Annotated in this window: 193 protein-coding genes and 2 pseudogenes (1 of these 195 cut by a window edge); 104 read left to right on the forward strand and 91 right to left on the reverse strand. The window is 72.3% G+C overall.

Going from position 1 to position 230,686, the window contains the following annotated elements; genetic code table 11:
- Positions 1 to 101: 101 nt before the first annotated feature.
- From modA to ABT034_RS07015, 6 genes are all read right to left on the reverse strand, one after another.
- Positions 102 to 932 carry a molybdate ABC transporter substrate-binding protein gene (modA, locus tag ABT034_RS06990; RefSeq protein WP_351212096.1) on the reverse strand — a complete coding sequence of 277 codons (831 nt, stop codon included), beginning with the start codon at positions 930 to 932 and terminating at the stop codon, positions 102 to 104.
- 119 nt (positions 933 to 1,051) lie between these two features.
- Positions 1,052 to 1,447 carry a TOBE domain-containing protein gene (locus tag ABT034_RS06995; protein ID WP_351212098.1) on the reverse strand — a complete coding sequence of 132 codons (396 nt, stop codon included), beginning with the start codon at positions 1,445 to 1,447 and terminating at the stop codon, positions 1,052 to 1,054.
- A 104-nt stretch (positions 1,448 to 1,551) separates the two neighbouring features.
- On the reverse strand, positions 1,552 to 2,037 hold the full coding sequence (locus ABT034_RS07000) for an Lrp/AsnC family transcriptional regulator (RefSeq protein WP_351212100.1): 486 nt from the start codon (positions 2,035 to 2,037) through the stop codon (positions 1,552 to 1,554).
- A 2-nt stretch (positions 2,038 to 2,039) separates the two neighbouring features.
- The gene (locus ABT034_RS07005) at positions 2,040 to 3,059 is read right to left on the reverse strand and encodes an iron-containing redox enzyme family protein (RefSeq protein WP_351212102.1); all 1,020 of its coding nucleotides are present in this window, start codon (positions 3,057 to 3,059) and stop codon (positions 2,040 to 2,042) included.
- Complete coding sequence (locus tag ABT034_RS07010) at positions 3,056 to 3,373, reverse strand: CDGSH iron-sulfur domain-containing protein (RefSeq protein WP_351212103.1); 318 nt, start codon at positions 3,371 to 3,373, stop codon at positions 3,056 to 3,058. Before ABT034_RS07010 ends, ABT034_RS07005 begins: the two co-directional genes overlap by 4 nt.
- Positions 3,374 to 3,530: 157 nt before the next feature.
- Positions 3,531 to 4,253 carry a HemK2/MTQ2 family protein methyltransferase gene (locus ABT034_RS07015; RefSeq protein ID WP_351212105.1) on the reverse strand — a complete coding sequence of 241 codons (723 nt, stop codon included), beginning with the start codon at positions 4,251 to 4,253 and terminating at the stop codon, positions 3,531 to 3,533.
- A gap of 169 nt (positions 4,254 to 4,422) precedes the next feature.
- Here ABT034_RS07015 and ABT034_RS07020 point away from each other — a divergent pair, with 169 nt between their 5' ends.
- The 20 genes from ABT034_RS07020 to ABT034_RS07115 all read left to right on the forward strand — a co-directional run bounded on the left by ABT034_RS07020 (position 4,423) and on the right by ABT034_RS07115 (position 18,456).
- Complete coding sequence (locus ABT034_RS07020) at positions 4,423 to 4,992, forward strand: SRPBCC family protein (RefSeq protein ID WP_351212107.1); 570 nt, start codon at positions 4,423 to 4,425, stop codon at positions 4,990 to 4,992.
- Between the two features lie 223 nt (positions 4,993 to 5,215).
- The gene (locus tag ABT034_RS07025) at positions 5,216 to 5,896 is read left to right on the forward strand and encodes an HAD family hydrolase (protein ID WP_351212109.1); all 681 of its coding nucleotides are present in this window, start codon (positions 5,216 to 5,218) and stop codon (positions 5,894 to 5,896) included.
- A gap of 37 nt (positions 5,897 to 5,933) precedes the next feature.
- Positions 5,934 to 7,337, forward strand: a complete 1,404-nt coding sequence (locus tag ABT034_RS07030; protein ID WP_351212111.1) for an FAD-dependent oxidoreductase — start codon at positions 5,934 to 5,936, stop codon at positions 7,335 to 7,337.
- A gap of 134 nt (positions 7,338 to 7,471) precedes the next feature.
- Positions 7,472 to 7,723, forward strand: coding sequence for a BON domain-containing protein (locus tag ABT034_RS07035; protein WP_351212113.1), 252 nt, complete (start codon positions 7,472 to 7,474; stop codon positions 7,721 to 7,723).
- A gap of 101 nt (positions 7,724 to 7,824) precedes the next feature.
- Complete coding sequence (locus tag ABT034_RS07040) at positions 7,825 to 8,655, forward strand: metallophosphoesterase family protein (protein ID WP_351212115.1); 831 nt, start codon at positions 7,825 to 7,827, stop codon at positions 8,653 to 8,655.
- A 153-nt stretch (positions 8,656 to 8,808) separates the two neighbouring features.
- On the forward strand, positions 8,809 to 10,284 hold the full coding sequence (locus ABT034_RS07045; protein ID WP_351212117.1) for an aminotransferase class I/II-fold pyridoxal phosphate-dependent enzyme: 1,476 nt from the start codon (positions 8,809 to 8,811) through the stop codon (positions 10,282 to 10,284).
- A 56-nt stretch (positions 10,285 to 10,340) separates the two neighbouring features.
- Positions 10,341 to 11,897 (forward strand): PP2C family protein-serine/threonine phosphatase, encoded by a 1,557-nt coding sequence (locus ABT034_RS07050; protein WP_351212119.1) that lies wholly within the window; start codon positions 10,341 to 10,343, stop codon positions 11,895 to 11,897.
- Between the two features lie 56 nt (positions 11,898 to 11,953).
- Positions 11,954 to 13,291: a preATP grasp domain-containing protein gene (locus tag ABT034_RS07055; RefSeq protein WP_351212121.1), complete on the forward strand. Its 1,338-nt coding sequence runs from the start codon at positions 11,954 to 11,956 to the stop codon at positions 13,289 to 13,291.
- An 88-nt stretch (positions 13,292 to 13,379) separates the two neighbouring features.
- A complete protein-coding gene (locus ABT034_RS07060; protein WP_351212123.1) occupies positions 13,380 to 13,643 on the forward strand; it encodes a GlsB/YeaQ/YmgE family stress response membrane protein in 264 nt (87 codons plus the stop codon).
- A gap of 76 nt (positions 13,644 to 13,719) precedes the next feature.
- Positions 13,720 to 14,040, forward strand: a complete 321-nt coding sequence (gvpO, locus tag ABT034_RS07065; protein ID WP_351212125.1) for a gas vesicle protein GvpO — start codon at positions 13,720 to 13,722, stop codon at positions 14,038 to 14,040.
- Between the two features lie 62 nt (positions 14,041 to 14,102).
- The gene (locus ABT034_RS07070; protein ID WP_351212127.1) at positions 14,103 to 14,549 is read left to right on the forward strand and encodes a gas vesicle structural protein GvpA; all 447 of its coding nucleotides are present in this window, start codon (positions 14,103 to 14,105) and stop codon (positions 14,547 to 14,549) included.
- Positions 14,546 to 15,265 carry a GvpL/GvpF family gas vesicle protein gene (locus tag ABT034_RS07075; protein WP_351212129.1) on the forward strand — a complete coding sequence of 240 codons (720 nt, stop codon included), beginning with the start codon at positions 14,546 to 14,548 and terminating at the stop codon, positions 15,263 to 15,265. Before ABT034_RS07070 ends, ABT034_RS07075 begins: the two co-directional genes overlap by 4 nt.
- Before the next feature lie 3 nt (positions 15,266 to 15,268).
- Positions 15,269 to 15,508: a gas vesicle protein GvpG gene (locus ABT034_RS07080; RefSeq protein ID WP_351212131.1), complete on the forward strand. Its 240-nt coding sequence runs from the start codon at positions 15,269 to 15,271 to the stop codon at positions 15,506 to 15,508.
- Entirely contained in the window at positions 15,505 to 16,161 is a 657-nt protein-coding gene (locus tag ABT034_RS07085; RefSeq protein WP_351212133.1) for an SRPBCC family protein, read from the forward strand. The genes ABT034_RS07080 and ABT034_RS07085 overlap by 4 nt, the downstream gene beginning before the upstream one ends.
- Positions 16,158 to 16,469, forward strand: a complete 312-nt coding sequence (locus ABT034_RS07090; RefSeq protein ID WP_351212135.1) for a gas vesicle protein — start codon at positions 16,158 to 16,160, stop codon at positions 16,467 to 16,469. The genes ABT034_RS07085 and ABT034_RS07090 overlap by 4 nt, the downstream gene beginning before the upstream one ends.
- Positions 16,466 to 17,308, forward strand: coding sequence for a GvpL/GvpF family gas vesicle protein (locus ABT034_RS07095; RefSeq protein ID WP_351212137.1), 843 nt, complete (start codon positions 16,466 to 16,468; stop codon positions 17,306 to 17,308). Before ABT034_RS07090 ends, ABT034_RS07095 begins: the two co-directional genes overlap by 4 nt.
- Positions 17,305 to 17,517 (forward strand): gas vesicle protein, encoded by a 213-nt coding sequence (locus tag ABT034_RS07100; RefSeq protein WP_351212139.1) that lies wholly within the window; start codon positions 17,305 to 17,307, stop codon positions 17,515 to 17,517. The genes ABT034_RS07095 and ABT034_RS07100 overlap by 4 nt, the downstream gene beginning before the upstream one ends.
- Positions 17,514 to 17,789: a gas vesicle protein K gene (locus ABT034_RS07105; protein ID WP_351212141.1), complete on the forward strand. Its 276-nt coding sequence runs from the start codon at positions 17,514 to 17,516 to the stop codon at positions 17,787 to 17,789. Before ABT034_RS07100 ends, ABT034_RS07105 begins: the two co-directional genes overlap by 4 nt.
- A 169-nt stretch (positions 17,790 to 17,958) precedes the next feature.
- Positions 17,959 to 18,216, forward strand: a complete 258-nt coding sequence (locus tag ABT034_RS07110) for a hypothetical protein (RefSeq protein WP_351212143.1) — start codon at positions 17,959 to 17,961, stop codon at positions 18,214 to 18,216.
- 78 nt (positions 18,217 to 18,294) lie between these two features.
- Positions 18,295 to 18,456 (forward strand): DUF5670 family protein, encoded by a 162-nt coding sequence (locus tag ABT034_RS07115; RefSeq protein WP_158984609.1) that lies wholly within the window; start codon positions 18,295 to 18,297, stop codon positions 18,454 to 18,456.
- Between the two features lie 163 nt (positions 18,457 to 18,619).
- On the opposite strand, the gene ABT034_RS07120 is transcribed toward ABT034_RS07115, so the two are convergent.
- Positions 18,620 to 18,847, reverse strand: coding sequence for a DUF5133 domain-containing protein (locus ABT034_RS07120; protein ID WP_351212145.1), 228 nt, complete (start codon positions 18,845 to 18,847; stop codon positions 18,620 to 18,622).
- 332 nt (positions 18,848 to 19,179) lie between these two features.
- Here ABT034_RS07120 and ABT034_RS07125 point away from each other — a divergent pair, with 332 nt between their 5' ends.
- The 4 genes from ABT034_RS07125 (at position 19,180) to ABT034_RS07140 (ending at position 27,467) form a co-directional block, all read left to right on the forward strand.
- Positions 19,180 to 23,205, forward strand: a complete 4,026-nt coding sequence (locus ABT034_RS07125) for a HAMP domain-containing hybrid sensor histidine kinase/response regulator (protein WP_351212147.1) — start codon at positions 19,180 to 19,182, stop codon at positions 23,203 to 23,205.
- 120 nt (positions 23,206 to 23,325) lie between these two features.
- A complete protein-coding gene (locus tag ABT034_RS07130) occupies positions 23,326 to 25,818 on the forward strand; it encodes a SpoIIE family protein phosphatase (protein ID WP_351212149.1) in 2,493 nt (830 codons plus the stop codon).
- A gap of 58 nt (positions 25,819 to 25,876) precedes the next feature.
- The gene (locus tag ABT034_RS07135) at positions 25,877 to 26,245 is read left to right on the forward strand and encodes an STAS domain-containing protein (RefSeq protein ID WP_351212151.1); all 369 of its coding nucleotides are present in this window, start codon (positions 25,877 to 25,879) and stop codon (positions 26,243 to 26,245) included.
- A gap of 64 nt (positions 26,246 to 26,309) precedes the next feature.
- Positions 26,310 to 27,467 (forward strand): PP2C family protein-serine/threonine phosphatase, encoded by a 1,158-nt coding sequence (locus tag ABT034_RS07140; protein ID WP_351212153.1) that lies wholly within the window; start codon positions 26,310 to 26,312, stop codon positions 27,465 to 27,467.
- Between the two features lie 152 nt (positions 27,468 to 27,619).
- Here ABT034_RS07140 and ABT034_RS07145 read toward each other — a convergent pair whose 3' ends face one another.
- Complete coding sequence (locus tag ABT034_RS07145) at positions 27,620 to 28,132, reverse strand: MarR family winged helix-turn-helix transcriptional regulator (protein ID WP_351212155.1); 513 nt, start codon at positions 28,130 to 28,132, stop codon at positions 27,620 to 27,622.
- 107 nt (positions 28,133 to 28,239) lie between these two features.
- Here ABT034_RS07145 and ABT034_RS07150 point away from each other — a divergent pair, with 107 nt between their 5' ends.
- The 3 genes from ABT034_RS07150 (at position 28,240) to ABT034_RS07160 (ending at position 30,946) form a co-directional block, all read left to right on the forward strand.
- Positions 28,240 to 29,493: a PP2C family protein-serine/threonine phosphatase gene (locus ABT034_RS07150; protein ID WP_351212157.1), complete on the forward strand. Its 1,254-nt coding sequence runs from the start codon at positions 28,240 to 28,242 to the stop codon at positions 29,491 to 29,493.
- Positions 29,490 to 29,942, forward strand: coding sequence for an ATP-binding protein (locus ABT034_RS07155; RefSeq protein ID WP_351212159.1), 453 nt, complete (start codon positions 29,490 to 29,492; stop codon positions 29,940 to 29,942). The genes ABT034_RS07150 and ABT034_RS07155 overlap by 4 nt, the downstream gene beginning before the upstream one ends.
- 191 nt (positions 29,943 to 30,133) lie before the next feature.
- Positions 30,134 to 30,946, forward strand: a complete 813-nt coding sequence (locus ABT034_RS07160; RefSeq protein WP_351212624.1) for an RNA polymerase sigma factor SigF — start codon at positions 30,134 to 30,136, stop codon at positions 30,944 to 30,946.
- A gap of 43 nt (positions 30,947 to 30,989) precedes the next feature.
- On the opposite strand, the gene ABT034_RS07165 is transcribed toward ABT034_RS07160, so the two are convergent.
- The gene (locus ABT034_RS07165) at positions 30,990 to 31,259 is read right to left on the reverse strand and encodes a WhiB family transcriptional regulator (protein ID WP_351212161.1); all 270 of its coding nucleotides are present in this window, start codon (positions 31,257 to 31,259) and stop codon (positions 30,990 to 30,992) included.
- Positions 31,260 to 31,459: 200 nt separating this feature from the next.
- Between ABT034_RS07165 and ABT034_RS07170 the strand changes: the two genes are divergently transcribed.
- From ABT034_RS07170 to ABT034_RS07225, 12 genes are all read left to right on the forward strand, one after another.
- Entirely contained in the window at positions 31,460 to 32,290 is an 831-nt protein-coding gene (locus ABT034_RS07170; protein ID WP_351212163.1) for a DUF1206 domain-containing protein, read from the forward strand.
- Positions 32,291 to 32,461: 171 nt separating this feature from the next.
- Positions 32,462 to 33,874, forward strand: a complete 1,413-nt coding sequence (locus ABT034_RS07175) for an extracellular solute-binding protein (RefSeq protein WP_351212165.1) — start codon at positions 32,462 to 32,464, stop codon at positions 33,872 to 33,874.
- Positions 33,875 to 33,957: 83 nt separating this feature from the next.
- The gene (locus ABT034_RS07180; protein ID WP_351212167.1) at positions 33,958 to 34,917 is read left to right on the forward strand and encodes a carbohydrate ABC transporter permease; all 960 of its coding nucleotides are present in this window, start codon (positions 33,958 to 33,960) and stop codon (positions 34,915 to 34,917) included.
- A gap of 17 nt (positions 34,918 to 34,934) precedes the next feature.
- Positions 34,935 to 35,810 (forward strand): carbohydrate ABC transporter permease, encoded by an 876-nt coding sequence (locus ABT034_RS07185; RefSeq protein ID WP_351212169.1) that lies wholly within the window; start codon positions 34,935 to 34,937, stop codon positions 35,808 to 35,810.
- 115 nt (positions 35,811 to 35,925) lie between these two features.
- On the forward strand, positions 35,926 to 37,536 hold the full coding sequence (locus ABT034_RS07190; RefSeq protein ID WP_351212171.1) for a glycoside hydrolase family 13 protein: 1,611 nt from the start codon (positions 35,926 to 35,928) through the stop codon (positions 37,534 to 37,536).
- 102 nt (positions 37,537 to 37,638) lie between these two features.
- Entirely contained in the window at positions 37,639 to 38,649 is a 1,011-nt protein-coding gene (locus ABT034_RS07195; RefSeq protein ID WP_351212173.1) for a LacI family DNA-binding transcriptional regulator, read from the forward strand.
- Between the two features lie 396 nt (positions 38,650 to 39,045).
- Positions 39,046 to 42,420, forward strand: coding sequence for a CARDB domain-containing protein (locus ABT034_RS07200; RefSeq protein WP_351212175.1), 3,375 nt, complete (start codon positions 39,046 to 39,048; stop codon positions 42,418 to 42,420).
- Between the two features lie 123 nt (positions 42,421 to 42,543).
- Positions 42,544 to 46,830: a discoidin domain-containing protein gene (locus tag ABT034_RS07205; RefSeq protein ID WP_351212177.1), complete on the forward strand. Its 4,287-nt coding sequence runs from the start codon at positions 42,544 to 42,546 to the stop codon at positions 46,828 to 46,830.
- A 304-nt stretch (positions 46,831 to 47,134) separates the two neighbouring features.
- Positions 47,135 to 47,338, forward strand: coding sequence for a cold-shock protein (locus tag ABT034_RS07210; protein ID WP_030325187.1), 204 nt, complete (start codon positions 47,135 to 47,137; stop codon positions 47,336 to 47,338).
- A gap of 275 nt (positions 47,339 to 47,613) precedes the next feature.
- Positions 47,614 to 47,934 (forward strand): hypothetical protein, encoded by a 321-nt coding sequence (locus ABT034_RS07215; RefSeq protein WP_351212179.1) that lies wholly within the window; start codon positions 47,614 to 47,616, stop codon positions 47,932 to 47,934.
- 56 nt (positions 47,935 to 47,990) lie between these two features.
- Positions 47,991 to 48,362, forward strand: coding sequence for a hypothetical protein (locus ABT034_RS07220; RefSeq protein ID WP_351212181.1), 372 nt, complete (start codon positions 47,991 to 47,993; stop codon positions 48,360 to 48,362).
- Between the two features lie 22 nt (positions 48,363 to 48,384).
- Positions 48,385 to 49,274 (forward strand): IS5 family transposase gene (locus ABT034_RS07225; protein ID WP_351212183.1). Its coding sequence is split into 2 segments (ribosomal slippage): positions 48,385 to 48,721 and positions 48,721 to 49,274, totalling 891 coding nucleotides; the frame shifts between segments, so codons are not numbered across the junction.
- Positions 49,275 to 49,281: 7 nt separating this feature from the next.
- On the opposite strand, the gene ABT034_RS07230 is transcribed toward ABT034_RS07225, so the two are convergent.
- The 5 genes and pseudogenes from ABT034_RS07230 to ABT034_RS07245 form a co-directional block, all read right to left on the reverse strand.
- Positions 49,282 to 49,764: a hypothetical protein gene (locus ABT034_RS07230; protein ID WP_351212185.1), complete on the reverse strand. Its 483-nt coding sequence runs from the start codon at positions 49,762 to 49,764 to the stop codon at positions 49,282 to 49,284.
- Between the two features lie 97 nt (positions 49,765 to 49,861).
- Positions 49,862 to 50,728: pseudogene (locus tag ABT034_RS07235) on the reverse strand (IS5 family transposase).
- A 31-nt stretch (positions 50,729 to 50,759) separates the two neighbouring features.
- A complete protein-coding gene (locus tag ABT034_RS35310; protein WP_502972824.1) occupies positions 50,760 to 50,861 on the reverse strand; it encodes a hypothetical protein in 102 nt (33 codons plus the stop codon).
- The gene (locus ABT034_RS07240; RefSeq protein WP_351212186.1) at positions 50,837 to 51,268 is read right to left on the reverse strand and encodes a DUF6924 domain-containing protein; all 432 of its coding nucleotides are present in this window, start codon (positions 51,266 to 51,268) and stop codon (positions 50,837 to 50,839) included. Before ABT034_RS07240 ends, ABT034_RS35310 begins: the two co-directional genes overlap by 25 nt.
- Before the next feature lie 64 nt (positions 51,269 to 51,332).
- Complete coding sequence (locus ABT034_RS07245) at positions 51,333 to 52,685, reverse strand: hypothetical protein (protein WP_351212187.1); 1,353 nt, start codon at positions 52,683 to 52,685, stop codon at positions 51,333 to 51,335.
- A 423-nt stretch (positions 52,686 to 53,108) separates the two neighbouring features.
- Here ABT034_RS07245 and ABT034_RS07250 point away from each other — a divergent pair, with 423 nt between their 5' ends.
- The 4 genes from ABT034_RS07250 (at position 53,109) to ABT034_RS07265 (ending at position 58,596) form a co-directional block, all read left to right on the forward strand.
- A complete protein-coding gene (locus ABT034_RS07250; RefSeq protein WP_351212189.1) occupies positions 53,109 to 54,419 on the forward strand; it encodes an MFS transporter in 1,311 nt (436 codons plus the stop codon).
- Positions 54,420 to 54,495: 76 nt separating this feature from the next.
- Positions 54,496 to 55,551 carry a 5'/3'-nucleotidase SurE gene (gene surE / locus ABT034_RS07255; protein ID WP_351212191.1) on the forward strand — a complete coding sequence of 352 codons (1,056 nt, stop codon included), beginning with the start codon at positions 54,496 to 54,498 and terminating at the stop codon, positions 55,549 to 55,551.
- 398 nt (positions 55,552 to 55,949) lie between these two features.
- The gene (locus ABT034_RS07260; RefSeq protein ID WP_351212626.1) at positions 55,950 to 57,446 is read left to right on the forward strand and encodes an FUSC family protein; all 1,497 of its coding nucleotides are present in this window, start codon (positions 55,950 to 55,952) and stop codon (positions 57,444 to 57,446) included.
- 94 nt (positions 57,447 to 57,540) lie between these two features.
- On the forward strand, positions 57,541 to 58,596 hold the full coding sequence (locus tag ABT034_RS07265; protein ID WP_351212193.1) for a lactonase family protein: 1,056 nt from the start codon (positions 57,541 to 57,543) through the stop codon (positions 58,594 to 58,596).
- Positions 58,597 to 58,768: 172 nt separating this feature from the next.
- On the opposite strand, the gene ABT034_RS07270 is transcribed toward ABT034_RS07265, so the two are convergent.
- Positions 58,769 to 59,692, reverse strand: a complete 924-nt coding sequence (locus ABT034_RS07270) for a sirohydrochlorin chelatase (RefSeq protein ID WP_351212195.1) — start codon at positions 59,690 to 59,692, stop codon at positions 58,769 to 58,771.
- Positions 59,693 to 59,840: 148 nt separating this feature from the next.
- Positions 59,841 to 60,824 (reverse strand): N-acetylglucosamine kinase, encoded by a 984-nt coding sequence (locus ABT034_RS07275; RefSeq protein WP_351212197.1) that lies wholly within the window; start codon positions 60,822 to 60,824, stop codon positions 59,841 to 59,843.
- A 179-nt stretch (positions 60,825 to 61,003) separates the two neighbouring features.
- Between ABT034_RS07275 and ABT034_RS07280 the strand changes: the two genes are divergently transcribed.
- The gene (locus ABT034_RS07280; RefSeq protein ID WP_351212199.1) at positions 61,004 to 61,681 is read left to right on the forward strand and encodes a uracil-DNA glycosylase; all 678 of its coding nucleotides are present in this window, start codon (positions 61,004 to 61,006) and stop codon (positions 61,679 to 61,681) included.
- A gap of 46 nt (positions 61,682 to 61,727) precedes the next feature.
- Here the strand turns inward: ABT034_RS07280 and ABT034_RS07285 are convergent, their stop codons facing one another.
- Entirely contained in the window at positions 61,728 to 62,810 is a 1,083-nt protein-coding gene (locus tag ABT034_RS07285; RefSeq protein ID WP_351212201.1) for a WD40/YVTN/BNR-like repeat-containing protein, read from the reverse strand.
- A 146-nt stretch (positions 62,811 to 62,956) separates the two neighbouring features.
- Positions 62,957 to 64,042 carry an NADH:flavin oxidoreductase/NADH oxidase gene (locus ABT034_RS07290; protein WP_351212203.1) on the reverse strand — a complete coding sequence of 362 codons (1,086 nt, stop codon included), beginning with the start codon at positions 64,040 to 64,042 and terminating at the stop codon, positions 62,957 to 62,959.
- 134 nt (positions 64,043 to 64,176) lie between these two features.
- On the opposite strand from ABT034_RS07290, the gene ABT034_RS07295 reads away from it, so the two are divergent.
- The gene (locus tag ABT034_RS07295) at positions 64,177 to 64,530 is read left to right on the forward strand and encodes an ArsR/SmtB family transcription factor (RefSeq protein ID WP_351212205.1); all 354 of its coding nucleotides are present in this window, start codon (positions 64,177 to 64,179) and stop codon (positions 64,528 to 64,530) included.
- Between the two features lie 55 nt (positions 64,531 to 64,585).
- On the opposite strand, the gene ABT034_RS07300 is transcribed toward ABT034_RS07295, so the two are convergent.
- A complete protein-coding gene (locus ABT034_RS07300; protein ID WP_351212207.1) occupies positions 64,586 to 65,233 on the reverse strand; it encodes a DUF305 domain-containing protein in 648 nt (215 codons plus the stop codon).
- Positions 65,234 to 65,409: 176 nt separating this feature from the next.
- Here ABT034_RS07300 and ABT034_RS07305 point away from each other — a divergent pair, with 176 nt between their 5' ends.
- Entirely contained in the window at positions 65,410 to 66,945 is a 1,536-nt protein-coding gene (locus ABT034_RS07305; RefSeq protein WP_351212209.1) for an LVIVD repeat-containing protein, read from the forward strand.
- On the opposite strand, the gene ABT034_RS07310 is transcribed toward ABT034_RS07305, so the two are convergent.
- From ABT034_RS07310 to ABT034_RS07325, 4 genes are all read right to left on the reverse strand, one after another.
- Positions 66,924 to 67,595 carry a TetR/AcrR family transcriptional regulator gene (locus ABT034_RS07310; protein ID WP_351212211.1) on the reverse strand — a complete coding sequence of 224 codons (672 nt, stop codon included), beginning with the start codon at positions 67,593 to 67,595 and terminating at the stop codon, positions 66,924 to 66,926. The two genes, ABT034_RS07305 and ABT034_RS07310, sit on opposite strands and share 22 nt — an antisense overlap.
- Positions 67,596 to 67,724: 129 nt before the next feature.
- Complete coding sequence (locus ABT034_RS07315; RefSeq protein ID WP_351212213.1) at positions 67,725 to 68,408, reverse strand: phosphatase PAP2 family protein; 684 nt, start codon at positions 68,406 to 68,408, stop codon at positions 67,725 to 67,727.
- A gap of 136 nt (positions 68,409 to 68,544) precedes the next feature.
- Positions 68,545 to 69,483 carry a M56 family metallopeptidase gene (locus tag ABT034_RS07320; RefSeq protein ID WP_351212215.1) on the reverse strand — a complete coding sequence of 313 codons (939 nt, stop codon included), beginning with the start codon at positions 69,481 to 69,483 and terminating at the stop codon, positions 68,545 to 68,547.
- An 87-nt stretch (positions 69,484 to 69,570) separates the two neighbouring features.
- Positions 69,571 to 70,131 (reverse strand): DUF5134 domain-containing protein, encoded by a 561-nt coding sequence (locus tag ABT034_RS07325; RefSeq protein ID WP_351212217.1) that lies wholly within the window; start codon positions 70,129 to 70,131, stop codon positions 69,571 to 69,573.
- A gap of 171 nt (positions 70,132 to 70,302) precedes the next feature.
- Here ABT034_RS07325 and ABT034_RS07330 point away from each other — a divergent pair, with 171 nt between their 5' ends.
- The 6 genes from ABT034_RS07330 (at position 70,303) to ABT034_RS07355 (ending at position 75,728) form a co-directional block, all read left to right on the forward strand.
- Positions 70,303 to 70,854 carry a GNAT family N-acetyltransferase gene (locus ABT034_RS07330; RefSeq protein ID WP_351212219.1) on the forward strand — a complete coding sequence of 184 codons (552 nt, stop codon included), beginning with the start codon at positions 70,303 to 70,305 and terminating at the stop codon, positions 70,852 to 70,854.
- A gap of 155 nt (positions 70,855 to 71,009) precedes the next feature.
- A complete protein-coding gene (locus ABT034_RS07335) occupies positions 71,010 to 72,416 on the forward strand; it encodes a DUF6421 family protein (protein WP_351212221.1) in 1,407 nt (468 codons plus the stop codon).
- A 35-nt stretch (positions 72,417 to 72,451) separates the two neighbouring features.
- Positions 72,452 to 73,213: an SDR family NAD(P)-dependent oxidoreductase gene (locus ABT034_RS07340; RefSeq protein WP_351212223.1), complete on the forward strand. Its 762-nt coding sequence runs from the start codon at positions 72,452 to 72,454 to the stop codon at positions 73,211 to 73,213.
- Positions 73,210 to 74,295 carry a threonine aldolase family protein gene (locus tag ABT034_RS07345; RefSeq protein WP_351212628.1) on the forward strand — a complete coding sequence of 362 codons (1,086 nt, stop codon included), beginning with the start codon at positions 73,210 to 73,212 and terminating at the stop codon, positions 74,293 to 74,295. Before ABT034_RS07340 ends, ABT034_RS07345 begins: the two co-directional genes overlap by 4 nt.
- 72 nt (positions 74,296 to 74,367) lie before the next feature.
- Positions 74,368 to 74,967, forward strand: a complete 600-nt coding sequence (locus ABT034_RS07350) for a transglutaminase-like domain-containing protein (protein WP_351212225.1) — start codon at positions 74,368 to 74,370, stop codon at positions 74,965 to 74,967.
- Positions 74,968 to 75,035: 68 nt separating this feature from the next.
- Complete coding sequence (locus ABT034_RS07355) at positions 75,036 to 75,728, forward strand: B3/B4 domain-containing protein (RefSeq protein ID WP_351212227.1); 693 nt, start codon at positions 75,036 to 75,038, stop codon at positions 75,726 to 75,728.
- 27 nt (positions 75,729 to 75,755) lie between these two features.
- Here ABT034_RS07355 and ABT034_RS07360 read toward each other — a convergent pair whose 3' ends face one another.
- Positions 75,756 to 76,478, reverse strand: a complete 723-nt coding sequence (locus tag ABT034_RS07360; RefSeq protein WP_351212229.1) for a lysophospholipid acyltransferase family protein — start codon at positions 76,476 to 76,478, stop codon at positions 75,756 to 75,758.
- Between the two features lie 319 nt (positions 76,479 to 76,797).
- On the opposite strand from ABT034_RS07360, the gene ABT034_RS07365 reads away from it, so the two are divergent.
- The 5 genes from ABT034_RS07365 to ABT034_RS07385 all read left to right on the forward strand — a co-directional run bounded on the left by ABT034_RS07365 (position 76,798) and on the right by ABT034_RS07385 (position 81,280).
- A complete protein-coding gene (locus ABT034_RS07365) occupies positions 76,798 to 77,115 on the forward strand; it encodes a TlpA family protein disulfide reductase (RefSeq protein WP_351212231.1) in 318 nt (105 codons plus the stop codon).
- A 196-nt stretch (positions 77,116 to 77,311) separates the two neighbouring features.
- Entirely contained in the window at positions 77,312 to 77,836 is a 525-nt protein-coding gene (locus ABT034_RS07370) for a flavin reductase family protein (RefSeq protein WP_351212233.1), read from the forward strand.
- Between the two features lie 198 nt (positions 77,837 to 78,034).
- On the forward strand, positions 78,035 to 78,820 hold the full coding sequence (locus ABT034_RS07375; protein WP_351212235.1) for an electron transfer flavoprotein subunit beta/FixA family protein: 786 nt from the start codon (positions 78,035 to 78,037) through the stop codon (positions 78,818 to 78,820).
- A 54-nt stretch (positions 78,821 to 78,874) separates the two neighbouring features.
- Complete coding sequence (locus ABT034_RS07380) at positions 78,875 to 79,837, forward strand: electron transfer flavoprotein subunit alpha/FixB family protein (protein ID WP_351212237.1); 963 nt, start codon at positions 78,875 to 78,877, stop codon at positions 79,835 to 79,837.
- A 153-nt stretch (positions 79,838 to 79,990) separates the two neighbouring features.
- Complete coding sequence (locus tag ABT034_RS07385) at positions 79,991 to 81,280, forward strand: DUF6986 family protein (RefSeq protein ID WP_351212239.1); 1,290 nt, start codon at positions 79,991 to 79,993, stop codon at positions 81,278 to 81,280.
- Positions 81,281 to 81,486: 206 nt separating this feature from the next.
- On the opposite strand, the gene ABT034_RS07390 is transcribed toward ABT034_RS07385, so the two are convergent.
- Positions 81,487 to 82,470, reverse strand: a complete 984-nt coding sequence (locus ABT034_RS07390; RefSeq protein ID WP_351212630.1) for a LacI family DNA-binding transcriptional regulator — start codon at positions 82,468 to 82,470, stop codon at positions 81,487 to 81,489.
- 179 nt (positions 82,471 to 82,649) lie between these two features.
- On the opposite strand from ABT034_RS07390, the gene ABT034_RS07395 reads away from it, so the two are divergent.
- From ABT034_RS07395 to ABT034_RS07415, 5 genes are all read left to right on the forward strand, one after another.
- Positions 82,650 to 83,606, forward strand: coding sequence for an ROK family protein (locus ABT034_RS07395; protein WP_351212241.1), 957 nt, complete (start codon positions 82,650 to 82,652; stop codon positions 83,604 to 83,606).
- 154 nt (positions 83,607 to 83,760) lie between these two features.
- On the forward strand, positions 83,761 to 86,472 hold the full coding sequence (gene lanL / locus ABT034_RS07400) for a class IV lanthionine synthetase LanL (RefSeq protein WP_351212243.1): 2,712 nt from the start codon (positions 83,761 to 83,763) through the stop codon (positions 86,470 to 86,472).
- Positions 86,473 to 86,518: 46 nt separating this feature from the next.
- Positions 86,519 to 86,674 (forward strand): VenA family class IV lanthipeptide, encoded by a 156-nt coding sequence (locus tag ABT034_RS07405; protein WP_351212245.1) that lies wholly within the window; start codon positions 86,519 to 86,521, stop codon positions 86,672 to 86,674.
- Between the two features lie 121 nt (positions 86,675 to 86,795).
- Positions 86,796 to 87,905 (forward strand): ABC transporter ATP-binding protein, encoded by a 1,110-nt coding sequence (locus ABT034_RS07410; protein ID WP_351212247.1) that lies wholly within the window; start codon positions 86,796 to 86,798, stop codon positions 87,903 to 87,905.
- A complete protein-coding gene (locus tag ABT034_RS07415) occupies positions 87,902 to 88,783 on the forward strand; it encodes an ABC transporter permease (protein WP_351212249.1) in 882 nt (293 codons plus the stop codon). Before ABT034_RS07410 ends, ABT034_RS07415 begins: the two co-directional genes overlap by 4 nt.
- A 94-nt stretch (positions 88,784 to 88,877) precedes the next feature.
- On the opposite strand, the gene ABT034_RS07420 is transcribed toward ABT034_RS07415, so the two are convergent.
- Complete coding sequence (locus tag ABT034_RS07420) at positions 88,878 to 89,060, reverse strand: DUF8839 family protein (protein ID WP_351212251.1); 183 nt, start codon at positions 89,058 to 89,060, stop codon at positions 88,878 to 88,880.
- Positions 89,061 to 89,198: 138 nt separating this feature from the next.
- Here ABT034_RS07420 and ABT034_RS07425 point away from each other — a divergent pair, with 138 nt between their 5' ends.
- On the forward strand, positions 89,199 to 90,233 hold the full coding sequence (locus ABT034_RS07425; RefSeq protein WP_351212253.1) for an NUDIX hydrolase: 1,035 nt from the start codon (positions 89,199 to 89,201) through the stop codon (positions 90,231 to 90,233).
- Between the two features lie 12 nt (positions 90,234 to 90,245).
- Here ABT034_RS07425 and ABT034_RS07430 read toward each other — a convergent pair whose 3' ends face one another.
- Positions 90,246 to 90,926 carry an MBL fold metallo-hydrolase gene (locus ABT034_RS07430; protein WP_351212255.1) on the reverse strand — a complete coding sequence of 227 codons (681 nt, stop codon included), beginning with the start codon at positions 90,924 to 90,926 and terminating at the stop codon, positions 90,246 to 90,248.
- A gap of 119 nt (positions 90,927 to 91,045) precedes the next feature.
- A complete protein-coding gene (locus ABT034_RS07435) occupies positions 91,046 to 92,410 on the reverse strand; it encodes a dipeptidase (RefSeq protein WP_351212257.1) in 1,365 nt (454 codons plus the stop codon).
- Between the two features lie 299 nt (positions 92,411 to 92,709).
- Here ABT034_RS07435 and ABT034_RS07440 point away from each other — a divergent pair, with 299 nt between their 5' ends.
- Positions 92,710 to 94,098: a geranylgeranyl reductase family protein gene (locus ABT034_RS07440; protein ID WP_502972840.1), complete on the forward strand. Its 1,389-nt coding sequence runs from the start codon at positions 92,710 to 92,712 to the stop codon at positions 94,096 to 94,098.
- 66 nt (positions 94,099 to 94,164) lie between these two features.
- Here the strand turns inward: ABT034_RS07440 and ABT034_RS07445 are convergent, their stop codons facing one another.
- The gene (locus ABT034_RS07445) at positions 94,165 to 94,653 is read right to left on the reverse strand and encodes a nitroreductase family deazaflavin-dependent oxidoreductase (RefSeq protein ID WP_351212259.1); all 489 of its coding nucleotides are present in this window, start codon (positions 94,651 to 94,653) and stop codon (positions 94,165 to 94,167) included.
- Between the two features lie 149 nt (positions 94,654 to 94,802).
- On the opposite strand from ABT034_RS07445, the gene ABT034_RS07450 reads away from it, so the two are divergent.
- Positions 94,803 to 95,498 carry a TetR/AcrR family transcriptional regulator gene (locus tag ABT034_RS07450; protein WP_351212261.1) on the forward strand — a complete coding sequence of 232 codons (696 nt, stop codon included), beginning with the start codon at positions 94,803 to 94,805 and terminating at the stop codon, positions 95,496 to 95,498.
- A 28-nt stretch (positions 95,499 to 95,526) separates the two neighbouring features.
- On the opposite strand, the gene ABT034_RS07455 is transcribed toward ABT034_RS07450, so the two are convergent.
- Positions 95,527 to 96,756 (reverse strand): MFS transporter, encoded by a 1,230-nt coding sequence (locus tag ABT034_RS07455; protein ID WP_351212263.1) that lies wholly within the window; start codon positions 96,754 to 96,756, stop codon positions 95,527 to 95,529.
- Positions 96,757 to 97,139: 383 nt separating this feature from the next.
- Here ABT034_RS07455 and ABT034_RS07460 point away from each other — a divergent pair, with 383 nt between their 5' ends.
- The gene (locus ABT034_RS07460) at positions 97,140 to 98,366 is read left to right on the forward strand and encodes an ROK family protein (protein ID WP_351212265.1); all 1,227 of its coding nucleotides are present in this window, start codon (positions 97,140 to 97,142) and stop codon (positions 98,364 to 98,366) included.
- Between the two features lie 14 nt (positions 98,367 to 98,380).
- Here the strand turns inward: ABT034_RS07460 and ABT034_RS07465 are convergent, their stop codons facing one another.
- The gene (locus ABT034_RS07465) at positions 98,381 to 98,863 is read right to left on the reverse strand and encodes an SRPBCC domain-containing protein (protein WP_351212267.1); all 483 of its coding nucleotides are present in this window, start codon (positions 98,861 to 98,863) and stop codon (positions 98,381 to 98,383) included.
- A 215-nt stretch (positions 98,864 to 99,078) separates the two neighbouring features.
- Here ABT034_RS07465 and ABT034_RS07470 point away from each other — a divergent pair, with 215 nt between their 5' ends.
- A complete protein-coding gene (locus ABT034_RS07470; protein WP_351212269.1) occupies positions 99,079 to 99,849 on the forward strand; it encodes an SAM-dependent methyltransferase in 771 nt (256 codons plus the stop codon).
- A 33-nt stretch (positions 99,850 to 99,882) separates the two neighbouring features.
- Here ABT034_RS07470 and ABT034_RS07475 read toward each other — a convergent pair whose 3' ends face one another.
- The 4 genes from ABT034_RS07475 to ABT034_RS07490 form a co-directional block, all read right to left on the reverse strand.
- Entirely contained in the window at positions 99,883 to 100,470 is a 588-nt protein-coding gene (locus ABT034_RS07475; protein WP_351212271.1) for a DUF4865 family protein, read from the reverse strand.
- 79 nt (positions 100,471 to 100,549) lie between these two features.
- A complete protein-coding gene (locus ABT034_RS07480) occupies positions 100,550 to 101,143 on the reverse strand; it encodes a TetR/AcrR family transcriptional regulator (protein WP_502972826.1) in 594 nt (197 codons plus the stop codon).
- Between the two features lie 35 nt (positions 101,144 to 101,178).
- On the reverse strand, positions 101,179 to 101,784 hold the full coding sequence (locus ABT034_RS07485; RefSeq protein WP_351212273.1) for an ATP-binding protein: 606 nt from the start codon (positions 101,782 to 101,784) through the stop codon (positions 101,179 to 101,181).
- 239 nt (positions 101,785 to 102,023) lie between these two features.
- Positions 102,024 to 102,347 carry a hypothetical protein gene (locus ABT034_RS07490; RefSeq protein WP_351212275.1) on the reverse strand — a complete coding sequence of 108 codons (324 nt, stop codon included), beginning with the start codon at positions 102,345 to 102,347 and terminating at the stop codon, positions 102,024 to 102,026.
- A 174-nt stretch (positions 102,348 to 102,521) separates the two neighbouring features.
- Between ABT034_RS07490 and cds1 the strand changes: the two genes are divergently transcribed.
- A complete protein-coding gene (gene cds1, locus ABT034_RS07495) occupies positions 102,522 to 103,679 on the forward strand; it encodes an L-cysteine desulfhydrase Cds1 (protein ID WP_351212277.1) in 1,158 nt (385 codons plus the stop codon).
- Here cds1 and ABT034_RS07500 read toward each other — a convergent pair.
- The 3 genes from ABT034_RS07500 to ABT034_RS07510 form a co-directional block, all read right to left on the reverse strand.
- Positions 103,639 to 104,139 (reverse strand): SRPBCC family protein, encoded by a 501-nt coding sequence (locus ABT034_RS07500; RefSeq protein ID WP_351212279.1) that lies wholly within the window; start codon positions 104,137 to 104,139, stop codon positions 103,639 to 103,641. The genes cds1 and ABT034_RS07500 overlap by 41 nt on opposite strands.
- 119 nt (positions 104,140 to 104,258) lie before the next feature.
- Positions 104,259 to 104,699 carry an SRPBCC family protein gene (locus tag ABT034_RS07505; RefSeq protein WP_351212281.1) on the reverse strand — a complete coding sequence of 147 codons (441 nt, stop codon included), beginning with the start codon at positions 104,697 to 104,699 and terminating at the stop codon, positions 104,259 to 104,261.
- Positions 104,696 to 105,523, reverse strand: coding sequence for a DeoR/GlpR family DNA-binding transcription regulator (locus ABT034_RS07510; protein ID WP_351212283.1), 828 nt, complete (start codon positions 105,521 to 105,523; stop codon positions 104,696 to 104,698). Before ABT034_RS07510 ends, ABT034_RS07505 begins: the two co-directional genes overlap by 4 nt.
- Positions 105,524 to 105,657: 134 nt before the next feature.
- On the opposite strand from ABT034_RS07510, the gene ABT034_RS07515 reads away from it, so the two are divergent.
- A complete protein-coding gene (locus ABT034_RS07515; protein WP_351212285.1) occupies positions 105,658 to 108,138 on the forward strand; it encodes a hypothetical protein in 2,481 nt (826 codons plus the stop codon).
- Here ABT034_RS07515 and ABT034_RS07520 read toward each other — a convergent pair.
- From ABT034_RS07520 to ABT034_RS07545, 6 genes are all read right to left on the reverse strand, one after another.
- On the reverse strand, positions 108,108 to 110,528 hold the full coding sequence (locus tag ABT034_RS07520; protein ID WP_351212287.1) for a right-handed parallel beta-helix repeat-containing protein: 2,421 nt from the start codon (positions 110,526 to 110,528) through the stop codon (positions 108,108 to 108,110). The genes ABT034_RS07515 and ABT034_RS07520 overlap by 31 nt on opposite strands.
- A gap of 105 nt (positions 110,529 to 110,633) precedes the next feature.
- Positions 110,634 to 111,233 carry an Rv1733c family protein gene (locus ABT034_RS07525; protein WP_351212289.1) on the reverse strand — a complete coding sequence of 200 codons (600 nt, stop codon included), beginning with the start codon at positions 111,231 to 111,233 and terminating at the stop codon, positions 110,634 to 110,636.
- Positions 111,234 to 111,318: 85 nt separating this feature from the next.
- Positions 111,319 to 112,167 (reverse strand): MOSC domain-containing protein, encoded by an 849-nt coding sequence (locus tag ABT034_RS07530; RefSeq protein ID WP_351212291.1) that lies wholly within the window; start codon positions 112,165 to 112,167, stop codon positions 111,319 to 111,321.
- Positions 112,168 to 112,254: 87 nt separating this feature from the next.
- On the reverse strand, positions 112,255 to 112,749 hold the full coding sequence (locus tag ABT034_RS07535) for a DUF6643 family protein (protein WP_351212293.1): 495 nt from the start codon (positions 112,747 to 112,749) through the stop codon (positions 112,255 to 112,257).
- Between the two features lie 147 nt (positions 112,750 to 112,896).
- On the reverse strand, positions 112,897 to 113,454 hold the full coding sequence (locus tag ABT034_RS07540) for a GNAT family N-acetyltransferase (protein ID WP_351212295.1): 558 nt from the start codon (positions 113,452 to 113,454) through the stop codon (positions 112,897 to 112,899).
- 128 nt (positions 113,455 to 113,582) lie between these two features.
- On the reverse strand, positions 113,583 to 114,833 hold the full coding sequence (locus ABT034_RS07545; RefSeq protein WP_351212297.1) for a glycosyltransferase: 1,251 nt from the start codon (positions 114,831 to 114,833) through the stop codon (positions 113,583 to 113,585).
- Between the two features lie 58 nt (positions 114,834 to 114,891).
- Here ABT034_RS07545 and ABT034_RS07550 point away from each other — a divergent pair, with 58 nt between their 5' ends.
- The 6 genes from ABT034_RS07550 (at position 114,892) to ABT034_RS07575 (ending at position 121,377) form a co-directional block, all read left to right on the forward strand.
- Positions 114,892 to 115,686 carry a glutamate racemase gene (locus tag ABT034_RS07550; RefSeq protein ID WP_351212299.1) on the forward strand — a complete coding sequence of 265 codons (795 nt, stop codon included), beginning with the start codon at positions 114,892 to 114,894 and terminating at the stop codon, positions 115,684 to 115,686.
- 61 nt (positions 115,687 to 115,747) lie between these two features.
- Entirely contained in the window at positions 115,748 to 116,317 is a 570-nt protein-coding gene (locus tag ABT034_RS07555) for a hypothetical protein (protein WP_351212300.1), read from the forward strand.
- A 127-nt stretch (positions 116,318 to 116,444) separates the two neighbouring features.
- Complete coding sequence (lnt, locus tag ABT034_RS07560; protein ID WP_351212302.1) at positions 116,445 to 118,034, forward strand: apolipoprotein N-acyltransferase; 1,590 nt, start codon at positions 116,445 to 116,447, stop codon at positions 118,032 to 118,034.
- A 25-nt stretch (positions 118,035 to 118,059) separates the two neighbouring features.
- Positions 118,060 to 118,542 (forward strand): NUDIX hydrolase, encoded by a 483-nt coding sequence (locus ABT034_RS07565; protein ID WP_351212304.1) that lies wholly within the window; start codon positions 118,060 to 118,062, stop codon positions 118,540 to 118,542.
- Positions 118,543 to 118,597: 55 nt separating this feature from the next.
- Entirely contained in the window at positions 118,598 to 119,419 is an 822-nt protein-coding gene (locus ABT034_RS07570) for a 3-hydroxybutyrate dehydrogenase (protein ID WP_351212306.1), read from the forward strand.
- Between the two features lie 65 nt (positions 119,420 to 119,484).
- On the forward strand, positions 119,485 to 121,377 hold the full coding sequence (locus ABT034_RS07575) for a helix-turn-helix domain-containing protein (protein ID WP_351212308.1): 1,893 nt from the start codon (positions 119,485 to 119,487) through the stop codon (positions 121,375 to 121,377).
- A gap of 77 nt (positions 121,378 to 121,454) precedes the next feature.
- Here the strand turns inward: ABT034_RS07575 and ABT034_RS07580 are convergent, their stop codons facing one another.
- The 3 genes from ABT034_RS07580 to ABT034_RS07590 all read right to left on the reverse strand — a co-directional run bounded on the left by ABT034_RS07580 (position 121,455) and on the right by ABT034_RS07590 (position 127,693).
- Entirely contained in the window at positions 121,455 to 122,822 is a 1,368-nt protein-coding gene (locus tag ABT034_RS07580) for an MFS transporter (protein ID WP_351212310.1), read from the reverse strand.
- A gap of 235 nt (positions 122,823 to 123,057) precedes the next feature.
- Positions 123,058 to 124,830: a ThuA domain-containing protein gene (locus ABT034_RS07585; RefSeq protein ID WP_351212312.1), complete on the reverse strand. Its 1,773-nt coding sequence runs from the start codon at positions 124,828 to 124,830 to the stop codon at positions 123,058 to 123,060.
- A 16-nt stretch (positions 124,831 to 124,846) separates the two neighbouring features.
- Positions 124,847 to 127,693 carry a carbohydrate-binding protein gene (locus tag ABT034_RS07590; protein WP_351212314.1) on the reverse strand — a complete coding sequence of 949 codons (2,847 nt, stop codon included), beginning with the start codon at positions 127,691 to 127,693 and terminating at the stop codon, positions 124,847 to 124,849.
- Between the two features lie 446 nt (positions 127,694 to 128,139).
- On the opposite strand from ABT034_RS07590, the gene ABT034_RS07595 reads away from it, so the two are divergent.
- Positions 128,140 to 130,578, forward strand: a complete 2,439-nt coding sequence (locus tag ABT034_RS07595) for a ricin-type beta-trefoil lectin domain protein (protein WP_502972827.1) — start codon at positions 128,140 to 128,142, stop codon at positions 130,576 to 130,578.
- 182 nt (positions 130,579 to 130,760) lie between these two features.
- Here ABT034_RS07595 and ABT034_RS07600 read toward each other — a convergent pair whose 3' ends face one another.
- From ABT034_RS07600 to ABT034_RS07625, 6 genes are all read right to left on the reverse strand, one after another.
- A complete protein-coding gene (locus ABT034_RS07600; RefSeq protein ID WP_502972829.1) occupies positions 130,761 to 132,203 on the reverse strand; it encodes an MFS transporter in 1,443 nt (480 codons plus the stop codon).
- Positions 132,204 to 132,254: 51 nt separating this feature from the next.
- A complete protein-coding gene (locus ABT034_RS07605; protein ID WP_351212320.1) occupies positions 132,255 to 133,097 on the reverse strand; it encodes an SAM-dependent methyltransferase in 843 nt (280 codons plus the stop codon).
- Positions 133,098 to 133,177: 80 nt separating this feature from the next.
- Positions 133,178 to 134,785 (reverse strand): serine hydrolase domain-containing protein, encoded by a 1,608-nt coding sequence (locus ABT034_RS07610; protein WP_351212322.1) that lies wholly within the window; start codon positions 134,783 to 134,785, stop codon positions 133,178 to 133,180.
- 2 nt (positions 134,786 to 134,787) lie between these two features.
- A complete protein-coding gene (locus ABT034_RS07615; RefSeq protein WP_351212324.1) occupies positions 134,788 to 135,813 on the reverse strand; it encodes an LLM class flavin-dependent oxidoreductase in 1,026 nt (341 codons plus the stop codon).
- The gene (locus ABT034_RS07620; RefSeq protein ID WP_351212326.1) at positions 135,810 to 136,466 is read right to left on the reverse strand and encodes an HAD-IA family hydrolase; all 657 of its coding nucleotides are present in this window, start codon (positions 136,464 to 136,466) and stop codon (positions 135,810 to 135,812) included. Before ABT034_RS07620 ends, ABT034_RS07615 begins: the two co-directional genes overlap by 4 nt.
- Positions 136,467 to 136,519: 53 nt before the next feature.
- Entirely contained in the window at positions 136,520 to 137,686 is a 1,167-nt protein-coding gene (locus ABT034_RS07625; RefSeq protein WP_351212328.1) for an aminotransferase class I/II-fold pyridoxal phosphate-dependent enzyme, read from the reverse strand.
- Positions 137,687 to 138,478: 792 nt separating this feature from the next.
- Here ABT034_RS07625 and ABT034_RS07630 point away from each other — a divergent pair.
- Genes ABT034_RS07630 through ABT034_RS07640 form a run of 3 tightly spaced genes read left to right on the forward strand, consistent with a single transcriptional unit; the run spans position 138,479 to position 141,730 of the window.
- Positions 138,479 to 139,861: an alkaline phosphatase family protein gene (locus ABT034_RS07630; RefSeq protein ID WP_351212330.1), complete on the forward strand. Its 1,383-nt coding sequence runs from the start codon at positions 138,479 to 138,481 to the stop codon at positions 139,859 to 139,861.
- Positions 139,858 to 140,307 (forward strand): type II 3-dehydroquinate dehydratase, encoded by a 450-nt coding sequence (locus tag ABT034_RS07635; RefSeq protein ID WP_351212332.1) that lies wholly within the window; start codon positions 139,858 to 139,860, stop codon positions 140,305 to 140,307. The genes ABT034_RS07630 and ABT034_RS07635 overlap by 4 nt, the downstream gene beginning before the upstream one ends.
- A 49-nt stretch (positions 140,308 to 140,356) precedes the next feature.
- Positions 140,357 to 141,730, forward strand: coding sequence for an alkaline phosphatase family protein (locus tag ABT034_RS07640; RefSeq protein ID WP_351212334.1), 1,374 nt, complete (start codon positions 140,357 to 140,359; stop codon positions 141,728 to 141,730).
- Positions 141,731 to 141,750: 20 nt separating this feature from the next.
- Here ABT034_RS07640 and ABT034_RS07645 read toward each other — a convergent pair whose 3' ends face one another.
- The 11 genes from ABT034_RS07645 to ABT034_RS07695 all read right to left on the reverse strand — a co-directional run bounded on the left by ABT034_RS07645 (position 141,751) and on the right by ABT034_RS07695 (position 152,929).
- On the reverse strand, positions 141,751 to 142,692 hold the full coding sequence (locus tag ABT034_RS07645; RefSeq protein ID WP_351212336.1) for an ROK family protein: 942 nt from the start codon (positions 142,690 to 142,692) through the stop codon (positions 141,751 to 141,753).
- An 18-nt stretch (positions 142,693 to 142,710) separates the two neighbouring features.
- Positions 142,711 to 143,109, reverse strand: a complete 399-nt coding sequence (locus tag ABT034_RS07650) for a VOC family protein (RefSeq protein ID WP_351212338.1) — start codon at positions 143,107 to 143,109, stop codon at positions 142,711 to 142,713.
- A gap of 229 nt (positions 143,110 to 143,338) precedes the next feature.
- On the reverse strand, positions 143,339 to 144,271 hold the full coding sequence (locus ABT034_RS07655; RefSeq protein WP_351212340.1) for a transglutaminase-like domain-containing protein: 933 nt from the start codon (positions 144,269 to 144,271) through the stop codon (positions 143,339 to 143,341).
- Between the two features lie 14 nt (positions 144,272 to 144,285).
- Positions 144,286 to 144,657 (reverse strand): Rossmann-fold NAD(P)-binding domain-containing protein, encoded by a 372-nt coding sequence (locus ABT034_RS07660; RefSeq protein ID WP_351212342.1) that lies wholly within the window; start codon positions 144,655 to 144,657, stop codon positions 144,286 to 144,288.
- Between the two features lie 26 nt (positions 144,658 to 144,683).
- Entirely contained in the window at positions 144,684 to 145,787 is a 1,104-nt protein-coding gene (locus ABT034_RS07665) for an LLM class flavin-dependent oxidoreductase (RefSeq protein ID WP_351212344.1), read from the reverse strand.
- Positions 145,784 to 146,965: a Gfo/Idh/MocA family protein gene (locus tag ABT034_RS07670; RefSeq protein WP_351212346.1), complete on the reverse strand. Its 1,182-nt coding sequence runs from the start codon at positions 146,963 to 146,965 to the stop codon at positions 145,784 to 145,786. Before ABT034_RS07670 ends, ABT034_RS07665 begins: the two co-directional genes overlap by 4 nt.
- The gene (locus ABT034_RS07675) at positions 146,965 to 147,738 is read right to left on the reverse strand and encodes an SDR family NAD(P)-dependent oxidoreductase (RefSeq protein WP_351212348.1); all 774 of its coding nucleotides are present in this window, start codon (positions 147,736 to 147,738) and stop codon (positions 146,965 to 146,967) included. The genes ABT034_RS07670 and ABT034_RS07675 overlap by 1 nt, the downstream gene beginning before the upstream one ends.
- A complete protein-coding gene (locus ABT034_RS07680) occupies positions 147,738 to 150,053 on the reverse strand; it encodes an AMP-binding protein (protein ID WP_351212350.1) in 2,316 nt (771 codons plus the stop codon). Before ABT034_RS07680 ends, ABT034_RS07675 begins: the two co-directional genes overlap by 1 nt.
- Positions 150,046 to 151,158 (reverse strand): radical SAM protein, encoded by a 1,113-nt coding sequence (locus tag ABT034_RS07685; RefSeq protein ID WP_351212352.1) that lies wholly within the window; start codon positions 151,156 to 151,158, stop codon positions 150,046 to 150,048. Before ABT034_RS07685 ends, ABT034_RS07680 begins: the two co-directional genes overlap by 8 nt.
- Before the next feature lie 92 nt (positions 151,159 to 151,250).
- The gene (locus ABT034_RS07690; protein ID WP_351212354.1) at positions 151,251 to 151,994 is read right to left on the reverse strand and encodes a PIG-L deacetylase family protein; all 744 of its coding nucleotides are present in this window, start codon (positions 151,992 to 151,994) and stop codon (positions 151,251 to 151,253) included.
- A complete protein-coding gene (locus ABT034_RS07695; RefSeq protein WP_351212356.1) occupies positions 151,994 to 152,929 on the reverse strand; it encodes a glycosyltransferase family 2 protein in 936 nt (311 codons plus the stop codon). The genes ABT034_RS07690 and ABT034_RS07695 overlap by 1 nt, the downstream gene beginning before the upstream one ends.
- Positions 152,930 to 153,437: 508 nt before the next feature.
- On the opposite strand from ABT034_RS07695, the gene ABT034_RS07700 reads away from it, so the two are divergent.
- Genes ABT034_RS07700 through ABT034_RS07715 form a run of 4 tightly spaced genes read left to right on the forward strand, consistent with a single transcriptional unit; the run spans position 153,438 to position 158,247 of the window.
- On the forward strand, positions 153,438 to 154,982 hold the full coding sequence (locus tag ABT034_RS07700; RefSeq protein WP_351212358.1) for an alkaline phosphatase family protein: 1,545 nt from the start codon (positions 153,438 to 153,440) through the stop codon (positions 154,980 to 154,982).
- Positions 154,983 to 155,011: 29 nt separating this feature from the next.
- Positions 155,012 to 155,290, forward strand: a complete 279-nt coding sequence (locus ABT034_RS07705; RefSeq protein ID WP_351212360.1) for an acyl carrier protein — start codon at positions 155,012 to 155,014, stop codon at positions 155,288 to 155,290.
- Positions 155,291 to 155,320: 30 nt separating this feature from the next.
- Positions 155,321 to 157,162 carry a B12-binding domain-containing radical SAM protein gene (locus ABT034_RS07710; RefSeq protein ID WP_351212362.1) on the forward strand — a complete coding sequence of 614 codons (1,842 nt, stop codon included), beginning with the start codon at positions 155,321 to 155,323 and terminating at the stop codon, positions 157,160 to 157,162.
- Positions 157,156 to 158,247, forward strand: a complete 1,092-nt coding sequence (locus tag ABT034_RS07715; RefSeq protein WP_351212364.1) for a DUF4346 domain-containing protein — start codon at positions 157,156 to 157,158, stop codon at positions 158,245 to 158,247. Before ABT034_RS07710 ends, ABT034_RS07715 begins: the two co-directional genes overlap by 7 nt.
- Before the next feature lie 39 nt (positions 158,248 to 158,286).
- On the opposite strand, the gene ABT034_RS07720 is transcribed toward ABT034_RS07715, so the two are convergent.
- From ABT034_RS07720 to ABT034_RS07760, 9 genes are all read right to left on the reverse strand, one after another.
- A complete protein-coding gene (locus tag ABT034_RS07720) occupies positions 158,287 to 158,838 on the reverse strand; it encodes a hypothetical protein (RefSeq protein WP_351212366.1) in 552 nt (183 codons plus the stop codon).
- Positions 158,835 to 159,599 carry a phytanoyl-CoA dioxygenase family protein gene (locus ABT034_RS07725; RefSeq protein ID WP_351212368.1) on the reverse strand — a complete coding sequence of 255 codons (765 nt, stop codon included), beginning with the start codon at positions 159,597 to 159,599 and terminating at the stop codon, positions 158,835 to 158,837. The genes ABT034_RS07720 and ABT034_RS07725 overlap by 4 nt, the downstream gene beginning before the upstream one ends.
- A 52-nt stretch (positions 159,600 to 159,651) precedes the next feature.
- Positions 159,652 to 160,491 carry an LLM class flavin-dependent oxidoreductase gene (locus ABT034_RS07730; protein WP_351212370.1) on the reverse strand — a complete coding sequence of 280 codons (840 nt, stop codon included), beginning with the start codon at positions 160,489 to 160,491 and terminating at the stop codon, positions 159,652 to 159,654.
- Complete coding sequence (locus tag ABT034_RS07735) at positions 160,488 to 162,044, reverse strand: aldehyde dehydrogenase family protein (RefSeq protein WP_351212372.1); 1,557 nt, start codon at positions 162,042 to 162,044, stop codon at positions 160,488 to 160,490. The genes ABT034_RS07730 and ABT034_RS07735 overlap by 4 nt, the downstream gene beginning before the upstream one ends.
- Before the next feature lie 42 nt (positions 162,045 to 162,086).
- On the reverse strand, positions 162,087 to 162,818 hold the full coding sequence (locus ABT034_RS07740) for a 4'-phosphopantetheinyl transferase family protein (protein ID WP_351212374.1): 732 nt from the start codon (positions 162,816 to 162,818) through the stop codon (positions 162,087 to 162,089).
- Complete coding sequence (locus tag ABT034_RS07745; RefSeq protein ID WP_351212376.1) at positions 162,815 to 164,029, reverse strand: cytochrome P450; 1,215 nt, start codon at positions 164,027 to 164,029, stop codon at positions 162,815 to 162,817. The genes ABT034_RS07740 and ABT034_RS07745 overlap by 4 nt, the downstream gene beginning before the upstream one ends.
- Positions 164,026 to 165,468, reverse strand: coding sequence for a M78 family metallopeptidase domain-containing protein (locus ABT034_RS07750; RefSeq protein ID WP_351212378.1), 1,443 nt, complete (start codon positions 165,466 to 165,468; stop codon positions 164,026 to 164,028). Before ABT034_RS07750 ends, ABT034_RS07745 begins: the two co-directional genes overlap by 4 nt.
- Complete coding sequence (locus ABT034_RS07755) at positions 165,465 to 165,815, reverse strand: hypothetical protein (protein WP_351212380.1); 351 nt, start codon at positions 165,813 to 165,815, stop codon at positions 165,465 to 165,467. Before ABT034_RS07755 ends, ABT034_RS07750 begins: the two co-directional genes overlap by 4 nt.
- A 73-nt stretch (positions 165,816 to 165,888) precedes the next feature.
- Positions 165,889 to 167,229, reverse strand: coding sequence for an alkaline phosphatase family protein (locus tag ABT034_RS07760; RefSeq protein WP_351212382.1), 1,341 nt, complete (start codon positions 167,227 to 167,229; stop codon positions 165,889 to 165,891).
- Between the two features lie 634 nt (positions 167,230 to 167,863).
- On the opposite strand from ABT034_RS07760, the gene ABT034_RS07765 reads away from it, so the two are divergent.
- The 7 genes from ABT034_RS07765 (at position 167,864) to ABT034_RS07795 (ending at position 176,578) form a co-directional block, all read left to right on the forward strand.
- A complete protein-coding gene (locus ABT034_RS07765) occupies positions 167,864 to 169,504 on the forward strand; it encodes a carbamoyltransferase family protein (protein WP_351212384.1) in 1,641 nt (546 codons plus the stop codon).
- A gap of 17 nt (positions 169,505 to 169,521) precedes the next feature.
- Positions 169,522 to 171,186 (forward strand): FAD-dependent oxidoreductase, encoded by a 1,665-nt coding sequence (locus ABT034_RS07770; protein ID WP_351212386.1) that lies wholly within the window; start codon positions 169,522 to 169,524, stop codon positions 171,184 to 171,186.
- On the forward strand, positions 171,183 to 171,746 hold the full coding sequence (cysC, locus tag ABT034_RS07775) for an adenylyl-sulfate kinase (RefSeq protein WP_351212388.1): 564 nt from the start codon (positions 171,183 to 171,185) through the stop codon (positions 171,744 to 171,746). Before ABT034_RS07770 ends, cysC begins: the two co-directional genes overlap by 4 nt.
- Positions 171,743 to 172,630, forward strand: a complete 888-nt coding sequence (gene cysD, locus ABT034_RS07780; protein WP_351212390.1) for a sulfate adenylyltransferase subunit CysD — start codon at positions 171,743 to 171,745, stop codon at positions 172,628 to 172,630. Before cysC ends, cysD begins: the two co-directional genes overlap by 4 nt.
- A gap of 8 nt (positions 172,631 to 172,638) precedes the next feature.
- On the forward strand, positions 172,639 to 173,994 hold the full coding sequence (locus ABT034_RS07785) for a sulfate adenylyltransferase subunit 1 (RefSeq protein ID WP_351212636.1): 1,356 nt from the start codon (positions 172,639 to 172,641) through the stop codon (positions 173,992 to 173,994).
- A complete protein-coding gene (locus ABT034_RS07790; protein ID WP_351212392.1) occupies positions 173,991 to 175,403 on the forward strand; it encodes an FAD-binding oxidoreductase in 1,413 nt (470 codons plus the stop codon). Before ABT034_RS07785 ends, ABT034_RS07790 begins: the two co-directional genes overlap by 4 nt.
- A 146-nt stretch (positions 175,404 to 175,549) precedes the next feature.
- Entirely contained in the window at positions 175,550 to 176,578 is a 1,029-nt protein-coding gene (locus ABT034_RS07795) for a methyltransferase (protein ID WP_351212394.1), read from the forward strand.
- Between the two features lie 69 nt (positions 176,579 to 176,647).
- On the opposite strand, the gene ABT034_RS07800 is transcribed toward ABT034_RS07795, so the two are convergent.
- The 3 genes from ABT034_RS07800 to ABT034_RS07810 all read right to left on the reverse strand — a co-directional run bounded on the left by ABT034_RS07800 (position 176,648) and on the right by ABT034_RS07810 (position 179,467).
- Positions 176,648 to 177,685 carry an aldo/keto reductase gene (locus ABT034_RS07800; protein ID WP_351212396.1) on the reverse strand — a complete coding sequence of 346 codons (1,038 nt, stop codon included), beginning with the start codon at positions 177,683 to 177,685 and terminating at the stop codon, positions 176,648 to 176,650.
- A 47-nt stretch (positions 177,686 to 177,732) separates the two neighbouring features.
- Positions 177,733 to 178,779 carry a 3-dehydroquinate synthase family protein gene (locus ABT034_RS07805; protein ID WP_351212398.1) on the reverse strand — a complete coding sequence of 349 codons (1,047 nt, stop codon included), beginning with the start codon at positions 178,777 to 178,779 and terminating at the stop codon, positions 177,733 to 177,735.
- 82 nt (positions 178,780 to 178,861) lie between these two features.
- Positions 178,862 to 179,467: a siderophore-interacting protein gene (locus tag ABT034_RS07810; protein WP_351212400.1), complete on the reverse strand. Its 606-nt coding sequence runs from the start codon at positions 179,465 to 179,467 to the stop codon at positions 178,862 to 178,864.
- Positions 179,468 to 179,775: 308 nt separating this feature from the next.
- Here ABT034_RS07810 and ABT034_RS07815 point away from each other — a divergent pair, with 308 nt between their 5' ends.
- Entirely contained in the window at positions 179,776 to 180,585 is an 810-nt protein-coding gene (locus tag ABT034_RS07815; RefSeq protein ID WP_351212404.1) for a shikimate dehydrogenase family protein, read from the forward strand.
- 95 nt (positions 180,586 to 180,680) lie between these two features.
- Here ABT034_RS07815 and ABT034_RS07820 read toward each other — a convergent pair whose 3' ends face one another.
- Both ABT034_RS07820 and ABT034_RS07825 read right to left on the reverse strand, forming a co-directional pair.
- The gene (locus ABT034_RS07820) at positions 180,681 to 181,805 is read right to left on the reverse strand and encodes a lytic polysaccharide monooxygenase (RefSeq protein ID WP_351212406.1); all 1,125 of its coding nucleotides are present in this window, start codon (positions 181,803 to 181,805) and stop codon (positions 180,681 to 180,683) included.
- A 376-nt stretch (positions 181,806 to 182,181) separates the two neighbouring features.
- Positions 182,182 to 183,204, reverse strand: coding sequence for a LacI family DNA-binding transcriptional regulator (locus ABT034_RS07825; RefSeq protein WP_351212408.1), 1,023 nt, complete (start codon positions 183,202 to 183,204; stop codon positions 182,182 to 182,184).
- 377 nt (positions 183,205 to 183,581) lie between these two features.
- Between ABT034_RS07825 and ABT034_RS07830 the strand changes: the two genes are divergently transcribed.
- Together ABT034_RS07830 and ABT034_RS07835 are read left to right on the forward strand one after the other, a co-directional pair.
- The gene (locus ABT034_RS07830) at positions 183,582 to 186,167 is read left to right on the forward strand and encodes a glycoside hydrolase family 9 protein (protein WP_502972842.1); all 2,586 of its coding nucleotides are present in this window, start codon (positions 183,582 to 183,584) and stop codon (positions 186,165 to 186,167) included.
- A gap of 23 nt (positions 186,168 to 186,190) precedes the next feature.
- The gene (locus ABT034_RS07835) at positions 186,191 to 187,585 is read left to right on the forward strand and encodes a cellulase family glycosylhydrolase (protein ID WP_351212410.1); all 1,395 of its coding nucleotides are present in this window, start codon (positions 186,191 to 186,193) and stop codon (positions 187,583 to 187,585) included.
- 92 nt (positions 187,586 to 187,677) lie between these two features.
- Here ABT034_RS07835 and ABT034_RS07840 read toward each other — a convergent pair whose 3' ends face one another.
- Entirely contained in the window at positions 187,678 to 188,109 is a 432-nt protein-coding gene (locus ABT034_RS07840) for an MmpS family transport accessory protein (protein ID WP_351212412.1), read from the reverse strand.
- Positions 188,110 to 188,508: 399 nt separating this feature from the next.
- Between ABT034_RS07840 and ABT034_RS07845 the strand changes: the two genes are divergently transcribed.
- The 7 genes from ABT034_RS07845 (at position 188,509) to ABT034_RS07875 (ending at position 203,284) form a co-directional block, all read left to right on the forward strand.
- Positions 188,509 to 197,496, forward strand: a complete 8,988-nt coding sequence (locus ABT034_RS07845; RefSeq protein WP_351212414.1) for a golvesin C-terminal-like domain-containing protein — start codon at positions 188,509 to 188,511, stop codon at positions 197,494 to 197,496.
- 65 nt (positions 197,497 to 197,561) lie between these two features.
- Complete coding sequence (locus ABT034_RS07850) at positions 197,562 to 197,912, forward strand: hypothetical protein (protein WP_351212415.1); 351 nt, start codon at positions 197,562 to 197,564, stop codon at positions 197,910 to 197,912.
- Between the two features lie 426 nt (positions 197,913 to 198,338).
- On the forward strand, positions 198,339 to 198,821 hold the full coding sequence (locus tag ABT034_RS07855) for a DedA family protein (protein ID WP_351212417.1): 483 nt from the start codon (positions 198,339 to 198,341) through the stop codon (positions 198,819 to 198,821).
- Between the two features lie 227 nt (positions 198,822 to 199,048).
- Positions 199,049 to 199,804: a (5-formylfuran-3-yl)methyl phosphate synthase gene (locus ABT034_RS07860; protein WP_351212640.1), complete on the forward strand. Its 756-nt coding sequence runs from the start codon at positions 199,049 to 199,051 to the stop codon at positions 199,802 to 199,804.
- 8 nt (positions 199,805 to 199,812) lie between these two features.
- Entirely contained in the window at positions 199,813 to 201,216 is a 1,404-nt protein-coding gene (locus ABT034_RS07865; RefSeq protein ID WP_351212419.1) for an aldehyde dehydrogenase family protein, read from the forward strand.
- Positions 201,217 to 201,218: 2 nt separating this feature from the next.
- A complete protein-coding gene (locus ABT034_RS07870; RefSeq protein ID WP_351212642.1) occupies positions 201,219 to 202,325 on the forward strand; it encodes an NAD(P)-dependent alcohol dehydrogenase in 1,107 nt (368 codons plus the stop codon).
- Positions 202,326 to 202,378: 53 nt separating this feature from the next.
- A complete protein-coding gene (locus ABT034_RS07875; RefSeq protein WP_351212421.1) occupies positions 202,379 to 203,284 on the forward strand; it encodes a class I SAM-dependent methyltransferase in 906 nt (301 codons plus the stop codon).
- A gap of 64 nt (positions 203,285 to 203,348) precedes the next feature.
- Here the strand turns inward: ABT034_RS07875 and ABT034_RS07880 are convergent, their stop codons facing one another.
- The 3 genes from ABT034_RS07880 to ABT034_RS07890 form a co-directional block, all read right to left on the reverse strand.
- The gene (locus ABT034_RS07880) at positions 203,349 to 203,882 is read right to left on the reverse strand and encodes an EF-hand domain-containing protein (protein WP_351212423.1); all 534 of its coding nucleotides are present in this window, start codon (positions 203,880 to 203,882) and stop codon (positions 203,349 to 203,351) included.
- 159 nt (positions 203,883 to 204,041) lie between these two features.
- On the reverse strand, positions 204,042 to 204,545 hold the full coding sequence (locus tag ABT034_RS07885) for a DUF4265 domain-containing protein (RefSeq protein WP_351212425.1): 504 nt from the start codon (positions 204,543 to 204,545) through the stop codon (positions 204,042 to 204,044).
- A 100-nt stretch (positions 204,546 to 204,645) separates the two neighbouring features.
- Positions 204,646 to 206,547, reverse strand: a complete 1,902-nt coding sequence (locus ABT034_RS07890; RefSeq protein WP_351212427.1) for an SMI1/KNR4 family protein — start codon at positions 206,545 to 206,547, stop codon at positions 204,646 to 204,648.
- A 168-nt stretch (positions 206,548 to 206,715) separates the two neighbouring features.
- On the opposite strand from ABT034_RS07890, the gene ABT034_RS07895 reads away from it, so the two are divergent.
- Complete coding sequence (locus tag ABT034_RS07895; RefSeq protein WP_351212429.1) at positions 206,716 to 207,702, forward strand: TerC family protein; 987 nt, start codon at positions 206,716 to 206,718, stop codon at positions 207,700 to 207,702.
- A gap of 310 nt (positions 207,703 to 208,012) precedes the next feature.
- Here ABT034_RS07895 and ABT034_RS07900 read toward each other — a convergent pair whose 3' ends face one another.
- Together ABT034_RS07900 and ABT034_RS07905 are read right to left on the reverse strand one after the other, a co-directional pair.
- Positions 208,013 to 210,100 (reverse strand): SpoIIE family protein phosphatase, encoded by a 2,088-nt coding sequence (locus tag ABT034_RS07900; RefSeq protein WP_351212644.1) that lies wholly within the window; start codon positions 210,098 to 210,100, stop codon positions 208,013 to 208,015.
- Between the two features lie 90 nt (positions 210,101 to 210,190).
- A pseudogene (locus ABT034_RS07905) lies at positions 210,191 to 210,490 on the reverse strand (PAS domain-containing protein); the annotation flags it as partial.
- 66 nt (positions 210,491 to 210,556) lie between these two features.
- Here ABT034_RS07905 and ABT034_RS07910 point away from each other — a divergent pair.
- Positions 210,557 to 211,786 (forward strand): aminotransferase class V-fold PLP-dependent enzyme, encoded by a 1,230-nt coding sequence (locus ABT034_RS07910; RefSeq protein WP_351212431.1) that lies wholly within the window; start codon positions 210,557 to 210,559, stop codon positions 211,784 to 211,786.
- A 24-nt stretch (positions 211,787 to 211,810) separates the two neighbouring features.
- Here the strand turns inward: ABT034_RS07910 and ABT034_RS07915 are convergent, their stop codons facing one another.
- The 7 genes from ABT034_RS07915 to ABT034_RS07945 all read right to left on the reverse strand — a co-directional run bounded on the left by ABT034_RS07915 (position 211,811) and on the right by ABT034_RS07945 (position 225,668).
- Entirely contained in the window at positions 211,811 to 213,076 is a 1,266-nt protein-coding gene (locus tag ABT034_RS07915) for a cation:proton antiporter (RefSeq protein ID WP_351212433.1), read from the reverse strand.
- An 87-nt stretch (positions 213,077 to 213,163) separates the two neighbouring features.
- Entirely contained in the window at positions 213,164 to 216,082 is a 2,919-nt protein-coding gene (locus tag ABT034_RS07920; protein WP_351212435.1) for an NHLP bacteriocin export ABC transporter permease/ATPase subunit, read from the reverse strand.
- Between the two features lies 1 nt (position 216,083).
- Positions 216,084 to 218,327 carry an NHLP family bacteriocin export ABC transporter peptidase/permease/ATPase subunit gene (locus ABT034_RS07925; RefSeq protein WP_351212437.1) on the reverse strand — a complete coding sequence of 748 codons (2,244 nt, stop codon included), beginning with the start codon at positions 218,325 to 218,327 and terminating at the stop codon, positions 216,084 to 216,086.
- A complete protein-coding gene (locus ABT034_RS07930; RefSeq protein ID WP_351212439.1) occupies positions 218,324 to 219,103 on the reverse strand; it encodes a biotin/lipoyl-containing protein in 780 nt (259 codons plus the stop codon). Before ABT034_RS07930 ends, ABT034_RS07925 begins: the two co-directional genes overlap by 4 nt.
- A 134-nt stretch (positions 219,104 to 219,237) precedes the next feature.
- Positions 219,238 to 219,489, reverse strand: a complete 252-nt coding sequence (locus ABT034_RS07935) for a hypothetical protein (protein ID WP_351212441.1) — start codon at positions 219,487 to 219,489, stop codon at positions 219,238 to 219,240.
- A 443-nt stretch (positions 219,490 to 219,932) separates the two neighbouring features.
- Complete coding sequence (locus ABT034_RS07940) at positions 219,933 to 223,253, reverse strand: S8 family peptidase (protein WP_351212645.1); 3,321 nt, start codon at positions 223,251 to 223,253, stop codon at positions 219,933 to 219,935.
- A gap of 429 nt (positions 223,254 to 223,682) precedes the next feature.
- Positions 223,683 to 225,668: a beta-galactosidase gene (locus ABT034_RS07945; protein ID WP_351212443.1), complete on the reverse strand. Its 1,986-nt coding sequence runs from the start codon at positions 225,666 to 225,668 to the stop codon at positions 223,683 to 223,685.
- A gap of 223 nt (positions 225,669 to 225,891) precedes the next feature.
- Here ABT034_RS07945 and ABT034_RS07950 point away from each other — a divergent pair, with 223 nt between their 5' ends.
- Together ABT034_RS07950 and yicI are read left to right on the forward strand one after the other, a co-directional pair.
- Positions 225,892 to 228,810: a glycoside hydrolase family 3 C-terminal domain-containing protein gene (locus tag ABT034_RS07950; RefSeq protein WP_502972843.1), complete on the forward strand. Its 2,919-nt coding sequence runs from the start codon at positions 225,892 to 225,894 to the stop codon at positions 228,808 to 228,810.
- On the forward strand, positions 228,807 to 230,686 hold the 5' portion of the coding sequence (gene yicI, locus ABT034_RS07955; RefSeq protein ID WP_351212447.1) for an alpha-xylosidase. Its footprint extends 403 nt past the window's final position; 1,880 of the gene's 2,283 nt are visible here — the first part of the coding sequence; the start codon lies at positions 228,807 to 228,809; its stop codon lies beyond the right edge, outside the window. Before ABT034_RS07950 ends, yicI begins: the two co-directional genes overlap by 4 nt.

Raw genomic sequence — 230,686 nt, forward strand, 5'->3', positions numbered from 1 at the left:
CCCGCCCCCCGCCCCCCCCCGGGGGCGGCGGGCGGGCCCGGGCCCGGGCCGCCGCCTGTCCGTCCCCCCGGAGACGGACAGCCCCACCCGCGCTTCCGGGACTACGGCTTCTGGAAGCCGGCGTCCTGGAAGATCTTCTGCGCCTCGGGCGAGGACAGCCAGGCGACGAAGGCCGCCGCGGCCGCCGCGTTCTCGGAGTCCTTGATCGTGGCGGCGGGGTAGGCGGCGATGGCGTTCTGCGCGTCCGGGATCTCGACGGCGTCGACCTTGTCCTCGGCGCTCTCGGCGTCGGTCCGGTAGACGAGCCCGGCGTCGGCCTCGCCCAGCTCGACCTTGCTCAGGACGGCGCGGACGTTCGGCTCCTGGGAGACCGGCTTCACCGTGATCTTCTGGGCGTCGAGGATCTTCGCGCTGTACTTGCCGGCCGGGACCTCGGGGGCGGCGAGGACGACCTTGAGCTTGGTGTCCGCGAGGTCCTTCAGCTCGTCGACCTTGAACGGGTTGCCCTCGGCGGTGGCGATCACGAGCCGGTTCCTGGCGATGACGGTCGGGGCGCCGGTGTCGGCCTTCACCTTGTCCATGCTCTTGGTGTCGGCGGTGACCAGGGCGTCGGCGCGGGAGCCCTGGGCGACCTGGGCCACGAGTTCCTGCGAGCCGGCGAAGGAGAAGGTGATGCTCGTGCCGGGGTGGGCCTTCTCGTACGCGGCTCCGGCGGTCTCGAACACATCGGTGAGGGAGGCGGCGGCGAGCACCGTCAGCTGGGCTGCGGGCGCCCCGGAGCCGGAGGCCGGGGATCCGGTGCTGGGCTTCGACGTGCCGTCCTGCGGGCCGGTGCCGGTGTCGCTGCCGCAGGCGGCCAGCGGCAGCAGCAGTCCGGCCGTGGCGGCGACGGCGAGGGCCCGGCGGCCGGTGAGGGTGCGGATGTGGCGCATGAGGGTGGGACTCCTTGAGCGCGGGGCGGCGCTGCCGCCCGACAGGTGGGTGGCCCGGCCCCGTGGGTGACCCGTACAGGTGGGCGACCCGAGCAGGGGGGGACCCGGACCGTGCGGGATCAGGTCCGGTCGATGTGCACGCTGGTCGACTTCACGCGGGCGGTGGCCTGCATGCCGACCTCAAGGCCCAGCTCCTCCACGGCCTCGCGGGTGAGGAGCGACACGAGCCGGTGCGGGCCCGCCTGGATCTCCACCTGCGCGGCGATGTCGCCGAGCTTCACCGCCGTGACGATGCCGGGGAACGCGTTGCGCGCCGAGGTGTACGGCACGTCCTCGTCGCCCGGGCCGTGCTGCGCGACCTCGACGGAGAAGGCGGCCAGGTCGCGGCCGTCGATGAGACGCCGGCCGTTCTCGTCGCGATGGGTCGCGACCCGGCCGGCGTCGGCCCAGCGGCGTGCGGTGTCGGGGCTCACGCCCAGCAGGCGCGCCGCCTGTCCGATGGTGTAGGACTGCATGTGCGACACGTTAGGCGGCATCAGCTCTCATCTGCAATGAACCGGGGATCATCTCATCGCATCTGCCAACCAGCTTGGAGGAACCGCCAAAGGGTTGGGGGGCCTCAGCGAGGGCCGGAGCCCGTCCGCCGCCCCACCGCCTCGACCAGCGGCAGCAGCCGGTGCGCCACCCGCTCCCGCAGCGCGATCTCGGTTCGGGTGCGGACCACTCCCGGCAGCTGGATCAGACGCTGGATGACGTCCTCCAGGTGTCCGGCGTCCCGGGCCACCACCCGGGTGAGCAGATCCCCGCCGCCGGTGATGGAGAAGGCCTCCACGATCTCCGGCACGGTCGCGAGCGCGTCGCCGACCTCGTCCAGATGCCCCTGGGTCACCTCGATGTGCACGAACGCGAGCACCGGGTGGCCCAGGGCGGCGGGGGAGAGGACGGGACCCGTCGCGGTGATCACACCGTCCCGCTCCAGACGGTCGATCCTGGCCTGCACGGTGCCCCGCGCCACCCCCAGGATCCGCGCGTACTCCCGCACGCTGGTCCGCGGCTGCTCGATGAGCAGCCGCAGGATCCTGGTGTCGAGCTCGTCCACCGCCATGCTCAGCCGGCCTCCTCGGAAGGGGTCCGCAGCGCGCTCTCGCCCCGCGACCAGGCGTCCACCAGTCGGCTGGTGAACCGTTCGTCCAGGAGACAGGTCGCGGCGATGCCGAAGGTGACCTCGGGCGCGAGGTCGGGTTCGTCCTCGAGGAGACCGCTCACGACCTCCCTGCGTACCACCTGCTCGTGGACGGCGTCCGCCTCCACGTGTTCGTCGTAGTACCGCTCCGCCGCAGGCCCCGCCCCGGACCGGCGCAGAGCAGCGGCGAGCCGGGAGGCGGCGGGCGACGAGGTGATCTCCAGGACGGCGAAGTGCCCCACGAGCGCCCCGCGCAGCCTCCGGTGCAGGCCGAACAGCGACATCAGGTTGGAGACCGCGAGCGTCTCGGCCCCGGCCAGGTCCACGAACCGCCCGTACGACGGGTCGAGACCCAGCGCCGTCATGAGGTCCGCGTAGAGCCCGGCGTGCATGCGTTCCGCCCGTCCGCAGCCGTACTCGTCGTACGCGATCGCCACCATCGCCGCCTTGGCGCGTCCCCGCAGCCGGGGCACGACCCAGAGCTGCGGATCGGTCTCCCGGAGCTGCGTCACGGAGCGCAGCACCGCGTGCTCGCGCAGCTGCCACGGCTCCCCCTCGGACATGAGGAAATGCGAGACGTCGGTGCCCTCGGCCGGTTCGACGAGCAGGGCGGCCAGCGCCTCGTCCAGGTCCGGACGGTCGCGGCAGTCGTGCCGCAGCGCACTCTCGAAACGGTGCTCCAGGAGGGCCCGCGTCCCCAGCAGACCGGCGTCCCATTCGAGCGTGTCGGGGACACCTTCGAAGCCCTGGTAGTGCTGCTCGTAACAGAGGTGGAGGGCGAGCTGCAGATCCTCTCCGTACGGGGAGCAGCGCGCGATCTGCGCCTCGCTCGGCAGCTGCCCGCCGCCGCCCCCGAGCAGCCGTTTTCGTACGGCGTACGACACGTCGCCGCGCGCCTCGGGCACGGGGGGCGCCGCCCTCGCGAGCGGCGGGACGGCAGTCATGGGGTACCGGCCTCCTCGGTCGGTTCGCCGGGCGCGCGCGTCGTCGAGGTGCGGGAGCCGCGCCTGAGGCGGGGGCGGTGGCTGGTGTCGCAGAACGGCGCCCGCAGGCTCCGGCGGCAGGTGCACAGGGCCATCATGGGGCGGTCGCAGTGGACCACCGACCCGTCCGGCATGACGATGTCCGCCGGCCCCTCCATCAGGAGCGGGCCCTCGGTGAGGGGCTGGACCCGGGGGGCCGCGGGGCGGGGACCGGCGGGCTCGGACGCGTCCCGCTCGTCCCGCCGGGGGGCGTTCCCGTCAGGGGAAGCAGACATCACACACCACCGATCTCATGAACTTCACGGACGTCGCGCGACTGCCCTGGCCGCCGCGCCGCAACCACGGCCTCACCCTGCACCATGGCCCTTACACCCATCGCGGCTTCCACCCGCATCACGGCCTCCGTACCCTTCACAGCCTCCACGTGACCCATCACGGCCTCCTCGCGCGGATGACCACGAGCTCTTCCGTGCGCGCGCCGGCCGGGATCAGTCCCTGGTCCGCCAGCCAGTCCGAGCGGGACGACATCACGGGCCCGAAGGACTCCGTGCGGCGGTCCACCACACGGGCCTCCAGACCGCGCCGCCCGAGCCCCTCCAGAGTGGCGTCGACGCCCGACAGCGACGACTGGACGAGCAGCAGGACGCCGGAGGGTGTCAGGAGCCGCGGTGCCCGCGCGCAGATCCGGTCGAGGAGCAGCCGGCCGTCGGTTCCGGCGTCCCAGGCCCTTCGCGCGCCCCGGGCGGGTACGTCCGGGTCCTCGCTGGGCACGTACGGGGGGTTCACGGTGACCAGGTCGAAGCGTTCGCCGGGCACCGCCGCGTCCAGGTCGCCGCGCAGGACCCGGATCCGGCAGCGGTGCAGCAGGGCGTTGAACCGCGCGGTGGTGATCGCGGAGCGTGAGATGTCGACGGCGGTGGCGCGGGCGCCCTGCCGGGCGGCGACCAGGGCGAGGGCGCCGGTGCCCGTGCACAGGTCGAGCGAGCGTGCGCCCGGCCGCAGCTCCTCGCGCCGGACGTGCGACGCGAGCAGGCCGGTGTCCGTCTGGGGCGCGTACACCCCGGGGAGACGCCACACCCGCGGGATGTACGCCGACGGCGCGAGGCCGTCCACCGGCGCGAGCGCTTCCCCCGCACCCGTCGTCAGTATCTTCATCTCCGGTCTCCTTCGATCGTGTCGTCCGCGAATACCCCTGACCTGCTCCGCCATGCCAGGTCCCCCCGCCGAGGCCGACGCGTCGGCCTCGTACGCATGAGGTGCGCTTCGTCGGGTACGCGCGGGTTGATCGCGAAACAGACCGTGACGACTCGGAGGAGGAACCACCATGAGCAAGGTCGAGCAGACGATCGACGTCGATGTACCGCTGCGGACCGCGTACAACCAGTGGACGCAGTTCGAGGAGTTCCCGAAGTTCATGGAGGGCGTCGAGGACGTCCGCCAGATCGACGACCGGCACAGCCACTGGCGGACCAAGGTTGCGGGCGTGCGGCGTGAGTTCGACACGGAGATCGTGGACCAGCTGCCCGACGAGCGGATCTCGTGGCGGACGGTCGCGGGGGACACCCGGCAGAAGGGCGTGGTGAGCTTCCAGCCGCTCGACGCCGAGCACACCCGCGTGCGCCTCGCGATGGACGTCGAGGCCGACGGCATGATGGAGAAGGTCGGGGAGGCGGTCGGTGTGCTCGACCGGCGCGTCAAGGGCGACCTGAAGCGGTTCAAGGGCTACATCGAGGAGCACGGCCACGAGACCGGTGGCTGGCGCGGCCGGGTCCGCCCGGCGGACGCCGACACCGCCCAGGGCACCACGGGCGGCCTGATGGACGAAGGCCCCGGACCGGTACGACGGGACGCCGGCCCCGAGGACCCGGGCATGGGCGGCATGGGCCGACTCTGACCGGACGGCCGCCCTGGCCGGACGGCCGCGCTGACCGGACGGCCGCGCTGACCGGACGGCCGCGCTGACCGGACGGCCGCGCTGACCGGACGGCCGCGCTGACCGGACGGCCGCCCTGGCCGGACGGCCGCTCTGACCGAACGGCCGCCCTGGCCGGACGGCCGAGCTGAACGCCCACCCCCGACCCCACGACGGCCCCGGCCGCTCGAAGGGAGCCCCGGACATGGACCGTGTCGCGCTCTTCGACGTCGACGGAACCCTCGTCGACTCGAACGCCCTGCATGTCGTCGCCTGGTGGGAGGCCCTGCGTCAGGGCGGACACCACGTCCCCACGCACGCCGTCCACCGGGCGATCGGCCTGCCGGGAGAGGATCTCCTGGCGCACCTGCTCGGCCCCGGGAGGGATCGGTCGCAGGACGGGCGCCTCAGCGGCGCCCACGACGCCCTGTACGGGACGTACTTCGAGCGGCTCGTCGCCTTCGACGGGGCCGCGGACCTGCTGCGGACCCTCGCGGGCAGCGGCTGGAAGGTCGTGCTCGTGACCTCGGCCAAGGACCGGGAACTCGACGCTTTGCGCCGGGCCCTGGACGCGGACGACGCGATCACGGCCACGGCCACATCCGACGACGTCGAAGAGGGCAAGCCGGCCCCGGACCCCGTCGAGCACGCGCTCTCCCTGGTGGGAGGGAGCGCGGACGGGGCCGTCTTCGTCGGTGACAGCGTGTGGGACATGAAGGCCGCCCGCCGCGCCGGCGTGGTCTGCGTCGGGCTGCTGTGCGGCGGCCTTCCACGGGAGGACCTGGCGGAGGCGGGCGCCGCCGCCGTGTACGACGACGCGGCCGACCTCCTCTCCCACCTCGGCACCGGCCCGCTCGCGACCGGCCCCGCCGCCGGCTCCGCGTAGCCGCCGGGCCGGCCGACCGCCCCCGAGAGGAGCGCTCATGCGCGCAGACCGGAACTCGTACTGGATGGAGTCGGCGCCGCCCGGCGGCCTCCACCCACCGCTGGACCGCGACCTCAGCGCCGACGTGGTCGTGGTGGGCGCCGGGATCGCCGGACTGTCGACCGCGCGCGCACTGGCCCGCGCCGGGCGCGACGTGGTGGTCCTCGAAGCCGGCCGGATCGCGGCCGGGGTGACCGGCCACACCACGGGCAAGCTGACCTCCCTGCACGGGATGTGTTACGAACGCCTGCGCCGCCGCCAGGGCGCCGAGGCGGCGGCCCTGTACGCCGACGCCCAGGAGAACGCCCTGCGCGAGGTGGTGCGCCTCTGCGAGGAGCTGGGCGTCGACGCGGAGATCGAGCACCGTCCCGCGTACACCTACACCCTCGACGAGGAACGTGCGGGGGACGTCAGGGCCGAGGCGGCGGCAGCCTCGGCGGCGGGCCTGCGGGCCAGCGCGGTGACCGACACGGGGCTCCCTTATCCCGTCGCGGCGGCCGTCCGGGTGGAGGACCAACTCCAGTTCCACCCGCGCCGGTTCCTGCTCGGCCTCGCGGCCGACCTCGTCGCGCACGGCGGCCGTGTCCACGAGAACACCCGCGTCACCGACCTGCACGAGGGCGCCGAGTGCCGCCTCACCGTCGAGGGCGGCCACACCGTCCACGCCCGTGACGTCGTCCTCGCCACCCACTTCCCCCTCCGCTGCCACACCACCCTCCTGATGCGGCTCTCGCTGCACCGCGAACTCGTCGTCGCCGCCGCCGTCGAGGAACGCCACGACCCGCACGGGATGTACCTGACGCCCGAACACGGCACCCGCTCCGTCCGCACCGCCCCCCTGGGCGACGGCAGACGGCTGCTGATCGTCGCGGGCGAGAGCTTCGAACCGGGCAGCGGAGGCGTACGCGCGCGGTACGAGCGCCTCGAAACCTGGGCGCGCGAGCAGTTGCCGGGCTTCGCCGAGGCGCCGACGGTCCATCGGTGGGCGGCCCAGGACATCCACACCGCCGACGGGTTGCCCTGCATCGGCCACGAACACCCCGACACCGAACACGTCTTCATCGCCACCGGCTTCGGCGGCTGGGGGCTCAGCAACGGCGTCGCCGCGGGCGCGTTGCTCACCGCGCATCTGACCGGCGCGCCCCGTCCGGCCTGGACCGAACTCGTCGACCCCCGCCGTCGGCTGCCCGGCCGCGAGGTTCCCGGGGTCGTACGCCATCAGGCCACCGTGGCACGCCACTTCGTGGGGGGTCTGCGAACCGGCCGGCGCTGCACGCACATGGGTTGCGAGCTGGGATTCAACGAGGCCGAGCAGACCTGGGAATGCCCCTGCCACGGCTCCCGCTTCGCGGCGGACGGGCGGGTGCTCCAGGGCCCGGCGACCCGCCCCCTCGAGATGTGATCGGCAAGTCAAGAACTGATCGGCAAGTCAAGAACTGATCGGCGAGACGTGACGACGAGAAGACGACGAGACGTGACGACCAGAAGACGACGAGACGTGATCGATGCCCGGCGGGACCAGGACGGAGGGACGCCATGAGCACCGGAGAGAGCGAGTACCGGATCGCCCGGTTGAGGGACCGGCTCGCGCGCGAGGAGGTGGCCGAGCTCGGGGTGCGGATCGAGGTGCGCGGGGCGGTCGTCCTCCTGACGGGAACCGTCCCGACGGCCGACCGCCGTGACGAGATCCTCCGGATCGCCGAGGCGGAGCTGGCCGACCTCCCCGTCCGCGCGGACCTCCAGGTCGCCTGCGCGGACCCGCCCGACCGACCCGAGGAGCTGCTGTGACATCCCCTGGCGCGACTTCCGCCGGCGCGACTTCCCCCAGTACCACGACCCCTGGAGCGGCCACCCCCGGCGCGACCTCCCCCGATGTGACGCCCCTGGGCATGACGGCCCCCGTCGTGGCCTCACCCGCGGCGGTCCCCCCCGCCGCGCAGGACGGAGCCGTCGTCCGGGTGGCCGCGGTGGGCGACATCCACCTGGGCCCGGACTGCCGGGGCCTGCTGCGTCCCTCCTTCGAGACCCTCCACCACAGCGCGGACGTCCTCCTCCTCGCCGGCGACCTCACCCGCCACGGCACCGTCGCCGAGGCGGAGGTCGTCGCGGAGGAGGTACGCGACCTGGGCGTCCCCGTCGTCGCCGTGCTCGGCAACCACGACTACCACTCCGAGCAGGAGACGGAGGTCGCGCGGGTCCTTACCGAGGCCGGCGTCACCGTCCTGGAGGGCGAGAGCGTCGTCCTGCCGGTGGCTGGGGGCAAGGTCGGCATCGCCGGCACGAAGGGGTTCTGCGGCGGCTTCGCGGGCCGCAGCGCCGGAGAGTTCGGCGAACGCGAGATGAAGGACTTCGTCCGCACCAGCCGCCGGGGCGCCGACGGCCTGCGGCGGGCCCTCACCGAGCTGAACGCCGACGGCTGCGGCGCACGGATCGCCCTCACCCACTTCGCGCCCGTCCCCGACACCCTCGCCGGCGAACCGGTGGAGATCTACCCCTTCCTGGGCAGTTACCTCCTCGCGGAGGCCATCGACGAGTCCGGCGCCGACCTCGCGGTGCACGGCCACGCCCACCTGGGCACCGAGCACGGCATGACGGCCGCCGGGGTACGCGTCAGGAACGTCGCCCAGCCCGTCATCCGCAGGGCCTTCGCCCTCTACCACCTGCCGCTCGCCCGGACGACGCCCGTGCCCGTGGCCGGGGTGGCGCGTACGCCCGGCTGAGGCGGCGGTCCCGTACGCCTGTTCGGAGTGACCCCTGTCGGAGTGGGCTTCACGTTTCCGGTGGCGGCCGCGGGCAAGACGCGTGGAGAACCCGAGTGGCCGTCCTCCCCGAGGGCGGCCCCGAACCCGCGCCGTCCGGCCATGGGAGGAACGATGGACCAGTCACGCGCTCCGGTACTGGAGGCCCTGCAGGAGTTCCGGCGAAGGAACGACGTCGTGTACGGGCCGCCCGGTCACAAGCAGGGGCGCGGGGCGGATCCCCGGGTCGCGGACGTCGTCGGGCTCGACGTGTTCCGCTCGGACGTCCTCCTGCTCAACGGGCTCGACGACCGCAGGGAGTCCCAGGGGGTCCTCAGCCACGCCCAGGAGCTGATGGCCGACGCGGTCGGCGCCGAGCGGACCTTCTTCTCGACCTGCGGCAGCTCCCTCTCCATCAAGACGGCCATGCTCTCCGTGGCGGGCCCGGGAGAGAAGCTGCTGCTCTCGCGCAACGCGCACAAGTCCGTCATCTCGGCCGTCGTCATCAACGGCGTGGAGCCCGTCTGGGTCCACCCGAAGTTCGACGCGGAGCGCCACCTCGCGCACCCGCCGGAGCCGGACGACGTACGCCGCCGCCTCAAGGAGCATCCCGACGCCAAGGGAATGCTCCTCATCACCCCCACCGACTGGGGGACCTGCGCCGACATCCAGGGAGTGGCACGCGTCTGCCACGACTTCGACGTGCCGCTCATCGTCGACGAGGCATGGGGCGCCCACCTGCCCTTCCACCCGGGCCTGCCGCCCTGGGGCATGTTCCACGAGGCGGACCTGGTCGTCACGAGCGTGCACAAGATGGGCGGGGCGATCGAGCAGAGCTCGGTCTTCCACCTCCAGCACGACCGGGTGTCGCCCGAGGTGCTCATGCAGCGCGAGGACCTCCTGGGCACCACCAGCGCCTCCTCCCTCGTCTACGCCACGCTCGACGGCTGGCGCCGGCAGATGGCCGAACACGGCGACGAACTGCTCGACACGGCACTGCGCCGCGCGGGGAGGGTCCGCGCCGCGATCCAGGAGCTGCCCGGCCTGCGGCTGATGGACCGCGAGGTCGTCCAGGCGGGGCTCGCCGCCGACCTCGACCCGCTGAAGCTCGTGATCGACGTACGGGAACTGGGCGTGACCGGCATGCAGGCCGCCGAATGGCTGCGCACACACCGGCACGTCGACGTCGGAAGCTCCGACACCTGCCGCATCAGCGCCTCCCTGACCCACGCCGACGACGACGAGACCGAGGCCACCCTCCTCGCCGCGCTGCGGGCGCTCGTCGAGGGCGCCGACTCCATGGAGCGGCAGCGGCCCGTCCACCTGCCGCGCCCCTCGGCACTGGAACTGGAGCAGGCGATGCGGCCGCGCGACGCGTTCTTCGCCGAGGCGGACCACGTACCGGCGGAGCGCGCCGCGGGCCGTGTCGCGGCCGAGCTGATCACCCCCTACCCGCCGGGAGTGCCCGCGATCGCGCCGGGCGAGGTCATCACCGACGAGGTCGTCGACTACCTGCGCAGCGGCGTCGGGCACGGCATGCTCATCCCGGACGCGGCCGACGCCTCCCTCCGTACGTTCCGCGTCGTGGCGTCCCACGGATCGACCGGGTGAGCGCGCCGGGAACCACCCCGCAGGGCCATCGCCTCCATCCGTGGCATGCTCGTTCCATGACGGCCGAAGGAGCGCGCACCACCGCCCCCACCGCCCCCACGGCGTCCGTGGTCCAGGAGCTGCTGGACGGCCTTTCCGGCTCGGTGACCTTCCTCGTACCGCTCTACGGGGTGGACGGTGAGGTGGAGGACTTCCGGGTCGAGGCGGCCTCGCCCGACGCCGTGGACATCGGGGGCCGCAGAGGCAAGGAACTGGTGGGAGTCAGCGTCGTCGAGACGTATCCGACCGTACGGGGCACGGCCCTGTGGCAGGGGTACCTCGGCGCGCTGGAGGGCGGCGTCCGCTACGACGGCGAACCGTTCGAGTACGAGGAGCTGCCCGCCGGCGTCCCCCGCCGTTCCCGGTACACCGTCCGCGCGGCCGCCTGCCAGGGAGGTCTGATCGTCTCCTGGGTACGCCTCGACAGCGGGGAGCGCGAACAGCGCCGCCTGGAGGTGATGCAGCGCCTAGGGAACCTGGGCTGGGCGAACTGGGACCTGGTCCGCTCCACCCTCACCTGGTCGGAACAGGTCTACGACATCTTCGACCGGGACCCGTCCCTCGGCCCGATGGCGCTGGAGGAGCTGCCCCGGCACGTCGTCGCCGCAGACCTGCCCGCGCTGCGCGACGACCTCCGGCGCCTCCTCGGAGACGGGCGCGCCGTCGACCACACCTTCCGCGTCACCACGGACCGCGGGGAGGTCCGGCACGTCCGGCTCGTCGCCGAGGCCGAGACGGACGCCCTCGGCTCGCCCGTCGAGATCCACGGCTTCTTCCAGGACCTCACCGCCAGGACACGGGCCGAGGAGAGACTCCTCGGGCACGAGCGGACCGCTCTGGCACAGCAGGGGAGACTGGCGGCCGAGCGCGCCCTCGCCGCCCGGCTCCAGCACGCCCTGCTGCCCCTTCCCCAGCAGTCGCTGCGCCTGGCCGGCCTCACCGTCGACGTCGCCTACCAGCCCCACCAGGAGGGCCTCAACGTCGGCGGCGACTGGTACAGCGCCATCGAGCTCCCCGACGGCAGCGCGCTGCTCGTCATCGGCGACGTCGCGGGCCACGGGCTCGACGCCGTGGCCACGATGGCCCAGCTGCGCTTCACCGCCAAGGGCATGGCGATCACCGGGATGCCGCTCCCCACGATCCTCGCCCGGCTCAACACGCTCCTGTGGCACAGCGCGGAGCGCGCCTTCAACACCGCCACGGTGATCATGGCGCGGTACGAGCCGGCCACGGAACTCCTCACCTGGGTGCAGGCCGGCCACCTGCCGCCGCTCCTCCTGCGCCAGGGCGAGGCCCGCTACCTGCCGTCGCCCCACGGCGTCCTCCTCGGCGCCACGACCGCCACGCGCTATGACTCGTCCACCATCCGGCTGCTGCCGGGAGACCATCTGCTGTTCTTCACGGACGGCCTGGTCGAGGCGCCCGGGCAGCTGCTCGACGACGGTCTGGCCCGCCTGGCCCGTACGGCGGTCGAGCACAGCGGGGGCGACCGTCTGCTCGACGACGTGATCGACTCCCTGGTCGACGCGGACACCCGTCGCGACGACATCTGCGTCATGCACATCAGCGTCTGACCGCGCCCCGCGCGCGCCTCCGCCCCGCCCGCCGCCCGCATGTGAGAGACCGCCGTATGGACACGCCCGGCCTCCAGGTCCTCTACGCGAACCTCGTCTCCGATCTGGCGGTGGATCTCGAACAGCGCGAGGTGCTCGGTGCCTGGGCGGAGCAGGCGCCCCGTGAGGTGTGGCTGCTGCACCCCGGAGACATCCTTGTGACGCCTGTGCCCGTCGGCGAGGCGTTCCTGGAGTATGCCTGTGCCCTGACCGGCGTTCCCCGCGGATCGGTGACGGTGATCACCCTGCCCGGCGGCTTCGTGTCGGCGGCCGGACGGGAGCCGCACCGCGCGGCCGTCGACGCGGTGCGCCGGGCGTCCGCCGGCCGCCCCGTGGCCGCCGTCCTCCCCACGGCCCTGGACACCGCGGCCGTCGGTCTCGCCCGCGGCCTGGGAACGACCGTGGCGCCGTACGCCTCGGTCGAAGCGGCCGAGGCCGCGCTCGACGTGACCAGGCTCCTCAACACGAAGGCCGGGTTCCGGCGTACGGCACGGGCCCTCGGCATGCGGCTGCCGGACGGCCGCGTCTGCCGCCGCGCCGAGCTGGCGGGCGTCGTCAAGGAGTTGCTCGGCTCGCACGAACGGGTCGTGGTCAAGCCCGACCGGTCCGCCGGGGGCCACGGTCTGCTGTTCCTCTCGTCGGCCGACGCCCCCTGGGCCGGGGACGAGCTTGCCCCGGTGGGCGGGACGGAGGGACTGTGGGTCGTCGAGGAGGAGATCGACGTGGCACGGTCGGTGAGCGTCCAGCTGGAGACGGGCCCCGAAGGGCCGAGGACGCTGTTCAGCGGCGAGATGCGGACCGTGGAGGGCTGCTTCACGGGCTATCTGTCACCCCTGCCCGCCCCCGCGGCGGAGTCCGCGGCGACGCTGCCGGTGCTGGAGACGTGGGGGTGCGCGCTGGGCGGTTTCCTGACGGAGCACGGCTACGCCGGGCCTTTCGGCATCGACGCGATGGTGTCGGCCGACGGCGGACTCGTGGCGGGCGAGAGCAATGTGCGGCGTACGGCCACGACCACGCCGCAGGCCATGGTGACCCGCCTGGCCGCACGAGCCGGAGCAGGAGCCGCAGCAGGAGTAGGAGCCGCGTGGGGAGCTGGAGCCGTCGACCCGACCTGGGCGACGGGTCGGCTCCGGGCGCCGGAGCCGTACTCCTTCGCGGAGGCCGTGGACCGGCTGCGCATCGGCCGGATCGCCTTCGACCCCGCGCGCGGCGAGGGGATCGTCCTGTACGCCGGGGCGCCGGCCGACGGCCTGACCTGGCGTTACGCCGTGATCGCGGCCGACCGTGACGGCGTGGCGCGGTACGAGGAACAGCTGCGGTCCTCGTGGGCCCCGGAGCTCCCGACGGCCCGTTAGGCCATCGGACGCGCCGGCCGGGCGTGGAGTGGCGCGCGGCGGGCAGGCGGGTCGAAGGGCACGTTGCCCGGAGACCGGGGAGGCGGCGGTGGAGATCTCAGGCGTGATCAGCGCGCTGGTCATCGGAACGGTCGTCGGTGCGCTGGGGCGGCTCGTCGTCCCCGGCCGCCAGCACATCGGCCTGCTGTGGACCGTCGTCGTCGGCATCGCGGCCGCGCTGGTCGGTACGGCGATCGCCCGGGTGGCGGGGCTCTCCGACACCTCGGGGGCGGACTGGACCGAGTGGCTGGCGCAGGTGCTGCTCGCGGCCCTCGGCGTCGCGGCGCTGTCGCGGGTGAACGGCCTGCGCTGACCCCCACCCCACAAGTACGGGACGTTTCACCTGGTTTGGGGACGGAACACCCGGCAACACGAGAGAGGAGAACGTCATGGCCCATTCATCGGAAAGCGGGACGGAGAGCAAGGCCGCGCAGACGGAGAAGGAACGGCAGCCACCGGTGGCCGAGGTGATCCGGACGGCGATGGAGCAGCTCGCGCTCCTCCTGAACCAGCCGGCGGAGGCCGTCAGCTCCTGCGGCCGCGGCGAGGACGGCGACTGGCACCTCACGGTCGAAGTCCTCGAACTGCAGCGCGTACCGGACACGATGAGCCTGCTCGCCTCGTACGAGGTCGAAGCCGACCACAGCGGGCACCTCATCGGCTACCGGCGCACCCGCCGCTACGAGCGGGGACGGGCGGACCGCCGCTGAACGACGCGGCCCCGCCCCTTCCCGTACCCGTCCGTCCCGAGACGAGAGGGAGACCGAGAAGTATGACTGTCATGCCCACCCAGACCGCCGCTCCGGCCACCTCCGGGGGTGGCTCCAGCGGTCTGTACGACGTGCTCGAACTGGTTCTTGACCGTGGCCTGGTGATCGACGCGTTCGTGCGCGTCTCCCTGGTCGGCATCGAGATCCTGAAGATCGACGTACGTGTCGTCGTGGCGAGCGTCGACACCTATCTGCGCTTCGCCGAGGCCTGCAACCGCCTCGACCTGGAAGCCGGTCCGCGCAAGAACCCCGGCCTGCCCGAACTGCTCGGCGACGCGACCGAGTCCGGCGCCCGCGCCAAGACCAAGGGCGCGCTGAGCGGCGCCGCGCAGAGCATCTCCGACGCCTTCCACCAGGCCAAGGACGAGGCGACGGAGGAGAAGAGCAGCAGTAGCAGCAGCGGCGGATCGCGCCGCCGCACCTCGACCCGCCGGGAGGAGAAGGAATGAGCACGTACGTCTACGGCATCGCGCCCGCCGACCGGAAGCTGCCCGACCCGATCGAGGGCATCGGCGAACCCCCGCGGCCCGTCCGCACCGTACGCAGCGGTGACCTGGTGGCCCTGTGCAGCGACGCGCCGCCCGAACTGAAGGCGAAGCGCCGCGACCTGCTCGCGCACCAGCACGTCGTGATCCTGGCCGGCAAGGACGGTCCGGTGCTGCCCCTGCGGTTCGGCGGGGTCTCGCCCGACGACGAGACCGTCGCCGCCATCCTCGAGGAGCACCACGACCGCTATCTGGAGCGGCTGGAGAAGCTCGACGGCAAGGAGGAGTTCAACGTCAAGGTCTACCACGACGAGGAGGCCGTGCTGCACGTCGTGCTCGCCGGCGACCCCGGCCTGCTGGCCCGGCACGCCGCCCAACGCGCGGCGGGCGGTGCCAGTCACGAGGAGAAGCTCGCCTTCGGCGAGCTGGTCGCGCGGGCCGTCGCCGAGCGGGAGAAGACCGACGCGGTGCTCGTCGAGCAGACCCTCGCGCCGTACGCGGCGGCGGTCGTGCGCGGACCGGAGGGCAGCGGCTGGCTGGCGAACCTGTCGTTCCTCGTGGAACGCGAACGCCAGGAGGAGTTCCTCGGCGCCGTGCGCGCCCTCCACCAGGAGCACGAGCACCTCAAGGAACAGGTGACGGGCCCGCTGCCCGTGTACAGCTTCGTCGAGACGGAGTGACCCATGGGACTGCTCACTGAGGTCCTCCTGCTGCCGGCCGCGCCGGTGCGGGGCACCGCCTGGGTGCTGCGGCAGGTCGTCGAGGTGGCGGAGCGGGAGTATTACGACCCCGAGGTCGTCCACCGTGAACTGGCGGGCCTCGTCGCGGCGTTCGAGGCCGGTGAGATCGAGGATGCGGAGTTCGACCGCCGCGAGGACGAGCTCCTGGCCCGTCTGGACGCGGCGCGGAGGGACGGAAGATGACCCACACCGCGCGGCTGGCCATCGGCGCCGCCCGGTTCATGGGCCGGTCCTCCGCCCGGCTCCATGACGTCACCGGCCGCCTCCGCCACCTCAGGGGCACGCTCGGGGAACGGGCCGTGCCGCCCGCCTCGCTCGTGGCCACGGTGCAGGTGGCGGTGCCGGTGGCCGTCGCGTACGAACGATGGGTCGACCACTGGTCGGGCCGGGGGCGCACGCCGAGCGGCCCCCGGCCCGGCCGTGGGCGGCCGGCCCGGGTGACCCGGTCGGCCGGGGAACGGACCATCGCCTGGACCCGGGACGGGGCGAAGGGTCCCACCCGGGGCGCCGTGAGCTTCCACGAGGCCGCCGAGAACCTCACCTCCGTCGTGCTCGCCGTCGAGTACAGGCCGCGATGGCCCGGCGGCCGCGCGGGCGGGACGGGGAGGATGCGCCGCCGGATCGAGGACGAACTGCGCCACTACGCCGGTTCGCTGATGCTCGACGAGGCCACCGAGACGCTCACGGAGCCGGAAGAGGCACGGGAAGACGGCCCGGAAGAAGCGTGGGAAGAAGACCGGGAAGAAGAGCTGGACGACGAGCCGGAAGAAGAGCCGGACGACGAGCCCGAAGACGATCCCGAAGACGAGCCGGAAGACGAGGAGGACACCGTATGACGATGCCGTCGGGACTTCCCCGTCCGTACGACGACCAGTCGGCCAATCTCGCCGACATCCTGGAACGCGTCCTCGACAAGGGCGTGGTGATCGCCGGGGACATCCGTATCAACCTCCTCGACATCGAACTCCTCACCATCAAGCTGCGCCTCGTCGTGGCGTCGGTCGACCGGGCCAAGGAGATGGGCATCGACTGGTGGGAGCAGGACCCCGCCCTGTCGTCCGGAGCCCGCCGCAGCGAACTCGGCCAGGAGAACGAGGAGTTGCGCCGCCGGATCGCCGAGCTGGAGGCGAGGCAGGAGTCATGAACGACGAACCGCTGCTCTACGTGTACGCCGTCGTCCGGTCCTCCGACACCACCGGACCGCCCCCCGGCCCCCCGGCCGACGAAACCCTGGGCGCGGGCCTCACAGCCGTCGCGCACCGGGGCCTGACCGCCCTCGTCGAACCGGTCCCGGCGGCCGATTTCGACGAGGCGCCGCTGCGTCGACGCCTCGAGGACCTGGACTGGCTCGCGGAGGTCGCCAGGGCCCACCACCGCGTGGTCGCCGCCGCGGGCCGGCACGTCACCACCGTGCCGCTGCGGCTCGCGACCGTCTGCCGCGGGGAACCGGGCGTGCGCCGTCTCCTCGAAGACGGCGAACACCGCCTGTCGGAGACCATCGACCGGCTGACCGGCGCCCATGAGTGGGGAATCAAGCTGTACGTCGACGAGACCCCCGGAGAACCCGCGTCCGCCAGCACTGCCAGCGCCGGCAGCACCGCCGGCACGACCAGCCCCGGCCCCGGCGCCGCGGCCCCGGGCAGCTCCGGGCGCGACTACCTGCGCCGCCGCCTCGGGGACCGGCGGGCTCGCCAGGACGTCGAGGACACGGCGGCCCTCACCGCACGGCGGCTGCACGAGTCGCTGGAGCGCGTGGCGGCGGAGACGGTGCTGCACCCGCCCCAGCAGGCCCGGCTGTCCGAGGGGCCCGGCCGGAACGTCTTCAACGCCGCCTACCTCGTCCCCGACGAGAAGCGGCAGGAGTTCCTCGACACGGTCCCCCCGCCCGAAGACGTCCGGGCCGGCCTGCGCGTGGAGATCACCGGCCCCTGGGTTCCCTACTCGTTCACACGGACCGGGACCGACGACGGGCCGGACCGATGACCGGCCGGCCGGCTGCCCGGCCGATCACCGACCAGCGGGAGATCGCGCTCGTCGACCTGCTCGACCGGCTGCTCGCCGGCGGCGTGGTCCTGGCCGGCGACATCACCCTGACGATCGCCGACGTCGACCTCGTCCGCGTCGACCTGAAGGCGCTCATCAGCTCCGTCGGCGACGCCGTGCCCTCCCCGTGGAAACAGGTGACCCCATGACGACCCGGCCGCGACGGGTGGAACTCGACCCCGACACCGTCGAACGCGACCTGGCCTGTCTGGTCCTGACCGTCATCGAGCTGCTGCGCCAGCTGATGGAACGCCAGGCCCTGCGCCGGGTCGAGGTGGGCGATCTCACCGAGGAGCAGGAGGAACGGCTCGGTCTGACCCTCATGCTCCTGGAGGACCGGATGGGCTTGCTGCGCGACCGCTTCGGGCTCGAGCCGGAGGACCTCAATATCGATCTCGGTCCGCTCGGCAAACTCCTGTGAAACAGGGTTTGTTCCGGCCGGGTCCGGCTAGACGATGCATATGAGTGCATCGGAGAAAAGCAACGAGACCCCGTCCGGTCGGAACAATTCGCGTGCTGCTTCGGAAAGCACCGGAACGCGAAGCCGAACGAGCCGCGCCGCGGACGAGACGAAGAAGACCGTCCACGCGGTGGAGGGGGGCGGGGAAGCGGCCACCGGGACCCTGACGGCCCTTCCCGCTCCTCTCGCCGAGAAGACCTTGGCTGCCGTCCACGCCGTCCGCGGCACCGGTGGCACGCTGCTGACCGCCGTACGCGCCCGCAAGGCGGTCTCCGGCAGCGCCGCCGTGAGCGCGGCGGCCGTGATCACCGGCGCCTACGCGCTGGGGCGCCGGGCGGGGCTGCGTTCCCGCGGCCCGCTCTCCCGGCTCACCGGCGGCCGTCTCTGACACGCGGTGATCCGGGAAATAGCGATTGCATTTCCCTGCCACCGAAAAGGAAATCAGAATTCCGGAGGTTGTTGACACATGGTTCCCCTGCTGCTGGTTCTTCTGCTGGCGCTGATTCTGTTCGGTGCCGGATTCGCGGTGAAGGCCCTTTGGTGGATCGCCGTGATCGTGCTCGTCCTCTGGCTGCTGGGCTTCGTGGCCCGGCCGAAGGGCGGCACGGGACGCTGGTACCGCTGGTAGGCCCACCCCCCGCCCCACTCGCGCACACCCGACCGCGCCCGCTGCCGACCTCGGCGGCGGGCGCGGTCGCGTACGCGGGGGAGGAGCGGCGAGCGGGCCGGGAAAAGCCGAACCCGGCACGGTTTCCCTTCCGGGGACCGTGCCGGGTTCGGCTGTGCTGACTTCAGGCCATCAGGACCGAGTCGTCCTCCGTGCGCGCGCCGGGCAGACGGTGGCGGGCGGCGATCAGTGCCGTGTCCACGTCACGCGTGCCCGTGGAGACGCACAGTGTGTACGCGATGTCGTCCATGCGCCGGCGTACCTCGGTGCCACCGTTCTCCGCGTGGAGCATCCTCAGCGTCTCGTACTGCTCGATCAGATTGCTCAACACCGCGGGATGGGCCATCAACACAGTGCTTCTCCCTTCGCCGTCAGGGCGCCGACCGCCCGGTTCGAAGCGCCGCGTACCCCCGCTCTCCGTATCCATGCGGGTTGAGCCGGGGCGGCCTGGGCAGGTACGCCTCCGGGGGCGCGGGGCGGGCCGGGGCGCTCCGGGCAGCGGCTCGTTCCGGCCGCTTGATCCGCTACCGCTCTCCTCGCGTCGATCACAGCGGGGTAGTGTCGTCTTTATTGCCGTACGGCAACGGTCGAGGCCGGAGCCGTACGGGAGGGGCGGCGGTCCGACCAGCGTCCGTGACCGAACGACCCCTCAACGGGTGCCTGGCGAGCGAACGAGGATGAGGCATGTCTGAGACGACGATCGAAGGCTCCTCGGCCGCGCGGCGGCCGGGGCCGGCCGCGGTGGGGGAGTCCGAGCTGCGGCAGCTCCTGGCGGGGCTCACCGCCGTGCGGGACGGGGACTTCGGCACCCGTCTGCCCGACGAGGCGAGCGGCCTGATGGGCGAGATCTCCAGTGTGTTCAACGGGATGGTCGACCAGCTCTCCCTCTTCACCTCCGAGGTGACCCGGGTCGCCCGCGAGGTGGGAACCGAGGGGACCCTGGGCGGGCAGGCCGACGTGCCCGGTGTCTCCGGCACCTGGGCGGATCTGACCGACTCCGTGAACGCGATGGCCGGCAACCTCACCACCCAGGTCCGCGACATCGCCCAGGTCGCCACCGCCGTCGCCAAGGGCGACCTCTCGCAGAAGATCGACGTGGACGCCCGCGGCGAGATCCTGGAGCTCAAGAACACCATCAACACGATGGTCGACCAGCTCTCCTCGTTCGCCGACGAGGTCACGCGCATGGCCCGTGACGTCGGTACGGAGGGCATCCTCGGTGGTCAGGCCGACGTCAAGGGCGTCTCCGGCACCTGGCGCGACCTCACCGACTCCGTCAACTCCATGGCCGGAAACCTCACCGCCCAGGTGCGTGCCATCGCGCACGTCGCCACCGCCGTGGCCACCGGCGACCTCTCCAAGAAGGTCGACGTCGACGCCCGGGGCGAGATCCTGGAGCTGAAGACCACCATCAACACGATGGTCGACCAGCTGTCGGCGTTCGCCGCCGAGGTCACCCGTGTCGCCCGGGAGGTCGGCACCGAGGGCAACCTGGGCGGCCAGGCCACCGTGAGGGGCGCCTCCGGCACCTGGAAGGACCTCACCGACAACGTCAACGTGATGGCGTCCAACCTCACCGGGCAGGTGCGTTCGATCGCGCAGGTCGCGACCGCCGTGGCCCGCGGCGACCTCTCCCGTCGGATCACCGTGGAGGCGAAGGGCGAGGTCGCCGCCCTCGCCGACACCATCAACACGATGGTGGACACCCTGTCGGCCTTCGCCGACGAGGTGACCCGCGTGGCCCGCGAGGTCGGCACCGAGGGCCGCCTCGGCGGCCAGGCGCGGGTGCCGAACGTGGCCGGCACCTGGAAGGACCTCACCGACAACGTCAACTCCATGGCGAACAACCTGACCGGGCAGGTCCGCAACATCGCCCAGGTCACCACCGCCGTCGCCAACGGCGACCTCTCCAAGAAGATCGACGTCGACGCCCGCGGCGAGATCCTGGAGCTGAAGACGACCATCAACACCATGGTCGACCAGCTGTCCTCGTTCGCGGCCGAGGTCACCCGCGTCGCCAGGGAGGTGGGCAGCGAGGGCCGCCTCGGCGGCCAGGCCGAGGTCGAGGGCGTCTCCGGCACCTGGAAGCGGCTCACCGAGAACGTCAACGAGCTCGCCGGGAACCTCACCCGCCAGGTCCGCGCCATCGCCGAGGTCGCGAGCGCGGTCGCCGAGGGCGACCTGACCCGCTCGATCACCGTCGACGCCTCCGGCGAGGTAGCCGAGCTCAAGGACAACATCAACTCGATGGTCGGCTCGCTGCGCGAGACGACCCGGGCCAACCAGGAGCAGGACTGGCTCAAGTCCAGCCTCGCCCGGATCTCCGCCCTCATGCAGGGCCACCGCGACCTCGCCGTCGTCGCCGAGCTCGTCATGGACGAGCTGACCCCGCTCGTCTCCGCCCAGTACGGCGCCTTCTACCTCGCCGAGGACGGCCCCGGCGGCATCGAGCTGGGGCTCGTCGGCTCCTACGGCCGCCCCGCGGACAGCTCCGGCCACGACCGGTTCCGGCTGGGCGAGTCCCTCGTCGGCCAGGCCGCCCGCAGCCGCCGTACCATCTCCGCCGAGAACGTACCCGAGGACTACGTCTCCATCTCCTCCGGGCTCGGCCGGACGGCACGGGGCAGCCTGATCGTCGTGCCGATCGTCGTCGAGGACCAGGTCCTCGGCGTCCTCGAGCTGATGTCGTTCACCCCCTTCACCTCCGTGCACCGGGACTTCCTGGAGCAGCTCATGGAGACGGTGGGCGTCAACGTCAGCACGATCGTCGCCAACGCCCGTACCGACGAACTCCTCGGCGAGTCCCAGCGGCTGGCCGACGAACTGCGCGCCCGCTCCGAGGAACTCCAGGTGCAGCAGGTCGAACTGCAGCGCTCCAACGCCGAACTCGAGGACAAGGCGGCCCTGCTCGCCTCGCAGAACCGCGACATCGAGGCCAAGAACCTGCAGATCGAGCAGGCCCGGCAGGAACTCGAGGACCGGGCCCAGCAGCTCTCCCTCGCCTCGAAGTACAAGTCCGAGTTCCTGGCCAACATGAGCCACGAGCTGCGCACCCCGCTCAACAGCCTGCTGATCCTGGCCCAGCTGCTCGCCCAGAACCCGACCCGCAACCTCACCGCCAAGCAGGTCGAGTACGCCGGCATCATCCACTCCGCCGGATCCGACCTACTCCAGCTCATCAACGACATCCTCGACCTGTCCAAGGTCGAGGCCGGGAAGATGGACCTCAACCCGGAACGGGTGCCGCTGCGCCGCCTCCTCGACTACGTCGAGGCGACGTTCCGCCCGCTCACCACCCAGAAGAGCCTCACCTTCACCGTCTCCACCGCCCCCGGGGCCCCCGCCGACCTGGTCACCGACGACACCCGGCTGCGGCAGGTCCTGCGCAACCTGCTCTCGAACGCCGTCAAGTTCACCGAGCGCGGCAGCGTCGACCTGAGCATCGAGCCCGCGTCCGACGACGAGCTCCCCGCCACCGTCCACCGCGGCGGCGCCGTGGTCGCCTTCCGGGTCAAGGACACCGGCATCGGCATCCCCGCCCAGCACCTGGAGGCCATCTTCGGCGCCTTCCAGCAGGCGGACGGCACGACCAACCGCAAGTACGGCGGCACCGGCCTCGGCCTGTCCATCAGCCGGGAGATCGCCTACCTCCTCGGAGGTGCCCTCACGGTCACGAGCGAGCCCGGCGAAGGCAGCACCTTCACCCTCTACCTGCCCGTCGCCCGGGCCGACCTCAAGGAACAGTCCACCCACACCCAGACGGCCGCGCCGGAACTGGACCAGGGACCGCCGGAGCAGACCCAGGGCGCCCCCACCAGCCGCCCCGCACTGCCGGCCGCCCCGCAGGCCCGGCAGACCAGGCGCCTCCTCGTCATCGAGGAGCGCCCGCGCGGACTGCTCTCGCTCGTCGCCGAGAACGCCGTCACCGAGCTGACCGCGGACCGCTCGCACGCGGACCGGGAGGACATCGAGCTGATCGCGGTCGTCGGACCCCAGGAGGCCGCGACCGCCCTCGCCACCCAGCCGTTCCACTGCGTGGTGCTCGACGTCGACATGGCCCACGGCGAGGCCCTGCGCTTCCTCGACGCCATGGACGGCGACGAGGCCCTGCGGACCGTGCCCGTCCTCGCCCACAACAACCGCCGGCTCGCCGACGACCAGGAACGGGCCCTGCAGGCCCTCGCCCGCCAGCGGCCGCTCGAACTGCTCTCCAGCCTCGACGAACTGCGCGAGCGGATCGCCCTGCACCTGTCCGCCGACCAGCCGGGAGACGTCGTGCCCCTGGTGCGCGGCGACCACCGGCCGCCGGCGCCGCAGACCATCGACTCCACCCTGCACGGCCGCACGGTGCTCGTCGTCGACGACGACGCCCGCAACCTGTACGCCCTCAGCGGCATCCTGGAACTGCACGGCATCAAGGTCCTGCACGCGGAGAACGGCCGGGAGGGGATCGAGGCGCTCACCGAGCACCCCGACATCGACCTGGTCCTGATGGACGTCATGATGCCCGAGATGGACGGTTACACGGCCACCTCCAGGATCCGGCAGATGCCCGAGCACGCCGGACTGCCCGTCATCGCGGTCACGGCCAAGGCCATGCCGGGGGACCGCGAGAAGAGCCTGGCCTCGGGCGCCACGGACTACGTGACCAAACCGGTCGACGCCGACGAACTCATCGCCTGCGTCCGCCGGTGGCTGATCGACGGATAGCGTCATGGGTGTCCCCACCGGCCCGCACCGCCCCACCGGGCGGGCCCCGCGCCCCGCACGGCGCACCATGTCCCCGTCCGTCCCGCGGCCCCCGGCCGCCGTTTCCGAGGAGTCCCCTTCATGAGTACTCCCCACCCCCGCGGCGGAGACACCGCCGCCGGTCCCCACGGGGACGGAGCTCCGACGCCGGTCGCGCCCACGCTGCCCGCCACCCCCTCGCAGCGGCGCCCCGGCGCCGCCGCGGACAGCCGTCCGCCGGAGGACCACTCCACCCTCGGCCGGCTGGCCGCGACGGTGGAACGACTCCGCGGAGAGGTGCGCGCCGCCCACGCCGCGGCCGAGGGGCGCGCCCTGATCGAACTCGCCAAGGGCGTCATCGTCGAGCGCCTCGGCTGCGGCCCCGCGCCCGCGGCGCGGCAGCTCGCCGCGCTCGCCGAGCAGGCCGGGCTGTCGCAGCTGGAACTGGCCGCGGACATCATCAACCAGGCCGCCCACGACCGGGTCGCCGAGGTCGCCGGTGACTTCGTCAGGCGGACCATCGGCGAGACGGACGAGCCCGGCGGGGGCGACGCAACCGACGCCTCCGTCGCCGTGCGCCTGCGTACGGCCGAGAGCGCCGCGCTCAACGCGGGGGACAGCCAGGCCGTCGCCGAGTCGCTCCTGGAACACGCCCTCGCACCCCTGGGCGCCGACGCCGTCGCCATCTGGACCACCGGCCCCGACGCCTCGCTGACCCTCCGCGGCCATGCGGGCTTCGGCGCCGACGAGCCGGCCCGCTGGCGCTACGTACCGCCCGGGGTGGCCACCGCGGCCCGGCAGGCGCTCACCGGCCGCCGGACCGTCTGGATCCCGTCGCTGGGGGCCGCCGGCATCCCCTCGATCGGCCACGCCCGTCACCCCGACGGCGGCCGGGTGGTGGTGCCCGCCGGCACCGGCGGCCGTATCCACGGCGTCCTGGAGATCTGCTGGTCCCGGCCTCTGGAACCCCAGCCCCAGGCCGTGGAGCGCCAGATCGAGGCCCTGGCGGAACTCTGCGCCCACACCCTGGAGACCCTCCCCGTGCCGTCGGCGCCGGTACGGGCGTACGCTGGCGTGCCCGACCGGTCCTCGGAACTGGTGGAGCTCGCCGACGGCCTCTACGACCCGGCCCTCGTCCTGGTTCCGTACCTGGACGAGGAAGGCCGCCTGCGGGACTTCCGCATCCGCCACGCCAACGTGCGCTTCCAGGACCCGGCGGGCCGCTCCCGGAGCGCCGTCGACGGAACCCTGCTCCTGGAGGCGTACCCCGCGACGGCCGGCGAGAGCGAGCTCTTCGAGCAGATCGAGCACGTCTACGCCACCGGAGAGCCCTTCCGGGCCCGGCGGACCCGGATGACCGCCCTCGTGGACCAGGTGCCGCTGTCGTCCGTCGCCGACATCAGCATCAGCCGCCACGGGGACAGCGTCCTCCTCATCTGGCGCGTCGAGGACGAGTCCGCGCGGCTCGCGAGCCTGTTGCAGCACGCCCAGCGCCTCGGCCGCATCGGCGGCTTCGAGGAGGACGTCCTGACCGGGGAGATCACCTGGAACGGACAGCTCTTCGAGCTCTTCGGCCGGGAGACCACCGAGCAGCCGGTCTCCCTGCGCGACCTCACGGCGCACGCCCACCCCGACGACGCGGTCGCCATCGGGCGCTTCCTGCGGGCCGTGCTGCACCAGCGGCGGGCGAGCTCCACGGCCTTCCGCATGCTGCGCCGCGACGGGGTGACCCGCCACATCCGGGTGATCGCCGAACCCGCCCTCGACGCCGACGAGCGGCTCCTCGCCGTGCGCGGCGCCTACCAGGACATCTCCGCGCAGCACTGGACGGAGGTGGCGCTGGCCGCCACCCGTGACCAACTCGCCGTCACGGAGCAGGAGTCGGCGGAACGCAACCGCCTCGCCCTCCAGCTGCAGCACGCCATCATGCCGCCGACCAAGCCTCCGCTCGACGCCCCCGGGCTCGACGTCGCCGTACGCTACCGGCCGGCCGAGACCGAGTCCCTGGTCGGCGGCGACTGGTACGACGCGGTCGTGCTGCCGTCCAAGAAGATACTGCTGTGCGTCGGCGACATCGCGGGCCACGGCATCGAGGCCGCCACCGGGATGGTCGTCCTGCGCAACGCCATGCGCGGCCTCGCCGTCACCGGAGCGGGCCCCGCGCAGCTGCTGTCCTGGCTGAACAACGTCGCCCACCACCTCACCGCGCACGTTACGGCCACCGCCGTCTGCGGGGTCTTCGACCCCGAGACCCGGACCCTGCGCTGGGCGAGGGCGGGACACCTCCCGCCGGTCCTCGTACGGGGCGCCGAGGCCAGCAACCTGCCGCTGCTCAGGGGGATGCTGCTCGGAGCCCTCGCCGAGGCCGAGTACGAGGAGGCGGAGATCCAGCTGGAGGCGGAGGACACGGTGCTGATGTACACCGACGGTCTCGTCGAGCGGCGGGACACCTCCGTACAGGACTCCGTGGCCCAGCTCCTCGCCACGGCCCAGGCCCCGGCCGGCAGCCTCGAACGACGCCTGGACCTGCTGCTCACGCACAGCAAGTCCGACACCGACGACGACACGTGCCTGATCGGTGTGCGGGTCAACTGACCGCATGGCCGACCAGACCGTATGCCCGACCGTTCCTCCACCGTGGAAAGCAGGGAGTATGCCCGAGCGAGAAGTGAACCTGGATGTCGAAGTGGAGATCCGAGACGCCGGTACGGCGGTGCTGTCCGTGGGAGGCGAACTCGACATCGAGACGGCCACCCTGCTCCACCACCACCTGGCCAACCAGTTCCTGCACGGCCGCCGCCACCTCGTCCTGGACCTCTCCCCGCTGGCCTTCATGGACTCGTCCGGACTGAACGTCCTGATCAGGGCGGCGCGGGACGCACGGGAGGCGGGCGGCGACCTCCATCTCGCCGCGCCGACGCCTGCCGTGCGACGCATTCTGGAGATCACCGGACTGACGATGACGACACCCCTGCACGCCGACGTGGCGGCAGCGCTGGCCGCGGCCGGCAGAGCGGCTTAGACGAAGGACGGTGCGGCCCCGCCGTGGGCGGGGCCGCACCCGGTACAAGGAGAAGCGGGAAGACGTGGACGAGAGCACCGGAGTCGAGCAGGCACTGCGCCAGGCGGCTCCGCACCTCCTGGTGGGCGTCCTGGAGACCGCCCTGCTGGAGCACTACGGCGCGCTGCGGGTGGAACTCCGCCTTGCGGACTACGGGCTGCGCTCGCTCCAGCTCGTCGGAGGCGCGCCCGACGCGCCCCGGCAGGTCCCGATCCATGACAGCCCGCAGGGCCGTGCCTTCGGCTCCCAGGAGCCGCACGTCACCCAGGAGGCCGACTCCGTCTACGTCCACCTCCCGGTCACGGTCAGGGGGGACCGGATGGGCGTCCTCACGGTGGGCCTGCCGGCGGGGACCGACCTCAGGCCGCTCCTGCCCGAGCTGCGCCACCTCTGCGAGGCGCTCGGCCACGAGATCCTGGTGGCCGAGCGCGACACGGACGTGTACGTCCTGGCGCGGCGGGCCACACGGCTGACGCTCGCGGCCGAGATGCAGTGGCAGCTCCTTCCCGGCCGCTCGTGCGCCCGCCCCGAGTTCGCCCTCGGCGCCCACCTGGAACCCGCCTACGCGATCTTCGGTGACAACTACGACTGGTCGGCCTCGGCCGACCACCTGACCCTGACGGTCACCAACGGGATGGGGGAGGGCATCGAGGCCGCTCTCCTGACCCACCTCGCCATCAACGCCCTCCGCAACGCCCGCCGGGCCGGTCTCGGCCTCGCGGACCAGGCGGCCCTCGCGGACCAGGCGGTGTACGCCCAGTACCGCGGCAGCGCCTTCGTCTCGGTGCTCCTGCTGCGCTTCGACCTCGCCACGGGCGAGGTGGAGGCCGTGGACGCCGGTTCGCCGCGGCTGTGGCGCCTGCGCGGCCGGGCCGTCGAGCGGGTCTCCCTCGAGGCCCAGCTGCCCCTGGGGATGTTCGAGGAGACCGCCTACACCCCGGAGCGGTTCACGGTGAGCCCGGGGGACCGGCTGCTGTTCGGCAGCGACGGTGTGTACGACGCCGCCTCCCCCGAAGGCGAGAGTTACGGGGAGCGGGCGCTGGCCCGCGCGCTCACCGCGACGCGGCTGCTGCCGCCCACGCAGGTCCCGGGGGCGGTGCTGCGTGAACTCGCCACCTACCACGGCGGCACCCCGCTGGAGGACGACGCGCTCGTCGTCTGTCTCGACTGGAAGGGGCGATAGGGTCGGCCCGTGTCAACAGTTGCCGGGCGGCAACTGTATCCTTGATGCAACATCTGGCTCGTGTCCAAGGTGAACACGTCATGGGTGACCAAAGGGTGACAAGTGGGGCATGGGGCACGTGGCCGGACGGAGCGACGCACGGCGCACAGAGGTCAGGCGGAGCGGACGTCCTTCAGTGGCGCGCCCCCGTGTGAGCCGTTCGACGAGGGGCCTTCGCCCAGCGCCTCCTGGAACCCCGTGAGCCCGCGCAGCAGCGCCTTGCGGCTCGTCGGCGACATCGCGGAGATCACCGCGAGCAGGGCCTCCTCCCGCTGGACACGCAGGTCACGCAGGTACGTCTTCCCCCGGACGGTCAGGTGCAGCTCCAGCTGCCGGCGGCTGACCGGGCTGGGCAGCCGCTGGACGAAACCCAGCGCCTCCAGGCGGTCGCACATGCGGCTCACCGAAGGAGGCGCGGAACCGAGCAGCTCCCCCAGGGCGCGGAGGTTGATGCCCTCCTCGCGATCGAGGCTGTACAGCACGCGCAGTTGAGACGCCGACACCGGCGTCGACGACACCATGTCCCGGCCGCGCTCCCACAGCACCTCGAGAAGCTCGATGAGCTCACGGGCGGCCTGCGTCGTCTCCTGCGGCTCCCGCTGGGACTCGGCGGGGTTGGTGTTCATGGCTACCGACACTCCTCGGACGTCCGGGGCCGAGGGCGTCGGCCGTGCGACACACCGGTCATCTCCACATCTCTCCAGAAGGCGGTACGCATGCGGTGGATCGACGCGTGACAGTGGAACGCGCACTGCGCGGGGCGCCGCCACACCGGCTTCTGGACTCCCTCCGTGTCAATCTGGCACAGCAAGTCGCCGCGCTCTCCGCCGACCTCCTGCTCGTCGACTACGGGCTCACGACGCTGCGCCCCGTCGAGCCCGTACAGGCTCCGGCCGTGGTGCAGGACGTGGCCGTGGGGTCAGGGCCCGCGGGCCGCGTCCTCGCCACACAGCAACCATATCTTTTCGGTGGTGACGGGCCCACGGCGACCGCGTACCTTCCTGTGACGGTTCGTGGCGAGAGGTACGGGGTTCTCGTGGTGGTCCTGCCCTCCGACCGGGTCACACCGACGACGACCGCCGACCTCGTCCCCGTCGCCGAGACGTTGGGACACGCGCTGCGCGTCGCCGACCGTCACACCGACCTCTACCACCGGACCCGTGGGGCCCGGCCCCTCACCGTCGCCGCGGAGATGCAGTGGGGCACGCTCCCCGGGCGGGCCTGCACAGCCGCGGAGTTCGACCTCCACGCCTACTGGGAGCCCTCCTACAGCTCGGGCGGGCACGTCCTGGACTGGTCCGTGACGGAGGACCGGCTCCAGTTGGTCGTCGCCAACGGCACGGGCCCCGGCACCCCGTCCGCACTGGTGAGCACCCTCGCCCTCAACGCGATCCGCAACGCCCGGCGCGCCGGACTCGACCTCGTCGGACAGGCCAGCCTCACCGACCAGGCGCTCTACGGGCAGCACCGGGGCGAGCGGTCCCTCTCCGCCCTGCTGCTCGGCTTCGCCCTCGCCACCGGCGAGGCGGAGGTGGTCGACGCCGGCTCGCCGACGGTCTGGCGGCGGCGCGGAGCCGCGATCGAGCGGCTCGACCTGGAGCGGCAGCTGCCCCTCGGCATGTTCGAGGACACCGTCTACGCCACCCAGCGCCTGCGCGTCCTCCCCGGCGACCGGCTGCTCTTCGTCGCCTGCGACCGGGGCGAGCCGCCGCCAGGAGGCGGTGACGGGGCCCTGGACGACTCGGTCGGCCGGGCCATCGAACGGACCCGGCAGCTGAGCGGTGCGGACACCCCTCAGGCCGTCGTACGGGCGTTGCGGGAGACGCACCGCGGGCTGCCGGACGACATCCTGGTGCTCTGTCTGGACTGGCGGGGGGCGGCATTCTCCGGTGCGGAGGGAATGGAAAGGGTAAAGGGGGGAAGGGCGGAGTACGAGGTGTGTGCGAAGCACGGCACGAAGCCGTGTGAGGAAGGGGGAAGCCGATGACGGACGCGATCGCCACCGAGCGTGCGATTCGAGAGCCCGTGCTGTCCGTGAGCGTCGATTACGACGTCGGGGACGCCGACGACGGCATGATCGCGTCCGCGCGCGCCTTCACCGCGGACTTCCTCGCCGCCTCACCGGCGGTGGCCCGTGAGCCGGTGGCCCGTGAGCGGGTCGACCTGGCACGCCTGGTGGTCAGCGAGCTGGTGACCAACGCGGTACGCCACGCGCCCGGCCCCTGCCGACTGCTGCTCGAACTGTTCGAGGACGCGCTGGACATCTCCGTGTTCGACCGCGTGGAGACGTCGCCCGTCCCGCGGGGCCACGACCCGGGCCGGATAGGCCAGCACGGGGTCGAGATCGTCGTCGCCGTCTGCGAGAGCGTGAGTGTGGAGCCGCACCCGACGGGGAAGCGGGTCAAGGCGCGTCTGTCCCTCGTCGGGACCGACTGAGCCGGTGGCGGAACCGGTGGCCGCGCCGGCACCGGAAGGACGGAAGTCCCGTTTCAAAACTCCTGTGCATGATCCGGGAGAGCCGGGGTAGGCGAGCCGCCCGGGGGAGATACGGGTTGCCTAGGAACTAAGGGGTCAGCAGAGTGTCGACTGCAGTGCAGACGGAGACGAAGGATCGCACCGAAGCGACTGTGGGGGGCCTGCCCGTCGTAGAAGCTCCCCGTGCGATAGCACCGAAGGACGCGCGTGAACTGTCGAAGGTGTTCTTCGGCAGGATGGCCGAGCTGGAGGAGGGCACCTCCGACTACCAGTACGCGCGCAACACGCTGATCGAGATGAACATGTCGCTCGTGCGTTACGCGGCCGGGCGTTTCCGGGCCCGCGGGGACGACATGGAGGACATCGTCCAGGTCGGCATCATCGGGCTGATCAAGGCCATCGACCGGTTCGACATCTCCCGCGAGGTGGAGTTCACCACCTTCGCCGTCCCCTGCATCGTGGGCGAGATCAAGCGCTTCTTCCGCGACACCTCGTGGGCCGTCCACGTACCGCGCCGGCTTCAGGAGGCGCGGGTGGAGCTGGCCAAGGCCACGGAGGAGCTGAGCTCCCGCCTCGGACGGGCACCGACCGTGGCGGAGCTTTCGGCCCTGATGGACCTCTCGGAGGACGAGGTCATCGAGGCGCGTATCGCCTCCAACGCGTACCGGTCCACCTCGCTCGACGCGGCGGTCGGCGGCGACGAGGAGGACGGCGCCATGCTCTCCGACCTCATGGGCGAAGAGGACCCGGCGCTCGAACTCTTCGAGGACTTCCACGCTCTCGCCCCGCTCCTGGAGGAACTCGGCGAGCGGGACCGTCTGCTGCTCCACCTCCGGTTCGTCGAGGAACTGACGCAGTCGGAGATCGGAAAGCAGCTCGGCGTCTCCCAGATGCAGGTGTCACGACTGCTCTCGCGCAATCTGGCCCGCCTGCGCAAGGGGATGCTGGCCCCCCTGGAGGCCTGAGCCCTCCAGGAGAACCGAACGAACGGCCTCACCGGATCCCCCCCTACCGGTGAGGCCGTTCCCCTGCGTGCACCGCACGGCGCAACCTCCGCTTCAGGGACCGGCGTTCGTCGTCGTCGAGCCCGCCCCAGACCCCCGTGACCTGGCGGGAGTCGTCCATGGCCCAGCGGAGGCACTCCTCGCGCACGGGGCAGTGCCGGCAGACCTCCTTGGCCTCCTCGGCCTGGACCAGGGCGGGGGCGCCGGTCCCCACCGGGAAGAAGAGGTCGGGGTCGACGTTCTGGCAGGCCGCGGCTGCGCGCCAGCTGTCCATCGGTCCTCCTGATGTGTAGGTGGACAAGTCGTTACTTGTCGGCTGACCGGTCGTCGGCACTTGAAACGCCACTTTCGGCGGATTCGGTGGATTCAGCGGGATCGGCGAGATCGGCGGCCTCGGCGGCCTCGGCGGCCTCGGCGGATTCGGCGGGGAAGGGCGGGGCACCCGAAGGTTCTGACCCAAGGGGAGGACCGGACATGACCACAACGGGTTCGTCGGCGGCCGCGGCGAGAAGAGCCGCACGTGGAGAGTTCGTACGAGCGGGCGCCCGGGCGGGATTCGCGGCGCGCGGTGTGCTGTACCTGCTGATCGGGGCGCTGGCCGTACGGATCGGCGTGACGGGTTCGGACGAACAGGCCGACCGGGGTGGGGCGCTCGGTGACGTCGCCGCGACACCCTTCGGTGCCGTACTCCTCTGGGCCCTCGGCATCGGCCTCGCCGGCATGGCGTTGTGGCGCCTTTCGGAGGCGCTCTTCGGTGCCGCCGGGCCGAAGGGCGACCGGCCGGGCAAACGCGCCCTGTCCGGCTGCCGCTTCGCCTTCTACGCCGTCACCTCCTTCCTCGTCCTGTCCTTCGCGACGGGGGACCGGGGCAGCGGAGCGGGCGCGACCGACCGGCAGAGCCAGGACGTCACCGGACGCCTCCTCGGTCTCCCGGGCGGCCAGTGGTGGGTCGGCGCGGTCGCGGCCGGCTTCCTGGGGGCCGGCCTGTGGATCGCCGGCCGGGCCGTGGCGCGGAAGTACCGGAAGCGTCTGGCGTGGGGTCGGATGCCGTCGTACCAGCGCCGCTTGATGGACGTGACGGGCGTGGCCGGCGGGGTCGGCCGCGGGCTCGTCTTCGCCGCCCTCGGCTTCTCCGGTCTGAAGGCGTCGCTCGCGTTCGACGCGGTCGAGGCCAAGGGCATGGACGACGCGATCCGTTCGTTCGCGCAGACCCCGGCGGGCCCGTGGCTGCTGATCGCCGTGGCCGTCGGGCTCGTGCTCTTCGGGGTGTTCTCCTTCGGCCAGGCGAAGTGGCGCGAGGTCTGATCCGCGCCGGACGGCAGGAGGCTCTCGACCAAGAGACTCAACTTTGTCGAGCAATTACGAAATGAGCGCGATATCTTGCGTTCACTTGTTGGGGGTGGTTGAGTGTGCCGCGCCCCACAACGCACCGGCGGTGGGGCCACCTCCACGTTCATGGCCCGAAGGGGACCACTCATGAGAAGTGCCCGGCTCCGCCGTACGCGCCGCGCCAGCGCGGTCACCCTCGTCACCGCGCTCACGCTGACCGCACTCGCCGCCTGCGGCACGAGCAGCGACGACGGCAGCGGCGGTTCCGAGGGCGGTGGATCCTCCGACCCCACCGCTCCGCTGGACCCGAAGACCAAGGTGACGCTCACGATCGACTGCATGCCCCCGGCGGCGAAGGCGGCCGAGCTCAAGGAGTGGAAGGAGGACGTCGCCGCGTTCAACAAGACGTACCCGAACGTCACCATCGAGGGCCGCTCCACTCCCGGCCAGTGCCTGGAACCGCCGCGCTTCACCGCGATGCTCAAGGCCAAGTCCCAGCCGGACGTCTTCTACACCTACTTCACCGACCTGCCGCAGGTGCTCTCCGAGGACGGCGCCGCGGACATCACCGCGTACGTCAACGACAAGACCGTGCCGCTCCTGGGCGACATCGACCCGAACGTCCTCGGCTCCCTCAAGCAGGACGGCAAGCTCTACGGACTGCCCACCAGCAACTACACCATGGGCCTGCTGGTCAACCGCAAGCTCTTCAAGGACGCCGGTCTCGACCCCGATGCCCCGCCGCGCACCTGGGCCGAGGTCCGTACCGCCGCCAAGAAGATCGCCGGCCTCGGCGAGGGCATCGCCGGCTTCGGCGAGTACAGCGCCGGCAACACCGGCGGCTGGCACTTCACCGCGCAGATGTACAGCGTCGGCGGCGAGGTCGTCGACGCCACCGGCAAGAAGGCCGCGTTCAACAACGAGATCGGCAAGCAGGTCGCCAAGAACCTCCACGCCATGCGCTGGGAGGACGACAGCATGGGCAAGACCCAGCTGCTCAAGTGGGGCGACCTCCAGAAGCAGATCGCCACCGACAAGCTCGGCATGTTCCTCGCCGCCCCCGACGACATCGCGTACATGGTCCAGCAACTGGGCGCGAAGTACGAGAACTTCGGCATGGGCCCGATCCCCGGCGAGAAGAGCACCCTCGCCGGCGGCAACAGCTACATGATCAAGAAGGGCATCTCCGGCGACAAGATCAAGGCCGCCGTCGCCTGGCTCAACTTCAAGAACCTCTCCGTCGGCAAGGGCCAGTTCGACTGGGCCCGCACCAAGGCCGACAAGCTGCCCGTCGGCATTCCGCAGCCCAACTTCTGGCTGAACGGGTCGAAGGCCAAGGACGACGCCGACCGCGTCACGCACGCCACCATGCCGGTCGCGAACTTCAAGTCCTTCATGGACAACCCCGTCGCGGGCAAGGCCGAGCCGCCGAAGGCGCAGGAGGTCTACAAGGTCCTCGACAACGTGATGTCCGGCCTGCTCACCAACAAGGACGCCGACATCGACAAGCTCCTCTCCACCGCCGAGGCACAGGTCAACCAAGTGCTGGCCAACCAGTGACCCCACCGGGGCGGGGCGGGCCTTCGTCCCCGCCCCGCCCCGCCCCGGCAGCAGATACGGCAGACCAGTACCAAGGAGCGACGATGCAGGCCCCCAGCCTGACCCCGAGCAAGGCGGCACCTCCCCGCCCCTCCGAGCCGCGCGAGGCGGCCCCCGCGGCACCCCGCGCGCCGTTCGGCAAGAGCCTGCGGCGCAACCTGACGGCCCATGGATTCCTCATCGGCGCGGTCCTCTGCTTCGCCGTGTTCTCCTGGTATCCGATGATCAGGGAGTTTTTCCTGGCCTTCCAGAAGACCGAGGGCGGACAGACGACCTGGGTCGGTCTTGACAACCTCGTCACGGTCTTCAACGACCCGGCCTTCTGGCAGGCCTGGCGCAACACGCTGCTGTTCACCCTGCTCGCCCTGGTCTTCGGCTTCGCGGTGCCGTTCGTGGTGGCGGTCGTCATCAACGAGTTCCACCACGGCCAGGGCTACCTCCGGCTCCTCGTCTACCTCCCGGTGATGCTGCCGCCGGTCGCCTCCGTCCTCCTCTTCAAGTACCTCTACGACCCGGGCTACGGCCTCCTCAACGAGCTGTTCGCCTTCCTGCACCTGCCCGAACAGCAGTGGCTCCAGGACCCGGACCTGTCGATGCTCTCCGTCGTCATCGCCTCCACCTGGATGAACATGGGCGGCGCCACCCTCATCTACCTCGCGGCCCTGCAGGGCATACCGGGGGAGCTGTACGAGGCGGCCGACCTGGACGGGGCCGGCCTGCTGCGGAAGATCTGGCACGTCACCATCCCGCAGACCCGCCTGATCCTGTCGCTGATGCTCCTCATGCAGGTCATCGCCACCATGCAGGTCTTCGTCGAGCCGTTCCTGCTCACCGGCGGCGCCGGCCCCGAGGGTTCGACCACGACCGTCGTCTACCTCATCTACCAGTACGCCTTCAACTTCAACAACTACGGTGCCGCCGCGGCGCTCGGCCTGCTCCTGCTCGTACTCCTGGCCGGATTCTCGGCGGCGTACGTGAAGCTCAGCCGCGCCGAGGACGAGTAGGAACCGGGGAGACCAGGATGTCGACACGCACACTCATCTCACCGGCCACCCTCGCCAGACCGCGGGGCAAGGCCGTCTACTGGACCGTCTTCGCCCTGGTGGTCGGCGGCTTCACCCTGGCGTTCCTCGGCCCGATGTACTGGCTGGTGTCCAGCGGGTTCAAGGACGCCCAGGAAGTCATCCAGACACCGCCGACCCTGGTGCCCGGAACCTTCACCCCGGAGAACTACACCCGGGCCTGGGAGGTCATGGACCTCGCCTCCCTCCTCTTCAACACCCTCTACTACGCGTTCGGCGCGCTCGCCTTCCAGCTGGTCTTCGACGTGGCGGCCGCGTACTCGCTGTCCAAGCTGCGCCCGGTCCTCGGCAAGGTCATCCTCGGCATGATGCTGGCGACCCTGATGATCCCGGCCACGGTCCTCGTCGTACCCCAGTACCTCACGGTCCTGGACGTCCCGGTCATCGAGCGGAACCTCCTCAACACCCCGTGGGCGATCTGGCTGCCCGCGGTCACCAACGCCTTCAACATCTTCCTGCTCAAGCGCTTCTTCGACTCGATCCCGAAGGAGATCCTGGACGCCGCCTCCATGGACGGCGCGTCCCCCGTCCGGATCCTGTGGTCGATCGTGCTGCCCGTCTCGCGGCCCATCCTCGGTGTGGTGTCCATCTTCGCCGTCGTCGGCGTCTGGAAGGACTTCCTCTGGCCGATGCTCACCCTGCCCGACCCGTCGAAGCAGACCCTCAACGTCGGCATCTACTCGCTGTCCAACGGCGTGCCTGTCAACGTGCTGATCGCCGCCCTGACGATCGCCTCCGTGCCGACCCTGCTCATCTTCCTGATCTTCCAGCGCAACATCATGAGCGGCCTCACCGCCGGCGGGCTCAAGGGCTGACGCCCACCCGCCGCGACCCGCTCGACCACCGAACCTTCGCCGCCGGCCCGTCCGAACGCCCCGCAGCTTCCGGGCCGGCGGCGAAGTACTCCTCCCTGCCCGAAAGGACCGTCACGTGGCAGCCCCTGACACCCCCCGCACCGACGACTGGTGGCGCGACGCCGTCATCTACCAGGTGTACCCGCGCAGCTTCGCCGACGGTGACGGCGACGGCACCGGGGACCTCATGGGCGTCAGAGCGAGACTGCCCTACCTCGCCGAACTCGGCGTCGACGCCCTCTGGTTCACGCCGTGGTACCTGTCGCCGATGGTCGACGGCGGCTACGACGTCGCCGACTACCGCGCCGTCGACCCCGCCTTCGGCACCCTCGCCGAGGCCGAGAAACTCATCGCGGAGGCGCGTGAGGCGGGCATCGGGGTCATCGTCGACATCGTCCCCAACCACGTCTCCGACCAGCACGCATGGTTCCGTGAGGCCCTGAAGGCGGGCCCCGGCAGCCCGGAGCGGGCCCGCTTCCACTTCCGGCCCGGCCGGGGCGAGAACGGCGAGCTCCCGCCCAACGACTGGCCGTCGCAGTTCTCCGGGAACACCTGGACCCGCGTCCCGGACGGCGAGTGGTACCTCCACCTCTTCACCCCCGAGCAGCCCGACCTCAACTGGTCCCACCCCGAGGTCCGCCGTGAGCACGAGGACGTGCTCCGCTTCTGGTTCGAGCGCGGTGTCGCCGGCGTACGGATCGACTCCGCCGCCCTCCTCACCAAGGACCCCGACCTCCGCGACTTCGTCGAGGGCACCGACCCCCACCCGTACATCGACCAGGACGAGATCCACGACATCTACCGCTCCTGGCGCGCCCTTGCCGACGAATACGGCGGCGTCTTCGTCGGAGAGGTCTGGCTCCCGGACTCCGAGCGCTTCGCCCGCTACCTCCGCCCCGACGAACTCCACACCGCCTTCAACTTCAACTTTCTCTCCTGCCCCTGGGACGCCGACCGCCTCCGCCGCACCATCGACGACACCCTGGCCGAACACGCCCCCGTCGGCGCCCCCGCCACCTGGGTCCTCTGCAACCACGACGTGACGCGCACCGCCACGCGCTACGGACGCGCCGACACCGGCTTCGACTTCGCCACGAAGCGGTTCGGCACCCCCACCGACCTGGCGCTCGGAACCCGCCGTGCCCGCGCCGCCGCGCTCCTGACCCTCGCCCTGCCCGGCTCCGTCTACCTCTACCAGGGCGAGGAACTCGGCCTCCCCGAGGCGGACGTACCGCTCGACCGCATCCAGGACCCCATGCACTTCCGCTCCGGCGGCACCGATCCCGGCCGCGACGGCTGCCGGGTCCCGCTGCCCTGGGAGGCGGAGGCGGAGACCGGGTCGTACGGCTTCGGCGCGGGCGACGAGCCCTGGCTGCCGCAGCCCGAGGACTGGGCACCGTACGCCGTAGACCGCCAGACCGCCGACCCCGGCTCGATGCTCGCGCTCTACCGGGAAGCGCTGCTCCTGCGCCGGTCGGAGCCCGGTTTCGGCGACGGACCGATGTCCTGGCTGCCCGCGCCGGAGGGCGTCCTCGCCTTCGACCGGGGCCACGGCCTCCTCTGCGTCGTCAACCTCTCCGAGGAGCCCGCCGTCCTCCCGCCGCACGGACGGCTGCTCCTGGCCAGCGGGCCTCTGGACTCCGAGGGCCTGCTGCCCCGGGACACGGCGGTGTGGCTCCGCGCCTGAGCTTCCGGTCGAACGGTCTCCGCGACGCGCTTTCGCCGGAATGTTGGCCGAAAGAGAGAATGGACGCAATCCGCTTGCGACGCTTGCGATAGTCTTGCGTACATGACGCGACGACTTGCTCAAGTGGCGAAGAAGGTGGGGGTCAGCGAGGCAACGGTCAGCCGTGTCCTCAACGGCAAGCCCGGGGTGTCCGAGACGACCCGCCAGTCCGTGCTCACGGCCCTCGACGTCCTGGGGTACGAGCGGCCCACGCAGCTGCGAGGAGAACGCGCCCGGCTCGTGGGCCTCGTGCTGCCGGAGTTGCAGAACCCCATCTTCCCGGCGTTCGCCGAGGTCATCGGTGGTGCGCTGGCACAGCAGGGGCTGACCCCCGTGCTGTGCACCCAGACCAGGGGAGGTGTCTCCGAGGCGGACTACGTGGAGCTGCTGCTCCAGCAGCACGTCTCCGGTGTGATCTTCGCCGGGGGTCTCTTCGCGCAGGCCGACGCACCGCACGACCACTACCACCTGCTGGCCGAGCGGAACATCCCGGTCGTGCTCGTCAACGCCTCGATCGAGGGTCTCGACTTTCCTTGCGTCGCCTGCGACGACGCCGTCGCCGTCGAGCAGGCGTGGCGGCACCTCGCGTCCCTGGGCCACGAGCGGATCGGTCTGGTGCTCGGCCCCGGCGACCACATTCCGTCGCGTCGCAAGCTCGAGGCCGCGCAGACGGCCGCCAAGGCCGCCGGCATGGAGTGGGACGAGGAGCTCGTGGAGCGCTCGATCTTCTCCCTGGAAGGGGGCCAGGCCGCGACCACGCGCCTCCTGGCGCGGGGCGTCACCGGCATCGTGTGCGGCAGCGACCCGCTCGCACTCGGAGCCGTGCGGGCCGCCCGCCGCCGCGGACTCGTCGTCCCCACCGACGTGTCGGTCGTCGGATTCGACGACTCGGCCTTCATGACCTGCACGGAGCCGCCCCTGTCGACCGTGCGCCAGCCCATCGAGGCGATGGGCCGCGCGGCCGTCGATCTGCTGTGTGCCCAGATCCAGGGCGCGCAGTCGCACCCCGGCGAGCTGCTCTTCGAGCCGGAACTCGTCGTCCGCGGCTCCACGGCTCCGCCGCCGGCCCGCTGACCGGTCCCGCGAGCCGGGCTCGCGACCGACCGTCCCTCTCCCCGACCTGACCCCGCGTCACCCACGGCACCGGTATCACCGCCGCTCCAGCGGCTCCGATACCGGTGCCGTCGGCGTTTCCCTCCGCCCCCTGCCTCTGCCTCTGCCGCGAAGGTGACCGAACCGTTGACAAACTCGTCACGTGGTAGAAACCTGTCTGCCTGTCGGCGCAAATGAGTCACAGATTCACTCAAGAATTTAGCTGAGCGCCGCCGCATTTCTCATTCAGAGCCTTCGTGGGCTCCGGCGCGTGTCCCGTCCGCTCTGCCCCAGGTTCCCGCGTGCGCACGGCCCGCGGCCGGATCCGGAAGACGAGCGCAGGACACGCACCGTGCCCCGTATCGCGGAAAGGTCACCATGAGAGGCACACATCCGAGCAGGCGACTGGGGGCCGGTCTGCTGACAGCGGGCCTGCTGTCGGTCGGCCTGCTCCCCGTCCCCGCCCAGGCGGCGGGGGAGACGAATCTCGCGCTCGGCCGAGCGGCGACGGCCGGCGGGGCCCTCAGTGGCTACCCGGCGACCCATGTCACCGACGGAAGCCAGCAGACCTACTGGGAGGGCCCGTTGGGATCCTCCGGGTGGGTGCAGGTCGACCTCGGAGCCCGGGTCGCCCTGGACCGCGTCGCGCTGAAGCTGCCCACGGGCTGGGAGGCGCGCTCCCAGTCCCTCGCCGTCCTCGGCAGCGCGGACGGAAGCTCCTTCACCCCCCTCGCCGCCGCCCAGGCCCGTGCGTTCGACCCGTCGGCGGCGAACACGGTGGCCATCGACCTTCCCACCGCCGAGGCCCGGTACGTACGGGTCCAGGTCACCTCCAACACCGGCTGGAACGCCGCCCAGTTGTCGGAGCTGGAGATCTACGGCGACGAGGACGGGCCGGGGCCCGTCGACCCGCCCGTCGGGGGAACCAACCTGGCACGCGGCAAGCCCGTCGAGGCGACGTCCACGGCGCAGAACTACGTCGCGCCGAACGCCAACGACGACAACACCGGAACGTACTGGGAGTCGGCGGGCTTCCCGTCGGGCCTGACGGTGAAGCTCGGCGCCGACGCGGACGTCGAGGCCGTGGTCGTCAAGCTGAACCCCGACCAGGTCTGGGGACCGAGGACCCAGTCGTTCGAGGTCCAGGGGCGGCCGGGCGCGGCCACCCAGTTCACCTCCCTCAAGGCTCGTACCGACTACGCCTTCAGCCCGTCGTCCGGCCAGAACTCCGTCGTCATCCCCGTGACCGGCCGTGTCGCCGACCTGCGCCTGAACTTCTTCTCCAACTCCGGGGCCCCCGGCGCCCAGATCGCCGAGATCCAGGTCCTCGGCAAGGCCGCGCCCGCCGCCGACTTCGTCGTCACGGACCTGACCTGGTCCCCGTCGTCTCCGTCGGAATCGGACGCGGTGACGGTCAAGGCCACGGTCCGCAACGCCGGCACCGCCCCCGCCCCCGCGACGACGGTGAACGTGAGCGTCGAGGGCACGGTCGCCGGTTCCGCTCCGGTCGCCTCCCTCGCCGCCGGCGCGTCCGCGACCGTCGACGTGCCCATAGGGCGCCGCCCGATGGGCTCGTACACCCTCTCCGCCGTCGCCGACCCGACCGACACCGTCCCCGAACTGGACAACACCAACAACAGCCGGACCGCCGCGTCCAAGCTGACCGTCTCCCAGAGCCCCGGCGCGGACCTGCGGGTCACCGGCATCACCGCCAACCCGTCGGCGCCCGCCGTGGGCGCGCCCGTCTCCTTCACGGTCGCGGTCCACAACCGCGGCACCACCGGCGTCCCGGCCGGCAGCATCACGCGCATGACCGTCGGCGGCACCACCCTCCAGGGCACGACCGGTGCCGTCGCCGCGGGCCAGACGGCCACCGTCGCGCTCACCGGCACCTGGACGGCCACGAGCGGCGGCGCCACCCTGACCGCCACGGCCGACGCCACCGGCACGGTCGCCGAGACCGACGAGAGCAACAACGTCTTCGCCCGCTCCCTCGTCGTGGGCCGCGGCGCGGCCGTCCCGTACACCGAGTACGAGGCGGAGGACGCCCGCTACCAGGGGACCCTGCTCACCTCCGACGCCAAGCGGACCTTCGGCCACACCAACTTCGCCACCGAGTCCTCGGGCCGCAAGTCGGTGCGCCTCAACTCCACCGGTGAGTACGTGGAGTTCACCTCCACCAACGCCGCGAACTCGATCGTCGTACGCAACTCGATCCCCGACGCCCCGGCCGGCGGCGGCGCCGAGGCGACGATCAGCCTGTACGCGGACGACGTCTTCGTCCGGAAGCTGACCCTGTCGTCCAAGCACAGCTGGTTGTACGGCACCACCGACGACCCGGAGGGGCTCGTCAACCGGCCCGGCGGCGACGCCCGGCGCCTGTTCGACGAATCCAACGCCCTGCTGTCGAAGTCGTACCCGGCCGGGACGAAGTTCCGCCTCCAGCGCGACGCCGGTGACACGGCCGCCTACTACATCCTCGACCTGATCGACCTGGAGCAGGTCGCGCCTCCGGCGTCCCAGCCGGCCGGCTGCGTGTCGATCACCCAGTACGGCGCCGTGCCCAACGACGGCATCGACGACACCGACGCCCTCCAGCGCGCGGTGACCGCCGACCAGAAGGGCGAGATCTCCTGCGTGTGGATCCCGGCGGGCCAGTGGCGCCAGGAGCAGAAGATCCTGACCGACGACCCGCTGAACCGGGGCATCTACAACACGGTCGGCATCCGTGACGTCACCATCCGGGGCGCCGGCATGTGGCACTCCCAGCTGTACACCCTCACCCCGCCGCACCAGGCGGGCGGCATCAACCACCCGCACGAGGGCAACTTCGGCTTCGACATCGACCACAACACCCAGATCTCCGACATCGCCATCTTCGGCTCGGGCACGATCCGCGGCAACAACGCGAACGAAGAGGGAGGTGTCGGCCTCAACGGGCGCTTCGGCAAGGGCACGAAGATCAGCAACGTCTGGATCGAGCACGCCAACGTCGGCGTCTGGGCCGGCCGCGACTACACCAACATCCCCGAGCTGTGGGGCCCCGGTGACGGCGTCGAGTTCAGTGGGATGCGGATCCGCAACACGTATGCCGACGGCATCAACTTCGCCAACGGCACCCGCAACTCCACCGTCTTCAATTCGTCCTTCCGGAACAACGGCGACGACGCGCTGGCCGTCTGGGCGAGCAAGTACGTCAAGGACACCTCGGTGGACATCGGATCCAACAACCACTTCCGCAACAACACGATCCAGCTTCCGTGGCGGGCCAACGGCATCGCGATCTACGGCGGCTTCGGCAACACCATCGAGAACAACATCATCTCCGACACCATGAACTACCCGGGGATCATGCTGGCGACCGACCACGACCCGCTGCCCTTCTCCGGGCAGACCCTCATCGCCAACAACGCCCTGCACCGCACCGGCGGCGCGTTCTGGAACGAGGACCAGGAGTTCGGTGCCATCACCCTGTTCGCGCAGGGCCAGCCGATCCCCGGCGTCACGATCCGTGACACCGAGATCCTCGACTCGACGTACGACGGCATCCAGTTCAAGACGGGTGGCGGCGAGATGCCGAACGTGAAGATCACCAACGTACGCATCGACAAGTCGGTCAACGGCTGCGGCATCCTCGCCATGGGCGGCGCCCGCGGCAGCGCGACCCTGTCCGGCGTGACCATCACCAACTCGGCGAAGGGCAACACCTGCGTCGAGCCGGGCTCGCAGTTCGTCCTCAACACGAGCGGCTGACACCCGTGACACCGGCGCGGCGGCCCGGCGCCCGGGCCGCCGCGCCGGCTGTGACACCCCCACGGAATTCCTTCCCCTGAGTCGCGGCGTGTCCCCGAACGCGCGACCGAAATGCGAGGACTGATGAGAACCCCCACCTGGAAGTCACGGTGCCTGAGCGCCGCGATAGCAGCGAGCCTGCTGGCGCTCGGCGGTCCGATGATGACCGCCGACGCGGCGGGCGGCCCCAACATCGCCCTGGGCGACAGCGCCGCGGCGAGCACCTCCCACGCCGAGTACGGCGCGGCGAACGTCACCGACGGGAACCAGGGCACCTACTGGCAGAGCGCGGGCAGCGGCCTGCCCCAGTGGGTGCAGGCCGACCTCGGGACGGCCGCCCGCGTGGACGAGGTCGTCCTGAAGCTGCCCGCCGGATGGGAGAGCCGGAACCAGACGCTGTCCGTCCAGGGCAGCGCCGACGGGACCAGCTTCACCACCCTGAAGAGCTCCGCCTCGTACGCCTTCGCCCCCGGGGCGGCCAACACCGTCACCGTCTCCTTCCCGGCGACCCAAGCCCGGTTCGTACGCATCGACATCACCGCGAACACCGGCTGGCAGGCCGCCCAGCTCTCCGAGCTCGAGGTGCACTCGGCGGACGAGTCCTCCGTCAACCTCGCGGCAGGCAAGACCCTGACCGCGAGCAGCCACACCCAGGTCTACACGGCGGGCAACGCCAACGACGGCAACCGGGCCACCTACTGGGAGAGCACCAACAACGCCCTCCCGCAGTGGATCCAGGCCGACCTCGGCGCCTCCCGCGCCGTCAACCGCGTGGTCCTGAAGCTCCCCGCCGGCTGGGGCAGCCGCAACCAGACCCTGAAACTCCAGGGCAGCACCAACGGCACCGACTTCACCGACCTGACGGCCTCCCAGGCGTACGGCTTCACCGCGGCGAACGACAACACGGCCACGATCACCCTCGATGCGGCCACCACCCGCCACGTCCGCGTGCTCGTCACCGCGAACACCTCCCAGCCCGCCGCCCAGCTCTCCGAACTCGAGGTCTACGGGCCGCAGTCGGGCGACACCCAGGCGCCGACCGCCCCGGCGAACCTCGTGTTCACCCAGCCGGCCACCGACCAGGTACGACTCACCTGGAACGCCGCCACCGACAACACGGGCGTCACCGGCTACGACATCTACGCCAACGGCACCCTGCTGACCAGCGTCGCCGGAAACACCACCACCTTCACCGACACCCGACCGGCCAACCAGACGGTCACCTACCGCGTCCGCGCCAAGGACGCGGCGGGCAACCAGTCGGCCGACAGCAACCCCGTCACCCGCGCAGGCGACACCGGTGACACCCAGGCCCCGACCGCCCCTGCGAACCTCGCGCTCACCGAGCCCGCCGCCGGCCAGATCAGGCTGACCTGGGCCGCCTCCTCGGACAACACCGGCGTGACCGGCTACGACGTGTACGCCGACAACACCCTCCGCGGCAGCGTGGCCGGCAACGTCACCACGTACACCGACACGCAACCCGCCTCCGCGACGGTCACCTACCGCGTCCGCGCCAAGGACGCCGCCGGCAACCAGTCGGCCGACAGCAACGCGGTGACCCGCAACGGCAGCGGCGGGACGGGATCCAACCTCGCCGTGGGCAAGCCGATCGACGCCTCCTCCACCGTGCACAGCTTCGTGGCGGCGAATGCCAACGACAACAGCACGAGCACCTACTGGGAGGGCGCGGGCGGCAGCTACCCGAACACCCTGACCGTCAAGCTGGGGTCCAACGCCGACGTCAACAGCCTCGTCCTCAAGCTCAACCCGGACTCGGCCTGGTCGACCCGCTCCCAGACCGTGGAGGTCCTCGGCCGGGAACAGAGCGGCACCGGCTTCACCAGCCTGGTCGCCGCGAAGAGCTACACCTTCGACCCTGCGGGCGGCAACACCGTCACCATCCCGGTCTCCGGCCGCGTGGCCGACGTGCAGCTGAAGTTCACCGCGAACTCCGGCTCCTCGGCGGGCCAGCTCGCCGAGTTCCAGGTCGTCGGCGTCCCGGCCCCCAACCCGGACCTCGTCGTCACCGGCCTGACCACCTCGCCCGCGGCCCCCGTGGAGTCGGACGTCATCACCGTCGCGGCGACCGTCCGCAACGACGGCCCGGCTCCCGCCCCCGCGCACGCGGTCGCCCTGCGCCTGGGCGGCACCGAAGTCGCCACCGCGCAGGTCGGCGCCCTCGCGGCAGGCGCCCAGACCACCGTCACCGCCTCCCTCGGAGCCCGCGACGCCGGTACGTACGAACTGAGCGCGGTCGCCGACAAGGCGAACGCGGTCGTCGAGCAGAACGAGACCAACAACACCTACACCCGCCCCACCCCCCTCGTCGTCAAGCCCGTCGCCAGCTCGGACCTGACCATCGGCTCGGTCACCACCACCCCGTCGAGCCCCAGCGCCGGTGACACCGTCACCTTCAAGGTGCCGGTGAGGAACGAGGGAACCGAGGCGAGCGCCGCGGGCAGCCACGGTGTGACGCTCCACGTCATCGACGGCAGCGGCACCACGGTCAAGACGGTGACGGGCGCGCACAACGGTGTCATCGCCGCCGGTGCCACGGCCGAGGTGACGGTCGGCCCCTGGACCGCGGCCAACGGCTCGTACACGGTGCGGACCGTGATCGCCGACGACGCGAACGAGCTGCCGGTCAAGCGCGCGAACAACACCTCCACACAGCCGCTGTTCGTCGGGCGCGGCGCGAACATGCCGTACGACATGTACGAGGCGGAGGACGGCACGGCCGGCGGCGGAGCCACCGTCGCCGGGCCCAACCGCACGGTCGGTGACATCGCGGGCGAGGCGTCGGGCCGCAAGGCCGTGAGCCTGGACGCGACGGGGGAGTACGTCGAGTTCACCACCCGCGCCGCGACCAACACCCTGGTCGCCCGCTTCTCGATCCCGGACGCCCCCGGGGGCGGAGGCATCGACTCCACGATCAACGTCTACGTCGAAGGCGTCCTCAAGAAGGCGATGCCGCTGACGTCGAAGTACGCGTGGCTGTACGGCTCGGAGACCGCACCCGGCAACTCCCCGGGCTCGGGCGCCCCCCGGCACATCTACGACGAGGCGCACCTCCTCCTCGCCGAGACCGTCCCGGCGGGCAGCAGGATCCGCCTCCAGAAGGACGCCGCGAACACCTCCACGTACGCGATCGACTTCGTCAACCTGGAGCGCGTCGCACCGGTCGCGAACCCCGACCCGGCCACGTACACCGTCCCGGCCGGCTTCACCCACCAGGACGTGCAGAACGCCCTGGACCGGGTCCGCATGGACACCACAGGCAGACTCACCGGTGTCTACCTGCCGCCGGGTAACTACCAGACGTCGAGCAAGTTCCAGGTGTACGGCAAGCCCGTCAAGGTCGTCGGCGCGGGCCCCTGGTACACCACGTTCCACGCGCCTTCCACCCAGGACAACACCGACGTCGGGTTCCGTGCCGAGGCCGCCGCCAAGGGCTCGCTCTTCAAGGGCTTCGCCTACTTCGGCAACTACACCTCGCGCATCGACGGACCCGGCAAGGTGTTCGACTTCGCCAACGTGTCGGACATCGTGATCGACGACATCTGGAACGAGCACATGGTGTGCCTCTACTGGGGCGCCAACACCGACCGGATCACGATCAAGAACTCCCGCATCCGCAACATGTTCGCCGACGGCATCAACATGACGAACGGCTCGACGGACAACCACGTCACCAACAACGACGCCCGCGCCACGGGCGACGACAGCTTCGCCCTGTTCTCCGCGATCGACGCCGGCGGCGCCGACATGAAGAACAACGTCTACGAGAACCTCACCAGCACGCTGACCTGGCGGGCGGCGGGCGTGGCCGTCTACGGCGGCTACAGCAACACCTTCCGCAACATCCACATCGCCGACACCCTCGTTTACTCCGGCATCACCATCTCCTCCCTGGACTTCGGCTACCCGATGAACGGCTTCGGGACCGAACCCACGACCTTCGAGAACATCTCCATCGTGCGGGCGGGCGGCCACTTCTGGGGCTCCCAGACCTTCCCCGGCATCTGGGTGTTCTCCGCCTCCAAGGTCTTCCAGGGCATCAGGGTCAACCACGTGGACATCGTCGACCCCACCTACAGCGGCATCATGTTCCAGACCAACTACGTCGGCGGCCAGCCCCAGTTCCCCATCAAGGACACCGTCTTCACGGACGTCTCGATCACGGGGGCCCGCAAGAGCGGAGACGCCTACGACGCGAAGTCCGGCTACGGCCTCTGGGCCAACGAGATGCCCGAGCAGGGCCAGGGCCCCGCGATCGGCGAGGTCACCTTCAACTGCCTGCGGATGAACGGCAACGCCGTCGACGTCCGCAACACCACCCCCCTCAAGATCAACATCAACCCCTGCTGACCCGGGGGACGACCACCCCATGAGGGAGACCGGCGCCCGCCACGCTTCATGACGGACGCCGGTCACCGCAACCACGACCGGCCGCCGGGACGGCTCCGTCGGGCGATCTTGCAGAAGCGGGCGTTTCCACTGGTGACGGGGTGTGCGGACGTGTAGCGTCTGGGTTAGCTGTCGTGGTTCGGAAGTTCCCCATACCCATGCTTCCGGCGTGGGTTTTTTGCTGTGCTGTGCCGCAGGAACCAGGGCGATCACCTCCGCCTTCCACATCGTGTGGAAGGCGTTCATCGACTGGAAGGCATGAGACATGGCTACGGGAACTGTGAAGTGGTTCAACGCGGAAAAGGGCTTCGGCTTCATCGCTCAGGACGGTGGCGGCCCGGACGTCTTCGCCCACTACTCGGCGATCAACTCCTCGGGCTTCCGTGAGCTCCAGGAGGGCCAGACCGTGACGTTCGACGTCACCCAGGGCCAGAAGGGCCCCCAGGCGGAGAACATCAACCTGGCCTGACCCACCCCGCCCCGACGGGAGGAACCGCGCGAGGCGTTCGACCGCCTCGCGCGGTACCGGCTGTGAGCCCGTCAGGCAGACTCGCCGCCCGTGCCTGAATGGCGCGGGCGGCGAGCGCATGCGGGCGGCGCTTCGTCCGCCGCTCATGCGGATGCTGTCCCCTTCACGGATGATGGACCTGTAGGTCTGGGGCCCGGGCCGCGACAGAGGCGATCACGGCGCCGAGGTGAGGGCGCCGATCTCCGGGCTCACCCAGTGAACGAAGCGTGATCAGCATGAGCAGTCCGCGCGAGAACCCACCGCAGTGGCAGCCCCCCGCCTCACCGGCAACGGGGACACCCCCACGCAAGAAGGCCCGGGTCTTCCTCTGGGTCTTCCTCGCCATTCAGGTGCTCTTCCTGCTCTGGGCGATCCTGGGCGCCAGCTCCGGCGCGGGTACGCCGGACGACTGCGGGACGCTCGACCAGAAGACCTGCAACGACGCCGAGAGCGCCGGCACGGCGATCGGGGTGGGCCTGCTGATCCTCCTCTGGGCCGCGGTGGACGTCATCCTGGGTGTCTCCTACGCGATCTACCGCCTCGCGAAGCGGCCCTAGGTCGTTTCTTTCGGATCACCTTCAACGCTCTTGTCCGGCCTGGATACGGTGACGGCATGACGACAATCCTGCGGCACCCCCGACGCGGATTCATGTGGGATTGGTGGGCAGTGGACGCTCAGGGCTTCCTCGTGCAGTTCAGTGGCGGGCCGGCTCCTGAGCATCTGCTGGTGCATATGGATCGTGTCGACGCCGCAGCTGCATGGGCCGAGGAGAACTGTCCCTCATGGTTCAACGATGCTCCCCCATCGCTTCACGCCTTCAACTGCAACGGCGAGCTGCCGGTCTACACCCGCAACAGCGTCCCGAACTCCCCGTTGCGACTCTCCGACACCCCGGCAGCCATCGCCGACGTTGCGGCCCTGGTTGAACTGCACAAGGCAGTGGGAGACACCTGGACGGTCTACCTCAACGAGGGCTGGGTCTAGGCAGTGTCTGATAATTGATCTTGTGGTGAGTCGTGGCGAGCTGACAGATGTGGCATGGGAGCGGATAGCACCTCTGCTTCCAAGTGCCGATGGACGAGGGCGGCCGTGGCGGGATCACCGGCAGGTCATCAACGGGGTGCTGTGGCGGCTGCGCACCGGTGCACCGTGGCGTGACCTCCCCGAACGTTATGGGCCGTGGCAGACGATCTATGAGCGGTTCGCTCGCTGGGAGGCGGACGGGACCTGGGCCCACCTGCTCGAACAGGCCCAGGTCCGGGACGACTCCGTCGGAGCCGTGGAGTGGACCGTGTCGGTCGACTCCACGATCAACCGAGCCCATCAGCATGCCGCCGGCGCCCACAAAAAGGGGCGGCGGCAGGGGACGAACTGGAAGATCCGGCACGCGCGGCGGCTGACCAGGCGCTTGGCCGGTCCCGCGGCGGGCTGACCACCAAAGTCCACATTGCCTGCGACGGCCGCGGCCTTCCCTTGGCCGTCGTCGTCACGCCTGGCAACGTCGACGATTCCACCGTCTTCGACGCGGTTCTGGACGTGCTGCGGGTGCCCCGGTCCGGCGCCGGGCGGCCCCGCCGCAGGCCCGACGTGGTCATCGCGGACAAGGCGTATTCGTCACGGGCGATCCGCCAGTCCCTGCGCCGGCGGGGCATCCGTGCGGTGATCCCGGAGCGGGCGGACCAGAAAGCTAACCGCGTGCGGCGCGGACAGGCGGGCGGCAGGCCACCGGTCTTCGACCGCAAGCTCTACAAGGCCCGCAACGTGGTCGAACGCTGCTTCAACCGCCTCAAGCAGTTCCGCGCGATCGCTACCCGTTTTGACAAGCTCGCGGCACGATACCGGGCCGGACTCCAACTCGCTGCTCTGATCCTGTGGCTTCGCGGGCCCGCACCGTGAATGCGTCTCAGCGGCCGGGCGGCTGGACGGCAAGTGCGGTCGGTGGGATCCCTTGCGCTTCCAGTCGGGACAGGAGTTCTGCCTCCTGTCCCTGCGTGACCACCATCCACAGTGAGGTTCCCGAGTCACTGGCGCTGAAGACCAACTGGTCCCCTCGCCAGCCTTCGGCATTGATCGTGTGAGGAACCAGGTCCAACAGCAGCTCGAACTGCGCGTCGTCACGGACGTCGATGTCGATGCCCATCCCAGGGTCGGCACGTCGGGAACGAGCGCCATCTGCCACCGCCTCCCTGGCCAGGGACAGCGCGTGCTCGTGCGAACGCAGCACCGCGGGTGGCCAGTCATCGTCGCTGTAGGCGTCGAGGTTGGCAGCGTCGATGCCGGAGCGCAGAACGCGAAGCGCCTCGCGGTGAAGAAATTCGAGGTCAGCAGGGCTCAATTCACCCACGAGTACGAGTTCGCGGGCCGAGCCGCCATGGTGGTTGATCACACCGATGACCTTCCCACACGCAATTCCCCCACGTCTCCGGAGGATGGTGCCACCGCAACATCATCATTGTCAGACAAGTCCTAGGCAGCCGCTGGAGTCACCTGGCTGACCAAATGAAGATGGCGGCGATGTGGAGTCCGGCGAGGTAAACGGTGGCGGCCTTGTCGTAGCGGGTGGCCAGACCACGCCACTGCTTGATCCTGTTGATGCACCGCTCGACGGTGTTCCGCTGCGTGTACGCCTCGCGCTCGAAAGCTGAGGGTGCCCACCGCGGCTACCGAGCCGTTTGCGGTTCGCTGTCTGGTCGGCGGACTGGGGGATCACCGCCCGGATCCCCCGACGCCGCAGGTAGGCGCGGATCGCGCGGGACGAGTACGCCTTGTCCGCGAGGACCACATGAGGCGTCGTCCGCGGCCTACCGACCGGCCGGGGCACCCGTACCTTCGCCATCACCTCGGGGAATGCAGGGGCGTCACCAGCCTGGCCGGGTGTGATGACGAAGGCCAGAGGACGGCACCGGCTGTCGGCCGCCAGGTGGATCTTCGTCGACAACGCGCCACGAGAGCGCCCAAGCGCATGATGGTCCGGCTCGCCGGCCGGTGCCCCCTTTTTTGCGGGCACCGGCCGCGTGCTGGTGGGCACGAACGACGGTGGAGTCGACCGCGACGACCCAGTCGAGATCGCCCTCGGCGTCGGCCTGGGCGAGCAACGCGGTGAAGACTTTCTTCCAGGTGCCGTCGGCCGCCCACTTTCGCAGCCTGTTGTGGACGCCCTTCCACGAACCGAAGCGCTCGGGAAGGTCCGTCCAGGGGATCCCGGTGCGGTAGTTGAACACGATCGCGTCGATCACCTGGCGGTGATCCCGCCAGCGCTCACGCCGCCTCGGCGTCCGATCCGGCAACAACAGCTCGATCCGCGCCCACTGCGCATCATTCAACGACACGCCCCGGCGAACGACCCGCACCTTCCAAGGCAACGGCTGCCCGCTGTACCAGTCAGACGGGCCGCAGGACCTGATCAGGTTCTGCGGAAGCGGCCGTGGCGAACGCGGCGACGCCCATGTTGCCAAGCGTCACGTTCGCATGGACCGAGTGCACCGCAGCGGGCGCGGCTCGGAACTCCCGGGGCTCCGGCGACTCGATGAGCTCTTGGTGGTAGACGGGATCGAGGTCGCCCTCGTCCTGCCAGATCGTGTCAGAGCCAGCAGCGCCCGCGCCGGCGACTGCATCGTGTGGCGGTCGGCGAGGAAGACGACGTTCAGATATTTGTCTTCGTCCACCGCGACAAGAACCTCATCAGCTGTCGCCCCCGACCAAGCGGGCGCGTCGACCACCTGCACACTTGCGGGAAACTCGTCGTCCGGCCCCCACGCCTGGCGCAACTCCCTGACCACCGCATTCCACGACTCGTCGTCGCTGAAGTCGGTCCTGATGACGAGAGCGTCAAACATGTCGCGTCCGACGATCTCAGGCAGCACTCGCTCAAGGCCCTCCGGCATCGTCATGCCCAGGACCCTCCCACGCCGCACCGACACCCAGCCCCCTCGGGAGTGGTCTGGAAGAAACGGCCTAGAAGGGCGGGCAGTCGCTGTAGCCCCAAGGAGTCGGCGGGGGGACTTCGGGCACCGGAGTGCGGAGTAGGGCGACGGCCTCCCCCACGCGGCCCAGTTCCACCAGGAGGGGTGCGAGCGCCTGGCGGTGCCGGAGGGGATCCGTCTCCAGGAGGGCCACGGCTTCCTCCCGGCGGCCGGAGTCGGCCAGGAGGCACGCCACTTCCTCCACCGCGTACCAGCTCGCGCCCTCGGGGTGCTCGCGGGCCTGCTCCGTCGCCTCGTCCAGCCGTCCGCAGGCCGCCAGCAGCGGGCCCCGGAGCCGGAACAGTTCCCATTCCTCCTCGCCGCGGCGGGACTTGAGGGCATCCAGGTGGGCGAGGCCCTCCTCGGCCCGGCCCTCGGCGGCGAACATCCCGCACAGCAGGTCGAGGGTGCAGGCGTCGTGGCTTTCGCGCGCCCGCATCACCTCGATGGCCTCGCCGCCCCGGCCGTGACGGGCGAGGAGTTGCGCGAGGAGGATCCGGGCGTTCCCGAAGTCCTGCTCGGCGTGCGGCTGGTAGACCTCGGCCGCGCCCGCCACGTCACCCTGTTCCTCCAGATGCTCCGCCAGCCGGCGGACCGCCGAGGGGTGGTCGCCGTCGGCCGCGTAGGCGCGGAGTTCGTCGATCCGGCCGTGCTTCGCAAGCAGTTCGGCGAGCGGGTCGCGGCTGTTGACCGGGGTTGCGCCGTACGCATACAGAACCGTGATTGCCTCCTGCGTTCGACCCTGCCGCTCGCGGACGGACGCGATTAGGTTCACCGCGTTGAACGGCTCGGTGCCGCGCCCGGCGCATTCCGGGCTCGCGCATCGCTCGCACGGGCGGTCGGGCGCGATCCGAGCGGCCAGCAGCTCCGCGACCTCGTCGCCCCGGCCCAGCGCGAGGGCCACGTCGGCCAGAGGTTCGGCCAGATACCAGTCCGCGATGTGCGGCACGAGCAGTGCGTATGCCTCCGCGGCCCGGCCGTGGCGGACCAGCAGCGGCGCCAGCTCCCGCAGCGCGGAACGTTCCCCGTCCACTGCGAAAGGGCGCAGCAGGCCGATGGCTTCCTCGTCCCGGCCCGCCGCGTCGAGCAGCCGAGCGGCTTCCGCCGCTGCGGTGACCCAGCCTGCCGCAAGGTAGGGGGCGAGTATGGCGAGGGCTTCGTCCGGCTCGCCCTGCTCGGCCAGCCGGCGTGCCCAGGCCCTGGCGCAGAACCAGTCGCCGTCCTCCGCCAGGGCCTGCGTGCGCACGATGTCGGCGTGCCCGAGGTCCAGGAGTCGCTCGACGAGGTCGGGCGGTACGCATTCCTGCTGCGTGCGGGTGCGGTGGTCGAGTGCGGCAGCGTCCATAAGGTGCACCCTAGGTCGAGACGGTAGGCGACGCGGTGGGGCCCTCCTAGCGGCAATAGGGGACGTCATCGACCGACAAGGGCACGGCGAGGCGCGGTGCAGGCTCTGCGGGCCCGGCTTGATCCGAAAGACACCCCCTAGCCCACGCGAGCAGCGACAGCTCCTCCTGACCACCGCCTTTGGGTCCTTCGCGGCCTGATGCGGACCTCTGTCGGAGCCACCTCCCGCCTTCGACTTCTGAACACACCTGCCCTCGATAGGTAACGAAACCATCGCGTGGAGCGCGACACCTTCCGCTACTTACACGTGTCATCTACGCTCCTGCCGAACGCGTGCCCCAAGCCGCGTCCCGCTTCTTCGGCACCGCCTTTCGAGGGGCCCCTCATGAGTCATTCACTTCCTCAAAACATGCCCGGCACCGTCATGGCCGATCAAAGCGGCGAGAACATCGACGGGAACGCCGACGAGACCGCCGTCTCCTCGCGCCTCGGCCGTCTCCACGTCATGCTGCCGGTCGCCAACGTCGCGCTCTATCTCCTCTGGTTCGGCGTCGGCAGCTTTCTGCTTCCCCTCCAGGTCGCGCAGATCACCGGCACCAACGACACCGCCGCCCTGTCCACCGCCAGCACCATCGGCGCCGTCCTCGCGACCGTCGGCAACCCCGTCTTCGGTCAGCTCTCGGACCGCACCCGCTCCAGGTTCGGCCGCCGGGCCCCGTGGATCCTGCTGTGCGCCCTGCTCGGAGCCCTCGCCCTGGTCGCTCAGGCGCACGCGGCGAGCATCGCCCTGCTCGGACTGAGCTGGGGCGTGGTGCAGTTCATCATGAACGGCTATCAGGCGGCCCTGACCGCCACGATGCCCGACCGGGTACCGGCCGCCAAGTACGGCACCTTCTCCGCGCTGGTCGGGCTGGGCGTTCCGCTCGGCACGATCGTCGCCGCCCTGGTCATCGGCGGTGTGCCCGGTGAGAGGTTCGGGTTCGAGGGCGTGATCGGCGGCTTTGGAGGCCGGTTCGCCGGGGAGAACGGCTACTACCTGATCGCGGCGGTCGTCGTCGCCGCCGCCCTCGTGTTCGTGGTCGTCTCCCCGGACCAGGACGCGCGCGCCCTGCCCCGGCAACGCTTCTCCCTCAAGGAGTTCCTCGGCAACTTCTGGGTGAGCCCCAAGAGTTACCCCGACTTCGGCTGGGCCTTCCTGTCCCGGCTCGGGGTCATGCTCGGCTACTTCATCGTCCTCACGTACAACATGTTCCTGCTCGCCGAGTACATCAAGGTTCCGCCGCAGGACCTGTTGCCCACGGTGGGCTTCCTGATGATCGTCAACGCCGTGTGCACGGTGATCGCCTCCGTCCTGGTGGGGCCGATCGCCGACCGTGTCGGCCGGGTCAAGCCCTTCGTGCTCACGTCCGGGATCGCCGCCGCGCTCGCGCTGACCCTGCCGATGCTGTGGCCCACCGAGGGCGGCATGCTCGCGTACAACGTCGCCGCCGGCCTGGCCTTCGGGGTGTACATGGCCGTCGACATGGCCCTGATCACCAAGGTTCTGCCGCGCACCGAGGACGCCGGCAAGGACATGGGCGTCATCAACATCGCCAACGCCGGCCCGCAGATCCTGGCCCCCTCGATCGCCGGCTGGATCGTCGCCGCGGGCGGCTACCAGGCCCTCTTCCCGGTCGCCGCCGTCATCTCGCTCATCGGCGCCCTGGGCGTACTGCGCGTCCGCGGCGTCCGGTGATCACCGCCCCGCAGCCCGGCCCGGCCGGATCGGCCGCCGTCCGTCCCCCTCGTACCGCTCCCCAAGGAGAAACACTGTGAACCGACGCAGAACCCTCGCCGTCCTCGCCGCGACGAGCACCGTGCTGCTCGTCTGCACACAGGCGCAGGCGGCCCACGGCGGGTCCGGCGGGTCCGCGACCGCGGACGCCCGGCCGTCGCTCGCGGGCATGCGCATCCTGCTCAGCAACGACGACTCCATGCAGATGGCCCGCCCCAACGCCTCCGACGGCAAGGGCCTGTACGAGGCCCGCCGTGCCCTGTGCGCGGCCGGCGCGGACGTCGTCGTCATGGCCCCGTGGGCGAACCAGAGCGGTGCCGGTACCAGCGCCACGAGCGGCGGCCACCTGACCGTCCAGCGCCGGGCCGCGCTGCCCGCCGGGTACGCGGGCGACTGTTCAGGAGCGCCGAGCGGCGGCGCGGTGTACGGCGTCTGCAAGGGGGCGGGGCCCTGCGGCCCGGCCACGCCGAGCGCGACACCCGCGGACACCGTACGCCTCGGGGTCGGCGGCGGACTGGCCGCCAAGGCCGGCTGGAAGGACGGCCCGGACCTGGTCGTCACCGGCAGCAACTACGGCCCGAACGTCGCCTCCGTCGTCAACGAGTCGGGCACCGTGGGAGCCGCGCTCGCCGCGATCGACGAGGGCGTGCCGGCGGTCGCCCTCAACAGCTCGTACGACCCCGCCGTCACCGATTCCTTCGAGGTCGCGGACCACACCTACCGCAAGACCGCCGAATACGGGGCCGACTTCATCGCCGGTCTGCGCGCCCGCGACCTGTTCACGACGGAGTACGTCGTCAACGTGAACTACCCGCACCACGCGGAAGGGCAGCGCCCCCGTGGGACGGCGTGGACGTCCGTGGGCACCCGGAAGCTGGTCAAGCTCCATTACGCGGCCCAGGGCGACACCTTCACCATCCGCGGCGAGCTCTGCGCCCCGGACGCACCGGACTGCCGCGCCGAGACCAAGCGCCATCCGGACTTCGCCCTGCTCCAGCGGGGCTACGTGACGGTGACACCGATCAGCCCGGACCGTACGCACGACGGCCGGGAGACCGGCGGCCTCGAGCGTTTCGTACGCGGCGGACGCTGAGGACCGGGGCGGAGCGGCGGCGGCACGACATCCGCCGCCGCTCCCGCCCCACCACGAGGGCATCGGCGCCAAGGAGAAGCGGCATGGGCAGGGGGGACGACTGCGCCGGGGCCCGGTGCGCCGACTGGTCCATCGGCCGCCTGCTGGCCGTGGGATCGGTCGTCGAGGTGGGCCGATGGCCCAGTGCGTCGTGCCTCGGTTGAGCCGTCGTACCCCTGTGCCTCTATCCTGGGAGCCATCACACACCTTCGGCGCCGCGCAGCGCCGTCCGGCGACGAGGCCGGGCCGGCCCGCGGTGCCTTCGTCGTGTCCGAGTCCCCACCACCCCCGGGGAACCTCGTACGCGGCGAGGAGACAGAACAAGGGGGGCGGGATTGGCCGCCGTGCGGAAGTACTTCATGGCCCCGGACCCGGGGCGGGTCAGGCTCAGGGTCTCGCTCCGCGCAGTCCTCGGCGTCGCGCTCGCGGTCGCCCTGGCCGAGCTGCTCGGACTGTCCCTCGCCGCCTCGATCACCGCCGGCCTCGCCGCGCTGCTCGCCCTCTTCACCGTCGGCGACCCCACGGTGCGCCGGCAGGCCGTGACCACCGCGCTGCTGCCGGCGGTCGGCTTCCCCGTGCTCGCCGTCGCGACCCTGCTGCACGACGCGCCGCTGCTCCGCGACGCGACCTGGCTGCTCGTCGTCTTCGCCGGCGTCTACGCCCGCCGCTGGGGCCCGCGCGGCCACGCGCTCGGCATCTTCGCCTTCATGCAGTTCTTCGTGACCCAGTTCCTGCACGCCCTCCCCGCCCAGCTCCCCGAGCTGTACGCGGCCGTCGCCCTCGCGCTGCTCGCCGTCGGCGCGGTCCGCTTCGGGGCCTGGTGCATCGAGCGGCGCGTCCCCCCGCCCGCCGCGCCCGCGCCGCTGCCCGGCACCGGTCTGGCCCGCCCCACCACCCGCCAGGCCTACCAGGCCACGGCGGCCTGCGCCGTGGCCCTCGCCGCCGGCCAGCTGATCTCGCACGAGCGCTGGTACTGGGCCGTCGGCACCGCCTGGTGGATCTTCGTCAACACCGCCTCGCGCGGCGAGACCCTCGTCCGGGGCTTCCGCCGCGTCCTCGGCACGGTCGCCGGCATCGCCGCCGGCCTCCTGATCGCCGTCCCGCTGGGCGGCGCGACCGCCCCCACCGCCCTGCTCGTCGCCGTCTGCGTCTTCGGGATCTTCTACACCGCCCCGCTCTCGTACAGCTGGATGATGTTCTTCGTGACCGTCATGGCGGGGCTGCTGTACGGACTGCTCGGCGTCCTGCATCCCGGGCTGCTGCTCCTCCGCTTCCAGGAGACCGCCGTCGGCGCGATCGGCGCCGCGATCGGCGTGGCCCTGCTGCCGGTGACCACCCACGCCGCCACCAACGCCTGGATCGAGCGGGCCGTCACCTGTGTGCACACCTGCACCACCGCCGCCGCCCGGCGCCTCGCGGGCGACCCCGGCGTCGACCCGGCGCCGCACGCCGCCGAACTGGAGCTCCTGCTCGGCCGGGTCCGGCTCTCCGTCGCACCCCTCGTGCACCCGCTGAGCCCGCTGCGGGCCCGCAAGGCACGCGCGCGCAGGGTGCTCGCGCTCCTCGACGACTGCGCTCGGGAGATCCGTGGTCTCGCCGCCGTCGCGGCCGACCCGGACGCCTCGCACGACGCCCGGCTCGTGGCCGCCGCCTGGCGTGTCGAGGCCGCGGTCCACGCCCTCGTCCCCCCGGAGGGGCCGGTGCGTGCCTCGGTGGCCGAAGCCGCGGGCGTACCGCGCCACCACCCCGGCGCGGAGGCGGCCCTCGGCCATCTGCACGGCCTGGAACAGGCCCTCGTCGATCTCGCGGCGCCGCTCCGGACCTCCCACCGGGCCCCGCTGGTCCCGGCCGCCTGAGGCCGAGTCGGCGGCTCTGGTCTAGACCGCCTGCTACCGTCGGCCGGACGCAGGCCGGTCGACCGCGACCGGCTCCGGGGACAGGGGAGGCGCCGTGGGCGGCACAGGGACGGATCAGGGGCGGAGCGCCGTACGGGCGTACATCGGTTCGTTCACCTCGGCCGGCGGGCGGGGCGTCCTGGCCGCGGACCTGGACGAGGAGACCGGCGCGCTGACCGTCACCGGCGGCAGCGACGCCGTCGCCGACCCCTCCTTCCTCGCCCTCGCGGGTCCCGTGCTCCACGCCGTCTCCGAGACCGAGGCCGGGGCCGTGGCCGCGTTCGACGTCACCGGGCCCGTACCGCGGCCGCTCGGCAGCCCCGTACCCGTCGACGGCGCGGCCCCCACCCACCTCGCCCTCGCCGCGGGACACCTCCTCACCGCCAACTACACCTCCGGCAGCGTCACCGCCCTGCCCCTGGCCGAGGACGGCACCGCCCGGCCCGCCACGTCCGTCCTGCGCCACGAAGGCAGCGGACCCGTCACCGACCGCCAGGCCGGCCCGCACGCCCACCAGGTGCTCCCCGACCCCGGCGGCCGGTGGGTCCTCAGCGTCGACCTCGGCACCGACTCCGTACGGATCTGCGCCCTCGACCCCGCGACCGGGACGCTCACCCTCCACGGCGAGACCGCGCTGCGCCCCGGCACCGGCCCGCGCCACCTCGCCTTCCACCCGGCCGGCACGCACGCGTACGTCCTGAACGAGCTGGAGCCCACCCTCACGGTCTGCCGCTGGGACGCGGCGGCGGGCGTGCTCGAACCGCTCGGCGAGACCCCCGTCGTCCCCGAGGGCACCACCGGCCCCAGCTACCCCTCCGAGGTCGTCGCCGCCCCCGACGGACGCTTCCTCTGGGCCGCCGTCCGCGGCGACGACACCCTCGCCGTGCTCGCCCTGGGCGCCGACGGCGCCGAGGCCGCGCTGGTCGCCACCGTGCCCTGCGGCGGCAGCTGGCCGCGCGACCTGGCTCTCGCCCCGTCGGGCCGGCATCTGTACGCGGCCAACGAGCGCTCCGGCGACGTCACCTGGTTCGCCGTCGACCCGGAGACCGGGATCCCCGCGCGCGTGGGCGCGATCGAGGCCCCGGCGGCCTCCTGCGTCGTCTTCGGCTGAGCCGGCGGCCCCCCGAGGCCAGGGGGGTACGTCGAAGGGCCCGCACCGGTGGTCGGTGCGGGCCCTTCGACGTACGGGCGGGGTGGCGCGGCCCTCGGAGGGTCGGGGCCCCTCGGGGGCCTTGGAGGTGCGGGCCCCTCGGAAGCTCGGGGGCCTCGAAGACCCCGCGGTCTCAGAGCGCGGGAGCGCCCTGCGGCTGCTGCGGCGGGATGCCCAGAGCGGCCGAGTACTGCGAGAGCACCAGCTTGCCGATCGCCGGGTAGGCCCCCAGCGGCTCGGCCGCGGCGCACCCGGCCTCCTTCGAGGCCACGTCGAGCAGGCCCTCGGCCAGCTCGGGGCCGATCAGGTACGGGGCGAGGGCCAGCTGCTCCGAGCCGGCGGCGCGCAGCTGCTCGGCGATGGAGGCGATCGAGCCCTCCTGGTCGAGCGCGGCCGCCATCACGGGGACGGCGAGGCGCGCGGCGAGCAGCATGCCGGTGATCCCCGCGGCCTGTACGGCCTCCTCGCCGCCGACCGTGGCCAGGATGATGCCGTCGGCGGCCGTGGTGACCGTGAAGAGCCGGGCGCGGTCGGCTCGGGCCAGGCCCGCCTCGGAGAGACGCACGTGCAGCGCCTCGGCGAGCAGCGGGTGCGGGCCGAGGACGTCGGTCAGCTCGGCGGTGTTCCCGGCGTCCATCACGGCCTGGCGCACCTGGCGCGTCTGGGCGCTGTCGGGGCCGGCGAGCAGCGGCACGACGACCGAGGCGGGGCCCGTCGGGGCGCTGACCTCACGGCCGGCGGCCACGGCCAGCTCGTACCGCTGGACGCGCACCGAGGCGGCGGCCGTGAGCACGCTCGTGAGCGAGGGGTACTCGATGTCGTCGCCCTCCAGGAAGCCGATCAGGGCCTCCAGACCGGGGAGCTCGGAGCGGGCGATGCTCACGACCTCTTCGGCCAGCGATCGTATGGCGGCCGACGGCACGCCGGGAACAGCGAGAACCAGTGCGGGAGCGCCCTCGGGCGCCGCCGCGGGTTCGGGGCGACGGTGCCGCCCGGACTGACGGGGTCGAGGCATTCGTACAGGCAGGCCGGAAGCAGGCCCAGTGGGGGAGCTCATGGCGCCGCATGCTACTGGTTTCGCCCGGAGCGCCGTCGGCTGAGGTGCACTCACGCGCCTTCTGCCCCTCTATGTCCCCCTTGGCGGCGGCCTCCATCCCCCGCCGACACCGCGACACCGCCTCCCACCTGGGCGGATGCCCCCGCGTCTACGTCGCCGCCGCGTCGAACAGCCGCAGCAGCGAGGGGTCCTCCGGCAGCCGCAGGGTGCCGGAGGCGAGCGCCGCCGCGAGTGCGACCGCCCCGGCCGCGGGATCCCCGGCCGGGTCCACCGTCCGGGCGTGCGGGATCCGCTCCCCGAGCGCGGCACGCAGCGGTACGAGCAGCGCGTCGCCGATCTTGAACAGGCCCCCGGTCAGCGCCACGAGCGCCCCGGGCCCGACGGGGCACACCGCTTCGGCGGCGTCGGCGATGTGCCCGGCCGCCCGCGCCAGGATGTCGGCGGCCACCGGGTCCTCGACGGCGCACCGCCCCACCTCCGGGGCGAACGAGGCAAGCACGGCGGGCCGGTCCGTACGCGGGTAGAGCGCACCCGGCAGCCCCGCCGCCGGCCCGAACAGCTTCTCGCCACGGGCCAGGAGGACCGCGGAGCCGCCGCGCCGCCCGTCGTACGCGCGCATCGCCGCCTCAAGCCCGGCCCGGCCGATCCAGGCGCCGCTGCCGCAGTCGCCGAGGAGGTGCCCCCAGCCGTCGGCCCGCCGCCAGGACGTCAGGTCCGTGCCGAGCGCGATCATGCCCGTCCCGCCCGCCACGACTGCGCCCGGCCGCTGCCCGAGCGCCCCGGTGTACGCGGTGACGGCGTCGGCCGCGAGCGCGAGCCGCCGCGCCCCCCACGCCTCGGCGAAGGCGTCCGGCAGCCCGGCCCGCAGCTCGTCCCCGAGGGTGGCCATGCCCGCGGCGCCGACGGCCACGGCGACGATCGGCCGTTCGCCGTGGGGCTCCGCAAGGGTGCGGACGGCGGGCAGGACCTGCGCGAGGAAGTGCCGGGCAGAGATCCCGCCGGGGCCGGTCCGCACCGGTTCACGGGAGACGTGACTGCCGAGGACGCCACCGCTCGCCGCATCGGCGAGCGCGATCCTGAGCCCCGAACCACCGGAGTCGACGCCGACGACCAGCTCGTTCACGGAAACCACGGTGCACCGTCCTCGTCGGGTGGAGTGGGGAGTGGGGAGTGGGGAGTGGGGAGTGGGGAGTGGGCGGAGTCTAGAAGGCCGGACCGGGGGAGACCGGAGCGAGGGCGGTCGGGCCGGGGGAGGCCGGCCCGGGGCAGGTCGGACCGCGTTGTCACTGTAGGCCGGTAGAGTGACGGACCGTGACAGCGCGACCGTTGAAGGAACTGGTGGAGCCCGGCTGGGCGGAGGCACTGAGCCCCGTCGCGGGGCGGGTGGCGGAGATGGGCGACTTCCTGCGTGCGGAGATCGCCGCCGGGAGGACGTACTTGCCGGCCGGACAGCACGTGCTGCGGGCCTTCCAGCAACCCTTCGACGAGGTGCGGGTCCTGATCGTGGGTCAGGACCCCTACCCCACGCCTGGCATGGCGATCGGGCTGAGCTTCGCGGTGGCGCCGGAGGTCCGTTCGCTGCCGGGGAGCCTGGAGAACATCTTCCGGGAGCTTCACACCGATCTCGGGATGCCGAGGCCCTCCAACGGCGACCTGACCCCCTGGACCCGCCAGGGCGTCCTGCTGCTCAACAGGGCGCTGACCACCGCCCCGCGCAAGCCGGCCGCCCACCGCGGCAAGGGCTGGGAAGAGGTCACCGAGCAGGCCATCCGCGCCCTGGCCGCCCGGGGCAAGCCGCTGGTGTCGATCCTGTGGGGCCGCGACGCCCGCAACGCCCGCCCGCTCCTCGGCAGCCTGCCGGCCATCGAGTCCGCGCACCCGTCCCCGATGTCGGCGGACCGCGGCTTCTTCGGCTCCCGGCCCTTCAGTCGCGCCAACGAACTCCTCCTGGAGCAGGGCGCACAGCCCGTGGACTGGCGCCTGCCCTGATCTCCGGCCTCCGACTTCCGGCCTCCGACTTCCGGCCGCCGCGGGGTCAGATCACCGCCGCCCGGACGCACAGCACGTCCGGCAGGTGCCCGGCGAGGAGCTGCCAGCTGTCGCCGTCGTCCGCGCTCGCGTACACCTCGCCGTTGCGGTTGCCGAAGTACACGCCCGCCGGGTCCGCGTCGTCCGTGCACAGCGCGTCCCGGAGCACCGTGCCGTAGTGGTCGCCCTCGGGCAGCCCCTTGGCCAGCGGCTCCCACGTCGCTCCGGCGTCGGTCGTGCGGTAGACCCGGCACCGGCGGCCGGCCGGGACCCGGTCGGAGTCCGCGGTGATGGGGAAGACATAGGCGGTGTCCGGACGGTGGGGGTGCGCGGCGACCGCGAAGCCGAAGTCGGAGGGCAGCCCGGAGCCGATGTCGGACCAGTTGGCGCCCGCGTCGTCGCTGCGGAACACGCCCCAGTGGTTCTGGAGGTAGAGCCGGTCCAGGTTGCCCGCGTCCTGGGCGATCTTGTGGACGCACTGCCCGAACTCGGGGTCGGGGTCCGGCAGGAACACCGCCGACACCCCGTGGTTGGAGGGCTCCCAGGCGGCCCCGCCGTCCCGTGAGCGGAACACCCCGGCGGTGGACACCGCGACCGTCAGCGCCTCCGGGTCGCGCCGGTCGGTCACCACGGTGTGCACGGCCTCGCCGCCCCCGCCGGGCACCCACTGGGAGCGGGTCGGGTGCTCCCAGAGCGGGCGGACGAGCTCGAAGGACTCCCCGCCGTCCGCCGATCGGAAGAGCGCGGCCGGTTCCGTCCCCGCGTACACGACGCCGGGGGAGTGCTCGGGCGCCGGGTGCAGCTGCCAGACGCGCTCGAGCGAGGCGCCGGTGTCCTCGGGGAACTTCACGGCGGGCCGCGCCGGTTCGGTCCAGGTCCTGCCGAGGTCGTCGGAGTGGAAGACCGACGGCCCCCAGTGGGCGCTGTCCCCGCCCACGAGCAGCCGGGGGCTCGTCCCCCGCTTGTCGATGGCCACGGAGTACACCGCCTGCGCGGGGAAGGCCGGATCGTCGAACTCCCATCGGCCGTCGTGCCTGCGGCCGATGAAGAGTCCCTTGCGGGTGCCTACGGTGAGGAGTACGTCGGGCATGTCTGCCACCTCCAGGACGCCGTTGTCGCGGATACGGGCCAGTCTGCACCCGGCCACTGACAACGGCCCCCGGACACTCCCACCCCGGGGCGCCCGTACCGGCCCCCCGCCCCCGGGGACCGGCCCGGCCGCCCGGACCGCCGCGGTCAGATCGCCCAGGCGTACGGCGCCGGAGCCGGGTGCGTCGTGGCGCCGAGGTCGCGGGCGGCGCGGCGGGCCCAGGAGGCGTCGCGCAGCAGCTCGCGGCCGAGGAGGACCGCGTCGGCCTCGCCGTTGGCGACGATCTTCTCGGCCTGCTCGCTCTCGGTGATCAGGCCGACGGCGGCCACCGGCAGTCCGGTCTCCGCCTTGACGCGGGCCGCGAACGGCACCTGGTAGCCGGGGCCCACCGGGATCTCGGCCGGCCCGCCGTTGCCGCCGCTGGAGACGTCGAGGAGGTCGACGCCGTGGTCGCGGAGGAGAGCGGCGAACCGTACGGTCTCGTCGACCGTCCAGCCCTGCTCCTCCAGCCAGTCGGTGGCCGAGACGCGGAAGAAGACGGGGAGTTCCTCGGGCCACACGGACCGGACGGCGTCGACGACCTCCAGGGCGAGGCGGGTCCGGTTCTCGAAGGAGCCGCCGTAGGCGTCCGTGCGGTGGTTGCTGTGCGGGGAGAGGAACTCGCCGATCAGGTAGCCGTGGGCGCCGTGCACCTCGACGACCTCGAAGCCGGCGTCGAGCGCCCGGCGGGCCGCGTCGGCGAACTGCCCGGTGATCTCCCGGATCCGCTCCACGGTCAGCTCGGTCGGCACCGGGTAGCCCTCGGCGAACTCGACGGGGCTGGGGCCGACGGGCTGCCAGCCGGGGCCGCCCTCGGGGACGGGCCCGCGGCCCTGCCACGGGGGCTGGGTCGAGGCCTTGCGTCCGGCGTGCCCGATCTGGATGCCGGGCACCGTGCCGTGCTCCTTGAGGAAGGCGGCGATCCGGCGCAGGCCCTCGGTCTGGGTGTCGTTCCAGAGGCCGAGGTCCGCGGGGCTGATCCGGCCCTCCGGCGCCACGGCGGTCGCCTCGACGAGGATGAGTCCGGCGCCGCCGGTGGCCCGGGAGGCGTAGTGGGCGAAGTGCCAGTCGGTGGCCACACCCGCGTTCGGTCCGGTCATCTCGGCCGAGTACTGGCACATGGGCGCCATCCAGACCCGGTTGGGCACGGTGAGGGACCGCAGGGTGTAGGGCTCGAACAGGGCAGCGCTCATGACGGACTCCGTTTCGGGGTGCCTCGGAGGGACGCTAGTACGGTAACCCTCGTAGTACGGCATCTGTCAAACTACGAGGGTCCTCGTACAACTCGTACAATGAGCGGTACCCCGGAAGAAGTGGAGCCGCCGTCATGACGACCGCCACCAGCCCTCGCGCCCTCGAACACCCCACGCGCGACCAGATCCGTCTGGAGGCGGTGCTGCACGCGCTCTCGGATCCGGTGCGCCTGCGCATCGTGCGGGACATGGCACGTGAGGGCACCGAGCTGAGCTGCTCGTACTTCGACCTCCCGGTCACCAAGTCCACGACGACGCACCACTTCCGGGTGCTGCGCGAGAGCGGCGTCATCCAGCAGGTGTACCGGGGTACGGCCAAGCTCAACGCCCTGCGCGGGGACGACCTGGACACCCTCTTCCCCGGCCTCCTCGACACCGTCCTCGCGGCCGCCGCCGCCCAGGCCACCCGCGAGCGCGAGACGGCCTGAAGGAGGCGGAGGCGGCCGGGACGGCCTGAGACGGTATCCGGGCGACCTCAGGGGCCTACAGGGACCGCATCCGGTTGATCTCCGAGGTCTGCTGGGCGATCACGTCGTTCGCCATCTCCTCCACGAGGACGTTGTTGCCCTCGCTCAGCACCTCCGCGGCCATCGTCACCGCCCCTTCGTGGTGCGTGATCATCAGCTTCAGGAACAGCGCGTCAAAAGCCGCGCCCTGCGCGTTCCTCAGCTCCTCCAACTGCGCCTCGGTCGCCATCCCCGGCATCGAGTGATGGTCGTGGCCGGGCTGCTCACGCGGTCCACCGTTGTTTTTCAGCCAACCTTCCATCGCGCCGATCTCCGGCTGCTGCGCCGCCGCGATCCGCTCGGCCACCTTCCTGACCGGGGTCGAACCCGCCCGCTGCGGGGCCAGCGCCGTCATGGTCAGGGCCTGCCGGTGGTGCACGATCATCATCTGCGTGTAGCGGAAGTCCGCGCTGTTCGGGCTCTCGTCCGGGAGGAGCCGGGCGGCCTCCTCCGGGGATATCCGCCGGGCCGGTTCACCGGGCTTGCCCGGCGCCACCACCGCCCCGGTCGACGCCCTGGCCTCCGGCGCGGCCTTGTCCTGCCCCGACTCGCAGGCGGTCAGGGCGAGTACGGCGACGGCGGACAGGGCCACGGCGACGACGGCACGATGACGGCGGATCAACAACGCGACCTCCAGTTGTTCTTGCGGGGACAGTGACCGTTCCTAGCACTTTTCTCGGGGCCACCGATCAAAAACCTTCATTACATCTGCGTTGCCATCTGTTGAGATGTGCACGGCAAGGAAGATACTGCCGAGGTCCAACACCCGTTCAACGCTGAACGGATACCAGGGAGGACGGAGTGACTTCGTTGCGTACCCCGCGTACCACGTCCATCACGCGCGACCCGCGTGCACGGCTCAGACGCCTCGGCGTGGCATCCGCCGCGGCCGGACTGCTCGCCACACTGCTCGCGGCCGGCCCCGCGGCCGCCACCCCCGACCCCGGAGACGCCCCCGTGCAGGGCAAGGTCTCCGCGGAGCAGGCGGCCGACGCGCGCTCCGCCATCCAGAGCGGTGAGATACCCGGCGTGGACGAGATCGTCCACAGCTCGAACATCGAGCACCTCGCGAACATCCCCAAGGACGCCCTCAAGGGCACCAACTCGGACCTGGCCTTCCAGGGCAAGTACGCCTTCACAGGCAACTACGACGGCTTCCGGATCTTCGACATCAGCGACCCGAAGGCCCCGAAGACCGTCGCCCAGGTCCTCTGCCCGGGCTCCCAGAACGACATCTCCGTCTCCGGGGACCTGCTGTTCCTCTCGACGGACTCGTCCCGGAGCGACAACTCCTGCGCCAGCACCTCGCAGCCCGCCTCGGTCAAGGAATCCTGGGAGGGCATGAAGATCTTCGACATCAGCGACGTCGCCAACCCGAAGTACGTCGCCGCCGTCGAGACCGCCTGCGGTTCGCACACCCACACGCTGGTGCCCAAGGGCAAGAACGTGTACGTGTACGTCTCCTCGTACTCGCCCAACGACGCGTTCCCCGACTGCCAGCGCCCGCACGACGGCATCTCGGTCATCAAGGTGCCCCGCAAGGCGCCCGAGAAGGCCGCGATCGTCAGCTTCCCCGTCCTCTTCCCGGGCGACGGCCCGGACGGCGGCGGCAACCCGGGCGGGCCCACCAATCCGGGCGTCTCCAAGACCACCGGCTGCCACGACATCACCGTGCTGCCGGAGAAGGACCTCGCGGCCGGCGCCTGCATGGGTGACGGCATCCTCTTCGACATCGAGGACCCCGAGCGCCCCCGGGTGATCGACCAGGTCCAGGACAACGTCAACTTCGCGTTCTGGCACTCCGCGACCTTCAACCTGAAGAGCAACAAGGTCGTCTTCACCGACGAGCTCGGCGGCGGCGGCGCGGCCACCTGCAACGCCCAGGTCGGCCCGAACCGCGGTGCCAACGGCATCTACGACATCGTCGGCAAGGGCAAGAAGCTCGACCTCGTCTTCCGCAGCTACTACAAGATCCCGCGCCACCAGGCCGACACCGAGAACTGCGTCGCCCACAACGGCTCGCTGATCCCGGTCAAGGGCAAGGACCTCATGGTCCAGGCCTGGTACCAGGGCGGTGTCTCCGTCTGGGACTTCACCGACTCGGCCAAGCCGAAGGAGATCGCCTACTTCGAGCGCGGCCCGCTGTCCGCCACCACCATCTCGTCCGGCGGCTCGTGGTCCGCGTACTACTACAACGGCTACATCTACTCGAACGACATGGCCAAGGGCTTCGACGTCCTGAAGCTCTCCGACCGTCGGACCGACCCCGCGAAGCGGATCCGGATGGACGAGCTCAACGTCCAGACGCAGCCGGACTACTTCGACTTCGACGACTGAGCGGCACCCTGAGGGCCGGCTGACGGCCCGAGCACCTGCGCGCCGCCGGGCGGACCCCCGTCCGGCGGCGCGCCCGCCTCCCAGTCGAGCCCGTACCGGTGGAACAGCTCCGACCGCAGCCGCGCCAGCGGCATCCTGGCGCCCGGCAGCAGCACCGCCACCACCGCGCCCATCAGCAGGGCGCGCAGCAGCGGATAGTCCGTGTCCACGTCCTCGGAGCCGTACCGGGTGACCGTGTCCCGCAGCAGGAACGCCAGGCGCTGCTGCTCCTCGCACTGCACGAATCCCTCGGCCTGAAGGATCCCCGCCATGTGGGTCCGCATCAGGGTGGGCCGCGCCTCCGCGAGCCCCAGGACCGCGTCGATCGCACGGGCCAGCCGCTCGCGGCCGTCCTCCGTGCGCGGCTCGCGCTCCAGTGCCTCCTCCAGCGTGAGGTGCATCAGCCGGTGCACCGCCGCCTGCAGAAGCTGCCGCTTGCCCGGGAAGTAGTACGAGATCAGCCCGCGCGCCGTACCCGCCCGCTCCGCGATGTCGCCGAGTGTGGTCGCCTCGTAGCCGTGAGCGTCGACCAGCTCCACCGTGGCCTGCAGAATGCGCTCGCGCGACCTGCGCCGAAGCTCTTCATTGACCGATGGGCTACGCGGGGACATGCTGGACTCCTGCGTTGACTGGCTGCCGGCCAATATACTCGGCGCATCCCGTCGGCATGCCCGCGTGGCATACCGCCGGGGACGCCGTCTGTTCTGGGCGACACGGGGGATCGTCCAGAACAGGCGGCTTCATCGTGTGTCTCCCATTCTGCTCCCGCCGTTCTCCCCGGCACAGGGGTCGGCCGGGGCCCCGCGCCGCCCGCTCCGGCGGTACGTGAGGACCGCGACGGCCACACAGCACCAGCCGAGGAGCCAGCCCCCGAGCACGTCCGACGGCCAGTGCACGCCCAGGTAGACCCGCGTCCAGCCCACGCCGAGCACCGAGACGAGCGCGGCCCACGCGAGCGTGCCCCAGCCGCGCCACCCGGGCCTCCAGCGCAGCGCGAGCACCCAGAGCAGCAGCCCGCAGGTGACCGTGGCCGCCATCGCGTGCCCGGACGGGAAGGCGGCGAACCGCGCCGAGTCGACCGGATCGACCCACTGCGGCCGCTCCCGCCCCACCAGCGCCTTCACGCCCTGCTGGAGTGCCGCGGCGAGCAGGGTGGTCGCGGCCACCCACAGGGCCGTGCGCCGCTCGCCCCACCACCACAGGAGTACGACGACGGCAGCGGCCAGGGCGCGCATCGTCACCGGGTCCCAGACCCAGTCGCTGAGGACGCGGTGGACCCGGGTGAGCCCGGGTTGGGCGACGGCTTCGCGGTGCAGCGCCTCGGCGACGGACCGGTCGAGGGAGAGCAGCGGCGTCCATCCCGCGGCGACGAGGACGAGCAGGAGGAGGGCCAGGACACCGGAGATCATGGCGGAGGAGCGCATGTGTCGATCCTGCCCGACGAACGGCTTCTCATGATCCCTCGGGCGCCACGCGTCCCGCAGACGTGTTCGGCGAGGAGCTACCCCGCCCGCGCCAGGCGTCCCGCAGGCGTGCTCGGCGAGGAGCTTACGCCGCTCCCTAGCCCAGCGCGCTGAGCGCCGGGAGGAAGGCCACGAGGACCGGGACCACCGGCACCAGGGCCGCGGCGGCGGTGAGCCGGAGCCGGCGCCCCGCCGTGAGCCGCGGGGCCGCGGTCAGCAGGCGGTTCACCCGCTGGGGGAGGTCCGCGTACGAGGCGGAGCCGGGCCCGAACACGCCCCGGTCCTCGTTCAGTTCGACCAGGGCGAGCGCGATCGTCAGACGCCCGAACCGGCGCGAGGCCACGTCGTCGGCGGCCAGCTCCACCAGCCGGTGCATCTCCTCGCGGAAGGCCGCGAAGACCGGGATCCCCGGGAATCCGGCGGCCAGCGCCCCCGAGCAGTGCCGCAGCCAGTCGTGCCGGGCGCGCGCGTGGCCCTGCTCGTGTGCCAGGACCGCGTCCAGCTGACGCCCCTTCAACCGCCGCAGCGCCGCCGTGGTGATGACGAGCTGGGGTGTGGGCCCCGCGAGCCACCAGGCGTCCGCCCGCTCGCCCTCCAGGACCACGAGCCGCTCACCGTCGGACGGCTCCTCACCCGGCAGCAGGGGGGAGCGGACGAGGAGGTCGCAGCGGCGCTGTCTGCGCCGGGCGCGGGCCTGGCCGATCTCCCGGCCGAGCATCGCGCCGGTCCAGACCCCGCCGGCCGCGAGGACCACCGCGAGCACCGCGGACCAGGGCCCGGTCGTCCCGAGCTCGTACGCGTCGACCACCGCACGCGGCGCGGGCGCGAAGACCTGTCCCCGGACGGCCTGCCAGGCGGTCGACGCGCTGAAGGTCATGGACAGGGCGAAGCTCAGGAGCACGGTGGCGACCGCGCACTGCCACACCCAGAGGGCCACCACGGGTTCTCGCTCCACCCAGTCGGCCCGCGACAGCAGCCGGGGGGCCGCGAGGGCGGTCAGGACGCCGAGCAGGAACAGCGCGAGGGAGACCCACATGGGCGTCAGCCTATGAGTGCGGTACGGGTCGGGGGTACGGCCCCGGACGGCAAGTGACGTACGCCACGGTTTTGTTGTCCGCCCTTCTCACAGGGCCACGAGCATGGCCAGGGTGGCGAGCGCCATCGAGAGCCGGCAGGCGAGCGTCAGCTCCGGCCGGGTCGCCCACGCCCGGGTCGGACCGCTTGCCGTGGCCGCCGCCACCGGCACGAGTCTCGCGCCCGCGTACAGCACGTACGCCATGTAGTAGAGGAGCAGCCCGCCCGTGAGGACGGGTATGCCGCCCGCGGTGCCGACCGTGTGCCCCGTGTGCGCCCCCGTGGCGGGCGCCGCCATCGCCAGGGCCATGTAGACCATGGCGAGCGAGCCGACCAGATGGTGCAGATGGTGTCCGCCGTGCCGGACGGTGAACAGGCCGTGCAGGGTGGCGCCGCCGAACACCGCGGCGTACACCGCCCAGCTCCACCCCGGTGGCGTGAGCACCGCGGCGGGCAGCGCCATGGACGCCATCCCGAATCCCATCACCGCCTCGCCGCCCGCGGCCCGCCGCTCCTCCCCGGCGCACACCCGCATCCGCAGCAGGCAGTACACGCCCGTCGCCGCGCACAGCGCGACCATCAGCCACCCGGACAGGGCCGGTCCGTGCACGGCACACCTCCCCCTCGACGCCGTCCCGTCCCGGAGGCTTCCCGGCGCCGGCCATGCACACGCGGGCGCACGGGCGCGCACAGGCGTACGAAGGGGAGTGAAGGGCGCGCGCGTTAGGCTCGGGGCGATCGCGTACGGCGATCGTCAGCGCCCGAGGGGAGCCCCGTTCACATGGACACCGCCACGTCGCACGAGACCGGTCGGATCAGCTACCGCGAGGCGGTCCTGGACGACGTCCCGGCCCTCGTACCGCTCGTCGAGTCGGCCTACCGGGGCGACTCCAGCCGGGGCGGCTGGACCACCGAGGCGGACATCCTCCAGGGGCAGCGCACCGACCCCGACGGCGTGGCGGCCGTGATCACGGCGCCCGACGGCCGGCTCCTGGTCGTCGAGCGCGACGGCGAGATCGTCGCCTGCTGCCAGCTGGAGCACCGGGGGGAGGCCGCGTACTTCGGAATGTTCGCGGTCCGCCCCGAGCTGCAGGGCGCCGGCCTCGGCAAGCAGATCATCGCGGAGGCCGAGCGCCGGGTGCGCGAGCTCTGGGACGCGCGCGAGATGCACATGACGGTGATCTCCGTCCGGGAGGAGCTCATCGCCTGGTACGAGCGGCGCGGTTACAGGCGCACCGGCCGGATGTCGCCCTTCCCGTACGGGGACGAGCGCTTCGGGGTGCCTCAGCGTGACGACCTGGAGTTCGAGCTGCTCGTGAAGCCGCTGAGCTGATCGGGCGGCGGAAGAGTGGTTTAAGTCCTCTCGGACGGGAAAAACGTTCGTGGGCAGGGGGGTCGCACAGGATAATTTCTCTTCCTCCCCTTGTGGTGGAGATCCGTCAATGGTTACGGTGTCTTGACGCGAGGTTCTCCTGTGGAGGAAGAGGAATGACGGAAATTCTTGTGCAGGACGTGATCGGTGGGGGGATATCCCTCGACGCCCGGGTGATCGACCACCCCGCCTGGCCCGAGCTCAAGGATGCCGTGGAGGAGATCCGCGCCTGGCAGAGCACGGACGGCTCCATCGACTTCGAGGCCGAGGGCGCACCCGCCCGCTCCCTCGTGGAGCTGACCCTCGACCGCGTCACCGCCGCGGTCGAGCAGCTCTCCCCGCTCGTCCCGCACGACGGCGCCTACCACCGCGCCCTCGTCTCCGACCTGCGCAAGTGGGCCGAGAGCGGCTTCGCCGTCCCGGACTTCCTGGACTCGCTGCTCGCCTTCCAGCCGGCCGCCGACCGTGTCGACGGGCTCCAGCACCTCGTGCTCTTCCCGATGTACACGCAGAACGGCAACCCGGACCGCAACCTCGAAGCCGTCGTGCTCCGCATGGTGTGGCCGGAGTGGCTCGCCGAGCTCGAAGCGACCCGCTACGACAACCCGCTCTTCTGCGGCATCACCTTCGAGGACTTCACCGCCGGGTACGACACCAACTCGGCCGTCCTCTTCCCGGAGACCATCGCCGTCCGCGAGGCCCCCGAGCGCTTCACCTGGGGCGGCATCTTCTGCGACCGCGAGGCCGCGCGCTTCCGCAAGGTCACCGAGGCCGCCGTCGACACCCTGGGCATCCAGCTGCCCGCGGACATCGCCGCCATGATCGACGACCAGAGCCGCTGCGAGCAGGCCTTCGTGCTCTGGGACATGGTCCACGACCGCACCCACAGCCACGGCGACCTGCCCTTCGACCCCTTCATGATCAAGCAGCGCCAGCCCTTCTGGATGTACGGCCTCGAAGAGCTCCGCTGCGACCTCACCGCCTTCAAGGAGGCCGTGAAGCTGGAGGCCGAGGGCAACGCGCACGGCCGTGACGTGCAGTACGCCGTGCTCTTCGACCGGATGTTCCGCTTCCCGCTCTCCGGCGACCGCAACCGCAACTACGACGGTCTCGGCGGCCAGCTCCTCTTCGCGTACCTCCACAAGCACGACGTGGTGCGCTGGACGGACAACACCCTGAAGATCGACTGGCAGCGGGCCCCCGAGGTCACCAACCAGCTCTGCGCCGAGATCGAGACCCTCTACCGCGACGGCATCGACCGTCCCAAGCTCGTCCACTGGTTCAAGGCGTACGAGCTCGTCTCCACCTACCTCGCCCCGCACCCGGGATCGAAGTGGGCCAAGGGCCCCGACGCCCTCGACCTGTCGCTCCCGCCGCGCAAGCTCGTCGACGACGTGCTTCCGGACGAGTTTCCGCTCAGCATGTTCTTTGAGGCACTCGCCAAGAAGCTGAAGGGCGTGATCGCCGACACCAAGGGCATCACGGCCGCCGACGTCTCGCCGACCGAGCGGGCCGCCGCGTGAGCGCTCGTACGGAGGACACGGAGGAGGCGTCGCCCATGAACGCCAACGGAAACGGCGGGCCGCTCGAAGGCGCCGTCATCGCGGTCGCGGGCGCTGCCGGCCCCGCGGGCCAGGCTGCCCTGCTGCGCCTCGCCGAGGCGGGTGCGACGGTCGTCGGCTCCGACGCCGACCCGACCCGCCTCGCGGAGGCCGTCGACGCCGCCCGGTACGCCCACGGCGGCGCCACCGTCGTCGGCGACACGGTCGATCTCCTCGACCTGGACGCCACGCGCGACTGGGCCGCGAAGACCGAGAAGGAGTTCGGCCGGATCGACGGCCTGGTCCACCTGGTCGGCGGCTGGCGGGGCAGCGGCTCCTTCATGGAGACCGACCTCAAGGACTGGGACTTCCTGGAGAAGCTCCTCGTCCGTACGGTCCAGCACACCTCGCTCGCCTTCCACGACGGCCTGCTCCGCAGCGGCGGACGCGGCCGGTACGCCCTGATCAGCCAGGTCGGCGCGCACAAGCCGCTGGCCAACAACGCCGCGTACAACGCGGGCAAGGCCGCCGCGGAGGCGTGGACCCTCGCCATGGCGGACTCGTTCCGCAAGCTGGGGGGCGACGACGGCCCCCAGGCGGCGGCTGCGATCCTGGTGATCAAGGCATTGGTGCACGACGCCATGCGCGCCGAACGCCCCAACGCGAAGTTCGCGGGCTTCACCGACGTCGGCGATCTCGCCGACGAGATCGCCGGCCTGTGGGACAGGCCCGCCCAGGAAGTGAATGGACAGCGTCTGTGGCTGACCCCCAAGCCGTGACCGCGGCCCTCGGCCCCAGGACCGACGCGCGTCGGCACCACGACCCGTCGGTCCGGGGCTTCGCCAGCGACAACTACGCCGGCGCCCACCCCGAGGTGCTCGCCGCCCTCGCCCTCGCTAACGACGGCCACCAGGTCGCCTACGGCGAGGACCAGTACACCGAGCACCTCCAGCGCGTCATGCACGGCCACTTCGGATCCAGCGCCGAGGCCTTCCCGGTCTTCAACGGCACCGGGGCGAACGTGACCGCGCTCCAGGCGCTCACCGACCGCTGGGGCGCCGTCATCTGCGCCGAGTCCGCGCACATCAACGTGGACGAGGGCGGGGCGCCGGAGCGGATGGGCGGCCTCAAGCTGCTCACCGTGCCGACCCCGGACGGCAAGCTCACCCCCGAGCTGATCGACCGGCAGGCCTGGGGCTGGGAGGACGAGCACCGGGCGATGCCCCAGGTCGTCTCGATCACCCAGAACACGGAGCTGGGCACCGTCTACACGGTGGACGAGATCCGCGCGATCGTCGAGCACTCCCACGCCAAGGGCATGAAGGTGCACCTCGACGGGGCCCGGATAGCCAACGCGGCCGCCTCGCTGGACGTGCCGATGCGCGCGTTCACCAACGCGGTGGGCGTCGACGTCATCTCGTACGGCGGCACGAAGAACGGCATGCTCTTCGGCGAGGCCGTGGTCGTCCTCAACCCCGACGCGGTCAGCCACATGAAGCACCTGCGCAAGCTGTCCATGCAGCTCGCGTCGAAGATGCGCTTCGTGTCGGTGCAGCTGGAGGCCCTCCTCGCGAAGGACCTGTGGCTGCGCAACGCCCGCCACGCCAACGCGATGGCCCAGCGCCTCGCGGCGGGGGTGCGCGAGGTGGACGGGGTGGAGATCCTCTACCCGGTCCAGGCCAACGCCGTCTTCGCGCGGCTGCCGCACGAGGTGAGCAGGCGGCTCCAGGAGCGCTTCCGCTTCTACTTCTGGGACGAGGCCGCGGGGGACGTGCGCTGGATGTGCGCCTTCGACACCACGGAGGAAGACGTCGACGCCTTCCTCCAGGCGCTGAAGGAAGAGTTCGCCCGCACCCACTGACAACTGCATGAATATACGGCCGGACGGAAAGTAATTGACTTCCGTCCGGCCGTTTCCCTACGCTTGCCTCGCATGGAACTCGTCCAGCAGAGCCCCGACATCGCCGCCTATCTGGCTGCGACCGACGCCATCGACCATGAGCACCCGGTGGTCCAGGCGGTCGCGCACCGACTCTCCGGTGACCACCCCGACGCATACACATACGCCGAAGCGGCCTATGTACACGTACGTGACACCGTCCCGCACTCCATGGACACGGGAGATCTCCGTGTCACCTGGCGGGCCTCCGACGTCCTGGAGCGGCGGACCGGCATCTGCTACGCCAAGTCCATCGCGTACGCCGCGCTCCTGCGGGCCCGCGGCATTCCGGCGGCCCTCTGCTACCAGCGGCTCGCCGACGACGACGGCTCGGACCCCGTGATCCACGGTCTCGTCGCGGTCCTGCTGCCCGGCGGGCGGGGCTGGGCCCGGCAAGACGTACGGGGCAACAAACCCGGCATGGACGCCCAGTTCTCCCTGACGGAGGAGCGGCTGGTCTGGACCGTACGCCCGGAGTTCAATGAAGTGGATTATCCGGTGCTCTACACTGAACCGCATCCGGTCGTTCTGGACGCGCTGCGCGCCGCGCCCGACGGGCCGGCCCTCTGGCGGACGCTCCCCACGGAGCTCTGACCCCGTACTCCAGCACCAGCCCCGGCCCCAGTCCCAGCTCCAGCGAGACTCCAGCGAAACGGCGGACCATGACTCTCACCCTCACCGTCTCCGACGAGGTGCGCACCCTCGTCCCCGGCTTCACCGCACTCGCGATAGAGGCCCGCGGTCTGGTCAACGGGCCCAGCGACGAGACCAGTTCGGCCCTCCTCGACGAGGCCGCGCGGCGGCTCGCCGAGCGCCTCGACGGGCGGACCCCGGACCAGGACCCGCACATCGCCGCCTGGCGCGCCGCGTACACCGCGTTCGGCGCCAAGCCCTCCCGTACCCGCAACTCCGCCGAGGCGCTGGCCCGGCGGGCGCTCGCGGACGGCGGGCTGCCCCGGATCAACCGGCTCGTCGACGCCTACAACGCGATCAGCGTCGCCCACCTCATCCCGGTCGGCGGCGAGGACCTGGGCAGGATCCGGGGCGCCATGCGCCTGGTCCGGGCCACCGGCGACGAGCCCTTCGTCACCACGGCGGGCGGCGTGGAGACGGTGGAGCACCCCGAGCCCGGCGAGATCGTCTGGTGCGACGAGGAGGGGGTCACCTGCCGGCGCTGGAACTGGCGCCAGGGTCCCCGTACCCGCATCGACGACGACACGGTCGACGCGGTCTTCCTGCTCGAGTCGCTCGCCCCGATGACCCGGGACGAGCTGCTCGCGGCGGGCGCCGAGCTCGCCGAGTCGCTGGGGAAGCTCAGCCCCGGAGCCCGGATCACCGTCCGGGACCCGGAGTAACGGTCCTGCGTTCGAACGGGGAGGGTGTCAGCCCGCTTCCTTGACCTGGGCCGGCGTCGGAGCCGTACCCCCGAGGTGCGCGGGCACCCACCAGGTGTCGCTCGCGTCCTTGGGGCGCACCGGGTAGGCGCGCTGCGCGGCCTCAAGGAGCTCCTGGACGCGCTCGCGCAGACGCCGGGTGATCGCGCCCGCGTACTGGTCGGCCGGTGCCTCGACGGGCTCGCCGACGCGGATCGTCACCGGGATGTGGCTCCGCTTGAAGTTCCGCGGGCGGCCCTTCGTCCACACCCGCTGGGTGCCCCAGAGCGCCATCGGGATCAGCGGGACGCCCGCCTCCTGCGCCAGGCGCGCCGCGCCCGTCTTGAAGCCCTTGAGCGTGAACGACTGGGAGATGGTCGCCTCGGGGAAGACACCGATGATCTCGCCGGCCCGCAGCGACTCGAGCGCGTGCTTGTAGGCGTGCTCGCCCTGCGCGCGGTCCACCGGGATGTGCTTCATGCCGCGCATGAGCGGCCCGCCGACCTTGTGCCGGAAGACCGATTCCTTCGCCATGAAGCGCACCAGGCGCTTCTGCGGCAGCGCCGCGAGCCCCGTGAAGATGAAGTCGAGGTAGCTGATGTGGTTGCTCACCAGCACCGCCCCTCCGGTCCGCGGGATGTTCTCGGAACCCTGGGTGTCGATCTTCAGGTCGAGTGCCTTGAACAGGGTGAGCGCGGCACCGACGACCGGTCGATAGACGAGTTCTGCCATCGGAGAGGAACCTCTTCTTCGTGTACCTGGGGATGGGTCGCCCCGCGAAGTTACGCGGCCGTAGGTTTTCGGCTTTGGGCAGATCGTGCCCCATGTGGGCCGCCGTGACCAGTCCAGGCAGCTTCGTACAGGGAGATTCTCGTCACTCGCGGTCGCCGTGGCGGGAATCGAACGCTCCCGTGCGACGCTGCACCGGGAGACGCGGCCGAGAGGGAGAGGAAGGGGAAGAGGAGTGACCGAGGAACAGCCCGGACCCGGAGCGCCTGGAGCCGTCGCGCCCGGAGCCGGAGCGCCTGGACCCGTCGCGCCCGGACCCGACGTGCCCGGACCCGTCGTGCTCGGCGCCGAGGTGCTCGGCGTCGCACTGGGGGAGCGGGCCACCCTCGTCCAGTTCTCCACCGCCTTCTGCCAGCCCTGCCGGGCCACCCGCCGCACCCTCGCCGAGGTCGCCGCGATGGTGCCGGGCGTGGGGCACGTGGAGATCGACGCCGAGGAACGGCTCGATCTCGTACGCGAGCTCGGCATCGCGCGGACCCCCACCGTCCTCGTCCTCGACCGGACGGGCCGCGTCGTCCGACGGGCCGCAGGGCAGCCCCGCAGGGTGGACGTCATCGCCGCCCTGGGGCGCGCGGTCTGACGCCGTGACACTTCTCCCACATCCCGGTACGCACTTGACTGCACGAGGCAACGATCGTCACCCTGGCGGAGTGCCCCCAGAACTCCTTCTCCACGGCCGGCCCCATGTGGACCTGGCCCGCAACGCGAGCGCGCGCTGTCCGGGTCTCTGACGACCCAGGACTTCTCTCATGACGCCCTCGCAGAAGGACAACTCCATGACGGTTTCGCCCGAGCTCCGCGCCGTCCCCACCATCGGCGCCCCCCGGCAGGCCTCTCCCGATCTGCTCCGTTCCGTCTTCCGCCGGCACGCGGCCGGTGTCGCGGTCGTCACCGCGCACGGCGAGCGCCCGGTCGGTTTCACCGCGACCTCGCTCAACTCCGTCGCCGCGGACCCCCCGCTGATCTCCTTCGGGGTGGGTACCACCTCCTCCAGCTGGCCCGTGCTCGCCGAGACCGAACACATCGGCGTGCACATACTCGGCGAGCACCAGCAGGAGCTCGCCGCCACCTTCGCGCGCAGCGGCGCCGACCGCTTCGGGGAGGGGACCCGCTGGAGTGTGGGGCCCGAGGGGGTGCCCGTACTCGACGGCGTACTGGCCTGGATGGTCTGCCGCGTGGTGGCCCGGGTGCCCGCGGGGGACCACCGGATCGTGATCGCGCAGGCGGTCGCGGGCGACCCGGACGGGGCGGGCCGGCCGCTCCTCTACCACCACGGGCGCTTCAACGCGCTGCGCGACTGAGAGTTCCCGCAGGGGCCACTCCGCGCGCGTTGGCCAGATCACATGCCTGAGCGCTTGCTTACTCGTAACGAACTGGGTGTACTGGCGAGTAATATCTGGTCGGGGCGTCCGGCGCCCCGACCGGAAACCCGCCCTTCAGGCGCCTATGCTGCGAGCAACAAGGCAGCCCAGTTATGACGATGCAGTAGGAGAGCCGGCGTGAGCTTGAGGATCGTTGTCTGTGTGAAGTACGTGCCCGACGCGACCGGAGACCGCAAGTTCGCGGACGACCTGACGGTCGACCGCGACGACGTCGACGGCCTGCTGTCGGAGCTCGACGAGTACGCCGTCGAGCAGGCCCTGCAGATCGCCGAAGAGGCCGACGACGCCGAGGTCACCGTGCTCACGGTCGGCCCCGAGGACGCCAAGGACGCGCTGCGCAAGGCGCTCTCGATGGGCGCCGACAAGGCCGTCCACGTCGAGGACGACGACCTGCACGGCTCCGACGTCATGGGCACCTCGCTGGTGCTCGCCAAGGCGATCGAGAAGACCGGCTACGACGTCGTCATCGCCGGCATGGCCTCCACCGACGGCACCATGGGTGTCCTCCCGGCGATCCTCGCCGAGCGTCTGGGCGTCCCGCAGGTCACGCTGCTCTCCGAGGTCAAGATCGAGGACGGCAAGGTGACCGGCCGCCGTGACGGCGACACCGCCTCCGAGCAGCTCGAGGCCTCCCTCCCGGCCGTCGTGTCCGTGACGGACCAGTCGGGCGAGGCGCGCTACCCCTCCTTCAAGGGCATCATGGCCGCCAAGAAGAAGCCGGTGGAGTCCCTGGAGCTGGACGACCTGGACATCGACGCGGACGAGGTCGGCCTCGCCGGCGCCTGGACCGCGGTCGACTCGGCCGCGGAGCGCCCGGCGCGCACCGCGGGCACGATCGTCAAGGACGAGGGCGAGGGCGGCAAGCAGCTCGCCGAGTTCCTCGCGGGCCAGAAGTTCATCTAAGGCTCGCGCGAGCCCCTCAGACCGTCCCTTTCGTTCGCAGGAGATTGAAGTCCCATGGCTGAGATTCTCGTCTACGTCGACCACCTCGACGGAGCCGTCCGCAAGCCCACCCTGGAGCTGCTGACCCTGGCCCGCCGCCTCGGCGAGCCCGTCGCCGTCGCGCTGGGCAACGGCGCCGCCGACACCGCCGCCGTCCTCGGCGAGCACGGTGCCACGCGCGTCCTGACCGCCGACGCCCCCGAGTTCGCCGACTACCTCGTCGTCCCGAAGGTCGACGCCCTCCAGGCCGCCTACGAGGCGGTGTCCCCGGCCGCCGTCCTGGTCCCGTCCTCCGCGGAGGGCAAGGAGGTCGCGGCCCGCCTCGCGGTCCGCATCGGCTCCGGCATCATCACCGACGCCGTGGACCTGGAGGCCGGTGACGAGGGCCCGGTCGCGACGCAGTCCGCGTTCGCCGCCTCCTTCACCACCAAGTCCCGTGTCTCCAAGGGCACCCCGGTCATCACGGTCAAGCCGAACTCGGCCCCCGTGGAGGCCGCCCCGGCCGCCGGCGCCGTCGAGGCCCTCACGGTCTCCTTCGGCGCCCTGGCCACCGGCACCAAGGTGACCGCCCGTACCCCGCGCGCGTCGACCGGCCGCCCCGAGCTGACCGAGGCCGCGATCGTGGTCTCCGGCGGCCGCGGCGTCAACGGCGCCGAGAACTTCGCCATCATCGAGGCGCTCGCCGACTCCCTCGGCGCGGCCGTCGGTGCCTCCCGCGCCGCCGTCGACGCCGGCTGGTACCCGCACGCCAACCAGGTCGGCCAGACCGGCAAGTCGGTCTCGCCGCAGCTGTACATCGCGTCCGGCATCTCCGGCGCGATCCAGCACCGCGCGGGCATGCAGACCTCCAAGACGATCGTCGCGATCAACAAGGACGCCGAGGCGCCGATCTTCGACCTCGTCGACTACGGCGTGGTGGGCGACCTCTTCGACGTCGTCCCGCAGCTGACCGAAGAGGTCAAGACCCGCAAGGGCTGACCTGCGAGTTCTGTCGCGCCCGGGGGCCGCGTGGTGATGATCACCGCGCGGCCCCCGGCCGTTTCGGACAACCATTGACGCAGGTCCCGACCGACTATTAACTTCGCTATACGGATTGTTGATTCCGTGAAGCGGAAAACAGGAGGATGTGGGATGGGTCAGCAGGAGAAGGTGTCGACAAGCCTCGCGGGCGCGGTCAGCGAGGGCATCAGCGCCTCCCTCGCCACGGTGGACGCCGAGCTGGACCGCCGCTACCCGGGAGACCCCGGCACCCGCCAGCCCGTCCACACCGTCTACGTCCCCGGGAACGTCTTCGACGCCGGAACCATCCGCTCCTGGGGTGACCAGGCCCTCGCCGCGCTCGACGAGCACGCCCCCGACGCCTCCTCCTTCGCCGCCGTCCTCGGCCTTTCCGACGACCTCGCCGAGGATGTCTACGGCCGCGTACGCGCCAAGCTGGAGCGCGAGCCCATCGAGGACCTCCGGGTCGACTTCGAGGACGGATACGCGGGCGCCGACGAGGATCAGGACGCCGCCCGCGCCGCCCGGCTGATCTCCGAGGCGTACGGGAACGGCACGGCCGCCCCGTACATGGGCATCCGGATGAAGTGCATGGAGTCGGCCGTACGCGACCGGGGCATCCGCACCACCGACGTCTTCCTCACCGGCCTCCTGGAGAACGGCGGCCTCCCCGAGGGGCTCGTCCTCACCCTCCCCAAGGTCACCTACCCCGAGCAGGTCACCGCCTTCGTCCGGCTCCTTGAGGCCTTCGAGAAGGCCCACGGCCTCGACGACGGCCGTCTCGGCTTCGAGATCCAGATCGAGACCAGCCAGTCCATCCTCGCCACCGACGGCACCGCCGCCGTCGCCCGCATGATCGGCGCCGCCGAAGGCCGCGCCACCGGACTGCACTACGGAACCTTCGACTACAGCGCCTGCCTCGGCGTCTCCGCCGCCTACCAGGCGAGCGACCACCCGGCCGCCGACCACGCCAAGGCGATCATGCAGGTCGCGGCCGCCGGCACGGGCGTACGCGTCTCCGACGGCTCCACCAACGTCCTCCCGGTCGGCTCCACCGAGCACGTCCACGAGGCCTGGCGCCTCCACTACGGCCTCACCCGCCGTGCTCTCTCCCGCGCCTACTACCAGGGCTGGGACATGCACCCGGGCCACATCCCCACGCGTTACGCCGCTGTCTTCGCCTTCTACCGCGAGGGCTTCGAGGCCGCCGCCAAGCGCCTCTCCGCGTACGCCAACCACGCGGGCGGCGACGTCATGGACGAGCCCGCCACCGCCAAGGCCCTCAGCTCCTACCTGCTGCGCGGCATCGACTGCGGCGCCCTCGACACCGCGGAGGTCGACGTGCTCACCGGCATGGACCGAGCCGCCCTCGACCGCTTCGCGGCCCCGCGCCGCGGCGACCTGACGGCTTCCGCCGAGTAGCAGGACGGCGGGACGGAATCGCGCTGCCTGCTGGACAGCCGCCCAGCAGGCCGCCTCCGGTGGCTCCCGTCCCCCCGTTGTGGGCAATCGCCCCGCCGGGGCGGGACGGGTGGGCAACGGGACGGCGCCCTTGGCGGCGCCGCCGCCCCCTGCGCCCCGGCACCCGCCAGGACCGTACACGCATGCCCACAAACCGGGGGGCGGCCTCAGGCGGTCGGCGGTGCGATCTCGCCCGACCCGCGGGCGAGGAGCGTGGTGCCGAGCACCACCCGCTGCGGCGCCTCGTCGGCCCCGTCGAGGCGCCGGAACAGGCGCTCCGCCGCCGTCCGGCCCAGCGCGGCCGCGTCCTGCGCGATGACCGTGATGCCCAGCAGATCGGCCAGCTCGATGTCGTCGAAGCCGACCAGGGCCACCGGCCGCTCCTGCCCGGCGAGGGCCCGGACCACCGTGACCGTGACCCGGTTGTTCCCCGCGAACAGCGCCGTCACCGGCTCCGGCCCGGCCAGGAGGTCCCGTACGGCCGCGCTCACCCGCCCGGGCTCCGTGGACCCGAGCGAGACCCAGGCGTCCCGGACCGGCAGACCCGCGTCCTCCATGGCCGCGCGGTAGCCGCGCAGCCGCTCGGCGGACGTGTGGATACGGGGACGGTCACCGATGAAGCCGATCCGGCGGTGCCCGTGGGCGATCAGATGGGCCACCCCGTCGCGCGCCCCGCCGAAGCTGTCCGAGAGCACGGCGTCGGCCTCGATGAGCCCCGCCGGACGGTCGACGAAGACGGTGGCGACGCCCGCCCTCATCTCGGGCTCCAGGTACCGGTGGTCGTCACCTGCGGGGATGACGATCAGACCGTCCACCCGGCGCGCGCACAGGGCGAGCGCCAACTCCTGCTCCCGGTCCGGGTCCTCGGCGCTTGAACCGTTGATGAGCAGGGCGCCGTGCGCCCGGGCGACCTCCTCGACCGCCCGGCTGAGCGGTCCGTAGAACGGGTCGGCGAGATCCTCCAGGACGAGGCCGACGGTCGCGGTCCTGCCCTTGCGCAGGACGCGCGCGCTGTCGTTGCGGCGGAACCCGAGGACCTCGATGGCCTCCTGGACCCGGCGCTCGGTGTCGGGGGTGACCCCCGGCTCGCCGTTCACGACCCGGGACACCGTCTTCAGACCGACGCCCGCGCGCGCGGCGACGTCCTTCATCGTGGGCCGGTTGCCGTAGCGGTGCTCGGGGCGGCGGGCGATGTCGGCCACGATGCGCGGTTCCTCCGTCGAAGATCGGGGTGGGTCCTCTGGGGGAAGCATAGGGCCTGGACAACGTTGTCACCGGGCGGGAGACTGTACCCAGCACCGTTCCGCCCGCCGCTTGGAGACCCCGCGCCATGCAGACCGATCCCGCCCCGGGCCCCGCCGGCGGTCTCGTCGCCGCCCTCGACATCGGTGGTACCAAGATCGCCGGTGCCCTCGTCGACGGCGAGGGCCGCATCCGCACGCGCTCCCAGCGACCCACGCCCGCGCGTGAGGACGGCGAGACGGTGATGGGGGCGGTCGAGGACGTGCTCGCCGACCTCGCGGCCTCGCCGCTGTGGGAGGCCGCCGGCGCCGTCGGCATCGGCAGCGCGGGCCCCGTCGACGCCCACCGGGGGACCGTCAGCCCGGTCAACGTGCCCGGCTGGCGCGACTTCCCCCTGGTCGATCGGGTCCACCGGGCGACGGGCGGACGGCCCGTCACCCTGGTCGGCGACGGCGTCGCCATGACGGCGGCCGAGCACTGGCTCGGAGCCGCCAGGGGCCACGACAACGCCCTCTGCCTCGTGGTCTCCACGGGCGTCGGCGGCGGTCTCGTCCTCGGCGGCAAGGTCCACCCGGGCCCCACGGGCAACGCCGGTCACATCGGCCACATGGTGGTGGACATGGACGGCGAGCCCTGCGCCTGCGGCGGCCGCGGCTGCGTCGAACGCGTCGCCAGCGGCCCGCACCTCGCCCGCCGCGCCCTGGAGAACGGCTGGCGGCCGGGGCCCGACGGCGATGTCTCCGCCGCGGCCGTGGCCACCGCGGCACTCGCGGGGGACCCGGTCGCCGTCGCCTCGTACGAGCGGGCGGCCCAGGCGCTCGCGGCGGGCATCGCCGCGACGGCGGCCCTCGTCGAGATCGACATCGCCGTCGTCGGCGGCGGGGTCGCGGGCGCCGGCGAGGTCCTCTTCGCGCCGCTCCGCCGCAGCCTCGCCTCGTACGCCACGCTCTCCTTCGTCCGGAACCTGCGCGTCGTCCCCGCCGCCACGGGCACGGACGCGGGCCTGCTGGGCGCGGCGGCGGCAGCGGGGAGCGCGAAGGGCTGAGGAGGCGCCCGGCTCCGCACGGGGCGCAATCGCGGAGGGAGCCCCGCGCGCTGTGCGCTCGTCGGATCAAGTGAATCCGAGTGAGTATGTGTTGGTCCGGTTATGTCACCGGGCACGTTCCGATCAGCGGTCCGCACCGTTGAGAGGGACGTGAATGACGATCCAGGTAACCGAAGTCGAACTGGAAGGCATTCTCCGCGAGGCGCTGGTCGCCACGGGTACGGAGGAGCGCTGGACGGCCGACTCCGACGACATGTGGTGCCGGGTGACGCCCGGCTCCGGGACGCGCCGTGAGCAGGGGTGGAAGCTGCACCTCTCGGCGACGGCGGCCTCCGCGCCGACGGTCCTCGAGAAGGCCCTGGACGTGCTGCTGCGGGGGGAGTCGACGTTCAAGTTCGCCCGGTCCCTCGACCAGGTGAGCGCGCTCAACTCCCGCGCCACCCCCCGAGGAAGCTCGGGCAAGTTCATCACCGTCTACCCGAGCTGCGACGAAGAGGCGGCCCGGCTCGCCAAGGAGCTGCACCTCGCCACGGCGGGGCTCGCCGGCCCCCGGATCCTGTCCGACCAGGCCTACGCCGCGCACTCCCTGGTCCACTACCGCTACGGGGCCTTCGTAGGGCGGCGCCGCCTGTCGGACGACGGCCTCCTGGTGTGGTTCATCGAGGACCCCGACGGCAACCCCGTGGAGGACAAGCGCACCGGCCAGTACTGCCCTCCCCCCTGGGCGGTCTGCCCGTTCCCCGCCTCGGTGCCCGACGCGCCGCGCGCGGTGGAGAAGGCGAGCGGTCCCGTGGTCCTCGGGGGTCGGTTCGCGGTACGGGAGGCGATCCGGCACACGAACAAGGGCGGCGTCTACCGGGGCACCGATGTCCGTACGAACGCCCCCGTGGTGATCAAGGAGGCCCGGCCGCACGTGGAGGCCGACGCCTCCGGCTGCGACGTCCGCGACTGGCTGCGCGCCGAGGCCCAGACCCTGGAGAAGCTCAAGGGCACCGGGCTGGCCCCGGAGCCGGTGGAGCTGTTCGAGCACGCCGGGCACCTGTTCCTGGCTCAGGAGGAAGTGCCGGGCGTCACCTTGCGGACCTGGGTCGCCGAGCACTTCCGCGACGTCGGAGGGGAGAGCTACCGCACCGACGCCCTTGCCCAGGTCGGCCGCCTGGTGGACCTGGTCGCGGCGGCACACGCCCGCGGCTGCGTCCTGCGCGACTTCACCCCGGCCAACGTCATGGTCCGCCCGGACGGCGAACTGCGCCTCATCGACCTCGAACTCGCTGTCCTGGAGGACGAGGCCGCCCTCCCGACCCGGGTGGGAACCCCCGGATTCAGCGCCCCCGAGCGCCTGGCCGACGCACCCGTCAGTCCGACCGCCGACTACTACAGCCTCGGCGCCACCGCCTGCTTCGTCCTGGCGGGCAAGGTACCGAACCTGCTCCCCGAGGAGCCCGACACCAGGGCCATGGAGCAGCGGTTCGCCGCGTGGCTGGCCGCCTGTACGGGGCCGCTCCGGCTGCCGGACGCCCTGACGGAGATGATCCTCGGTCTGACGAAGGACGATCCCGCCGACCGCTGGGACCCGGCCAGGGCCCGAGAGACGCTCCGGAGGGTGCTCCCGGCGCGGACGGAGAACCACGCCGTACCCCACGCGACCCGGACCGACGACCGGGACGACCGCCGGAACGACCGCCGGACCGACGGCCGGGCCGACAGCCGGGAAGCCGCGGTCTCCGGAATCGTGGATCACCTCGTCGACTCGATCGATCCGGCGGACGAGCGGCGGCTGTGGCCCGTGTCCACCATGGCGGGGGAGGCCGACCCGTGCACCGTGCAGCAGGGCGCGGCCGGCGTCCTCGCCGTACTGACGCGGTACTGGGAGCTGACCGGTGACGCCCGCCTGCCGGGGCTGATCTCCACCGCGGGCCACTGGATCGCGGACCGCACCGACCTCCGTTCCACCCGTCCGGGGCTGCACTTCGGCGGCCGGGGAACCGCCTGGGCCCTGTACGACGCCGGGCGCGCCCTCGACGACCGGGCACTCACGGACCATGCCCTGGCCCTGGCCCTCGCCCCGCAACAGGCGACACCCCACTACGACATCACCCACGGCAGCGCGGGCAGTGGACTGGCCGCCCTCCACCTGTGGCACCGCACCGGAGACCCGCGCTTCGCCGAACTGGCCACCGACGCGGCCGACCGGCTGACCGCCGCCGCACGGCGTGACCAGCACGGGGTGGGCTGGCCGGTGCCCGGGGAAGCCGCTTCCCCGGAGGCCGGCGCGCGGTACCTCGGCTTCGCCCACGGATCCGCAGGCATCGGCTGCTTCCTCCTCGCCGCCGCGGCCGTTTCGGAGCGGGCGGACCACATGGAACTCGCGGTGGAGGTGGGCGAGCACCTGGTGGCCACCGCCGTACGCGTCGGCGAGGCGGCCCAATGGCCCTCACAGGCATCGGACGTGCCCACGGCCCCGTACTGGTGCCACGGAGCGGCGGGCATCGGGACCTTCCTCGTCCGCCTGTGGCAGGCGACCGGGGACGACAGGTTCGGCGACCTCGCCCGCCGCGCCACGCACGCCGTCACCGAGCGCGCCTCCCGCGCCGCACTCGCCCAGTGCCACGGGCTCGCGGGCAACGGCGACTTCCTCCTCGACATGGCCGCCGCCACGGGTGACCCCGTCTACCGCGCCATGGCCGAAGACCTGGCCCGTCTCATCGTCTGCGAGCGGGCCCAGCGCGACGCCCACGTGGTCTTCCCCACCGAGTACGGGGACGTTTCGACCAGCTGGAGCGACGGATCCGCCGGAATCCTTGCCTTCCTCCTGCGGATCCACCACACCGACCCCCGGCACTGGATGGTCCAGCCGCCGGTCTGAGCGGCAGGAAGTCTGCCGCCCGCTCAACGCAAGAAGGAGCACGTCCATGGAGAACAAGGACCTCGAACTGCTCGCCCGTCTCCACGCCCTTCCGGAGACCGACCCCGTCGGCGTGGACGGAGCGCCGTACGCCGCGACGTGTGACTGCGTGGGTCTGCTGACCCTCCTCAACACGATCTGCATCGGCATCAGCTGCGCGTAACTCAGGCACCACCATCCGGTCGGCGGCTGAACCCGGGAAGCCGCCGGCCGGATGTCCACCGTCCTGTACGAGGCGGGGCCGTCCGCCGCGGAGGACGCACCCCCAGACGAGGACCAGACCCATGCAGCCACCCGCCGGCGACGACCTTGCCCCGGCAGCCCTCCTGACCGCCGCCGCCACCAGCCCGCCGGCCGCCCGGCGCGGACCCGAGTCCGGGTACGCCATCAGCATGCGTGGCCTGGCCAAGAGCTATCCGGGCCCGCAGGGCACCACGACCCACGCGGTACGCGGCCTGGACCTGGACGTGTCGCAGGGCGAGACGTTCGCCTTCCTCGGCCCGAACGGAGCCGGGAAGTCGACCACGATCGCCATGCTGTGCGCCCTGGCCCGCCCCACCGCCGGTCACGCCACGGTCGCCGGCGCCGACGTGCTCACCCAACCCCACCAGGTACGCCGACACGTCGGCATGCTCTTCCAGAACAGCGCTGTGGACGCGGACCTGACGGCCGAACAGAACCTCCGCATCCACGCCCGCCTCTACGGGCTGCCCCGCCGCCGTGCCCGCCTGCGCGCCGCGGAGGTACTGGAGACGGCCGGGCTGACCGACCGGAGGAGTTCCCCCGTACGGACCCTGTCGGGCGGCATGCGGCGCCGCCTGGAGATCGCCCGCGCCCTGCTGCACTCCCCCCGCGTGCTGTTCCTCGACGAGCCGACCACCGGCCTCGACCCCCATGCCCGCGTCCAGGTCTGGGACCACCTCCGCGTCCTGCGCGACCGGCACGGCAGCACCCTCTTCGTCACCACCCACTACCTGGAGGAGGCGGAGAACTGCGACCGCATCGCCATCATCGACGGTGGTCGCGTGGTGGCACAGGGCACTCCGAGCACACTGAAGGCCGCGATCGGAGACGACCGGGTCGTCCTGCGCACCAGCGACGACACGACGGCGGAACACGTCGTGCGCGCCCTCGTCCAACCCGACCGCGCCGTCACCGTGGACACGGCCGGCGTCTCCCTGCGGATCCCGGACGGCAGCACCTGGATCCCCCGCCTCTGCGCGGCACTGGAACGCCACGGCATCGCCGTCCACGCCGCCTCCGCGGCCCCACCCACGCTCGACGACGTCTTCTTCCACCACACCGGCCGCAGCCTCGGCACCACCGGGCGCGGCAACGCGCCGGCCGGCCCCACCCCGTGCGACACCACGTCAGAGACCGGCGGCGTCCGATGACCACAGTCACCCTGAAGGCCCCTGGCACCGCTGAGACTCCGGACGCCCTCGGGACGTCCGGCGGCGGACGGCCCGCACGCCTGCGGCGGGAACTGCGCGCGATCCACGCCCTGATCCACCGCGACATGCTGCGCCTGGCCGGTCAACGCGCCCACACCGCGCTGATGCTGCTCCAGCCGATGCTCTACCTCCTCATCCTCGGGGGCGGCCTCGCCGCCCTCATCCCCCGTTCCTCCCTGGGCGTCGGCTACCAGACCTATCTGTTCCCCGGCATGCTGATGATGACGGTGCAGGCACCGGCCATCCTGGTCGGCATCCGCCTGATCACCGACCGGCAGAGCGGCTACCTCCGCGAGCTCCTCATGGCCCCCGTCAGCCGCTCCACCCTCCTCCTGGGCAACTGCGCGGGCGGCACCCTGACCGCCACGGTCCAAGGCGCCGTCATGCTCGGCCTCGCCGGCACGGTCGGCATCCCGTACGACCCGGTCCTCCTGCTCCTGCTCCTCGGCGGCATGATCCTGGCCTCGTTCACCATCACGACCCTGTCCCTGGCCCTGGCCGTCACCCTCCGCAGGCCCGAGACGTTCCACACCTTCCTCGGCCTGATCATGATGCCGCTGCTGTTCCTCTCCGGGGGCTTCTTCCCGCTGCACTCCCTGCCCGGCTGGGCCCAGGCCCTCGCCGGCGCCAACCCCCTGGCCTACGCGGTGGACCTCCTCCGCCGCTGCATCAGCCATCGCGTCCCCGACCAGCAGGCCGTCGCCGGCATCGAGTGGGGCGGCTGGCAACCGCCTCTCCCTCTCGAAGCGGGCCTTCTCCTCGTCAGCGGCACCCTCGCCCTGCTGTGGGCCGCACGCCGCTTCAACCGTCCGGAGTGAGGGCCCCGCGGGGTCAGGACGTGCCGACTCCGGCACGGGCCGGCGCGAACACCGCCCAGGGCCAGGCGCACGGCACGCCGTCGCTGCCCCGCCGTCACTCCCTCCGTACCCGCTCCGCCGTCCGCTGTTCCACGACCACCAGGAACGTGTCGGACTCCAGGTCCATCACGACCCGGGCCGGTACACCCTCGTCGCGCCGCGCGATGGCGAACTCCTCCGCCGGCCAGCTGCCCCGCGGGCCGCCGGCCGGAAAACGTTCGAGAACCATACGACTCATATCTCCGCACCCCCTCGTGCTTGCCGTTCTCAACGACGGCCGCGCGGAAGTGTCACGCACATGCCGAGACATGTGTTCGTGGTTTCCGTGGCAGGGTGTTGCGGGCAAGCCACTGGGGGCTACCGAAGAGGGGGAATCGTGATCGTCTGGGTCAACGGTGCGTTCGGCGCGGGAAAGTCCAGCACCGCGCGCGAGCTGGTCGATCTGATCCCGAACAGCACGCTGTACGACCCGGAGGCCACTGGCGGGGCACTGCGCCGTCTCCTCCCGGCCAAGCGGCTCGCCGAGGTCGAGGACTACCAGGACCTGCCGATCTGGCGCCGCCTCGTCGTCGACACCGCCGCCGCGCTGCTCGCCGAGGTGGGGGGCGTCCTCGTGGTTCCCATGACCCTGCTCAGGCAGGAGTACCGGGACGAGATCTTCGGGGGGCTCGCCGCCCGCCGCATCGAGGTCCGCCACATCCTGCTCGCCCCGGAGGAAACGATCCTGCGGGAGCGGATAGACAGCCGGTCGGAATACGACGATCCCGAGGTCGACGCCCGCGTGCGCGAGTGGTGCCACGAACACCTCGCGCCCTACCGCGCCGCCCTCGACTGGCTCGCCGCCGACGCGTACACCGTCGACACCTCGGCGCTCACCGCCGCCGAGGCCGCCCGCTCCGTCGCCGACGCGGTCCGGACCGGGCTCGTCACCCCCTGCGGCATCGTCCAGACCCCCGACCCGACCGGCGAGACCCTCGCCGCGGGCGTCCTGCTCTTCGACGAGCAGGACCGCTTCCTCCTCGTCGACCCCACCTACAAGCCGGGCTGGGAGTTCCCCGGCGGCATCGTCGAACCCGGCGAACCCCCGGCCCGCGCCGGAATGCGCGAAGTCGCCGAGGAGATAGGCCTCGAACTCGACGCCGTGCCCCGCCTCCTGCTCGTCGACTGGGAACGCCCCCAGCCCCCCGGCTACGGAGGACTGCGCCTCCTCTTCGACGGCGGCAGGCTCAGCACCGAGGACACCGCCCGCCTCCGCCTCCCCGGCGCCGAACTGCGCGGCTGGCGCTTCGTCACCGAGGAGGAGGCCGCCGACCTCCTCCCGCCCGTCCGCTACCGCCGCCTCCGCTGGGCCCTGCGCGCCCGCGAGCGCGGCACGGTGCTCAACCTGGAGGCGGGGGACCCGGTGGGCTGACGGGCGCCGGACCTATCCGGCCGCCGCGGCGAGCAGGGCCGCCGCGTCCTCGGTCACGGGAGCGCCATGGCCGCAGCACAGCACCGAGGGGGCGAGCTTCGCGAGGCGCCGCATCGAGTCGAGCGCGAGCGCGCGGTCCACATGGAACACACCGAAGGTCACGCCCTGGACGGACGCCACCGTGTCCCCGGTGAACAGCACGCCGTGGCGCGGCAGATGCACCGCGATCGAGCCGGGCGTGTGCCCCGGCGTGTGGACCACCACCGCGCCGTCCCCGAAGCCGAGCTCCTCGCCGTCCTCGACCTCCCGGTCCACCCGCGTCGGCGGCGCCTCCGGCACGGTCATGCCGTGCGCGAACAGCGGGACCTCCCAGTCCAGGAGGTCGGGTTCCGGCACCGGCGCCTCGCCCCGGACCACCGGAGCGTCGAGCCGGTGCGCGAGGACCTCCGCCCCGTGCCGGTCCGCGAGCTCCCGCGCCGAACCCACGTGGTCACGGTGGCAGTGGGTCAGCACGATGCGCCGCAGCCGGTCCGGGTCCAGACCGGCCGCGCGTATCGCCGCCGCCGTCCCGGTCGCCGTGCCGACCCAACCGGCGTCGATCAGGGTCAGTTCCTCCTCGTCCTGCCAGAGGTAGGCCTGGCCGATGGAGAAGTCGAGGAGGTGCAGGCGCGGGGTGATCCGGGTGAGTTCCATACGGCGAACCTACGCTTCCACGCAGGCCCGCCGTATGCCTCTACGCTCTCGGCGAGCTTCGCCGAACGCTGAACCCAGAACCCGGCACCCAGAACCCGGACCCCGTCCCCGACCCTTCGTCAGACCTGCTTGGAGCGGGCGTAGTTGAGGAGGAAGTGCGCCTCCGCCACCGAGAGCCGCTCCAGCTCCTCGGGCGAGACGGACTCGTTGGGCGCGTGGATCTGCGCCTCGGGCTCGCTCAGACCGATCAGCAGGATCTCCGACTCCGGGTACAGCGACGCCAGCGTGTTGCACAGCGGGATCGAACCGCCCATGCCCGCCGTCTGCATCTCCTGACCGGGGTACGCGATCCGCATCGCCTCCGCCATCGACGTGTACGCCGGGCTCGACGTGTCCGCCTGGAACGCCTGGCCCTGACCCACCTGCTCGAGGGAGACCCGGGCGTTCCACGGCGTGTGCTTCTCGATGTGCGCGAAGAGCAGCTTCGTCGCCTCGGCCGCGTCCTGGCCCGGCGGCACCCGCAGGCTGATCTGGGCGCGGGCCGACGAGGGGATGGAAGGAGTCGCCCCGGCCACCGGGTGGCAGTCGATACCGATGACGGTGACGGCAGGGCGCGCCCAGATCCGGTCGGCGACCGTACCGGCGCCCGGCAGGTCCACGCCCGTGAGGACCTTGGCGTCCTGGCGGAAGTCCTCCTCCGGGTACTGCAGTCCCTCCCAGGTCTTGTCGCACGGCAGGCCGTCGATGACGGTCGAACCGTCCGGGCCGCGCAGCGAGTCCAGGACGCGGATCAGCGCGGCCAGCGCGTCCGGCGCGGCGCCGCCGAACTGACCGGAGTGCAGGTTGCCCTCCAGGGTGTCGATCCCCACCCGGATCATCGTCATCCCGCGCAGGGTCGCCGTCACCGTCGGCAGGCCCACCCGGAAGTTGCCGGCGTCGCCGATCACGATCGCGTCGGAGGCGAGGAGTTCGGGGTGCTCCTCGGCGTACCGCTCCAGACCGCCGGTGCCCTGCTCCTCCGACCCCTCGACGATCACCTTGACCGTCACGGGAACGCCGCCGTTCGCCTTCAGGGCCCGCAGCGCGAGCAGGTGCAGGACGAAGCCGCCCTTGCAGTCGGCGGTGCCGCGCCCGTACCAGCGCCCGTCGCGCTCGGTCAGCTCGAACGGCGGGGTGAGCCAGGCCGACTCGTCCAGCTTCGGCTGCACGTCGTAGTGCGCGTAGAGGAGGACGGTCGGCGCTCCGGCCGGGCCGGGCAGTATGCCGTACACCGCCTGCGAACCGTCCGGGGTGTCGAGCAGCGCCACGTCCTGGAAGTCCTCGGCGCGCAGGGCGTCCGCGACCCAGTTCGCCGCCGCCTCGCACTCGCTGCGCGGCGCCACGGCCTCGTCCGCCACCGACTCGAAGGCCACCAGCTCCGTGAGCTCGGCCTTGGCCCGGGGCATCAGGGACCGTACGGTCTCGGCGATCGGATTCGAGGTCATGGGCACGCTCCTGGTGGGTGCGACGTTACGACGTAAGGACGGCGTTCGGCGTATGTCGTGGTACGGCGAACGCACCGCCGATCCTACGGCGCGGGCCTTCGGGTACCGCGCCGTAGGATGCGTCAGGAGCAGACCACCGGTCGGATCAGGAGCAGAAGCACATCGTGAGCAGCGAGCACGCAGAGAACGCCGGTCCGGAGAACACCGCGCCCGAAGGTGCGGCTCCTGAGGGCATCGGTGCGGACGGGGCGGCGGACGTGGAGCCGACGGAAGACGCGGAGGTGTACGCGACCTCCGACGTGGGGGACGGTGCGACGGTCGACTCGGAGGCGGACGTCTGGGACGTCGTGGTCGTCGGCGCGGGCCCGGCCGGCGCGACCGCGGCCTACGCGGCTGCCGTGGCCGGACGCCGGGTGCTGCTCCTGGAGAAGTCCGAGCTTCCCCGCTACAAGACGTGCGGCGGCGGCATCATCGGCCCGTCCCGCGACTCGCTGCCGCCCGGTTTCGAACTCCCCCTCCAGGACCGGGTGCACGCCGTCACCTTCTCCCTCCAGGGACGCTTCGCCCGCACCCGCCGGTCCCGCCGCATGCTCTTCGGGCTCATCAACCGCCCCGAGTTCGACGCCCAGCTCGTCGAGCACGCGCAGAAGGCGGGCGCCGAGCTGCGGACGGGTGCCACGGTGAGCCGGGTGGAGCAGCACGGTCCGGCCGTCCCGGACCGCCGGACCGTCGCCGTCGTCCTCGCGGACGGCGAGACGGTGTTCGCGCGCGCGGTCGTCGGTGCCGACGGCAGCGCGAGCCGCATAGGGGCGCATGTAGGGGTGAAGCTCGGTCAGGTCGACCTGGGCCTCGAGGCGGAGATCCCCGTGCCGCCGTCGGTGGCCGAGGACTGGAAGGGCCGCGTCCTCATCGACTGGGGCCCGATGCCCGGCAGTTACGGCTGGGTCTTCCCGAAGGGCGACACGCTGACCGTCGGCGTCATCTCGGCGCGCGGCGAGGGCGCCGCCACCAAGCGGTACATGGAGGACTTCGTCGCCCGGCTCGGCCTGTCCGGCTTCGAGCCCTCGATCTCCTCCGGGCACCTGACGCGGTGCCGCACCGACGACTCTCCGCTCTCCCGTGGCCGGGTCCTGGTCTGCGGCGACGCCGCCGGTCTCCTGGAGCCGTGGACGCGGGAGGGAATCTCGTACGCGCTCCGCTCGGGCCGCCTCGCGGGCGAGTGGGCGGTACGGGTGGCCGAGGCGGGCGACGCGGTCGACGCCCGGCGCCAGGCCCTGAACTACGCCTTCGCCATCAAGGCCGGGCTGGGTGTCGAGATGGCGGTCGGGCGGCGGATGCTCGCCCTGTTCGAGCGGCGGCCGGGGCTGCTGCACGCGACGATCACGGGGCTGCGGCCGGCGTGGAACGCGTTCGCGGACATCACCCGGGGTTCGGCGACGCTCGGCGGCATGGTCCGCTCGAACGGCTTGGCCCGGAGGGCGCTGGAGGTGCTGGACCGGCGGATGGACACCGAGTCCGGTGTCGGACCGGCGGGTCGCGGCGTCGGACAGCGGGAGCGGTCGGCCCCGGAGGGCGAGGGCGGCACGGACGGGACGAAGGCGGCGGAAGACGCACGGACGCCCGAGTCTGCCCAGGCCCCCAGAAGCGCCGGGGCTCCGGAGTCTCCCAAGGCGCCGGAAGCATCCTGACGCCTCGGCGCGACGGCGCTACACAGGTGAGCAAGACAGCGGACGGGCTCCGCCGCTCCGGCCGGTTCACGCGGCGGGGGTGGTGGGGCCCGTCGTCGTGACGAGGAAGACGGGGTGCTTCGGGGCGACGGCGCGCAGTTCGGCGTCGGAGGAGTCGGGGCCGACGCCGCCGAAGAAGACACCGACCTCGGCCTTCCAGCGCTTGAGGTAGGCGCGCAGCAGCGCGGGCTTGTCGTCGTCCGCCACCTCGACGGCGGTGAACTCCTGCACGTGCTTGCCGAGGATCAGCTGCCCGCCGCCGGAGGCCCGCATGTTGTGGGTCCACTGGACGTGGCCACGGGGCGCCACGAGGTACCGGGCGCCGTCTATCGTCATGAGGTTGACGGGGGTGCGGCGCCACTCGCCGCTCTTGCGACCACGGACGGCGAGCACCCGGGAGCCCCAGACGCTGATGCCGCGCCGGGTCATCCAGGCGACGGCGCGGTTGAGGACGTTCACCGTGATCCAGCCGGGCTTCATGACGTGGGCGGTGGGGCTGAGGGGCTGAGCGCTCATGGTGTTCCTCCTGGGGAATCCGGGGCGGCCTGCGGAGCAAAGCGTGAGCACCGCTCTCGCTTGAGATCAGTGTGCACGAAGCAGAGGCCTCAAACAAGAGCGGCGCTCTCACTTCGTCTCAGTGCTCCGAAAATGGCACACTGCTCTCCATGACGACCGTCCGAGGGGCCCGCGCCCGCGCCCGTATCGAGATCACCGCCGCCATCAAGGACGAAGCCCGAGGTCAGCTCGCCGCCGAAGGCGCCGCGAAGCTGTCCCTGCGCGCCGTCGCCCGCGAGCTGGGCATGGTGTCCTCCGCGCTCTACCGCTACTTCCCGAGCCGCGACGACCTGCTCACCGCCCTGATCGTCGACGCCTACGACGCCGTCGGCGCCGCGGCGGAGGCCGCCGCCGCCGAGAACCCGGCGCTGCGCCCCCTGGACCGCTGGACCGCCGTCTGCCGGGCGGTCCGCGCCTGGGCGGTCGCGCACCCGCACGAGTACGCCCTCATCTACGGCTCTCCGGTGCCCGGCTACTCCGCGCCCCAGGACACCGTCGCCCCTGCCGCCCGCGTCGGTCTCGTCCTCATCGACATCGCCCGCGGGGCGCACACCGGCGAGGGCGTAGCCCTCCCCCCGCTCCCGGAGGCCCTGCGCCCCGAAGCCGACCGCATCGCCGCCGACATCGCCCCGGACCTCCCCCCGGCCCTCGCCGTCGCGCTCGTCGCCGCCTGGTCGCAGCTCTTCGGCCTCGTGTCCTTCGAGGTCTTCGGCCAGTTCCACCGCGTCGTCGAGGACCGCGACACCTTCTTCTCGACGGCCGCCCGGCGCCTGGGCCAGGACGTGGGCCTGCTGCCGCGCGGCTGATCCGCCCCGGCCCGACCGGGGCGGCCACTCAACTCGTCGTAGGGTCTCCGGCGTTCCGGGCCCAGTAACCCATCGCCGCCGCACCGGCGGCGAGCACCGCAACTGTGGTGAGCGCGAGGGGCAGCGAGAACCAGTCGGCGAGGAAACCGATGGACGGCGGCCCGAGCAGCATTCCGCCGTAGCCGAGCGTGGACGCGGTCGCCACCCCGCTGGGGCCTGCGACGGCGCCCGCGCGGGCCACGGCGACGGGGAAGATGTTGGCGAGACCGAGGCCGGTGACCGCGAAGCCGAGGAGTGTGGCCCAGACGGTCGGCGCGAGCGCGCCGAGCAGCATCCCACCCGCGGCCGTCGCGCCACCGGCGACCAGGGTGCGGGTCTGGCCGAGGCGTTCGAGCAGGGCGGTGCCGGTCAGGCGTCCCACCGTCATGGCCAGCGCGAAGACGGAGTACCCGGCGGCGGCCACGCCGGGGTGCGCACCGAGGTCCTGTTCCAGATGGAGGGCGCCCCAATCGGCGAGGGCGCCTTCGCCGTACGCCGTGCAGAGGGCGATGACCCCGAAGACGAGCACGGTACGGCGCGTCCCGCCCCGCGACGGGCCGTCGGAGGCCTCGGCGGGCGCGAGGGACTCGGGCGGCGGGGCGGGGGAGGGGTGACGCAGGAGTACGGGACCGGCGAGAGCCGTCAGGACCAGGCCGACGACGGTGAGGCCGAGGAGATGGGTGGTCGGGGAGAGGCTCCCGGCGAGCAGCCCGCCGAGGCCGGCGCCGATCATGCCGCCGAGGCTGAAGGCGGCGTGGAAGCTCGGCATCACGGGGCGCCGGAGCGCGGTCACGAGATCCACGGCGGCGCTGTTCATGGCGACGTTGATCCCGCCGTACGCGGCGCCGAAGACGAGCAGGACGAGGCCGAGGGCCAGCGGGGAACGCGTGAGCGCCGGCAGGGCGACCGACAGGGAGAGGAGAACGGCGGTGGCGACGGTGACGGCGTGGGAGCCGTAACGGCGGCAGAGCCGGCCGGTCAGCGTCATGGTGATCACGGCGCCCGCGGACACCCCGAGGAGGGCGAGGCCGAGGTCACCGGCCGAGGCGCCGGTCTGCTGCTTGACGGCGGGGATCCGGACGACCCAGCCGGCGAACAGGAAGCCGTCGAGTGCGAAGAAGAGGGTCAGGGCGAGGCGGAGGCGGGACAGGGAGCGGGTGGCGGTGTCTCCGCCGGGGCCCCCCGATGCGGCCGTCCGTACTTTGTTTAGTAGCGGCACAAACTCAGGATAGGACCAGAAGGGCGGAAGCATCAAGCGGGCGGCACCCGCCCACGCACGGAAGTGGGGGACGCGCAGGGGTCGTGCTCGGGACGTGAAGCGTGATTTGTGGCGCGTAAAAGAAGCGTCCAACTCTCAAGGCCCAGAACGCGCCGTAAATCATGCAGTCCCGAGCACGACCCCGGAGCGCCCCCCACGGCCCCACTCACGGCAGAGGCGAACCCGCCCACCGTCAGAGGCGAACCCACCCACCGGCAGAGGCGAACCCACCCACCGGCAGAGGCGAACCCACCCACCGGCAGAAGACGGCCCACCCACCCGCCCGCGACCGCCGCACCCGCCCGGGACCGACCCACCCGCCCGATCATGGGAGACTCGCCCCCATGAACGGCAAGGCGACGACGACCCGGACACGGCTGGACAGGGGGCGCAACGCGCTCGGCCCCGCGCTTGAGCTGGTGCACACCGGCAGGGCGCCGACCCGGGCCGTCCTCACCGCCGAACTGGGCGTCACCCGGGCCACCGCCGGCGCGGTCGCCGCCGAGCTGGAGGCCCTGGGCCTCATCCGCGTCGACTCGAACCCCGGCGCCGCCGCCGGCTCCCAGGGCCGCCCCTCGCACCGCCTCGCGGTCGACGAGAAGGGCCCCGTCGCGCTCGCCGCCCAGGTCCACGCGGACGGCTTCCGCGCCGCCCTCGTCGGTCTGGGGGGCACCATCGTCGCCACCGCACCCGGCTGCGTCACCGTCTCGGCCGACCCCGCGCAGGTCCTCGGCGCCGTCGTCGACGCGGGAGCCGACCTGCTCCGGGAGAGCGGCCGCCGGTGCGTGGGCGCCGGGCTCGCCGCCCCCTCGGCCGTGGCCGAGCCCGAGGGCACCGCGCTGAACCCGCTTCACCTGGCCTGGCCGGCGGGGGCGCCGGTCCGGGAGATCTTCGCCGAACGGGTACGGGCCGCAGGCATCGAAGGCCCCGCCTTCACCGGCAACGACGTGAACCTGGCCGCCCTCGCCGAGCACCGCCACGGCGCGGGGCGCGGAGCCCGGGACCTGCTCTGCGTGGCCACGGGCCACCGGGGCGTCGGCGGCGCGCTCGTCCTCGACGGACGCCTCCACACGGGCAGCGCGGGCCTCGCCCTGGAGGTCGGCCACCTCACGGTGAACCCCGAGGGCCGCCCCTGCCACTGCGGCAGCCGCGGCTGCCTGGACGTGGAGACCGACCCGCTCGCGTTCCTCACGGTCGCGGGCCGCGCCCCCGGCCCCGAGGTGTCCCTGCTCCAGCAGTGCCGCGACCTGCTGCGCACCAGCCCCGACGACCCGGGCGTCCGGGTCGCGGTGGGGGAGCTGATCGACCGTCTGGGGCTCGGCCTCGCGGGTCTGGTGAACATCCTCAACCCCGACCGGATCATCCTCGGCGGGCTGCACCGCGAACTCCTCGACGCCGACCCCGAGCGTCTCCGCGCGGTCGTCGCCGACCGCAGCCTGTGGGGCCGCAGCGGTGGCGTGCCGATCCTCCCCTGCACCCTGGACCACAACAGCCTCGTGGGCGCGGCCGAACTCGCCTGGCAGCCGGTACTCGACGACCCGCTGGCCGCCCTGGGCCGCGAGCCCGCCTGAGCGGGGGCCCGCTCCTACGGGACCGGGGACCAGCCCTCGGGGTGGTTCTCGACCAGCGCGGCGAGCCGGTCGAGGGCCATGCGCGTGCCCGCCTCGTTGTCGGCGGCGGGCACGGCGTCGGGAACCCCCTCGTGGACGACGAGCACGTCCGTGCCTCCGCCGATCGCGATCAGGGTGGTCGTGAGGGTCATGGCGCCGCGCATCCTCGGGTCGGGGGCCTCGAACTCGACGACCTCGACCACGCGTTCGTCCGCGAGCAGCTCCACGAAGCGCCCGCGGTACGTGTCCGTGCGCTCGCCGGACTTGCCGGTGCCGTCCGCGGTCTCGTAGTGCAGCGAGATCCGGAAGGTGCCTCCTTCGCGCGCGTCGAAGTCGTGCACCTCGCAGGTCATGCCGTACGGAACCCGCCAGCGCCCGACGGCTCCAGGGTCGAGCAGGGCCCGGTAGACGGCCGAGGGCGGGGCGTCGACATGGCGGGACACACGCGTCGCGTACACGACTGCAAGGCTAGGGCGTCCCGGCCCGGACCGCCCCTCCGCGAGAACCCCGACCCCGCAAGCGGCGGACGCGCAAGCCCCAGCCCCGCATGCCCCGGTCACGCAACCCCCGGCCCCGCAACCACCCGGCCGCGAAAGCCCCGAACGCCCCGAAAACCGGCCTGCCAGCGGAAACGGGTGGGCGGCGGCCGCCGGACGACGTACTCTTCCGCCTCATGATCACTACTGAATCCGATCTGCCCCCGCGTCTCGGCAGCCTCACCTTCCACGGCCCGCTCTCCGAGGCCCGCGCCACCCGAATGATCGAGCGGCTCGCCGCCACCGAGCCCGCCGATGTGCTCGACATCGGTTGCGGCTGGGGCGAGTTGCTCCTCCGTGTCCTGGAGGCCGCCCCGGCGGCGAAGGGCGCCGGCATCGACATCAACGCGGAGGACCTGGCCCGTGGCCGGGCCCTCGCCGAGACCCGGGGGCTCGCCGACCGCGTCGAGTTCGTCGAGGAGTCGGCCCTCGGCACCGATCGCGGTCCCGTCGACGCGATCCTCTGTCTCGGTTCGAGCCAGGCGCTCTGCGACCCCGAGCAGCCGCACGATCCCGCCGCCGCCCTGCGGGAGCTGCGCCGGCTGGTCCGGCCGGGAGGAAGGGTCGTCCTGGGGGAGGGCTTCTGGGAGCGCACGCCCACCGAGGAGGAGCTGGCCGGCATGTGGCCCGGCGCCACCGCCGACGACCACCTCTCCCTCGGCGCCCTCGTGGACCTCGCCATCGAGGCGGGGTTCCGGCCCGCGTGGATCGAGACGGGCAGCGCGGACGAGTGGGAGGAGTTCGAGTCGGGTTACCGGTACGACACCGAGGTCTGGCTCGCCGCCCACCCCGACCACCCGCTCGCCGAGGAGACCCGCGAGCGCGTCGACCGGCAGCGCTCGACCTGGGTGAACGGCTACCGGCGCGTCCTCAACATGGCCTACCTCACGCTCGTCGCCGTGGCCTGACACGGGCCCACGAGGGGCTGACGGCCGACCGGCTCACCACTGCCGCCGCCCGGCACCCAGCCCCTGGCGCTCCGGCGCCGAGAGATGCAGGACCTGGAAGCGCTCACCCTCGTCGGTGGGCGCTTCCTGGTCCGCCCACAGGGTGAAGGCGAGCAGCTCCCAGTGGCGCGGGTCCACCGCGAGGGCGGAGGCCACCACCCCGTGCCGCCGCGCCTCGCGCGCGTGCCGGGCCACGGCGTCCGTCACGGCCTCGCCCGGAGGGACGGCCTCCCCGATCGGTGTCCTGCGCCGCGTCGCGGAACGCGGCGCCGACGTGGCCGCGGGCCCCTCCGCGTACGCCAGGCCCGTCCAGTGCTGCACCACGGGCCGGCCGAAGTCGCGCACGATGCCTTGGAAACCCGGCCCCCAGAGGAAGGAGTTCATGCCTTCCGGGGTGCTCCACAGGTAGAACGGCGCGTACTGGTTCACCGGCGCGCCGTCCTCCCGCTCCCGGACCAGGTACGCCTTGAGGCCGAGCCCGGGGAAGTCGTCGAGCAGATGGCCCCTGGTCGCCACCCGTTCGCGGATGATGCCCATGTCGTAATCGGCGGGCAGGGTGATCTCGTACTGCATGGCGTGCACGAAAGGGCATCCGTCTCTTCGGGTACGGGGTACGGGTTACGGCACCGGCAGGGGCACGGGGCAACGGGGGGCGACAGGCTCAGCCCGCGGAGGCGCCGCGCGGCGCGAGCAGCGCGAGCAGCCCGCGTACCGCATGGTCGAAGGACGCCCGCGAACCCGTGGCGCGGGCCAGCACGTACCCGCCCTGTACGGTCGCCACCACCGTCGCGGCGATCTCCTCCGGATCGAGGTCTCCGCGCAACTCGCCGCTGTCCAGGCCCTCCTGGACGACCTGGGCGAGTCTGCCGCGTACCAGGCCGAGTACGTCCTCGACCGGCGCGCGCAGCTCGGGGTGCGCGATGACTTCCGGGTCCATCGTCAGCCGCCCCACGGGGCAGCCGCGCAGGACGTCCCGCTCCCGCAGCAGGTACGCCTCGATCCGGGCGTACGCCGAGCCCTCGCCGCCCAGCACCGCCTCGGCCGCCGCCGCGAGTTCCTCGGCCGAGCGCCGGATCGCCGCGAGCGCCAGGTCGGGCTTGCCCGCGAAGTGGTGGTACATGCTGCCCTGGCCCACGCCCGCCGCCTGTTGCACGGCCTTGGGGCTGGTGCCGACGTACCCCCGCTCCCACAGCAACTCGCGGGTCGCCTCGATCAGCCGCTCGGGGGTGCTCATGCTCATGACGCCACTGTACATACCAGTAGGTACAGAGGAGAAGAGCGTCCGTGGTCTCAGCCCGCGCGGCCCGCCAGGGCCGGTTCGGGCGTGAGGAGCGGCTCGGGCGCGAGGGCCGGTTCGAGGGCGGGGCCCGGGTCGGCCGGGGTGCTGAGCGGGACGCCTTCGAGCCGTCCGTACCCGACGAAGGGGCCCTCGGTCGCGGAGCCGTACACGTCGTGCGCACGTGCCATGACGGGGACGGGGCGCGGGGGCGCGGAGAGGGTGAACCACACCACCTTCCCGTCCGCGCCGCAGGGGCGGACGCCCCAACTCTCGCTGACCGCACGGACGATGGCGAGGCCGCGGCCGGAGGTCGCCAGCTCGTCGAAGGCGTCGAGCGGGTCCGGGCAGCCGGCCTCCGGTATGCGGGGGTCGTGGTCCCGGACGGAGACCGTCAGCCGGTCGAGCAGCAGCTCGATCTCGACGGTGCACCGTTTGTCCGGCCGCGCGTGCCGGTGGACGTTCGTCAGTAGTTCGGTGACTCCGAGCACGGCCTGATCGACCAGAGCGTCGAGGTGCCAGTGACGCAGATGCGCGGAGACAATTCTGCGGACCTGTCCGATCCGCGACGGCAGGGCTTGAAGCTCCACCGCGTAATACCTGCTCGGCTCGCTGATCACGGCTGCGACTCCCCGAAGTTGTCCGGAAGAAGACGAAGATTCGGATCTCTCCTGCGACACAGGGGCTCAGGCGGGGTGGCGACCGGAACGTACTGTCACCATCGGTGAACCCTCTGTGAGGTGATTCCAGCGTGAACCAGTGGTGACCGTCCCGCAACTCACGGCGAGCCGAGGACGGTCCAGTACCGCCCCGCCCGCCCGTATCCGCCGCCCCGCCGGCCCGGTATCCGCCGGCCGGCTCAGCGCCGCCCCGCGGCCCGCCTCAGCGCCGCGAGGAACCGCCCCGACTCCTCCGCGGCCTCGCCGCCGCCGCCCCCGTGGTCGTCGCCGTGCAGCGTCAGCCGGTAGCGGGTGCCGTTCACCGTCGCCACCGCCTCGTCGGCCCGCGCGAACCAGGGGCGCCCCGCCCGGACCTTGCTGACGGGCGCGCTGTCGATCTCGCTGCCGTAACTCGTGAGGAGGGCGAGCCGCCCGTCCTCGATCCGTACCTCTCCGGCGCGCGTCAGCGAACGCGGCCAGCGGTCGATCCGTACGCCCCTCGCACTGAACTCGGGTTCCGACATACCGATCCGCCCCTTTCACCCGGTGTCGTACCCAGTGTGCCGGGCCGCGGGGGCCCACACCAGAGGCCCTCCCGCAAGTCATCCCTATGGACAGTCAAAGGAAACGTTTGCCCAGGTGGGAGGGGTATTGTCGAGAGCGGGGCACCCAGCGGAAGCGACCGAGGAGAGGCACGGATGAGCACCACGGAGAACAACGTGGGGAACCGCGCGGCCGCCGCGACGGTCGGCGCCGCGACGGTGACCGTCGACGTCGACCGCAGCGACCCGGCGTACCGGTCCTGGCTCAAGGAGGCCGTCCGCAAGGTCCAGGCCGACGCCAACCGCTCCGCCGACACCCATCTGCTGCGTTTCCCGCTCCCGGAGGAGTGGGGCATCGACCTCTACCTCAAGGACGAGTCCACCCACCCCACCGGCAGCCTCAAGCACCGCCTCGCCCGCTCCCTCTTCCTGTACGGCCTCTGCAACGGCTGGGTGCGGCCGGGGAAGCCCGTCATCGAGGCGTCGAGCGGCTCGACCGCCGTCTCCGAGGCGTACTTCGCGAAGCTCATCGGTGTGCCCTTCATCGCCGTCATGCCCCGCACCACCAGCCCCGAGAAGTGCCGGCTCATCGAGTTCCACGGCGGGCAGTGCCACTTCGTCGACGACTCGCGCACGATGTACGAGGAGGCCGCAGCCCTCGCCGAGCGCACCGGCGGCCACTACATGGACCAGTTCACCTACGCGGAGCGGGCCACCGACTGGCGCGGCAACAACAACATCGCCGAGTCGATGTACCAGCAGCTGAAGCTGGAGCGGTATCCGGAGCCGGCCTGGATCGTGGCCACCGCGGGCACCGGCGGCACGTCGGCGACCATCGCGCGCTACGTCCATTACATGCAGCACGACACCCGCATCTGTGTCGCCGACCCCGAGAACTCCTGTTTCTTCGACGGCTGGACGCACCACGACCCGGACGCCACCGCGGACTGCGGCTCCCGCATCGAGGGCATCGGCCGCCCCCGGATGGAGCCCAGCTTCGTGCCCGGCGCAGTCGACCGCATGATGAAGGTGCCCGACGCGGCGAGCGTCGCCGCCGTCCGCGCCCTGGAGACCGCCATCGGCCGCAAGGCGGGCGGCTCGACCGGCACCGGCCTGTGGAGCGCGTTCAAGATCATCGCCGAGATGGTCGCCCACGAGCGGACCGGCAGCGTCGTCACCCTCATCTGCGACCCCGGCGAGCGCTACCTCGACAAGTACTACTCCGACGACTGGCTCGCCGCCCAGGGCCTGGACATCGCCCCGTACAGCGCCGTTATCGAACGGTTCCTGGCGTCCGGGGTCTGGCCGGAGTGAGCCGCCGGTCGAGCCGGCGCGCCGCGTCCCGGAACGACAGCCCCACGCCGGGCCCCGCGAGACGCAGCCCCATCCGGAACGGGGCGGCGCCGTCGGCCGCCATGGTCCACCGCAGACGGGTGCCCCTGCCCGTGGGGGAGAGGGCCCACTCCTCCGCGAGCGCCGTGACGCCCGGGGCGTTGGTGGTGTCCACCCGGTAGGCGTACCGGACATCGGGCTCGGACGCCAGGACCGTCTCCTCGAAGGCGATCCCGCCCCGCAACCGGACGGTCCGGCCGGCCCCGTCGCCGGTCGGGACGGCGGAGACGACCGCCGTGAACCAGGCGGGCAGGCTCCCCACCTCCACGGCGAGCGACCGGTAGACGGCCGGGGGCGGTGCGGCCAGCGTCGCGGTGAAGACCAGGCGGACGGGCGCGGACGCGGTGAAGTCGAGCTCCACCGGCCTCAGTCGGCGTGCCATGGACCGAACCTCCCCAGGACGGAAGCGAAAGAGCACCCTAGCTGAGGGGCTGTCAACAACACAGGGGGCAGCGGCACTTGAGGCCATCCATGGCGAGCACTGGCCAAAGCGCCGCTGCCTCACCCCCTCCCCAGCAGCCCGTCCACCGCCCGCCCGAACAGGACCCGGCCCGCCCGCGCCAGCGCCGGGTCGAACGCTCGCGGGAGCCCGCGTACGGACAGCTCCTCCGTCCACACCACCCGGCTGCCGCCACCCGCCATCCCCGTCACCTCGACGAGCGCCCAACCCCGCACCACCCGCCCGTACTTCTCCAACCGGCACGCGCCGGGGCGGCCGCCCTCCGGCGGTTCCCAGCGCACGACCTCCATCGCGTCGTCGAAGGACAGCCGGCCGAGGCCCGTACGGGCGGTGAACCGGGTGCCGACCCGGTTCGGCCCCGGCGTCAGCACCCTCGTCCGGGTCAGCGGCACCAGGCGGCCGTGCGCCGGCCAGTCCGTCAGCCGCCGCCACGCCTCCCCGGGCGCCAGCGGCACCGTCCGCTCGACCCGGAAGAGGCTCACGCCTGCTCCTCGCCCGCCACCACGAGCCCCGGCAGCTGCTCCGCCACCTCGACCCGTACGCCCTCGGGCAGACCGCGGTCCGTCACCCAGGTGTCCACCTCGTCGAGGGTGGCGAAGGAACTCAGGCCCACCGTGCCCCACTTGGTGTGGTCGGCCACCACCACGACCCGGCGCGCCGACCGCATCAGGCACCGGTTGGTCTCCGCCTCCGCCAGGTTCGGCGTCGACAGACCGGCCTCCACCGAGATGCCGTGCACCCCCAGGAACAGCAGGTCGAAGTGGAGCGAGCGGACCGCCCGGTCCGCGACCGGCCCCACCAGCGCGTCGGAGGGCGTGCGCATCCCGCCCGTCAGGACGACCGTCGCCGCTCCCCGCCGCGACTCGCCGCCGCTGCCCGCGAGCTGCGCCTCGTGGAAGACGTCCGCGACCCGGACCGAGTTCGTCACCACCGTCAGGTCCGGGACGTCGAGCAGATGCCGTGCCAGGGCGAAGGTCGTCGTCCCGCCGGAAAGCGCGATCGCCGTGCCCGGTGCGACCAGGGCCGCCGCCGCCCGGGCGATCTCGTCCTTGGCGCTGGGTTCGAGCACCGACTTGGCCTCGAAGCCCGGCTCGTGGGTACTCGCCTCGACCACCGGAACGGCTCCGCCGTGCACCTTCTCCAGCATGCCCTGCCGGGCCAGCGCGTCGAGGTCGCGACGGATCGTCATGTCCGAGACGCTGAGGCGCCGGGTCAGCTCGTTGACCCGGACACCGCCGCGCCGCCGGACCTCGTCGAGGATCAGGGCACGCCGCTGCTCCGCGAGGAGGTTCTGGTTGTCAGTCACCGCCGGGGCCGGTCCTTCCGCAGAAGACAAGGGGATGGCTGTCGGATTCGGTGAGGAACGGTGCGCAGGTGCACGTCCGTCCGCGATCCTGTTGCCGACGTCGCATCTTCCCACCCTGAGAGGAAGTCCCCTCAGTGTCCCCTGCCACACCCGCCCCGGAGAGCGGGGGCGCGGCGCTCGAACTCCTCGTCCACGGAGTCGGCGGAGCCACCCCCCAGGACATGCTCGACGACCCCAGGACCGTACGGATCACCGGTGACCGGACCGCCGCCATGCACCGGCGCGCCGAGGACCTCGACGCCGAGGCCCACCCCGAGCGGTACGCGGCCCGCCCGGTACCGGAGGCGTACGTCTGGTCCAATCTGACCTCGGGCGACGGCGCCCGCGCCTTATGGCTGCTGCTCCTGCCGTTCATGGTCGCCAACCTGGCGCACTGGATGCGTCCGCCCTCCCGGGGGCGCCAGGGGCTCGTCCGCCTGTACGGGGTCCTCGTCCGGCTCGTCGCCCTCACCCTCACCGTGCTCCTGACCGCCGCGGCCTGCGAGGTCGCGCTCGACCTGACGGCCTGGCAGTGCGCCGGGACCGCCGCCTGCGCCGACACCTACTCCTGGCTCGGCTTCCTCTCCGCGGACCGCGGCGGCTGGTGGTCCCCGCCGGGCCGCCGCCTCGCCCTCGCCGCCCTGGTGCCGGCCGCGCTCGTCGGCCTCCTCTGGTACCTGTCGAACCGGACCTGGAGCGCGTACGAGGCCCAGCGCCCGCCCACCGGCTACGACGCCCCCATGGAGCCGCCCGGCACCGTGGCGGCAGAGACGCAGCCGACCGGCACCGCGACCGCGAAGACGGAGCCGACTGCCCTCAAGACGCCAGGCGCCGAAACGCCAGGCGCCAAGACCCCAACCCCCGGTGACCCCCTCCCCGACCCCGTCGAGCAGCGCCCCGCCCTCGGCCGCCCCGGCTTCTGGTACGGGCGCAGGCTCGTCGCCCGCCTCAGAGCCGCCCACACCGCCGCCGGCTTCCTCACCGTCTCCGCCGCGCTCGTCACGGCGACCGCGCGGCACGACGGCACGACCCCCGGCGCCGACGCCGGCGCCGTCATCGGCCTGCTCCTCCAGGCCGCCGTCGTCGCCCTGTCCGTGCTCGTCGTCTGGGTCGTCTGCCGCCGCGGCCGCAGCGAGCGCCGCCTCGACCTCCGCGTCGAACGCGCCTTCGTCTCCTGGCTGCCCGCCGTCTCGCTCGCCCTGCTCGCGCTCACCGCCCTGTACGCCGGCTGGCACCGCCCCGGCTGGACGTCCGCCGGTGCCCTCCCCGGCGACGCCGTCTTCGGCGCCCTCACCCTCGTCCAGGGCGGCCTCGTCGTCGCCCTCGGCGTGGTCGCCCTGCTGCTCCAGCGAACCGGCCGGCACCCGCGGACCGCGCTGCGCGGCCTCGGCGGGCCCGCCGTCGCCATGCTCGCCTGCGCCCTCGCCGGAGTCATGTCCGGGGGAGTGGCCCAACGCGTCGCCGACTGGCTCGACGGCCCCGGCGCGGCCCACGGCGGCCCCCGGATCGGCCCGCCCGTCCTGCTCAGCTGGCAGGCGTCCGTCATCCCCGTCCTGCTCCTGCTGCTCCTCGCGCCCGCCGCCCTCCTCGCCGTACGGACCGTGCTCACCGCCCGGCGACTGCGCGCCGGCGTCGAGGCCGACTACGACTCCGCCGACGAACGCGACCCGGTCCGTACGGGGCAGATCGCGTCCGGCCGGGCGCGCGCCGCGCTCACCGACTCCGCGCCCGTCCTCGTCGGTGTCGTCTCCGGCGCGACCCTGCTCCTCGGGGCCGTCTCCGTCGCCGGGGCCTGGGCCAGCGGAAACGTTCCGGGACGGGCCTTCGACGGCGCCCATCCCGCCATCGCCTCGCTCGCCTCCGCCACCCAGGCCCTCGGCTCCTGGATGATCGGCTTCGGCTTCCTGCTCTTCGTCACCTGGGGCCGCCGCGCCTACCGGGACGCCTCCGCCCGCCGCACCATCGGCATCCTCTGGGACGTCGGCACCTTCTGGCCGCGCGCCGCCCACCCCTTCGCCCCGCCCTGCTACGCCGAGCGGGCGGTCCCCGACCTGACCTGGCGGATGAACTCCTGGACGCGGAGCACCGGCGGCCGGCTCGTCATCTCCGGACACTCCCAGGGCAGTGTCCTCGCCGCGGCCGCCGTCTGGCAGCTGCCGCCCGCCACCCGGGGCCGGGTCGCGCTCCTCACCTACGGCTCACCCCTGGAGCGGCTCTACGGACGCTGGTTCCCCGCCTACTTCGGCCCCGAGGCCCTGCGCGCCCTGCACCGTACGGTGCACTGCTGGAACAACCTGTACCGCGCCACCGACCCCATCGGCGGACCCGTCCGGGTCCCCGCGGAGGACGACCGGCCCGCCGTGGACGCGGCCGTCCTGCTCGACCCGGTCGCCTACGGCCGCACCCGCCGCCACCCGCTGCCCGAACCGATCCTCGGTCACTCCGACTACCAGGCCGACCCGGCGTTCGCCCTCCGGCGCACCGCCCTCCTCGACCAGCTCCTGCCCGCCCTACCCCGGCAGCGCGACCCCAACGAGACCGCCGATCAGGGGAGTTCCGGCAGATCCTCCGGATAGAGCAGCGTCAGGTCGTCCGTGCTCGCCTCGGCGAGCGCGGCGACCCGCCCCGCGTGCCGCTCCACCATCGACTCGAACGTCTGCCGCGCCGTACGGCCGTTGCCGAAGGCCGGGCCCTTGGGCAGCTTCTCGAAGTACACGAGCAGCGCCTCGTCCGTGCCCGGAGCGAGCCGGTACTCGTGCTCGTCCGCCTGCTGCCCCACGATCCGCAGCAGCTCGTCCGGATCGTAGTCGCCGAAGGTGATGGTCCGTGAGAACCGGGACGCCACACCGGGGTTGACCGTGAGGAAGCGCTCCATCTCCGCCGTGTAGCCCGCGACGATGACGACCACCGCGTCCCGGTGGTCCTCCATCAGCTTCACCAGCGTGTCGATCGCCTCCCGGCCGAAGTCACGCCCCGAGTCCTCCGGCGACAGGGCGTACGCCTCGTCGACGAACAGCACTCCGCCCCGCGCCCGGTCGAAGGCCTCCTGGGTACGGATCGCCGTCGACCCGATGTGCTCACCGACCAGATCCACCCGGGACACCTCCACCAGGTGCCCCCGCTCCAGGACGCCGAGCGAGGCCAGGATCTCGCCGTAAAGCCGCGCCACCGTCGTCTTGCCCGTGCCCGGATTGCCCGTGAACACCAGATGGCGGCGGACCGAAGCCGCCTTGAACCCCGCCTCCTGACGCCTGCGCCCCACCTCGATCATGTTGGTGAGGGTGCGCACCTCCAGCTTGACGCTCTCCAGACCCACCAGGGCGTCCAGCTCGCCGAGCACGTCCTGCGAGGAACGGGACGCGGGTACGGGCTCCGGAGCGGCCTGCGGTACGCCCTGCGGTACGGCCGCCGTGGGGCGGGGCGCGGGCACCGCACCGAGCAGCCCCGCCGAACGGGTGGCGGTCAGGACCGTCCCCCCGTCGGGTACGGAGGAGCGGACCGCGCTCTCGTCGCTGGTGCAGTCCTCGGCGCTCGTCCCCTCCTCCGGGAACTCGTACCCGCCGCGCGCGCACCGCTCCGTACGGCACTTGCGCAGCGTCGTCCGGCAGCCGTCCGTGACGTGGAACCCGTAACCGCCGCTGCCGGTGACCCGGCAGCCGTGGAAGGAGCCGCGCCCCTCCGCCGACACGTAGAAGCCGGCCTCGGCGGGCGAGGTGACCGTGCACCGGTCGATCGTCGGGTCGGCGCCCTTGGTGACGATGACCCCGGTCTGCACGGAGTCGATGGTGCAGCCGGCGAGGGTGCCGCCGCTGCCGTGGTCCCGGAACCAGGCGCCCGTCGAGGCCTCCCGGATCCGGCAGTCGTCGAGCTGCGCCGTCGCCCCGTCGCTCACGGAGACCGCCGTGTTCCGCACCTGCGTCAGGTCGCTGTCGACGACGTCCACCCGCGAACCCCGGTCGAGGACGAACAGCGCGTCCGGTACGTCGTGCACCCGGCAGGCGTCGAGGACGGCCGTCGCCCCGTCGCTCACCCACACCGCCGGGTAGTCGCCCGTACTGTCGTGGATCTCGCACTGGTTGGCGTCCACCCGGGTCCCCGGGTCCCACACCGAGAGCCCGTTGCGGCCGAAGCGGCGGACCGTCGACCGGGTCAGCGTCAGGACCGAACGCGAACGCAGGTCGACGGCGTTCTCGGGGACGTCGTGGATGTCGCAGTCCGAGAGCGTGAGCACCGCGTCGGTGTCGAGGGTGATGCCGTCCGCCGACGTGCGGTGCACGGAGGAGTCCGTGAGGTGGGCGGTGGCGCGGGCCGCGATCTGGAGACCGGCGCCCTTGATCTCGTACACCTCGCAGCCGATGCCCTCCAGGGCGCTGCCCTCGCCGGTCACGGCGATCCCGGCGCCGGAGGCGTGGTGCACCCGGCAGCGTTCGAGCCGCGGATGCGCCCCGCCGCGCACCGAGATGCCCGCCTGCCCCGCGGAGACCACCTCGCACTCCTCGAACACGCCGCCCGCCCCGTCGAGTACGGCGATGCCGACCCCGGCCGGGTTGTCGACCGTGCAGCGGCGGACCGTCGGCCGGGCCGCGCCCCGCACCTCGATACCGGCGGCCGAGCGGGTCATGATCCGCAGATCGAGCAGTTCGGGTGTGCCGTCCTCGACGAGCAGCGCCGGCGCGGCGACGTCCTGTCCCTCGATGTGGAGGTCCTGCACGGTGACAGAGGCGCGGAGCGTCAGCGGCACCCCGTCCGGCGGCGCGATCCGCACCGATCCGATGCCGCCCTCGGGGCCGCGCAAGGTGACGGCCCTGCGCACCACGAGGTTCTCCCGGTAGGTGCCGGGAGCGACGGTGAGCACGTCCCCGTCCCCGGCGGCCTCCAGGGCGGCGGCCAGCGAGGGGTAGTCACCCGTGCGGCGCCGCCACCGCGATGTGCCGGTGTGCGTCACCTGGACCGTGCCCTGTGCCATGGGTGTGTCCTGCCCCCGCCTCATGCCTCGCCGCTGAACCGATGCCCCACCGTAGCGCGCGTGGGGCCGCGGGGTTGACGGGTCGCGGCGAGCACCCGTACGCGCTCAGCTGCCCGTTCCGGTGCGGCCCCAGTCCGGGCCGGTCGCCGCCCACGCCCGGTCGAGACGCGCGTACCGCAGCAGCACAAGGCGGCGCACGGCGAGGCGCCGGACGACCTCCACCAGAAGACCCGTGAGCAGCGCGGCCGTGAGGCCGGCGACGAAGGCGTGCGCGCGGGCCGCCCCGGCCTGCAGCGGCGCCGGCACCGGGCGTCCGTCCCGGTCCGTCCAGAGCGCGAAGGTGGCGCCGGGGGCGGACGTCCGCGGGACCGTCGTCACCGTGCCCGTACGGGCCGAGCCGTCGGGTGCCGTCCAGCGGGCCACGACCTGGCGGCGCAGCCGCTCTTCCCCGGCGTCGCCGGCGGCATCCGGGCCGCTCGCGGCGGGCCGTACCACCTGGGCGGTCGTCGGCAGGCGCTGTTCCTGCTGGGTACGGACCGCGCGCTGGAGCGAGTCGTCGGCCGAGGAACCGGCCGCCCAGCCGGTCAGCGGCACCACGGCACAGAGGAGTACGACCGACACGAAGGCGACCCAGGCCTCGGCGAGATCCGTGGTCCGGCGCAGGGAATTGTGCCGCCAGCGCCAGAGTCCGATGGCTGCGCGCACGTCGGGACCCCCTCGTCGTCCACCGCTCCTTCGACGAGTGTGCCCCGAGCTCCGCCCGTTCGCCCGTCGATCGGCCCAGAGCCGCTCAGTCGAGGACCTTCACCTCGTCGCCGACCCGGACCGTGCCGGTGTGCTCGGGGACGAGGTTCTGGCCGAAGATGACCCGGCCGTCGTTCTTGCGGTGCCGGGCGAGGGTCCGCAGCGGCTCCTTGCCCCGCTCGGCGGTGACCTGGTCCGTCGTGGTGACGACACAGCGCCCGCAGGGCCTGGCGACCCGGAACGTGACCTCTCCGACGGCGAGCCGCGTCCAGCCGTCCTCCGCCCAGGGGGAGGTCCCCTCGATCACCAGGTTGGGCCGGAACCGGTTCATCGGGAGGGGGCCCTCGTGGGCGTGGTCGCCCTGCGCGATGAGGGAGTTGAGGGCGTCGAGCGAGGACGTGGTGGCGACGAGCAGCGGATAGCCGTCCGCGAAGCTCACCGTCTCGCCGGGCAGGGCGTACGCCGGGTCGACCGGGCGCCGGTGCTCGGGCGCGTCCATGTGGACGAGCCGGAAATCGCCCTCCAGGTACGCCGAGAGCCAGCCCCCCGCCGCGGAGTCGGCCGGGACGGCTTCGACCGGCTGGTCGAAGATCTCCACGGTGACGGTGGGCGAGGCGGTGGACGGGTCGGCGGATGAGGGGTGCGGCACCTCGACCGCCAGCGGCGGACGGCCGGGTGCGGAAAGGCGGATCCCGCCGCCCGGTAGCAGCTCCGCCGTGGCCAACGCCATCCGAGGGTGACGGCGTTGGGTCACGACCTTGCCCGCGGCGTCGACGACGGCCCAGCGGCGGTCCCCGGCCAGCCCCCAGGGCTGGACCTCGGCCTCCGTGGGGGCCAGCGCGCGCATGGCCTTCACCGGATGCACGTGGACGGAGCTGAGCACAGGAGTAGGCATACGGTCATCCTGCCAGCCGCTCCGGACCCCCCGCGGTCCGGTGCGGCGTGCAGTGGCCTGGTGGTGCGGCCCGGTGTCTTACGCCCGTCAGTAACCCCCGCCCTGGTAAGGACGGTTGTACGGGTCGTCGTACGGCGCGGGGGCGTGCACCGGCGAGGGGGCGGGCCGGGGCGCCGCCGGACGCATCGCCTCGTACCCCGCGGCCGCGGGCCGGGGCTGCTGCGGGTACTGACCGCCCTGGTAGCCGCGCGGGGCCGCCTGCTGCTGCGGGATGTACGGGGCGGGGGCGTGCTGCAGGGGCACGGGGGCCATCTGCGGCGAGGGCTGCGGGTATCCGTAGCCGCCGCCGTAGGACGGCTGCGGGGTGGGCGCCGCCGGAAGGGCGGGCAGCGCCGAGGGGAGCGCCGGCAGGTAGGAGCCGCTCGTGGAGAAGTTGCTGCCGGTGTCGTAGGCGGCGGGCACTCGGATCGGGGCGATCTGAGGCGTGCCCCGCTCCGCGACCAGGGAGTCGTAGATCGGGGTGTCCGGGAAGGACGGCGCGGTGTGGTAACCGCCTCCATAGGAGGAGCGGGGGGAGGTCATGGCCATAAGTTAAGCCCACGATGTGCCGGTTGGGGAGTCCCAATCTCCGGGTCATCCGTTTTACGCTGGTTTTGCTCGCCTGACCTGCCAAAACGCCGTCAAAGCCCGCGTCGGCAGCGGGGGTTTTCCGAGCGCGGCACCGCCCTGTTAACAAGAAGTGGCGGGCGGGCTACAAAGGGCGACGTCGGCGTCGGTCAGTTTTCTTTCCCAGAACACTTCGTCGCGCCACGCGCCGTCGGCGTAGAAGTGTTCATGGGCGATGCCCCAGGAACGGAATCCGTGCTTGCGGAGGATCGCCTGGGACGCGTGGTTCTCCAGCTGGGTGTGCGCCTCCAGGCGGTGCAGGCTCAGCTCGTCCGCGGCGATCCGCACCGCGAGGCCGACGGCACGGCTCGTGTGCCCGAGTCCCTGGTGGAGGGAGGAGACCCAGTAGCCGAGGAATCCCTTCTGGAACGGGCCGCGCAGGATCGTGAGGGTGATCTGGCCGATGACGGTCCCGTCGGAGACCACGACGCCGGGCCACGCGAGCCCCTTGCCATGGGAATCCAGAAGGGACGCGATGACCGAGGCCTGCCCGTCGGGCGTGTAGAACTCCGCGGGCTTCGCCGGCATCCAGCGCTTGTACGCCTGCTTGTCCCGGGAGAGCAGCTCGGCGAGCGCGGGTCCGTCGGAGGGCTCGATCAGCCGAATCAACGTGGAGTGCACAGGTGTTCTGCCGTCTTTTCAGCCGCGCTCGCCGGTCGGGCGCGCGGGAGTCCGATGGGGTGCGCCGATGATATGCCCGGGCGCACGGGGCACGAGTCGTCCAGAACCCGTACGGGATCAGCCGTCGCTCACCGGTCCGGGACCGTCTCCGGGCGCGCGTACGTCCGGCCCTTCCAGGCCGCGCCGACGCCCCGGTGGTGCCGTACGGCCGAGTCCACCGTCATCAGGAGATAGAGGAACGCGGTGAACGGCAGCAGCGGAGCGAGCCACAGCGGCTGCCGGTAGTAGCGGAGCATCGGCACGTACGTCCCGGCCATCACCGCCCAGGCCGCACCACCCGCCCAGGCCGCCACGGGGTCACCGCCCGTCACACCCGCCACCAGCGCCACCGGGGGCACCAGGTAGACGAGTACGAGACCGGCCACCGTCCCCGCGAGCAGCAGCGGGTTGTGCCGCAACTGCGCGTACGCGCTCCGCGCGACCATCCGCCACAGCTCGCCGAGCCCCGGGTACGGGCGGACGCTGTCGACCCGATCCGCGAGCCCCAGCCAGATCCGCCCGCCGGCCCGCCGTACTGCCCGCGCCAACGACACGTCGTCGATCACCGCCTGCCGGATCGCCTCCGGCACGTCCGCCGCCACCGCCGTCTCCGTCCGCAGCAGCACACAGCCGCCCGCGGCCGCCGTCGCCAGAGGCCGCGCGCGGTTGATCCACCGGAAGGGGTACAGCTGCGCGAAGAAGTAGACGAACGCCGGTACGACCAGCCGCTCCCACGGGCTCGTGACCCGGAGGCGGGCCATCTGCGACACCAGATCCAGATCGTTCCCCACCGCCGCCGACACCAGCAGCCGCAGACTGTCCGGCTCATGGGCGATGTCCGCGTCGGTCAGGAGCAGGAACTCGGGTCCGCGCGCGCGTGCCAGCGCCATGCCGTGCCGCAGCGCCCACAGCTTCCCCGTCCAGCCCCGCTCGGGCTCACCAGGGGACACCACGGTCAGCGGAAGCCCCCCGCACCGGCGGACCAGCTCCACGGCGAGTGCCCCCGTGCCGTCCGTACTCCCGTCGTCCACGAGGATCACCTCGGCGACACCCGGATAGTCCTGGGCGAGCAGCGACGGCAGACTCAGCGGCAGCACCCCGGCCTCGTCCCGCGCCGGTACGACGACGACCACACGAGGCCAACGGGGCGCGGCTTCCGTACCTGTGGATCGCGCGCCTGCATCCGTGGCTTCCGCGCCCGCGGTGTCCCCGTCCCCGCGCGCGTGGCCCCCGGGGGTCGACGGCAGCCGCTGGTCCGTCCGCCAGAAGAACCCCTGGCCCAGCAGCAGCCAAGCCCATACGGCCGAGGAACCGAGCGCGAACCAGGCGAGGGTGCTCATTCGCGGCAGTCTGCCCCAGATCGCGGGGGATGTAAGGCTCATCGGCTAGGGTGACCGGGTGAAGATCGCGCTCATGGACTCCGGAATCGGCCTCCTCCCGGCGGCGGCCGCGGTGCGGCGGCTCCGGCCGGACGCCGATCTGCTCCTCTCCAACGACCCCGACGGCATGCCGTGGGGCCCGCGTACCCCGGAGGACCTCACAGCGCGCGCCCTGGCCGTGGCGCTCGCCGCCGCCGAGCACCGCCCGCAGGCGCTGATCGTGGCGTGCAACACCGCCACCGTGCACGCCCTGCCCGCCCTGCGCGCCGCCCTGGAACCGGACATCCCCGTCATCGGCACCGTGCCCGCGATCAAGCCCGCCGCCGCGGGCGGCGGCAAGGTCGCCATCTGGGCCACCCCGGCCACCACCGGCAGCGCCTACCAGCGCGGGCTCATCCGCGACTTCGCCGACGGCGCCGAGGTCACCGAGGTGCCCTGCCCGGGGCTCGCCGACGCCGTGGAGCACGCCGACGCGGAGGCCGTGGACCGGGCCGTCGCCGCGGCCGCCGCGCTCACCCCCCGGGACGTCCGCGCCGTCGTCCTCGGCTGCACCCACTACGAACTGGTCGAGCAGCGCATCCTCGCCGCTCTCGAGGCCCGCCGCGCACCCGGGCTGCCCCCGCTCGTCTTCCATGGCTCCGCGGACGCCGTCGCCGCCCAGGCGCTGCGCCGCGTCGGCGCCGAACCGGCCCCCGACGCCGACCCCACCGGCGGCCTCTCCGTCCTGCTCAGCGGACGCCCCGGACCGCTCCCCGCCACCGCTCTCGGCTACGCCGAGGGCCGGATCCTCGCGGCGGCCGCACCCGCTCACTGAGCGTGCGCGGACGGCTTCGCCCCGGCGCGCTGTCCAGGCCGATCCTGGGTACTCTCCCCCTATGAGGGAGCGCGCCCGGAACCAGCACGCCGACGAGCGGAGACCCGTCGTCTGGACCGGCCGCGCCACCAACCGTTTCCAGTGGGTGGCGGCCGCCGCCGGCGCCGCCTTCATGGCCCTCGGCATCACCATCGCCGTGGAGTCGCCCTGGACCTCCGGCATCGCGGCCCTCCTGATGGCCGTCGTCGGCTGCGTCGCCGCCGGACTGCTCGTCCTCTTCGGCACCCTCGCCTTCGTCCATGTGGCCGTGAAGGTCGACGACCTCGCCATGGAGGTCCGCTGCGGCCACATCGGCCTGCCGCGCCGCCGCATCCTCCTCTCCCACGTCGTCGGCGCGGACTTCGCACCGAGCGTCACCCCGCGCCACTGGGGCGGTTGGGGCTACCGCTGGCGCCCCGAGAAGGGCACGGCCGTGGTCGTCAGGCGCGGCGAGGGTCTGGTCCTGCGCCTCGGCGACGGGCGTACGTTCACGGTGACCGTCGACGACGCCGAGTCGGCGGTACGTGTCATCCGCGACCACCTCCGTCCCCCGACGACTCCGCCGGGACCGCCGGCGGCGACGGGCGTCTGAGGCCGGAGAGGCCACGTGAGCGCGCGCCCGTGCCCGTCCACCCGCGGTACGTCCTGGCAGGTCACGGGGTCCGTCCCGGTCCCTGCCGCCCTGCTGACCGGCAGGGACGACCCGTAGACTCCGCAAGGTGAGCGCCACCATCACCCCCGTCGACCCGTCCGGAACCGCCACCGCACCCGCGCCGGGTTCCCGGCTGCGGCGGTTCGTGCGGCCGGGCGCGGCTCTGCTGTCCGGGTTCCTGCTCTACCTGAGCTTCCCGCCCCGGCCCCTGTGGTGGCTCGCGCTGCCCGCCTTCGCCCTGCTCGGCTGGGCCCTGCGGGGCCGCCGCCTCCGGGCCGGGTTCGGCCTCGGCTACCTGGCCGGGCTCGGTTTCCTGCTGCCGCTCCTCGTCTGGACCGGTGAGGAGGTCGGCGCCGGGCCCTGGCTCGCCCTCGCCGCCGTCGAGGCGCTCTTCGTCGCCGCCGCCGGGCTCGGCATCGCGGCCGTCTCCCGGCTCCCGTGGTGGCCGGTCTTCGCCGCCGGGGTGTGGATCATCGCGGAAGGGGCACGCGCGCGCGTGCCCTTCGGCGGCTTCCCCTGGGGCAAGATCGCCTTCGGGCAGGCGGACGGGGTCTTCCTGCCGCTCGCCGCCGTCGGCGGTACGCCGGTGCTCGGGTTCGCCGTCGCCCTCTGCGGCTTCGGCCTGTACGAGGCGTACCGGCAGGTCCGGGCGTACCGGGCCACCGGCGCCGTCCCCCGCGGGCCGCTCGTCGTCGCCGCGCTCTCCGTGCTCGTCCCGGTCGGCGGCGCCCTCGCGGCCCTGCCCCTCGTCGACGACGCGGCCGAGGACGGCACCGCCACCGTCGCAGCCGTCCAGGGCAACGTGCCCCGTCTCGGCCTCGACTTCAACTCCCAGCGCCGGGCCGTGCTCGACAACCACGCCGCCCGCACCCGTGAACTCGCCGCGGACGTCAAGGCCGGCCGCGCACCGCAGCCCGACTTCGTCCTGTGGCCCGAGAACTCCTCGGACATCGACCCGTACGCGAACGCCGACGCCGCCGACGTCATCGACGGAGCGGTCCGGGCGATCGGCGTACCGACGGTGATCGGCGCGGTCGTCGCCCCCGAGACGGGCAAGCTCCGCAACACCCTCATCGAGTGGGACCCGGAGCGCGGCCCGGTCGCCGCCTACGACAAGCGGCACGTCCAGCCGTTCGGCGAGTACATCCCGATGCGGTCCGTCGTCCGCCTCTTCAACAGCAACGTCGACCGGGTGAGCCGGGACTTCGGCGCCGGTACGAAGATCGGCGTCTTCGACCTCGCGGGGACCAAGGTGGGCCTCGCCACCTGCTACGAGGCGGCCTTCGACTGGGCCGTGCGCGACACCGTCACCCACGGCGCGCAGCTCATCTCCGTCCCCAGCAACAACGCCACCTTCGGCCGCAGCGAGATGACGTACCAGCAGCTAGCGATGTCCCGGGTGCGCGCCGTCGAGCACAGCCGGTCGGTGGTCGTGCCGGTCACCAGCGGGGTCAGCGCGGTCATCCGGCCGGACGGCGAGATCGTCGCGCAGACGAAGATGTTCACCCCGGACGTCCTGGTCGAGAAGGTGCCGCTGCGCTCCTCGCTGACCCCGGCGACCCGGATGGGCACCCTGCCCGAGGCCCTGCTCGTGGCGCTCGGGGCCGCCGGCGTCGGCTGGGCGGCGTTCCGCTCCGTACGGGCCCGCCGCGGCTAGCGGGCCATGATCTAGGGTCGGATCCATGGCTACCCCTGACTTCATCCGGTCCCTGCGCGAGAAGGCCGGACACCAGCTCCTCTTCCTCCCCGGAGTGAGCGCCGTCGTCTTCGACGACCAGGGCCGGGTGCTGCTCGGCCGGCGCTCCGACAACGGCCGGTGGGCGGTCATCGGAGGCATCGTCGACCCCGGCGAGCAGCCCGCCGACTGCGCGGTGCGCGAGGTGTACGAGGAGACCGCGGTGCGCTGCGAGGTCGAGCGGATCGTGCTCGTCGAGACCCTCCACAAGCCCGTCGTCTACGCCAACGGCGACGAGTGCCAGTTCATGGACGTGTCCTTCCGCTGCCGCGCGGTGGGCGGCGAGGCACGGGTCAACGACGACGAGTCCACCGAGGTCGGCTGGTTCGACGTGGACGACCTGCCGGAGCTGAAGCGTTTCTCCCGGCTGCGGATCGAGAAGGCGCTGGCCGACGAACCCACATGGTTCCACACCACGGCAACCAGCTGAACTATGGGCTCGGCACACATCGGTGGGGGAGAAGCCCCTTCATAGGGTGCGGAGCATGAGACCCGCACCCGCATCCGTGGCGGCAGCCGCGCCCGCAGCCCAGACCCGTGCCGTCGTCCTCGACCTCACCGGCCGCACCGCGCTCGTCACCGGCGCGGCCGGCGGCATCGGGCGCGCCTGCGCGCTGCGGCTCGCCGCCTCGGGGGCCCGGGTCAGAGCCGTGGACCGGGCCGCCGAGGGCCTGGAGACCCTGGTCGAGGAGGCCGCCGCGCTCCCCGGCAGCCTCGAACCCCGGCTCCTCGACCTCACCGACCTGGACGCCGCGGAGGCCGCAGCGGCCGGCGCCGACATCCTCGTCAACAACGCCGGACTCCAGCTCGTCCGCCCCATCGAGGAGTTCCCGCCGGACGTCTTCCACACCGTTCTCACGGTGATGCTGGAGGCACCCTTCCGGCTCATCCGGGGTGCCCTGCCGCACATGTACGCCCAGGGGTGGGGCCGTATCGTCAACCTCTCCTCGGTCCACGGGCTGCGCGCCTCCGCCTTCAAGTCCGCGTACGTGGCCGCCAAGCACGGTCTGGAGGGCCTCTCCAAGACGGCCGCCCTGGAAGGAGCCCCGCACGGGGTGACCTCCAACTGCGTCAACCCCGGCTATGTGCGTACCCCGCTCGTCGAACGGCAGATCGCCGACCAGGCCGCGGCCCACGGCATCCCCCCGGAGCGGGTCCTCTCCGAGGTCCTCCTGAAGGACTCGGCGCTCAAGCGGCTCGTCGAACCGGAGGAGGTCGCCGAGGCCGTCCTCTACCTCTGCACGCCTCCGGCCTCGTTCATCACCGGCACCTCCCTCACCCTCGACGGCGGCTGGACCGCGCACTGAACGTTCCGGCGAAGGTTGTCCACAGGGGTGGTGCGACCACACGTTCGGCAGGTATCCCTGTGTCCATGTCCCACGAACACGTGTCCTACCTGGAGCTTCTCGCCCGAGGAGCAGCCACGGAGGCCTACGACCGGCCCGTGCTCCTCGCCCGTGCGAGCGGCGCGGGCCCCGAGGCGCTGGCCGAGCTCGAAGAGGCCAAGCAGCTCGCCCTGCGCGTCCGGGCCGAGCTGGAGGGGCGGCGGCGCCGCGAGGCGGAACTGTCCGCGCTCTTCGCCACCGCCCACGACCTCGCGGGACTCCGCGACCTCGACGCGGTCCTGCGCGCCATCGTCCAGCGCGCCCGCTCCCTCCTCGGCACCGAGGTCGCCTACCTCAGCCTCAACGACCCGGCCGCCGGCGACACGTACATGCGGGTCACCGAGGGGTCGGTCTCGGCGCGCTTCCAGCAGGTCAGACTGGGCATGGGGGAGGGGCTCGGCGGTCTCGTCGCCCAGACGGCCCGCCCGTACGTCACCGACGACTACTTCGAGGACCCGCGCTTCCAGCACACCCGGACCATCGACGCGGCCGTACGGGACGAGGGCCTCGTCGCCATCCTCGGCGTCCCGCTCAGCCTCGGCAGCCAGGTCATCGGCGTCCTCTTCGCCGCCGACCGCAGGGCCAGGGTCTTCGAGCGCGAACAGGTCGCGCTGCTCGGCTCCTTCGCCGCGCACGCCGCCGTGGCCATCGACACGGCCAACCTCCTCGCCGAGACCCGCTCCGCCCTCGCGGAGCTGGAACGGGCCAACGGCATCATCCGGGAACACAGCGGCGTCATCGAACGGGCCTCCGAGGTCCACGACCGGCTCTCCGAACTCGTCCTGCACGGCGGCGGAGTCCACGACGTGGCCGAGGCCGTCTCCGAAGTCCTCGGCGGCACCGTCGAGTTCAGCGAGGAGGGCGCCGGAGCCGCCCGCCGTGCCGGGGGCCACGCGGTCCGCGAGGGCGAGGACTGGGTCGCCGCCGTCTCCGCCGGCGGCGAGACCCTGGGCGCCCTCGTCCTCCGCGGACAGCCCGACCTCGACCCGGTCGACCAGCGCACCCTGGAGCGCGCCGCCCTCGTCACCTCCCTGCTGCTGCTCGCCCGCCGCTCCGCGGGAGAGGCCGAGCAGCGGGTACGGGGCGAACTCCTCGACGACCTCCTCGACGCCCCCGACCGGGACCGCCGCCTGCTCAGGGAGCGCGCGGCCCGGCTCCGTACCGACAGCGAAGCCCCGCACGTCGTGCTCGCCGCCCGGATCGACCGGGCCGGCGGCGGGGCCGACCCCGACGCCGCCGGCCGCGAGGGCGCCGACCGCCAGCGCCTGTGGTCCGCGGCCACCCACCTGGCCGCCACCCGCCACGGACTCGCCTCGGCACGCGACGGCGGTACGGTCCTGCTGCTGCCGCTCGGCCCCGGCGAGAGCGCCGCCGAACTCGCCCGGCAGACCGCGCGGAGCCTCGGCGGCACCCTCCGCGAACCGGTCACCGTCGGCGCGTCCGCCCCCGTACGGGCGCCCCTCGACCGGCCGGACCAGGTGGCCGTCGCGTACGAGGAGGCCCGCCGCTGCCTCGACGCGCTCGTCCTGCTGCACCGCGCGGGCCAGGGCGCCGCCGCCGAGGACCTCGGCTTCCTGGGCCTCCTGCTCGCCGACGGCCGGGACATCGACGGCTTCGTCGACCGGACGATCGGCCAGGTCGTCGCGTACGACCGGCGCCGCGGCACCGACCTCGTCCGCACCCTGGACGCCTACTTCGCGAGCGGCATGAGCCCGGCCCGCACCAAGGACGAACTCCACGTGCACGTCAACACGGTGGCGCAGCGTCTGGAACGGGTCGGCAGACTCCTCGGCCCCGACTGGCAGTCGCCGTCCCGCGCCCTGGAGATCCAGCTGGCGCTGCGCCTGCACGCGCTCGCGGACGCGGTCACGGGAAAGTAGAGAACGAGGAAAGCCCCGTGCCCCGCTCGCGAGGAGCGGGGCACGGGGCTGTGTGGTGCCGAACAGGGCGTGGGGGATCAGACGTCGGCGCGGACGGGGGAGTCCGCGGGGGTCCGCTCCTCGATCTCCCCGAGGTCGCGGTCGCGGGTCTCCTGGGCACAGGCGATGGCGACGACGGTGAGTAGCGCGGCGGCGATCACGTACAGGGCGATCGGGGTCGAGCTGCCGTAGTCGGCGAGGAGGGCGGTCGCGATGAGCGGGGCGGGCGCGCCGGCGGCCACGGAGGAGAACTGGGCGCCGATGGAGGCACCGGAGTAGCGCATCCGGGTCGCGAACATCTCCGAGAAGAAGGCGGCCTGCGGGGCGTACATCGCGCCGTGCAGGACAAGGCCGACGGTCACCGCGAGCAGCAGGCTGCCGAAGGAGCCCCGGTCGATGAGGGCGAAGAAGGGGAACATCCACGCCCCGACACCGATCGCGCCGATCAGATAGACGGGCCGGCGGCCGATCCGGTCGGAGAGCGCGCCCCACGCGGGGATGACGGCGAAGTGGACGGCGGAGGCGATGAGGACCGCGTTCAGGGCGGTCTGCTTGGACAGGTCGACCTCGGTGGTGGCGTACACGAGGATGAACGCGGTGATCACGTAGTACGAGATGTTCTCCGCCATGCGGGCGCCCATCGCGATCAGCACGTCACGCCAGTGGTGCTTGAGGACGGCGACCAGCGGCATCTTCTCGACCTGCCCGGCGACCGCCTTGCGCTCCTCGGCGGCGGCGAGGGCCGCCTTGAAGACGGGCGACTCGTCGACCGAGAGCCGGATCCAGAGGCCGACGATCACCAGGACGCCGGAGAGCAGGAAGGGAATGCGCCAGCCCCAGGAGACGAAGGCGTCGTCCGAGAGCAGCGCGGTCAGCGCGGAGAGCACACCGGTCGCGAGCAACTGCCCGGCCGGCGCACCGGTCTGCGGCCACGAGGCCCAGAACCCGCGCCGCTTGGCGTCCCCGTGCTCGGACACGAGGAGTACGGCCCCGCCCCACTCACCGCCGAGCGCGAAGCCCTGCACGAGCCGCAGCACGGTCAGCAGCACCGGAGCGGCGGAACCGATGGTCGCGTGGGTCGGCAGCAGCCCGATGGCGAACGTCGCCCCACCCATCAGCAGCAGGCTGAGGACCAGCAGCTTCTTCCGCCCGAGCCGGTCCCCGTAGTGCCCGAACACCAGCGCCCCGAGGGGCCGCGCGGCGAACCCGACCGCGTACGTCAGGAACGACAGCAGGGTCCCGACCAGCGGATCGGACTCGGGAAAGAACAGCTTGTTGAACACGAGCGCCGCGGCGGACCCGTACAAGAAGAAGTCGTACCACTCGATCGTCGTGCCGATGAGGCTGGCGGCGACGATTCTCTTCAGGGATCCGGGTGGCGTCGGGGAGGGTGTTGCGGCGGCCATGTGCACCACTTCCAGGCAGGGACGGGGACGTTTCGGTGTCGCCACACCGTAGGAAGTGGCAGGTCAGGGGCGTATGTGGTGGGACACCATAGTTCAACGCCGCCGCATGCGCCCGGCCGCCATGGCCCACTGCTGCTGCCCCTCTGGACTCCTCGACGGGGCCGAATCAGGTCCGGGCCGCACTGCGCCGCCACGCGCTACAGCGCGTGGCGGCGCGGGTCCGCTCACCTACCGGTCAGGGCAGGGTCCACTTCTGGTTGGCGCCGGTGTGGCAGGTCCACAGGTGGACGGCGGTGCCGTCGTTCCAGACGCCTCCCGAGGCGTCCAGGCACTTGCCGGACTGCGGGTTGCGGACGGTTCCGTCGGCCTGCGGGGCCCACTTCTGGGCTCCTGTGCCGTTACAGGTCCACAGCTGGACCTTCGTACCGTCCGCACTGCCCCCGCCGGAGACGTCCAGGCACTTGCCGAGGGCCTTCATCGTCCCGTCACCGGCGACCGTCCACGACTGGGCGCCCGTGCCGTTGCAGGTCCACAGCTGGATCTTCGTACCGTCCGCGGTCGCGGAGTTGTCGACGTCCAGGCACTTGCCGTTGACGCCCTTCACCGCACCCGGTACGGGGCCGGGCTGCTGCCCGCCACCCTGCTTGATCCGGATGTTGCGGAAGGCGACGTCGTCGCCGTCTCCGTGGTTCTGCAGACCGATGTGGCCCTGGCGCAGGCTTCTGGCAGGGTCGGTGTTGGTGAAGTCGTTGATCTTGCGGCCGTTGAGGAAGATCTCCAACCGCTCGCCGGTGACCCGGAGTTCGTACGTGTTCCACTCGCCCGGTGGGTTCAGGGCCGCGTCGCGCGCGGCGATGTCGGCGGACCGGAAGCCGTAGACGGCGCCCGTGGTGCGGTCGGCGGCATCGGTGGCGTCGATCTGGATCTCGTAGCCGTTGTTCACCGCAGACCACGGGTCGTCGGAGGCCGGGAAGCCCAGGAAGACACCGGAGTTGTCGTCCCCGGCGGCCCGCCAGTCCAGTTTGAGGGAGTAGTCGCCGGTGATCTCCTTGGCGGAGTGCCAGAGCATGCCGAGACCGCCCTGTGAGGTGAGGGTGCCGTCCGCGAGGGTGAAGCCGCCGGGACCGGCCTGCTTCCATCCGGCGGTGGACGAGCCGTCGAACAGGGCCGTGTACCCGGTCTCGGGGCGGCAGTCGGCGTCGGTCATCCCGGCGGCCCACCGGACTCCGCCGAGCAGGTGCCGCCGGAAGGCGGGGTCGGTGTACGACTCGTCGGTGTGACCACCCCCGGTGTAGAAGGCCCGGCCGCCCTGGTAGTCCTTGCACCAGGCGATCGGGTGGTCGCCCGCCATGTTCCCGCCGGAGTAGCTGGACTCGTCGAGCGCGGCGAGCACCCGGGCCGTGGTGCGCGGGTTGGTGCGGTAGTTGTACCACTCGTCGGTGCGCTGCCAGGTGGTGCCCAGGTGGGCGGTGGCGTCGTGCGCCCGGTCCTCGACCTTGACGGTGGCGGACTGGATGGCGGGGTGCGAGTGGAAGAGCGCTCCGGCCAGGCCTTCGTAGAAGGGCCAGTCGTACTCGGTGTCGGCGGCGGCGTGGATGCCGACGTAACCGCCGCCGGCCTTCACGTACTGCTCGAACGCGGTCTGCTGACCGGCGTCGAGCACGTCGCCCGTCGTCGACAGGAAGACGACCGCCTTGTACTGGGCGAGGTTGCCGGCCGTGAAGGACTGGGCGTTCTCGGTCGCGTCTACGGTGAAGTTGTTCGCCGCGCCGAGGCCTTGCAGCGCCGCGACGCCGTCGTCGATCGAGGAGTGCCGGTAGCCGGCGGTCTTGGAGAACACGAGGATCTTGTACGCGGGGTCGGCCGCGGCACGTGTCTCCGCGGACGCCGTTCGTGACTCCGCGGCCACCGGGGCGCTGAGGGCCGGGGGCAGCGCCGACGCCTGCGGCGCCAGGGCGAGCACGGCGCCGGCGAGCAGGCCGGCTACCGCTGTGAGAGGGGTACGCATCACGATCGCCTCCTTTCTACGGAAGGGTCCACTTCTGGTTCGAGCCGGTGTGGCAGGTCCACAGGTGGACGGCGGTGCCGTCGTTCCAGACGCCTCCTGAGGCGTCCAGGCACTTGCCGGACTGCGGGTTGCGGACGGTTCCGTCGGTCTGCGGGGCCCACTTCTGGGCTCCTGTGCCGTTACAGGTCCACAGCTGGACCTTCGTACCGTCCGCGCTGCCTCCGCCCGAGATGTCCAGGCACTTGCCGAGCGCCTTGACGGTGTCGTCGCCGGCGATCGTCCACGTCTGGGCGGCGGTGCCGTTGCAGGTCCACAGCTGGATCTTCGTACCGTCCGCGGACGAGGAGTTGTCGACGTCCAGGCACTTGCCGATGACCCCCTTCACCGGGCCCGAGCGGGTTCCGCCGCCGGAGGTGGTGAAGGAGAACTCGTCGATGTCGAACAGGGATCCGCTGCCGCCCTTGAAGACGAGGTGGAGCGTCGTCGTGCCGGCCGGCTGTCCCGCGAGCGGGGCGGTCACGTCCTGGAAGGTCTCCCAGCCGCCGGTGACCGGTACGGTCGCCGTGCCGAGCAGGGTGCCCGTCGGGGAACCGGCGCGGACCTCGATGGTCCCGCCCGCTCCGGCGGAGGAGACCCGGGCGGTGAAGCGGGTCACGTTGCCGAGCGCGTACGGCGTGAAGGAGATCCAGTCGCCGTTGTCGATGTAGCCGACGGTCTTGCCGCCGTGGGCGGGGGTGTGGGTGACCACCTGGACGCCGGAGGAGGCGCCGTGGTGCTCGGCCTGCCGGTGGGTGGGCTGGGTGATGTGCTGGTCGTGTGCGGTCAGGGCGGGCTGGCCGTTGGCGCCCTTGTCGGTGTACTCGGCGTCGACGACGCCGAAGATGTTCGCGTTGGGGTCGTGCTCGCCGTCGGCCAGGGTCTGCAGGGTGCCGGCGCAGCCGGTGGTCGAGGTCTGCGGATGGCCGTGGCTGTCGTGCCCGACGACGAACGTCACCTTGACCTTGGAGCAGTCGACGACTCCGTCCTCCGGGTCGGTGACGGTCACCCGGAACGGGATCGCGGCGCCGAAGTCGTAGACGCTTCCGGCGGCGGGCAGGTCGAGGCGCACCGTGGGAGCGGTGTTGCCGACCGTGATCTGCACGGAGGCCGTCGCGGACCTGCCGGTGGTGTCCGTGACCTTCAGGGTGGCGGTGTACTGGCCGTTGGCGGTGTACGTGTGGGAGGGGTTGGCCGCGGTCGACGTGGCGCCGTCGCCGAAGGTCCAGGCGTGGGTGAGGGCTGAACCGTCCGGATCGGTGCTGCCGGCGGAGGAGAACGCGACGGTGAGGGGCCCCTTGCCGGAGGTCACGTCCGCCTTGGCCTGCGCGATCGGCGCGAGCCCGCCGGTGACGTGCTCGATGCGGTAGAGGGCGGAGTTCTCGTCGCCGCTGAAGTAGCCGGTGCCGTAGTCGAGGACGTACAGGGCGCCGTCGGGGCCGAAGGCCATGTCCATCACCTGGGTGCCGTTCCAGGGGAACGCGTTGATGGACTGCACGGCGCCGTCGGTACCGGACTCGACGCGCTTGATCCAGCGGCGGCCGAACTCGCCGGCGAAGTAGTCCCCGTCGTACTCCTGCGGGAACTTCACGTCCGAGGTGGAGGCGGCGTCGTAGCGGTAGACCGGTCCGCCCATCGGGGACTCCGAGCCGCTGCCGAACTCCGGCACAGACCCGCCGTCGTAGGGGATCCAGGCGGACTGGGCGGCAGGAAGATCGGTGAGGCCGGTGTTGTTCGGCGAGGTGTTCCTGGGGGCGGCGCAGTTGAACGTGGCGCCCGACGCGCCGGTGGCGAAGTTGAAGTCGACGTAGGCGTCGTTGTCACCGGTGCAGTACGGCCAGCCGAAGTTGCCCGCCCTGGTGATCCGGTTGAACTCCACCTGTCCGGCGGGGCCGCGCGAGGGACTGGCGCTGCCGGCGTCGGGGCCGTAGTCCCCGAGGTAGACGATCCCGGTGGCCTTGTCGACGCTCATCCGGAACGGGTTGCGGAAGCCCATCGCGTAGATCTCGGGACGGGTCTTCGCGGTGCCGGGCGGGAAGAGGTTGCCGCTCGGGACCGTGTACGAGCCGTCGGCGTTGACCTTGATCCGCAGGACTTTGCCGCGCAGGTCGTTGGTGTTGCCCGAGGAACGCTGGGCGTCGTACGCCGGGTTGCGGGAGGGGCGCTCGTCGATGGGGGTGTAGCTGTCCGAGGCGAACGGGTTGGTGTCGTCACCGGTCGACAGGTACAGGTTGCCGGCCGCGTCGAAGTCGATGTCACCGCCGACGTGGCAGCAGAGCCCGCGCGACGCGGGGACGTCGAGGACCTTCTTCTCGCTGCCGAGGTCGAGGGTGCCGTCGGTCTTCAGGACGAACCGGGACAGCCGGTTGACCCCGTCGAAGGGGGCGAAGTCGGCCGCCGAGCCCTCCACGGGGGCGTCACCGCCCGGGGTGGCCAGCTTGGGGGCGTAGTAGAGGTAGACGTGCCGGTTCGACGAGAAGCCCGGGTCCACCGCGATGCCCTGAAGGCCCTCCTCGTCATGGCTGTACACGTCGAGCTTGCCCGCCACGGTGGTGGTCCCCGCGGCGTTCGTCAGGCGGAGGGTGCCGTCGCGCGAGGTGTGGAGGACGGAGCGGTCGGGGAGCACCGCGAGGGTCATGGGCTCACCGGTCTCGGCCACGCCCTTGGCGAGCGTCACCTGTTGGAACTCCGGTGCGGCCGCCGCGTGGGCGTCGCCGTCGTGATGCGTGGGCGCGGCGGTGGCCGGGGACACGGGCAGCAGACAGCCGATCGTGCAGGCCACGGCGGTGAGGAGGAAGCGAACGCGCTGATGTCGGAGCGTTCTCATGCGCACAGGGGTCTCCCGAAGTATGGGGGATGGCGGCAGCCCCATCGGTCTGCCGAGTGTGCCTACCGGCGCGCGCCGTCACGCGGTAGGAGCCGGTCGACGGATCTGTGACCGGTTCATTTCAAGGAAGTTAGCGGGCTTCGTCGGAGTCCGTAACCCGTTGCGCCGAAGGTGTCGCTACTTTCTCCACGGGCGGGACAAAGTGGCCACGGCACGTACCGGAGGGGTTCGCCTCGCTCGGATGCCGCACAGGCAACAGGCGCCCCCGGTCCGGTAGTTGAGTGAGTCTCAGAACTTTGACTGTCTTCAGGACAAAGCGTGGACGAGGGCGGAAGAAGTCCCTACTGTGTGCGACGCGACGGTGCGGGCCCCTGGACCTCCCGCCCGTGGCGCCTCCGTGTCCGGGACGACGGCGCGCCCCGGCAGCGGTGGATCCCGCTTGCCCCATGGAGCCCCTCCGACCCGAGGGGCCGTCAGGAGGTCACGTGTATCCACGGCTGTACCCCCGCCGACCGGGCAGACGCCTGGCCGGAACGCTCATCGCCTCGGTCCTGGCCCTCGGCCTGGCCGCGGCGCCGGCTCCCGCGGACACCCCCCGGTCCGCGGAACCGCCCCCGCAGGAGCCCGGGGTCACGCTCCGCGTCTTCGACGTCCAGGCTCCGCTGAGCGGCATCTGCACCCTGAAGCCGGGACAGACGCCCAACATCGACAAGCTCATGCCGGTGATCGACTGGTCCTCGGCCGGCGACTTCGGCCTGGAGAGCAACTTCGTCACCCACGTCATCGGCAATCTCGCCGCCCCGCAGGCGGGCAGCTACACGTTACGTCTGACCAGTGACGACGGCTCCCGTCTCTGGATCGACGACAAGCTGGTGATCGACCACGACGGCCTGCACGGCCCGCAACCCAAGGACGCCGTGGTCGACCTGTCGGCGGGCCTCCACGCCCTGCGGATCGAGCACTTCGAGCGGGACGGCGGCCAGCAGGTGACGCTGGCCTGGAAGCCGCCCGGCGCCTCGGGCTTCGCCGTCGTACCGAACTCGGCCCTCAGTACGGACGCCGGCGTCGTCCGCGTGACCGCACCGGGCCGCAAGGAGTGCGAGGGCGGCGCCGACTCTCCCGGCGACGGCCTTCCGCTGACCGGGGTGCATCCGAACTACACGCTCACCAACCTGCGGCCCAACGGTTTCCAGCCGCAGATCTCCGCGATGGACTGGCTGCCGGACGGCCGCCTGGCCGTGACCACCTGGGGTGGCACCGACAACACCGCGGGGGAGGTGTACCTCCTCGCCAACGTCACGGGAGCCACCGGCCCCGACAAGGTCACCGTGAAGAAGGTGGCCTCGGGCCTGAAGGAGCCGATGGGCGTCAAGCACGTCGACGGCAAGCTCTACGTCTCGCAGAAGCACGAGCTGACCGAGCTCAACGACACCAACGGCGACGAGGTCACCGACCAGTACCGGCGCGTCGCGACCTGGCCCTTCGGCGGCAACTTCCACGAGTTCGCCTTCGGCCTGCTCCACAAGGACGGGTACTTCTACCTCAACCTGTCGGTCTCCATCAACTACGGCGGAGCGACCACGGATCCGCAGCCGGCGCAGAACCGCGGGACCACCATCAAGGTGAACAAGCAGACCGGAGAGGTCACCTACGTCGCCGGCGGGTTGCGCACTCCGAACGGCATCGGATGGGGCCCCGAGGGCGACATCTTCGTCACCGACAACCAGGGCGGCTGGCTCCCCTCCTCGAAGCTGGTGCACATCAAGCAGGGCCGGTTCTTCAACCACTACACCAACCCGGACGGGCCGTTCGACTCCCAGCCGGTGAGCAAGCCGGTGCTCTGGCTGCCCCAGAACGAGATCGCCAACTCGCCCAGCACGCCCCTGCAGCTGACCGAGGGCCCGTTCGCCGGACAGATGCTGTTCGGTGACGTGACGTACGGCGGAATCCAGCGCGGCTTCCTGGAAAAGGTGGGCGGCGAGTACCAGGGCGCGGTCTTCCGCCTCACCCAGGGCCTGGAGGCGGGCGTGACCCGGATCAGCGTCGGCCCGGACGGCGCGCTGTACGCGGGCGGCCTGGGAGCGGGCGGCAACTGGGGCCAGGAGGGCAAGCTCTCGTACGGCCTCCAGAAGCTGACCCCGAACGGCTCCAACGCCTTCGACATCAAGGCCATGCGGGCCGTACCCGGTGGCTTCGCCCTCGAGTACACCCAGCCGGTGTCGTCGGAGACGGCCACCGACCTGGTCAAGCACTACAAGATCAAGCAGTGGCGTTACGCGCCGACCGCGGACTACGGCGGCCCGAAGCTCGACGAGGAGACGCTCACCGCACAGTCGACCACCCTCTCCGCCGACGGCAGGACGGTGACCCTCGCGATCCCGGGTCTCAAGGCCGACCGGGTCGTCCACGTCCGCTCGCCCCGCCCCTTCAGCTCGGTCGGCGGCGAGTCGCTGTGGAGCACCGAGGCGTGGTACACGCTCAACCGGCTGCCCGGCGGGACCGGAGGGACGGGTGCGGTGAAGGGTGTCAACGGCAAGTGCCTGGACGTTGACAACTCCGCGACCGCGGACGGTACGAAGATCCAGCTGTGGACCTGCAACGGCACGGGCGCCCAGTCGTGGACGGTCGCCGGTGACGGGACGATGAAGGCCCTCGGCAAGTGCCTGGACGTCTCCAACGGAGGCAGTGCGGACGGTACGAAGGTCCAGCTGTGGACGTGTAACGGCACGGGTTCCCAGAAGTGGGCCCCGCAGGCCGACGGCACGCTCCGCAACCCGCAGTCCGGCAAGTGCCTGGACGCCTCGGGAGGCGTCTGGAACGACGGCACCGCCGTCCACCTGTGGACCTGCCACACCGGCGCCAACCAGAAGTGGGCCATGCCCTGACGGCTCGCGGTCCGGCCGCACGCGGTCGGGCCGCGAGTGACGGTGAGGACCGGGACGACTCCCGGTCCTCACCCCTGTCATGCGCCCGGGACAGCGCCTCACGAAACACCGACGTCAGAGGGGCTGCGGGAGCCAGGGGCGTGCGGAGCCGTCGGAGCCGAAGCCGTCGGTGGGCCGGGTGGTCACGGGGTCGTCGTGCTTCGTGGCGACCGGGGCAGCAGCACGATCAGCGCCATGCTCAGCACGATGGCCACCCCGGACCCGAAGAACGCGCTCGCATAGCCCGAGGTCAGCGCCTCCAGGCCGGTTTCGCCCTGGTCGGTGCGGCTGGCGGCGAAGGAGGACAGGACGGACAGCCCGAGGGCACCGCCCATGGTGCGCGAGGTGTTGACGAGGCCGGCCACAGCGCCCGACTGCTCCAGGGGCACCCCTGCCGTGGCGAAGACCGACTGGACGGTCATCATCACGCCGGCACCGAAGGAGAACGCGATGCCGGGGCCGAGCATGGTGGCCAGGAAGGTGCCGTCGGCCTCCATGGTCGCCTGCCAGAAGAAGCCCGCCGCCGTCAGCACACTGGCGAGCGCGAGGAGCGTGCGTCCGCCGACCCAGCGCATCATCCGGGGCGCGAGCTGGGCGGAGAGGATGACGGCGAGGGTGTGCGGCAGCAGCGCGAGCCCGGTCTCCACGGCCGAGTACTTCAGCACGTTCTGCATGTACAGCGACAGGAAGAACCACATCGCGTAGAAGGCCATGCCGCTGACGAGGGTGATGACGTTGGCCACGGACACCGACCGCACGCGGAAGATCCCGAGCGGGACCAGCGGCTCCGCCGCACCGCGCTCCACGCGGCAGAACGCCGCCAGCGCCGCGACGCCGAGGAGCAGGAACGACAGGGCCCGGGCCGATCCCCAGCCGTGCGACTCCGTCTGGGAGATGCCGTAGGCCACGCTGCCCGCGCCGAGCGTCGCCAGGACGGCCCCGGGAACGTCGAGCCGATGCCGAGCCGCCTTCCCGGGCCGGCTCTCCGCGAGCCACAGCGCCGACGCCACGATCACCAGCAGCCCCAGCGGAACGTTGATCAGGAGGACCCAGCGCCAGGAGAGGAAATCGGTGAGCACACCGCCGATGAGTCCACCGGCCGCGCCGCCGCCCGTTCCCACAGCCGTCCAGATCGCGATCGCGCGGACACGTCCGGTGCCCTCCGCGAAGGTCGTGGTGAGGATCGTGAGGGTGGCGGGCGACAGTACGGCCGCGCCGAGGCCCTGCAACGCGCGGGCCGTGATCAACATCCACGACGAGGTCGCGAGACCGCCCATCAGGCTGGCCGCGGTGAAGATCCCGAGCCCGACGAGATACACGCCCTTGCGCCCGAACAGGTCGGAGGCCCGGCCGCCCAGCAGCAGGAATCCGGCGAAGGTGATCACGTACGCGTTGACCACCCATTGCAGGCTTCCCGCACCGATGTCGAGCCCCGCGCGGATGGACGGCAACGCGACGTTGATCACCGAGATGTCGAGGACGACGACGAACTGTCCCACGCACGCGGCGAATACAGCGATCCAGGTGGCTCCGCCCCGACGTAAATCGGCCGTGGCGGAGTCCACTTCAGAAGTCATGTGTGACATGAGCCGTCATTGTGCCGGTGGTTCGCGGGCCGACGGTCACATCCCGCCATCTCAGCGGCCGGGTCGCACGGCCACGACGAGGAGGTGGCCGAACTCCTGGACGTCGGTCATGTCGCCCGGATCGAACTGCTCCACCAGTTCGCCACCGTACTCGGCTGCGAGCTGCTGCGCGGAGCCGTTGATACGCGCGGACAGCTCGATGAAGGTACGGCGCAGGGTGGGTTCACTGATGTCCGTCAGCTCGTCGAACCACAGTCCGGCCTGGCGCAGCAGCGGCGGGTAGTCCTCCGCCTGGACCATCGTCATCATGAACTCGCGCAGATACCGCTCGACCGCGGGCCGTCCCGCCTCGGGGATCGGTGCGCGTTCGAAGAAGTCGGTGAGCACGAGCCGCCCGCCCGGCCGGAGCACCCGGGCCACCTGACGGAGGACACGGGCCCGGTCGGGCATGTGGATGATGGACTCCAGGGCCATGACGGCATCGAAGGAACCGGCGGCGAACGGCAGGTCCATCGCGTCGGCCCGTTCGAACCGGACCCGGTCCGCCAGACCGCGCTCGGCGGCCAGCGCCGTGGCCCGCTCGACCTGCTTGTGGCTGATGGAGATGCCGGTGACGTCGGCGCCCGTGCGGTCGGCGATGCGGAGGGCGGGGCGGCCCGTGCCGCAGCCGAGGTCGAGCACCCGGGAGCCGGGGCGGATGTGCAGGCGGTCCGTCATCAGGTCGGTCAGCCGGTCGGTGGCCTCCGCCAGCGGCACGGGGCTGTCCGGCGTGTCCCAGTACCCGAAGTGCAGGTTCTCGCCCAGCGTGGCACTGCCGAGGTCGGTGTAGCGGTCGTAGAGCCGGCCGACCTCGTCGGGGACGGGCAGGGTGGGCGGAGCGGGCTGCTGTGCCATGGGACGCCTCTCTGTTCTGCGGAGTACGGGGAAGTCGGGGCAGGTACGGGATTCCGGTGGCCTCACGTCAGGCGGTCGCCTCACGTCAGTCGGAGGTCCTGGTAGACGGCGTCGGCGATCCGGAGGATGCGCTCGCGGTGCCGCTCGTGCTCCACCTTGCCGTTGAGGTGGACGGCCACGGTGAGCCGGGCCTCCGGGTCGGCGAAGACGACCGCGGTCCACAGCCCGTCGTGGCCGAAGGCGCGTGGCGAGGCATGGCGCGAGAAGCTCGTGTACGCGGAGCCGAGCGAACGGCATTCGAGACGGAAACCGAAACCCCAGTCGGCGTTTCCGTACCGGTCGGTCAATCCGGTGCGATGGCGGGCGGTGAGCGCGGCCGCGGTCGTCGGTGCCAGGACGCGTCCGCCGGGCGCGATCCCGCCGTCGAGGACCATCTCGAAGAGGCGACCGAGATCGCTGAGGGGGCCTCGGGTGTTCACTCCGGGGACGCAGCGCGTGGTGGCGCCCCGCGTCGACCAGAAATAGGTGGGCTGCGGTACGTCACCGAGATTGGACACGTGGATGAGCGGGAGCCGGTCGCCGTACGCCGTGTACTCCTCGGGGGTCAGACGCACCCGGGTGCGGTCCATGCCGCAGGGCCGCAGGATCTGCTGCTCGACGTAGTCGACGTAGTCACGACCGTCGATGGCGGGCAGCAGGCGGGCCAGTACGAACCAGGCCCACCACTGGCTGTAGGCGATGCCGGGCCGGTCTCCGGGACTTCGGACCGGGACCGGCACGTCGAGGGCGCGCCGCAGCCGCTCCGCGTCCGGGCCCGTCACGACCCCGTGCAGCGGGTCCAGACCCGTGGGCAACGGACCGGTGTGGCAGAGCAACTCCATCGCGGTGATGCGGGACTTGCCCTGGGTGCCGAACTCGGGCAGGTAGTCGGCGACCGGTCGGTAGGGGTCGAAGTCGCCGGCCTCCCACAGGCGGCCGAGAGCGACCGACAGCAGCGGCTTGGCGCAGCAGTACCACAGGGGCGCCGACCGCGCGGTCATGGCGATGCCGGGCCGGGCCAGACCGAGGCCGACGTCGGCCAGGACCTCGCCGTCCCGGGACACGTAGAGCTGCGCTCCCGGGGTGGACGTGCCCACCTCGCGGCTCAGCTCACGCAGGGTGTCGGGCAAGGTGTCACCGGCCCTGAGGAGGGCCTCCCGTTCGGCCTGGGCCGTGCCGGTCTCCTGGGTCCCGGTCCCGGTCTCCGGCCGGGGCTCGGCCCACGGCAGGTGCCCGGGCGGTACGGCGGTGCCCGCGCGCAGGGCGGCGACATGGCCGCTGCGGTCGCGCTGCAGCGCCGCGTCGATGAAGAACAGCAGGCTGAAGTTGCCGGTGATCGTGACGTCCCCTGTTTCCAGCAGCTCCGCGCGTGGCCGCGCGGCGCCGAGCAGGAGGGTGTGAGCGGCGGCGTACGGCAGGGTGATCAGCAACGCGGGCGGCTCGCCGGCCGCCGGCGTGACCGCGAGCCGGCCGGCCTCCAGGTCGACGTGCGCGTCGACCGCGGCATGGACGCCCGGAGGCGGATCGGTGACCGTCAGACGGAGAGCGACAGTGCTGCGCCTGGCGGGATCGGGTGCGGGATCCAGCCCGGCGGCCAGGCGGAGCCAGGCGTCCGACAGGTAGTCGGCGGTGGCGGTGGTCGTCGGCACGGCTACGCCTCCCCGGTGTCCGTGCCGCGGGCGGGCGCCCGCACCCCCGGGGCGATCTCTTCGGCGACCCGGCGCAGGCTCTCGGTCTCCGGGTAGTCGCGGAACCACAGGACGAACTCCGTCACCCCGGCGGCGGCGTAGCGCCCGGCGCGTTCGCGTAGCTGTTCGGCGGTCCCGTACAGACTGCGCCGGGCCAGTAGGTCGGGGTGGTGGCTCCAGAACGCCACCACGTGCGGGGTGGACAGCCATCGGTCCCGGCTCACCCGGTCCTCGAAGACCCGGCACTCGGCGAGGACCGCGTGCCGCGTTCCGGCCGGATCCAGGCCCAGCTTCTCCCGCCGGACGCCGAACGCGGCGACGGCGTGCGCCAGCTCACCGGGTTCGCCCTGCCACTGCACGGCGGCGCACTCGCGGACCGCGGCCTCCGGCAGCAGGTCGGCGGCGTCGGGGAGGGCCGCGTTCGCCCGGACCACCAGGGGCAGCCGGGTCTGGACCGGGACGGGTACCGCGTGGGCGCCCGCGAGGGTGACGGTTTCCCCGTCGAGGGTGGTGCGGGCGCCGGACCACAGGGTTCGCAGTGCCTCGATCGTCTCGGCGAGGGCGGACCCGGTGCCGTTTCCGGGGCGGGCGGTGCCCGCGGCGACGTGTTCCGGCAGCTGCGGGGCCGTGGACAGCCCCAGGGTGAGGCGGCCGCCGGAGATGACGTCGGCGCCCGCCGCCCGCTTCGCGAGCATGAGGGCGTTGCGGTGGGGCGCGGCCGGGCTGAGCAGGCCCAGGCCGATGTCGGGGACGGTCGCCGCGAGGGCGCCGAGTGCCGTCCAGCTCTCGGTCACCGGCTGGGGTTCCCGGCGCGGCAGCGTGTCCGTGCGGTCCTCCAGCCACAGCGTGTCGTATCCACAGGTGCGGGCCAGCGCGGCGGTTTCCGCCAACGTCCGCCAGGCGTCCGCTCCCGATTGCCCGGCCAGTTCGAGGTTGGTGCCCTGCGGGGCGACGAGGCTCCAGCGCAGGCGTGCGGCGCCCGTGCTCATCGGTCCGCCCCGCCGGGGACGAGCGCCAGCAGATCGACAGGACCCTCCAGCACGAAGTCGGGGCGCTCCGCGCGCAGGGGATCCGCCGCGGTCTCCCCCCACAGCGCCGCGGCGGTGGCCGTTCCGGCTGCCCGGCCGCTCTGGATGTCGATGACGGCGTCCCCCACCATCACGGCGTCCTCGGGCCTGGCGCCGAGCCGGCGCAGCGCCTCGCGGACGATGTCGGGGGCGGGCTTGGGCCGCGGCACCTCGTCGCTGCCGACGACCGTGTCGAGGAGCGGAAGCAGGCCCACCACCTCCAGGACGGCGCGCGCCCGCGCCCCGGACTTCCCGGTGGCGATGCCGGTACGGATGCCGGACTCCCGCAGCCGTTTCAACAGCAGGGGGACGTCCGGGTACACCTCGACCTCGGCGATGAGCCGGTGGCTGGTCTCGACGAAGGGTCGCTCCATCCGCAAGGGCAGGCCCATCAGGCGCATGATGTCCGGAAAGTAACGTCCTTGATGGGTGCGGTACTCGTCGAAGGGCGGCTCTCCCTCGCCCACGACCTCCCGGTAGGCGGTGGCGAAGGCCTGGCGCATGACCGCGAAGCTGTCGATGAGCACCCCGTCCAGGTCGAAGACCACCGTGGCGAACTCACGCTGAACCGTCATCTGCTCTCCCCTGCCTGCCGGACCTGACTGGGCGTCCCCCTGTGTGCGGCGGCTCAAGTGCGGGCCACGACCTCGGCGAACACCTCGGCGAGCCGGTCCACCGTGGCCGTGTCGGCGAGCAGCACCCGGTGGTGCAGCCACACGCAGTCGCCGCCGATCTCCTCGGCCACCGGGCAGCGCTTGCCGATCTCGTCGGCGTCGCCGGAGTACGGGCCCTGCCAGTAGCCGGCAGTGCGGTAGACCGGAGGGAAGCCGACGAACGCGGGGACGCCGTGCGCGTTCAGCGCCTCCACCACGGCGGTGCGGCGCCCGGGCGTCACCCCGGGGAGCCGCACCATGGCCATGTAGTGCGACTTCACGTCACAGCGGTCGTCCCGGCCCTGCGGCACCACACCGGGGATCCGTGCGAGCGCCGCCTCCAGTTGGCGGGAGCGCTGCTCGCGTACGGCGATCTGCTCCTCCAGGCGCGTCAGTTGTGCCCGCAGAACGGCAGCCGAGAACTCGTTCATGCGGTAGTTGGACCCCTGGGTGAGGTGGGCGTAGACGCGGTCGCCCGGCGGGCGACCGCAGCCGTGCCGCAGGTACGCCTGCCGGTGGCTCTCCTCGTCCGGCAGCAGCAGGGCGCCACCCTCGCCGGCCGTCATCAGCTTGCCGTTCTGGAAGCTGAACGCCGCCATCGAACCGAACTCGCCCATCCGGCGGCCGTGCCAGCGCGCGGCGTGCGCGTGCGCCGCGTCCTGGAGGACGGCGACGCCGGTCGCCTCGGCGAGCTCCGCCAGTGCGTCGAGGTCCGCGACCTGACCCGCCATGTGCACCGGCATGACGGCCTTGGTGCGCGGGGTGACGAGCCGGGCGGTGGCATCGATGTCGAGGCAGTAGGTCTCGGGGTGGACGTCGGCGGGCACCGGGACCGCGCCGAGCCGCTGAACGGCGAGCGAGGAGGCGATGAAGGTGAAGGCGGGCACGATGACCTCGTCACCGGGGCCCACACCGAGGACGGACAGCGCCAGTTCCAGGGCGTGGGTGCCATTGGTGGTGGCGATGGCGTACGGCGCCCCGTGCAGCTCGGCGAACTCACGCTCGAAGCTGTCGACTTCGCCGCCCCCGTTGCGCCACCAGCCCTCCTGGTCCAAGGCGCGTAACAGACCTTCGCGTTCCTCGTCACCGGCTTGCGGCCACGCGGGGAACGTGAGGGTGGGCTGGGCCGGAGCGGATGCCATGAGCGGGCCTCTCATCGTCTCGGTCGGTGTGCGGCGCGCGGTAAGGCGACGACTCCCTGGGCCGCTGCCTGTCCGGCGGCGGAGTACGAAGCGCGGGCCGAAGAGCGGGTCCGTCGGTCGCGGCGACGAGGCGGGCCTCGGGGCGGCGTTCCGACGAGGGATTCCGGGGCGGTACGCCTCGGTCGAGCTGCGCTGACGAGAACGGGCAGACGGTGGGGGCGAGCTGGGTCGCCCGGCGGTCCAAATCCTGCAAGGTCCACCGAACCGCGTCAACACCGCGACGGAGAGGGCGCGTCCGCCACGGGGCGCACGGTTGCTTTTCTGCCAGCCCAAAGCCGCCGGTCCCCGGCCGGGACATCGGCGTACGCCGTGCCAGGGCGGGCATTCTCCGCCGTCTTGCCCGCGCCGGAGGAATGGCCAGAACACACGCCTCAACCGAAAGGTCATTCCGCATATCGTGGTGGCCCGCCCACAAGACCGACGGTGCCCCAGTCACATTCCCGTGCCGCCCGTTCGCGTTTCCTCGCAGGCCGGCGGTCTTTACGGGCCGGTCCGCGGTCCGCGCCGAGGGCTCTGTCCGCGCGGGCTTCCCCTGCCGCTCTCCCGCTGTCCGCCGGCCTCGCACCGCCGCTCGTACGGTTCACGTTTCCGCTGAAAGGACGCTCCGCCGTGGAAGAGACAGAAGAGACAAGGGCTCGGTTACGCACCTTGCTCACGGACTCACTGGAACTGACCATCGAACGCGGGGACCGCGCCGGTACGCCCACCGCCTGACGAACGGAGACAGCGGACATGGCCGAGCGCGCCCTGATCATCGGGATCGACGGAATGCCACGCACCCTGCTGACCGCGCTGGCCGCGGAAGGCGTCCTGCCCCGCGTCGGCGGGCTGCTCGCGGAGGGGCACTGCGCCGAGCTGCGGGCTCCGGTGCCGGAGATCAGCTCCACTTCCTGGGCCACCTTCCTCACCGGAACCAACCCCGGTCAGCACGGCATCTTCGGATTCACCGACCTCATGCCCGACGCGGGCTACCGGATGCACTTCCCCAACCTGGCGCATCTGCGCCAACCCCCGCTGTGGGCGCTGACCGCCGCCGCGGGCCGGCGTACGGTGTGCCTCAACGTCCCCGGCACCTATCCCGCCCCGGTCGCCGACTGCGTCGTGGTCTCCGGATTCGTGGCGCCCCGGATGGAACAGGCGGTCACGCCGGCCAGGCTGCTTCCCGTGCTGGAGGGCTTCGGCTACGAGCTGGACGTCGAGGTCGGTGACGTGGCGAAGGACCCCGAAGGGTTCCTCGGGCGGGCGGCGCGGGCCCTGCGGGCGCGCACCGACGCCATGGAGCACCTGCTCACGCACGAGCCGTGGGACCTGGGCGTGGCGGTCATCACCGAGACCGACCGGGTGCACCACTTCCTGTGGCGGGCCGTGGCCGACCCCGCCGACCCGCTGCACGGGGCCGTACGGGACTTCTACCGGCTGGTCGACTCCTGTGTCGGTCGGCTCGTCGACCTGTGCCGGGACGACGACGAGCTGTTCCTCGTCAGCGACCACGGCTTCGGCCCGGTCGACCGGCAGTTCTACGTCAACTCCTGGCTGCGGGAGGCCGGGTACCTGGCCCCGCTGAGCGCCGCGCCCACGCTCGCCGCCGGCCTCGACGCCCGTACCCAGGCCTTCGCTCTCGATCCCGCGCGGATCTACCTGCACCGCGAGAAGCGGTTCGCGGGCGGCGGGCTCAACGACTCCGAGGCGGAGGCACTGGCCGAGGAGATCACCGCCGAACTGTCCGCGCTGCGCAGTGACGGCGAGCGGGTCGGTGCCGAGGTGGACGGTCCCCTGCTCATCTCGCGGGTGTACCGGTCCGAGGAGCTGTACGACGGTCCGCTGGTGGACCAGTCGGCGGACCTGCTGGCGCTGCCCGCGCCGGGCGTGCAGCTGCGCGGCGGCTGGGACGGCACGGCCCTGCTGCGCTCCGACACGCTGACCGGCACCCACACCAGGGAGGACGCCGTGTTCTACCGGCGGGGCGCCCAGGCCCCGCCGGAGTCCGCCGGGGCGCCCCCGGAGCCGTTCGACATGGTGGACGTGGCTCCGACCGTGCTGGCCTCGATCGGCATCCGGCCGCTGGGGCTCGACGGCAGCGTCGTCCTCGGCGCCGGTGAGGTGGGACGCGAATGAGCCATGTTCTGTTGCTCAACGGTCCCAACCTCGGCACGCTCGGCACGCGCCAGCCGGAGATCTACGGCACCACCACGCCGGCCATGATCGAGGTCGATGTGGCAGAGGAGATCTCCGCCCGGGGCTGGCAGCTGGTCGCCGAACAGCGGAACGGCGAAGGCGAGTTGATCGATCTGCTCCAACAGCACGGCGACGCGGTCGGCGCGCTGGTGAACCCCGGGGCGCTGATGATCGCCGGCTGGGGTCTGCGGGACGCGCTGGCCGACTTCGCGCCGCCCTGGATCGAGGTGCACCTGACCAACGTCTGGGCGCGCGAGAGCTTCCGGCACACGTCCGTCACCGCCCCGCTCGCCTCGGGCGTGGTCATGGGCATGGGCGCCCTCGGCTACCGCATCGCCGCCCGGGCCCTCACCCGGCTCGTACCCCTGGCGGACGAGCCGGACTGACCACCGGAGAGCCCACCCCGACCCCCGTCACCAGAGAGAGGGAGGAACCATGCCCCAGCCCGGCAGGGTGGCCGTCATCGGACTCGACTCGGCGACGCCGCAGTTCATGTTCGACCGGTTCGCCGAGGACATGCCCGTTCTCAGTGCCTTGCGGCAGCGCTCGCTGTGGGGCCCGATGCGCAGCGTCGACCCGCCCATCACCATGCCGGCCTGGTCGTGCATGATGTCCGGCCGGACGCCGGGCGAGCTCGGGGTGTACGGCTTCCGGGACCGTGCGGCCCACGACTACGGCCCGCTCGCCTTCGCCACCTCCCGCAGCATCAAGGCGCCGCGGATCTGGGACGAGATGACGGCTGCGGGCCGGGACAGCGTGGTCCTGGGCGTGCCCGGCACCTATCCGACGACCCCGATCCGCGGCGCGATGGTCTCCTGCTTCCTGGCCCCCTCGACCCGCGCCGAGTACACCTCGCCGCCCGCGCTGCGCGACGAGCTGGAGAAGCTGACCGGCGGCTACGCGCTCGACGTGGAGAACTTCCGCTCGCCCGAGCTGGAGCGGGTCTCCCAGCAGATCTTCGACCTCACCGAGCAGCGCTTCAAGGTGGCCCGGCATCTGGCCGCCCGCCAGGACTGGGAGTTCTTCTCCTTCGTCGACATGGGCCCGGACCGGCTGCACCACGGCTTCTGGAAGTACTGCGACCCGGAGCATCCCCGCCACGAACCGGGCAACCCCTACGAGAACCTGTTCCGCGACTACTACCGCGCCTTGGACCGGCACATCGGCGAGTTCCTGGAGTGTCTGCCGGAGAACACCTCCGTCCTGGTGGTCTCCGATCACGGGGCCCAGCCCATGGTCGGAGGGCTGTTCATCAACGAGTGGCTGCGGCGGGAGGGGTTGCTCGTCCTGGCGAAGGAACCGGACGGGCCGACGCCGATGGCCCAGGCGCACGTCGACTGGAAACGGACCACGGCGTGGGCGGAGGGCGGCTACTACGGCCGGATCTTCCTCAACGTGGAGGGCCGCGAGCCCGAGGGCATCGTGCCCGCGCGGGAGTACGACGACACCCTGGCCCGGATCGCCGGCGCGCTGGAGCGGCTGCCCGACGACCGGGGCGAGCCGATGGGCACCCGGGCCCTGCGCCCCGAACAGCTCTACCCCGAGGTCAACGGCATCGCCCCCGACCTGCTGGTCTACGTGGGCAACCTGCGCTGGCGCGCGCTGGCCACCCTGGGCATGGGCCAGGGGCTGTACACCACCGAGAACGACACCGGCCCCGACCACGCCAACCACGGCGACACCGGCATCTTCCTGCTCGACTCGCCCGGTGTCACCCCGGGTCCGGCCGACGGCCTGTCGCTGTACGACGTGGCTCCCGCGCTACGGGAGCTGCTGGGGCTGCCGGGAGGCGGGCGGCTGCCCGGGTGAGCCGGGGAGGCTCGGGCACGTCATGACGACGGCCGGTCGGCCCGGGTGCCGGCCGGCCGTGCCGTGCCTCCCGTACGGGCCAGCAGGACGGCTCCGTGCAGGGAGGCGTCGGCGCCGTGGGCGGCGCGGCGGATCACGGGAGGGACGACGCCGGGACGGGTGAGCCGCTGGGTCTCCGCCCGGATCCGGCCGACCAGGCCCGGTGTTCCGTGACCGAATCCACCGCCGACGCGGATCTCGCGGCACTGGAGGAGTTCACCGAGGTTGACGGCCGTGACCGCCAGGGCCGCCGCTGTCTGCCGCAGTGGCCCGGTGGCCCAGGGGCGGTCCTCGGCGAGACCGGTACGGAAGGCCGCCGCGTCCACCGGGGTGCCGCGCAGGGCGGCGGCCCGGAGCAGGGTCGCGGTACCGGAGGCCACGGCCTGGAGACAGCCGGTGCGCCCGCAGACACAAGCGGCGCCGCCGGGATCGATCAGCATGTGACCGATCTCGGCGGCGCCGCCGTACGGACCGGTGTGCAGCCGCCCACCGAGGACGATGCCGCCGCCCACGCCGGTGCCCAGGCCCAGATAGGCCAGGTCGGGCACGCCGGTACGGGCGGCTTCCGCGAGGGCGGCCAGGTTTCCGTCGTCCTCCCAGACCACGGGGACCTCCGGCAGCACCCGTTCCAGCACCGCGTCGAGGCGCAGCGCGATCCAGCTGGGCCGGGAGGGCCAGGCGGTGATCCTGCCCTCCCGTACGGTGGCCGGCAGTGCGAGGCCGGCCGCCCGTATGCCGGCGGGCCCGTCGAGGCCGGCGTCCGCCGCGATCCGGGTCACCGCCGAGGCGAGCGCGTCGAGATCGGCGTCGGCGCCGCCGTCGCGGGGCCAGGAGAACCGGAGCCGGACCGGGTGCGCGGAGTCGGGCCGCTCCAGGAGCAGCGCGACCTTCGTGCCGCCGATGTCGATTCCGAGGTACGGCACGGACCGGCTCCCGCGGTGTCAGCCGGCCAGCGGTGCGAACAGGTCGATCGCGGTGCCGTCGGGGTCGAGGACGAGGGCGTAGCGCTGCTGCCAGACGGCGTCCCAGGGCGCGATGTGGCCCACGTAGCCCGCGTCGACCAGTTCGGCGTACTTCGCGTCGACGGCCTGCGCGTCGGGGAACTCGAAGGCGATGGCGAACCGGTGGCTGCCGGTGGGCGGCTGCCAGTCGGGGTCGTAGCTGCGGACCGTTTCCACGGTGTCCCAGGCGAGCCGCACCCCGCCGGGCAGCACGGATTCCACGTGCGGCTGCGAGTCGGCATCGGCGGGGATGTCCAGCCCGAGGCGGCGGTAGAACGCCAGGGCCTTGGCCATGTCGTCGACGACGATTCCGAAGAGGGACAGCTGAGGGACTGCCATGAGGTGTGCTCTTTCCTTGTTGTTTTCGGAGCTCGTAGGGGTGGTCCGCCATCTCGCGCAGTTCGGGCGCCGGGACGTACGCGGCCGCCGGAGTCCCGCGCTCCGGCGGTGTCCGCCAGCCTAGGCCGTCCCTCCGGCGGTCGCGGCCAACGTGCCCGCTACCGGCACATGTTGGCCGAAAAGGGTCGCGGCAGTACGGGAACGTCCCGCGGCGCCGTACCCGGTCCGCTCAGTCGGTCCTGTCCGTCGGCAGCGACACCTGGGCCCAGATGCCGTCGTGGCTCACCACCTTGGTGAATCGGTCGGTGAGGCGGTGGAAGAGGGCGCCGGGGGTGCGGTCGGGCGGGAAGTCGCCGGGATCGAGTCCTCCCCACTGGTTCAGCGCCCGGGTCAGCAGCGGGTCGACCGGCACCCAGACCCCGTCGACGAGGAACTCCGCCCAGCAGTGCGGGGTGGAGTACGGAGCGGCCACCAGCAGACCGAAGGAGAACCGGCTCCGCAGGCCGCGCCGGCCGCCCTCGTGGACCAGCCAGGCCGCGGCCCCACCGCAGTCGGACATCCGGGTGCGCCACATGAACTCCGGGTCCCAGCGCACCGCCTCGGGCAGCAGGAAGAACCCGACACCCTCCACCTCCTGGAGCAACTCCCGGAGAGCTAACGGGAATTCCGGCCAGTCTCGGGTGGCGGGGACCGGGTGCAGCTCGCCCAGACGGGCCTCTGCCGCGGGTCCCTCGACCTGGCGCCGCCGGCCGCCGAGCAGTACCCCGTACCGGCACGTGCCGGGGTGGCCGGGGGCAGGGCAGGCGGAGACCACCTCCACGCGGTGGACCGGCGCTTGGTCGAGTGCGGTCTGCCAGGCCTTGGCCCACGAGCGCATGGAGCGGCTCTGCACCGAGAGCCGGCCCAGGTGCAGGGCCGCGTTGCCGAGGTCGTAGGCGTCGTAGAGCCGTGCGTCGCCGGCGCCGAGGTGCGGGACGCCCGCGGCGGTGAGCGCGGCCAGCAGCTCGGGGCGGATGCCGTGCACGCGGCGGGCCTGGGTCGGCGTGACCGAGAAGCGGCGCTGCCGGTCGGGCACCTGGCGCAGGCGCCGCACGAGGTCGTCGATCCGCTCCGGCTCGGGGAGCCGCCGCTCGCGCGGCTCGCTCTTGACGGGTGCCACCATGGGCCGTCTCCGGTTCAGTCGATGTAGCCGAGGGCTTCGAGACGGCGGGCCACCTCGTCCTCCTCGGCGGGGCTGTAGGTCGCGGCGGGTTCCGGTGGCAGCCCGTGCCGCTCCAGCTCCCGCAGGACGCGGTCGAGTGGATCGGCCTCGCCGGGAGGGACGGTGATGGGTTCGGCACCACGTGGCCCGCCTGCCAGCTCGACGGCGAGAGCGGTGGTGTCGGGGCCGAGGGCGGCGCGCAGTTCGGCGGGCACCGCCGGGCCGGTCAGCACGGTCGCGCGGGCGCCGCGCCGCGCGACGGCGTCGGCGAGGCGCCGGCCGAGTGCCTGGCGGGCGGCGGTGCCGCCCTCGGCGAATCCGATCAGGACGGCGTCGCGTTCGGTCATGGAACTCAAGGCTGGATCCCTGGGGTTCAGGAGACGGTGACGGTGGGCTCGGCCGTCTCGAGCGGCTGGTACGGGGAGAACGCGGCCAACTGCGGGACGACGTCCCGGGCGAACAGCTCCATGGAGCCGATCGCCTCGTCACCGGTGATGTCACCGAAGACGAACTCGCCGAAGAGGGTGTTGAAGTGGCCTTCGCGAGCGGCCGCCGCGATGCGGTCGGCGACGGTGCGCGGTGATCCGACGAAGATCAGGTTGTGGTCCATGAGGAACCGGAAGTCGTGGCAGCCCGCGAGGATGTCGGCGGTGTTCAGGCCGCTGGCCGGGGCGGGCCGGTCGGCGGAGCGGCGCACCGAGCCGTAGCGCAGGGTCTCGACGAACGTGCGGGTCGCCTGCTCCGCCGCCCGCGCCTCGGCCTCGGCATCCGTCTCCGCCACGTGTACGAGGCTCCAGTAGCCGATGTTCGGCACGCCCGGCTGGCCCTCCTTGCGCCACCAGTCGACGTAGTGGCGGTAGACGACGCCCATGGCCGCCCGCGGCACGATCATGGTCGAGCAGGTGTGGCCACCGGTCTTCGCGAGGTGGCGCAGGGTCGCGCGGTCAGTGGTGGGGATCCACACCGGCGGGTGGGGGTGCTGCGCGGCGCCGAACGACAGGGTGACGTCGCGCAGCTGGTGCACGGGACCGTCGAAGTCGAAGGTGCCCTTGCTCGTGAACGCGGTGCGCAGCAGGTCGGCGCACTCCCGGGTGCGTTCCTTGCGGCCGGCGAAATCGGCGCCGAAGGGCTTGAACGGCTGGTCGCTGACCCCGGAGGCGAGACCCACCTCCAGTCGGCCGCCGAGGAGCTGGTCGAGCGTGGCGGCTTCCTCCACGATGTGCAGCGGGTGGTGCAGCGGCGGCACCCACCCCATCGGGCCGACGCGGATGCGCTCGGTGCGCAGCGCCGCTCCGGTGCAGAACACCGCGGGCGAGGACATCCAGCTCTCCTCGGGGGTGCAGTGGTGCTCGACCGAGAAGGCGTAGTCGAAGCCGAGCCGGTCCGCCGCCTCGACCTCCTGCCACAGTTCCTCGTACCGCTGGCGGACGGTGAGGTTCTCTCGTCCCCACACATGGGTGAAGTACGCGAATTTCATGGGGCACTCCGGGTCTGGGAGCGGACGGGTTCCGGGGAAGGGGCGGGGCCGGCGGCCGCCCCGTAGATCCGGTCGACGCAGGAGGCGATGACGTCGATCTCGGCGAGCGAGCCGCCGTCCGCGCCGGTCGCCGCCCCGGCGCCGGTGAGCCGCCGGGCCAGGTGCTCGACGAGGCGTTCGTACTCGATGCCGACGGGTTCGTCGGGCAGCGGTACCTCGGTGCGCTCGCCGCGCCGCAGCACGGTCAGCGAGGAGCGCGGGACGCGGTGCGGGCTGAAGCCGAAGGTGCCGCGCAGAACAGCGACGCCCTTGGTGCCCTCGACGGTGAGCGTGGTGCTGTCCACCGCCTGGTGCGAGGCCCAGCGCGCCTCGACGGAGACGGCGACGCCGGTGTCGGTGAGCAGGAATCCGCGCGCGCTGTCCTCCACCAGGTCGGCCGCCGTGCGGGTGGGGGCGGCGCCCTCGCGACCGCGGCGGCTCCAGTCGGCGGTGGCGCCGGAGTCCCCGAGCCAGTCGCCGGAGACGGCGCCCAGGGCGGCCGTCACCCCGGGCCGACCGAGCAGGTCGAGACCGACGTCCAGCAGGTGCCAGCCGAGGTCGAGCAGGGCGCCGCCACCGGCCAGCCGGCGATCGGTGAACCAGCCGTCGCGCTGCGGGATCCCGGATGCCCTGGTCCAGTCGAGGCCCAGCGCGCGCAGATCGCCGAGTGAGGGCAGCAGTTCGGCGAGGGCCCGTACGTCGGCGCGGTGGCGGGCCGCGCTGCCCGCGTACACGCCCGCGCCGCTCCGGGCGGCGGCCTCGGCCAGGTCACGGGCCTCGGCGGCGGTGCGGCAGACCGGTTTCTCCACGTACACCGGGACGCCGCGGGCGAGCAGGGTGCGGGCCACGGGCACATGGAGGTCGTTGGGCAGGGCGACGACCGCGAGGTCCAGGGGCAGACCGGCGAGTTCGTCCGGGCTCGCGCCGACGAAGACCTCGCGTCCGGGCGGCGCCAGAGCTCGGGCGGCGGCCGGGTCGGCGTCCACGAGCGCCGTCACCTCGAACGCGGGGTGTGCCTCAAGCAGGGGCACCCAGATCGTGCGGGAGACCCAGCCCGCGCCGAGGACGGCCGTGCGCAGGGGCCGCGCAGGCGTGGTGACCGCGCCGGGGCGGGGGGATGTGTAGGCCGCGCCGGACATCAGAAGCGTGCACCGCCGTCCACGACCAGCGTGTTGCCGTTCACGTACGAGGCCGCGGGGGAGAGCAGGAACGAGACCGCCGCGGCGACCTCCTCCGGTTCGCCGAGCCGTCCGGCGCCGATGAACTTCAGTACGAGGTCGCGTTCCTCGGGCGAGAAGTCCATGACCTCGGCCCGGATGGCGCCCGGTGCCACCACGTTCACCGTGATGCCGTGTTTGCCGACCTCTCCGGCCAGCGAGGCGGCCCACGGCTGCAGGGCGCCCTTGGTCGCCGCGTACGCGCTGTGGCCGGGCAGGCCGCTGGTGCCGGCCCGGGAGCCGAACAGCACGATGCGGCCGTACCGGGCCCGCATCATCGGCTTCAGGCAGGCCTTGGCGAGGTTGACCGAGCCGGCCAGGTTGACGTCGACCAGTTCGGTGAGGGTGTCGGCGTCGGTGGCCATGGCGAGACGCCGGGTGCGCAGGCCGGCCGCGGCGACCAGACCGTCGATCCGGCCGAACCGGTCGAGTGCGGCCGAGACGAGCCGGGCCGGGCCGTCCGGCGCCGACAGGTCGGCCCGGACGGGGAGGAGTGTGCCGCCGGCCTCTTCGACCTGGGCGGCCAGCTTGCTTATCCGGTCCTCGCCGCTGTGGTATCCGGCGACCACGTCGGCACCGAGTTCGGCCAGCTGGCGGGCGCAGGCGCCGCCGATGGTCCCGGACGCTCCGGAGACCACGACGACGCGGTCGCGCTGGCCCATGGTTTCGGCGATACGGACGAGGGATTCGCCCATCAGTCGGCCTCCTTGGCTAGGACGAGATGGCAGGGGGAGCCTTCGAAGGGCAGGTCACGGACGAGGTCCGCGCCCGCCTCGGTCAGACCGGCGGTGAGCGCCGCGAGAGTGGGCCAGTGGGTACCGCCGTGCGTGAGCCAGTCCAGCGCCAGCTCGGCGCCGTCGCCCGGCTCGCCGTCCGGGGTGCCGGAGGGCAGGAACAGGTCGTCGACCAGCAGTCGGCCCCCGGGCTTCAGGGTCCGCAGCAGTGGCGCGAGGCGGGCTCCGCCGGTGGGATCGTGGATGCTGTTGGCGACGACACAGGCGTCGGCGTCGCCGGACGGCAGCTCCGGTCCGGTGGTGATCCGGCCCGCGGCGACGGCCGCGCGCACCGGTTCGCCCACCGGACCCGCGAGCCGGCCGGTCTGCCACAGATGGCCGGTGGCGGTGGGGTCGGCGGCGAGGACCCGCTCCAGGTACCGGCCGGGTCCGGCGGTGATCTCCACCAGCCGGGTGCCGGGGCGCGGCCGGAGCAGCCGCAGCCCGAGGGCGCAGCGGGCGCGGGCGGAAGGGCCGCCCATGGCGCCCTGGTACAGCCGCACCAGCTCGGCGTCGTGCGACCGCTGCTCGAACGGTCGGTGCCGTACGCCGGTACGCGCCACGGCGGCCAGCGCCTCCCGGCTCACCAGGTCGCGGGAGAGCCGCTTCTCCAGCTCCACGAAGGCGGCGAGTTCGTCGACGGCAACCGGGGGACCGCCGGGCTCCGGCCCGGTCGAGACCAGGCCGAGGGCCGCCGCCGTGTCCAGCAGCAGCTCCAGCGCACGGGTGTCGCAGCCGATCTCCGCGCTGATGTCGGCCAGTTCCGCACCCTCGGCCAGAGCGGTCAGGGCGCCGAGGTCGTGGAGCGCGAAGAGCAGCTCGGACGCCTTGTAGGCGCGGGCGGCCCGCAGTGCGCGCGGGGTGAGGCGGTAGCGGGCCGGGGCGGCGGCCTTGCCGACGGCGGTCTTCGGCAGGGCGGTGCGCAGCACGAAGGTGTCGGGGACCTTGTGGGGGGCGAGGTGCCGGGCCGCGTGGGCGCGCAACTCGTCCGTACCGGTTCCGTCGTCGGCGACGACTTCGGCGACGAGTCCGTCCTCGCCGTCATGGGACCGGTGCCGGGCGGTGACCCGTACGTCCCGCACGCCGGCGTGGGCGCGCAGCACCGACTCGATCTCCAGCGGTGCCACCCAGCGGGCGCCTCGCCGGACGGCGGCGCCCTCGCGGCCGAGGACGCGCAGGTGGCCGTGCTCGCGCACGGCCAGGTCGCCGGTGTCGTGCCAGTCGGGCAGCGCGTCGGTGCGGATCTGGAGGATTCCGGGGCCGTCCGCCGTCTCCGCGTGGGTGGTGCGGTCCAGGAGGCGGATGCCGACCCCGGGCAGCGGGGAGCCCGCGCACAGCGGAGGGAGCCCGGCCGGGCCGGAGAGGACCGCGCCGAGTTCGGTGGATCCGTAGTTGCGGGCGAGCCCCACCCCGTAGGCCTCGCCGAACAGCGCGTCGAGCGGGCCGTCCACCGGTCCCGAGCCCGCCATGGCGATCCTCAGCCGGGGTGCGGGCGGGGCCGCTCCGGGTCCGGCACGGCGGGCACGCAGCCGCTGCCGGGTGGCCAGCAGCCGCGCGGTGGTGGGCACCAGGGCGATGACGGTGGCCCCGGCGGCGAGTTCGCGGGCGGCCTCGCCGAGTGCGGTGGGCGGTACGGGCCTGATGGCGGCCCCGGTCAGCAGCGCGCCGCACAACCAGCCGAGGGCGTAGGCGTGCGAGAGCGGTATGGGCAGCAGCAGGACGTCGTCGGTGGTGAGGCCGACGCCGTCGCGGTAGCGGCGGGCCTCGGACAGCCAGCCGGCCTCGGGGCGCCAGACCAGTTGCGGGGCGCCCGTGGAGCCCGAGGTCGGCAGCAGGACGCCGGGGCCGTCGCTCGCGGGAGTGCCCGGGGTGCCGTCGAGCAGGAGCGGGCCGCCGGGCCTGGCGGCGGGTGTCAGGATCCGGCCGCCGCCGGCCTGCCCCAGCAGTCTGCGTACCTCGGCGTCCGGGGTGTCGGGCGCCACGGGCAGCGGCCGGGCACCCGCGGCGAGCAGGCCCAGGAAGTGTGCGACCCAGTCGGGCCCGTTGGGCAGCCGGAGCACCACCGCCTCGCCCTCGGGGCGCTGGTCCTTGAGGGCGTCGGCGATCCGGTGCGCCTCGGCCGACAGCTCGGCCGCGGTGCGGCCGGGCAGGATCCCGGTGTCCGGGGCCAGCCGCCCGACGGCGTCCAGGAGGGTGTCCGGAAGCCCGCCCGGGGCACGCACGCAGTCCTCAGGCATCGCCGCTCGCCAGGTAGTCGGCCTTGGCGCGTTCGATCATGCCGCGGATCCGGGGCGGTGCGTAGGTGGGGGCGGCGCACAGTTCGTCGAGGGTGATCTCGTCCTCGAAGTACATGGAGAGCGTGTCCCAGGGGGTGAAGCAGCCGTGGCAGGCGTTCAGCCGCGGCTTGGGCGCGAGGAGGGCCTGGTAGAGGCCGCTGCTGCCGAGCCGGTCCAGGAGGTTCTCGGACTCGTCGCCGAGGACGTTGCCCATGTCGGAGAACCAGATGTTGGGGCAGGGGGTGACGACGCCGTCGCTGAAGCTGGAGACGACCAGTCGGGGCAGGTGGCAGCGGAAGGTGCGCTTGCCGACGTGGTAGAAGCTGAGCAGCCGGTCGAAGTAGGCGCGCGGCGGCAGCACGCTGCTGAACTCCTCGTACCGCGCGGTGAGTTCCTCGATGTGGACGATCTGGTCGCGCCGGACCGCGAACTCCTCGACGTCCGGGCCGCGGACCGGGAAGGGGAAGAAGGTGGGCGGGGCGTCGAAGGCGGCGAGCCAGCCGGCGAAGTCGGAGAGCTCGCCGACGCTGCGGTCGTTGAGGACGCCGTAGATCTCCACCGGCAGGCCGGAGTCGAGGATCCGGCTGACGGCCCGGACGACCTTGGTGTGCAGCGACTCCGACTGCACGCGGTAGCTGTTGCCCTGGTAGAGGTGGCTGTCCAGGGAGACCTGGAGGACGACGTTCCCCCAGGACCGCATGCGCGCGAGGTGTTCCTCGGTGACGAGCACGCCGTTGGTCTGGATGACGAGGACCTCGTACCGGGAGGACTGTTCCTCCAGGAAGTCCATGATGCCGCGGACCAGGAAGATTTCGCCGCCGGTGACCTTCAGCAGCGGCAGGTCGAACCGCTCGCCGAGCCGGTCGGCGACGGTGTTGATGCGCTGGCCCAGTCCCGAGGCAGGGGAGTAGTCGTCGCGCTTGGGCGGGTCGAAGATGAGCTTGAGGGAGTGGCCCTCCTTGAGGTTGCTCTGCCCGGTGAGGCAGTAGGTGCAACCGAGGTTGCAGGAGTCCTCGTTGATGACCAGATCGTTGCCGATCAGCGGGAGCGGGCCGAGGGGAGACATCTGCGGGTCCTTTCACGGTCGTCCGACGGGGCACACATGGCGCGTGGTCGTACGCGGGGCCGGGAGCACCCGGACCGGTGGGGGCTGCGCTGCTAGGGGACGTCCGGATCGGCACGCAGCCAGTACCGGTCGGCATACGGAGTTCCCGCCTCGGCTCCATGGGTACGGACCCGGGCGAGGAGGGCCCGGCGCAGTCCGTCCGCGCCGCCGAACAGTGCCTCGGCCTGGCTGGTGTAGCGCAGGGCCGCGGCCAGCCAGCGTTCGACCTCGGTATCGGTGAGGGGCGAGCGGCGGACGGCGAGCCCGTCGTGGTCCCGTCCGCGCAGCGGGTAGGGGAAGTCCTCGTACCAGGCGGTCCCGGGCGCGGCCAGCTGCTCCACGGCGGCCCGGGACACCACGTGGTCGACGTGCCGGCCGGCGGCCAGCGGACCGTGCACCCGGGCGCCGGACGGGCACAGCGGGCGAAGGGCGTCCCGGATCGCACGGGGCAGATCGCCGTCGTCCGGGTGGGGGGCGGCGAAGACCCGGGGCGCCGAGCGGTAGCGGTGGCGGCCGTCCGTGGTGCGCAGCGCGGCGTCGGTGAAGCCGAGCGAGATGTGTCCGACACCGAGTTCGCCGAGCGCGGCACGGTCCTCACGGCGACGGACCGCGGGGTGGGCGACCTGCCGCCAGCCGTCGGACGTGCCGGGCGCGGACGGGCCGTCGAAGACCGTGACCACTGTGACCGGTGCCCCTCGCGAGACCCACCGGGCGAGCCGGCCGCCGAGGGACCACACCGCGTCGTCCGGGTGCGGGGAGACCACCACGTGGGCGCGGGCCGTCCGTCGCGTGCTCATCAGGTACCGGTCGGCCGGGTCAGGGCCGCCCCGGCCCGGACGGCGGCCACATAGCGCTCGGGGGTCCCGTCGGGGCCGAGCAGGGCGGTCAGCGCGCGCACGGCGGGCAGGGGATGCAGCAGCGCGAACCGCTCCATGTTCCGTCCGTGCTGGTGCCAGCGGCCCGGCCTGGCGTGGCTGAGGTGGATGCCGTACGCCTCGGGCACCAGGACGCGCCGCAGCCCCGCGGTGTGCAGCCGCACTCCGAACTCGATGTCCTCGCAGCCCCAGTCGCGCCCGAACCCCTCGTCGAAGCCGCCGACGGAGCGCCAGGTCTCCTTTTCCACCGCCGAGTTGGCGCCGACGAAGCCGAGCCAGCCGGCGACGTCGGGCAGCGTTCCCGCCTCCATCGCCTCGACGGCGCGTTCCAGGGCGTTCGCCATGGTGCGCCGCAGCGGATCCCGGCTGCGGGCGTCCGCCGGGGCCGCGGTCAGTTCGGCGGCGATCCGCTGGATCTCGGCCGGCCCTGCGCCCTCCAGCGTGGTCAGCAGCCTTTCGGCCGTGGCGAGTTCGCGCATGCGGCCGTGGAGGAAGACGCCGGGGCGGACGGCATCGGCGTATGCCCGCAGGAAGCGGGGGCCGACGACGACGTCGGCGTCGAGGAAGACCACCCACGCGGCATCGGCCGCCTCCGCACCGGCGTTGCGGACGGCCGCCCGGCCCCGTCCGGGGCCGGGCACCGAGCGCAGGGGCAACAGGTCGCGTACGTCGGCCAGGATCCCGGCGAGTGCCGCGCGGCCGTCGGACTCGTTGTCGTCGACCACGATCACCTCGTGGGGCGGAGCGTCGGTCTGGGCTGCGAGACAGGCGAGCGTGACGCGCAGCCGCCTGTGGTCGCCCCGAGTGGGGACCACCACGGCCAGGGTGATCGGAGGGGATGGCACGGGCGGGGACATGCATGGCCTTTCCGCCGACAGGGAATCGGCATCGCTCGGCAACGTCCCGGTGCGCTTCGGAGCGCGGGAAATCACGCGGGTGCGCTGCGGAAACCGGCGTGAACGGGAGCAGAGACGGGAGGGCACCGGACCAGACCATCCGTGAATGGCCCCCTTGGAAGGCTCCACCGATGACGCCGGAGAAGTCAACCGGGCAAGACCTGATTTCGGAAAGGCCACCTGGTCGGGAAAGCACGCGCGGACGCCGGTCCGATCATGCCGGGCGATTCGTTTTGGTCACAACGGGACGGCTGTTGATCCGGGTTCCGGGATGTCCTGGCGGAGCTCGCCACGCACGTCTGTGGTGGAACAGAACCGAATGACGGAGCACGAGCCGATCAGTGCGCGAGGCCGTCCGATCCTCGATTTTCGGTCAAGGTTCCCCGAGCGAGGCCTTTCACATAATGACGGATTGCTTCAGTGTTACGGTCAAGTCCAATCACCCAGCGCCACAGCTGGAGGAAATCCCGTGCCACCCTCCCCGCTCGCCCTCGTCATCGGAATCGACGGCGGCACGTTCGATCTCATCGACCCCCTGGTGGAGCGCGGACTGCTCCCCCACATCGAACGTCTCCTGACCGCCTCGGCCAGCAGCAGGACCACCTGCACCTGGCCGGCCCACACCGCTCCCGGCTGGTCCACCTTCGTCAGTGCGGCGGACCCCGGCAACCACGGCATCTACCAGTTCTACGACACCCAGGACCCCGGATACGGCGCCCGGATCACCCAGGCCGGCGACCTTGGCCGGTCCTCGGCCTGGGACTGGCTGGCGGCCCAGTCGTACACCCTCGGGCTGGTCAACATCCCGATGTCCCACCCGCCGGCCGACCTGCCCGGCTACCAGATCACCTGGCCGTTGGAGCGCACCCTGCGGCACTGCCGCCCCGACTCGCTGCTCCGCGAACTCGCCACGGCCAGAGCGCACTTCCAGTCCGACCTCGCCACGATGTTCCACGGCGACATGGGCTATCTGGACCAGGCCGAGCGCAATGTCGAGGCCCGGATCCGGTCCGTCCGGCATCTGATGACCACCCGGCCCACGGACGTCGTCATGGTCGTCCTCACCGAGGCCGACCGGGTGGGGCACCACTACTGGCACTACGAGGACGCGGCGCATCCCCGGCACGAGGGCGCCCCCGCGGACAGCGGCTGGGAACGGGCCCTCACCCGGGTCCACCGGGCGCTGGACGACGCCGTGGGCGAGCTGCTGGACATGGTGGACGAGGACACCGTGGTGACACTCGTCTCCGACCACGGCCTGGGCCGCGGCCGGTACGCCTTCTCCGTGCACCAGGTACTGGAGGAGGCGGGCCTGCTCGCCACCGAGCCCGGTGACGGACCCGCCGAGGGCACCGCGAGCTGGTTCGCCGACGGCGGGCGGCGGGTGGACTTCGCCCGGACCGCCGTCTACATGCCGGTCCCCGGCTCCTACGGCCTCAATCTCAACCTGAGGGCCAGGCAGACACGGGGTACGGTCGCCCCCCGGGACCGGGACCGGGTCACGGCGGAGGTGACCGAGCTGCTCGGCGGGGTGAAGGGCCCCACCGGAGAGCCGGTGTTCCGGGCGGTCCTGCCCCGGCAGGAGGCGTACCCGGGCGGCAACGCCGAGCGCGCCCCCGACCTGCTGCTGGTCCCGGCGGACGAGTCCGTGCTGCCGGTCACCTCGCTGACCGGCACGCTGTGGACTCCCAGCGCCCAGACCGGACTCCACCGGCACGAGGGCATCTGGGCGCAGCGCTCGCCGCGGGTCCGACCGGGTCGGCGGCCCGGCACGATCCCGCTGGCCGACGCGATGCCGACGCTTTTGACGGACCTCGGGGCCGCCTGGCCGTCGGACGTGGACGGCCGCCCGCGCACCGAGATTTTCACCGAGGACGTACCCGTCCCCGGACCGCTCCGGCACCTGGTCCTGCCCGGCACCGCCGCGTCCGCACCCGGCCCGGCGAACGTGGCCGAGGGCCCCGGCGAGGACGACTACACCAGTAGCCGGCTGCGGGAGATGGGCTACCTGTGACCGATCACCGACACGAAGGGATGCGCGACATGGCGTCAGAGGAGACGAAGGTCCGGCTGCGCAAGGTGCTCGTCGAGTCGCTCGAACTGCCCATAGAAGCGTCCGAGGTCCCGGACAAGGGGCTCGTGCAGTCGCTGGGGCTGGATTCGATCAACACCATCGAGTTCCTGATCTGGGTCGAGAGCGAGTTCGGCGTGGAGATCGCCGACGAGGACCTCTCGATCAAGCTGATCGACGACCTCGACCTGCTCGCCGAGTACGTCAACAGCCGGATGCCGAAGGGCGAGCCCGCCGACGAGCCGGCCTGAGCGCCCGGACCCCGCCTCCCTGGAGAGCCGATGATTCAGGACGTCACCCTCGAAACGCGCAGCCCCCGCCGGAAGCCGGGAGAGTTCGAGCTCTCCCTCGACCCCCGCATCACCGATCCGGCCTCGTTCAAGGTCAGCTTCCTCATCCTGCTGGACGGCGACCTCGTGATGTCGCCGGAGCACCTGGGCGTCGCCTACATGGTCAGCGCCCTGCGGCACGTCGGCTTCTCCGCCGAGATCCGGGAGGTGGAGCACGGCGACGAGCACCACGCGGCGGTCGTCGACCATCTGCGGGAGTACCAGCCGGACCTGGTGTGCTTCACGCTGATGAGCCTCAACGTGACCAGCTGCGTCAACCTGTGCCGCCAGCTGCGCGAGGCCCTGCCGGACACCCCGATCGCCTGCGGCGGCCCGGCCGGTACGTTCGCCGGCCGGGACGTGCTGCTCAACAACCCGTACGCGGACATCGTCGCCGTCGGCGAGGGCGAGCCCACCGTCCTCGACCTCGCCCAGCGGCTGTACCTGAAGGAGCCGCTGACCGACTGCCCCGGCATCTGCTACCGGGACGAGGAGGGCGGCATCCGCCAGAATCCGGCCCGGCCCCTCATCCACGACCTGGAGGTACTGCCGTTCCCGGCCCGGGACCAGCTCAGCCAGCACGGGGACAAGCTGGAGTACATACGGGTCAGCACCAGTCGAGGCTGCGTCGCCAACTGCGCCTTCTGCTCGGCGCCCCATCTGAAGAACCGGGTGCAGGCCGGCAAGGCGTGGCGCGGGCGCGGGCCCGAGCAGATCGTCGAGGAGATCGCGCAGATCGTCGAGCGGCACAACTTCCGCACCTTCGACTTCGTCGACTCCACCTTCGAGGACCCCGACGGCGGCCGGGTCGGCAAGAAGAGGGCCGCCGCCATCGCCCAGGGCATCCTCGACCGGGGCCTGGACATCTACTACAACGTCTGCATGCGGGCCGAGAACTGGCACGACACACCGGAGGACCACGCGCTGCTCGACCTGCTCACCGCCTCCGGACTGGAGAAGGTGAACGTCGGCATCGAGGCGGGCACGGCCGAGGAACTCCTGCTGTGGGAGAAGCGCGCCACCGTCGAGGACAACGTCACCATCATCCGCATGCTGCGCGAGCACGGCATCTACCTGGCGATGGGCTTCATCCCGTTCCATCCGTACACCACCGTGGACTCCCTGACGGCCAACGCCCGGTTCCTCCGGGACAACGCCGGGCACAACCTGCGCCGGATGACCGAGCGGCTGGAGATCTACCCGGGGACGGCCATCGTGAGCCGTCTGGACTCCGACGGCCTGCTCGACCGCAGCTACCGCGACAGCCTCGACCCGTACGGCTACTCCTTCGCGGACGAGAAGGTCGGGCTGCTGGCCAAGCACTTCGCCCGGCTCTACAACAACGAGGACTACCACCGGCGCGGGGTCATCACGGAGCAGTCCGCGGTCTTCGAGTTCGAGACGTACAACGTGGTCATGCAGACCTTCATCTCCCGGCTGCAGCGCCGCTTCCGGGAGCTGCCCGGCGTGGACGAGGTGATGGAGGCGTTCAAGGAGTACGTGCACGCCGTCCGCCAGGAGATGGGGCAGTTCAACTACGCCTTCTTCATGGCGAACCTCGACGCGGTGCTGAACGACTCGCTGGACTCCGACAAGCAGGAACGCCAGATCGTGGAGGTCGAGCAGTACTTCCGCGACCGCCTCGGCCAACTGCGCTCGGAGCAGCTGCGGGTGGGCAAGCGGCTCACCCGGCTCGGGGCCCGGGTGACCGAGATCAGCTCCACGCTGCCGCCGGTACGTCCGGGCGGCCTCGCGCGCAACTACACCGGCGAAGGCTCGGGCGCCACATGGTGAACGGCCCCGGAAGGGGCGAGGTCGCGGTCTGCACCCTGAGCAGCCGGGACCTGGTGGAACCCCTCTCCATGCTGCCCGGCGTGGCGCTGGCGGGCACGCTGATGACGGCCAACCTCGGGATCGAGGAGCTGGTGCGCACCCTCGCCCGCCGGCCCGCGATCCGAGGGCTGGTCGTCTGCGGCCGGGACTCGCCGCGCTTCCTCGCCGGACAGAGCCTGCTCGCCCTGTTCCGGCACGGGGTCGACCCCGAGCTTCGGAGGATCGTCGGAGCGGCGGGCCACCTGCCGCTGCTCCGTTCCGTCCCGCTGCACGAGGTCGAGCGGCTCCGGTCCCGGCTCGAGGTCGTGGACGCGCGCGGGGAGGGCGATTCGGCGGTGCTCGGCGAGATCGTGCGGCAGCTCCGGGGACGCATCCGCGCCGCACCACCACCACCGGCCCCGAGCGGCCGGGCCCGCGCGGACGGGGCGGACGGCCCCGCGCCGCGCTTCCGCCGGCTGCGGGCGGGCGGCAGACGCGTCGGGCTCAGCCAGGTACTGGAAGGCTTCGTGGTCATCAGTCTGGACCGGCGTGCCCGGCGCATCGTCCTGCGGCACTACGACAACGCCCTGAACCCCCGGCACGAGATGACCGGTGTCCGGGCGGAGTCCATGCTCCTGGGGCTGTTGCAGGCCGGGGTGATCACCGACGCGTCCCACGCCGGATACCTGGGCGGCGAGCTGACCAAGGCCGAGACCGCCCTGCGCCTCGGCCTTCCCTACGTGCAGGACGTCCCGCTGCGCGCACCCGGCCGTCCCGGGGGCACCGTGCCGCCGGTTCACGAGCGAGAGGAGAATCCGGCCGTGACCGACGAATCGACCGGCCTGCCGAGCATGACCGAGTTCGTGACCGCCGTCGTGACGGGTCTCGGTCTTGAGGACACGGACCTCGCCCCGGACGTCCCCCTGGGCACCCAGGTCTCCGTGGAGTCCGTACGCATGATCGAACTGGCCATCCTCCTGGAGGAGGAACTGGGCCTGGACCTCCCGCCCGACCTCGACCTCCGCACGTGCAGCCCGCAGGAGCTGTACGGGATCCTGACGGCGTGAGGGTGGGCCGGCCGGACTCTCCGGCCGGCCGGCCCACCGTCACGCCGGCCAGACGCGCAGTTCCTCCTTGATGAGCTGGGCCGTGACCGGCAGGCCCCGGTCCGGGGCCCAGGCGTCCGGTCCGAGCAGGCGGACGGTGAAGCCGTCCGGCGAGAGCCGCTGCCAGACTTCCACCGCCCGCGCGTCCGGCTCGGGCGACAGGAGGGTGACCGGGCACGGCAACGGGTCGCCGCACGGTGCCCCCGCGTCCCCGGTGAGGTGCGGCCGCTCCGAGCCGATCAGCACCCGGGCCGGTGGTGTCCCGGCCGCCTGCGCCGCCCGTACCGCGTCGACCACGGCGGCCGGCAGGGTCTCGTCCTCCGGGCCGCCGGCCGCCAAGGCGAGCAGCGCCCAGGGCAGGCCACCGACCGTCCCGGACGGGGGCGGGAGCGGTTCTCCCGGGGTGGCCGACAGCACCGCGGCCTCCGGCAGCAGCACCGGCCGCAGCACCGGCACGAGGGCGCTGCCCCGTTCCAGTACCACCAGCCGCAGCACCGGGTCAGGACCCGGCGTCCGGAGGAACCGGCTGACGTCCATGGCCTCCGTACTCATTCGAGACCGTCTGCGAGTCCGAGGGCGAAGTAGTTCTCGAAACCCAGCAGCCGCCGCATCCGCTCGTCAGAGCGCTCGACGACCTCCGGCTTCAGCCCGGCGAAGAAGTTCTGCTGCTGCCGCACGTAGCCGCGGCAGTAGTAGTTCAGGATGCCGTGCCGGGGCCGGTCGGTGACGTTCGCGCCGGTCTGGTGCCACAGGCGCCCGTCGAAGATCATGACGCTGCCCGCCGGGGCCTGGACCGCGATCGTCCGCGCGTCCCCCTCGCCGCGGTCGTAGTCCGGCTGCCGGCAGAGCAGATGGCTGCCCGGGACCAGCCGGGTGGCACCGTTGTCCTCGGTGAAGTCGTCCAGCATCCACATGCTGTTGGCGACGAGCGCGTACGGCGGCCAGGGGGGCCGGGCGAACGTCTGGTCCGCGTGGATGTTCATGGACGCGCCGCCGGGGCCGGCGATGTTCGCGTGGGTGCTGGACAACAGGAAGTTGAAGCCCAGCACCTCCTCCATCAGCTCCAGGACCACGGGGTCCCGGACGCTGCGTTCGAATTCCTCGCCCTTGTTGAGCAGGCTGAACACCCTTTGGTTTCCGCCGTCGTAGAGAAAGGCGCTGCCGTCTTCCCGTTCCTTTTCCGCCACGTCGAGGAGGCGTTTTCTGAGTTGCGTGAACTCCGACTCGGAAACGGGGCTTTCAAGGAGGCAGTAGCCGAATTCCTGAAGGTCTTGCGCAGCCTTGAGCTTATTGCTCGTCAGATTGGCAGACATATGTAGAATTTATCAGCGGGACGGCATGCACGGAAGGGGACCCCGGCGGAATTCAGGACAGCAGGACCTCGGCGAGCCGGTCCACCTGCGTGATCCGTGCCGCGGTCGGATGGAAGATGACCTCGTCGAACCCCGCGGCGGCCAGCCGGTCCACCTGGTCCCGGATGTCCTCCGGTGTGCGCGGGGTTTTCGCGACAAAGGATTCGGCTTCGTCCCCGAGCACCCCGAAGTATTCCCGGACGAATACGGCGGCCTCCTCGGCCACGTCCTCACCGAGCCAGAACCGGGAGAGCGCGACGAGCCGGGGCCCTCCCGCGCGGCCCGCGCGGTCCCACGCGGTGCGGACCTCCTCCGCCCAGGGCGCCACCCGCTCGGGCTCCAGCCCGGGCGCTGTCCATCCGTCGGCCCAGCGCACCGTCCGCCGTACGGCGGCCCCGCTCACCCCGCCGACGAGCAACGGCGGGACAGTACCCGGAAGTTCACCGGTGTCGCCCTTCGCGCGGAGCCGGGACAGTTCGGCGAGCTGGGAGTCGAACACGGCGGCCCGACTCCCGAAGTCCCGTCCGGCCGCCTGGAAGTCGTCGGCGCGCACCCCGGGCCCGAGGCCGAGCGTGAGCCGGTCCCCGGAGAGGGAGGCGACGGTGGCGGCCTCCTTGGCCAGCACCGCGGCGGTGGTCAGGGGGGCGACGAGGATGTTGGTGGACAGCCCGATACGCGAGGTGGCCCCGGCCGCCGCGGCCAGCACGGCGAGCGGTTCGTGGCCGGCGTAGCACAGCCGGTGGGTCGCGGCGACGGACGAGAAGCCGCACTCCTCGGCCCGTACCGCCCACTGGACCTGGAGTGCGCCGGTGGCGCCGGGGACGGTGTTGGGCAGCGCGATGCCGATCTTCACGGGGTGCTCCGGGGGAGGGAAGCGGTCTGCGGCCGTTCGGAACCGAGCAGGTGGTAGGGGGTGGGGGCGAGGCCGGGCGGTCCGTCGGTGCTGTCGACGACGACCTGGCGGCGCCGGTACGCGTCGAGTTCGTTGGTCACCCGGTCCCAGGCGGTCTCGGCCGGGACGCTCTCCCCGGGCGGCAGGTCGACGTCGACAAGGCGGTAGTCGTTCACCCACACCCGCTCGGCCCGCAAGGCCTCGGCGACCGTACGGGCGTGTCCGGCGTCCGCCGACCAGACGCCGGCGCTCAGCCCGTACCGGGAGGCGTTGGCGATGCGGACGGCGTCGGCGTCGTCGCGGGCACGCAGCACGGACAGCACGGGGCCGAAGATCTCCTCCTGCGCCACGGTGTCCCCGGGCGACACGTCCGCGAGCACGGTCGGCAGGAAGTAGGCACCCGGGTCCAGCCCCTCGGCCAGTTCCCCGGGCTCGGGCATCCGGCCGCCGCACACCAGCCGGGCGCCCTCGGCGAGACCGCGTCCGGTGAAGTGCCGGGCGGTGCGGGCCTGGTTGCGGGAGACCAGCGGGCCGAGGTCGGTGTCCGGGTCCAGCGGGTTGCCGAGGCACAGGGCGCCGGCCCGTTCCGCCAGCCGGTCGACGAACTCGTCGTACACGTCGGTGTGCACCACGGCACGCGAACCGGCCATGCACACCTGCCCGTTGTGCAGGAAGCCGCCCCAGGCCGCACCGGCGGCGGCCAGGTCGAGGTCGGCGTCCGCGAGCACCACGTTGGGTGACTTGCCGCCGAGGTCCAGCCGGGTGCCGACCCCGCTCCCGGCGGCCCTGTCACGTACGCGCTCTCCCACGGCGTCCGAGCCGGTGAACGCCACCAGGTCGACGCCGGGGGCCTGCACCAGGCTGTCCCCCGTGGTGCCGCCGGGACCGGTGACGACGTTGACGACACCCGCCGGCAGACCGCACTCGTGCATCAGCCGGACCAGTTCCAGGGTCGTGACCGAGGTGAACGACGCCGGTTTGACCACACAGGTGTTGCCCGCGGCGATGGCCGGGGCGATGCGCCAGGCAGCCAGCAGCAGCGGCAGGTTCCAGGGCACGATCGCGGCGACCACGCCCAGCGGGTGCCAGCGCAAGTAGTGCGGCGACCGGTCGCCGGCGGCGCCGGGACGGCCGAGGCGCCCGGGCAGTCCCTCGGCCCACCAGGCGCTCCAGGCGAACGCCGCGCGGGCCCCCGGCACGTCGGCTCCGAGGGCCTTGCGCAGGGTGGTGCCGTTGTCGCGGACCTCCAGTTCGGCGAGGCGGCCGGACTCGGCGGTGATCCGGTCGGCGATCCGGCGGAGCACCGAGGCGCGTTCGCCGGGCGCCATGCGCGGCCAGGGGCCGTGGTCGAAGGCGCGGCGGGCCGCCGCCACCGCCGTCCCGACGTCCGCCGGGCCGCACCGCGGCACGTCGGCGAGGTGCCGGCGGGTGGCCGGTTCGAACGTGCGGAAGACCGCGCCGTCCCCGGCCGGGGCGGGGGCACCGTCCACGTACCTCGGGAAGTGCTCTGCCATCTGTCTCCTCCTCCGTCTGATCGGTCCACGCGTCCGGTGCGGTCAGGGAGCGGCCGGGCGGCCCTCCAGCAGTTCGGTGACGCTCGTCCGCCGAACCGTCAGTGCCCCGGGGCGGGTGTCCCGGGGCAGGGCGACAGCGGCCCGGTAGGGGGCGGGCACGTCGGCGGGCTCCCACACCCGCCACTCGCGCCCGTCCGGGCCGCGCACGGCCGCCGGACCGGGGTCCTCCAGGCGTACGGGGGTCCGCATGCCCTCCCGCAGCCGCCCGCCCCAGGCCTTGACGCAGGCTTCCTTGCGCACCCACAGCCGGAAGAACAGGTCCCAGGCCTCCTGGCCGGCGCGCGCCTCGACGGCTGCGGCCTCGTCGGCGGGGAAGTGACGGGCGGCGATCCGCGCGGCGGCGACCCTTCGTACCCGTTCGACGTCGGTGCCGACCGGTCCGCCCCCGGTCACCGCGAGCAGGACGAGCCCCGCCGTGTGCGAGAGGTTGAAGGCCAGGCCCGAGGCCCGCGCGGCTCCGGCCAGCTCGGGCTTCCCGTTCTCCTGCCGGGTGAACCGCAGGGCCCGGGGGGCCTCGCCGGTGAGGTCGCCCAGGCACCGGCGCAGCACGGCCTGGCCGAGGGCGAACGCGTCCTTGTCCGCCGGGGACCTGAGCTGTGCCATCCGCGCCCGCTCGGCCGCCGGCAGCAGCAGCCGGGCGGTGCGCACCGTCCGGTCCGGGGCCCGGGCGGTGCGGACGCACCACAGCGACACGGGCGCGGCCTGCCCGGTCACGGGGCTGTGCCGAGCCGTACCGGGAGTGCGGCGACCCCGAGCGGCAGCAGCTCGGACGTGTGCGTCACATCGCCGGGCTCCACCGCGAGGCCGACGCGGGGGTGGGCGGCGAGCAACCCGCCGATGCCGGCGGCGTGCTGGATCAGGACCAGGTCGGTGGCGGGGCACCGGTGGGGTCCGGCGCCGAAGGCGAGCGTGGGCGTCCTCGGCCGCTCGACGTCGAGTTCGTCGGGCTTGTCGAGGACGCGCGGATCCCGACAAGCGGCCGAGACGAGGGGCAGCACCGCCGCCCCGGCCGGGATGCGCACCCCGGAGAGCTCGACGTCCTCGGTCGCCGTCCGCAGCAGACCGTCGTTGCTGGACGGGTAGAACCGCAGCAGTTCGGCCACGGCGCCCGGGATCAGCTCCGGCCGCCGCACCAGCCGGTCCCGGATGCCGGGGTCGGCCAGCACGGCGTACAGGTGGCGGGCGAGCAGGTCCCGCACTCCGATGAAACCGGAGATGACCAGCCCGTGGAGCAGGAGGACCCGCTCCTGGTCGGTCAGTTTCCCGCCCTCGGCGTCCGGTTCGTCAAGGCCGAGCAGCACACCCGCCACGTCGTCGCCGTCGCCTTCGCGCGCCCGGCGCTCGTCGAGGAGGCCGGTGAACGCCGTCGCCAGACGGGCCCGGCTCGCGTCCTGCTCCGGTCCGTCGGCGCCGCCGGACAGCAGCAGGGTCTGGACGTCGCCGGTGATCTCCGGCCACCGGTCGCCGTCGAACCCCAGCAGCTCGCAGACGACCCGGCCGGCGAAGGGAGCGGTGTAGGAGGCCACCAGGTCGACGGGACCCGGGCCGTCCCGGAGGGACTCGGCCAGCTGCTTGGCGATCTCTTCGACGCGGGGCCGCCAGCGGGCCGCGCGCCCGGCCGAGAAAGCGGCGGCGACCGGGGTGCGGAAGGCCGTGTGCCGGGGCGGGTCGAGGTCCACGATCCCGGTGCCCTGGCCCCGCCCGAAGCCGGTCCCCGGCAGGGCGGCGGCCCCGGCCCGGCTGAACACGGGGTCGGTCAGGACCGTCCGTACGTCGGCGTCCCGGGTGACGAGCCAGATGGCGGTCTCGTCGGCGAGCCGGACCCGGGAGACCGGCTCCTGGGCGAGCAGCCGTGCGTACTGCGGCGGCACGGTGCCGCCGGGGCCCGCGGGATAGGGGAAGACCTCGTCCGTCGCGCCGCTCATCGAACCGTCCCCAGCGGATAGCGGGGTACGGCGCGCACCACGGTCGGTTCCACCGGTGTGAAGGGGAAGTCCTGGGCCAGTACCTGGTTGTCCAGCTGGTGTTCCACCACGATGGTGCCGGCGCCGTAGTCCTCCGAGATCTGCTCGACGTCCTCCGCCGTGACGAGTCCGTCCGGCCGGCCCAGCAGCTCGGCGACGCCACGGGCGGGCGCGAGCAGTTCGAGGGCGAAGCCGCGGGCCAGGTGCTGGCGGTGGGTGTGCGCGGCGACGATGAGGAAGTCGGGGTCGTTGTCGCAGATGAAGTGGCAGATGGCGCGGGCCTGGAGGAAGCGCCGGGGCCGCTCGGTGTAGCGCCGGCTGGAGACGAGCGTCGGCCCGTGCGCCCCCTCGCGGCGGCCGAAGGCGACCAGTCCCCGGTCGACGTACGGCGTCGGCTCGGTGACGTAGGTGAGCAGCGCGTCGGTCTCGAACCGCTCGGTATCGGCCACCCCGGACCAGGCGCGGACCCGGCGGGCGAGTTCGTAGCCGAGGTGCCAGGCGTTGTCGAGACGGCCCGGGTGGAAGAACTTCTCGCGGACGTCGGCGCAGACCTCGCGGAGTTCGGCGACTGCGGGGTCGGCCGGACGCCCGGCCGGTGCGGTGCCCGCCACCTCACGGGCGCGTTCGAGCCAGGCGAGCTGGTCGGTCACGCGCTCGGGGCGCACGCCGTTGAGGAAGTCGAAGGCATGGAGCTCGGGCAGCTCGCGCACCACCCGCCGGATGCCGTCGACGTAGGGTCCCGCCTCCGTGTAGGGGTCCAGGCCGAGCCTGGCCGCGGCACGGCAGAAGGCGGCCTCGTCCTCGCCGGTGCCGCGCAGCGCGGTCCACTCCTGCTGGAGCGGGGTGTCCCTGACGCCCCACTCGGCCAGCCGGGCGACGACGGCGTCGACCAGGCCGCGCAGAGTCTCCGCGAACGCCTCGGAGCCGACGACGACGTTGCCGCGCGCGAGGTGGCGGGGGCCGGGCCGGGGGTCGGGGCCGCCGTCCGGCATCCACACGATCCGGGTCTGCCGTCCCTCGGGTACGAACAGCACGTCGGGCCAGCGGAATCCGTCGCAGGCGGCGCGCATGACGTGCCGGCGTGACCGCCGCCACCAGGAGCCCCGCTGGTCGCCCACGCCGTTCTTGTAGGCGAAGCGCAGCTGGGATATCTGGGTGCCGGGGCGGGCGTCGGCCGTCAGGGACCACCAGTTGAAGGCGATCCACTCGGCGAGCGGGTACAGCGAGCCGGTCGTGAAGGGGCGCACGGTGCCGGTGGCCGGGTCTTCCACGGTGGTCAGCGGGGTCTGGTCGCCGACGCTCATCTCGACGTCGGCCCAGGTCACGGTCCGCTCGTCACGGTCGTCCGCGGGGGGATCCTGCCATTTCCAGACGAGCGAGAACTCGGGCAGCACGCTCATGTGAGTCCCTCCGGCCATTCGCTCGGGTGCAGGGTGTAGCCGGTGTAGCGGCCCGGGGTCCGGCCCGCGAGCCGGAACTCCCGGACGACGTCGCCGACGCGGTACCAGGCGTACCGCGGGAAGTCGCGCTCCCAGGGTCCGCCGAGCAGCCCCTCGGTGAGCGCGGCGCGCAGCAGTTCCTCCGCGGTGCGGTCGAGGGGCGCCGCAGGGGGGAGGGTGTCGGCCGAGTGCGGGTCCCACGCGACGTACGCCGCCCCGTCGGCCAGCGCCTCCCGGTCGACTCCGGCCGGGGGATCGGTCACGGTCCTGCGGCGTTCGCGCCGTTCGGGTGGTCGTATGTCGCGCATGCTCGGACCTCCAGGGGAAGGAGACGGAACGGAGGGGACGACGGTCGGCCGGCGGCGGAGGTGCCCCGGACGGTCAGTCGGAGGCACCCAGTGGGCGGCCCGGCCAGCCGGCCGGGACGGCGCGGCCGTGGAGGGTGGCGAGGGTGGCCGGGATGTCGACCGGGGCGGCGGGGGTGTCGTCGGTGCGGCCCGGGGCGAAGCCCGGGCCGAGCCCGGCCCAGTAGGACTCCCTGCGGTGCCAGCCGCTCTGCCAGGTCCGGTGGACATGTCCGGCCCACTGGGGGTCGCCCAGCGGGAGGTAGCGCCAGTCGGCGGGTTCGAGGATCAGGTCGGGCGCCCCCGCGGTCGCCGTGCCGGGGTACACCTCCTCACGGGTCCGCACCGCGGCGAAGTACGGCCGTCCGGTACGGGGGTTGACGGTGTCGAGCAGCAGACCGCTGACCTCGTCGCGGACCCGCTCGTACTCGGCCTGGCCGACCGTGCCGTTCTTGTACCGGTCACGGACGTTGATGTTGATGCCGTGGGTGCCCTGGACGGCCTCGAACGCGCGGGTGCCGGACCAGTCGACGCGGCCTTCCGCACCGGTGGCGAGGAGGCCGGCCTCGGCGAGGTGGTCGTTGATCGAGCAGTAGGCGCGCAGCGGCCCGAAGCCGATCTCGGAGAAGGCCAGCACGTCGGTGTGGTCGTCCGCGGCGGCGAGGGCGTCCTGGATCACCTGGTCGCAGGTGCGGTACGCGGCGAACACCGCGCTGTCACGGTCGTGTTCGGGGCCGTGGTCCAGTTCCTGCCAGTAGATGTGCGAGGTGCGGTCGATGCTGGTCAGGTTGACGATGACGACGTCCGACTCGGGCAGCAGCGCGAGGGCGGCCTTGCCGCGCTGGCGGTCGGCCTCGAGGAGTCGCGGGAGCAGCTGCTCGCGCGGCTGGCCGGTCCAGAAGATGGAGACGTCGTGCACGGGCCGGATGCCCTGCTTCGCCAGTCGGCGCTGCAGGTCGCGCGGGTGGCAGGCGTGCAGAGTGGCGTGCATCGGGTAGCTGATCAGCGCGCCGTCCATCGGTTCGATCGGATGGGTGCCGAACAGACCTATGCTGGCGAACCGGAGCCCGGCGAACGCCTCGTGCTGCCAGAGCAGCGGATGGCGGCGGTCCTCGGAGCCGAGGACCCGCGGGGAGTACTCGGGGTCATGGCAGGTCCAGTACGAGAAGAAGCCGTGATCGGCGGCGTGCCTGCCGGTCAGCACGCTGAGCAGTCCGGGTGGCTCGTAGGGGGTGCCCTCGGCGGAGAGGGGGCCGTGCGCCCCCTCGCGGCGCAGCCGGGCGAAGCCGGGGAGCGCGCCCGCCTCGCACCAGCGGTCCAGAAGGGCGGGAGCCGCGCCCTCCGTGATGATCACTATCGTTCGATGCTGCTTCGTCACCCAGTGCTCCCTCGTCTGTACAGGGGATCGCCGCTTGCGAAGTGGGAACGGTGCCGGACTGTGGTTCGGGCACGTGGCGGGCCTGGAGCGGGTCCGGCGGATCAAGGTCGTGCCGGACCGGCCAGATGCCGTGTCGCAGCTCTGCACGCTACATGCAGATTCGTGGGGCGTATGCCCTGCGGATGACGTTGGCCGAAAGGGAATGCCTCGTACCGGCACTTTCTGCCGCCGGTACTCGGGAGCGACCGGGTGGCACGGGTACGGGGTGGCTCTCAACTGCCGTTCGGTAATGGTGGTTTCAGTCAACTCCTGGTGAGGGAGCGGATGTCTCCTTGACAGTGCTCGCCGCCGGTTGACTACAGTGCGAGTGTCCGTTTGCGTTCCCGTTGTCCCCTGCGCCGCCGTTCCGATGGGACGGCCTCGCAGCCGTCCGCGGACTGTCCGCACGTCGCTCCCACTCCTCACGGTCCCGGCCGGGCCGGCGCACGTGTCGCGGACCGGCGATGTCGACTCCTCTTCGGCGCGAGGCGAACCGTTCGACCACCGTCAGGCCGTCCACGGCCGCTTTCCCGGCCCGGGCCGCCTGCTTGCCGCATGTCCCGATCGATGTCCCTCACACCGGAAAGGACACGAAATGACCGTGTTAGGACTAGGGGGATCCGGGCACGACTGGGCCTCCTGCGCCACCGACGGCAGCCGGCTGGTCGCGGTGCACGAGGAACGCCTCATGCGCAGCAAGTACGGCCTGGGCACGGATCTGCTGGCGGGTGTCAGCCGACAGGCGTGCCTGACGCAGCTGGGTTCCACCGCGGCCGAGGTGGAGCACGTGGTCGCCTGCGAGCTGGTGCCGCGCCCCTTCTACCACTCCTTCCGGCGGCGGGTGACGGTGATCAACCATCACCTGGCGCACGCCTACAGCGCGTTCGGCGCCTCCGGCATGTCCCAGGCCGCGGTGCTGGTGTGCGACAACTCCGGCAGTCTCACCCTGGGGGCCAAGTCGGGGTCCACCGCCCGGGAGGCGGAGACCATCAGCTCCTTCGTCGCGGACGCGCGGGGCATACGGCTGCTCGACCGGGTCAGCGGCGCGCACGTGGTCGACGCCGGCTCGGAGAGCGCCTACTACCAGCCCGGCGAGACCGACAACTCGCTCGGGCATCTGTACCGCACCGCGAGCCTCGCCATCGGACTCGCCTACACCGGGCCGAAGACCCGCTTCCCGGTCAGCGAGGACGGCAAGACCATGGGCCTCGCGCCGTACGGCGACGAACGGTTCGTGGACGACCTGGCGGAGCTGGTCACCCTGCTGCCAGGGGGCGGCGTCAGCATCTCCGCGAGCAAGGTCGCGCATCTGCTGGGACGGCTGGCGCAGGGTGCCGACTTCGAGGTCAAGGCGGCCATCGCGCGCGCCGCCCAGGAGGTGCTGGAGCGGGCCCTGGTGCACTGCGCCCGCGCCCTGCACGCGCGGACCGGGCTGACCGATCTCTGCATCGCGGGCGGTGTCGGCCTCAACAGCGTCGCCAACGGCCGGATCCTGAAGGAGACTCCGTTCGAGCGGCTCTTCGTGGTGCCCGCCGCCGGGGACGACGGCATCAGTCTCGGCTGCGCCTACTACGGGCTGCACGAGCTGGAGGGCGTACCGATGGCGGATCTGCCCGCCCTGGAGAACGCCTACCTGGGTCCCGAGTACCCGCGGTCCCGGGCCCGCGCGGCCGTCGCCGCCTCGGGACTGCCCGCCCGCACCCCCGAGGACCTGCCGGGGGAGGTCGCCGCGCTGCTGGCCGAGGGCCGGATCGTGGGCTGGTGGGACGGGCGCAGCGAGTTCGGTCCGCGGGCGCTCGGGCACCGCAGCATCTTCGCCGCCCCGTTCCCCGCCTCCGTGCGCGACCACCTCAACGAGAACGTCAAGTTCCGTGAGGGGTTCCGGCCGTACGCGCCGGTCATCCGTGCCGAGCGCAGTGACGAGTTCTTCGACCTCGGGCAGCCCTCGCCGTACATGCTGATCGTCACGCGGGTCACCCGCCCCGATGTCATCCCGGCGGCGGCCCATGTGGACGGCACGGCCCGGCACCAGACGCTGGAGGAGAGCCAGAACCCGGCGGTGCACCGGCTGCTGGGCGAGTTCGAGCGGCTGACCGGCTGCCCGGTGCTGCTCAACACCTCCTTCAACGTGGCGGGTCAGCCCATCGTGGAGACCCCGGAGGAGGCCGTCGAGGCCTTCGCGACCATGAACCTCGATCATCTCGTCGTCGGTGACCAGTTGGTGAGCAAGGCCTGAGGAGAGTGGCTGCGGTCATGACCGTACTGGTCGTCGGGGGCGGGCCCACGGGATTGGCGACCGCGCTCTTCCTGGCCCGCGCCGGGGTCGCGGTACTGCTAGTGGAACGCCGCCCCCGCACCTCCACCCTTCCGCGCGCCACCCACGTCAGCAGGCGGACCATGGAGCTGCTGCGGGAGGCCGGGCTCCAGGAGGCGGTGGCGGCGACCGGGTTCGAGGTCGTCGCCGGTGACGATCCGCGCGTGTTCACCGCACCGGACCGGGTGCTGCCCCGGACCGTCGTCGGCGTCCCCTCCCTGTCCGGTCTCGACGCCGCCGAGGTGCTGGAGACCGGCGAGGAGGAACTCTCCGTACCCGGACCGTGCCCGCCGTTCTGGTGCGGACAGCACCGCACGGAGCCGCTCCTGCGCGAGGCCGCGGTGCGGGCGGGCGCGGACGTCCGCTTCGGGGAGGAGCTGACCGGGCTGTCGGTGGGCGACGAGGGGGTGGTGGCGCGGATCCGTCGCGCGGACGGCCGTTCGGTGACCGTGACCGCGCGGTACCTGGTCGCGGCGGACGGCGCGCACGGCTGGATACCCGAGGCCGTCGGCATCGAGCGGGCCGGCCTGGGCACGGTCGCCCGCCGCACCAGCATCCTGTTCCGGGCCGACCTCACCCCGCTGCTCAAGGGCCGCCGGTTCTTCATGAGCATGATCGAGAACCCGGGGTTCTCCGGTGCGGTCATGCAGCTCGACGCGGACCACTGGTGGGCGGCGGCCGTGGAGAGCGAGGCCGTCGGCGGCCCCGGCCGGGACCCCGACCCCGTGCGCTGCCTGGAGCTGGTACGGGCCGCGCTCGGGACCGACGACATCCCGGTGGAGCTGACGGCGACCTTCCACTGGCAGGCCCGGCACCGCATCGCGGAGCGCTTTTCCGAGGGGCCCGTCTTCCTCGTCGGCGACGCCGCCCACCTGCATCCGCCCGCCGGCGGCTACGGATCCAACGCGGGCATCCAGGACGCGCACAACCTGGCCTGGAAACTCGCCGCGGTGCTGCACGGCTGGGCGGGTGCCGCGCTGCTCGACAGCTACGACGCCGAACGCCGTCCGGTGGGCGTCGCGACCGCCGAGCAGGCCCTGCTGCTCGACGGCGTCCCGGGTGAGCGGCTCGGCACCGAGATGCGCGATCCCCGTACCGTCGTCATGGGCTACCGCTACCGTTCGGGCGCGGTCATCGGCGGCGCCGCCGGGCCCGGCGGCGCCCTTCCCGACACCTTCGAGCTGTCCGGCGCGCCCGGCACCCGGCTGCCGCACCTGCCGCTCTTCCCCGGGCGGGACGGCGGTCCCGGGCAGGGCTCCGTCCTCGATCTGTGCGCACCGGACGCCTCCGGCCCGCGGTTCCTGCTGCTCGGCGGCGACGAGGGCTGGAACCGGACCGCGGCCGAGGTCGCCAGGGAGCTGGCGGTCCCGGTCACCGCCCGGGTCCTGCGCCCCCCGGTGCCCCTCGACCGAGTCTGCGGCACCGGCCCGGCCGGCGCCGTGCTGGTGCGGCCGGACGGCTTCGTGGCCTGGCGCTGCACCGCCGCCGAGCCCCTGACCGGTGCCCGGCGGCACCACGTGCTGGCCACGGCCCTGCGGAGGATCCTCCATCCGGTCGCCGCACGCACCGACACCCATCCCCTGACGTCGCGGAGTGGCCGATGAGACACCCGACCGCATACTGCACCTGCTGGCCCGGTGCGACCGTGTGGCTCACCGGGCTGCCGAGTTCCGGCAAGTCGACCATCGCCAGGGCGCTGGCCGACCGGCTGGCGCCGCAGGGCCGCAGGGTGGAGGTCCTGGACGGCGACGAGAACCGGGCCCGGCTCACCGCGGACCTCGGGTTCAGCCGGGAGGACCGGATCGCCAACGTCCAGCGCATCGGCCTGGTCGCGGAGGTCCTGGCCCGCAACGGCATCCTCGCCCTGGTCCCGGTGATCGCTCCCTACGCCGACTCCCGGGCGGCCGTCCGGGGTCACCACGAGCGGTCCGGCACCCCCTACCTGGAGGTCCACGTGGCCACTCCGGTCGAGGTGTGCGCCGAGCGGGACGTGAAGGGGTTGTACGCACGTCAGGCCGCGGGCGACCTGGTCGGGCTGACCGGCGTCGACGACCCCTACGAGGCGCCGCGCGCACCCGATCTCGCCGTCCCGGCCCACCGGCAGCGACCGGAGGAGTCGGCCGGCCTGTTGTTCGACCTGCTCAGCGCACGGGGGCTCGCGTGAACCACACGGTCCAACTGGAGTCGGAGGCCGTCCACATCATCCGGGAGGCGGTCGGCGAGTGCGAGCGGCCGGTGCTGCTGTTCTCGGGCGGCAAGGACTCCGCCGTCGTCCTGCACCTCGCGCTGAAGGCCTTCGCCCCCGCGCCGCTGCCGTTCCCCCTGCTGCACGTGGACACCGGGCACAACTTCCCCGAGGTCATCGCCTACCGCGACCGGACGGTGGCCCGCCACGGACTGCGGCTGCACGTCGCGTCGGTACAGGAGCGCATCGACAGCGGGGAACTGGCGGAGCGCCCCGACGGCAGCCGGAACGCCCTGCAGAGCCCGTGCCTGCTGCGCGCCATCAGGGACGGCCGCTTCCGCGCGGTGTTCGGCGGCGCCCGGCGCGACGAGGAGAAGTCCCGGGCGAAGGAACGGGTGTTCAGCCTGCGCGACGAGTGGGGCGGCTGGGACCCCCGGCGGCAGCGCCCCGAGCTGTGGGAGCTGTACAACAGCCGGCACGGGCCGGGCGAGCACCTCCGGGTGTTCCCGCTGTCGAACTGGACGGAGCTCGACGTCTGGCAGTACATCGGCGACGAACGGATCGAACTGCCCGAGCTCTACTTCGCCCACGACCGGGAGGTCTTCCGGCGCGACGGCATGTGGTTCAGCGCCGGGGACTGGGGCGGACCGGGGGAGGGCGAGCGCGTGGAGAAGCGGCGGGTGCGCTACCGCACGGTCGGCGACATGTCCTGCACCGGGGCCGTCGACTCCGAGGCGACCACGGCGGCGGAGGTCGTCCGGGAGATCGCGGCGTCCGCGCTGACCGAACGCGGCGCCTCCCGTGCCGACGACAAGGCCTCCGAGGCCGCCATGGAGGACCGCAAGCGGGAGGGGTACTTCTAGCCGTGCCGATCACGACACCCACGAATCCGCTCACGGACGGGCCACGACTCCCCACGGACACCACGTTGCTGCGGTTCGCCCTCGCCGGAAGCGTCGACGACGGCAAGTCCACGCTCGCGGGGCGCCTGCTGTACGACTCCAAATGCCTCCTCACCGATCAGCTGGCCGCGATCGGGCAGCCCTCCGGCGCCACGGGCATGGACCTCGCACTGCTGACCGACGGGCTGCGGGCCGAGCGCGAGCAGGGCATCACCATCGACGTGGCGCACCGCTACTTCGCCACCCCCCGGCGCCGGTTCGTCATGGCCGACACCCCCGGACACGTGGAGTACACCCGCAACACGGTCACCGGCGCGTCCACCGCGGACCTCATGGTGATCCTCGTCGACGTCCGCAACGGCGTCGTGGAGCAGTCCCGCCGGCACGCCGCCGTGGCCGCGCTGATGCGGATCCCGCACGTCGTCCTCGCCGTCAACAAGATGGACCTGGTGGACTACGGGGAGCCGGCGTTCACCGCGGTCGCACGGGAGTTCAGGGCGCTGGCACGCGGACTCGGCCTCCCGGAGCCGACCGCGATCCCGATGTCCGCGCTCCGCGGCGACCAGGTCGTCACCCCGTCCGACCGGCTCGCCTGGTACGACGGACCCACCTTGCTGCACCACCTGGAGAGCGTGCCGCCGACCGGCGAACCGGCCGGGGCGGCTGCCCGGTTCCCGGTCCAGTACGTCATCCGGCCGCGTACCGCCGCGCACCCCGACTACCGGGGCTTCGCGGGCCGGATCGCCGCGGGGACGCTCCGCGTCGGGGACCGGGTGACGGTGCTGCCCTCCGGGTCGGCCACCACCGTCACGGGCATCGACGCCCTGGGCGTACCGGTGCGGCAGGCCTCCTCCCCCCAGTCGGTCACGCTGCTGCTCGCCGACAGCGTCGACGTGGCGCGCGGCGACCTCATCGTGGCGGCGGGTCAGGCGCCACCACTGACCCGTACGGTCGAGGCCACGGTCTGCCATCTCCACGAACGGCCACTGCGCCGGGGCGACCGAGTGCTGCTCAAACACACCACCAGGACGGTGCGCGCCCTGGTGGCGGACATCCCCTCACGGCTCGGCCCCAGCCTGCTGGACGAGGAACCGGCACCGGACCGGCTCGCCGTCAACGACATCGGCCGCGTGGTCCTGAGCACGGCCGAACCGCTCGCCCTGGACGCCTACCGGGACTCCCGGCGCACTGGCTCGTTTCTGCTCATCGACCCGGGGGACGGAAGTACGCTCGCCGCCGGCATGGCGGGGCCCGGGCCGATGTCCGGCACGGGCGCCCCCAGCGCCCTCACAGCGCCAGACGACCAGGAAGAGGAAGGCCAGTGAGCAAGTTGAACCCGGCGAACGGACCGGCACTGCCCCCGGGGGCAGTGCGGCGACTCGCGGAGGACGTCAAGGGCCCCGTGCTCTTGCCGGGCGATCCCGAGTACCACGAGCACGTGGACGGCTTCGACCGTGCCGTGGAACACCGGCCCGCGCTGGTCGTCGCCGTCGCGAACGCGGACGACGTGGTGGCCTCGGTCCGTTTCGCGCGCGATCACGGACTGGGCGTCGCCGTCCAGGCCACCGGGCACGGCGCCTGCCTGCCCGCCGACGAGAGCGCGATCTTCCTCGACACCCGCGCGATGGACGGCGTGCACGTGGACCCGGAGCGGCGCACCGCGCGGCTGGAGGCCGGCGTGCTGTGGCAGGACGTCATCCCGCTCGCCGCCGAGTACGGACTCGCCCCGCTGAACGGTTCGGCCCCCTTCGTCGGCGCCGTCTCCTACACCCTGGGCGGTGGCATCGGTGTCCTCTCCCGCCGCTACGGCTACGCCGCCGACCACGTCCGGCGCATCGAAGTGGTCACCGCCGACGGCGAACTCCGCGTCGCCGACGCGGAGGAGAACCCGGACCTGTTCTGGGCGCTGCGCGGCGGCAAGGGCAACTTCGGCGTGGTGACCGCGATCGAGGTCGAGCTGATGGAGGTGTCCCGTCTGTACGGCGGAGGCCTCTGGTTCCCGGCCGAGTCGGTGCGGGACGTGCTCCACCTGTACCGCACGTGGGCCGCCGAGGCGCCGGAGGAGATGAGTTCCTCCTTCTTCATGCTGGACTGGCCGGACGTGGACGGCGTCCCCGACGAGCTGCGCGGCCGCTTCGCCCTGCACCTGCGCCTGTGCTACCTCGGCGACCCGGACGAGGGCGAGCGTCTGATCAGGCCACTCCGGGAGGTCGCCCCCACCCTGCTCGACACGGTCGCCGACATCCCGTACACCCAGGTGGGCAGCATCCACAACGATCCGCCCACGCCCGGCTCCTACTACATCAACAACTTCCAGCTCACCACCTTGGACGAGGGCGCGGTCGAGGCGGTCCTGGCACTGGTCGGACCCGGTACGAAGAGCGCGGTGAGCCTGGAGGTACGCCATCTCGGCGGCGCCCTGTCCCGCCCGCCGCGGGAGCCCAACGCGGTCGCGCACGGGCCCGCGCAGTTCCAGGTGTACTCGGCCGGAGTCCTCGGCATCGGCGAGGACGAGCTCGTGTACGAAGGACACGACCGGGTTCTGGCGACCCTCGCACCGTGGTCGACCGGTACCCGGATGCTGAACTTCATGGCGGGCATCGCCCACACCGATCCCGCGGACGTCCGCGAGGCGTACACGGCCGAGGCGTACGACCGTCTGCTCAGCCTCAAGACGGCCTGGGACCCGGGCAACACGTTCCGGTACAACCACAACATCCCGCCGGCGGCCTAAAGCACGCCCGGCGGATCGTGCCAGGCGTCGCGACCCCTGCCATGATCCGCCGGGCACGCCCCAGAGCCGCCCGGCAGGACCCCGGCGGCCGCGCGCCGCCCCGCTCTGCTCAGCCGATCCCACCCGACGACGATTGCGGAGACCTCATGACCGAGCCCATCGAGACCGTGGATCAGAGCGCCAACCGGCAGATGATGGCAGTGCTCCAAGGGGCGTGGCGGGCGAGGGCCGTTCATGTCGCCGCCGAACTGGGCGTCCCCGACCTGCTGGCCGAGGGCGAGCTCACGGTGGCCGAACTCGCCGAGCGCACCGGGGCACACGCTCCCACCCTGGGCCGGCTCCTGCGCGCCCTGAGCACGTTCGGGGTGTTCCGGCGGCTGCCGGACGGACGGACCTACGCCCAGACGCCGCTGTCGGCGGTGCTGGTGAGCGAGCCGCGCAATCCGGAGTCGGCCGACGCCCGCTTCATGGCGGCCGACTGGCACTGGGCGGCCTGGGGCGACCTGCTGCACACGGTACGCACCGGCGAGTCGTCCTTCGAGAAGGCCAACGGCACCTCGTTCTGGGAGCTGACGAAGAACGACCCGGACGCCAAGCAGCGGTTCAACGCGGCGATGAGCACGGTCTCGGAGTCCGAGAGCGCCGGCATCGCGAGCGCCTACGACTTCTCGGCGGCGGGGCGCGTCGTCGATGTCGCCGGTGGGCTCGGCAGCCTCCTGGCCGCGATCCTCGCCGCGCACCCGACGGTCCGCGGCACGATCCTGGAGCGCCCGGAGATCGTGCCGCTGGCCGAGGAGCTCCTGGCCAAGGCGGGCGTCGACGGACGCTACGAGACCGTCGCCGGGGACTTCTTCGAGGAGATACCGGCCGGGGCGGACCTGTACACGATCAAGCGCGCGCTGCACGACTGGGACGACGACACCATCGTGCGCATACTGGGCCGGATCCGCGAGGCCATGCGCCCCGGCGTGCCGCTGTTGATCATCGAGAGCGTGGTGGACGAGGAATCCGACCAGGAGGCGCTGTTCCGGGGGCTGCTGCTGACGGTGCTGGTCGGTGGCCAGGACCGACCGGAGTCGGACTACCGGACCCTGGCCGAGCGGGCGGGCCTGCGGGTCCGGCGGAGCATCCCGGTCGGCGGCGACCTGCGCATCCTGGAGACCGTCCGGACCTGAGCCCCGCGGACACACGGGAGCCCGGCGCGGCCCCTCCGGCCTGAACGGCCGAGGGGGGCAGTGCCGGGCTTACCCCCGTGCGTTCCGCCGGGGGGTGGGACGGCGGCGCCGCGCGGCGTCGGCCAGCAGCCCCCGGACGGCGTGGTTGTCGGCCGGGTTGAGGTCGCTGCCGGGCGGCACGATCTCGTCGATCCGGTCGAGGACCTCGTCGTCCAGAACCTTCCCGGCACCGGCCAGCAGGTCGGAGAGCTGGTCCGCGGTCCGCGGACCGATGATCACCGAGGTGACGGCCGGGTGGGCCTGGACGAAGGCCAGGGCCAGGTGGGTCAGCGGCATCCCGGCTTCGGCGGCGAGCTCGCGGAGCCGGGCCACCGCCCGGGCCTTGACGGCGTTCGCGGGTACGCCGGGATCGAACCGCCGCGGTTCGAGCACCGTACGGCCCTTGCCGGGTGTGGCGTCGACGTCCGAGAGCCAGCCGGCGCTCAGCGGCCCCCAGGCCAGGACGCCCATGCCGTGCCGCTGCGCGGTCGGCAGCACGTGCATCTCCACGCTCCGGCTGAGGATGGAGTACGCGGGCTGCTCGGAGCGCAGGTGGACATGGCCCCGGCGCTCGGCGGCCCAGCGCGCTTCGACCAGCTGGTCGGCCGGGAAGTTCGACGTGCCGATCGCCCGTACCTTGCCCGCCCTCACCAGGTCCGACAGGGCGGAGAGCGTCTCGTCGATGTCGGTGTCCGGGTCGACCCCGTGCACCTGGTAGAGGTCGATGTGTTCGGTGCCGAGCCGCCGCAGGCTGTCCTCGACGGCCCGCGTGATCCATCGCCGGGAGTTTCCGCGGTGGTTGGGGTCCGGCCCCATCGGCCCGTGGAACTTGGTGGCCAGGACCACGTCGTCGCGACGGCCCCTCAGCGCCTCGCCGACGATCTCCTCGGTGCCGCCCTCGCCGTAGATGTCGGCCGTGTCGACCAGGTTGACCCCGGCGTCCAGGGCCATTCCGATGACCTTCCGTGCCTCCTGCCGGTCCGGGTTGCCCCACGACCCGAACATCATGGTGCCCAGCGCCAGTTCGCTGACCGATATCCCGGTCCCGCCGAGGATGCGCCGTTCCATACTGGTCCGCCCTCCGATCGTCCGACTGCCGTCCCCGCCCGACGGCGTCAGGGCCGGCCCTCCCGGGGCATGCCGGCGAGGGTGCGGCGGACCTCGGCCTCCGGGACGTCCTGCACCAGCTCCACACCCTCCTTCCCGTCGAGTACGAAGCTCAGTCCCCGCGTCGCCTTCTTGTCGAGCCGCAGGAGCGGGACCAGGTCGGCTGCGTCCACCCCCGCGGGCAGCGCGCAGGGCAACCCGTAGGCACGTACGACCTCTTCGTGCTCCGCGACCCGGTCGGCGCCGATCCGCCCGAGGGCACCGGAGAGCCGACCCGCGAACACGGTGCCGATCGCCACGCACTCGCCGTGCCGCAGCCCGTAGTCCGTGGCCCGCTCCAGCGCGTGTCCCAGCGTATGGCCGTAGTTCAGGATGTGCCGCAGGCCCGCGTCGTGTTCGTCGGCGGACACCACCGAGGCCTTGAGCCGTACGCCGGCGGCGATCTGCTCGGCGACCGGCAGCCCGCGCAGGTCTCCGGCTCCGATGAAGTGGGAGCGGGCGATCTCACCGTAGCCGTTGCGCCACTCGCGCTCGGGCAGGGTCCGCAGGTAGTCGGTGTCGCAGAGAACCGCCGCGGGCTGCCAGTAGGCGCCGACGAGGTTCTTGCCCTGCGGCAGGTTCGCCGCGGTCTTGCCCCCGACGCTCGCGTCGACCTGGGCGAGCAGAGTGGTGGGCACATGGATCACGGGTACGCCACGGTGGTAGAGCGCGGCCGCGAGACCGACGATGTCGGTGGTGGTGCCGCCGCCGCAGGAGACGACCACGTCACCGCGGGTGAGCCCGAAGTCGGCGAACGCGCCGCACAGCCGTTCCACCGCGGCGAACGTCTTGTTGTCCTCTCCGTCCGCCAGCGGCACCCGGAGCGCCGGAACTCCCGGGTCCGGCGTCTCGTCCGGTGGCCGGGAGGAGACCACGGCGGCCCGCCGCGCGCCGAGGTCCCGGACCAGTCCGGCGAGCAGGCCGCTGACACCCGGGCCGATGTGGACGGAGTAGGAGCGAGCTCCCAGCGCGACGGGGATGCGCCACACCGCCCCTGACTGCCGTGTACGCGTCATGCGTTGTTTATAACGCTCGCGCCGATCCCACGCGAGAGGGCCTCAGGCGGCCGTGGCCGAGACTGTCGCCCCGCCACCGGCGTCAGATGATGCCGGTGCGGTCGGCCGCCCAGTGCACCTGGGTCCGTACCGCGTAGCGGGGCCAGGCCCGTACACCGCACAGATGGCGCACCACGGCCCGGCAGGTCGTCGCCTCACCCGCGACATAGGCGACTCCCGGCCCGGGCGGCAACTCCAGCCGTCGTACGGCCTCCAGCAGCACCCGCGACCCCACGGCGGAGGCACGGCCCCGGTGCACCCAGGGAATACCGCGCGGACCGTACGGGGCCGAAAACTCACCCTCGGGTCCGGTCGTCTCCAGTACCCCGTGGGCCGCCGCGCCGGCGGGCAGCGCGGCCAGCATGGTCAGCAGCGGGACGGCTCCGGTCTCCTCGCCGATGAAGACGTGGTGGCGGGCTTTGGGATCCAGCGTGATCCGATTGCGCGGCGTCCCCACCCGGGTCCGGTCTCCCGCCGCCACGGAACCCGCCCACCGGCTGCCCGGCCCGCCCGGCCGGTGGAGTGCGATCCGCAGCGTCAGCGTGGCGCGCGACGGGTCGTGCGCCCACACGGAGTACGTCCGAAGCCGCGGCACGCCGTCCGCGTCCGGTACCTCGAGCGGCAGGTGTGCGCCCGGTTTGCTGCGCATGACCCTGAGCGTCGGCCCCGTGAGGGTCAGCTCCCGTATACCCGGGACGACATCACGCACCTCGGAGACCCGCACGTCCAGCATCCGGGTGTCATGGAACCGCCGCCCCGACCCGGCGCCGCGCCGGGGCCCGTCAGAGAAACTCAACCCGTCTCGCCTCACCCTGGCTCGCCCGACCGGTCGGACCCGCTTCTGCCGCTCACCCTACCCGTGTCACACGGGGCCCGTTGCTCCGCCGGCCGCTCGTGGCTAGGGTTCCTGAGGCTCGGGCACACGCGATCTGACCTGAAGATGTCGGAGGGTTCGGCGTGACGACGGAACACCAGCACATCACCGGCAGGACCCGGTTGTTCGCCGTGATCGGAGACCCGGTCGAGCAGGTGCAGGCTCCCACGATGATGAACCCGCTGTTCGCCCGGCTCGGCATCGACGCGGTGCTGGTGCCGGTGCACGCGACACCGGCGGCACTCACCTCCGTGGTCCGGGGACTGCAGAGCAGCGGGAACGTCGACGGACTGCTCGTCACCGTGCCGCACAAGAGGGCCGCCCTGGACCTGGCCGACGAGGTGAGTGCCGCGGCGGCGCTCAGCGACGGCACGAACGCCATGCGCCGGACCCCGGACGGCCGATGGCTGGCCGACAACTTCGACGGCGAGGGCTTCGTCCGCGGACTGCGCTCCGCAGGACACGAACCGGGGGGCCGGCACGTCTGGGTCCTGGGCGCGGGAGGGGCGGGCAGTGCCATCATCGTCTCGCTGCTGTCGGCCGGTGCCGAAGTCACCGTCACCGACCTGGACGAGCACCGGGTGCACACCCTTCTCAAACGGCTGTCACCGCACTTCCCCGGGCGCCTCCACAGCGCCGCGGGCCCCGTGGCGGCGGATCTCGCGGTGAACGCGACCCCGCTGGGCATGCGCCCCGAGGATCCCCTGCCCTTCGAGCCGGCCCTCCTGCCCCCCAGCACGGTGGTGGTCGACATCGTGATGAAGCCCCGCCGCACGGCGCTCTTGCGAACTGCCGAGACGCGAGGCCTCGTGGTCCACTACGGTGCCGCGATGTTGGCCCAGCAGCTGGACCTGTACGTGGACTTCTTCCACCTCGGCAGACGGCTTGCCTGACCCGGGCTCCGGCATCGGAGGGCGGACCACGACCCACCCGCGTCCCGCGCCGGTTCCCGCGCGAGGGCGGGAACCGGCGCGGCTTCCATGAGCGGCTACGGGTTGACGCAGCCGATCGAGCCGACCGGATGGTCGTTGCCGGTCGAGGTCGCCGTGAACCCGAAGGTGACGCTGCCCTCCGGCAGGATGGTCCGGTTGTAGTCGAGGTTCTTGACCGTGACCGTGCCGTCGGATCCCGTGGTCAGCGCACCGTTCCACACGCTGCTGACCCTGGTGCCCGCGCCGGGCGTCCACTTCACGGCCCAGCCGTCACGCGCCGTCGTGTGGTGGTTCATGACCTCGACGGAACCCTGGAAGCCGCCGCTCCAGGAGTTGGTCACCTGGTAGACGGCCATGCACCCGGTGTGCGGGTCGGTGGGCGTCGGAGTCGGGGTCGGGGTCGGTGTCGGCGTCGGGGTAGGGGTAGGGGTCGGAGTAGGTGTCGGCGTCGGAGTGCCGCCCGAGCCGCGGATACCGGTCACCTCGCCGTTGCCGCCGTCGAAGACGATGTCGGAGCAGGAGAAGAAGTTCTCCTGGCTGTCCGAGCGGACCCACTGGATGAACATCACCGCGTCGCCCGAGCGGCCCGAGGGCAGGTTCAGATTCCAGTAGTAGTGGCCACCGTCCGTGCCCGGTGAGCCCGTCTGCGGCGGGTTGGTGACGGTCTCGATGAGATCCAGGTCGTCCCAGCCGAGTTCGGTGCTGGGCGAGTAGCCGGGCTTGGACAGGTAGACCCGGAACGAGCCGGGGTGCGCGGCCCAGTTGCTGTGCTTGATCTGGATCGTCTTCCCGGACGTCAGATGCGTGCGGGGCCAGTCGGAGCGGGCGGCGTTGTATCCGGTGAAGTTGTACGGCGACCGGTCACCGGCGCTGCACAGCTTCCCGTCCGGGACGTAACCCGGCCCTCGCCCGCCGGCGTTGGAGTCGAGCACGGCGAACCAGTTGTACAGCGCGGTCGCGCCGCTCTCGGCGAGTGCCGCCTTGCACGCCGGGTTGGTGGGGTCCAGGGCTCCGGTGCTGGTCTTGGCGTCCAGCCAGCAGAGGTAGGTGCGTGATCCCGGCGTCATCGTCACGCCATGCGCCTGTGCGTTGCCCTGGCCCATTAATGTCAGGGCGATTCCGCCGAGCAGCGTCGCGAACACCGCCGCCAGGGAAGCAAGTTGTTTCCTGCGTCGAGCCATGGTGTCTCCTGTGCCTGTGTGGGGACCGGTGGAGCGGGATCGGCGGGGACGCCGAACCGTCTACGATTTGGGAGCGCTCCCACCCATGGGTTCGTAGGGGACTGTAAGAGCGGCGCTCTGCTCTGACAACCCATCGGGACAGAGATGCGTCGAGCGGATTCCGAAACGGCAGGCCGGAGACGGCGAGGAGATGTCGTCGATGCTCGGCGGCATGTGCCAGCCGATTGGGAGCGCTCCCGAAACCGTCACGGCTGGTTCGGGACGGTACCGGTGATGCCGACGGTCGGCGGGTGCGCCGGTACCGCGGCGGCCGAGGCGGCGCCGGTCGGGGGGCGCACCTGGTGCCACGGCGGCCTTCGTGGCGTGCGCAGACGCCTCAGGCCGACTCGCGCACCACCAACCGCGTCCGCAGGATCACATGGCGCCAGGCCACCTCCGGCTGCGCCATCTCCTCGAGGAGCAGCCGCACCATGGTCCGGCCGATCTCCTCCATCGGCTGGCGGACCGTCGTCAGCGGCGGCTCCGTCTGCTCGGCCAGCTCGAAGTCGTCGAAGCCGACCACCGCCACGTCCTGCGGCACCCGGCGCCCCGCCGCACGCAGGGCGGCCAGCGCCCCGGCGGCCATGCTGTCCGACGCGGCGAAGACGCCGTCGACCTCCGGGTGGCGCTCGATGAGCCCGGCCATCGCCCGCCGCCCGCTGGCCTCCGTGAAGTCGCCCTCCACGACCAGGGACGGCAGCTCGACGAGCCCGGCGTCGCCCAGCGCCTCCCGGTAACCGCGCAGCCTGCACTGGGCGACGTACATCTCGGGCGGGCCCGTGATCGCGGCGATGACCTGCCGCCCGCCACCCACCAGATGGCCGACCGCGGCCCGCGCACCGCCGACGTTGTCCGCGTCCACGTAGGTCACCCGCTCGTCCCCCGAGCGCCTGCCGAGGAGCACCGTGGGCAGGCCGGCGTCGGCGAGCATGTCCGGCAACCGGTCCTCGGCCCGCACGGACATCAGCAGCGCCCCGTCGACCCGGCCGCCGCGGAGGTACTCCACGAGCCGCTGCCGCTCGGCGTCCGTGCGGACGAGGGTGAGCAGCAGCTGAACGCCCGCCTCGTCCAAGGCGTCGCCGACCGCCCGCGCGATCTCCGAGAAGAACGGCTCTCCGAACAGCCGCCAGTCCGACTTCGTCATCACCAGGGCGACGGCGCCCGCCCGCCGCCCGGCCAGGGAACGCGCGGCCAGGTTGGGCACGTAACCCAGTTCGTCGATGGCGCGCTGTACGGCATGGCGGGTGGACGCCTTGACGCCCGACGCGCCGTTGATCACCCGGGAGACCGTGCCCCGCCCCACTCCGGCAAGGGCCGCCACTTCCTCCAGCGTCGGTGTGCCGGAACCTCGCTTCAGCATGCTCCCACCCCCAAGAACACCCGATCCTACGGCCAGACGGGTGCGGTGCCGCATGTCCCGACGGTCCGTCAGGTACCGTGCGGGCGCGGAGTGTCGCCGTGCCCGATCCGGGCGCGGCCACCCGTCGCGGCCGGTGTCCCGCGAACCCGGCGGCGGCGGCGAATCCGGTCCAACAGCTTGACGGCGCATCTCGCGACCACGAGATTGGGAGCGCTCCCACTCTGAGCCGCACCGCCGGACACCACCCGGTGCCCCGGTCACCGCGTGCCTTTCCCCTCCCCGTAAAGGACTTCAGTGTGTCGCGACATCAGCCCCCCTCCTCCCCCCAGCCCCGTCCGTACCGCCGCCGGGGCCGCTCCGGACGCGTGAGCGTGTTGATGGGCGCGGCGGCCACCGCCGGGATGGTGGCCGCCGGCCTGGTCACACCCGCCGGTGCCGCCGCACCCGTGGACGACCCGCCCGAGGTCATCGTCAACGGGGACTTCTCCGCGGGCACCGCCCCCTGGTGGTCGACGGCCAACAGCCCCGTCGCGGTCGTGGACGGACGCCTGTGCGCCGATGTCCCCGCGGGCACGGCCAATCCCTGGGACGCCATCGTCGGGCAGAACGGGCTCGCCCTCGTCGCGGGCGAGGCGTACACGCTGAGCTACACGGCGACGTCCACCGCGCCGGTCACCATCCGCGCCAACGTGCAGATGGCGACCGAACCGTGGAGCACGGAACTCTCCACCGTGCAGCCGGTCGGGACGACCGCCGAACGCGTCACCGAGACCTTCACGGCCGGAGCCGACCACACGGCCGCTCAACTCGCCTTCCAGATCGGGGGCAGCGCCGAGGCCCTCACCTTCTGCGTCGACGACGTGTCGCTGCGCGGCGGGACCGCGCCACCACCGTACGAACCGGACACAGGATCGCCGGTCCGGGTCAACCAGGTCGGGTACCTCACCCACGGCCCCAAGGGCGGCACCTTCGTCACCGACGAGACCGGCCCGCTGCCCTGGACGCTCGACTCGGCCGACGGGACGCGCCTCGCCGGCGGTACCACCACTCCGGCGAGCGTGGACACCCCCTCGCGGCAGAACGTCCACACCTTCGACTTCAGCGCGGTCACCACGCCGGGGGAGGGCTACACCGTCACGGTGGCGGGGCAGAGGAGTGAGCCGTTCGCCATCGGCGACGACCTGTACGCGTCGCTGCGCACCGACGCGCTCGCGTACTTCTACCACAACCGCAGCGGCATCGAGATCGACGCGGACATCGTGGGCGAGCGGTACGCGCGGCCGGCCGGCCATGTGGGGGTGAGCCCCAACCAGGGCGACAACGACGTGCCCTGCCAGCCGGGTGTCTGCGACTACCGCCTCGACGCGGCAGGGGGCTGGTACGACGCCGGCGACCACGGCAAGTACGTCGTCAACGGCGGTATCGCCGTCGCTCAGCTGATGTCCACGTTCGAGCGGACCCTGTACGAGGAGACCGCCGACGCCGGGCCGCTCGGCGACGGCCGCCTCCGGCTTCCCGAACACGGCAACGCGACTCCCGACATCCTCGACGAGGCCCGCTGGGAGCTGGAGTTCCTGATGCGGATGCAGGTGCCCGCCGGGAAGCCGCTGGCCGGCATGGCCCACCACAAGCTGCACGACAAGGCGTGGACGGGACTGCCGACCCGGCCGGACCGCGACCCCCAGCCGAGGGAACTCCACCCGCCGACCACGGCGGCCACCCTCAACCTGGCGGCCACCGCCGCCCAGTGCGCCCGGCTCTTCCAGGTCTACGACGCGGACTTCGCCGCGCAGTGCCGGTCGGCCGCGCGAACGGCGTGGACGGCGGCCAAGGCCCACCCGGCCGTCCTCGCCGATCCCCAGGACGGCACGGGCGGTGGCGCCTACCCCGACGACGACGTGCGGGACGAGTTCTACTGGGCGGCGGCGGAGCTCTTCCTCACCACCGGCGAGGACGCGTACCGCCAGGAGGTCCTGCGCTCCCCGCTGCACGGTGACACCGACGCGGTCTTCCCGCGCGGCGGCATGTCCTGGGGGGCGGTCGCCGGGCTCGGCGCCCTGAACCTCGCGACCGTGCCGAGCAGGCTGTCCGCCGACCAGCTCACGACGGTACGCGGCATGGTGACCGAAGCCGCCGACGGTTACGCGGCCGACTCGGCCGGAGCCGCGTACGGCCTTCCGTACGCGCCCGGTGACGGGCACTACGTGTGGGGTTCGAACAGCCAGGTCGCCAACAACATGGTCGTCCTCGGCACGGCGCACGACCTGACCGGCAGGACCGTCTACCGGGACGCCGCGCTGCGCGGGCTGGACTACCTGCTGGGCCGCAACGCGCTGAACCAGTCCTACGTCACCGGATACGGCGAGCGGGACGCGCGCAACCAGCACCACCGGTTCTGGGCCAACCAGCTCGACCCCGCTCTGCCGAACCCCGCCCCCGGATCCCTGGCCGGCGGTCCGAACGACGCCATCCAGGACCCGGTCGCGCAGGCCAAACTGAAGGGCTGCGCACCGTCGATGTGCTACATCGACGACATCGAGTCCTGGGCCACGAACGAGATCACCATCAACTGGAACGCCCCGCTCGTCTGGGTCGCGTCCTACGTGGACGATCTGGGGAGCGGTGCGCCCCGCAAGGCGCAGTGCGAGGTCAGCTACACCTCGCAGCGCTGGGGCGGCGGTTTCACCACCCACGTCGTGGTGAAGAACACCGGCGCGTCGGCCATCCAGCCCTGGAAGCTCGACTGGACCTTCGCCGACCAGCAGCGGGTGACCGATCCGTGGGGCGCCGAGGTCCGGCAGAGCGGCCCCCGGGTCACTGCCGAGGCGCTGAGCTGGAACGCCCGGCTCGCGCCCGGCGGCACCGTGCGGTTCGGCTTCAACGGCCGGTCCACCGGCCTCGTGAACGACCCGAAGGTCTTCCGACTGAACGACCGGGCCTGCGGGACGCCGGCACAACGATGACACGTCACACGAGGAGCAACGCGATGAAGCGACGCCTTCCGGCTTTACTGGCGGCCTGCGCGACGGCCCTGGGTCTCACGGCCCTGACCGGCCCCGAGGCGGTGGCCGCCGGCGGATGCAAGGTCGACTACACGGTCACCAGCCAGTGGCAGGGCGGCTTCCAGGCCGCAATGAAGATCACCAACCTGGGTGAGCCCCTCACCGGGTGGACGCTCAGGACCACCATGCCGGACACCGGGCAGAAACTCGTCCAGGGCTGGAACGCCACCTGGTCGCAGTCCGGCTCCACGGTCACCACCGCCGGTCTCGACTGGAACCGCACGCTGGCCACCGGCGCGGCGGCCGACGTGGGATTCGTGGGCTCCTTCACCGGCGCCAACCCGAAGCCCACGGCGTTCACCCTCAACGGCGTCGCCTGCACGGGCTCCGTCGTGGAGCCCCCGCCCGGAGGCGAGGAGCCCCCGCCCGTCCCGGGCACCGGCACCCCCGTGGACGTCAACGGCAAGCTCCACGTCTGCGGCGTGAACCTGTGCAACCAGTACAACCGCCCCGTACAGCTGCGCGGGATGAGCACGCACGGCATCCAGTGGTTCAGCAAGTGCTACAACACCGCGTCCGTGGACGCGCTGGCGAAGGACTGGAAGTCGGACCTGCTGCGCATCGCCATGTACGTGCAGGAGAGCGGCTACGAGACCGACCCGGCGGGCTTCACCAGCCGGGTGAACAGCCTCGTCGACATGGCCGAGGCCCGCGGCATGTACGCGATGATCGACTTCCACACCCTCACACCGGGCGACCCGAACTACAACCTCGAGCGCGCGAAGACGTTCTTCGCGTCCGTCGCGGCCCGCAACGCCGACAAGAAGCACGTGATCTACGAGATCGCCAACGAGCCCAACGGTGTGAGCTGGACGGCCATCAAGAGCTACGCCGAGCAGGTCATCCCGGTGATCCGGGCGGCCGACCCGGACGCCGTCGTCATCGTCGGCACCCGCGGCTGGTCCTCGCTCGGCGTCTCGGACGGCTCCAACGAGAGCGAGGTCGTCAACAATCCCGTCAACGCCACCAACATCATGTACGCGTTCCACTTCTACGCCGCGAGCCACAAGGACAACTACCGTGCGACGCTGAGCCGGGCCGCCTCCCGACTGCCGCTGTTCGTCACCGAGTTCGGCACGGTGAGCGCCACCGGCGGTGGAGCGATGGACCGGGCGAGCACCACGGCCTGGCTGGACCTGCTCGACCAGCTGAAGATCGGCTACGCGAACTGGACGTACTCCGACGCCAACGAAAGCAGCGCGGCGTTCAAGCCCGGCACCTGCAACGGCGGCAACTACAGCAGCAGCGACGTGCTGACCGAATCGGGCGCGCTCCTCAAGGCCCGGATCAGCACTCCTGACAACTTCCCCACCAGCTGACCGAGGACAGCTCCGCCTCCTCGTGACGGCCCGTCGGATCCCCCGGCGGGCCGTTTCGGCACGGGGGACCTGGAGCGCCGGGCTGCGCTCCCTCAGCCCGGCGTCCCCGTGCAGGTGGCCCGGCCGAACGTGCCGGTCGCCGTGGCACGTTGGACGTGCCGGCCGCGAACGGCCAGGGCGCACGTGGCCTGTCCGCCCTTCGCGTCGAGGACGACGCCGACCGTGGGAGCCTTACCCTTCGGAGCCCTTACGGTCTTCTTCCACGGCAGAACCACTCCCTGCTCGACCACGGCCTCGCCCGCGTCGCCGCCACCGAGATACGAGATGTCGGCGGTGCCGTTGCCGGACACCTCGTACGTGACCTCGGCCGTCTCCGCGGCGGCGGGCGGCGGCTTCTCCTCGTCGGCCAGGACCCCGTAGCCGACGACACCTCCGCACAGCAGCAGAACGACAGCGGCGGCCACGGCGAGCAAGGCACCCCGGCGGCCGCTGCGCCGATTCATGCCGGAGTTCACCGAATCCACGCCCGTCGTCTCCTTGCCCGCCTCATTCCCCTCCCGTATTCCGTTCGTCTCCGGCTCTGCGTTCTCCGAGGATTCTGACGATGGCATGGGTTGTCTCGGCTTTCGGTACGAGGACGGATGCGGAACCGGCCGTTTATACATGATTTCTTGCCGCCGGGGCGAGCAGCCGGAGAGATCGGGCGAAGCAGTCATAGCGGGAGACCGGGCGATTGTCGTGTTTGCGGCGGAATTTCGCGTGGCTTGACATGACGTCCCGTCAATCTCTAGACCTCACCTCGTATGGGCGGACCCGCCGATGCACTCCTCTCGGTCGATGGGAAGCAGAAAGTGAAGATTCCGAGACCCGGCCTGTGGTCGGGCGTCGCCGCGTTCGCGGTGATAAGTACGCTGGTGCAGCCCGTGGCGTTTTCCACGCCCGCGGAAGCGGCCGCACCGTTCGACGAGAAGGAATGGCGCGAACGACTGAAAAACTGGGACAAGGACGAAGGCGATCCACCCGTCCTGCCCCAGGAGTCCGTGTCCCTGAACGAGCGACTGCCCCAGGGCGACAAGGCGCGAAATCCCCAGCGGGTAAAGGAGTTGGCCGAGCGCCGCACGCCGACCGCCCGCTACTGGCAGATGTCGGACGGCAGCACCCAGGCGGAGATATCCGCCGTACCGACCGCCTTCCGGTCGGGCGCGGGCTGGAAGACGATCGACACGACCGTCTCCGCCACCGACCGGAAGGGCTTCCTCTTCGCCAATTCGGCCAATACGGCGCGCAGTTGGTTCGGCTCGGACCCCGACTCCCTCCTGCGCGTCGAGACCGGCAGCGGTCAGGCCGTCACCTTCGGGCTCAAGGGCGCCGGCCGGCTCGCGCCGCGTGCCAAGGGCGCGGACGTCACCTACCCCGACGCCGTCAACGGTGCCGACCTCGCCTACCGCGTCGGCCCGGGCGAGGTGAAGGAGACCCTCACCCTCACCGAACGCCCGGCGAAGGCCCCCGCGTACACCTTCACCGTGGACACGGACGGGCTCACGCCCACCCTGCGCCCCGGCGGCTCGGTCGCCTTCCACAAGGAGTCCTCCGCCGATCCGGTGCTGGTGATCCCCGCGCCGTACATGACGGACGCCAAGCAGGACGCGGCCTCCCCGTACGGGACCGCGTACAGCACCGACGTCACGACCCGGCTGGCCAGGAAGGGCGGCGGCTGGGAGCTGACCCTCGAGCCGTCCGCGGCCTGGCTGAACGCCCCCGAGCGCCAGTACCCCGTCGTGATCGACCCGACGATCACGATCGCGCCGACGCCCACCCAGTCGCAGGACGTGATGGTCACGTCCGACGACCCCGCCGCCAACTTCAAGGACTCCTGGCGGCTCTCCGCCGGCCGCACGGCCGCGGGTGCCGCCCGCTCCCTGGTCAAGTACGACCTGTCCGGCATCCCCGCCAACACCCGTGTCGACTCGGCCCGGATGCAGCTCTACTACGACCAGACCCACAGCGCCAACAACCTCGCCGTGACGCTCGGCGCCTACCGGGCCACCGGCCCGTGGGACGAGACGACGGCGACCTGGAACAGCACCAAGGACCTGGTCGGCGAGCAGTCCGCCTACTCCGTCACCGTCGACGACGGCGACGCGGGCACGACCGCGGCCAAGGGCGCCTGGCCGGCCTCGGGCAACACCGCGTTCACGCAGTACGCGATCAACCGGGACTACCTCTACAACAAGGACACGGTCGCCGGTGACACCTACACCTGGCAGCCCAAGCTCGCCGAATCCGGTGCCTACCGGGTCGACGTGCACTCCGTCCCGGCCTCCGACCGCGCCACCAACGCCCCGTACACGCTGACGCACAGCGGCGGCACCACGGCGTACACCGTCGACCAGTCCGCCGGCACCGGTGGCGTCTGGAAGACGCTGGGGACGCGGGACTTCGCGGCCGGCACCACCGGCAAGCTCGTCCTCGGCGACGGCCCGGCCTCCACCACGACCGCCGTCGTCGCGGACGCGGCCCGGTTCGTCAAGCCCGCCACCGACGTGATGCAGCCCAACACGTACAACAAGTGGCACAGCTTCTCCGTCCGCGACACCGTCCAGTCGTGGGTCGACGGCACCCAGAGCAACCACGGCTTCGTCATCAAGGCGGAGAACGAGGCGACCGGCGCCGTCGGCGGCCCGCGCTACCACGCCGCCCGGTTCGGCTACGGCGGCGAGACCGCCACGTACCCGAAGCTCACCCTCACCTACGGCCGCCCCGGCGCCGACCTCAAGGCTCCGACGACCATCCACGACACCGGCGCCGAGCTGGCCTGGGGCGCCTACCAGGACCCCTCCACCGCCACCTCGGACGACATCGTCGAGTACCAGGTGCACCGCAGCGTCTTCCAGCGGTTCACGCCCTCCGCCTCGACGCTGGTCGCCCCCGTCGGCAAGGACACGCAGACCTTCACCGACACCACCGCCGCCCCGACGGCGGCCGCGGACCCGGAGCCCTTCGGCCGCGCGTACTACTACATGGTCGCCGTGAAGACGAGCGACGGCCAGATCGTCCCGGCCACCACCCAGCTCGTACGGCTGCCCAAGGCCGGACGCACCACCAAGATCTTCCAGAGCGGCCAGTGGGACACCACGCTCTCCTCGAACGAGCCCACCACACCGCACGACACCATCGACGACACCGGCGTCCGGCAGAACTGGCTGTCCGTCGGCAACAACTCGGCCACCTTCGGCAGGACGCGGGCCGTCCTCGGCTTCCCCTCGCTGAACATCCCGGCGACCGCCCGGGTGATGCAGTCCGAGCTCGTCCTGTGGGGTTCGCTCACCAACACCGGCTCCAGCGGCGCCGCCTACGAACTGCGGCCGCTCACCCGGACGTTCGACGAGGCGACCGCCACCTGGGCCAAGGCCGACGCCGCCACCGCCTGGACCACGGCGGGCGGTGACCACGGAGCGGTCGTCGCCGACACCGTCTCCCAGCTGACCAACGACCCTGCGCGGCACAACTGGGACGCCACCTCCCTCACCCAGGGATGGGTGAAGGACCCCGCCTCCGCCAAGGGCCTGACGGTCAAGCTCGCGGACGAGGCCGGACCCCAGGAGCGCACCCTCTTCCTCTCGTCCGAGGCACCGGAGCAGGAGCTGCGCCCGCAGCTCGTCGTCACGTACATCGACTCCACCACCGAGTCCACGTACTACGCGGCGCAGACCCCCGCCCGCATGATCCCCGGCGACACCCACACCGTCGAGGTCACCCTCACCAACACCACCGACCGCGTCCTGAGCGCGGCGAACGAGGCCCTGACCTACACCTGGGCGCTACCGGACGGCACCGACGCGACCACCGGCGGAAACCAGGTCGAGACGGCGCTGCCGCGCGACCTCCTGCCCGGTGACACCGTCACCGTCCAGGCCCAGGTCAAGACGCCGATCAACTCCGGCTCCGGGAACAAGCGCACGGACTACGTGCTCACCTGGGACATCCGGAACAAGACCACCGGCACCTGGATGTCGGGCACCGACACCATCCCCGGCCTGCGCCAGAACGTCGCGGTCGAGGACCCGACGTCGAACCAGCTCGGCATGGAGAAGTTCTACTCGTACACCGGGAAGAACACCGGTGCCGGCGCGTCCGTGATGAACAACCTGTACGCGGGCAACAACGTCTGGTCGTACAACGCCTTCACCAACCCCGGTCGGGGCGTCTCCACCTTCGCCCGCTTCACCTACAACTCCCTCGACACCTCCGACACCGTCCTCGGCCACGGTTGGTCCGCCCAGCTGGCCTCGCCGCTGCGGCTCGGCATGGGGCTCGACTTCCACCCCAACCCCCATCCGCGTGAGGTGACGCTGCCCGACGGCGACGGCACGGCGCACATCTTCCGCAAGCAGACCGACGGCACGTGGAAGGCCCCGGCGGGCGTCCACTACCTGCTGGCGGAGAAGCCGGGCGTCGACTGCAAGCCGTCCTCGGACGGCGACCCGCAGGCCTGGTCCATGACGCGGCCCGACCGGACGAAGTTCTTCTTCGACTGCGACGGCTACATCACCTCGACGGTGGACAAGAACGGCAACACGCAGACGTTCACCTACGAGGAGCGCAAGTCCAACAACAAGCCGGTCAAGTTCCTCCGGTACATCACCGACCCGGCCGGCCGGCAGACCCTCAGCGTCGACTACTACGCCAAGGGATCGGCGTACAGCCACATCGACGACACGGGCACCAAGGTGAGCGGCAACAACCTCACCAACCCCAAGATCGTGGACCACGTGAAGTCCGTCCGGGACGTCTCCGGCCGCGAACTCACCTTCGTCTACAGCGACAAGGGGCTCCTCGGTGAGCTGACCGACGGCGCGGGCTCGGCCCAGCCGAAGGTGTTCCGCTTCGTGTACGACGCCACCCAGGGCAACAAGAACGTCAAGCTGGTCAAGGTCACCGACCCGCGCGGCAACGCGACCACCTTCGACTACTACTACCCGAGCGAGGGCGACGACCCGAAGTTCCACTGGGCCGCGCAGAGCATCACCGACCGGCTCGGCGGCACCACCGGATTCGTCTACACCGACCCCGACGGCACCGCCGGCTCGGTGATCGACACCCGGGTCACCGACGCCGAGGGCCACGCCACCGGCTACGTCCACGACGGCTACGGCCGCCCCACCCGGATCACCAACGCCAAATCCCAGATCACCAAGATGTCCTGGGACGCGGACAACAACGTCACCCGTCTGGAGGAGCCCAACGGCGCCTACACCACCTGGGTGTACGACCCCAAGACCGGCTACCCGCTGGAGCAGAAGGACCCGGAGGCCAACAAGAACGGCACCCCGGCCCAGACCTTCCAGTACCAGACCGGACTGAACGGCCACATCGCCGACCTGTGGCGCAAGACCTCACCGGAGGGCCGTACCTGGGAGTTCGGCTACGACGGCTCGGGCAACCTGACCTCGGTCACCGACCCCAAGGGCGTCGCCTCCGCCGCGGTGGGCGACTACACCACCCGCTACGCGTACGACGCCCTCGGTCAGCTGACCAAGGAGACCGACGCCAACGGCAACGCCACCACCAACAGCGGTTTCGGCCCCACCGGCTACCCGGCGACCATCACCGACCCGCTGGGCAAGGCCGCCACCTTCGTCTACGACGCCCGCGGCAACGTCCTCGAGGCCGTCAACGCCAAGGGCGCCAAGGTCACGCAGACCTACGACACCTACAGCCGCCCGCTGGTCAAGAAGGAACCCAAGGACCAGAGCGCGAACCTCTTCATCACCACCCCCGCCCCGGTCTACGACGCCAACGACAACATCACCCTGGTGACGGCGCCGAACGGATCCGTCTCCACCTCGGCGTACGACAAGGGCGACCAGCTCATCGAGCGGGTACTGCCCAAGGACGTGGCGACCGACCCCGAACGGAAGTCGACCTTCACGTACGACAAGGTCGGCAACGTCGTCACCGAGACCGAGCCGCAGGGCAACGTCACGGCGACGGCCGGCGACTTCACCACGACGAACCGCTACGACGAGATCTACCAGGCCGTCGAGACGGTGAACGCGCAGGGCGAGAAGGCGACCGCCACGTACGACAACGTCGGCAACGTGCTCAAGGTCGTCGACCCGCTGAAGAACGCCACCGCCGACCCCGCCGACTTCACCACGAAGTTCACGTACGACCTCAACCACCGAGTCGTCACCACGACCGACGCCGTCGGGGCATCCACCTCCGACCGCTTCGACCTCGACGGCAACACCATCGGCACGACCGACGCCGACGGCAACGAGGCGCTCGCCGCCTACGACGCCCGCAGCGCGCTGATCGAGGCCAAGCAGCCCTGGAACAAGGACGGTTCGGGCAACACGTTGTACCGCACCACCCGCTACGAGTACGACCAGGTCGGCAACGCGACCAGGACGATCACCCCGCGGGGCGTCGAAACCACCGACGACACCACGGACTTCGTCGCCGAGACGGTCTACGACCAGCTCAACCGCGTCAAGGAGGAGCGCTCGCCCTTCGACAAGGACGACCCGCGCTACCACACCCCGGACACGACCTTCTACAGCTACGACGAGGTCGGCAACCTCTTCCAGGTCTCCACCCCGCCGTCCGAGGGCCAGTCCGTCCGCAACGTCACCGAGTACGCGTACTACGACAACGGCTGGGCGAAGAGCTCCAAGGACCCGTGGGACATCACCACGGCCTACGACTACAACGAGCTCGGCCAGCAGACGAAGAACACCCTGACCGCCGCCGGCGGATCCCAGTCGCGCACCATGACCTGGGACTTCTATCCGTCCGGCAACGAGAAGGGCCGCTCCGACGACGGTGTCCCGGTGGGGCGTGCGGTCACCCTCGTGGACAGCTCCGACTTCCACAACACCACCTCCCAGGGCACCTGGAACCGCACCACCGCCCCGGGGAACTACGGCTACGACACCCACACCCACCCCGCCGGCACCGGCGCGGACCGGTTCGTGTGGCAGCTGAACATCCCGCAGAACGGCACCTACGAGGTCTTCGTCCGGCACCCGCAGGTCGCGGGCGCCGCCACCGACGCCTCCTTCACGATCGACCATGACGGCGGCAGCGCCACGAAGACGGTCAACCAGAGCACCGGCGCCGGCCAGTGGGTCTCCCTCGGCAGCTACGCCTTCGTCGAGGACGGCCCGCAGAAGATCACCGTCACCGACAAGGCGAACGGCACCGTCGTCGCCGACGCGGTGAAGCTGGTCCGTGACAACGGCGGCGAGAGCGACACTGAGAAGAAGGACTTCGGTTACCGCTACGACGTCAACGGCAACCTCATCGAGGTCAAGGACAACTCGCCCGGCGCCAAGACCGACACGTACCGCGTCGCCTACGACGGACTCAACCGCATCTCCAAGGTCGAGGAAATCGCCGCGGGCACGGTGAAGAACACCACCGCGCTCACGTACAACGCCAACGGCAACCCCGTCACCTCGACGCACGACCTCACCTGGTCCAAGACCGAGTACGACGCGCGCGACCTGGTCACCAAGGTCACCAACGCCGACTCCGCGACGGCCGGGAACCAGCAGATCTCCACCTTCACCTACACCCCCCGCGGGCAGTCGCTGCGGCAGACCAAACCGAACGGGAACACGCTCGACCTGAGCTACTACCTGGACGGATCGGTCAAGCAGGCCCTGGAGAAGACCTCCGCGGGCGCGGTCGTGGCCCAGCACGACCTGGAGTACTCGGCCAACGGCCACCGCTCCAAGGACACGCTGAAGCTGATGAACGCCGACGATCCGGCGGCGACCATCGACAACACGTACGTCTTCGACTACGACCCGCAGGACCGCGTCGCCAAGGTCGCCAAGAGCGGTGACTCCTCGGCGACCGAGACCTACACGTACGACGCGAACAGCAACGTCGTCGCACAGTCCGTCGGAGGCGTCGACACGACCCACCGCTACGACCGCAACCGGCTGCTGTCCTCCTCGTCCGGCGGCATCACCTCCACCTTCAACTACGACCCGCTGGGCCGCCTGGACACCATCTCCGCCGGCGGCCAGACCATCCAGAAGAACACCTACGACGGTTTCGACCGGACCAAGCGCAGCCGCTCCGGTGCCGGCGCCTCGTCCGTGACCACCGACTACCTCTACGACCCCTTCGACCGCACGGTCACCGAGACCACCTCGGGTGCCGAGAGCAAGACGCTCGCGTTCACCTACCTCGGCATGGAGGACCAGGTCCTCCGCGAGGAGCTGAGCGGCAAGGCCGACAAGTCCTACCAGCTGTCGCCGTGGGGGCAGAAGCTCACCCAGATCAAGCACCTGGACACCGGCGGCAAGGAGTACTCGCAGTTCACCTACAGCCCTCGCGGTGACGTGGAGGCGATCACCAAGGACAACGGCACCACCCGGGCCACGTACGGCTACACCGCCTACGGCTCGAACGACGACGCCCAGTTCACCGGCGCGGACAAGCCCGACGCCTCCGCCCCCGAGGGGGAGGAGCCGTACAACGCGTTCCGCTTCAACGCGGCGCGCTGGGACGGCGGTTCGAACACGTACGACATGGGCTTCCGGAACTACGACCCGGGCCTGAACCGCTTCCTGACGCGTGACATGTACGGCGGCGCGCTCGCCGACATGCGCCTGGCGGCGGACCCGTTCACCGGCAACCGGTACGCCTTCGCCGGCGGCAACCCGATCAGCTTCGTCGAACTCGACGGACACCTCTTCGGGCTCTCCCTGTCCGACATCGGCCACGCGACGCTGGACGTCGTCGGTCTGATCCCGGTCGTCGGTGAGGTCGCCGACGTCGCCAACGGCGTCTGGTACGCGGCCGAGGGCAACTACACCGACGCGGCGCTCTCCATGGCCTCGGCGATTCCGTTCGCCGGATACGGGGCCACCGCCGTCAAGGCGGGCCGCTACGTCGACAAGGGCCTGGACGCCATGGACTCCGCGGGCGACGCCGCCCGCACGGCGGACAACGTCGGGGACGCGGCGAAGGCCGCGCCGGCGCCGAAGGACCCCGCCCCCGCCCCGGCGCCCAAGCAGGACGCGCCGGACGCACCCGCGGCACCCGCCTGCAAGATCAACAGCTTCGTGCCCGGAACCAAGGTCCTCATGGCCGACGGTTCCACCCGGGCGATCGACCAGCTGAAGGTGGGCGACCTCGTCCTCGCCACGGACGTGGAGGGCGGCGACACCCGCGCCCGCGCGGTGACCGACACCCGGAGCCACGAGGGCCGCAAGGACCTCGTGACGCTGACCGTCGACACCGACGGCCGCGACGGCGCGAAGACCGGCGTCATCACCTCGACGGCGGGCCACGAGTACTGGCTGCCGGACGCCGGACGGTGGGTGCCGGCGACGGCTCTCGAGCCGGGCATGTGGCTGCGCGCGGCCTCGGGCACCTGGATCCAGATCACCGCGGTCGACCGCACCACCCGTAAGGAGCGGGTGCACAACCTCACCGTCGAGGGCGTCCACGACTACTACGTCCTCGCGGGTGACGGTCAGCTCCTCGTCCACAACGGCTGCGGCGACGACCTTCCCGAGATCAAGATCCCGCAGAGCCTGCGGGGCGGGGACGGCATCTTCAGCCCGGGACCGCACGCCCGCAAGGGTGTCCTCGCCCCGAGCACCTCGCAGCGCTTCGGCAAGGCGGTCCGCAAGGCCGTCAACGCCATCGGCGACCGGTTCGGCTGCCACCGCTGCGGAGTCAAGGACCCCGGCACCAGCGTCAACAACGCCCAGCGGATGTTCAAGAACAGGACGCTCGGCAACTGGATCCCGGACCACTGGCCGGCCAACGCCGTGCTCAAGAAGCTGCAGCTGCTGGGCAAGGCACGCCAGCTCCTGCTGCCGCACTGCAAGGCCTGCTCGGACATCCAGCGCAACGCGATGAACAAGCATTCGCGCAGCTGACCCCCGGACCGGCAGAGGCAGGACAATGAGACCGTCGGTGACGGCGGACCAGGAGTGAGGCAGTCGTGCAGTTCAGTGTGAGAGTGCTGGGACGGATGAGCGGCGACGTCGTCGCCCAGCGGACGGCGGACGCGTTGGGCATCTTCAACTCGACCCCGCAGTTCCTCAGCAACGAGCGGTGGGAGATCGAGGTGGTCCTCCCCGACGAGGCCGAGGACGCCGTCGAGTCCGGCCCGGACGGGGAGATCGCCCCCCTCTGGGAGCTGCTGTGCGACAGCGTCGGGGACAACGGCCTCGACGTGGACGCGGCCGCGGGCGCGGCCGAAGAGGCCGCGACCGCGGACCTGGAACGGGTCAGGCAGGCCCTGCTCGACGCGGGGGCCACCGAGGTCCTGATCGAAACGCTCGAACCGTAGGAGTTCACGCCCCGCGCAGAACGGCCCGCCGGATGTCCGGCGGGCCGTTCTCGCTTCGACGAGATGATCAGGAGGTCCGACGCGCGGGCACCACCGCTCCCAGCAGGGCCGCGGTGACCGGGTGGGCGGGGCGGGAGAACAGGTCGGGTGGGCGGGGCGGGAGAACAGGTCGGCAGTGGTGCCGTGGCCCTCGGCCGGACCGACGCCGCCCGCCGCCTGAAAGAACACGGCACTGGCCCGCGCCGCTACCACCGCGGCCTCGCGGCACGTGCGGCCACCCTTCCGGCGAAGGTGGAGGCAGAGGCGACAGCCGGCTGACCACGGACGCCCTGTATCCGCCGTATCCGCGTCGGTTAGGCTGACCTTGCCTGGCGGACGGGTGTGCGGGGGACATGGGTTCCGGCTCGGCGCCCGGGAGGAGGCGTCGTGGACAAGATCGTGCTCACGGCCGGAGCCCTGTACGTCATCGTCCTGCTCCGCGCCGGAGGGACGTTCGCCGTCGGGTGGCTGGCCGGCGCCGGTGCCCGGCGCAGCAGGTTCGCCGGGCGGATCTCCTCGGCGAAGTTCCTGCGCGCCGAGCGGGCGATCCAGCGGTGGGGCGCGCCGGTGGTGGCCGTCTCCTTCCTGACCATCGGTTTTCAGACCGCCGTCAACTTCCTCGCGGGCAGCGCGCGCATGCCGCTGCCGCGCTACCTCCCCGCCCTGTTCGTGGGCGGAGCGGCCTGGGCGCTGATCTACGCGACGGCGGGTCTCGGCGTGCTCGAAGTGCTGGGAAGGCTCTTCGCCGAACGGACCGCCCTCGGGGTGTCCGCCGTGGCCGCCCTGCTCCTCGCGGTCTGCGGGGTGGTGGTCTACCGCAGAAGAAGAGCGGCCCCGTCCGCCGCCGAGACCGTGGCCGAGGACTCCTGAGCCGTCCCCCGAGGGCGGGTGCCCGCATGCGGCGCGGATCAGCAGACGCCGGTTCACGCCGGTGCGCACGCTGTCATGCGCGTGCGTGTACGCGCCCCTGGCGATCTCCCCGCACGCCCTGTCGGTGCGCACGGGCGGCGGAAAAGATGAGCACACCGCACATGGACCAGGTGAGCCGCGGTTCCCCGTCCCTCGGCCGGGCGGACTCGCGGCGGAAGGAGTTCACGGTGTTGCTTCTCATCTCCCCGGACGGCGTCGAGGAGGCCCTCGACTGTGCGAAGGCGGCGGATCACCTCGACATCGTCGACGTCAAGAAGCCCGACGAGGGTTCCCTCGGCGCCAACTTCCCGTGGGTCATCCGGGAGATCCGCGACGCCGTGCCGGCGGACAAGCCGGTGTCCGCCACCGTCGGCGACGTGCCGTACAAGCCCGGCACGGTGGCGCAGGCCGCGCTCGGCGCGGTCGTCTCCGGCGCCACGTACATCAAGGTCGGCCTCTACGGCTGCACCACCCCCGACCAGGGCATCGAGGTCATGCGCGCGGTCGTCCGGGCGGTGAAGGACCACCGGCCGGACGCGCTCGTCGTCGCCTCCGGCTACGCCGACGCCCACCGCGTCGGCTGCGTCAACCCGCTCGCCCTCCCCGACATCGCCGCCCGCTCCGGTGCCGACGCGGCCATGCTGGACACCGCGATCAAGGACGGGTCCCGGCTCTTCGACCACGTGCCGCCGGACGCCTGCGCCGAGTTCGTCCGCCGCGCCCACGCCTCCGGGCTGCTCGCCGCCCTCGCGGGCAGCGTCAAACAGGCCGACCTCGGTCCGCTGACCCGTATCGGCACGGACATCGTGGGCGTGCGGGGAGCGGTCTGCGCGGGCGGTGACCGGAACGCCGGCAGGATCCAGCCGCACCTGGTCGCCGCCTTCCGGGCGGAGATGGACCGGCAGGCCCGGGAGCACGCCGTCGGCGTCCCCACCGGGAACTGACCGCCGGAATGCCGACGCCTGAGGCCCGCCGCGCCCCCGTACGCCGGACCGTACGCTTCCCCGTCGTCGACCCGGCCACCGGGGAGACCTTCGACGAGGCCCCCGACCAGCAGCCGGGCGAGTTGGACGCCGTGGTCGCCCGCGCCCAGCGGGCCTGGCGCGGCTGGCGCGCCGAACCCGCCACCCGCACCGCCGCGTTGCGCGGTGCGGCCGACGCCGTGGAGACGGCGGGCGACGACCTGGCCCGGTTGCTCACCCGGGAACAGGGCAAGCCGCTGGCCGAGTCGTACGCGGAGGTCGCCCGTACCGCTGCCCGCCTGCGCTACTTCGCCGACCTGGCCCCACGGACCCGCCGGATCGACGACGGCCGGCCCGTGCACAGCGAGATCCGCTGGCGCTCCCTCGGACCCGTCGCCGCGATCGTCCCGTGGAACTTTCCCCTCCAGCTCGCGGCGGCGAAGTTCGCGCCCGCGCTCGCGGCGGGCAACACCATGGTCCTCAAACCGTCTCCGTACACTCCGCTCGCCACCCGGCTGCTCGGCTCCGTCCTCGCCGGTGTCCTGCCCGAGGACGTCCTGACCGTCGTCACCGGCCGCGAACCCCTCGGCGCCCGCCTCGCCGCCCACCCGGGCATCCGCCACGTCACCTTCACCGGCTCGGTGCCCACCGGGCGTGCCGTCGCCGAAGCGGCGGCGGCCTCGCTCGCCCGGGTCACCCTGGAACTGGGCGGCAACGACGCCGCCGTCCTCCTGGACGACGTCGACGTGGACCGGATCGCGGACCGGCTGTTCTGGGCGGCGTTCCGCAACTGCGGACAGGTGTGCATGGCGGTCAAACGCGTCTACGTCCCGGCCCGGCTCCACGCCGAGGTCGTCGAGGCCCTCGCCCACCGCGCGAAGACCGTCGCCGTCGGATCCGGGCTCGATCCGGACACCCGGCTCGGGCCGGTCAACAACGCCCCCCAGCTGGCCCGGGTCGAGCAGGTCACGCGGCAGGCCGTGGCGGCCGGCGCCAGGGCGGCGGCCGGCGGCCACCGGCTCGACCGGCCGGGCTACTTCTTCGCCCCCACCATCCTCACCGACGTCCCGCCCGACAGCCCGGTGGTGACCGGGGAGCAGTTCGGGCCGGTCCTGCCGGTACTGCCGTACCGGAGCCTCGACGAGGCCGTCGACGCGGCCAACGGCACCGGCTTCGGTCTCGGCGGCTCCGTCTGGGGCACCGATCCCGACCGGGCCGAGGCGGTGGCCGACCGGCTCGAATGCGGCACGGCCTGGATCAACCACCACGCCGAACTGTCCCTCGCCCAGCCCTTCGCGGGCGTCAAGGACAGCGGGGTCGGCGTCGCGGGCGGACCGTGGGGGCTCTACGGAAACCTCCGGCCGTTCGTCGTCCACCGCCCGCGGGAGGCGTGACGATGCGGTTCCAGGCGGCCGTACTGCGCTCGTACGAGCACCCCTTCACCGTCGAGGAGGTGACCCTGCGGACGGAACCCGCCGCCGGCGAGATCCTGGTCGAGATCGCGGGCGCCGGGATGTGCCGGACCGATCTCGCGGTACGGCGCTCCGCCGGCCGCAGCCCCCTGCCCGCCGTCCTCGGCCACGAGGGCGCCGGAGTCGTGGTGCGGACGGGCAGCGGCCCCGACACCGCGATCGACGTGGGTGACCACGTCGTACTGAGCTTCGACTCCTGCGGACACTGCCGGAACTGCCGCGCCGCGGCCCCCGCCTACTGCGACTCCTTCGCCTCCCTCAACCTCTTCGGAGGACGCGAGGAGGAACCGCCGCGGCTCACCGACGCGACCGGGAAGGCGCTGGCCCCCCGCTGGTTCGGCCAGTCCTCGTTCGCGGAGTACGCGCTCGTCCCGGCCCGCAACGCCGTCCGGATCGACCCCGCGCTGCCGCTCGAACTCCTCGGGCCCCTCGGCTGCGGCTTCCTCACCGGCGCCGGAGCCGTACTGAACACCTTCGGCGCGGGCCCAGGCGACACCCTGACGGTCCTGGGCGCCGGAGCCGTGGGCCTCGCCGCGGTGATGGCCGCCACCGCCGCGGGCGTACGGACCGTGGCCGTCGACCGGCACCCCCACCGGCTGTCCCTGGCCGAACGTTTCGGCGCGATCGCCCTGCCCGCCGGAACGGCCCGACTGCCCGAACAGATCCGACGGCTCACCGACGGCGGCGCGCAGTACGCCCTGGACACCACGGCCTCGGCCCCGCTCATCAACCACGCGCTCCAGGCGCTGCGCCCCACCGGCACCCTCGGCCTCGTGGCACGCCTCCACACCGCGCTGCCGCTCGAACCCGGCACGCTCGACCGAGGCCGCAGCATGCGCCACATCTGCGAAGGGGACGCCGTACCCGGACTGCTGATACCCCGGCTCACCGGTCTCTGGCAGGCCGGCCGCTTCCCCTTCGACCAGCTGATCCGCACCTACCCGCTGGCCGACATCAACGAGGCCGAACGCGACTGCGAAGCCGGCCGCGTGGTCAAACCCGTCCTGCTCCCGGAGAGGACGAGCCGATGAGCAGACACCCCTGTGCTCTCCCCACTCGCTTCAGTTTTGCCAACGGAGGAAACATGGCCGGCACGGCGCCGCAGCAGGCAGGCGTGGAAGGCGTGGACGGAGGTGTGGGCCTGACCGCCCTCCTGGTCGCCGCGGCACGGGCGATCGAGACCCACCGCCACGACAGCCTGGCCCAGGACGTCTACGCGGAACACTTCGTGCGCGCCGCCCCGGCATGCGCGGACTGGCCGGTACGCATCGAACAGGTCCCGGAGGGGGACGGCAACCCGCTGTGGGGGAGGTTCGCCCGCTACTTCGGCCTGCGGACCAGGGTCCTCGACGACTTCCTGCTCGGGTCGGTCCGTACGGACGCCCGCCAAGTGGTCCTGCTGGGCGCGGGGTTGGACACGCGCGCCTTCCGCCTTGACTGGCCGTCCGACGTACAGGTCTTCGAGATCGACAGGGCGGGCGTGCTGGACTTCAAGCAGCAGGTGCTCACGGACCTGGCGGCCGTCCCGACGGTCAAGCGCGTACCCGTGCCGGTCGACCTGCGCGCGGACTGGGTCACCGCGCTGACCACCGCCGGCTTCGACCCGGCCGTACCGAGCGTCTGGCTGGCCGAGGGGCTGCTCTTCTACCTGCCGGGCCCCGCCGAGACGTATCTCATCGACACGGTGGACAGATTGACCACCGGAGGCAGCGCTCTGGCCTTCGAGGCCAAGCTGGAGAAGGATCTCCTCGCGTACCGCGACAGCCCGATCTACACGGCGACGCGCGAGCAGATCGGCATCGACCTGCTCCACCTCTTCGACCCGGGCCCACGACCCGACTCCGCGGGCGACCTGGCGGCCAGGGGCTGGTCCACGTCGATGCACACGCCCTTCGACTTCACCCGCCGGCACCGGCGCGGCCCCCTCCCCGAGCCGAACGACGCGCTGGAGGGGAACCGGTGGGTGTTCGCGCACAAGCCCCGGCCCTGACGTCCGCGGCGCTCACGTGGCCGTCCGCGCACGGCCGTCCCGGGACGGCCGTGCGCGGACCGTGTCAGACGGCCCGTGCGGCCACCAACTGGTCACCCGGAATCCCGGCCTTGTCCGGCGCGTAGTAGTCCTCGATCCCGGCGGCCCACGTGGTCACAAGGATGCGGTCCTCGGCGTCCGGGCCGAAGGCGTCGAAGAGCGCGTGGATGTTCGCCTTCTCGAAGCCGATCGCCGTCATGAGCGACAGGAAGAGCGGGCGCTCGATCAGGCCGTCCTCGTCGGGGTCGCCGAGTGCGGCGAGCGCCGTGGCGAACTCGCTGATCGTGGGACCGAAGCGGTCGGGGTCGAGCACGAACGGACGGAACTCGTCGAGCGTGATCACACCGTCGCCGTTGGCGTCCAGTTCAGTGGCGAGCGTCGTCCAGTAGCGGCGGAACGCGGCGCGGATGGCTGCCTTGGCGCCCGCGTCCGACGCGGTCGCCGCCTCCAGAACACGACCCGTCATGAGGTCGAAGTCGTCGGAGTCGATGACTCCGTTGCCGTTGGCGTCGAAGAGGGAGAAGACCAGCTCGACCCGCTGGGCGGCCTCAGTTCGCATGTCCGTCACCTGTCTTCCGGGGCCCGTCGATCCGGGGCCTGGCTCAATGAGTGCCTCTACGTAACCGTGAGGGGACAGCGGCGTGACGGTGAGGCGGTCTCCCGTACCGGAAGGAGTGAGTTCACTGACAATCAGCCCGAGCGGCTCGGACCCGAGGAGCTACGCGTCGTGCCAGGCGTCGGTGGCACAGGGCACCTCGTAGTGCCACCACCCGTCCTCCTCGCCGCGGACGAGCAACGCCTTGATCCCGGCGAGGTCCGCGTCGCCCGGCACGGTGAGGGCGACCAGCGGGAACGTGTCGCTGTAGACCTCACCGCCCAGCCCGAAGGGGGACAGCCGCTCGTGCACGGCCCGGGCGCTTCGCCCCAGGGGGCCGGAGGCGACGGGCAGGACACGGATGGTGCAGTTGTCCGACGCCTCCACCCGCTCCTTCGCCCAGTGGAGACCGTCGGTGTCCGTCGCGAACCGCACGACCTCGCCCTCGGCCACCCCGTCCTGCAGGAAGGGGATGTTCTCCAGCCGGGCGGTGTCACGGCTCACCCGGGTGGCCCAGAGCCCCTCGGTGTCGTAGGGAAGCCAGCCCTCGCGCGGCACGAACCGGAACCACACCTTGATCCGATCGTCTTCAGCAGCGCCGGGGTCGGAGGGAGTCAGGGAGGTCATGCCCGCAATGATCGCGTACGCGGCCGGACGCTCGCCCTCGGGGGTCGAACGCGGGTACGTCTGCCCGTACGCGGGAAAGGGCGGCTCCTCTCGGTCGGACTCAGGACCGGTGCCGGACGAGATAGGCGTAGGCGAACCCCTCGCCCGCGCGTGGCGCCCGGGTCCAGGACCGGGTGGTGAAGGTACGGAGCTTGCCCTGGGTCAGTGCGAAGCGGGGGAGCGAGAGCCCGAGGACGGTGTGCAGGGCCTCCAGCAGACGCCGTTCGCCGTCTGTCTCGCTGTCCTCCGGGCGGAGCAGGCGCGCCGGGTCCAGGGCCTCCGGTATCGCGCCCGAGCGCTGGATCTCCGTACCCCGCACGGTGAAGGCGTAGAGCTCCTCGCCCTGGTCCGCCACCGACAGGTGGAACGCGGCCGGACGGTCACCCGGCGACGTGCTCCCGGGGTCGCGCCACACCACCACCGCACGGCCGGACGAGGAAGCAGCCGACGCGGGGGACAGGAACAGATCGTGCAGGTGCTGGTGGGAGTGGCCGTCGAAGGCGAAGGCCCACTCCTCGGCGGTGCGGCCGACGGCGACCACGGCCCGGTCCTCCCACAGTTCCACGCCCTCCCGCTCGTGGGGCCTCGGCGCCCGCGACAGAACCCGGCGCGGATCCGCGGGTGCGCTCAGCCCCGCGCCCTCCTCGCCGATCAGGGCGGGTAGACGGGCAGGATCGGTCCCCTCGACCCAGACACAGCGGTAGCCCTTGAACGGTTGCCGGTACGGGGCCGGTTCCGTCAGCCAGGTGAGGCCCGGCGGGTCGAGGTCGGGCACCGGCACGGGGGCGGGGCCCGTCTCCCCGGCCCTCGGTGTCGCGAGGATCTCCCGCCCGCGCTCCGGGGTGACCAGCGGACCCAGGACCGGGTCCGCGAGCAGCCCGATCGGCGCGATCAGCAGGGGGCCCGGCGGCACCCACAGCGGTAGCGCGTGCCGCAGGACCCGCCACGCGGCGTCGGTGGGACCCCAGCGCGAGTGCTCCCGTGCCTCGGCGACGGCCCGGCCCCACGGACCGGGAGGCGCATAGCGATGGGTGCCGTCCCCCACCGTCCTCAGCACCGCCTCGGCGGTCGCCCGGGCGACCCCGCGGGCGGCCATCATCTTCAGCCAGTGCTCGTCCCCGCCCGGCCGCCGTTCGTCGCCGGCCGGCCGCATCGCCGCCAGGGGCAGGATCTCCGGCAGGTAGCGCGGATCGGCCACCAGGCCGCCGTAGTCCCAGGAGCCGCCCGGAGCCAGCAGCTGCCGCATCTGGTCCAGGAGGACGGCGCTCCCGGGCCGTCCGAAGGACCTGGCCTCCTCAAGCAGGGGCAGGGCCTCCTCGTACCGCCCGCGCAGGGCCAGCAGACGGGCCTCCTCCACGTGGGCGTCCTGGGCGCGCGTGGTCGCGTTCACGAAGTCGGGTCGCTCCACCCGGTCGGCGTGGAACCGGCGGTACATGGCCTCCATGTACGCGCGGAACGACGGGTAGCGGTCCGGCGATTCGCCACTCCACCCCTTGTAGACGTAGAGCGCCCACTCGCCGTCCTCGCCGACGTCGCCCGGGTCGAGCAGGGCGGACGAGATGTCGGAGTCCGTCTCCAGGCGCAGCGCCCGGCGCCACATCCCGGCCAGCAGGACGTCCTCCTCGCGCGGGTCGTCGCCGAGGTTCTGCTCGTACAGCGACGTCATGTCGAACGGGTCCCGGAACCAGTCGATGTCCGCGGCGCCGCCGAGCTGGTAGATCCCGGCCGGCTGGTCCACGTACCACCCGTCGCTCACGGCCAGGAACGCCCGGTACGAGGGCGGCAGCCGCCGCCCCAGCCGCTTCTCGGCCGCACCGATCACCGCCTCGTCAGCGCCGGGCCTGGCCGGAAGGACGACCTCCTCGGCATCCTCGCTGTCCTCGCCGTCCGCGTCCGCACGCGGAACCCACTCCTCCTGCCAGCGCCGCAGGAACTCATGCCAGTCGAACGGCTTTTCGCTCATGCACGGATGGTGTCACCCGGCACTGACAGCGACACCCCCTGACGGGGACGGACGGGACGGAGGGACTCCCCGCGGACGGGCCGACGTGCCGCGCCGAGCGGGATACCGCAGACTCCTGTGTATGGGGTCGGCGCACTTCGGTTCCGGCCCACGGCGAAAGTGCCCGGTGTGCTCCAGGTCCCGTTCTGGCTGTGGGGGGCGTTCGCCGCGACGGTGGTCGTGTCGCTCGCGGTGGACTTGCTGGCGCACCGGTCCGCTCATGTGATCGGCTTCAAGGAGGCCGCCGCCTGGAGCGGGCTGTGGGTGAGTCTCGCGCTCGTCTTCGGCGGCGTCGTCTTCCTCGTCCTCGGGACGACGGCGGGGACCGAGTACACGACGGCGTGGCTGCTGGAGAAGAGCCTGTCGGTCGACAACCTCTTCGTCTTCGCCGTGATCTTCGCGTACTTCAAGGTGCCCCGCGCCTACCAGCACCGGGTTCTGTTCTTCGGCGTGATCGGCGCCCTCGTCTTCCGCGGGATCTTCCTGTCCCTCGGCGTGGCCGTGGTCAGCCGCTTCACCGCGGTCCTCTTCGCCTTCGCGGCCGTCCTGTTCTACAGCACGTACAAGCTGCTCAAGGACGAGGCGGAGAGCTTCGACCCCGGCAGGAGCATCGCGGTGAGGATGCTCCGCAAGGTCGTCCCGGTACGTGACGAGTACGCCGGGACGAAGTTCTTCGTCAAAGAGGCCGGGAAGCGCATGGCCACCCCGCTGCTCGCGGTGGTCGCGGCCATCGAGGCGGCCGACCTGATCTTCGCCGTCGACAGCGTCCCGGCCGTCCTGGCCGTCAGCGACGACGCGTTCATCGTCTACACCAGCAATGCCTTCGCCATCCTGGGCCTGCGCGCCCTGTACTTCATGCTGGCCGGCCTCCTCGACCGCTTCCACTACCTCAACAAGGGCCTCGCGATCATCCTGTCCTTCATCGGCGTCAAGCTCATCCTCCAGGCGTCCCACAAGACGATCAGCCCCAGCATTCCGGAGATCCCCTCCGTGGTCAGCCTCGCGGTGATCGTCGTCGTCCTGGCCGGCTCGGTCGGCCTCAGCCTGGCGAGGCCGCCCGCCGAACCCCCGGACAGCGGATCCGGGCCCCCTCACGACCCCGCACGCGAAGAATGACGCGCTTCCACTTTCCCGTTGACCCGTTCCGGAATATCGTAAAAATATGGTCAAAAAGGAACACGACGTCGACTCGTATACGTGTCACGAGTGTGGGCAGCCCGTCACCGCCGAGATCACCCGCCACAAGACGCTGGGCGTCTTCGTGCCCGCGTGGGGTCCGGGGCCGTGCCACAACCCCCAGTGCGCCGACTACGTACCCAAGTCACGACGTCACACACCGGAAGCCCGCGCAAAGGCCTGAGGCCTTCCTCCGACCTGCGAGCGCGGCTCGCGGGCGAGGGGCACCGCGCTGCCCGCACGCCCGGCCTCAGGGCGCGAGAGCCTGCTCCGTCCAGATCGTCTTGCCGCGCGCCCCGTAGCGGCAGCCCCAGCGGGTCGCCAACTGGGCGATGAGGAACAGGCCCCGGCCGCCTTCGTCGGTGTTCAGGGCCCGGCGCAGCCGGGGCTGGGTGTTGCTGGGATCGGTCACCTCGCAGACCAGGACGCGGTCGCGGATCAGGCGCAGCACGATGGGGCCACCCGCGTAGCGGACAGCGTTGGTGACGAGTTCGCTGACGATCAGTTCCGTGGCGAACGCCTGCTCGACCAGGCCCCAGGCCGCCAGCTGGGCGTTGACGTCGGCACGGGCGTCGTGCACCGCCGCCGGGTCGGCGGGGTACTCCCACATCGACGTGGACTCCTCGGCCACGGCCCGGGTGCGGGCCAGCAGAAGGGTGACGTCGTCGTCCGGATACTCGTGGGCGGGGTGACCGGCGATCAGCTCGGCTCCGATCCGGTCGAGGGGTTCCCCGGCCCGCACCAGCCGACCGAGTGAGGCGAGCAGGCCGGCCTCGGCGTCCGCGGTGTCGTCGTCGCGACGGATGAGACCGTCGGTGTAGAGGGCGAGGACGCTGCCGGGCGGCAGCGTCGTGGTGAACACCTCGAAGGGGTTGTCTCCTACGCCCAGCGTCGGTCCGGGGGCCACGGCGAGGTACTCGGCGCTGCCGTCCGGCAGCACCACGGCCGGCGGCGGGTGGCCGGCGCTGGCCATCTGGCAGACCCGGGTCACCGGATCGTAGAGGGCGAACAGGCAGGAGGCCCCGAGCGTGTCGGCCTCCTCGGCCTCGGCCATCATGCGCTGCACCAGGTCGTCGAGACGCATGAGGAGCTCGTCCGGCGGGAGATCCAGGTCGGCTAGGGTCTGCACGGCGGTGCGCAGCCGGGCCATCGTGGCGGTGGCCTGCAGTCCGTGGCCGATGACGTCGCCGACGACGAGCGCGATCCGCAGCGACGACAGCGGGAACGTGTCGAACCAGTCGCCGCCGACGCTGACGCTGCCGGCCGCCGGCAGATAGGTGCCGGCGGTCTCGGCCGCGGCGCTCTCGCTGGCCGACGGGGGCAGCAGGCTCTGCTGGAGCACGACGGCCGTGTGATGCTCGCGCGTGAACCGGAAGGCGTTGTCGACCGCGAGCGCCGCCCGATGGCACAGATCCTGCATGAGCTTGATGTCGGCTTCGTCGAACGGGGCGGGGTTCTGCGTGCGGTACACGGAGGCGAACCCGTAGAACCGGCCGCGGTGGTAGAGCGGGCAGCCGAGAGAGCCGCGCATGCCCTCGGGCATGTAACGGGCGATGAGCCGCGGGTCGTGTCCCATGATCTCCCGGAGCAGAGCGGCGTCCGCGACGATCACCTCGCCGACGACCAGCGGGGCGACCTCGGGGCTCTCCGGCACGGCCGGGGTCCGCTCGCCCATCTGCGTCAGCTCGCGGGGCCAGACGCCGTCGGCCGACCGGACGGCGACGCGCCGCGGCGCGGACGCCTCCACCCCGGGGTAGCCGAGGGGCGGGTCGCGCCCCTGGAGGACGTCGTCGGGGAAGTCGACGCAGGCGAGGTCGCCGAGGGCGGGCACCAGGACGGCCACCAGATCGCGGGCGCTGTGCATCACGTCGAGCGAGTCGCCGATCTCGATCGCACTCCGGTAGGCCGTGGAGAGGCGCTGCTGGGCGCGGTACCTCTCGGTGACCTCGATCGCGGCGATCGCGATGCCGACGGGCACCCCGAGCGGGTCGCCGAGCCGGACGCAGGTGAGGGACAGCACGCGGTCGGCCCCGAACGGGTACTCGGCCGCGATGACGGGCGACCCCGTGTCGGCGACCTCCGTCATGAACCCCCGCACGGTCCCGTGGATGCCCGAGCCCGGCAGGTCGCGCAACCAGTCGTCGCCGCACCCGTCGGGCCGCAGGGCGTCGAAGGCGGCGTTGGTACGGACGACCCGCAGGTCCATGTCGAGTTCGGCGACGGCGATGCGGTCCTGGCTCAGGACGGCGCGGGCGAAGGCGGTGTCCTGGTCCCAGCCCGCCGGGCCCCCGGGGCCCTCGGCCACGACGAGGGTCCCGCCCGGGGTGTCGGAGCTCATCAGGAGTACGTCGGCCTCGACCACCGTGCCCGAGCTGTGGCGGAGTCGTAGACGCCCGCCACCATCGCTTCCGGGCGGCCGCTCGGCGGTCGTGTCCGGTGCGAGGAGGTTCCGGGCGGGTGTCCCGGATACCTGGGCACTCGTCCAGCCGAGAAGCTCCTCAGCGGCGCGTGACCACCAGACGACACGGCCCCGGTCATCGAGCAGCGCGGCCGCGGCACCGTCCGTGCCGGGCCCCTGCCGCCCATCGCCACCGGCGGGAGGTGTCACATGCGTCTCCCCTTGTCGGCACAACCCTGGGGACCTGTGGGCCGCTGCTGTCCTCCAGGATGCTCCCTTCCCCGGCCCACGGCACCTCGGGTCGGCTCGGCCCCACCGCTCAGCCGGCACCCCGGCAGAACGCCGTTTCCCCTCCTGCTAGCTTCCTGTCTTCGATGTCCTGCTCTTGGGAGTCACGTGAGCACCCTTGACCTCGCCCCCGCGCCGCGCCCCCTGGTCCTGCCCGACGGGCGCCCGGCGGCCGCCGCCTGGTCGCTCGATCCGGCGGTCACGCACCTCAACCACGGGTCCTTCGGCGCCGTCCCCCTCGCGGCCCAGCGGGAGCAGGACCGCAGACGCCGGCAGATGGAGGCCTCGCCCGTCGCGTGGTTCCCCGCGCTGCCCGGAAGGATCGCCGCCGCGCGGGAATCGCTGGCCCGCTTCCTGCGGGTCGAGGCCGACGACCTCGCCCTCGTACCGAACGCGAGCGCCGGCGCCAGCGTCGTCTACGGCGGTGTGCCGACGCGCCCCGGCGGAGAGGTGCTGGTCACCGATCACGGCTACGGCGCGGTGACCATGGGCGCCGAACGTCTCGCCCGGCGCTGGGGCGGCACCCTGCGCACCGCCCACGTCCCGCTCGACGCCGACGAGGACACCGCCTACGCCTGCGTCGTGGCCGCGATGGGCGAGGCGACCGGGCTCGTCGTCATCGACCACATCACCTCGGCCACCGCCCGCTGGATGCCCGTCGGGCGGATCGCCGCCGAAGCCCGCCGCCGCGGCATCCCGGTCCTTGTGGACGGCGCGCACGTCCCCGGGCTCGCCGCCGACCCCCTCGCCGGCGTCGACTGCGACGTCTGGGTCGGCAACCTCCACAAGTTCGGCTGCGCCCCGCGCGGCACCGCGGCGCTGGTCGCGCGCACGCCCCTGCGGGACCGCCTCTTCCCCCTGATCGACTCCTGGGGCGCCCCCGACCCGTTCCCGGACCGCTTCGACACCCAGGGCACCGTCGACGCCACCAGCTACCTCGCCGCTCCGACCGCGCTCGGTTTCGTGGCGGACACCTGGGGGTGGGAGACCGCCCGCACCTACATGCGCGAACTGGCGGACTACGCGGAGCGGATCCTGGCCGACGCCTTCTCCGAACTGACCGGCGAGGACTGCCGAGTGGACGTCGGCACGCCGGTCGGTGCCCTGCGGCTCGTACGGCTGCCCGCCCCGCTGGCCGCGACCCGCGCCGAGGCCGACGCGCTGCGCGACCGCGTGGGCCGGGAACTGGGCGTCGCCGCGGCGTTCACCAGCTTCGGCGGCGTCGGCTACCTGCGCCTGTCGACCCACGTGTACAACACGGCCGCCGATTTCGAGTACTTCGCCGAACGCTGTGTCCCCGTCCTCGGCGCATGGTCCCGCACCGCGTCCCGGAGCTGACCGCGACGGCTGGGAACCGGCCGCTCAGGGCGGTCCGGGCGAGGAGCGGCGCAGCCGGTCGACGCTTCGGATGACCGGGGTCGCGGCAGCGCCGTGGACGACGACCGAGAGCAGGACGGTGAAGGCGACCACCGACCAGAGCTGCCGCGCGTCGGCCGCGAAGGTGTCGCCGTGGCCGAGTGCGTACGCGAGGTAGAACAGCGAGCCGATGCCCCGGATGCCGAAGAAGGCGATGACCCCCTTCTCCCTCGGTCCCGCGGCGGAGCCGATCAGACCGAGCCACCCCGCCGCCGGCCTGACGACGAGGACGAGCGCCACGGCGACGAGCGCGCCCTGCCAGGTGAGGGCTCGCAGGCCGCCCGCGGCGAGGAAGCCCCCGAGCAGGAAGAGCAGACAGACCGTGAGGAGGCGTTCGATCTGCTCGGTGAACTCGTGCAGCACCCGGTGGTAGCCGTGGCTGCGCTCGGCCGCGCGGATCGTGCAGGCCGTCACGAACACGGCGAGGAAGCCGTAGCCGTGGAGGAGTTCGGCCGCCCCGTACGCCAGGAACGTGGCGCCCAGGGCGACGAACCCCTCCATGTGCTCCGAGAGGCGCAGCGCGTCCGTCCGCGCGCGGAAGAACATCCGGCCCAGCAGCCGTCCGGCCACGATCCCCACCGCGACGCCGGCCGCGATCCTGGCCAGGACGTCGACGAGTACCCATCGTCCGATCCACTCCGCCGACCAGCCGTCGCCGGCCGCCGTGGCGAGGGCGAGGGCCGCCAGGACGAACGGGAAGGCCAGTCCGTCGTTGAGCCCGGCCTCGGCGGTGAGGGTGAACCGGACCTCGTCCTCGTCGTTCTCCGCGTCCGTGGGTTCCCCCACTCTCACCTCCGCCGCGAGGACGGGGTCGGTCGGCGCGAGTACCGCGGCGACGAGCAGGGCGAGCGCCGGTGGCCAGTCGAGCAGGAGTACGGCGATGAGCGCCGTCCCGGCGATGGTCAGGGGCAGGCTGATGCCGAGCAGGCGCCAGGGCCCGCCCCACGCCCGGAGGCCGAAGGGCCGGTTGAGGGCGAGACCGGCTCCCATCAGGGACACGATCACGCACAGTTCGGTCAGGTGCTCGACCCAGAGCCGGTCCCGCACCGGGTCCACCGTCGGCACGGGCAACGGCAACGCCGCCACGACCACGCCGGCGGCGAGGAAGACCATCGGCATGGAGAGGGGCCGCTTGAACACGAGCCTCGGTACGACGGCCGCGCCGAGCGCACCCAGGCCCATCGCAAGGTAGACGGTGTCGGAGAGGATCATTCCGCACATCCTGTCCGAAACGGCCTCCTCCATGCGTGATCGCCGCCGCGGCCCCGGAGTCCGCGCGGCGCCCCTCGCGGTGGCCCGTCAGCGCAGTTGGCGGCGGACCAGGCTGTGGAAGAGGCCGGCCGTGTCGGCGAGCAGGTCGGCCGGGGTGCCGTCCTGGACGACGCGGCCCTCCGCCATGGCGATCACCCGGTCGGCGCCCATGATCGTGGACAGGCGGTGGGCGATGACCACGCGGGTGGTGCGCAGGGCCCGGGTGGCCTCGATCACCTGCCGCTGGGTCTCGTTGTCGAGGGCGCTGGTCGCCTCGTCGAGGAACAGGATCCTGGGCGTCCGGACGAGGGCCTGGGCGATCATCAGGCGCTGGCGCTGGCCCCCGGAGAGGGTGGCGCCGCCGTCGGACAGCATGGTGTGCAGGCCCATCGGCATGGCCCGGATGTCGTCGGCGAGCCCCGCAAGCGTCACGGCCCGCTCGACCTCCTCCAGGGTGCGGTCCTCTGCGCCCCGTACGCACTCCAGGATCGAGCCGGTCAGGGGCTGGGCGTTCTGCAGGACGACCCCGCACTGGCGCCGCACCGCCGTCTGGTCGAGTGCGGCGAGGTCCTGGCCGTCGTACAGGACGCTGCCCTCGGTGGGCCGGTCGAAGCCGATGAGCAGGCGCAGGAGGGTCGACTTGCCGCAGCCGCTGGGGCCGACGACCGCGACGAACTCGCCGGGCCTGACCCGGAGGTCGACGCCGTCGAGGACGAGGGGGCCTTCGGGGGAGTAGCGGTACGAGAGACCCCGGGCCTCCACGGCGCCGGTGAGCGTGCCGGGGCGGGCGGCGTCGGAACGTACCTCCGGGGCGGCCTTCAGGATCGGCACGACCTGTTCGAAGACGGGCAGGACGGCGGCGACCGAGAGGAGTGCGCCGATCGCCTGGGTCACCGAGGACAGCAGCATCGTCAGGGCGGTGGAGAACGTGAGGAACCCGGCGGCGGACATCGCCCCGCGGGCCGGCCCCGCGAGCAGGGCGAACATCACCAGGGTGCAGAGCGGCAGGCAGACGGCGCCCAGGACCGTCAGGGCGTTCTGGATCCGGCCGGCGCGCTGCTGGAGGACCCGGGTCCGGGCGAACTCCCGCGCCCAGGCGGCGTACGCGAAGCTCTCGGCCGCCGCGACCCGCAGCTTCGGCAGGCCGCGCAGGGTCTGGAAGGTCTGGTTGTCGAGCCGGTTGCCGAGCTCGGTCAGCCGCCGCTGGTGGCGCAGCTGCCACAGCCCGAGGGTGAGGAGGACCGCGGCGACGACGAGGATCAGGGCGAGTGCCACCAGCGCCAGCTTCACGCTGTGGACGAGCAGCAGGACGAGGTTCACGGTGCCGATGGTGCCCGCCTGGAGACAGACGGGGGCGATGCCGGACAGCATGCGGCGTACGGCGCTGATGCCCATGGCCGCGTTGGCCAGTTCGCCCGTCGAGCGGCCGGTGAAGAAGGTGGCCGGCAGGCGCAGGAGCCGGTCCCAGACGGCGGGCTGGAGGGTGGCCTCGATCCGGCCCTCCATCCGCAGCAGGGCGATGTTCTGCGCCAGCAGGGACGCGGCCCCGACGGCGGTGGCCGCGAGGAGGGCGACCGCCGTGACGACGATGAGGTCGCCGCGGCCCTGCGGCACGTACTGCCCGAGGATCCGGCCGGTCGCCAGCGGCACCGTCGCCCCGAGCACCACGGAGACGAGCCCGGCCAGGAGCAGGCCGCGCAGGTCCTGCCGGGTGCCGCCCAGGCTGAAGCGGAGGAGTCGCGCGAGACCGAGCCGGCCCTCGGGCAGGGGGCGGTAGAACATGACGGCCCGCCGCTCGAAGCCGTCCTCGTTGTCCTCGTCGATCCGCTCCCGCCCGCCGCCGGGGTCGGCCGCCACGTAGCCGCCGCGCCGCCACAGCAGGGCGACGGGCGCGCCGTCCGGCTCGCGCCGGCCGAGGAGCGGACCGCAGTTCTCCCGCCACCAGCGGCCGCGCAGCCCGACGGTGCGGGTGCGGACGCGGGAGGCGTGGGCGAGGCGCTCGACCGGGTCGTTCCGTCCGCCGTCCGTCGGGTCGGACTCCCCGCCCGTGGCGGACGCGTCGGCGAGCGTGATGCGGGCGTCCGCGGCGACCAGACGGCACACCGCCAGTGTCGCGTCCGCGGCGCCGCCGCGCCGGGGGCCGCCGCCGGAGCGGCCGAGGGCGGCCAGGAGCGCCCGGTCACCCTCGCTGCCCGCCGCGCGGCCCGCCGCGAGACCGGCGGCCGTACGGTCCTCGTGGTCGCGCCGGCGCTGCTCGATCCAGTCGTCCAGGGCGTACAGGAGCCGGTGCTGCTGATCCACCATGCCCTGCCACATCGCCGCGTCGACGAGGAGCGTGCCGGGCGCGTGCGGCTCGTACGCGGAGCCGTAACCTACGCTCCCCGGTGTGATCGGCATCCAGACGATCTCGTCGTCCTCCGCGCCCTGCCCGGCGTCGGCGCGGCCGTCGAGCGGAGCCTCGTACAGGACGCGCAGGCCACGGCCGATCCCGCGGGCGAAGGCCTCCTCCAGCGGGCTCAGGGCGGGCGGGGCGGCGGCATCGACCCCGTACCCGTACCCGTAGTCGTACCCGTAGTCGTACCCGTACTCGTACCCGTACGCGGATCCGTTCCCGTACCCGCCCGCGTGCCCCGGTGCCTGGAGCAGTTCGCGCAGTTCGATCCGGCGCAGCAGGCACTCCTGGGAGGGGCGGCCGACGAGGGTGTGGCCGGGGCCCTCGGCGGGGCCGAGCAGCAGCGCGCCCGCGTCGAGACGGCCGAGGAAGTGCCAGGGCCCGAGCCCCGCCACGTCGACGGCGAAGAGGTCCAGATGGCCGTGGACGACGAGCCAGAGCACCCACGGCCCCTCCAGGGGCAGGCTGCGCAGGCCCGTGCCGTCGACCGGTGTGCCGAGGGCGCCCAGGGCGGCGACCACCGGGTCGGGGGACGAGGGGCCGGCCGTCGCCGTGACCGGATGAGGGAACGTCACCTCAGTGCTCCTTCACCAGGTCCGCGTACCGGCCGCCCGAGGCCAGCAGGTACGCGTGGGGTCCGCGCTCCACGACCGCGCCCCGGTCCAGTACGAGGATCTCGTCGCTGTCGCGGACCGTGCTGAGCCGGTGGGCGATGACCACGCACGCGCAGCCGCGGCGGCGCAGGTTGTCGATGACGGCCCGCTCGGTGTCCGCGTCCAGGGCGCTGGTCACCTCGTCGAGAACGAGGACGCTGGGATCGCGGACGAGGGCCCGGGCGAGTTCCAGGCGCTGGCGCTGGCCGCCGGAGAAGTTCCGGCCGTCCTGCTCGACCCTGCTGCGGATCCCGCCGGGCCGCCGGGAGACGACGTCGAGGACGGCGGCGTCGGCGAGCGCCGCGACGACGGCCTCGTCGGAAATCGAGGGGTCCCACAGGGCCACGTTGTCGCGGACGGTCCCCTCGAAGAGGAAGACGTCCTGGTCGACGAAGGAGACCGAGGCGGCGAGGGCGCCGCGCGGGATGTCCGCGAGCGGCATCCCGTCGATGCGCAGGGCGCCCTCCCAGGGGGCGTACAGGCCCGCGATGAGCCGGGAGACGGTGGACTTGCCGCTGCCGGAGCCGCCGACGAGCGCGACCTGCTGCCCAGGACCGACCGTCATCGAGAAGTCCTTGAGCAGGGGCGCGTCGAGCGGGCTGTAGCCGAAGGTGACGCGGTCGAGTTCGACATGGCCGGCGAGGCGGCGGGCGGGCCCGGCGGGCTCGCGGCGGGTGTGGACCGGATCGACCGGGAAGTTCTCGACGTCCCGGAGCCGGGCGACGTCGACGGCGAAGTCCTGCGCGCGGCCGACGACTCCGCCCAGGCGGGCGATCGGCGCGGTGAAGGCGGTCACCAAGGCCTGGAAGGCGACGAGCAGACCGACCGTCAGATGGCCTTCGACGGCCCGCAGACCGCCGATCATCAGGATCAGGGCGCTGTTGACGGCGGCGAGCGTGGGCGCGACGACCGCCAGCCAGGCGGTGGGCACGCCGAGGCGCTGCTGTACGTCGAGGGTGACGGCGTGCTGCCCCGCCCAGCGGCGGAAGAAGCCGTCCTCGCCGCCCGTCGCCTTGACCGTCTCGATGAGCTGGAGCCCGCCGTACGAGGTGTTCGCGAGGCGGGCACTCTCGGCGCGCAGCTTCCCCGCGCCCGTGGCCCGTACGCGGACCGTGATCCGCATCGCCACCACGTTCAGGAGGGCCACGCCGACGCCGACGAGCGTGAGTTGGGGGTCGTACGTCCACAGCAGGACGGCGTAGAGCAGGACGACGAGGGAGTCCACGCCTGCCGCCGACAGGTCGCGGGCGAGGGTCTCGGCGACGGTGTCGTTGGACCGCAGCCGCTGCACCAGGTCGGCGGGGCCGCGCTGGGCGTAGAAGGCGACGGGGAGGCGGAGCAGGTGCCGTAGGAAGCGGGCGCCGGTCAGGGTCGAGGAGACGATGCGCCCGCGCAGCAGGTTGGCCTGCTGGAGCGCGGTGAGGGTGGCGGTGAGGACCAGCGCGACGGCCATGGCGGCGAGCAGCACGCCGAGCAGCGAGGACCGTCCGCCGATGAGGAACATGTCGATGTACGTACGGCTCAGGGCGGGCACCCACGCGCCGACGACGACCAGGAGGAGGCTGGCGAGCACGGCGGCGGCCATGGTGCCGGACATGCCGCGCAGCCGACCCGGCACGGCGCCGAGGAGGCCGGGCCCGCGGCCGCCGCGGCGGAAGTCGGGGCCGGGTTCGAGGACGAGGACGATGCCGGTGAAGGCGGTGTCGAACTCCTCCATGGGCACGAACCGGCGGCCCTTGCCCGGGTCGTTGACGTGGACACCGCGGCGGCCGGGGCGCCGGGTCATGCCGTCGTACACGACGTAGTGGTTGAACTCCCAGAACAGCACGGCCGGGGCGGCGACCCCCGCGAGGGCCGCGAGGTCCATCTGCATGCCCTTGGCCTGGAGGCCGTAACTGCGTGCCGCTTTCAGGAGGTTGCTCGCCCGCGAGCCGTCACGCGAGACGCCGCAGGCGATGCGGAGCTCCTCCAGGGGGACGAACCGGCCGTAGTGGGCGAGCACCATGGCGAGGGCGGCCGCGCCGCACTCCACGGCCTCCATCTGAAGGACGGTGGGGGTACGGACCGGGCGCGGCGTCCTGCCCTTGGGCGGGGCCGCGCGGCGGCGGGTCCGTGGGGCGGGGGGAGTGGTGCGGGTGCGGGGGGCCTGCGGTGCGGCGCGGTTCACGGGAGCAGCCAGTCGACGGGGCGGTGGGCGGATAGGTGGACGGCGCCGGTGACCGGCGTTCCCGAGGCGGCGGTCCGCGGGGAGCCGTCGGGGACGGGCGGGAGTTCCAGGGAGACGAGGACGGCCACCGGGTTGCCCTGCCGGGTGAACTCGGCGGCGAGCCCCTCGTCGCCGAGGAAGCCGGCGATCTGGGCCGGGGTCTGGGGCGCGCCGCCGACGGAGGCGACGCGGCCGCGCAGGGCGCCGTGCGTGCTCCGCGACGCCGAGCGGACGTTGACGTCGACGGTTGCGCCGACGCGGAGGGAGCCGCTGTCGCCGCCGGGCACGTAGAGGACGGCCATGAGGGGGTCGTCCGGGTCCGTGACGCGTTCGACGGTCGCGACGTCGGCGCCGGTCGCCACGACCGTGCCGGTGCGGGCGAGGAGCGCCGTCAGACGGCCCCCGGCGACCGCGCGCACGGGCCGGTCGCCCTGTGCCGTGCGGACGACGACGAGCGGTGTGCCGGCGGCGACCCGCGTGCCCTCGGTGACGAGGACCTCGGTCACCTGCCCGGCGACGGGACTCTGCAACAGGTACCTGCCCTGGGCGTGGGTGAGGACGCCGGGGGCGGTGAGCCGGTCGGTGACGGTGCCGGTGAGGGCCCAGAATCCGGCGGCGGTGATGACGAGGGCGGTGACCGCGAGGACGAACCTTCCCTGGGGGCGCGCGAAGCGCACGGGAAGTTCGAGTTCCTCGGGGGACTGCAGCTTGGACAGAGCCTTCTGGCGGAATTGCATGGGCTGGTGACTGTTCCTTCGGCTGCTTTCGTCTCACCGTGTCCGCGCCGCGGCCATGACGTGTGGCCCTGCCACGGGTTCCGCCGTGGACCCCGGAGCGGGAATCGCTCCGGGGTCCACGGCAGGAGGCTCGCTCAGAGACCGGCGAGACCGGTGACGGCGCTCGTGTTCACCGACACGCCGGTGATGCCCTGGGCCAGGCCGGGGACGCCGCCGACGAGACCCTCGACGCCCTGCACGGTCTGCAGGTTGCCGACGGTGCCGAGCAGGTTGGTGACGTCGCCGGTCACGGCGCCGGCGAGACCGCCGTTGACGCTGACGAGACCGCCGGAGACGGCGTCGAGCTCGGTGTCGTCGATCTCGCGGGTCTCGATGTCGTTACGCATGGGGCGCACCTTTCTTGTCCATGGGGGGAATCCTTGTGCCGCGGGGGCCCGGCGGGTGGCGGATAAGAGGGGGGAAGCCGCTCCTCCGTTTCACCGCGACGGGCCAGATCAAAGCACGCGAACGAGTGACCGGGCCAACTCGGTTGACGCCCTTTCGGGCCCGGATGTGACGCTCGGGAGGCAGGCGTGCAGCTTGTTTCACCGAACACCGACAGCTTCTCCGCAGGACCGGGTAACAGATTCGCGCGGTGCGGGACGCGGGCGGGAGAAAACGGGGCGAACGCGGACAGCTGTACGCCGTCACCTGGTCGTGTCGGAGAGCCCGTGAGGAGGCTGTGCCCGCGTCACGCACACAATGTGCGAGTTTCCGGCAGACAGCCGTGCGGCGTCACCACCCGAGGGTGGTGACGCCGGTTCACGTGCGAGCGGTCAACGGGACGGCGTCACTTGCCGAGCCACGCGTCGCGGATCGTCAGCGTCGACGTGTTGCCCTGCCTGTCCGTGACCTCGGCGGAGAGGGAGATGCCGCTGCCCTTCGCCGGGTTCTTCACGGCGATCCTGCCGTCCCTGACCTTCACGAGCTGCCAGGTCTTCCCGGCGTCGTAGCTCACGGACACGGCGAGCGACCTGAGGTTCTTCCCCGCCGCCGCGCCCTGCACGGTCACCGGGACCAGGACCGGCGCTCCCGCGGGGGCGCGCGAGGCGAGGTCGACGGGGGGCGCGAAGCGGACCGTGGACACCGGCAGCGCCGTGGTGGCCGTGACCTGCTTCGAGCGGAACGTGAAGCTGGTGTCGATACGGGTCGAGGCGGCGGCGATCTTCGCCGAGCGCTCCACGGTGGTCGTCAGCCGGTACTCGGCGTCGGCGGCACCGACCGTGAAGGGCTCCGCGCCGGTCAGCGGGTCGTCGTTCTCGGCGACCTCGACCCCGTCGCGGTACAGCGTCGACGTGGCAGAGGTGTGCGGCGTGGAACCCGCGTGCCCCGCGCCGTCGGCGAACAGCGGAAGGGCCCCGACGAGCTGCTGCTCGCCCGTGGCCGGGTCGGGCGCGGTGCGGAAGACACCCATGACCTCGCCCAGGAGCGGGCCGAAGACACCCGTGTTGAACGTCTCCCGGTACGTCCGGCCGGCCTCGTAACGCTTCGGCCGGACCATCGCGTGGCCGCCCTCGCCGGTCGGGCCCCACTCGTCGGGCTCGCCGTACTGGCCGGATCTCGTCAGCCAGGTGACACCGTCGGTGGTGGAGACGAGGAAGGTGCGGATGCCGGGCGTCGCCTGGTGCGCGGAGAACGCGTTGCCCGGAGAAGCGCCCGGCAGATGGGGGAAGGGTGCGGCGAGCGCGGTCTTCCCGGGCGCCGACGAGCCGAGCCCGACCTTGAGCGTGGCCAGCTCGCCCGCCTTCACGTGCTTGGTGTAGCCGGTCGCGACCTTGCTCGCCCTGCCGCCGAAGGCCACCGAGTACTGGGTGGTGGCGTCCTTGACGAAGTGCGCGTCCCAGGCCTGCAGAAGCGTGCCGTCGGTGACGGCCGGACCCAGGTGGGCGGTGCGGAAGCCGGTGAAGCCGGGGAGCACCCAGCCGTGGCCGACGGTGCCGATCTCGGTGGCGAGGTCGTAGAACGTGCCGCCGAAGTCCGCCGTGTCCAGGCCGGGCACCGTCAGGTTCACCGGCTTGGTGGTCCGCGCGTCGGCGGTCAGCGTGGTGTCGGCGGAGATCTCCAGCTTCGGCTGGGCGATCCAGTCGGTGCCCTTGCTGAAGTCAGAAGGGTCCTCGTAGACGGCCGTGTCGAAGGTGTACGAACCCTTGGGCACCCGGATCGTGCGCGGCCCCGCCTCGCTGTCGACACGCGCGAGGAATCCCTTGGCCGCGCCGCCGACGCCGTACAGGGTGTGGGAGAAATGGGAGGCTTCCGTGCCGTCGCGGCCGACGGTCCGGAGCGTGACGTCGTAGGACTCCGCCTCGCGGACGGCGACCGCCGCCGTACGGACGGACTGACCCGCACCGGTGGCGGTGACGTAGCCCGAATAGCTGCCGTCGGCGTCGCCGAGCCTGGTGTCGGCGATCAGGTCGACCTCGACCCTCCCGCCGGCGGGCACGGTCACCTTCGAGGCGCCGAGCGAGAAGAACCCGGCCGGGGCCGGCTTGCCCGCCGGGTCGAGGGTGGACACCGACAGGTCGAGGGTGACGTCGCTGGTCCCGAGGTTGCGGTAGCCGAGCTTCTTGGTGGCCAGCGGGTCGTCGGCGTGGGGCCACCGCGCCACGCCGAAGCTCAGCGAGACCGGATCGGCGATCACGCTCTGCGCCAGCGCCCGGTCGACCTGGATACGGCCCGAGCCCTGCTGGAAGGCGCTGTGATCGCCGCCCTTGGTGGACGCGATCAGCGCGCCCTTCAGCTCGGTGGACTTCCAGTCCGGATGCTGCTGCTTGAGGATCGCGGCCGCGCCCGCCACGTGGGGCGTGGCCATGGAGGTGCCGTCGATCTGCAGATAGCCGGGGGCCGGGTGCGGAACGCCGGGGCGGGTGTCGAGGGCACTGCCAGGCGCGGCGGCCGCGGTGATCGCCACCCCCGGCGCGGTCACGTCCGGCTTGACGGCACCGTCCTCGGCGCGCGGCCCGATGCTGGAGAAGGCCGCCGGCTTGTCGTCCTTGTCGACCGCGCCGACGGTCAGCGCCGCGTCCGCGCTGCCCGGTGAGCCCAGCGACGACTCGCCGTACTCGCCGTCGTTGCCCGCCGCGACGGCGAAGAGGATCCCCTTCTCGGCGGTCAGCGTGTTCACCGCCGCTTCCAGCGGGTCGACGCCGGGGCTGTCCATGCCGCCGAGGCTGAGGTTGACCACGTCCGCGCCTTCGGCGGCGGCCCACTCCATGCCCGCGATGACGGCGGAGTCGTCCCCGAAGCCCTCGTCGTCGAGGACCTTCCCGCTGATCACCTTGGCGCCGGGGGCGACGCCCTTGTACCGGCCGCCGGACTTGGCGCCGGTGCCGGCGGCGATCGACGCGACATGGGTGCCGTGGCCGACGCGGTCCACGGCGTCGGCGGAGGCGGAGAAGTTCTTCTCGCCGACGACCTGGGTGCTGAGGTCGTCGTGGGTCCGGTCGACGCCGGTGTCGAGGACGGCGATCGTGACGCCCTTGCCGTCGAACCCGGACGCCCATGCCTTGTCGGCGCCGATCTGCGGGACGCCGCGGTCCAGGTTCGCCCTGCGCACCCCGTCCAGCCACACCGTGGCGATACCGGAGGCGGCGGCGCGCGCGCCGGTCCGCTGCTCGTTGGTCAGCGCGTCCCACACCTTCGCCACGTCGTCCGGTGACGTACGGATGGCGTCGGCGTCGAGGGTCGGGAACGTACGCCGCACCTCGGTGTCGCCGGCAGCGCGCACCTGGGCCCGCGCGGCGGCGCCGGCACCCCCTTCGTACCGCACGATCAGCTTGAGCCCGGCGCGGTGGCTCGCGCGCAGTCGCGGGTCGGTGAGCACGGCGAGGTCGAACAGCCGCTGGTCCAGCCTGCCCGTGGCGATCAGACGCTGGGCGTCGCTGGGCACCACCAGGGTCTGGTCCGCGGTGCGCCGCACCTGTACGGGTATGTGCTCACGGCCCTCGGCGGGCTCGAAGCCCACCATCCGGCCCTCGGCGTCCACCACGACGCGGTCGCCCGTGATCAGCGGGACGCGCCGGTCGCCGCCGACGCGGGTGATGTCCGGTGCGGCCGTCGGGTGCGCGACGACCGCCTTAGGGTGCGCGACGACCGCCGTCGCGGGGCCGGTCATGCCTGCTGTCAGGGCCACCGATGTGGCCGCCGCGATGGTGAAGGCGCCTGCTCTCTTCACATGTGCGCGCAAGTCTCCCCCAGGAGCTTGGAATGAGGTCGAGTGGTCTCTCCGGACAGGGGTACGAGGGCGCCCGCCGCCGGCCAGCGCAGTATGGCCAGGTGATCAACGGCGGTACGGGCGGCAGGCGTTGAGGCTCGTACTTTCAAGCCACCCCGAGGTCCGCACGTGCGATGGGACGACGATGGCCGTGTGACGGCGCCGTGACGCCCGGGCGATGCTTGTGCGACACCGGCCGCACGCCGGCGCACGCGGCCCCGCCGGATCGCCGTCCAGGACAGGCCCCGCGCGCTTTTCGTCGACCTGCACCCCCGCTGCTCGGAGCGCGCCCCTCCCCATTGGCCGTATCCGTACCCGGCCGGACGGCCCTCAGCGGGCGCGCAGCACCGCGCAGCCGCCGGGCGGCAGTTGACCGACCGGGCCTCCCGTCAGCAGGTCGTGGGCGGGCTCCGGCCGCGGCACGGCATCGGCGCGGTGGTTGACCAGGACGTGCCAGCGGCGGCCGTCCACGGCGTGGCGGGTGACGGCCTCGACACCGGACGGCAGCCCCGGCAGCTCCTCGACCACACCGGCTTCGTCGAGCAACCGGGAGACCAGGGCCGCGTAGCCGGTGTCGTCGAGACGGGTGGAGAGGTACCAGCCGGCGCCCGCCCCGAACCCGTGGCGGGTGAGTGCCGGACCGCCGGCCAGCATGCCCTCGGTGTACGTGGCGAGGACCTCGGCCCCCTCCGTACGCAGGGACTCGCTCCAGGCGGAGCCCCGCGAGCCGTCGGAGAGGACGGTCACCTCGTCCCGCCGCAGCGGACGGTACTCCTCGATCCGGATGCCGAGCGCCGCCCGGAGCGGAGCGGCCGGGTAGCCGCCGAGGCGGGCGTGGAGGCGCTCGTCGACGGCGCCGCTGAAAGGCTGGACGAGCAGAGTGCCGCCGCTCGCCACGTAACGGTTCAGGTTCGCGGCGCCCGCGTCGGAGAGCAGGAACAGGGCCGGGGCGAGCACGAGCCGGTAGCGGCTCAGGTCGTGCCCCGGGTGGGCGAAGTCGACCGTGGCACCGGCGTCCCACAGCGCCCGGTGGGCCCGGCGCAGCGTGCCGTGGTAGTCGAGTTCGGCCGAGGGCAGCCCGTCGGCCTCGAGCGCCCACCAGGCGTCGGAGTCGTGCAGGACGGCGACCTCGGCACGGACGGTGGAACCGGCGAGTTCGCCCAGGCGGCCCACCTCCTCCCCGACGGCCGCGACCTCGCGGAAGACGCGGCTGTCCGGTCCGGCGTGCGGGACCATCGCGGAGTGCCACTGCTCGGATCCCGCGCGGGACTGGCGCCACTGGAAGAACATCGCGCCCTCCGAGCCGCGGGCGATGTGGCCGAGGGTGTGGCGCCGGATGTCACCCGGCTCCTTGCCGAGGACGCGGTCGCCCGCGTACACGGTGTTCGTGCCCTGCTCCATCAGCAGCCAGGGCGCGCCGCCGCCGAAGGAGCGGGCCCGGTCGGCGCCGAAGGCGGTGTCGGCGGCGGCGTCCACCCCGGGCGCGGCGGGGTAGTGGTCGACGGCCACCAGATCGACCTCACGACCGAACGCCCACAGGTCCAGGTTCTGGTAGCCGGGCAGCATGAGGTTGGTCGTCACCGGGCGGTCGCTGTGCGCGCGGATCGCGTCACGCTGCTCGCGGTACGCGGTGAGGGCCTCGTCCGACCAGAAGCGGCGGAAGTCCAGGGCCTGGCCGGGGTTCTTGTGCCACTGGGTGGCGCGGGGCGGAAGGACCTGCTCCCACGCCGTGTACCGCTGGCTCCAGAACGCCGTCCCCCAGGCCTCGTTGAGGGCGTCGAGGGAGCCGTGGCGGGCCCGCAGCCAGACCCGGAACGCGGCCGCGGTGTGCCCGCACCAGCAGAGGGTCGCGTACTCGTTGTGCACGTGCCACAGGGCCAGCGCGGGGTGGTCGCCGTAGCGGGTGGCGAGAGCGTCCGCGATACGGAGGGCGGCCCGGCGGTAGGCGGGCGCGGCGAGGCAGTAGGTGTCCCGGCTGCCGTGGATCAGCCGGGTCCCCTCGGGGGAGACCGGCAGGGCGTCGGGGTGGGCCAGGGTGAACCAGGGCGGCGGGGAGGCGGTCGGGGTGGCGAGGTCGACGGCGACACCGGCCGCGTGCAGACGGTCGAGCTGGGTGTCGAGCCAGGCGAAGTCGTAGCGGCCCTCCTCGGGTTCGAGCAGGGCCCAGGAGAAGACGCCGACGGTGGCCAGGTTGACCCGCGCCCGGCGCATCAGCTCGTCGTCCTCCTTCCACACCTCCTCGTCCCACTGCTCCGGGTTGTGGTCCCCACCGAAAGCGAGACCGCCGAGCCGGTCGGTCAGCCGGCGCGTCGTCATATGAGCCACTCCCTCAGCTTGTGCCGTAGGCATCCCTGTGTCGAAGCGCTTGGATGCCGAGGCGAGGCTATTGACGCGATTCCCGTACGACAAGAGCCTGGGCAGATCCAAGAATCCCTGGAGCAGCAGCAGTTGACACCGGCACCGGAGCCTGTCAGCATCGAAGCGCTTCGATGAAGCGTCGCCACCGCCAGCCTGCCGAGGGGTTGCCCACGTGAGTTCCCTGTCCACGTCCGCGGCCGATCAGCCGCCCTTCCGCGACCCCGCGCTGCCGCTGCGCCGACGCGTCGACGACCTGCTCGAACGGCTCACGCCCGACGAACGGCTCGCGATGCTCCACCAGTACGCGCCGGCCGTGCCGCGCCTCGGCGTCGACTCCTTCCGTACCGGCAGCGAGGCCCTCCACGGCGTCTCCTGGCTGGGGAAGGCGACGGTCTTCCCGCAGGCCGTCGGCCTCGGCGCCACCTGGGACGAGGACCTGGTGCACCGGGTCGCGGAGGCGGTCTCGGTCGAACTGCGCGCCTTTCACCGCCACCGCCCGCCGGTGATCGCCCCCGACCGCGCCGCCAACAGCCTCCAGGCCTGGGCGCCCGTCCTCAACCTGCTGCGCGACCCGCGCTGGGGCCGCAACGAGGAGGGCTACTCCGAGGACCCGACGCACACCGCCCGCCTCGGCGAGGCCTACTGCCGGGGCCTGTCCGGCGACCACCCGGCCTATCTGCGCGCGGCCCCGGTGCTCAAGCACTTCCTCGCCTACAACAACGAGGACGAGCGCTGCACCACCTCCTCGGGGCTGCGTCCGCGCGTGCTGCACGAGTACGACCTCGCCGCCTTCCGCCCCGTCGTCGCCGCCGGTGTCGCGACCGGCGCCATGGCCGCGTACAACCTGGTCAACGGCCGCCCCTGCCATGTGACTCCGCTCATCGAGACCGAACTCCGGCGCTGGGCGCGGCCGACCGGCCACGAGCTGTTCGTGGTGAGCGACGCAGAGGCCCCGTCCAACCTCGTCGACCCCGAGCGCTACTTCGGTGACCACGCCGAGTCCCACGCGGCGGCGCTCAAGGCCGGCATCGACAGCTTCACCGACCACGGCGAGGACAGCGCGACACCGCTCGGCCGGCTCCGCGAGGCCCTGGAGCGTGGCCTGATCGACGAGTCCGACGTGGACCGCGCGGTCCGACGCCAACTCGAACTCCGCTTCAGACTCGGCGAGTTCGAGCCCGACCTCGACCCCTATGCGGCGATCGGCCCCGAGGTGATCGACTGCCCCGAGCACCGCGCCCTGGCGAGGCGCGCCGCGACCGAGTCGGTGGTGCTGCTCAAGAACGACGGCCTGCTGCCGCTCGACCCGGCGCGGGCACCGCGGATCGCCGTCGTCGGCCCGCTCGCCGACACGCTGTGCGAGGACTGGTACAGCGGCACCATGCCGTACCAGGTCGGCATCGCCTCAGGACTCGCCGCGGAACTCGGCGCGCACGGCGGTGAGGTGATCCATGTGGACGGTTCGGACCGGATCGCGCTGCGCTCCCGCACCACCGGCGAACTCCTGGGCAAGACCGCGTTCGACGTCGTCGACTGGGGCCACGGCGTACTGACGCTGCGGGCCGCCGACACCGGCCGCTACCTCAGCCTGGGGGACGACGGCTCCCTCGCGGCCGACCAGGAACTGCTGAAGAGCTGGGAGATCCACGAGACCTTCCGCCTTGAAGCGGCGGGCGGGGGAGGGGGTGACCACGGCCTGCTCCTGCGCTCCGTCCTCACCGGGCGCTACGCCGCCGTGGACCCGACCGACGGCCGGGTGACCGTCACCGCCGAGACCCCGGACGCCGCCGAACGCTGGCAGCGGGAGCTGCTGCGCGACGGCACGGCCGAGGCGCGGGCGGCGGCCGAAGCCGCGGACGCGGCGGTCGTCGTCCTCGGCAACCACCCGCTGATCAACGGCCGGGAGACCGAGGACCGGGCGGGCATCGACCTCCCCCAGGCACAGGAGGCACTGCTGCGCACGGTCGCGGCCGCCCGCCCGGAGACGGCGCTCGTGGTGATGAGCAGCTACCCGTACGCCGTCGACTGGGCCGAAGAGCACCTGCCCGCCGCGGTGTGGACGTCCCACGGCGGGCAGGAGACCGGCCACGCCCTGGCCGCCGTGCTGCTCGGCCGGGCCGAGCCCTCGGGCCGCCTGCCGCAGACCTGGTACCGGGGCGACGACCCGCTGCCCGACCCGCTCGACTACGACATCATCAAGGGCGGCTGGACCTACCAGTACCACCGTGCCACCCCCCTCTACCCCTTCGGCCACGGCCTCTCCTACACCGCCTTCTCCCACCGCGACCTGCGTCTGTCACACCCGTCGATCACCCAGGACGGCACGGTCGACGTCACGGTGACCGTGACCAACACCGGCCCGCGGCCCGGCAGCGAGGTCGTCCAGCTCTACGTCCGGGCCGTGGACGCCCGCTACGAGGCCCCCCGGCGGCGCCTCGCCGACTTCCGCAAGATCCGCCTGGAGCCCGGGGAGAGCCGGGAACTCACGTTCCGGCTGCCCGCCGAGCGGCTCGCCCACTGGGACGTCGCCACCGGTGCCTTCACCGTCGACCCCGGCGGATACGAGCTCACCGTCGCCCGCTCCGCCGGGAACCCCGTCCTCACCGCACCGCTCACGGTGACCGGGGAGGCCCCGGGGCCCCGCCCGGTCGTCGGACGCCGGACCCTGGCCGTCGACTTCGACGACCACGAGCACACCACCATCGTTGACGCCACCCGCGCCGATGGCGACGCCGTCACCCCTGCCGACCCGGCGACGCGGCCCGCGACGCTCCTCTTCCGCGCCGTCGACCTCTCCGGAGCCGTACGCGTGGAGGTCGAGACCGCCCGCGAGGACGAGGGACCGCGGGAGGCACGCCTCGAAATCCACGCCGGTGAACGGAGGTTGGCGGAGATCAGGGTGCCGGTCACGGGCGACCGCTACACCTGGACGACCGGCGCGGCCGGGTTCACCGCGCCGCCGGACGGTGTCCACGACCTGCGCCTGACGCTGCACGGCGCCTTCCGCCTCGCCGCCTTCCGCTTCGGTGAGGCCTCCGAGGGGAATCGGGGCCCGACCGCCGCGCACGGGGCGTCGCGTACGGAGGGGACCTCCCGATGAAGTTCACCGACGGGTACTGGCTGATGCGCCCGGGCCGTACCGCGCGCTACGCCGCCGAGGTCGCGGACATCCGGGCCGACGAGCACCGGATGACGCTCTACGCACCGGTGAAGCATGTTCGGGGTCGCGGCGACACCCTCAACAGTCCGCTGCTCACCGTCGAGTGCTGGTCGCCCGCCGAAGGCGTGATCGGGGTACGCGCCACCCACCACGCCGGTTCCGTACGGCGGGGTCCGGAGTTCGCGCTGCCCGGAGCGGAGCAGGGGGCGGGCAAGGTGCGCCGGGACGGCGGGGTCGTCGAGCTCGTCGCCGGTGACCTGACGCTGCGGGTGGACACGGCCGAGCCGTGGCGTCTCGACTTCACCGCCGACGGGCGGGTGCTGACCTCCGCGGGGGAGCGCGGCACCGGCTTCGTCACCGACGACGAAGGCCGGCACTTCATGCTCGGCCGACTCGCCCTGGGAGTGGGGGAACTGGTCTACGGACTCGGGGAGCGGTTCACTCCGTTCGTCAGGAACGGCCAGACGGTGGACATCTGGCAGGCCGACGGCGGCACCAGCAGCGAACAGGCGTACAAGAACGTCCCCTTCCATCTGACCAACCGGGGGTACGGCGTCTTCGTCAACCACCCGGGCAAGGTCAGCTACGAGGTCGGCTCCGAAGCGGTCGGCCAGGTGCAGTTCAGCGTCGAGGACCAGTCGCTCGAGTACTTCGTCGTCCACGGCCCGACCCCGAAGCGGATCCTGGAGCGGTACACCGCGCTCACCGGCCGCCCCGCCCTGCCCCCGGCCTGGGCCCTCGGGCTCTGGCTGACCACCTCCTTCACCACCGACTACGACGAGGCCACCGTCAACCGCTTCGTCGACGGCATGGCGGAGCGCGGCATCCCCCTGAGCGTCCTCCACCTCGACTGCTTCTGGATGCGCGCCTACCAGTGGTGCGACTTCGAGTGGGACGCCGACACCTTCCCCGACCCGGCCGGCATGCTGGCCCGGCTCAAGGAGCGGGGACTGCGGATCAGCGCCTGGATCAACCCGTACATCGCGCAGAAGTCGGCCATGTTCGAGGAAGGCATGCGCGAGGGTCATCTGGTGCGCCGCCCGGACGGCACCGTATGGCAGTGGGATCTGTGGCAGCCCGGCATGGCCCTTGTCGACTTCACCGATCCCGCCGCCCGCGCCTGGTACATCGGCAGACTGCGCACCCTGCTCGACGAGGGCGTGGACTGTTTCAAGACCGACTTCGGCGAGCGGATCCCCACGGATGTCGTCTGGCACGACGGTTCCGACCCGGAGCGGATGCACAACTACTACACCCAGCTCTACAACCAGGCGGTCTTCGAGCTGCTGCGCGAGGTACGCGGGGAGGGCGAGGCGCTGCTCTTCGCCCGCTCCGCCACCGCCGGCGGCCAGCAGTACCCCGTGCACTGGGGCGGCGACTGCGAATCCCACTTCAACGCCATGGCGGAGTCACTGCGCGGCGGACTCTCCCTCGGTCTGTCCGGCTTCGGTTTCTGGAGCCACGACATCGGCGGCTTCGAGGGCACGCCGACCCCCACCGTCTTCAAGCGCTGGGTGCAGTTCGGTCTCCTCTCCTCGCACAGCCGCCTGCACGGCAGCAAGTCGTACCGCGTGCCCTGGGACTACGGCGAGGAGGCCGTCGAGGTCACCCGCGAGTTCACCCTGCTCAAGCACCGCCTCGCCCCCTACCTCCAGCGCGCCGCCCAGCAGGCGCACACCAGCGGCGTCCCCGTCATGCGGGCCATGGTCCTGGAGTTCCCCGACGACCCCGCCGTCGGCATGCTCGACCGGCAGTACATGCTCGGCGACGACCTGCTCGTCGCCCCGGTCTTCAGTGACGACGGCACGGTCGAGTA

The sequence above is a fragment of the Streptomyces sp. NPDC002773 genome (assembly GCF_040295605.1).
GTDB lineage: Bacteria > Actinomycetota > Actinomycetes > Streptomycetales > Streptomycetaceae > Streptomyces.

Coding starts and splice junctions, on each gene's coding strand:
- modA (WP_351212096.1), bottom strand. CDS start 932: ATGCGCCACATCCGCACCCTCACCGGCCGCCGGGCCCTCGCCGTCGCC.
- ABT034_RS06995 (WP_351212098.1), bottom strand. CDS start 1,447: ATGCAGTCCTACACCATCGGACAGGCGGCGCGCCTGCTGGGCGTGAGC.
- ABT034_RS07000 (WP_351212100.1), bottom strand. CDS start 2,037: ATGGCGGTGGACGAGCTCGACACCAGGATCCTGCGGCTGCTCATCGAG.
- ABT034_RS07005 (WP_351212102.1), bottom strand. CDS start 3,059: ATGACTGCCGTCCCGCCGCTCGCGAGGGCGGCGCCCCCCGTGCCCGAG.
- ABT034_RS07010 (WP_351212103.1), bottom strand. CDS start 3,373: ATGTCTGCTTCCCCTGACGGGAACGCCCCCCGGCGGGACGAGCGGGAC.
- ABT034_RS07015 (WP_351212105.1), bottom strand. CDS start 4,253: ATGAAGATACTGACGACGGGTGCGGGGGAAGCGCTCGCGCCGGTGGAC.
- ABT034_RS07020 (WP_351212107.1), top strand. CDS start 4,423: ATGAGCAAGGTCGAGCAGACGATCGACGTCGATGTACCGCTGCGGACC.
- ABT034_RS07025 (WP_351212109.1), top strand. CDS start 5,216: ATGGACCGTGTCGCGCTCTTCGACGTCGACGGAACCCTCGTCGACTCG.
- ABT034_RS07030 (WP_351212111.1), top strand. CDS start 5,934: ATGCGCGCAGACCGGAACTCGTACTGGATGGAGTCGGCGCCGCCCGGC.
- ABT034_RS07035 (WP_351212113.1), top strand. CDS start 7,472: ATGAGCACCGGAGAGAGCGAGTACCGGATCGCCCGGTTGAGGGACCGG.
- ABT034_RS07040 (WP_351212115.1), top strand. CDS start 7,825: ATGACGGCCCCCGTCGTGGCCTCACCCGCGGCGGTCCCCCCCGCCGCG.
- ABT034_RS07045 (WP_351212117.1), top strand. CDS start 8,809: ATGGACCAGTCACGCGCTCCGGTACTGGAGGCCCTGCAGGAGTTCCGG.
- ABT034_RS07050 (WP_351212119.1), top strand. CDS start 10,341: ATGACGGCCGAAGGAGCGCGCACCACCGCCCCCACCGCCCCCACGGCG.
- ABT034_RS07055 (WP_351212121.1), top strand. CDS start 11,954: ATGGACACGCCCGGCCTCCAGGTCCTCTACGCGAACCTCGTCTCCGAT.
- gvpO (WP_351212125.1), top strand. CDS start 13,720: ATGGCCCATTCATCGGAAAGCGGGACGGAGAGCAAGGCCGCGCAGACG.
- ABT034_RS07070 (WP_351212127.1), top strand. CDS start 14,103: ATGACTGTCATGCCCACCCAGACCGCCGCTCCGGCCACCTCCGGGGGT.
- ABT034_RS07075 (WP_351212129.1), top strand. CDS start 14,546: ATGAGCACGTACGTCTACGGCATCGCGCCCGCCGACCGGAAGCTGCCC.
- ABT034_RS07080 (WP_351212131.1), top strand. CDS start 15,269: ATGGGACTGCTCACTGAGGTCCTCCTGCTGCCGGCCGCGCCGGTGCGG.
- ABT034_RS07085 (WP_351212133.1), top strand. CDS start 15,505: ATGACCCACACCGCGCGGCTGGCCATCGGCGCCGCCCGGTTCATGGGC.
- ABT034_RS07090 (WP_351212135.1), top strand. CDS start 16,158: ATGACGATGCCGTCGGGACTTCCCCGTCCGTACGACGACCAGTCGGCC.
- ABT034_RS07095 (WP_351212137.1), top strand. CDS start 16,466: ATGAACGACGAACCGCTGCTCTACGTGTACGCCGTCGTCCGGTCCTCC.
- ABT034_RS07100 (WP_351212139.1), top strand. CDS start 17,305: ATGACCGGCCGGCCGGCTGCCCGGCCGATCACCGACCAGCGGGAGATC.
- ABT034_RS07105 (WP_351212141.1), top strand. CDS start 17,514: ATGACGACCCGGCCGCGACGGGTGGAACTCGACCCCGACACCGTCGAA.
- ABT034_RS07115 (WP_158984609.1), top strand. CDS start 18,295: ATGGTTCCCCTGCTGCTGGTTCTTCTGCTGGCGCTGATTCTGTTCGGT.
- ABT034_RS07125 (WP_351212147.1), top strand. CDS start 19,180: ATGTCTGAGACGACGATCGAAGGCTCCTCGGCCGCGCGGCGGCCGGGG.
- ABT034_RS07130 (WP_351212149.1), top strand. CDS start 23,326: ATGAGTACTCCCCACCCCCGCGGCGGAGACACCGCCGCCGGTCCCCAC.
- ABT034_RS07135 (WP_351212151.1), top strand. CDS start 25,877: ATGCCCGAGCGAGAAGTGAACCTGGATGTCGAAGTGGAGATCCGAGAC.
- ABT034_RS07145 (WP_351212155.1), bottom strand. CDS start 28,132: ATGAACACCAACCCCGCCGAGTCCCAGCGGGAGCCGCAGGAGACGACG.
- ABT034_RS07155 (WP_351212159.1), top strand. CDS start 29,490: ATGACGGACGCGATCGCCACCGAGCGTGCGATTCGAGAGCCCGTGCTG.
- ABT034_RS07165 (WP_351212161.1), bottom strand. CDS start 31,259: ATGGACAGCTGGCGCGCAGCCGCGGCCTGCCAGAACGTCGACCCCGAC.
- ABT034_RS07170 (WP_351212163.1), top strand. CDS start 31,460: ATGACCACAACGGGTTCGTCGGCGGCCGCGGCGAGAAGAGCCGCACGT.
- ABT034_RS07175 (WP_351212165.1), top strand. CDS start 32,462: ATGAGAAGTGCCCGGCTCCGCCGTACGCGCCGCGCCAGCGCGGTCACC.
- ABT034_RS07180 (WP_351212167.1), top strand. CDS start 33,958: ATGCAGGCCCCCAGCCTGACCCCGAGCAAGGCGGCACCTCCCCGCCCC.
- ABT034_RS07185 (WP_351212169.1), top strand. CDS start 34,935: ATGTCGACACGCACACTCATCTCACCGGCCACCCTCGCCAGACCGCGG.
- ABT034_RS07195 (WP_351212173.1), top strand. CDS start 37,639: ATGACGCGACGACTTGCTCAAGTGGCGAAGAAGGTGGGGGTCAGCGAG.
- ABT034_RS07200 (WP_351212175.1), top strand. CDS start 39,046: ATGAGAGGCACACATCCGAGCAGGCGACTGGGGGCCGGTCTGCTGACA.
- ABT034_RS07205 (WP_351212177.1), top strand. CDS start 42,544: ATGAGAACCCCCACCTGGAAGTCACGGTGCCTGAGCGCCGCGATAGCA.
- ABT034_RS07210 (WP_030325187.1), top strand. CDS start 47,135: ATGGCTACGGGAACTGTGAAGTGGTTCAACGCGGAAAAGGGCTTCGGC.
- ABT034_RS07215 (WP_351212179.1), top strand. CDS start 47,614: ATGAGCAGTCCGCGCGAGAACCCACCGCAGTGGCAGCCCCCCGCCTCA.
- ABT034_RS07220 (WP_351212181.1), top strand. CDS start 47,991: ATGACGACAATCCTGCGGCACCCCCGACGCGGATTCATGTGGGATTGG.
- ABT034_RS07240 (WP_351212186.1), bottom strand. CDS start 51,268: ATGACGATGCCGGAGGGCCTTGAGCGAGTGCTGCCTGAGATCGTCGGA.
- ABT034_RS07245 (WP_351212187.1), bottom strand. CDS start 52,685: ATGGACGCTGCCGCACTCGACCACCGCACCCGCACGCAGCAGGAATGC.
- ABT034_RS07250 (WP_351212189.1), top strand. CDS start 53,109: ATGGCCGATCAAAGCGGCGAGAACATCGACGGGAACGCCGACGAGACC.
- ABT034_RS07260 (WP_351212626.1), top strand. CDS start 55,950: ATGGCCCCGGACCCGGGGCGGGTCAGGCTCAGGGTCTCGCTCCGCGCA.
- ABT034_RS07270 (WP_351212195.1), bottom strand. CDS start 59,692: ATGAGCTCCCCCACTGGGCCTGCTTCCGGCCTGCCTGTACGAATGCCT.
- ABT034_RS07285 (WP_351212201.1), bottom strand. CDS start 62,810: ATGCCCGACGTACTCCTCACCGTAGGCACCCGCAAGGGACTCTTCATC.
- ABT034_RS07290 (WP_351212203.1), bottom strand. CDS start 64,042: ATGAGCGCTGCCCTGTTCGAGCCCTACACCCTGCGGTCCCTCACCGTG.
- ABT034_RS07295 (WP_351212205.1), top strand. CDS start 64,177: ATGACGACCGCCACCAGCCCTCGCGCCCTCGAACACCCCACGCGCGAC.
- ABT034_RS07310 (WP_351212211.1), bottom strand. CDS start 67,595: ATGTCCCCGCGTAGCCCATCGGTCAATGAAGAGCTTCGGCGCAGGTCG.
- ABT034_RS07315 (WP_351212213.1), bottom strand. CDS start 68,408: ATGCGCTCCTCCGCCATGATCTCCGGTGTCCTGGCCCTCCTCCTGCTC.
- ABT034_RS07320 (WP_351212215.1), bottom strand. CDS start 69,483: ATGTGGGTCTCCCTCGCGCTGTTCCTGCTCGGCGTCCTGACCGCCCTC.
- ABT034_RS07330 (WP_351212219.1), top strand. CDS start 70,303: ATGGACACCGCCACGTCGCACGAGACCGGTCGGATCAGCTACCGCGAG.
- ABT034_RS07335 (WP_351212221.1), top strand. CDS start 71,010: ATGACGGAAATTCTTGTGCAGGACGTGATCGGTGGGGGGATATCCCTC.
- ABT034_RS07340 (WP_351212223.1), top strand. CDS start 72,452: ATGAACGCCAACGGAAACGGCGGGCCGCTCGAAGGCGCCGTCATCGCG.
- ABT034_RS07350 (WP_351212225.1), top strand. CDS start 74,368: ATGGAACTCGTCCAGCAGAGCCCCGACATCGCCGCCTATCTGGCTGCG.
- ABT034_RS07355 (WP_351212227.1), top strand. CDS start 75,036: ATGACTCTCACCCTCACCGTCTCCGACGAGGTGCGCACCCTCGTCCCC.
- ABT034_RS07360 (WP_351212229.1), bottom strand. CDS start 76,478: ATGGCAGAACTCGTCTATCGACCGGTCGTCGGTGCCGCGCTCACCCTG.
- ABT034_RS07370 (WP_351212233.1), top strand. CDS start 77,312: ATGACGGTTTCGCCCGAGCTCCGCGCCGTCCCCACCATCGGCGCCCCC.
- ABT034_RS07380 (WP_351212237.1), top strand. CDS start 78,875: ATGGCTGAGATTCTCGTCTACGTCGACCACCTCGACGGAGCCGTCCGC.
- ABT034_RS07385 (WP_351212239.1), top strand. CDS start 79,991: ATGGGTCAGCAGGAGAAGGTGTCGACAAGCCTCGCGGGCGCGGTCAGC.
- ABT034_RS07390 (WP_351212630.1), bottom strand. CDS start 82,470: ATGAAGGACGTCGCCGCGCGCGCGGGCGTCGGTCTGAAGACGGTGTCC.
- ABT034_RS07395 (WP_351212241.1), top strand. CDS start 82,650: ATGCAGACCGATCCCGCCCCGGGCCCCGCCGGCGGTCTCGTCGCCGCC.
- lanL (WP_351212243.1), top strand. CDS start 83,761: ATGACGATCCAGGTAACCGAAGTCGAACTGGAAGGCATTCTCCGCGAG.
- ABT034_RS07405 (WP_351212245.1), top strand. CDS start 86,519: ATGGAGAACAAGGACCTCGAACTGCTCGCCCGTCTCCACGCCCTTCCG.
- ABT034_RS07410 (WP_351212247.1), top strand. CDS start 86,796: ATGCAGCCACCCGCCGGCGACGACCTTGCCCCGGCAGCCCTCCTGACC.
- ABT034_RS07415 (WP_351212249.1), top strand. CDS start 87,902: ATGACCACAGTCACCCTGAAGGCCCCTGGCACCGCTGAGACTCCGGAC.
- ABT034_RS07420 (WP_351212251.1), bottom strand. CDS start 89,060: ATGAGTCGTATGGTTCTCGAACGTTTTCCGGCCGGCGGCCCGCGGGGC.
- ABT034_RS07430 (WP_351212255.1), bottom strand. CDS start 90,926: ATGGAACTCACCCGGATCACCCCGCGCCTGCACCTCCTCGACTTCTCC.
- ABT034_RS07435 (WP_351212257.1), bottom strand. CDS start 92,410: ATGACCTCGAATCCGATCGCCGAGACCGTACGGTCCCTGATGCCCCGG.
- ABT034_RS07445 (WP_351212259.1), bottom strand. CDS start 94,653: ATGAGCGCTCAGCCCCTCAGCCCCACCGCCCACGTCATGAAGCCCGGC.
- ABT034_RS07450 (WP_351212261.1), top strand. CDS start 94,803: ATGACGACCGTCCGAGGGGCCCGCGCCCGCGCCCGTATCGAGATCACC.
- ABT034_RS07460 (WP_351212265.1), top strand. CDS start 97,140: ATGAACGGCAAGGCGACGACGACCCGGACACGGCTGGACAGGGGGCGC.
- ABT034_RS07470 (WP_351212269.1), top strand. CDS start 99,079: ATGATCACTACTGAATCCGATCTGCCCCCGCGTCTCGGCAGCCTCACC.
- ABT034_RS07480 (WP_502972826.1), bottom strand. CDS start 101,143: ATGTACAGTGGCGTCATGAGCATGAGCACCCCCGAGCGGCTGATCGAG.
- ABT034_RS07490 (WP_351212275.1), bottom strand. CDS start 102,347: ATGTCGGAACCCGAGTTCAGTGCGAGGGGCGTACGGATCGACCGCTGG.
- cds1 (WP_351212277.1), top strand. CDS start 102,522: ATGAGCACCACGGAGAACAACGTGGGGAACCGCGCGGCCGCCGCGACG.
- ABT034_RS07500 (WP_351212279.1), bottom strand. CDS start 104,139: ATGGCACGCCGACTGAGGCCGGTGGAGCTCGACTTCACCGCGTCCGCG.
- ABT034_RS07520 (WP_351212287.1), bottom strand. CDS start 110,528: ATGGCACAGGGCACGGTCCAGGTGACGCACACCGGCACATCGCGGTGG.
- ABT034_RS07530 (WP_351212291.1), bottom strand. CDS start 112,167: ATGCCTACTCCTGTGCTCAGCTCCGTCCACGTGCATCCGGTGAAGGCC.
- ABT034_RS07535 (WP_351212293.1), bottom strand. CDS start 112,749: ATGACCTCCCCCCGCTCCTCCTATGGAGGCGGTTACCACACCGCGCCG.
- ABT034_RS07545 (WP_351212297.1), bottom strand. CDS start 114,833: ATGAGCACCCTCGCCTGGTTCGCGCTCGGTTCCTCGGCCGTATGGGCT.
- ABT034_RS07555 (WP_351212300.1), top strand. CDS start 115,748: ATGAGGGAGCGCGCCCGGAACCAGCACGCCGACGAGCGGAGACCCGTC.
- ABT034_RS07565 (WP_351212304.1), top strand. CDS start 118,060: ATGGCTACCCCTGACTTCATCCGGTCCCTGCGCGAGAAGGCCGGACAC.
- ABT034_RS07570 (WP_351212306.1), top strand. CDS start 118,598: ATGAGACCCGCACCCGCATCCGTGGCGGCAGCCGCGCCCGCAGCCCAG.
- ABT034_RS07575 (WP_351212308.1), top strand. CDS start 119,485: ATGTCCCACGAACACGTGTCCTACCTGGAGCTTCTCGCCCGAGGAGCA.
- ABT034_RS07580 (WP_351212310.1), bottom strand. CDS start 122,822: ATGGCCGCCGCAACACCCTCCCCGACGCCACCCGGATCCCTGAAGAGA.
- ABT034_RS07585 (WP_351212312.1), bottom strand. CDS start 124,830: ATGCGTACCCCTCTCACAGCGGTAGCCGGCCTGCTCGCCGGCGCCGTG.
- ABT034_RS07590 (WP_351212314.1), bottom strand. CDS start 127,693: ATGAGAACGCTCCGACATCAGCGCGTTCGCTTCCTCCTCACCGCCGTG.
- ABT034_RS07595 (WP_502972827.1), top strand. CDS start 128,140: ATGGAGCCCCTCCGACCCGAGGGGCCGTCAGGAGGTCACGTGTATCCA.
- ABT034_RS07600 (WP_502972829.1), bottom strand. CDS start 132,203: ATGTCACACATGACTTCTGAAGTGGACTCCGCCACGGCCGATTTACGT.
- ABT034_RS07605 (WP_351212320.1), bottom strand. CDS start 133,097: ATGGCACAGCAGCCCGCTCCGCCCACCCTGCCCGTCCCCGACGAGGTC.
- ABT034_RS07615 (WP_351212324.1), bottom strand. CDS start 135,813: ATGAGCACGGGCGCCGCACGCCTGCGCTGGAGCCTCGTCGCCCCGCAG.
- ABT034_RS07620 (WP_351212326.1), bottom strand. CDS start 136,466: ATGACGGTTCAGCGTGAGTTCGCCACGGTGGTCTTCGACCTGGACGGG.
- ABT034_RS07625 (WP_351212328.1), bottom strand. CDS start 137,686: ATGGCATCCGCTCCGGCCCAGCCCACCCTCACGTTCCCCGCGTGGCCG.
- ABT034_RS07630 (WP_351212330.1), top strand. CDS start 138,479: ATGGCCGAGCGCGCCCTGATCATCGGGATCGACGGAATGCCACGCACC.
- ABT034_RS07635 (WP_351212332.1), top strand. CDS start 139,858: ATGAGCCATGTTCTGTTGCTCAACGGTCCCAACCTCGGCACGCTCGGC.
- ABT034_RS07640 (WP_351212334.1), top strand. CDS start 140,357: ATGCCCCAGCCCGGCAGGGTGGCCGTCATCGGACTCGACTCGGCGACG.
- ABT034_RS07650 (WP_351212338.1), bottom strand. CDS start 143,109: ATGGCAGTCCCTCAGCTGTCCCTCTTCGGAATCGTCGTCGACGACATG.
- ABT034_RS07655 (WP_351212340.1), bottom strand. CDS start 144,271: ATGGTGGCACCCGTCAAGAGCGAGCCGCGCGAGCGGCGGCTCCCCGAG.
- ABT034_RS07660 (WP_351212342.1), bottom strand. CDS start 144,657: ATGACCGAACGCGACGCCGTCCTGATCGGATTCGCCGAGGGCGGCACC.
- ABT034_RS07665 (WP_351212344.1), bottom strand. CDS start 145,787: ATGAAATTCGCGTACTTCACCCATGTGTGGGGACGAGAGAACCTCACC.
- ABT034_RS07670 (WP_351212346.1), bottom strand. CDS start 146,965: ATGTCCGGCGCGGCCTACACATCCCCCCGCCCCGGCGCGGTCACCACG.
- ABT034_RS07675 (WP_351212348.1), bottom strand. CDS start 147,738: ATGGGCGAATCCCTCGTCCGTATCGCCGAAACCATGGGCCAGCGCGAC.
- ABT034_RS07680 (WP_351212350.1), bottom strand. CDS start 150,053: ATGCCTGAGGACTGCGTGCGTGCCCCGGGCGGGCTTCCGGACACCCTC.
- ABT034_RS07685 (WP_351212352.1), bottom strand. CDS start 151,158: ATGTCTCCCCTCGGCCCGCTCCCGCTGATCGGCAACGATCTGGTCATC.
- ABT034_RS07690 (WP_351212354.1), bottom strand. CDS start 151,994: ATGAGCACGCGACGGACGGCCCGCGCCCACGTGGTGGTCTCCCCGCAC.
- ABT034_RS07695 (WP_351212356.1), bottom strand. CDS start 152,929: ATGTCCCCGCCCGTGCCATCCCCTCCGATCACCCTGGCCGTGGTGGTC.
- ABT034_RS07705 (WP_351212360.1), top strand. CDS start 155,012: ATGGCGTCAGAGGAGACGAAGGTCCGGCTGCGCAAGGTGCTCGTCGAG.
- ABT034_RS07710 (WP_351212362.1), top strand. CDS start 155,321: ATGATTCAGGACGTCACCCTCGAAACGCGCAGCCCCCGCCGGAAGCCG.
- ABT034_RS07715 (WP_351212364.1), top strand. CDS start 157,156: ATGGTGAACGGCCCCGGAAGGGGCGAGGTCGCGGTCTGCACCCTGAGC.
- ABT034_RS07720 (WP_351212366.1), bottom strand. CDS start 158,838: ATGAGTACGGAGGCCATGGACGTCAGCCGGTTCCTCCGGACGCCGGGT.
- ABT034_RS07725 (WP_351212368.1), bottom strand. CDS start 159,599: ATGTCTGCCAATCTGACGAGCAATAAGCTCAAGGCTGCGCAAGACCTT.
- ABT034_RS07735 (WP_351212372.1), bottom strand. CDS start 162,044: ATGGCAGAGCACTTCCCGAGGTACGTGGACGGTGCCCCCGCCCCGGCC.
- ABT034_RS07745 (WP_351212376.1), bottom strand. CDS start 164,029: ATGAGCGGCGCGACGGACGAGGTCTTCCCCTATCCCGCGGGCCCCGGC.
- ABT034_RS07750 (WP_351212378.1), bottom strand. CDS start 165,468: ATGAGCGTGCTGCCCGAGTTCTCGCTCGTCTGGAAATGGCAGGATCCC.
- ABT034_RS07755 (WP_351212380.1), bottom strand. CDS start 165,815: ATGCGCGACATACGACCACCCGAACGGCGCGAACGCCGCAGGACCGTG.
- ABT034_RS07765 (WP_351212384.1), top strand. CDS start 167,864: ATGACCGTGTTAGGACTAGGGGGATCCGGGCACGACTGGGCCTCCTGC.
- ABT034_RS07770 (WP_351212386.1), top strand. CDS start 169,522: ATGACCGTACTGGTCGTCGGGGGCGGGCCCACGGGATTGGCGACCGCG.
- cysC (WP_351212388.1), top strand. CDS start 171,183: ATGAGACACCCGACCGCATACTGCACCTGCTGGCCCGGTGCGACCGTG.
- ABT034_RS07795 (WP_351212394.1), top strand. CDS start 175,550: ATGACCGAGCCCATCGAGACCGTGGATCAGAGCGCCAACCGGCAGATG.
- ABT034_RS07800 (WP_351212396.1), bottom strand. CDS start 177,685: ATGGAACGGCGCATCCTCGGCGGGACCGGGATATCGGTCAGCGAACTG.
- ABT034_RS07805 (WP_351212398.1), bottom strand. CDS start 178,779: ATGACGCGTACACGGCAGTCAGGGGCGGTGTGGCGCATCCCCGTCGCG.
- ABT034_RS07810 (WP_351212400.1), bottom strand. CDS start 179,467: ATGCGCAGCAAACCGGGCGCACACCTGCCGCTCGAGGTACCGGACGCG.
- ABT034_RS07820 (WP_351212406.1), bottom strand. CDS start 181,805: ATGGCTCGACGCAGGAAACAACTTGCTTCCCTGGCGGCGGTGTTCGCG.
- ABT034_RS07825 (WP_351212408.1), bottom strand. CDS start 183,204: ATGCTGAAGCGAGGTTCCGGCACACCGACGCTGGAGGAAGTGGCGGCC.
- ABT034_RS07830 (WP_502972842.1), top strand. CDS start 183,582: ATGGGCGCGGCGGCCACCGCCGGGATGGTGGCCGCCGGCCTGGTCACA.
- ABT034_RS07835 (WP_351212410.1), top strand. CDS start 186,191: ATGAAGCGACGCCTTCCGGCTTTACTGGCGGCCTGCGCGACGGCCCTG.
- ABT034_RS07865 (WP_351212419.1), top strand. CDS start 199,813: ATGCCGACGCCTGAGGCCCGCCGCGCCCCCGTACGCCGGACCGTACGC.
- ABT034_RS07870 (WP_351212642.1), top strand. CDS start 201,219: ATGCGGTTCCAGGCGGCCGTACTGCGCTCGTACGAGCACCCCTTCACC.
- ABT034_RS07875 (WP_351212421.1), top strand. CDS start 202,379: ATGGCCGGCACGGCGCCGCAGCAGGCAGGCGTGGAAGGCGTGGACGGA.
- ABT034_RS07880 (WP_351212423.1), bottom strand. CDS start 203,882: ATGCGAACTGAGGCCGCCCAGCGGGTCGAGCTGGTCTTCTCCCTCTTC.
- ABT034_RS07885 (WP_351212425.1), bottom strand. CDS start 204,545: ATGACCTCCCTGACTCCCTCCGACCCCGGCGCTGCTGAAGACGATCGG.
- ABT034_RS07890 (WP_351212427.1), bottom strand. CDS start 206,547: ATGAGCGAAAAGCCGTTCGACTGGCATGAGTTCCTGCGGCGCTGGCAG.
- ABT034_RS07900 (WP_351212644.1), bottom strand. CDS start 210,100: ATGAGCTCCGACACCCCGGGCGGGACCCTCGTCGTGGCCGAGGGCCCC.
- ABT034_RS07915 (WP_351212433.1), bottom strand. CDS start 213,076: ATGATCCTCTCCGACACCGTCTACCTTGCGATGGGCCTGGGTGCGCTC.
- ABT034_RS07930 (WP_351212439.1), bottom strand. CDS start 219,103: ATGCAATTCCGCCAGAAGGCTCTGTCCAAGCTGCAGTCCCCCGAGGAA.
- ABT034_RS07935 (WP_351212441.1), bottom strand. CDS start 219,489: ATGCGTAACGACATCGAGACCCGCGAGATCGACGACACCGAGCTCGAC.
- ABT034_RS07940 (WP_351212645.1), bottom strand. CDS start 223,253: ATGACCGGCCCCGCGACGGCGGTCGTCGCGCACCCTAAGGCGGTCGTC.
- ABT034_RS07945 (WP_351212443.1), bottom strand. CDS start 225,668: ATGACGACGCGCCGGCTGACCGACCGGCTCGGCGGTCTCGCTTTCGGT.